Origin of the sequence: Vibrio sp. 1CM23M, assembly GCF_023161755.1 — a bacterium.
GTDB lineage: Bacteria > Pseudomonadota > Gammaproteobacteria > Enterobacterales > Vibrionaceae > Vibrio > Vibrio coralliirubri.
Window position 1 is genome coordinate 1 of the sequence record NZ_JALNTR010000005.1, and the last position, 230,686, is coordinate 230,686.

182 protein-coding genes, 1 tRNA gene, 1 other RNA gene, 1 pseudogene, 1 riboswitch and 1 other annotated feature (1 of these 187 cut by a window edge) are annotated in these 230,686 nt (G+C 45.1%); of the genes and pseudogenes, 120 read left to right on the plus strand and 65 right to left on the minus strand.

Annotated features, from left to right (window positions below; translation table 11 throughout):
• Nucleotides 1-659 precede the first annotated feature (659 nt).
• Nucleotides 660-1,940 carry a sodium:proton antiporter gene (locus MSG35_RS15990; RefSeq protein ID WP_017061334.1) on the minus strand — a complete coding sequence of 427 codons (1,281 nt, stop codon included), beginning with the start codon at nt 1,938-1,940 and terminating at the stop codon, nt 660-662.
• 169 nt (nt 1,941-2,109) lie between these two features.
• Between MSG35_RS15990 and metH the strand changes: the two genes are divergently transcribed.
• Nucleotides 2,110-5,787, plus strand: a complete 3,678-nt coding sequence (gene metH, locus MSG35_RS15995) for a methionine synthase (RefSeq protein WP_248384525.1) — start codon at nt 2,110-2,112, stop codon at nt 5,785-5,787.
• A gap of 115 nt (nt 5,788-5,902) precedes the next feature.
• On the opposite strand, the gene lysC is transcribed toward metH, so the two are convergent.
• Nucleotides 5,903-7,270 carry a lysine-sensitive aspartokinase 3 gene (lysC, locus tag MSG35_RS16000; RefSeq protein WP_248384526.1) on the minus strand — a complete coding sequence of 456 codons (1,368 nt, stop codon included), beginning with the start codon at nt 7,268-7,270 and terminating at the stop codon, nt 5,903-5,905.
• Nucleotides 7,271-7,378: 108 nt separating this feature from the next.
• Nucleotides 7,379-7,556: riboswitch (Lysine riboswitch) on the minus strand.
• 176 nt (nt 7,557-7,732) lie between these two features.
• On the opposite strand from lysC, the gene MSG35_RS16005 reads away from it, so the two are divergent.
• Entirely contained in the window at nt 7,733-8,872 is a 1,140-nt protein-coding gene (locus tag MSG35_RS16005) for an alanine--glyoxylate aminotransferase family protein (RefSeq protein ID WP_248384527.1), read from the plus strand.
• 102 nt (nt 8,873-8,974) lie between these two features.
• On the opposite strand, the gene MSG35_RS16010 is transcribed toward MSG35_RS16005, so the two are convergent.
• From MSG35_RS16010 to MSG35_RS16025, 4 genes are all read right to left on the minus strand, one after another.
• Nucleotides 8,975-10,738 carry a PglL family O-oligosaccharyltransferase gene (locus MSG35_RS16010; RefSeq protein WP_248384528.1) on the minus strand — a complete coding sequence of 588 codons (1,764 nt, stop codon included), beginning with the start codon at nt 10,736-10,738 and terminating at the stop codon, nt 8,975-8,977.
• Nucleotides 10,739-10,834: 96 nt separating this feature from the next.
• Nucleotides 10,835-13,666 carry an excinuclease ABC subunit UvrA gene (gene uvrA, locus MSG35_RS16015; RefSeq protein ID WP_248384529.1) on the minus strand — a complete coding sequence of 944 codons (2,832 nt, stop codon included), beginning with the start codon at nt 13,664-13,666 and terminating at the stop codon, nt 10,835-10,837.
• 149 nt (nt 13,667-13,815) lie between these two features.
• Nucleotides 13,816-14,688, minus strand: coding sequence for a UTP--glucose-1-phosphate uridylyltransferase GalU (galU, locus tag MSG35_RS16020; protein WP_248384530.1), 873 nt, complete (start codon nt 14,686-14,688; stop codon nt 13,816-13,818).
• A gap of 157 nt (nt 14,689-14,845) precedes the next feature.
• Nucleotides 14,846-15,493, minus strand: a complete 648-nt coding sequence (locus MSG35_RS16025; protein WP_029405754.1) for a LuxR C-terminal-related transcriptional regulator — start codon at nt 15,491-15,493, stop codon at nt 14,846-14,848.
• A 278-nt stretch (nt 15,494-15,771) separates the two neighbouring features.
• Here MSG35_RS16025 and MSG35_RS16030 point away from each other — a divergent pair, with 278 nt between their 5' ends.
• The 26 genes from MSG35_RS16030 (at nt 15,772) to tldD (ending at nt 46,910) form a co-directional block, all read left to right on the plus strand.
• Entirely contained in the window at nt 15,772-16,338 is a 567-nt protein-coding gene (locus tag MSG35_RS16030) for a single-stranded DNA-binding protein (protein ID WP_248384531.1), read from the plus strand.
• A gap of 161 nt (nt 16,339-16,499) precedes the next feature.
• Nucleotides 16,500-18,515 (plus strand): RNase E specificity factor CsrD, encoded by a 2,016-nt coding sequence (csrD, locus tag MSG35_RS16035; RefSeq protein WP_248384532.1) that lies wholly within the window; start codon nt 16,500-16,502, stop codon nt 18,513-18,515.
• Nucleotides 18,516-18,517: 2 nt separating this feature from the next.
• Nucleotides 18,518-19,960, plus strand: coding sequence for an MSHA biogenesis protein MshI (locus MSG35_RS16040; protein WP_248384533.1), 1,443 nt, complete (start codon nt 18,518-18,520; stop codon nt 19,958-19,960).
• On the plus strand, nt 19,960-20,607 hold the full coding sequence (gene pilO / locus MSG35_RS16045) for a type 4a pilus biogenesis protein PilO (protein ID WP_248384534.1): 648 nt from the start codon (nt 19,960-19,962) through the stop codon (nt 20,605-20,607). Before MSG35_RS16040 ends, pilO begins: the two co-directional genes overlap by 1 nt.
• Nucleotides 20,600-20,932 carry a hypothetical protein gene (locus tag MSG35_RS16050; protein WP_017061346.1) on the plus strand — a complete coding sequence of 111 codons (333 nt, stop codon included), beginning with the start codon at nt 20,600-20,602 and terminating at the stop codon, nt 20,930-20,932. Before pilO ends, MSG35_RS16050 begins: the two co-directional genes overlap by 8 nt.
• 15 nt (nt 20,933-20,947) lie before the next feature.
• The gene (mshL, locus tag MSG35_RS16055) at nt 20,948-22,591 is read left to right on the plus strand and encodes a pilus (MSHA type) biogenesis protein MshL (RefSeq protein WP_086971235.1); all 1,644 of its coding nucleotides are present in this window, start codon (nt 20,948-20,950) and stop codon (nt 22,589-22,591) included.
• Between the two features lie 53 nt (nt 22,592-22,644).
• Entirely contained in the window at nt 22,645-23,484 is an 840-nt protein-coding gene (locus tag MSG35_RS16060) for an AAA family ATPase (protein ID WP_248384535.1), read from the plus strand.
• A gap of 2 nt (nt 23,485-23,486) precedes the next feature.
• A complete protein-coding gene (locus MSG35_RS16065) occupies nt 23,487-24,662 on the plus strand; it encodes an MSHA biogenesis protein MshN (protein WP_248384536.1) in 1,176 nt (391 codons plus the stop codon).
• A complete protein-coding gene (locus MSG35_RS16070) occupies nt 24,652-26,376 on the plus strand; it encodes a GspE/PulE family protein (protein ID WP_248384537.1) in 1,725 nt (574 codons plus the stop codon). The genes MSG35_RS16065 and MSG35_RS16070 overlap by 11 nt, the downstream gene beginning before the upstream one ends.
• A gap of 12 nt (nt 26,377-26,388) precedes the next feature.
• Nucleotides 26,389-27,612, plus strand: coding sequence for a type II secretion system F family protein (locus MSG35_RS16075; protein ID WP_248384538.1), 1,224 nt, complete (start codon nt 26,389-26,391; stop codon nt 27,610-27,612).
• 3 nt (nt 27,613-27,615) lie between these two features.
• Nucleotides 27,616-28,071, plus strand: coding sequence for an MSHA biogenesis protein MshF (locus tag MSG35_RS16080; RefSeq protein WP_248384539.1), 456 nt, complete (start codon nt 27,616-27,618; stop codon nt 28,069-28,071).
• A gap of 79 nt (nt 28,072-28,150) precedes the next feature.
• Complete coding sequence (locus tag MSG35_RS16085) at nt 28,151-28,726, plus strand: prepilin-type N-terminal cleavage/methylation domain-containing protein (RefSeq protein ID WP_048618134.1); 576 nt, start codon at nt 28,151-28,153, stop codon at nt 28,724-28,726.
• 35 nt (nt 28,727-28,761) lie between these two features.
• Complete coding sequence (locus MSG35_RS16090; protein WP_172380416.1) at nt 28,762-29,256, plus strand: type II secretion system protein; 495 nt, start codon at nt 28,762-28,764, stop codon at nt 29,254-29,256.
• 148 nt (nt 29,257-29,404) lie between these two features.
• Nucleotides 29,405-29,902, plus strand: coding sequence for a prepilin-type N-terminal cleavage/methylation domain-containing protein (locus tag MSG35_RS16095; RefSeq protein WP_172380417.1), 498 nt, complete (start codon nt 29,405-29,407; stop codon nt 29,900-29,902).
• Nucleotides 29,899-30,261: a type II secretion system protein gene (locus tag MSG35_RS16100; RefSeq protein WP_172380418.1), complete on the plus strand. Its 363-nt coding sequence runs from the start codon at nt 29,899-29,901 to the stop codon at nt 30,259-30,261. Before MSG35_RS16095 ends, MSG35_RS16100 begins: the two co-directional genes overlap by 4 nt.
• A complete protein-coding gene (locus MSG35_RS16105; RefSeq protein WP_172380419.1) occupies nt 30,261-30,983 on the plus strand; it encodes a prepilin-type N-terminal cleavage/methylation domain-containing protein in 723 nt (240 codons plus the stop codon). Before MSG35_RS16100 ends, MSG35_RS16105 begins: the two co-directional genes overlap by 1 nt.
• A complete protein-coding gene (locus tag MSG35_RS16110) occupies nt 30,973-31,425 on the plus strand; it encodes an MSHA biogenesis protein MshP (protein WP_172380420.1) in 453 nt (150 codons plus the stop codon). The genes MSG35_RS16105 and MSG35_RS16110 overlap by 11 nt, the downstream gene beginning before the upstream one ends.
• Nucleotides 31,426-31,430: 5 nt before the next feature.
• Nucleotides 31,431-35,876 (plus strand): DUF6701 domain-containing protein, encoded by a 4,446-nt coding sequence (locus MSG35_RS16115; protein WP_248384540.1) that lies wholly within the window; start codon nt 31,431-31,433, stop codon nt 35,874-35,876.
• Nucleotides 35,877-36,026: 150 nt separating this feature from the next.
• Entirely contained in the window at nt 36,027-37,070 is a 1,044-nt protein-coding gene (locus tag MSG35_RS16120) for a rod shape-determining protein (protein ID WP_017062957.1), read from the plus strand.
• Nucleotides 37,071-37,164: 94 nt separating this feature from the next.
• A complete protein-coding gene (gene mreC, locus MSG35_RS16125) occupies nt 37,165-38,052 on the plus strand; it encodes a rod shape-determining protein MreC (protein ID WP_004735927.1) in 888 nt (295 codons plus the stop codon).
• Nucleotides 38,042-38,530 (plus strand): rod shape-determining protein MreD, encoded by a 489-nt coding sequence (mreD, locus tag MSG35_RS16130; protein WP_017061361.1) that lies wholly within the window; start codon nt 38,042-38,044, stop codon nt 38,528-38,530. Before mreC ends, mreD begins: the two co-directional genes overlap by 11 nt.
• A gap of 7 nt (nt 38,531-38,537) precedes the next feature.
• Nucleotides 38,538-39,161 carry a Maf family protein gene (locus MSG35_RS16135; RefSeq protein ID WP_248384541.1) on the plus strand — a complete coding sequence of 208 codons (624 nt, stop codon included), beginning with the start codon at nt 38,538-38,540 and terminating at the stop codon, nt 39,159-39,161.
• A 20-nt stretch (nt 39,162-39,181) separates the two neighbouring features.
• Nucleotides 39,182-40,651, plus strand: a complete 1,470-nt coding sequence (gene rng / locus MSG35_RS16140; protein ID WP_017061363.1) for a ribonuclease G — start codon at nt 39,182-39,184, stop codon at nt 40,649-40,651.
• A 10-nt stretch (nt 40,652-40,661) separates the two neighbouring features.
• The gene (locus tag MSG35_RS16145) at nt 40,662-44,537 is read left to right on the plus strand and encodes a YhdP family protein (protein ID WP_248384542.1); all 3,876 of its coding nucleotides are present in this window, start codon (nt 40,662-40,664) and stop codon (nt 44,535-44,537) included.
• A 95-nt stretch (nt 44,538-44,632) separates the two neighbouring features.
• Nucleotides 44,633-45,445: a carbon-nitrogen hydrolase family protein gene (locus MSG35_RS16150; RefSeq protein ID WP_248384543.1), complete on the plus strand. Its 813-nt coding sequence runs from the start codon at nt 44,633-44,635 to the stop codon at nt 45,443-45,445.
• A gap of 19 nt (nt 45,446-45,464) precedes the next feature.
• Nucleotides 45,465-46,910, plus strand: a complete 1,446-nt coding sequence (tldD, locus tag MSG35_RS16155; protein WP_017061366.1) for a metalloprotease TldD — start codon at nt 45,465-45,467, stop codon at nt 46,908-46,910.
• Nucleotides 46,911-47,016: 106 nt separating this feature from the next.
• On the opposite strand, the gene MSG35_RS16160 is transcribed toward tldD, so the two are convergent.
• Nucleotides 47,017-48,396 carry a PhoH family protein gene (locus MSG35_RS16160; protein ID WP_248384544.1) on the minus strand — a complete coding sequence of 460 codons (1,380 nt, stop codon included), beginning with the start codon at nt 48,394-48,396 and terminating at the stop codon, nt 47,017-47,019.
• Nucleotides 48,397-48,863: 467 nt separating this feature from the next.
• Between MSG35_RS16160 and rapA the strand changes: the two genes are divergently transcribed.
• Nucleotides 48,864-51,773: an RNA polymerase-associated protein RapA gene (rapA, locus tag MSG35_RS16165; RefSeq protein ID WP_065676156.1), complete on the plus strand. Its 2,910-nt coding sequence runs from the start codon at nt 48,864-48,866 to the stop codon at nt 51,771-51,773.
• A gap of 111 nt (nt 51,774-51,884) precedes the next feature.
• On the opposite strand, the gene MSG35_RS16170 is transcribed toward rapA, so the two are convergent.
• Nucleotides 51,885-53,162 (minus strand): divalent metal cation transporter, encoded by a 1,278-nt coding sequence (locus MSG35_RS16170; protein ID WP_248384545.1) that lies wholly within the window; start codon nt 53,160-53,162, stop codon nt 51,885-51,887.
• Between the two features lie 158 nt (nt 53,163-53,320).
• On the opposite strand from MSG35_RS16170, the gene rluA reads away from it, so the two are divergent.
• The gene (gene rluA / locus MSG35_RS16175; protein ID WP_065676154.1) at nt 53,321-54,055 is read left to right on the plus strand and encodes a bifunctional tRNA pseudouridine(32) synthase/23S rRNA pseudouridine(746) synthase RluA; all 735 of its coding nucleotides are present in this window, start codon (nt 53,321-53,323) and stop codon (nt 54,053-54,055) included.
• 34 nt (nt 54,056-54,089) lie between these two features.
• Nucleotides 54,090-55,052 carry a D-2-hydroxyacid dehydrogenase gene (locus MSG35_RS16180; protein WP_248384546.1) on the plus strand — a complete coding sequence of 321 codons (963 nt, stop codon included), beginning with the start codon at nt 54,090-54,092 and terminating at the stop codon, nt 55,050-55,052.
• Nucleotides 55,053-55,156: 104 nt separating this feature from the next.
• Here the strand turns inward: MSG35_RS16180 and MSG35_RS16185 are convergent, their stop codons facing one another.
• From MSG35_RS16185 to argR, 4 genes are all read right to left on the minus strand, one after another.
• The gene (locus tag MSG35_RS16185) at nt 55,157-55,594 is read right to left on the minus strand and encodes a universal stress protein (protein WP_048609641.1); all 438 of its coding nucleotides are present in this window, start codon (nt 55,592-55,594) and stop codon (nt 55,157-55,159) included.
• A 107-nt stretch (nt 55,595-55,701) separates the two neighbouring features.
• Nucleotides 55,702-58,281: a TRAP transporter permease gene (locus MSG35_RS16190; RefSeq protein WP_081230456.1), complete on the minus strand. Its 2,580-nt coding sequence runs from the start codon at nt 58,279-58,281 to the stop codon at nt 55,702-55,704.
• Nucleotides 58,282-58,536: 255 nt separating this feature from the next.
• A complete protein-coding gene (locus tag MSG35_RS16195; protein WP_017061374.1) occupies nt 58,537-59,505 on the minus strand; it encodes a TAXI family TRAP transporter solute-binding subunit in 969 nt (322 codons plus the stop codon).
• Nucleotides 59,506-59,847: 342 nt separating this feature from the next.
• On the minus strand, nt 59,848-60,318 hold the full coding sequence (gene argR, locus MSG35_RS16200) for a transcriptional regulator ArgR (RefSeq protein ID WP_004740827.1): 471 nt from the start codon (nt 60,316-60,318) through the stop codon (nt 59,848-59,850).
• Nucleotides 60,319-60,650: 332 nt separating this feature from the next.
• On the opposite strand from argR, the gene mdh reads away from it, so the two are divergent.
• Both mdh and MSG35_RS16210 read left to right on the plus strand, forming a co-directional pair.
• A complete protein-coding gene (gene mdh, locus MSG35_RS16205) occupies nt 60,651-61,586 on the plus strand; it encodes a malate dehydrogenase (RefSeq protein ID WP_009847834.1) in 936 nt (311 codons plus the stop codon).
• A gap of 124 nt (nt 61,587-61,710) precedes the next feature.
• Nucleotides 61,711-61,902, plus strand: a complete 192-nt coding sequence (locus MSG35_RS16210) for a hypothetical protein (RefSeq protein ID WP_248384547.1) — start codon at nt 61,711-61,713, stop codon at nt 61,900-61,902.
• A gap of 103 nt (nt 61,903-62,005) precedes the next feature.
• Here the strand turns inward: MSG35_RS16210 and ispB are convergent, their stop codons facing one another.
• Nucleotides 62,006-62,977 carry an octaprenyl diphosphate synthase gene (gene ispB, locus MSG35_RS16215; protein ID WP_248384548.1) on the minus strand — a complete coding sequence of 324 codons (972 nt, stop codon included), beginning with the start codon at nt 62,975-62,977 and terminating at the stop codon, nt 62,006-62,008.
• A gap of 268 nt (nt 62,978-63,245) precedes the next feature.
• Here ispB and rplU point away from each other — a divergent pair, with 268 nt between their 5' ends.
• The 6 genes from rplU to folA all read left to right on the plus strand — a co-directional run bounded on the left by rplU (nt 63,246) and on the right by folA (nt 67,255).
• Entirely contained in the window at nt 63,246-63,557 is a 312-nt protein-coding gene (gene rplU / locus MSG35_RS16220) for a 50S ribosomal protein L21 (protein ID WP_004740823.1), read from the plus strand.
• 19 nt (nt 63,558-63,576) lie between these two features.
• Entirely contained in the window at nt 63,577-63,834 is a 258-nt protein-coding gene (gene rpmA / locus MSG35_RS16225; protein WP_004735905.1) for a 50S ribosomal protein L27, read from the plus strand.
• 323 nt (nt 63,835-64,157) lie between these two features.
• On the plus strand, nt 64,158-65,330 hold the full coding sequence (gene cgtA, locus MSG35_RS16230; protein ID WP_017061377.1) for an Obg family GTPase CgtA: 1,173 nt from the start codon (nt 64,158-64,160) through the stop codon (nt 65,328-65,330).
• Nucleotides 65,331-65,495: 165 nt separating this feature from the next.
• Entirely contained in the window at nt 65,496-66,263 is a 768-nt protein-coding gene (locus tag MSG35_RS16235) for a threonine/serine exporter ThrE family protein (RefSeq protein ID WP_017061378.1), read from the plus strand.
• Nucleotides 66,263-66,736 (plus strand): threonine/serine exporter family protein, encoded by a 474-nt coding sequence (locus MSG35_RS16240; protein ID WP_017062945.1) that lies wholly within the window; start codon nt 66,263-66,265, stop codon nt 66,734-66,736. The genes MSG35_RS16235 and MSG35_RS16240 overlap by 1 nt, the downstream gene beginning before the upstream one ends.
• 39 nt (nt 66,737-66,775) lie before the next feature.
• A complete protein-coding gene (folA, locus tag MSG35_RS16245) occupies nt 66,776-67,255 on the plus strand; it encodes a type 3 dihydrofolate reductase (RefSeq protein WP_248384549.1) in 480 nt (159 codons plus the stop codon).
• A gap of 56 nt (nt 67,256-67,311) precedes the next feature.
• Here the strand turns inward: folA and MSG35_RS16250 are convergent, their stop codons facing one another.
• From MSG35_RS16250 to lptD, 6 genes are all read right to left on the minus strand, one after another.
• Nucleotides 67,312-68,115 carry a symmetrical bis(5'-nucleosyl)-tetraphosphatase gene (locus tag MSG35_RS16250; RefSeq protein WP_248384550.1) on the minus strand — a complete coding sequence of 268 codons (804 nt, stop codon included), beginning with the start codon at nt 68,113-68,115 and terminating at the stop codon, nt 67,312-67,314.
• A gap of 29 nt (nt 68,116-68,144) precedes the next feature.
• The gene (gene apaG / locus MSG35_RS16255; protein WP_004735899.1) at nt 68,145-68,525 is read right to left on the minus strand and encodes a Co2+/Mg2+ efflux protein ApaG; all 381 of its coding nucleotides are present in this window, start codon (nt 68,523-68,525) and stop codon (nt 68,145-68,147) included.
• Between the two features lie 88 nt (nt 68,526-68,613).
• Entirely contained in the window at nt 68,614-69,429 is an 816-nt protein-coding gene (gene rsmA / locus MSG35_RS16260) for a 16S rRNA (adenine(1518)-N(6)/adenine(1519)-N(6))-dimethyltransferase RsmA (protein ID WP_248384551.1), read from the minus strand.
• Nucleotides 69,426-70,418 carry a 4-hydroxythreonine-4-phosphate dehydrogenase PdxA gene (gene pdxA / locus MSG35_RS16265; RefSeq protein ID WP_248384552.1) on the minus strand — a complete coding sequence of 331 codons (993 nt, stop codon included), beginning with the start codon at nt 70,416-70,418 and terminating at the stop codon, nt 69,426-69,428. Before pdxA ends, rsmA begins: the two co-directional genes overlap by 4 nt.
• Nucleotides 70,405-71,703, minus strand: a complete 1,299-nt coding sequence (gene surA / locus MSG35_RS16270) for a peptidylprolyl isomerase SurA (RefSeq protein ID WP_048609649.1) — start codon at nt 71,701-71,703, stop codon at nt 70,405-70,407. The genes pdxA and surA overlap by 14 nt, the downstream gene beginning before the upstream one ends.
• 43 nt (nt 71,704-71,746) lie before the next feature.
• Nucleotides 71,747-74,101, minus strand: a complete 2,355-nt coding sequence (gene lptD, locus MSG35_RS16275; RefSeq protein WP_248384553.1) for an LPS assembly protein LptD — start codon at nt 74,099-74,101, stop codon at nt 71,747-71,749.
• A gap of 149 nt (nt 74,102-74,250) precedes the next feature.
• On the opposite strand from lptD, the gene djlA reads away from it, so the two are divergent.
• Nucleotides 74,251-75,105: a co-chaperone DjlA gene (gene djlA / locus MSG35_RS16280; RefSeq protein ID WP_010434455.1), complete on the plus strand. Its 855-nt coding sequence runs from the start codon at nt 74,251-74,253 to the stop codon at nt 75,103-75,105.
• 57 nt (nt 75,106-75,162) lie between these two features.
• Nucleotides 75,163-75,708: a DUF924 family protein gene (locus MSG35_RS16285; protein ID WP_248384554.1), complete on the plus strand. Its 546-nt coding sequence runs from the start codon at nt 75,163-75,165 to the stop codon at nt 75,706-75,708.
• A gap of 97 nt (nt 75,709-75,805) precedes the next feature.
• Here MSG35_RS16285 and MSG35_RS16290 read toward each other — a convergent pair whose 3' ends face one another.
• The 5 genes from MSG35_RS16290 to leuA form a co-directional block, all read right to left on the minus strand.
• Nucleotides 75,806-76,588, minus strand: coding sequence for a DUF547 domain-containing protein (locus MSG35_RS16290; RefSeq protein WP_248384555.1), 783 nt, complete (start codon nt 76,586-76,588; stop codon nt 75,806-75,808).
• Nucleotides 76,589-76,744: 156 nt separating this feature from the next.
• Nucleotides 76,745-77,347 (minus strand): 3-isopropylmalate dehydratase small subunit, encoded by a 603-nt coding sequence (leuD, locus tag MSG35_RS16295; protein ID WP_017061388.1) that lies wholly within the window; start codon nt 77,345-77,347, stop codon nt 76,745-76,747.
• A 14-nt stretch (nt 77,348-77,361) separates the two neighbouring features.
• Nucleotides 77,362-78,774 (minus strand): 3-isopropylmalate dehydratase large subunit, encoded by a 1,413-nt coding sequence (gene leuC, locus MSG35_RS16300; protein WP_248384556.1) that lies wholly within the window; start codon nt 78,772-78,774, stop codon nt 77,362-77,364.
• A gap of 117 nt (nt 78,775-78,891) precedes the next feature.
• Complete coding sequence (leuB, locus tag MSG35_RS16305; protein WP_017061390.1) at nt 78,892-79,983, minus strand: 3-isopropylmalate dehydrogenase; 1,092 nt, start codon at nt 79,981-79,983, stop codon at nt 78,892-78,894.
• Between the two features lie 97 nt (nt 79,984-80,080).
• Entirely contained in the window at nt 80,081-81,628 is a 1,548-nt protein-coding gene (leuA, locus tag MSG35_RS16310; RefSeq protein WP_019826902.1) for a 2-isopropylmalate synthase, read from the minus strand.
• 568 nt (nt 81,629-82,196) lie between these two features.
• Between leuA and MSG35_RS16315 the strand changes: the two genes are divergently transcribed.
• The 10 genes from MSG35_RS16315 (at nt 82,197) to MSG35_RS16360 (ending at nt 97,254) form a co-directional block, all read left to right on the plus strand.
• The gene (locus MSG35_RS16315; RefSeq protein ID WP_210500790.1) at nt 82,197-82,856 is read left to right on the plus strand and encodes a TetR/AcrR family transcriptional regulator; all 660 of its coding nucleotides are present in this window, start codon (nt 82,197-82,199) and stop codon (nt 82,854-82,856) included.
• On the plus strand, nt 82,856-84,193 hold the full coding sequence (locus MSG35_RS16320) for an HlyD family secretion protein (RefSeq protein WP_210444193.1): 1,338 nt from the start codon (nt 82,856-82,858) through the stop codon (nt 84,191-84,193). The genes MSG35_RS16315 and MSG35_RS16320 overlap by 1 nt, the downstream gene beginning before the upstream one ends.
• Entirely contained in the window at nt 84,190-87,297 is a 3,108-nt protein-coding gene (locus tag MSG35_RS16325) for an efflux RND transporter permease subunit (RefSeq protein WP_210444194.1), read from the plus strand. The genes MSG35_RS16320 and MSG35_RS16325 overlap by 4 nt, the downstream gene beginning before the upstream one ends.
• 312 nt (nt 87,298-87,609) lie before the next feature.
• Nucleotides 87,610-88,134: a phosphatase PAP2 family protein gene (locus MSG35_RS16330; protein ID WP_210444195.1), complete on the plus strand. Its 525-nt coding sequence runs from the start codon at nt 87,610-87,612 to the stop codon at nt 88,132-88,134.
• Nucleotides 88,135-88,188: 54 nt separating this feature from the next.
• Nucleotides 88,189-89,244 (plus strand): MJ1255/VC2487 family glycosyltransferase, encoded by a 1,056-nt coding sequence (locus tag MSG35_RS16335; RefSeq protein ID WP_248384557.1) that lies wholly within the window; start codon nt 88,189-88,191, stop codon nt 89,242-89,244.
• A 346-nt stretch (nt 89,245-89,590) separates the two neighbouring features.
• Complete coding sequence (gene leuO, locus MSG35_RS16340) at nt 89,591-90,550, plus strand: transcriptional regulator LeuO (protein ID WP_019826889.1); 960 nt, start codon at nt 89,591-89,593, stop codon at nt 90,548-90,550.
• Nucleotides 90,551-90,751: 201 nt separating this feature from the next.
• Nucleotides 90,752-92,560 (plus strand): long-chain fatty acid--CoA ligase, encoded by a 1,809-nt coding sequence (locus MSG35_RS16345; RefSeq protein ID WP_017062927.1) that lies wholly within the window; start codon nt 90,752-90,754, stop codon nt 92,558-92,560.
• A gap of 461 nt (nt 92,561-93,021) precedes the next feature.
• A complete protein-coding gene (locus tag MSG35_RS16350; protein ID WP_048618189.1) occupies nt 93,022-94,761 on the plus strand; it encodes an acetolactate synthase 3 large subunit in 1,740 nt (579 codons plus the stop codon).
• 1 nt (nt 94,762) lies between these two features.
• Nucleotides 94,763-95,257, plus strand: a complete 495-nt coding sequence (gene ilvN / locus MSG35_RS16355) for an acetolactate synthase small subunit (protein ID WP_008219984.1) — start codon at nt 94,763-94,765, stop codon at nt 95,255-95,257.
• 113 nt (nt 95,258-95,370) lie between these two features.
• Nucleotides 95,371-97,254, plus strand: a complete 1,884-nt coding sequence (locus tag MSG35_RS16360; RefSeq protein WP_248384558.1) for a diguanylate cyclase — start codon at nt 95,371-95,373, stop codon at nt 97,252-97,254.
• Nucleotides 97,255-97,837: 583 nt separating this feature from the next.
• Here MSG35_RS16360 and MSG35_RS16365 read toward each other — a convergent pair.
• Complete coding sequence (locus MSG35_RS16365) at nt 97,838-98,509, minus strand: GntR family transcriptional regulator (RefSeq protein ID WP_019826885.1); 672 nt, start codon at nt 98,507-98,509, stop codon at nt 97,838-97,840.
• Between the two features lie 176 nt (nt 98,510-98,685).
• Nucleotides 98,686-100,098, minus strand: a complete 1,413-nt coding sequence (gene pykF / locus MSG35_RS16370; protein ID WP_017061403.1) for a pyruvate kinase PykF — start codon at nt 100,096-100,098, stop codon at nt 98,686-98,688.
• Nucleotides 100,099-100,527: 429 nt separating this feature from the next.
• Between pykF and MSG35_RS16375 the strand changes: the two genes are divergently transcribed.
• Entirely contained in the window at nt 100,528-101,298 is a 771-nt protein-coding gene (locus MSG35_RS16375) for a DeoR family transcriptional regulator (protein ID WP_248384559.1), read from the plus strand.
• A 107-nt stretch (nt 101,299-101,405) separates the two neighbouring features.
• Nucleotides 101,406-103,238, plus strand: coding sequence for a glutamine--fructose-6-phosphate transaminase (isomerizing) (gene glmS, locus MSG35_RS16380; protein WP_017061405.1), 1,833 nt, complete (start codon nt 101,406-101,408; stop codon nt 103,236-103,238).
• Nucleotides 103,239-103,348: 110 nt separating this feature from the next.
• On the opposite strand, the gene MSG35_RS16385 is transcribed toward glmS, so the two are convergent.
• The 6 genes from MSG35_RS16385 to rpsU all read right to left on the minus strand — a co-directional run bounded on the left by MSG35_RS16385 (nt 103,349) and on the right by rpsU (nt 109,559).
• Nucleotides 103,349-104,617 carry an O-acetylhomoserine aminocarboxypropyltransferase/cysteine synthase gene (locus MSG35_RS16385; RefSeq protein WP_248384560.1) on the minus strand — a complete coding sequence of 423 codons (1,269 nt, stop codon included), beginning with the start codon at nt 104,615-104,617 and terminating at the stop codon, nt 103,349-103,351.
• A 203-nt stretch (nt 104,618-104,820) separates the two neighbouring features.
• Nucleotides 104,821-104,896 (minus strand) — tRNA-Ile (locus MSG35_RS16390).
• A 163-nt stretch (nt 104,897-105,059) separates the two neighbouring features.
• Complete coding sequence (gene rpoD / locus MSG35_RS16395; protein WP_048609664.1) at nt 105,060-106,904, minus strand: RNA polymerase sigma factor RpoD; 1,845 nt, start codon at nt 106,902-106,904, stop codon at nt 105,060-105,062.
• 99 nt (nt 106,905-107,003) lie between these two features.
• On the minus strand, nt 107,004-108,755 hold the full coding sequence (gene dnaG, locus MSG35_RS16400; protein WP_017069474.1) for a DNA primase: 1,752 nt from the start codon (nt 108,753-108,755) through the stop codon (nt 107,004-107,006).
• A gap of 119 nt (nt 108,756-108,874) precedes the next feature.
• Nucleotides 108,875-109,318: a GatB/YqeY domain-containing protein gene (locus MSG35_RS16405; RefSeq protein WP_017069475.1), complete on the minus strand. Its 444-nt coding sequence runs from the start codon at nt 109,316-109,318 to the stop codon at nt 108,875-108,877.
• Between the two features lie 25 nt (nt 109,319-109,343).
• Nucleotides 109,344-109,559, minus strand: a complete 216-nt coding sequence (gene rpsU / locus MSG35_RS16410; RefSeq protein ID WP_004396009.1) for a 30S ribosomal protein S21 — start codon at nt 109,557-109,559, stop codon at nt 109,344-109,346.
• A gap of 258 nt (nt 109,560-109,817) precedes the next feature.
• Between rpsU and tsaD the strand changes: the two genes are divergently transcribed.
• Together tsaD and MSG35_RS16420 are read left to right on the plus strand one after the other, a co-directional pair.
• Entirely contained in the window at nt 109,818-110,834 is a 1,017-nt protein-coding gene (tsaD, locus tag MSG35_RS16415; RefSeq protein ID WP_248384561.1) for a tRNA (adenosine(37)-N6)-threonylcarbamoyltransferase complex transferase subunit TsaD, read from the plus strand.
• Nucleotides 110,835-110,940: 106 nt separating this feature from the next.
• Nucleotides 110,941-111,756, plus strand: a complete 816-nt coding sequence (locus MSG35_RS16420) for an alpha/beta hydrolase (RefSeq protein ID WP_248384562.1) — start codon at nt 110,941-110,943, stop codon at nt 111,754-111,756.
• 43 nt (nt 111,757-111,799) lie between these two features.
• Here MSG35_RS16420 and plsY read toward each other — a convergent pair whose 3' ends face one another.
• The gene (plsY, locus tag MSG35_RS16425; RefSeq protein WP_009847793.1) at nt 111,800-112,396 is read right to left on the minus strand and encodes a glycerol-3-phosphate 1-O-acyltransferase PlsY; all 597 of its coding nucleotides are present in this window, start codon (nt 112,394-112,396) and stop codon (nt 111,800-111,802) included.
• 138 nt (nt 112,397-112,534) lie between these two features.
• Here plsY and folB point away from each other — a divergent pair, with 138 nt between their 5' ends.
• The 3 genes from folB to MSG35_RS16440 are packed head-to-tail and all read left to right on the plus strand — an operon-like array spanning nt 112,535 to nt 114,192.
• Nucleotides 112,535-112,894 carry a dihydroneopterin aldolase gene (gene folB / locus MSG35_RS16430; protein ID WP_004735969.1) on the plus strand — a complete coding sequence of 120 codons (360 nt, stop codon included), beginning with the start codon at nt 112,535-112,537 and terminating at the stop codon, nt 112,892-112,894.
• Nucleotides 112,891-113,373 (plus strand): 2-amino-4-hydroxy-6-hydroxymethyldihydropteridine diphosphokinase, encoded by a 483-nt coding sequence (gene folK / locus MSG35_RS16435; RefSeq protein ID WP_017061413.1) that lies wholly within the window; start codon nt 112,891-112,893, stop codon nt 113,371-113,373. The genes folB and folK overlap by 4 nt, the downstream gene beginning before the upstream one ends.
• Nucleotides 113,374-113,388: 15 nt before the next feature.
• Complete coding sequence (locus tag MSG35_RS16440; protein WP_010434624.1) at nt 113,389-114,192, plus strand: undecaprenyl-diphosphate phosphatase; 804 nt, start codon at nt 113,389-113,391, stop codon at nt 114,190-114,192.
• A gap of 92 nt (nt 114,193-114,284) precedes the next feature.
• On the opposite strand, the gene MSG35_RS16445 is transcribed toward MSG35_RS16440, so the two are convergent.
• Entirely contained in the window at nt 114,285-115,601 is a 1,317-nt protein-coding gene (locus tag MSG35_RS16445) for a multifunctional CCA addition/repair protein (protein ID WP_248384563.1), read from the minus strand.
• A gap of 36 nt (nt 115,602-115,637) precedes the next feature.
• On the opposite strand from MSG35_RS16445, the gene MSG35_RS16450 reads away from it, so the two are divergent.
• Together MSG35_RS16450 and MSG35_RS16455 are read left to right on the plus strand one after the other, a co-directional pair.
• Nucleotides 115,638-117,308: an ExeA family protein gene (locus MSG35_RS16450; protein ID WP_248384564.1), complete on the plus strand. Its 1,671-nt coding sequence runs from the start codon at nt 115,638-115,640 to the stop codon at nt 117,306-117,308.
• A complete protein-coding gene (locus tag MSG35_RS16455; RefSeq protein ID WP_248384565.1) occupies nt 117,308-118,312 on the plus strand; it encodes a general secretion pathway protein GspB in 1,005 nt (334 codons plus the stop codon). The genes MSG35_RS16450 and MSG35_RS16455 overlap by 1 nt, the downstream gene beginning before the upstream one ends.
• A gap of 111 nt (nt 118,313-118,423) precedes the next feature.
• On the opposite strand, the gene MSG35_RS16460 is transcribed toward MSG35_RS16455, so the two are convergent.
• The 3 genes from MSG35_RS16460 to MSG35_RS16470 form a co-directional block, all read right to left on the minus strand.
• Nucleotides 118,424-119,035, minus strand: coding sequence for a TIGR04211 family SH3 domain-containing protein (locus tag MSG35_RS16460; RefSeq protein ID WP_017062917.1), 612 nt, complete (start codon nt 119,033-119,035; stop codon nt 118,424-118,426).
• Between the two features lie 205 nt (nt 119,036-119,240).
• The gene (locus MSG35_RS16465) at nt 119,241-120,503 is read right to left on the minus strand and encodes an inorganic phosphate transporter (protein ID WP_017061418.1); all 1,263 of its coding nucleotides are present in this window, start codon (nt 120,501-120,503) and stop codon (nt 119,241-119,243) included.
• Nucleotides 120,504-120,631: 128 nt separating this feature from the next.
• The gene (locus tag MSG35_RS16470) at nt 120,632-121,312 is read right to left on the minus strand and encodes a TIGR00153 family protein (RefSeq protein ID WP_010434644.1); all 681 of its coding nucleotides are present in this window, start codon (nt 121,310-121,312) and stop codon (nt 120,632-120,634) included.
• 207 nt (nt 121,313-121,519) lie between these two features.
• Here MSG35_RS16470 and MSG35_RS16475 point away from each other — a divergent pair, with 207 nt between their 5' ends.
• Nucleotides 121,520-123,037, plus strand: a complete 1,518-nt coding sequence (locus MSG35_RS16475) for an inorganic triphosphatase (protein ID WP_017102953.1) — start codon at nt 121,520-121,522, stop codon at nt 123,035-123,037.
• Between the two features lie 51 nt (nt 123,038-123,088).
• Here the strand turns inward: MSG35_RS16475 and MSG35_RS16480 are convergent, their stop codons facing one another.
• Entirely contained in the window at nt 123,089-123,838 is a 750-nt protein-coding gene (locus tag MSG35_RS16480; protein ID WP_248384566.1) for a potassium channel family protein, read from the minus strand.
• A 97-nt stretch (nt 123,839-123,935) separates the two neighbouring features.
• On the opposite strand from MSG35_RS16480, the gene MSG35_RS16485 reads away from it, so the two are divergent.
• The 3 genes from MSG35_RS16485 (at nt 123,936) to hldE (ending at nt 129,818) form a co-directional block, all read left to right on the plus strand.
• Nucleotides 123,936-125,192: a methyl-accepting chemotaxis protein gene (locus MSG35_RS16485; protein WP_017061421.1), complete on the plus strand. Its 1,257-nt coding sequence runs from the start codon at nt 123,936-123,938 to the stop codon at nt 125,190-125,192.
• A 224-nt stretch (nt 125,193-125,416) separates the two neighbouring features.
• The gene (gene glnE / locus MSG35_RS16490; RefSeq protein WP_248384567.1) at nt 125,417-128,266 is read left to right on the plus strand and encodes a bifunctional [glutamate--ammonia ligase]-adenylyl-L-tyrosine phosphorylase/[glutamate--ammonia-ligase] adenylyltransferase; all 2,850 of its coding nucleotides are present in this window, start codon (nt 125,417-125,419) and stop codon (nt 128,264-128,266) included.
• Between the two features lie 121 nt (nt 128,267-128,387).
• A complete protein-coding gene (gene hldE / locus MSG35_RS16495) occupies nt 128,388-129,818 on the plus strand; it encodes a bifunctional D-glycero-beta-D-manno-heptose-7-phosphate kinase/D-glycero-beta-D-manno-heptose 1-phosphate adenylyltransferase HldE (RefSeq protein ID WP_248384568.1) in 1,431 nt (476 codons plus the stop codon).
• 90 nt (nt 129,819-129,908) lie between these two features.
• On the opposite strand, the gene tolC is transcribed toward hldE, so the two are convergent.
• Nucleotides 129,909-131,228 (minus strand): outer membrane channel protein TolC, encoded by a 1,320-nt coding sequence (tolC, locus tag MSG35_RS16500; protein ID WP_122080738.1) that lies wholly within the window; start codon nt 131,226-131,228, stop codon nt 129,909-129,911.
• Between the two features lie 227 nt (nt 131,229-131,455).
• Between tolC and nudF the strand changes: the two genes are divergently transcribed.
• The 6 genes from nudF to parC all read left to right on the plus strand — a co-directional run bounded on the left by nudF (nt 131,456) and on the right by parC (nt 138,417).
• Complete coding sequence (gene nudF / locus MSG35_RS16505) at nt 131,456-132,085, plus strand: ADP-ribose diphosphatase (RefSeq protein ID WP_248384569.1); 630 nt, start codon at nt 131,456-131,458, stop codon at nt 132,083-132,085.
• 4 nt (nt 132,086-132,089) lie between these two features.
• Nucleotides 132,090-132,530, plus strand: a complete 441-nt coding sequence (locus MSG35_RS16510) for a DUF1249 family protein (protein ID WP_017088751.1) — start codon at nt 132,090-132,092, stop codon at nt 132,528-132,530.
• Between the two features lie 59 nt (nt 132,531-132,589).
• Nucleotides 132,590-133,414: a 3',5'-cyclic-AMP phosphodiesterase gene (gene cpdA, locus MSG35_RS16515; RefSeq protein WP_248384570.1), complete on the plus strand. Its 825-nt coding sequence runs from the start codon at nt 132,590-132,592 to the stop codon at nt 133,412-133,414.
• Between the two features lie 15 nt (nt 133,415-133,429).
• On the plus strand, nt 133,430-134,035 hold the full coding sequence (yqiA, locus tag MSG35_RS16520; protein WP_050649506.1) for an esterase YqiA: 606 nt from the start codon (nt 133,430-133,432) through the stop codon (nt 134,033-134,035).
• Between the two features lie 239 nt (nt 134,036-134,274).
• A complete protein-coding gene (gene parE, locus MSG35_RS16525) occupies nt 134,275-136,155 on the plus strand; it encodes a DNA topoisomerase IV subunit B (RefSeq protein WP_248384571.1) in 1,881 nt (626 codons plus the stop codon).
• A 3-nt stretch (nt 136,156-136,158) separates the two neighbouring features.
• A complete protein-coding gene (gene parC / locus MSG35_RS16530; protein WP_017067236.1) occupies nt 136,159-138,417 on the plus strand; it encodes a DNA topoisomerase IV subunit A in 2,259 nt (752 codons plus the stop codon).
• Nucleotides 138,418-138,519: 102 nt separating this feature from the next.
• Here the strand turns inward: parC and degS are convergent, their stop codons facing one another.
• The 3 genes from degS to zapG form a co-directional block, all read right to left on the minus strand.
• The gene (gene degS / locus MSG35_RS16535; protein ID WP_017061430.1) at nt 138,520-139,584 is read right to left on the minus strand and encodes an outer membrane-stress sensor serine endopeptidase DegS; all 1,065 of its coding nucleotides are present in this window, start codon (nt 139,582-139,584) and stop codon (nt 138,520-138,522) included.
• A gap of 158 nt (nt 139,585-139,742) precedes the next feature.
• The gene (locus tag MSG35_RS16540; protein ID WP_248384572.1) at nt 139,743-141,098 is read right to left on the minus strand and encodes a Do family serine endopeptidase; all 1,356 of its coding nucleotides are present in this window, start codon (nt 141,096-141,098) and stop codon (nt 139,743-139,745) included.
• A 126-nt stretch (nt 141,099-141,224) separates the two neighbouring features.
• Nucleotides 141,225-141,680 carry a Z-ring associated protein ZapG gene (gene zapG, locus MSG35_RS16545; protein ID WP_050643155.1) on the minus strand — a complete coding sequence of 152 codons (456 nt, stop codon included), beginning with the start codon at nt 141,678-141,680 and terminating at the stop codon, nt 141,225-141,227.
• Nucleotides 141,681-141,899: 219 nt separating this feature from the next.
• Here zapG and zapE point away from each other — a divergent pair, with 219 nt between their 5' ends.
• The 8 genes from zapE (at nt 141,900) to sspB (ending at nt 148,239) form a co-directional block, all read left to right on the plus strand.
• Entirely contained in the window at nt 141,900-143,003 is a 1,104-nt protein-coding gene (gene zapE, locus MSG35_RS16550; protein ID WP_050643156.1) for a cell division protein ZapE, read from the plus strand.
• 247 nt (nt 143,004-143,250) lie between these two features.
• A complete protein-coding gene (gene rplM, locus MSG35_RS16555; RefSeq protein WP_010434689.1) occupies nt 143,251-143,679 on the plus strand; it encodes a 50S ribosomal protein L13 in 429 nt (142 codons plus the stop codon).
• Nucleotides 143,680-143,692: 13 nt separating this feature from the next.
• Nucleotides 143,693-144,085, plus strand: a complete 393-nt coding sequence (gene rpsI / locus MSG35_RS16560) for a 30S ribosomal protein S9 (protein WP_004740758.1) — start codon at nt 143,693-143,695, stop codon at nt 144,083-144,085.
• Between the two features lie 330 nt (nt 144,086-144,415).
• Nucleotides 144,416-145,006 carry a ubiquinol-cytochrome c reductase iron-sulfur subunit gene (gene petA, locus MSG35_RS16565; protein ID WP_010434692.1) on the plus strand — a complete coding sequence of 197 codons (591 nt, stop codon included), beginning with the start codon at nt 144,416-144,418 and terminating at the stop codon, nt 145,004-145,006.
• Entirely contained in the window at nt 145,006-146,271 is a 1,266-nt protein-coding gene (locus tag MSG35_RS16570) for a cytochrome bc complex cytochrome b subunit (protein ID WP_017061435.1), read from the plus strand. Before petA ends, MSG35_RS16570 begins: the two co-directional genes overlap by 1 nt.
• Nucleotides 146,268-147,005 (plus strand): cytochrome c1, encoded by a 738-nt coding sequence (locus tag MSG35_RS16575; RefSeq protein ID WP_248384573.1) that lies wholly within the window; start codon nt 146,268-146,270, stop codon nt 147,003-147,005. The genes MSG35_RS16570 and MSG35_RS16575 overlap by 4 nt, the downstream gene beginning before the upstream one ends.
• A 97-nt stretch (nt 147,006-147,102) precedes the next feature.
• Entirely contained in the window at nt 147,103-147,738 is a 636-nt protein-coding gene (gene sspA / locus MSG35_RS16580) for a stringent starvation protein SspA (RefSeq protein ID WP_009848943.1), read from the plus strand.
• 6 nt (nt 147,739-147,744) lie between these two features.
• Nucleotides 147,745-148,239 (plus strand): ClpXP protease specificity-enhancing factor, encoded by a 495-nt coding sequence (gene sspB / locus MSG35_RS16585; RefSeq protein ID WP_017072808.1) that lies wholly within the window; start codon nt 147,745-147,747, stop codon nt 148,237-148,239.
• A 91-nt stretch (nt 148,240-148,330) separates the two neighbouring features.
• Here sspB and MSG35_RS16590 read toward each other — a convergent pair whose 3' ends face one another.
• Genes MSG35_RS16590 through MSG35_RS16605 form a run of 4 tightly spaced genes read right to left on the minus strand, consistent with a single transcriptional unit; the run spans nt 148,331 to nt 151,748 of the window.
• Nucleotides 148,331-148,936 carry a BON domain-containing protein gene (locus MSG35_RS16590; RefSeq protein ID WP_086773783.1) on the minus strand — a complete coding sequence of 202 codons (606 nt, stop codon included), beginning with the start codon at nt 148,934-148,936 and terminating at the stop codon, nt 148,331-148,333.
• A gap of 16 nt (nt 148,937-148,952) precedes the next feature.
• Complete coding sequence (locus MSG35_RS16595) at nt 148,953-149,543, minus strand: phosphoheptose isomerase (RefSeq protein ID WP_004729817.1); 591 nt, start codon at nt 149,541-149,543, stop codon at nt 148,953-148,955.
• A 2-nt stretch (nt 149,544-149,545) separates the two neighbouring features.
• Nucleotides 149,546-149,944, minus strand: coding sequence for a YraN family protein (locus MSG35_RS16600; RefSeq protein WP_050622288.1), 399 nt, complete (start codon nt 149,942-149,944; stop codon nt 149,546-149,548).
• Entirely contained in the window at nt 149,931-151,748 is a 1,818-nt protein-coding gene (locus MSG35_RS16605) for a penicillin-binding protein activator (RefSeq protein ID WP_248384574.1), read from the minus strand. The genes MSG35_RS16600 and MSG35_RS16605 overlap by 14 nt, the downstream gene beginning before the upstream one ends.
• Before the next feature lie 61 nt (nt 151,749-151,809).
• Here MSG35_RS16605 and rsmI point away from each other — a divergent pair, with 61 nt between their 5' ends.
• The 22 genes from rsmI to MSG35_RS16715 all read left to right on the plus strand — a co-directional run bounded on the left by rsmI (nt 151,810) and on the right by MSG35_RS16715 (nt 180,779).
• Entirely contained in the window at nt 151,810-152,676 is an 867-nt protein-coding gene (rsmI, locus tag MSG35_RS16610) for a 16S rRNA (cytidine(1402)-2'-O)-methyltransferase (protein ID WP_248384575.1), read from the plus strand.
• Nucleotides 152,677-152,852: 176 nt separating this feature from the next.
• Nucleotides 152,853-153,292, plus strand: an RNA gene (gene rnpB, locus MSG35_RS16615) — RNase P RNA component class A.
• Nucleotides 153,293-153,520: 228 nt separating this feature from the next.
• Nucleotides 153,521-154,471, plus strand: coding sequence for a 16S rRNA (cytosine(1402)-N(4))-methyltransferase RsmH (rsmH, locus tag MSG35_RS16620; RefSeq protein WP_017059280.1), 951 nt, complete (start codon nt 153,521-153,523; stop codon nt 154,469-154,471).
• Between the two features lie 3 nt (nt 154,472-154,474).
• A complete protein-coding gene (gene ftsL / locus MSG35_RS16625) occupies nt 154,475-154,792 on the plus strand; it encodes a cell division protein FtsL (RefSeq protein ID WP_248384576.1) in 318 nt (105 codons plus the stop codon).
• A complete protein-coding gene (locus MSG35_RS16630) occupies nt 154,789-156,546 on the plus strand; it encodes a penicillin-binding transpeptidase domain-containing protein (RefSeq protein WP_248384577.1) in 1,758 nt (585 codons plus the stop codon). The genes ftsL and MSG35_RS16630 overlap by 4 nt, the downstream gene beginning before the upstream one ends.
• Before the next feature lie 18 nt (nt 156,547-156,564).
• A complete protein-coding gene (gene murE, locus MSG35_RS16635; protein ID WP_248384578.1) occupies nt 156,565-158,049 on the plus strand; it encodes a UDP-N-acetylmuramoyl-L-alanyl-D-glutamate--2,6-diaminopimelate ligase in 1,485 nt (494 codons plus the stop codon).
• The gene (gene murF / locus MSG35_RS16640) at nt 158,049-159,422 is read left to right on the plus strand and encodes a UDP-N-acetylmuramoyl-tripeptide--D-alanyl-D-alanine ligase (RefSeq protein ID WP_248384579.1); all 1,374 of its coding nucleotides are present in this window, start codon (nt 158,049-158,051) and stop codon (nt 159,420-159,422) included. The genes murE and murF overlap by 1 nt, the downstream gene beginning before the upstream one ends.
• Nucleotides 159,419-160,501 carry a phospho-N-acetylmuramoyl-pentapeptide-transferase gene (mraY, locus tag MSG35_RS16645; protein WP_019824581.1) on the plus strand — a complete coding sequence of 361 codons (1,083 nt, stop codon included), beginning with the start codon at nt 159,419-159,421 and terminating at the stop codon, nt 160,499-160,501. Before murF ends, mraY begins: the two co-directional genes overlap by 4 nt.
• Before the next feature lie 57 nt (nt 160,502-160,558).
• Nucleotides 160,559-161,875 carry a UDP-N-acetylmuramoyl-L-alanine--D-glutamate ligase gene (gene murD / locus MSG35_RS16650; protein ID WP_248384580.1) on the plus strand — a complete coding sequence of 439 codons (1,317 nt, stop codon included), beginning with the start codon at nt 160,559-160,561 and terminating at the stop codon, nt 161,873-161,875.
• A 22-nt stretch (nt 161,876-161,897) separates the two neighbouring features.
• The gene (gene ftsW / locus MSG35_RS16655) at nt 161,898-163,094 is read left to right on the plus strand and encodes a cell division protein FtsW (protein WP_048609688.1); all 1,197 of its coding nucleotides are present in this window, start codon (nt 161,898-161,900) and stop codon (nt 163,092-163,094) included.
• A gap of 12 nt (nt 163,095-163,106) precedes the next feature.
• Nucleotides 163,107-164,168, plus strand: coding sequence for an undecaprenyldiphospho-muramoylpentapeptide beta-N-acetylglucosaminyltransferase (gene murG, locus MSG35_RS16660; protein WP_065676115.1), 1,062 nt, complete (start codon nt 163,107-163,109; stop codon nt 164,166-164,168).
• Between the two features lie 13 nt (nt 164,169-164,181).
• A complete protein-coding gene (gene murC, locus MSG35_RS16665) occupies nt 164,182-165,642 on the plus strand; it encodes a UDP-N-acetylmuramate--L-alanine ligase (protein WP_017059288.1) in 1,461 nt (486 codons plus the stop codon).
• 191 nt (nt 165,643-165,833) lie between these two features.
• Nucleotides 165,834-166,613 carry a cell division protein FtsQ/DivIB gene (locus tag MSG35_RS16670; RefSeq protein ID WP_029235089.1) on the plus strand — a complete coding sequence of 260 codons (780 nt, stop codon included), beginning with the start codon at nt 165,834-165,836 and terminating at the stop codon, nt 166,611-166,613.
• Nucleotides 166,606-167,874, plus strand: coding sequence for a cell division protein FtsA (gene ftsA / locus MSG35_RS16675; protein ID WP_010434747.1), 1,269 nt, complete (start codon nt 166,606-166,608; stop codon nt 167,872-167,874). Before MSG35_RS16670 ends, ftsA begins: the two co-directional genes overlap by 8 nt.
• Before the next feature lie 31 nt (nt 167,875-167,905).
• Nucleotides 167,906-169,135 (plus strand): cell division protein FtsZ, encoded by a 1,230-nt coding sequence (gene ftsZ / locus MSG35_RS16680; RefSeq protein ID WP_146490529.1) that lies wholly within the window; start codon nt 167,906-167,908, stop codon nt 169,133-169,135.
• Nucleotides 169,136-169,231: 96 nt separating this feature from the next.
• Complete coding sequence (lpxC, locus tag MSG35_RS16685; RefSeq protein ID WP_010434751.1) at nt 169,232-170,149, plus strand: UDP-3-O-acyl-N-acetylglucosamine deacetylase; 918 nt, start codon at nt 169,232-169,234, stop codon at nt 170,147-170,149.
• 390 nt (nt 170,150-170,539) lie between these two features.
• Nucleotides 170,540-173,266, plus strand: a complete 2,727-nt coding sequence (gene secA, locus MSG35_RS16690) for a preprotein translocase subunit SecA (protein ID WP_061039495.1) — start codon at nt 170,540-170,542, stop codon at nt 173,264-173,266.
• A 332-nt stretch (nt 173,267-173,598) separates the two neighbouring features.
• Complete coding sequence (mutT, locus tag MSG35_RS16695) at nt 173,599-173,997, plus strand: 8-oxo-dGTP diphosphatase MutT (RefSeq protein WP_048618233.1); 399 nt, start codon at nt 173,599-173,601, stop codon at nt 173,995-173,997.
• Nucleotides 173,998-174,089: 92 nt separating this feature from the next.
• The gene (gene dapB, locus MSG35_RS16700; protein ID WP_020628676.1) at nt 174,090-174,914 is read left to right on the plus strand and encodes a 4-hydroxy-tetrahydrodipicolinate reductase; all 825 of its coding nucleotides are present in this window, start codon (nt 174,090-174,092) and stop codon (nt 174,912-174,914) included.
• A 503-nt stretch (nt 174,915-175,417) separates the two neighbouring features.
• The gene (carA, locus tag MSG35_RS16705; RefSeq protein WP_048609692.1) at nt 175,418-176,557 is read left to right on the plus strand and encodes a glutamine-hydrolyzing carbamoyl-phosphate synthase small subunit; all 1,140 of its coding nucleotides are present in this window, start codon (nt 175,418-175,420) and stop codon (nt 176,555-176,557) included.
• 16 nt (nt 176,558-176,573) lie between these two features.
• Nucleotides 176,574-179,804: a carbamoyl-phosphate synthase large subunit gene (gene carB, locus MSG35_RS16710; RefSeq protein ID WP_050622300.1), complete on the plus strand. Its 3,231-nt coding sequence runs from the start codon at nt 176,574-176,576 to the stop codon at nt 179,802-179,804.
• A gap of 195 nt (nt 179,805-179,999) precedes the next feature.
• Nucleotides 180,000-180,779 carry a TSUP family transporter gene (locus MSG35_RS16715; protein WP_248384581.1) on the plus strand — a complete coding sequence of 260 codons (780 nt, stop codon included), beginning with the start codon at nt 180,000-180,002 and terminating at the stop codon, nt 180,777-180,779.
• Here MSG35_RS16715 and MSG35_RS16720 read toward each other — a convergent pair.
• The 11 genes from MSG35_RS16720 to gltB (MSG35_RS16770) form a co-directional block, all read right to left on the minus strand.
• Nucleotides 180,730-181,575, minus strand: coding sequence for a LysR family transcriptional regulator (locus MSG35_RS16720; RefSeq protein ID WP_048618235.1), 846 nt, complete (start codon nt 181,573-181,575; stop codon nt 180,730-180,732). The genes MSG35_RS16715 and MSG35_RS16720 overlap by 50 nt on opposite strands.
• Nucleotides 181,576-181,972: 397 nt before the next feature.
• Nucleotides 181,973-182,551, minus strand: a complete 579-nt coding sequence (locus MSG35_RS16725) for a flavodoxin family protein (RefSeq protein WP_248384582.1) — start codon at nt 182,549-182,551, stop codon at nt 181,973-181,975.
• Nucleotides 182,552-182,793: 242 nt separating this feature from the next.
• Nucleotides 182,794-183,411 carry a TRIC cation channel family protein gene (locus MSG35_RS16730; RefSeq protein WP_050649519.1) on the minus strand — a complete coding sequence of 206 codons (618 nt, stop codon included), beginning with the start codon at nt 183,409-183,411 and terminating at the stop codon, nt 182,794-182,796.
• 74 nt (nt 183,412-183,485) lie between these two features.
• Entirely contained in the window at nt 183,486-184,355 is an 870-nt protein-coding gene (gene btuF, locus MSG35_RS16735) for a vitamin B12 ABC transporter substrate-binding protein BtuF (RefSeq protein ID WP_248384583.1), read from the minus strand.
• 1 nt (nt 184,356) lies between these two features.
• A complete protein-coding gene (locus MSG35_RS16740; RefSeq protein WP_248384584.1) occupies nt 184,357-185,310 on the minus strand; it encodes a cobalamin biosynthesis family protein in 954 nt (317 codons plus the stop codon).
• A 10-nt stretch (nt 185,311-185,320) separates the two neighbouring features.
• A complete protein-coding gene (gene mtnN, locus MSG35_RS16745) occupies nt 185,321-186,016 on the minus strand; it encodes a 5'-methylthioadenosine/S-adenosylhomocysteine nucleosidase (RefSeq protein ID WP_248384585.1) in 696 nt (231 codons plus the stop codon).
• A 127-nt stretch (nt 186,017-186,143) separates the two neighbouring features.
• On the minus strand, nt 186,144-186,572 hold the full coding sequence (locus MSG35_RS16750) for a DUF1499 domain-containing protein (protein WP_017070085.1): 429 nt from the start codon (nt 186,570-186,572) through the stop codon (nt 186,144-186,146).
• Nucleotides 186,573-186,741: 169 nt separating this feature from the next.
• Nucleotides 186,742-188,154 carry an FAD-dependent oxidoreductase gene (locus MSG35_RS16755; protein WP_248384586.1) on the minus strand — a complete coding sequence of 471 codons (1,413 nt, stop codon included), beginning with the start codon at nt 188,152-188,154 and terminating at the stop codon, nt 186,742-186,744.
• A gap of 16 nt (nt 188,155-188,170) precedes the next feature.
• Nucleotides 188,171-192,634: a glutamate synthase large subunit gene (gene gltB, locus MSG35_RS16760; protein ID WP_248384587.1), complete on the minus strand. Its 4,464-nt coding sequence runs from the start codon at nt 192,632-192,634 to the stop codon at nt 188,171-188,173.
• Nucleotides 192,635-193,062: 428 nt separating this feature from the next.
• Complete coding sequence (locus MSG35_RS16765) at nt 193,063-194,532, minus strand: glutamate synthase subunit beta (protein WP_248384588.1); 1,470 nt, start codon at nt 194,530-194,532, stop codon at nt 193,063-193,065.
• Complete coding sequence (gene gltB, locus MSG35_RS16770) at nt 194,532-199,079, minus strand: glutamate synthase large subunit (protein WP_248384589.1); 4,548 nt, start codon at nt 199,077-199,079, stop codon at nt 194,532-194,534. The genes MSG35_RS16765 and gltB (MSG35_RS16770) overlap by 1 nt, the downstream gene beginning before the upstream one ends.
• Nucleotides 199,080-199,609: 530 nt before the next feature.
• Here gltB (MSG35_RS16770) and MSG35_RS16775 point away from each other — a divergent pair.
• The 4 genes from MSG35_RS16775 to MSG35_RS16790 all read left to right on the plus strand — a co-directional run bounded on the left by MSG35_RS16775 (nt 199,610) and on the right by MSG35_RS16790 (nt 205,401).
• Nucleotides 199,610-200,563, plus strand: a complete 954-nt coding sequence (locus MSG35_RS16775; RefSeq protein WP_017059306.1) for a TIGR01212 family radical SAM protein — start codon at nt 199,610-199,612, stop codon at nt 200,561-200,563.
• A 91-nt stretch (nt 200,564-200,654) separates the two neighbouring features.
• Entirely contained in the window at nt 200,655-202,406 is a 1,752-nt protein-coding gene (locus tag MSG35_RS16780; RefSeq protein WP_248384590.1) for a diguanylate cyclase, read from the plus strand.
• Between the two features lie 174 nt (nt 202,407-202,580).
• Entirely contained in the window at nt 202,581-204,950 is a 2,370-nt protein-coding gene (gene arcB / locus MSG35_RS16785; protein ID WP_052880103.1) for an aerobic respiration two-component sensor histidine kinase ArcB, read from the plus strand.
• A gap of 7 nt (nt 204,951-204,957) precedes the next feature.
• On the plus strand, nt 204,958-205,401 hold the full coding sequence (locus tag MSG35_RS16790; RefSeq protein ID WP_017070077.1) for a hypothetical protein: 444 nt from the start codon (nt 204,958-204,960) through the stop codon (nt 205,399-205,401).
• A gap of 136 nt (nt 205,402-205,537) precedes the next feature.
• Here the strand turns inward: MSG35_RS16790 and arcA are convergent, their stop codons facing one another.
• Both arcA and MSG35_RS16800 read right to left on the minus strand, forming a co-directional pair.
• Nucleotides 205,538-206,254 (minus strand): two-component system response regulator ArcA, encoded by a 717-nt coding sequence (gene arcA / locus MSG35_RS16795; protein ID WP_004741534.1) that lies wholly within the window; start codon nt 206,252-206,254, stop codon nt 205,538-205,540.
• Between the two features lie 429 nt (nt 206,255-206,683).
• A pseudogene (locus MSG35_RS16800) lies at nt 206,684-206,785 on the minus strand (ribonuclease activity regulator protein RraA); the annotation flags it as partial.
• Between the two features lie 47 nt (nt 206,786-206,832).
• Between MSG35_RS16800 and MSG35_RS16805 the strand changes: the two are divergent.
• On the plus strand, nt 206,833-207,318 hold the full coding sequence (locus tag MSG35_RS16805; RefSeq protein ID WP_248384591.1) for a putative 4-hydroxy-4-methyl-2-oxoglutarate aldolase: 486 nt from the start codon (nt 206,833-206,835) through the stop codon (nt 207,316-207,318).
• A 112-nt stretch (nt 207,319-207,430) separates the two neighbouring features.
• On the opposite strand, the gene MSG35_RS16810 is transcribed toward MSG35_RS16805, so the two are convergent.
• Complete coding sequence (locus MSG35_RS16810; protein ID WP_048662672.1) at nt 207,431-207,889, minus strand: hypothetical protein; 459 nt, start codon at nt 207,887-207,889, stop codon at nt 207,431-207,433.
• Nucleotides 207,890-208,206: 317 nt separating this feature from the next.
• Nucleotides 208,207-208,325: a sequence feature (Thr leader region), on the plus strand.
• Nucleotides 208,326-208,354: 29 nt separating this feature from the next.
• Here MSG35_RS16810 and thrA point away from each other — a divergent pair.
• The 4 genes from thrA (at nt 208,355) to MSG35_RS16830 (ending at nt 213,907) form a co-directional block, all read left to right on the plus strand.
• Complete coding sequence (gene thrA, locus MSG35_RS16815; RefSeq protein ID WP_048606761.1) at nt 208,355-210,814, plus strand: bifunctional aspartate kinase/homoserine dehydrogenase I; 2,460 nt, start codon at nt 208,355-208,357, stop codon at nt 210,812-210,814.
• A 17-nt stretch (nt 210,815-210,831) separates the two neighbouring features.
• The gene (gene thrB, locus MSG35_RS16820; protein ID WP_248384608.1) at nt 210,832-211,788 is read left to right on the plus strand and encodes a homoserine kinase; all 957 of its coding nucleotides are present in this window, start codon (nt 210,832-210,834) and stop codon (nt 211,786-211,788) included.
• Entirely contained in the window at nt 211,785-213,071 is a 1,287-nt protein-coding gene (thrC, locus tag MSG35_RS16825) for a threonine synthase (protein WP_050635054.1), read from the plus strand. Before thrB ends, thrC begins: the two co-directional genes overlap by 4 nt.
• 176 nt (nt 213,072-213,247) lie before the next feature.
• Nucleotides 213,248-213,907, plus strand: a complete 660-nt coding sequence (locus MSG35_RS16830) for an NAD(P)H-dependent oxidoreductase (protein ID WP_050648720.1) — start codon at nt 213,248-213,250, stop codon at nt 213,905-213,907.
• Nucleotides 213,908-214,061: 154 nt separating this feature from the next.
• On the opposite strand, the gene grcA is transcribed toward MSG35_RS16830, so the two are convergent.
• Nucleotides 214,062-214,439: an autonomous glycyl radical cofactor GrcA gene (grcA, locus tag MSG35_RS16835; RefSeq protein WP_017059315.1), complete on the minus strand. Its 378-nt coding sequence runs from the start codon at nt 214,437-214,439 to the stop codon at nt 214,062-214,064.
• Between the two features lie 326 nt (nt 214,440-214,765).
• Here grcA and nfo point away from each other — a divergent pair, with 326 nt between their 5' ends.
• From nfo to MSG35_RS16850, 3 genes are all read left to right on the plus strand, one after another.
• Nucleotides 214,766-215,674, plus strand: a complete 909-nt coding sequence (gene nfo / locus MSG35_RS16840) for a deoxyribonuclease IV (protein WP_248384592.1) — start codon at nt 214,766-214,768, stop codon at nt 215,672-215,674.
• A gap of 397 nt (nt 215,675-216,071) precedes the next feature.
• Nucleotides 216,072-216,752: a uracil-DNA glycosylase gene (gene ung, locus MSG35_RS16845; RefSeq protein ID WP_248384593.1), complete on the plus strand. Its 681-nt coding sequence runs from the start codon at nt 216,072-216,074 to the stop codon at nt 216,750-216,752.
• 86 nt (nt 216,753-216,838) lie between these two features.
• Nucleotides 216,839-217,390: a hemerythrin domain-containing protein gene (locus tag MSG35_RS16850; protein ID WP_059021496.1), complete on the plus strand. Its 552-nt coding sequence runs from the start codon at nt 216,839-216,841 to the stop codon at nt 217,388-217,390.
• 148 nt (nt 217,391-217,538) lie between these two features.
• Here the strand turns inward: MSG35_RS16850 and MSG35_RS16855 are convergent, their stop codons facing one another.
• Nucleotides 217,539-217,727, minus strand: a complete 189-nt coding sequence (locus MSG35_RS16855; RefSeq protein ID WP_248384594.1) for a DUF3545 family protein — start codon at nt 217,725-217,727, stop codon at nt 217,539-217,541.
• Between the two features lie 709 nt (nt 217,728-218,436).
• Between MSG35_RS16855 and MSG35_RS16860 the strand changes: the two genes are divergently transcribed.
• Nucleotides 218,437-219,864, plus strand: coding sequence for a sodium:alanine symporter family protein (locus tag MSG35_RS16860; RefSeq protein ID WP_032545312.1), 1,428 nt, complete (start codon nt 218,437-218,439; stop codon nt 219,862-219,864).
• Between the two features lie 189 nt (nt 219,865-220,053).
• Nucleotides 220,054-220,830 carry a peroxide stress protein YaaA gene (yaaA, locus tag MSG35_RS16865; protein ID WP_017059322.1) on the plus strand — a complete coding sequence of 259 codons (777 nt, stop codon included), beginning with the start codon at nt 220,054-220,056 and terminating at the stop codon, nt 220,828-220,830.
• 115 nt (nt 220,831-220,945) lie between these two features.
• Here the strand turns inward: yaaA and srmB are convergent, their stop codons facing one another.
• Complete coding sequence (gene srmB / locus MSG35_RS16870; protein ID WP_017059323.1) at nt 220,946-222,211, minus strand: ATP-dependent RNA helicase SrmB; 1,266 nt, start codon at nt 222,209-222,211, stop codon at nt 220,946-220,948.
• 107 nt (nt 222,212-222,318) lie between these two features.
• Nucleotides 222,319-223,047 (minus strand): methyltransferase, encoded by a 729-nt coding sequence (locus tag MSG35_RS16875; RefSeq protein WP_248384595.1) that lies wholly within the window; start codon nt 223,045-223,047, stop codon nt 222,319-222,321.
• A gap of 314 nt (nt 223,048-223,361) precedes the next feature.
• Here MSG35_RS16875 and brnQ point away from each other — a divergent pair, with 314 nt between their 5' ends.
• Entirely contained in the window at nt 223,362-224,675 is a 1,314-nt protein-coding gene (gene brnQ / locus MSG35_RS16880; protein WP_019820574.1) for a branched-chain amino acid transport system II carrier protein, read from the plus strand.
• 146 nt (nt 224,676-224,821) lie between these two features.
• Here brnQ and fldB read toward each other — a convergent pair whose 3' ends face one another.
• A complete protein-coding gene (gene fldB, locus MSG35_RS16885; protein ID WP_048606779.1) occupies nt 224,822-225,343 on the minus strand; it encodes a flavodoxin FldB in 522 nt (173 codons plus the stop codon).
• 150 nt (nt 225,344-225,493) lie between these two features.
• On the opposite strand from fldB, the gene xerD reads away from it, so the two are divergent.
• From xerD to lysS, 5 genes are all read left to right on the plus strand, one after another.
• Nucleotides 225,494-226,408, plus strand: coding sequence for a site-specific tyrosine recombinase XerD (xerD, locus tag MSG35_RS16890; RefSeq protein WP_123302199.1), 915 nt, complete (start codon nt 225,494-225,496; stop codon nt 226,406-226,408).
• Between the two features lie 26 nt (nt 226,409-226,434).
• Nucleotides 226,435-227,214 carry a thioredoxin fold domain-containing protein gene (locus tag MSG35_RS16895; RefSeq protein ID WP_017062874.1) on the plus strand — a complete coding sequence of 260 codons (780 nt, stop codon included), beginning with the start codon at nt 226,435-226,437 and terminating at the stop codon, nt 227,212-227,214.
• Nucleotides 227,215-227,294: 80 nt separating this feature from the next.
• On the plus strand, nt 227,295-229,031 hold the full coding sequence (gene recJ / locus MSG35_RS16900; protein ID WP_059021489.1) for a single-stranded-DNA-specific exonuclease RecJ: 1,737 nt from the start codon (nt 227,295-227,297) through the stop codon (nt 229,029-229,031).
• 235 nt (nt 229,032-229,266) lie between these two features.
• A protein-coding gene (gene prfB / locus MSG35_RS16905; protein WP_248384596.1) for a peptide chain release factor 2 occupies nt 229,267-230,365 on the plus strand; the annotation gives its coding sequence in 2 pieces (ribosomal slippage) (nt 229,267-229,341 and nt 229,343-230,365; 1,098 coding nt in all).
• 98 nt (nt 230,366-230,463) lie between these two features.
• Nucleotides 230,464-230,686, plus strand: the beginning of a protein-coding gene (lysS, locus tag MSG35_RS16910; RefSeq protein ID WP_017059330.1) for a lysine--tRNA ligase. It continues 1,310 nt past the right edge of the window; only the first 223 of its 1,533 coding nucleotides appear in the window; the start codon lies at nt 230,464-230,466; its stop codon lies beyond the right edge, outside the window.

A 230,686-nucleotide genomic window follows, 5' to 3' on the forward strand; every position in this document is an offset into this window, starting at 1 on the left:
AAATCCGCGTGTTGGGAGTTCGAATCTCTCCACCCCTGCCATATTTAAGGCTCTAGCAGAAATGCTAGAGCCTTTTTACTTTCTGAAGCCAATATACGCCATTAGCAGAGCAGCGGATCCCCCGACCTACCAAAATAGTGCATGTTGGGAGTTAAACCTCCACTCCTCCCATATACTAAGCCTCAACAGAAATGCTAGATCCTTTATTATTCTTGTCATTTTTAGAAGTAATGCTGGAAGCTCCAAGTACTCCTGTAGTTATCTCTACCTACTCAACACTCATTTTGCTCTGTAGTTCTGTTAGTTAATAACTAACGCTATTCTAGCGAGACATTGATCCCCGTTATTTGTGTTTCCAGGTGAAACATGAATCCGTTCGATTGATACTTATATAATCTTGGAAGTGGTTTATTGGTTAGACTCGTGAGTGCATAGAAGAACGAGTTCTTCGTATGACTTAAGCTCCTTGAAGAGTTCTAGGCACCCACATTAAGGCTTTCGATTACTCAAATACTAGCGGTATCAAATATCGATATGAGCTCTATGTTCCACGCATACCTTTCAGCGATAGCTTCAGTATGGGAATTGGTGAGTTTGACTTCCATTGGGTATAAAAAAGGCCACCTAAAGTAGGCGGCCTTGGTTGATCTATCTAGGTGTTAATCTAGCTCTTTCTCTGCTTGTTTTGCTTTCTCTATCATAGGAGTGATTGTTGAGCCTTGAACTAGAATAGAGAACACAACAACGGCGTATGTCATGACAAGGATTATCTCTTTTACATCTATTGCTTTGTCTTCAATTACCCAGATACCTGAAGGGATAGAAAGTGCCATGGCTAAAGCTAAGCCACCGCGTAAGCCACCCCAAGTTAGAATCTTAATCGACCACGGGTTGTAAGTTCTAAAGCGTTTAAATCCGATGTAAGACAAGAAAACACTTAAGTAACGTGCACTCAATACTAGAGGGACTGCGAACGCCATTAAGATCCAGTCTTCTTGGTGGAATTTGAACAACAGCATCGACATACCAATTAATAGGAATAATACGCCGTTTAAGAATTCATCTATCAATTCCCAGAAATGATCTAGGTGATCTTCACTCTCTTTCGAGAATCCGATAAAGCGAGTCCAGTTACCAATCATGATACCTGAGACAACCATGGCTAATGGTCCTGATACATGTAGAACTTCAGCAAACGCATAACCAGCAGTTGGGATGCCGATGGTTAATAGCAACTCCATAGAGTGGTCATCGGTGTTGCTGATGAGGTAATGGAATACAAGACCTAAAACAAAACCGTAGACGATGCCGCCAATTGCCTCTTGAACGAATAGCATGGTCACACTACCGACGGTTGGTGCTTCTGTACCAAATGCGATAGTAAATAGGGTTACGAAGATCACTAAGCCAAAACCATCGTTAAATAGAGACTCTCCTTCGATTTGAGTAGAGATTCTTCTGGGCGCATCGAGCTTCTTTACTATTGCTAACACGGCGATTGGGTCGGTTGGAGATATTAGCGAGCCAAAGAGTAGGCAGTAAATCAGATCAAATTGAATACCGATGAACTGACAGAACCCGTACAGCACAAAACCGATAAAGAAGGTTGAAAACAGCGTAGCACCTAACGCGAGTACTGTTATTTCCCATTTCTGGTCTTTTAAATTTGGTAACTTAATCCCTAAACCACCGGCAAAGAGTAAGAAGCCCAATATTCCCTTTAGTAGGAAATCTTCAAAGTTGATACTGGCAACGGTTTCTGAGGCGATGTCAGCCAGTTGGAACCAATTGTTTTGTCCCGCAATGATAATCAATAGAGATAACATCATTGAGCCAGCTGTGATGGCGATGGTTGTCTGCATTTTACCAATTTTGGTATTAACGAAAGCAATAAGCATGGCTGCAGCGGACAAGAAGCATAAGGTGTAATAGACCGACATTGGGATTCCAACATGTAACAAAGTATGAATATGAATTTTCGTTGTCTCATGCTCAAATAGCAAACATTTTTTTGTCATGACTCAGTAATCAATTTCCTTTTTTAGACGTCTAGACTCCTTTTTAATGTGTGATAGGATGGAGGGATAATTAAAGGAATGAGGTTGTACCGTGGGAAGTAATGTAAGGCAAAAGATTGACGCTCTGTTGAAGCAACGAATTTTACTGATTGATGGTGGTATGGGCACCATGATTCAGGATTATAAATTGGAAGAGCAAGACTATCGTGGTGAACGCTTTGCTGATTGGCACAGTGACTTGAAGGGCAACAATGACCTTTTAGTTCTTACACAGCCTAAGCTTATCAAAGATATCCATTCAGAATACTTGGAAGCTGGGGCAGACATCCTCGAAACCAATACCTTTAACGCTACAACCATCGCTATGGCCGACTATGATATGGAAAGCCTTAGTGAAGAGATTAACTTTGCTGCTGCCAAGCTTGCTCGTGAAGCAGCTGATGAATGGACCGCAAAGACCCCAGACAAGCCTCGCTTCGTTGCGGGTGTATTAGGTCCAACCAACCGAACTTGTTCTATATCCCCTGATGTAAACGATCCAGGTTACCGTAATGTTAGCTTTGACGAACTGGTTGAAGCTTATTCTGAATCGACACGTGCGCTCATTAAGGGCGGTTCAGACTTAATACTTATTGAAACTATCTTCGATACGTTAAACGCAAAAGCGTGTGCATTTGCCGTTGAATCTGTTTTTGAAGAAGTGGGTATTGCTCTTCCAGTGATGATTTCCGGTACCATCACTGACGCATCAGGTCGTACGCTTTCAGGGCAGACGACAGAAGCATTCTACAACGCCCTTCGTCATGTAAAACCAATCTCATTTGGATTGAACTGTGCATTGGGCCCTGATGAACTGCGTGAGTATGTCGGTGAGATGTCTCGTATCTCCGAGTGTCATGTTTCTGCTCACCCTAACGCAGGTTTACCTAACGCATTTGGCGAGTATGACCTTTCTCCAGAAGATATGGCTGAACACGTTAAGGAATGGGCTGAAAGTGGTTTCTTGAACCTAATTGGTGGTTGTTGTGGTACGACGCCAGAACATATACGCCAAATGGCAAAAGCTGTTGAAGGCGTAACACCGCGCCAACTACCAGATTTACCCGTCTCTTGTCGCCTCTCTGGCTTAGAGCCATTGACGATTTCTAAGGAATCTCTGTTTGTTAACGTGGGTGAGCGAACTAACGTGACGGGCTCTGCTCGCTTTAAACGCCTTATCAAAGAAGAACTCTATGATGAAGCTTTGAGTGTGGCTCGAGAGCAAGTTGAGAATGGCGCTCAAATTATCGATATCAACATGGATGAAGGGATGCTAGACGCTGAGGCGTGTATGGTTAAATTCCTTAATCTATGTGCATCTGAGCCTGAGATCTCGAAAGTGCCAGTCATGGTCGACTCTTCAAAATGGGAAGTTATTGAAGCGGGTCTGAAATGTATTCAGGGTAAAGGCATCGTTAACTCTATCTCATTGAAAGAAGGGAAAGAGAAGTTTGTCGAACAAGCGAAACTGGTTCGCCGATATGGTGCTGCTGTGATCGTGATGGCGTTCGATGAAGTTGGCCAAGCTGATACTCGAGAGCGTAAGGTTGAGATTTGTACTAATGCCTACAATATTCTTGTTGAAGAGGTAGGTTTCCCACCAGAAGATATTATTTTTGACCCGAATATTTTCGCAGTGGCGACGGGTATCGATGAACATAACAACTATGCGGTTGATTTCATTGAGGCAGTAGGGGACATCAAACGCGATCTCCCGCATGCGATGATCTCTGGTGGCGTGTCGAATGTTTCATTCTCATTCCGCGGTAATAACTACGTCCGTGAGGCTATTCACGCGGTATTCCTGTATCACTGTTTTAAAAACGGTATGGATATGGGCATTGTAAACGCTGGTCAGTTGGAAATTTACGATAATGTTCCAGAAGATCTGCGTGAAGCCGTTGAAGATGTGGTTCTAAACCGCCGAGACGACTCAACTGAGCGCTTACTCGATATCGCGACTGAATATCTGGAGCGTGCTGTTGGAAAAGTTGAAGATAAATCGGCTTTAGAGTGGCGTACCTGGCCAGTAGAAAAGCGCTTAGAACACTCTTTAGTGAAAGGTATTACCGACTTTATTGTTGAAGATACAGAAGAAGCTCGTGTTAATGCCTCTCGCCCTATCGAGGTGATTGAAGGTCCTCTAATGGACGGCATGAACGTTGTTGGTGACCTATTTGGTGAAGGCAAGATGTTCCTTCCTCAAGTGGTGAAATCTGCCCGTGTTATGAAGCAGGCGGTAGCTCATCTAGAGCCATTTATTAATGCAACCAAAGACGTTGGTGCAACTAACGGAAAAATCTTACTTGCGACTGTAAAAGGCGATGTTCACGATATTGGTAAAAATATCGTTGGCGTGGTTTTGCAGTGTAATAACTACGAAATTATCGACTTAGGTGTGATGGTTTCTTGTGAGAAGATTCTCAAGGTAGCGAAAGAAGAGAATGTCGACATTATTGGTCTGTCTGGACTGATTACACCGTCTCTTGATGAAATGGTACACGTTGCTAAAGAGATGGAGAGACAGGGTTTCAAACTGCCTCTTCTGATTGGCGGTGCAACCACATCTAAAGCACACACAGCAGTTAAGATTGAGCAGAATTACTCAGAACCTGTTGTATACGTAAATAATGCCTCGCGTGCAGTGGGTGTTTGTACTTCACTACTTTCTGATGAATTGAAACCCGCTTTTGTTGAGAAGCTGGATATCGATTACGACCGCGTTCGAGATCAGCACAATCGTAAGAAGCCGCGCACCAAGCCGGTCACACTAGAGAGAGCTCGTGCCAATAAAGTCGCTATCGATTGGGACGCGTATACGCCACCGGCACCCGCTAAACCGGGAATTCACATCTTAAATGATTTTGATGTGGCGACTTTGCGTCAGTACATCGATTGGACTCCATTCTTTATGACATGGTCATTGGTTGGTAAGTACCCAGCTATTTTAGACCATGAAGAAGTGGGTGAAGAGGCAAAACGTTTATTCAAAGATGCCAATGATTTACTCGATCGTGTAGAGAAAGAGAAGCTGCTTGAAGCGCGTGGCATGTGTGCCATGTTCCCAGCGAACAGTGTTGGTGATGATATTGAGGTGTATACCGATGAATCTCGTACCGAAGTTCTAAAAGTTCTACACAATCTTCGTCAACAAACAGAGAAACCAAAAGGTTTTAACTATTGCCTGTCAGATTACATTGCGCCAAAAGAAAGTGGTAAAGCGGACTGGATTGGTGGCTTTGCGGTAACGGGCGGTATTGGTGAGCGAGAGCTGGCTGATGAATACAAAGCGAAAGGCGATGACTACAACGCAATTATGATTCAGGCGGTTGCTGACCGATTGGCTGAAGCGTTCGCGGAGTATCTGCATAAAGAAGTGAGAAAGGATATTTGGGGTTACTCGCCAGATGAGGATTTGTCTAACGACGATTTGATTCGAGAGAAGTACCAAGGTATTCGTCCAGCTCCAGGTTACCCTGCTTGCCCTGAACATACAGAGAAAGGCACGTTGTGGGAGTTGATGGATGTTGAAAAAGCAATCGACATGTCGCTAACGACGAGCTATGCAATGTGGCCTGGTGCCTCAGTGTCTGGTATGTACTTCTCACACCCTGATGCTAGATACTTTGCGATTGCTCAGATTCAACAGGATCAAGTGGATAGCTATGCTGACCGCAAAGGTTGGGACATGTTAGAAGCCGAGAAGTGGTTAGGTCCAAACATTAACTAGTGTGAATCTATAACGAGCTTTGATTCGTAAAGTTAAAAAGAGAAAGGGTTGCTGAATGGCAACCCTTTTTGTATTTGTGATTTAGTTATTTATCTGTCGATGATAAACGGACTTTCTATTCAAATAACTCTTGGTGAAGTTTTTGAATCGCCAACTTAGAAACAGATTCATCTAGCAAGAAACACAGGTTGTGTGGGCTTGCTCCGTAACAAATCATGCGTAGGTTGAAATCTTCAAGAGTGCCGAATACCTGCTTCGCATAGCCTTTGCTTTCACTCATGTTATTACCAATAAGCGCAACAAGGCATAGGTCGTATTCAATATCGACAGAACACAGTTCTTCAAGCTCAAGGCGAGCGGCTTCAGGTAACTCAGGAGCACCACCTGATGTGTCTGTTTGATCAAGAGTAAGTGACACACTGATCTCTGAGGTAGTGATAAGATCGACAGAGATCTTATGTTTAGCAAGGATCTCGAACACTTTTGCCAAGAAGCCATAGGCATGGAACATGTTAGCGCTACGGAGTGTAACCATGGTTTGGTTGCAGCGTAGGGCAAGCGCTCTAAATAGAGGAGAGCTCTCAACTTGTTGACGAATCCAAGTACCACCTAACTCTGGTGCTTTAGAAGAGCCGACAAATACCGGGATTTGGTGACGTAGTGCAGGAACTAGAGTCGATGGATGCAAGATCTTCGCACCAAAGTTTGCCATTTCCGATGCTTCACTAAAGCTGATCTCTGGGATAGGAGAAGCTTTAGGTGCAATACGAGGGTCAGTGGTGTAAATACCCGGAACATCCGTCCAGATTTCTAGACCAATCGCCTGTACAGATTCGGCAATCAGTGCTGCTGAGTAATCACTGCCACCGCGGCCTAAAGTCGTGGTGTTACCTTCGCTATCAGCGCCGATAAAACCTTGGGTAACGACAACTTGTTGTTGGCAAAGTGGAATAAGTTTCTCCTGCGCTAGAGCGGCAATATCTTCTAGTTGAGGTTCGGCTTTACCAAAATCATCATTAGTACGCATCACATCTCTGATATCAAAGCGAACAGCAGGAGTGCCTCGTTCACGAATGATCTGAGCCAAGATGTGTGTCGACATTAACTCGCCACATGCGACAAGGTGATCCGTCAGTTTAGTGCTTGTTTGGAATGATGCAGCCTCTGCAGCGCTCGCAATGTCATCAAGAGTGCTGTGAACTTCTTTTTCGATGCTGATTGGGTCTGAGAGTTGGTCAAGAATTGCGTTATGAATGTCCGCTAATTGCGCCATTAGTTCCTGACGACGAGCTTTGTCTTGAACACCATTTGCCAGTTCAACCAGCAAGTTAGTGACACCAGAGCATGCACTACTCACGACCAGTTTCGTGTTTGAGTTGTTTTCAATAATGGCAGCACAACGGCTCATTGCTTCAAAGTTGGCAACACTTGTTCCACCAAACTTAGCGACATTAAAAGAACCAGCTACATTAGATGCACTCACGATATATCTCCCACGACTTCCTAAAATAAAATTACGGTTGGGTAATCCAACGTCCGATGTTTTTCGAAGAGAGTTTTAGAGCAAAAAGAGAGGAATTATTAGAATAGTAACCTCAGAAGCTCTTCACCATATAGAAATGGCGACAGTTGAAGGGATTCAGCCCGCTCAACCGATAATAAAGGTCCTGCATCCTTTTATTATCTCGGCACTGCTCCCCATAAATGTTTTGTATTGGAAATGCGGTTCCACAAAACATCTGCCTGGGCAGTGCTCCTCTTCTGCTAGATAGCCGTTTCATTGAACGTTTTTGTGGTAACAATGTCAATCCGTAACTTGAGATAATTGAAAAATAATTTTAACAATTATGTGACAGTGGTTTGACCTCAATACTTATGGCTAATTGCTGAGGTAATCAATTTGCTTTAGGGTGGATTGTTCACAACATTAACGTAAGGGATGTACATGTCTAATTTAACACTCACTACTGCTATCGATAGCTTTTATCCACCACACCGAACGTTAATGGGACCAGGTCCTTCTGATATTTCACCTCAAGTGCTACAGGCTTTGAGCCGTCCAACCATAGGCCACCTAGATCCGCTGTTTATTGCGATGATGGATGAGCTTAAACAGCTTCTTAAATACGCTTTTCAGACAGAAAACGAATTTACGATTGCCGTTTCTGCACCGGGCAGTGCGGGTATGGAGACCTGTTTTGTTAACTTGATTGAGCCTGGTGAAAAGGTGATTGTTTGTCGTAACGGTGTCTTCGGTGAGCGTATGCGAGAAAACGTGGTGCGTTGTGGTGGCGAAGCCATCCTTGTTGATGACGAGTGGGGCAAGCCCGTTTCAGTTGAAAAGGTAGAACAAGCATTGGCAGAAAACCCCGATGCCGTTGCTGTTGCATTTGTGCATGCAGAGACGTCTACTGGAGCGCTATCTGATGCTCAAGCTATTTCTGCTATCGCTCGTCAGTTTGATGCGTTAACGATTGTTGATGCGGTGACATCATTAGGGGGTGTTCCATTGCTGGTTGATGATTGGCAGCTTGATGCGGTTTATTCTGGCAGCCAAAAGTGTCTGTCTTGTGTGCCAGGGCTATCTCCGGTGACTTTCTCTCAGCGTGCAGTTGATAAAATGAAAGCCCGTAAAGCACCAGTGCAAAGCTGGTTTTTGGATCAAAGTTTAGTATTAGGTTACTGGAGTGGAGAAGGTAAGCGTAGTTACCACCATACCGCACCCGTGAACAGCCTTTATGCTCTGCATGAGTCGCTGGTTTTGTTGAAAAATGAAGGCCTAGACAATGCGTGGTCTCGTCACCATGCGATGCACCAAGAGCTTAAAGAAGGTGTAGAAGCTCTAGGGTTAAAATTTGTGGTTGATGAAGAGAGCCGCTTGCCGCAGCTTAACGCACTTTATTTCCCAGAAGGAATTGATGAGGCTAAGATCAGAACGCAGCTTTTAGAAGAATATAATCTTGAAATCGGTGCAGGGCTTGGCTCTTTGGCTGGTAAGGCATGGCGTATCGGCCTAATGGGCTACGGCGCTCGTAAAGAGAATGTCGCGTTGTGTCTAAAAGCGCTAAAAGATGTTTTGAAATAGCGTCAATAAACTGAAAAATAAAAAAAGCGCACGAGAGATCGTGCGCTTTTTGGTATCTACCCCCAAGCTCCTAAATGATATTTTAGTTGTGAGGTCTAAATATTATTCAGCAGACGAAACGTTATCTTCTGCTTGTGACACTTTCTTATACTGAACCTTTGAAAAGTCTCTGTTAGGGAACAAAAAGTTTGCTTCGCTACGAATTTGCTCTGCCTTACTTTCTTCACCTAGGCCTTGATACGCCAGAATCAGATTGCTGTAGAAAGCCGGTCTTGGTTTGCTCTTTATGATCTCCAGTGACCAATCGATGTAAGGCTGTATAAGACTTGGGTCGGCTTTGTAGAGGCCAATATTAAGGTAAGTGCTGTATATGTCCCAATCGTAGCGATCTTTCCACACTACGGGGTTCGTTACCTGCTTAAGGATATCTGGGTTCTTAGGTTTAGACAGTTCAAACTTAGTCAGTACATAGTTGGTATGCAGGGCGCTCAACATATAAAAACTGACCAAGATAGGTATCACTAAGCTCGAGACTCTAAACAGGGTTTTACTGATGATACTGAACGGCTGTTGATAATGTCGGGAAGAGCGTTGATCGACCCAGTAAATCAAAATAATGAATGTTATCCAGTGAATCGCCGAGTGGTAAAAAGGATACTCAAGTTGAGAGTGCAACAGGATCGGGATAAATAAAGCGAGCAGGGCTAGACGCGTTCCCTTTGTAGAACTTGCTATGCGTGACATCACCAATATTGCAGCAATCAAGATCCCGATGATTGGCACCATTCCCCCTTCCACTCCCCAAAACAGGAACTCATTGTGCGGGTGATCCATTGAAGGAAGACCAGGGTGATAGTTCGAGTTGAGTTGATGTTGGCGAGCCGTATATAGCGTGTATTCAGACTCAAATTTCCCGTAACCATAACCTGTGAATGGCTTTTCGATCATCATATCTAGAGCTTGTGGGAACGTATAAGCACGCGGGCTTTCTAGGTTTGCTTTCTTGCTAGCGATACTATCTGTAGCACTGAGGCTGATCACCGTAAAAGCGACGACGACACCGACGAGCACTGATGCGCACCATCCGTAGAAGCGTTTCTTGGTCGAGAACTTGTATAGATAGGGCAGAATGCAGACAAAACCAATGACAGCGGCCAACCATCCGGTACGTGATGCAATGATGATCAGCAAGGGCACGGTTAAGGTTGGAGTTAAATACAGTAGGAATGATTCGCTGATCTTATGGTTATATTTAGCAGGCTGTCTTGCTAAAAGGTAAGCGGACAGCACAAAACCAGTAGCAAGAAAGCTTGCCATTACATTCGGTTGTTGAAATATCCCATATGGTCGGTTTGCCGCTGTGTTGTAGCCAAATAGGTTACCAGGCTCTAATAAGAAATATTGCACATAGCCAAACAGTGCTTGTATAACCACAGCAAGCACAATGAACCACAACATGCGCTGCTTGTGTTTATTGCTGAACTTAAATTGCTGCAACACTACAAATAATGCAAAGCCTGCCCATAACCCAAGCAAGCGTCCTGACGCTCCTTGAGGTGCAGCATTACTGTATAAAATAGGTAGTGTGAGTATGATGCAGCTAATCAACAAACCAATTGTTAATTTGGAATACTTGAGTACTCGATTGGTTGCGAGTTGGTAAAAGCCAATCGCTAGCGTGAAGCTTAGCGCTAGCCAAGTTGTTGGGTTAAAGGATAGAGCAAGGCCCGAACCACCAGGATTCGGCATGAAAAAATGCATAGCTAACAAGAATACAACAGCTAAAGAAGCCAGAAATGCTTTGTTGAGTGGTAGCTGAGTGACCTGATTTTCTAGCTGGGTACCGCTAGTGTGTATTGTTGCCATAAATCCCTAACCTTATAAAAACAGAGCTTGTTTCTTCTGAAACAAGCTCTGTTACTTTAACATTTTTCTGTCTGCTCGCAGGGCGCTATTTTACACCTACTTCAAATTTAACATAGGCTTAAGGAAGCGAGCAGTGTGTGAACCTTCGACTAACGCCACATCTTCAGGTGTACCTTCTGCAACAATATCACCACCACCTTGACCACCTTCAGGGCCGAGATCTAGGATCCAGTCTGCTGTTTTAACGACATCTAGGTTGTGTTCAATCACGACAACCGTATTACCGTGATCACGCAGTCTATGTAGCACCGTTAACAGCTGCTGGATATCGTGGAAATGAAGACCTGTTGTTGGCTCATCAAGAATGTATAAGGTTTTCCCCGTGTCTCGCTTCGATAACTCACGCGCCAACTTAACACGCTGAGCTTCACCACCAGATAAGGTTGTTGCTGCTTGTCCGAGGCGAATGTAAGAAAGGCCAACATCCATCAATGTTTGCAGCTTACGAGCGATAACAGGCACAGGGTTAAAGTATTCTCGAGCATCTTCTACGGTCATCTCTAGAACTTCGTCTATGGTTTTCCCCTTGTAGCGGACCTCTAGAGTCTCACGATTATAGCGCTTACCTTTACACACATCACAAGGAACATACACATCTGGCAAGAAGTGCATCTCTACCTTGATTACGCCATCGCCCTGACAAGCCTCACAACGACCACCACGAACGTTAAAGCTGAATCGACCTGGCTTGTAACCACGAGAACGTGATTCCTGAGTGCCTGCGAATAACTCTCGGATAGGGGTGAAAATGCCGGTGTAGGTCGCAGGATTTGATCTAGGGGTGCGACCGATAGGGCTTTGATCTATGTCGATCACCTTATCAAAATGCTCTAACCCTTTAATCTTTTTGTGCTGTGCCGGAACTGCAGTCGTAGCACCGTTTAATTGAGTGTGGGCGACTTTAAAGAAGGTGTCATTGATCAGCGTTGATTTACCCGAACCTGATACACCCGTAATACAGCTGAACAAGCCAACAGGAATCGTCGCAGTCACATTCTTTAGGTTGTTCCCTGTTGCGCCAACGATCTCTACGACCTTTTTCTTGTCGATAGGTGTTCTCTTTTCAGGTACTGCAATTTCTTTAGCACCGCTCAGGTACTGACCTGTCAAAGAGTTCGGGGTGTCGATGATGTCTTGCATGGTACCTTCTGCAACCACGTGACCACCGTGTACCCCTGCACCAGGGCCGATATCGATAACATGGTCAGCACAACGAATTGCATCTTCGTCATGTTCCACAACAAGCACGGTATTACCTAAGTCTCTTAGGTGAATCAAGGTTTGCAATAGACGTTCATTATCGCGCTGGTGGAGTCCAATTGATGGCTCATCCAGTACATACATAACGCCAACTAAACCGGCGCCGATTTGACTCGCCAAGCGAATACGTTGCGCCTCACCACCAGACAGCGTTTCAGCACTGCGTGATAGGTTAAGGTAGTTCAAACCAACGTTGACCAAGAAATGCAGACGGTCATTGATCTCTTTCATCACTTTATCTGCGATCTGCCCACGCTGACCGTCTAGCTTCAATTCTTGGAAAAATTGTAGTGCGTCAGCAATGCTAAGTTCAACGATTTCTGGCAGTGTGGTATCACCAATGAAAACATTGCGAGCTTCTAATCTCAGGCGAGTGCCATCACAGCTAGAACACGATTTGGTTGAGATGTATTTGGCCAGGTCTTCACGCACCGCGCTAGATTCAGTATCACGGTAACGACGCTCTAAGGTATTTAATATTCCTTCGAATGGGTGGCGTTTAACTCGAATATCACCTCGGTCATTGATGTACTTGAATTCCACTTCAGTACGACTTGATCCTTTTAGAATGATCTCTTGAGTCTTTTTCGGTAGAGAATTAAATGGTGCATACAGGTCAAAACCATAATGTTCTGACAACGATGTTAGCATCTGGAAATAGTAGTAGTTCTTTTGATCCCAGCCTTTGATCGCACCTTCAGCAATGCTTAGGTTCTCATCTAAAATCACTCGACTTGGATCAAAATACTGTTGAACACCAAGGCCATCACAAGTACCACAGGCACCTGCCGGGTTATTAAATGAGAACAGGCGAGGCTCAAGCTCCTGCATGCTGTAACCACATTTTGGACAAGCGAAGTTAGCAGAAAATACGATCTCTTCTTGATCTGTTTCGTCCATCCAGCCGACGACAGCGATGCCGCCAGATAGCTCTAATGTGGTCTCGAATGACTCGGCTAAACGCTGTTGAAGATCAGGACGAACCTTGAATCTGTCTACCACAACTTCAATGGTGTGCTTCTTATGAAGTTCAAGTGCTGGTGGATCGGATAGATCACAGGTTTCACCATCAATACGCGCTCGAATAAAGCCTTGCGCAGCTAAGTTCTCAAGTGTCTTGACGTGTTCGCCCTTACGCTCTTTAACGATCGGTGCCATTAACATCATCTTTGAACCTTCAGGCAGCTCTAAGACCTTATCGACCATTTGGCTGATGGTTTGTGCTGCTAGAGGGATGTTGTGATCTGGACAGCGAGGTTCGCCAACTCGCGCATACAATAATCTAAGGTAGTCATAGACTTCAGTAATGGTACCGACGGTTGAACGAGGGTTATGTGAGGTCGACTTTTGTTCTATTGAGATTGCTGGAGACAGGCCTTCAATATGGTCGACATCAGGCTTTTCCATAAGAGATAGAAATTGACGAGCGTAAGCAGACAGAGACTCAACATAACGACGCTGACCTTCTGCGTAGAGTGTGTCAAACGCAAGTGAAGACTTTCCTGAGCCTGACAATCCGGTGATGACAGTCAGTTTGTCACGTGGAATGGTTAGGTTGACGTCTTTGAGGTTATGCGTACGAGCGCCTCTAATTTCTATTTTATCCATCTCAATAGACCATGTAATTTTAAGTGGCTAAAGTATTACATAGAGTGAGATTTGTGCAAAGTTTTACTGGATAAAAAAACAGTAAACAAAAAGGGCAACTCAAAGAGTCGCCCTTCCTAAAATCAGTAACGTTAGTGATAAACCAGTCGTTATGCTTCTTTCTTTGTCGAATGTTTACCTAGCTCGATTTGCTGCTGGTCTTTCTTGTATAGGTTCTCGAAGCAGTAGTTTGTTGCTTCGATATAGCCTTCAACACTACCACAGTCAAAACGCTGGCCTTTAAATTTGTAAGCCAATACACAACCTGCTTTTGCCTGTTTTAATAGAGCATCAGTGATCTGGATTTCGCCGCCTTTACCCGGTTCTGTCTGCTCGATTAATTCAAAGATATCTGGAGTCAGAATATAACGACCGATGATCGCTAGGTTGCTTGGTGCTGTGCCTTGCTCTGGCTTCTCTACCATGTCATCAACTCGGAAAAGGTCATCTTTGATCATTTCGCCAGAGATAACACCGTACTTATGAGTTTCTTCTTCAGGTACTTCTTGTACAGCAACAATAGAACAACGGAACTGTTTGTATAGCGCAACCATTTGAGCCAGTACGCCTTGTTGTTCGTTCACACAAAGGTCATCAGCAAGCACTACTGCAAAAGGCTCATCACCTACAAGCTCACGACCAGTCAAGATAGCATGACCAAGGCCTTTCATTTCACGTTGGCGAATGTAGGTGAAGTTTGCCGCTTCAATCGTCTCACGAATATTGAACAGCAAATCTTCTTTATTGGTGCCGCTAATTTGGTGCTCAAGCTCGTAGTTTTTATCAAAGTGATCCATCAGTGAATGTTTGCCACGGCCAGTAACGATACACATTCCATCCATACCAGCTTCGATAGCTTCCTCTACACCGTACTCAATCAGAGGTTTGTTTACTACAGGCATCATTTCTTTAGGCATTGACTTAGTTGCAGGTAAAAAACGTGTACCGTAGCCAGCCGCTGGGAAAAGGCACTTTTTGATCATGATAAGACCCTTTATCTATAATAATTATTGATTCAACCTGAGTGGTTGATATTTCTGAGGGCAACTCTAGCACAAGTTATGTCGAAAATTCAGCAACAATAGCTATGGTTTTCTAGAGCTTCCCTCAAAATTATCGTCAGATTAAGAGGCGGATCGATTATGCAAGCAGATTCTGGTTTGCCCACGCAATGGCTTGAACCCTATTTTTGACCGCCAACTTACGGAATATCTGATAAAGGTGAGATTTAACCGTGAACTCACTAATAAACAAGTCATCGGCAATTTGTGTGTTTGATGACCCTGACTGAAGGCAGCGGATTACCTGGATCTCGCGAATGGTTAGATCGACATTGGTTGGTGTGGTGTTGGTATTGACCATATTACGATAATAAAACAGCAGTTGATTGGTTACCTTCCTCGGTAACCAGTTCTCACCATCGATGACTTCTTGAAGACCACGAGCAATCTTGTCTTTTTGCTCGGTGTTGTAAAAGAGCCCTTTTAGTACACCATAGGTAAGAAGCTCAGATGTCGGAAGTTGCTGAGGGACATTGAACAAGATGATCTCATGGTTTTTCCACATAACAGTCAGGTTAGGACAAATAATCAATAGTTGTGGAACCTCTCTGTAATCAACGAGCAATATCCGGTTACTCTGCTTTCTATCAACTAGCATTAATTCGTCGGGTGTCATTTTGTAGAGAATAATAGATAAGTGCTTTTCTATCTCTTTTACATGTAGATAGGTGTCGTTTGGGTCGATGCACAGAAAATGCAAAGTGCGAGCGTATCGAGATTTTCTCATTGAAACGTCCTGTTTAAGGGGAATTAGATTCCACGTTGTCATGCAGGCTTTCGCTTCTCTAGTTCCTTAATAGTGACTTGCGTTGAATATCAATTATCAAAGTAAATGAGTGGTTTGTAAGTGGAGAAAAAAGCAACATCGCTCTGAATATCATGATTTGTTACGTTTTTATTCTTTGTAGTGAGTAGAGAATAGGAATGCGATTTATCACTGCAGAAAAGCATGCTATTCTTGTGCGCTAAAACTTTCTGAGACTATGAATTTAGACGGAGCAAATCATGGCTAGCCGTGGAGTTAACAAAGTTATATTAGTGGGTAACCTAGGTAATGACCCTGAAATTCGTTACATGCCAAATGGCGGCGCAGTAGCGAACATTACCATTGCAACGTCAGAGTCATGGCGTGATAAAGCAACTGGCGAGCAGCGTGAAAAAACAGAATGGCACCGTGTTGCTCTGTTTGGCAAGCTAGCGGAAGTTGCTGGTGAGTACCTACGTAAAGGTTCTCAAGTTTACATTGAAGGTCAACTTCAAACTCGTAAATGGCAAGATCAAAGCGGTCAAGATCGCTACACAACTGAAGTGGTTGTTCAAGGCTTCAATGGTGTAATGCAAATGCTTGGCGGCCGTGCTCAAGGTGGTGCTCCTGCTCAAGGTGGCATGGGCAACAACCAACAGCAAGGTGGTTGGGGTCAGCCACAGCAGCCACAGCAGCCACAACAACAGCAACAACAATACAGTGCTCCAGCTCAACAGCAGCCAAAAGCACCTCAACAAGCTCCTCAGCAGGCTCAACCTCAATATAATGAGCCGCCAATGGATTTTGATGATGACATCCCATTTTAAGCCCTGTTTTTAATATATTATAAAGACAGTATTAAATTGGAAAAAGCCGCGTTCATCGCGGCTTTTTGTTACCTACAATTCTTAACGCTTTATTTACAACGTCAATTTATAGTATAAGTAGCAATACGGTATAATGTGAGTTGAAAAGGATTTCGTTATTCATGAGATATACCCCGACACTAAAATTGAGCACTCGATTGGTCGCATTTGTCACCGTGATAGTGATCAGCGCGATGTTCATTCTTTTTATTGGTGGCACACTTTCCTTTAAGCGTATTGGACAAGAATATTTAGACCATTATTTGGTTGGCATTGTCGACGTTGTAGATAAAGAGATGGAAGACCCCGACGCCGCGTATTCAATGCAGCGCTGGATGCCTAAAATGTTGCAGGCGAGCAATATTGTTGAGATGAAACTCTCGAACAAGACCGGCATCGTTTATCGTTTCAAAGATACTTCCCCACAAATTGATCCCAATCGTCTTTATGAGAAAAGCTTCATTTTAGAGCGTAATGAAGGCTACCGAATCGAATTTAAAGCGCTTCCTCCTTATATTGGCTACAACTACTCAATGGAAGCGATGTGGTCAATTACTTTGGCTGTCGCATTGGTCCTTTTCTGTCTTGCTCGCGGTGTTCGTTGGTTGAAAGAGCAACTCATGGGTTCTGAGATTTTGGAAGAGCGAGGAAGAATGATCTTGGCCGGTCAGGTTGAAGCTCATGCAAAGGGAGATGAGCGAGAGTGGCCTTATACCGCAAGTGAAGCCTTAGATGTCTTGATTGAAGAGCTGCAAGATGCTCGTCAAGAACGAAGTCGTTTCGATACATTTATTCGTACTCACACCTTCCTAGATAAACTCACGGGAACGGCAAACCGAGTTTTATTCGATAATAAGCTGGAATCGGCCTTGCATGAAAGTGGCGCACGAGGCGGTGTGTTACTGATACGTATCGACGAATGGGAGCAAGTTAGTGATGCTAACGACAAGCAAGCCACTGACGGCTTTATTATTGAAGTCGGTGAAGTACTGTCGAATATCGTTCAGCGTTATCCCGATGTCATCTTTTCTCGTTATTACGAAGCGGACTTTGCTGTATTTATCCCTCATCAGGGCGCAAAAGATATTGCGACCTTGGCTGCTCAGTGTTTAAGGCAGTTAGATAAGCTAACCCCGCCAGAACCTTTGGAATCGGATAACTGGTGTCATATCGGTGTGACCATGTATACCGAAGGTGAGCGTCATAGCCAGATCATGGATGAAACGGAAACGGCATTAAAGAGTGCTCAGTTAGAGCGTATTAATAACTGGAGCCGCTACCCGAAAGAGAATAAGAATGAGCTTGATAGAGGCAGTGTTCGTTGGAGAACATTACTTGATAAAGCGCTGCTTCCTGAAAATTTAGTAATCTTTGCTCAGCGGTGTTATCTTATGCCGGAATCTGGTCAAGCCAATGAATTACATAGAGAAATATTTACTAGAATTCAGGATTCTGACAAAGGTTTATTGAAATCGTCTCGATTTATGCCTGCGGTAGAGCAAGTGGGTTATCAAGCTCAAATGGACCAATCGGTTCTAAAGGTTGTGTTGAAATCTCTGAAAGAATCAACTCAATCGATTAACTATTCGGTGAATCTGAATGTTACCCCGTTTGCTAATAAACAGCACTTTAAGTGGTTTAGGAGTGAGTTATTACAGCTCTCTGCTCAACACCGATCTCAGCTTGCGTTTGAGTTTTCAGAAGGGCACTTGATTGCTCATCTTGATTATATGAGACCGGTGGCAAAGATGCTGCGGGGTTTAGGGTGTAAAGTTGTGGTCGGCCAAGCTGGACGAACCATTGTTAGCACTCACTATATAAAGGATTTGAAGGTTAATTATATTAAGCTTCATCGAAGCCTAATAAAGAAAATCGATCAAAGGCATGAGAACCAACTGTTTGTTCGCAGCTTAATTGGGGCGTGTGGTGATTCTCCAACTCAAGTTATTGCCGTTGGAGTCGAGACAAAACAGGAAAAGAATACCTTGATAGAGTTAGGCATTAACGGCTATCAAGGAAGATATTTCGACGAAGAACAACAAATTATCCCTTTGCCTAATCAAGCAGAAAAGGCCGCGAAAGCGGAATCTGTTGTCAAAGTTGGACGAAGAAATCGATGGCGTAAGAGTAGTAGTTAAGAATGAATTTTAAAGCGATTTTAGACAAAATAAAGCCAACGAATAATAAAGGTAGCTCGCAAGTTGTCTTGCTGGGCAATGACGCCATTTATATTTCATCGACAGAACAAGATCCTCAAGTAGCCAGCATTCCAGTGGTTAATGGGGACTGGGAGAGTGCGCTAAAAAAATCGCTTAGCAGTGAGGCGTTTACCAGTAATAGCGTCCAACTGATTGTCTGTGCTAACTACTACCAAACCTACCAAATTGATAAACCGGACATTCCAGAGAGTGAATGGTCGGTAGCACTGCCTTTTTTACTCAAAGATCTTGTTTCAGAAAGAGTCACGGAAATTACTGCGAGTGCGGTCGCGTTACCAACGTCGAACAAGCTGCAAGTATATGTCCTGCCTAAAAAGCTGTTGGACAAGCTTTTGAATATCACTAATTCGGCTCAGGTTGAATTAATAGGTGTTGCTCCTGAAGATGAAATCTGGGGTTACAGTGCAGGCGAACTGTCTAATTTCATTCTTTTACAACGTAGCGTCAATTCACACTTTAAATTGGGTGCCTTTGTCGAAAATACCGTTTGTTTTCAAAGAACCATCCGCAGTGTTGTCCCACCTTTAACGGGTGTTGCGTCAAGTGCTCTGCAGTTAGATGGCCTCGCTTTAGAGCTTCAACGCTCGATTGATTACCTTTCTTCTCAAATTAAAGGCACCCAGCTTCACCAGCTTAAAATCTGTTGTGACGAAGAAGATGAAGCAGAGTTACAAAGTGCCTTAAACAGTACATTGAGCTCGACAGTTTCATTGTTGGTTGAAGGTGAGCGTGATAATTCAGAGAGTTTGTTGGTTAAACTCGCAGCGGAAAAAGAGACGTTTAAGGTCAATCTTTACCCAGAACACCTTAAGCCTAAAAAAGAATATTTTACGCTGACCAATGTTGTTGCGAGCTGGGGAGTAGTTTGTGTTTTGCTGCTTGGTGGTTACTTCGCAATACAGTATCAAGTTTCTAATCTCGATAAAGAACTAACAGCCCTGCAACAAGACTCGAATCAACTTAACAAGCAAGTTAACCAATTGAATAGTAAGTTAACTCAGCATAAACCGTCGCCAGAGAAAGTCGCGGCGGTTGCGCGTCTCAAACGTGAGACTGAGGCTAAAAAAGAGGCTTTGAAGGCTGTTGGGCAATACGACGAATCCCAACAAGTCGGGTATTCTGGCGTCATGAATTCCTTAGCTAAATTAGGCCGAAATGACATCTCTCTTTCGCACATCTACATGACCCACGATACTTTAGATCTTAGTGGCTTGGCTCGTAACGCAAATGTCGTTCCGAACTGGATTGGTCAGTTTAAAAGTGAGCTTAATTTAGTCGGACGCACTTTTGAAAAACTAAAAATTGGCCGTAATGATCAGGATGTGGTGACGTTTGAGCTAAGTACTCGTCGGGAGAGTAAATAATGCAGCAGTGGAACCAGCTGAGCGATAAGTTTCTTGCATTAAGTCAAAGAGAAAAATGGCTACTTTTTGTGTGTGGTTTTGTTGGCCTATCGATGTTGTTGTTCACCTTATTGGTTGAGCCTGCGTATCTCGATCTACAAGCTAAAAATGCCAAGGCGACCAGCCTGACTCAATCGAATCAAAGGCAGCAAGGTGAGTTACTTGTTCTGCAAGCTAAGTTAAACAAAGACCCAGACAAAGACATTAATCGAGAGTACAAAAAGCTGCTACTGGAGAGCCAAGATTTCTCTCTTCAGCTTTCTCAGATTGTCGATGGATTAATCACACCTTCTCAAATGTCGCAGTTACTGGAGAGCGTTCTTAACGCCGGTAATGGACTAAAGCTTGAATCGCTAGAGTCATTAAAACCAGAAGCGATTTCGAACAATAAAGAGACCAGCGAATATTCAGGCTACTTTCTTCACCCTGTAAGAATGGAGCTAACCGGCAGTTACTTTGATATCTCAGCATACCTTCAAGCACTTGAGTCTTTACCTGTGAGTTACTACTGGCGCACATTTGAATACTCAGTAGAAGAGTATCCCAAAGCTCGACTGGTGTTCGAGGTTTACACATTAGGTACTAGACAGGAGTTTATCGGTGGTTAGAACTCTTTTGTTGTCCTTGCTATTTAGTAGCTCTTTTGTGTGGGCTGAGCAAGATCCCACGGCGCCACTAGGCTGGCTTTCACCTCAACAGAAAACGGCGCCTGCTAAGAAAGCACCAACTCGTTATCGCTTGCCTTCTTTAGAAAGCATCGTGTGTAAGGGAGATACGCCTTGCTATGCGATTATGAATGGTCAGATTCTCGGACAAGGGGAAACGATCAGAGGGTACCGAGTTAAGAACATAGATCCAGAATACGTCACTCTGCAGAGAAGCTCTAAGCAGTGGAAATTAGAGATGTTCTCTTTAGATGTTAAGAATAATTAAGGTTAGAGTGAAGACATGCGTAAACTTGTAGTAGCAATCCTAGTGTCATCTTTAGTCGGCTGTTCGATGGGGCATAGAGATCCTGTTGAGATTAAAGAGTCTTTAAACGAATCAATTAATGAAGCCAATAGCAGAGCGCTTCATGAGCTGCCTTCGTCGGTTCAAGATGACCTTATGCCACAGCTTAATTCTGACTCTATGTCTCCGGGTATGGAAACGGTTAAGCGTTTTCGTATTCAGGCAAAAGGCGTTGAGGCGAGAACCTTTTTTGCCAGCTTAGTGAAAGGTACGGAGTATAGTGCGGCTATTCACCCAAGTGTGTCTGGAAACCTTACGCTTAATCTAACGGACGTGACGTTAGATGAGGTACTGGCTGTTGCTCAAGATATGTATGGCTACGATATTGAAAAGCGTGGCAAAGTGATTCAAGTTTATCCTGCCGGTCTTCGCACCGTAACGATCCCTGTCGATTACTTACAAGTTAAGCGTTCTGGTCGCTCACTAACGACGATCACCACAGGCACGATCTCTAACTCAGATTCGAATTCATCGAGCTCTTCAAACTCGAATTCGAACTCAAACTCGTCAAATTCATCTAACTCTTCTAATTCATCAAACTCGACATCGAATGGTGGTACAGAGATTGAAACGACCTCTGAAAGTGATTTTTGGCCACAGCTTGAAGCGGCGGTTGCTCACTTAATTGGTTCGGGTGATGGGCAAAGCGTTGTCGTGACCCCGCAAGCGAGTGTGATTACAGTGCGTGCTTACCCGGATGAAATTCGTGAGGTTCGAGAGTTCTTAGGTATTTCTCAACAACGCTTGCAGCGTCAAGTGATCCTAGAAGCAAAAATCATGGAAGTAACCTTGAGTGATGGTTACCAGCAAGGTATTAGCTGGTCTAATTTATCTAAGTCGATTGGTAGTGGTGGTGTGGTTATCGACCGTCCTGCAAGTACATTACCTCCATTAGATGCGATCAGCTCTTTGTTAGGCGGACAAACCAACGTAACGATCTCAGATGGCAGTTTCGAAGCGGTATTGAGCTTTATGGATACTCAAGGTGATCTGAACGTTCTATCAAGCCCACGAGTCACCGCGGCAAACAACCAGAAAGCGGTTATCAAAGTGGGTACCGATGAGTACTACGTAACAGATTTATCAAGTTCGGTAGGCAGTGGTGACAACGCGAATGTGGCGCCTGAGGTTGAACTAACTCCGTTCTTCTCTGGTATTTCTTTAGACGTGACCCCTCAGATAGATGACAAAGGTAGCGTGTTCTTACATGTTCACCCAGCCGTTATTGAAGTAGAGGAAGAAGTGAAAGAGCTCAACCTAGGTTCAACAACGGGCTTGGTGCAACTTCCTTTGGCGAAAAGCTCTATTCGTGAATCTGACTCAGTGATTCGAGCTCGAGATGGCGATGTTGTGGTGATTGGTGGTTTGATGAAATCCAACACCAGTGATGTAACCTCTAAAGTCCCATTCCTTGGTGATATCCCAGCACTTGGCCATTTGTTCCGTAACACCAATCAGTTAACGCAAAAAACTGAGCTCGTGATCTTGCTTAAGCCAACGATCGTGGGCGTGAATACTTGGCAGAATGAGTTGGAGCGTTCACGTGATCTTCTTCAACAGTGGTTCCCTGATGAAGAGTAGTTGCTTACTTTCTCTCTATAGAGTGGCAGTGTCTCACTAAGCTAGGTCGTCGTATGTATCAAGCTCACTTTGGTTTTGAACAACTGCCATTTACCTTAACGCCGAATACCGATTTCTTTTATGGTTTAGCGCCTCATTTCGAAGCGATTCAGACGGTAATCTCGGCGTTGGAAATGGGCGAAGGCGTGATTAAGGTGACCGGAGAGGTAGGCACTGGAAAAACAATGGTTTGCCGGATGTTGGTCAATCACCTACATGACTGTACCGCTCTGATCTACTTACCAAACCCTGTGCTATCAGGGGCTGACTTGCGCCAGGCGGTTGCAACAGAGCTTGGTTTAACTGTCGATAATGAAGCAACCTTGGTTGATAACATTCAGCATAAGCTCATTGAGTTGCACAATTCTGGTTTAAGAGTAGTGGCTATTCTTGATGAAGCTCAGGCTCTATCGGATGAAGCGCTCGAAACATTAAGGTTGTTTGGTAACCTTGAAACGGAAGATAAAAAACTGTTGCAGATTGTTCTATTAGGGCAGCCAGAATTGGATGCTCGCTTAGAGGCTTACCACCTAAGGCAGTTTCGCCAAAGAATCACATTTAGTTCGACACTGAGACCGCTGACTCTCGATGAAACGGTGGCCTATATTGATAATCGAATCGCTAAATCTGGTGGCAGCCCTGAGTTATTCAGCTTGAATCAAAAAAAGGCGATCTGTCGTTCGTCGTTAGGTATCCCTAGATTGATAAACCAACTTTGCCATAAGGCTCTATTGCTTTCGTTCAGTGAAGATAAGAAAAGTATCGACAACCAACATCTTTTTTCAGCCATGCATGAAACGTACGATGTGTGTAAGCCTAAATTTAAAACGCCAATACTGTGGGGTTGGAATTAATTATGAGCGTCATTAACAACGCCTTGTCTGAATTGGCAAAGAAAAAGTCAGCGACTTCGATTGAAGCGGCAGTCGTACCTAAAGTAAAAACGCGTTCCCCCCTAGTTTGGGTTGTTGCAGGTTTTACTTTGAGCTTAGCGATGGGCGGTTGGGCGATATCGCAAGGCCCTGTGATTGATCAGTCTATTGTTGAGCAGTCAATCTCAACTCGAGATTTACAGGTTCAAGTCTCTGTCGTTGATGATTCAAATGGCATCCAGGAAGCCGCTCAACCTATCTCATCGCCAACCAAGAAATTGGTGACGCTAGACTCTGCAAGTCTTTCTGCAGAAAACACCGTGATGGTAAAAAGCGTTCAAGCTAAGTCAGTTGTATCTGACTCGGTTGCCGCACCTGTCCCAAAAGCGACAAAACAGCAAGCACCAACGAAAGATCTAAGCGCGCCTAAAGCGACTAAAGCTGAAGCTCCCCAGCCGATTTACGTTGCTAGTGTGGCAAAAAAAGATCCCACGCCTATCTCTAATGAGCCTGAAGCCTCTGGTGATTCAGAAAATAGCGGAATGTTGATCGAACAGGTTGAGTTAACTCCGGAGCAGCTATCTGTGAATGCACAAGGTCGAGCGCAGAAAGCGCTTGATGCGAACGACCTTACTGGTGCGTTGAAGGGCTACACTGAAGCTCTACGCTACACGCCACGAAATGAAGATGTCCGCCAGAAACTTGCGATTCTCTATTTTGGTAAAGGCGATACTCGCAAAGCCTATGAGCTTTATCAGTCTGGTATCAAGCTCAACATCAACAGTGAAAAACTGCGATTAGGGTTATCTAAACTGCTGGTTAAAGCGAATCAATCAGAAGCGGCGCTGAGCCCTTTAGTACACATGCCTCCGCATCCAACTCAAGAGTATCTAGCAATGCGTGCGGCGTTGAGCCAAAAATCACAGCAAGAAGCAATCGCACTGGAGAGTTATCAAAAGTTGGTTGAAGTCGATTCAGATAACGCTCGCTGGTGGTTGGGCTTAGCGATTCAGCAAGAACGCCAGTTAGACTTCGCTGCAGCAAAACAATCATATCAAGGTGCGTTGACTCGAGTCGGTATCTCATCTCAATCACAAAGCTTTGTGCGTGACCGATTAAAAATACTCAATGCTTTAGAGGAGAGCGGCGATGCAAATTAGATTAAGAAAAAGACTTGGTGATTTGCTTGTCGAAGAAGGCATTATCACTGAGGCTCAAGTTGAACAAGCACTGGCCGCTCAGAAAAGTACTGGGCGTAAGCTCGGTGATGCGCTAATTGAGCTTGGCTTCTTATCAGAACAGCAAATGCTGAGCTTTTTGTCGCAACAGTTAGCGATTCCTCTTATTGATTTAAGCCGAGCTGTTGTCGATGTTGAAGCAGTACAGCTTTTGCCCGAAGTACATGCTCGTCGCCTTCGCGCCTTAGTGATTGGACGCCAAGGTGACACTTTGCGTGTTGCAATGAGTGACCCTGCTGATCTGTTTGCCCAAGAGTCTTTGCTTGGTCAGCTCGGCGATTACGCGCTGGAATTCGTTGTTGCTCAAGAGAGGCAATTGGTTGATGGCTTCGATCGCTATTATCGAAGAACCAAAGAGATTGCCTCGTTTGCTGAGCAACTTCACGCTGAACACCAAGTTAATGATGCATTTGATTTCGATATCGCAGAAGAAGATAGTGATGAAGTTACCGTCGTTAAGCTGATCAACTCGCTATTTGAAGATGCTATTCAGGTTGGTGCTTCGGATATTCATATCGAGCCAGATTCAAACGTATTGCGTCTTCGCCAGCGTATTGATGGTGTGCTGCATGAAACATTGCTGAGTGAGGTGAATATCGCTTCTGCACTTGTACTGCGCTTGAAGCTGATGGCAAACCTCGATATTTCAGAGAAACGTCTTCCTCAAGATGGTCGCTTTAATATCCGAGCTAAAGGTCAGTCGGTTGATATTCGTATGTCTACCATGCCGGTACAGCACGGTGAATCAGTGGTTATGCGTCTTCTTAACCAATCTGCTGGTCTACGTAAATTAGAAGAGTCGGGCATACCGAGTGATCTGTTGGTTCGTCTGCGTCAACAACTGCGCCGCCCACATGGCATGATTTTGGTTACCGGCCCAACCGGTTCTGGTAAAACCACAACTTTATATGGTGCGTTAAGCGAGCTAAACGAACCGGGTAAAAAGATCATTACCGCGGAAGACCCGGTGGAATACCGCCTTCCTCGTGTGAACCAAGTTCAGGTAAATCCTAAGATCAACCTCGATTTCTCGACTATATTGAGAACCTTTCTACGTCAGGATCCCGATATCATTCTTATTGGTGAGATGCGTGACCACGAAACCGTTGAGATTGGCTTGAGAGCAGCACTGACCGGTCACTTAGTATTAAGTACGCTGCATACCAATGATGCGGTAGACAGTGCGTTACGTATGATGGATATGGGTGCTCCGGGTTATTTGGTCGCGAGCGCCGTTCGAGCAGTAGTCGCACAACGATTAGTTCGTAAAGTGTGTACCGATTGTAAGGTTGAGGATGAGTTAGATGAACCTCGTAAGCAATGGCTGAGCGTTCGTTTCCCTAACCAAGTGGGTGTGCCGTTTATGAAAGGCCGTGGCTGTCAGAACTGTAATTTAACCGGTTACCGTGGGCGTATTGGTGTATTTGAAATGTTGGAGCTAGAACAAAACATGATGGATGCACTAAGAGCGAATGATGCAGTTGGTTTTGCTCAAACGGCGAGACAGTCTGAAAACTACAAACCGTTATTGGCTTCTGCGATGGAACTGGCTCTGCAAGGTGTTGTGAGTCTCGATGAGATCATGCATCTTGGCGAAGGTGATGCTTCTGGTGCCACCGACCCAATTTATCTGTAGGGGTAGAGTGATATGCCAACGTATCGTTATGTAGGTCGCAGCTCTGATGGTAGCCAAGTAAGTGGTCAATTGGATGCGAATAACGAAGATCTTGCTGCTGAAAGTTTGATGAGCAAGGGGATCATTCCAACCTCTATCAAACTGGGTAAAAGTGGCGGTTCAGTCTTAGATATGGATGTATCGAGCCTGTTCTCTCCGAGTGTACCTTTAGAGGTGTTGGTTCTGTTTTGTCGACAGTTATACAGCCTAACCAAAGCCGGCGTACCACTATTACGGTCGATGAAAGGACTTACCCAAAACTGTGAAAATAAGCAGTTGAAGGCTGCTCTCGAAGAAGTGGTTGCTGAGCTTACTAATGGTCGAGGGTTAGCGGCATCGATGCAGATGCACCCTAAGGTGTTTAGTCCGCTGTTTGTATCTATGATTAGTGTTGGTGAAAACACGGGTCGTTTAGATCAGGCTCTGCTGCAGTTGGCTGGGTATTATGAGCAAGAAGTTGAGACTCGCAAGCGAATCAAGACCGCGATGCGCTATCCAACCTTCGTGATTAGTTTTATCTTGATTGCGATGTTCATTCTGAACATCAAGGTGATTCCACAGTTCTCGAGCATGTTCGCACGTTTCGGTGTCGACCTTCCGCTGCCGACTCGTATATTGATTGGTATGTCGGAGTTCTTTGTTAATTACTGGGGCTTAATGATCGGAGTGATCTTTGGTCTTATCTTTGCTTTTAAAGCCTGGGTTAATACAGACAAAGGCTTGGAGAAGTGGGACCGATTACGTTTGAAGATGCCAGTGATCGGTGGCGTTGTGAATCGAGCGCTGTTGTCACGTTTTTCACGTACCTTTGCCCTGATGCTAAAAGCCGGTGTACCACTAAACCAATCGTTAGCATTATCGGCTGAGGCTTTGGATAACCGTTTTCTAGAGTTGCGAGTTCAAGCCATGAAATCGGCTATTGAAGCGGGTAGTACGGTGTCATCTACTGCTATCAACAGCGAAATTTTCACACCGCTGGTGATACAAATGATTTCAGTTGGTGAAGAGACGGGTCGTATTGATGAGTTGCTGCTTGAAGTGGCTGATTTTTATGATCGCGAGGTCGATTACGATCTGAAAACCTTAACCGCCAGAATTGAGCCCATTTTGTTAACCATCGTTGCGGGCATGGTGCTGATTTTAGCACTAGGTATATTCTTGCCGATGTGGGGAATGTTGGATGCAATCAAAGGCTAGGGAATGCTAAATAACCTACAACGCTCACGTTTTGTTATTTGGACTGTGGTTATTCTTTTTCTTATTGTCGGTGTGCTTTCGGCATTCAAAACGGTAGAAGAAGAAGCGACTAACACGGCATTTATCGTCGCGAGCAAGCGGATTTTAGAACAAGCCAATTTGTTCAAACAGCAATATTTGTTATCGGGTGTTGGGCAAGAAGAAGGCTCGGAACCCTCAAAGGTCTATAGCAGAACTGGATGGATAATGCCTATCCAAGGTACGAAGCGAGACTGCAACTATTGGCTGGATCAATTATATCCTCAAGGGAACATTTTAGGGCTAAGCTCTCCAAGTATTGAAGATAAAAGTGATAACATACACTTTCACTGCAGCTATCATTATACTGATAAATATCAGATAGATATATTGCTCGAAAGAGAAAGGTTTAGTGTGAAAGCCAATATTTTGGCTTTGTGAAAATATTGACAGTTTTTTTATGGTTTTATACGAGCGTGAATGTATAATGCGCGTTAATAATTAGATGAGTAGGTAGAAAATGCTTAAGAATCAAAAGGGTTTCTCCCTTGTCGAATTAGTCATAGTGATCGTAGTCGTTGGTTTATTGGCGGTTGCCGCCCTACCTCGCTTCTTAGATGTGACAGATGAAGCCAAGAAATCAAGCATTGAAGGCGTTGCTGGTGGTTTTGCGACGGCAGTACTGTCGGCAAGAGCACAGTGGGAAGCAGAAGCTAGGCCATCAGAGAAGATAGGTGTTGAAACATACAATACTGTAAACTATGATGGTGTTGATTTTTGGTTAACAAGATCAAAGAACAGTAACAACGTCGAGACCGACTTTCGTGATGGCTATCCGTGGACTCTGAACAACAATTCGAGCACTGCGCCACAAGATATTTCAGATGAAACATGTTCTGAGTTGATGGAAAACTTGCTGCAAAATCCACCTAAAGTTGGTGCGGTTTCAGATGTCGCTAATGACTCAAATTACAAATATTCAGCGCAAGCGAATTCAGGTGATGCAACCTGTACTTACGTTCAATTAGAAGGTAGTACCGAGCATGAATTTGTTTACGAAATTAAAACTGGTCGTGTGACCGTAACTTTGCAGTAAGTCTGCGTAAAATTAAACATAGAGAGAGCTTAACTATGAAAAGACAAGGCGGTTTCACCCTAATCGAACTAGTGGTTGTAATTGTTATTCTAGGTATTCTTGCTGTAACTGCGGCACCACGTTTCCTAAACCTGCAAGGCGATGCTCGAGCTTCATCTTTACAAGGCTTAAAAGGGGCCATGTCTGGCGCAGCAGGTATTGTATATGGTAAAGCAGCAATTGAAGGTGTTGAGTCTGTAAGTGCTGCTGCTGGTACTGATGTTGATGGGATTATTACGTATTTTGGATACCCAACTGGCACTGCTACAGGTATTGAACGAGCTGTTACTGGTCTAGAAGAAGATTGGGATTCTGCTGTGTCTGGTGCAATTGGCGCTCCTGCTCAATATTATGCTACTTTTACTGCAGACCCTGAATTGACAACTGCAGCTACTATTATTGAAACCGGCTGTTATGTTGTATATACCGAAGCTTCAGGTACTGGTGTTGATGAAGCACCGTCAACAACGGTAGTTGATACAGATTGCTAATATAGATTTTTCTATTGAAGGCCAGCATTTGCTGGCCTTTTTTATTCAAGTTATAAACTAGAATTAGGATTGAAACTCATATTAGAAACCTTCATTATTCTGACTCTATCTTGTAATGTAGAGCTACTAAGAGTTACTTGGGGCATTTATGAATGCAAAGCTAAACTGGGGGTTTACCTTAGTAGAATTAATTGTAGTTGTTCTTTTGCTGGCTATTGTTTCTCTAACTGCGATTAGCCGCTTTAGTGGAAGACAGAGTTATGAATTGTATGCTCTTCAAGAACAGACATCTTCTGTCATCCGACAAATTCAGCTCAATCGAATGCAGTCTAATATGGATATGTCCGTAGCTGGTGCTGAAAGCTTACGTTTAGTGGCTGCGAACAATTGTATCGGTGCACAATCTGCTTGTGACAACACATCTGAAACAAGAAGTGATGTTATCGCTAGTGATGATTATAGTTTCTCATCTGTACCAACCTCTAGCTACACTTCTCCAATCGAATTCAACCTTTTAGGTAACCCTGAAAATACTGCCTCATCGGGTGTTCAAATTACCATCTCATCGAATAATAGTTCCGACAGAGCTTGGGTTTGTATCAATTCTCAAGGTTTTGTTTATCCAAGTAATCAGGTATGCCCATGAAGTACGTAAATAGTGGCTTTACGCTTATTGAGTCGATCATTGTTATTGTACTACTTGGTTTTGCAATGCTCGCATTTTCTACTTTTCTTGCACCACAATCCGCGCTTTCAGGGCAAGTGAATTATTCCAACCGAGCTTCGGCATTAGGTCAAAGTATTATGACCGATCTGTTAGCTCGAGATTACGGAGCGGTGAGCTCTGGTACTCCAATTGAACTCGGCAGCACTTATACTAATTTTGATGTGGATTTGGTCGTTGCCAACGATACGCCAACCGCTTCGATGCAGAAATTTACGTTAACAATCACCGCAAGCAATAATCCTCCTATTACCTTAGTTGCTTATAAAGGGGAGTATTGATGAAAGGGAAAGGATTTACGCTCATAGAGATGATTTTAGCTATTGTCATCTCAAGTATCGTCTTGCTTGGTGTTGCGAATTTTACTGAACTCGGTATGAGAGGCTATTTTGGCTCTGTAGAACGTTTTCGACTACAAACCGAAGCTAGATTTGTATTGGAAAAGCTTTCTCGTGAAGTGAGACATGCTGTACCTAATCTGTTTCCTGCTTCTGTAAGTAGCGGTTGCGTATCATTTTATCCAATTGTTGATTCAGGTTTTTACGCTACCTCGGGGGCCGATATTAATTTCTTAGTTAGTGATACTGGAGCGACAAGTAGTTCATTACAATCTATGTCATTGGTTATCAATCCGACTAGGCCACATACAGATATCAGCAACCTCAATAATATATACCCCCTTGATAGTGTGGTTCCTCCAAGCGTATCTGCTGCATACTTTTCTATTCCAAATGGAGTTAACAATCTTGTTAGTGAATCTGTAGGTAAAAGACACTACATTTTTGACTCAAATAACCTTGTGGAGTATTGCCTTGCGAATAGTAATTTACTAACTCGTAATGGTGTCACAATAAGCGATCGAGTTATGAGTGAGAATAGTACTCTGAGTTATCAACCTGCGGATGTTCAGAGTAACGGTGTTGTTAAGTTGATTCTCGAGTTTGCAGAAAATTATGAGTCCACAGTGTTTGAGCAAGATATACAGGTGATTAATGTCCCGTAAAGCAAGCCAAAGAGGTAGTGCGCTAGTCATGGTCATCTTTGTTATCGTGGTGCTTGGTTTCTTAGCGACAAGTTTGAGTCGAACGAGTTGGTCTGATAATGATTCAAACACTCGAGTTGTACTTGGCACACAAGCTTGGTTACTCAGCCATTCGGTTAATGAGTATGTTATGACTCAGTTTTATCCGGATCCTGATCCTCAGGCTTCTTCTGCCGTTGCTAGTGTTTGTAGCAGCAATGATCTTCAACCAGGAGGTGGGTTTTTTACGGTAGCAAGTTCTATGGTTGATGAAGCTTCAATGAACTGCTCTCTTGAGTTAATGCAGTGTTCTAGCCGGGGAGAGCTTGATGGCTTTGTTTTTTATGTCTTAGAGTCTTCGGTTGTTTGCGGCTCTGGTGTGAGTCAAGTTCAGCGTAATCAAGAAGTTTGGGTGAGAGAGTAATGAGCATGTTTCGAAAACTAGTTGGCGTACTGACTCTTTCTCTATTGAGTGTCAGTGCTCATGCTGAACTTTTTCCGGGAGGGACTTGTCCTAGTGCCAGCGTACAAACATGGAGTGGCAGTGGTGGAGAAGTTGAGTTTAAAGAAGATAGTTATGTTCGCAACTCCGCAGGCGTTGGGTTTAGTTCTATAAAGAAGAACCACGATGAGTCTTGTGGACGGAGTGCTTGCTCTGCCGATAGTTCGAAAATTCTAACCCAATCACCTAATTTTACGATTCCAAATAACGCTATAGACATTGAATCACTGCCTGGTGTTCCCAACTATATTTCTGGTAACAAGATCAAGCTAGAGGATTGGCAAAGTATCGTTGTTCCAAGCGGGGTTTACTTTTCGTCGAAAGAAATTGAACTGAAGGATGATTCAAGCCTAAGAGTTTCTGGCGATGTTGTTCTCTATGTTGATAAGTTCAAGATGGAACATGATTCCTTCATTAGTTACAACAGAGGGAACAGTGGGAATGAATTCTTCTTGGTTGGTACAGATAAGTCTCACATTAAAATTGAAACGGACAATAGTGTTTACGCACATATCGTTTCTGATGACCATATTGATTTAGAAGAGGAAGTTTATTTTACAGGTACCATAACGGGTAAAAAAGTACACTTGAAGGAGAACTCTATCTTAAACACGCAGCTTCCAGCGAATTGCGACCATGAGTCGCCAGTATATTCCAATGATGCCCAGTATGAATTTGGCGTAGCAAGTTGTGTTGGTGGAGAGTGTCAAATTGATTTTAAAAAGGACTATGAGATCACACCTCTTGTTTTTGTGATGCCGACTTCTGATGAGAGTGCATTAGACAGTGATGCACCTGCATCTTTGTATGTTGAAAGTATCTCCAAATTGAATGCAACAATCAGACAAGTAAGGGCTTTATCAAGGGACGATAGCAATCGTCCATGGCAAAGTCGGCCTATGACAGAAGTTTCTTACTTTGTTATGGAACCGGGGACTCAAACTATTGCTGGACATCGAATCGTCGCAGGTTATACATCAACAAAAGCGAAAGCGGCTAGATTCAGTGGTAATAGCTCGGTATCTGTCAACTTCTCTTCTTTTGGTTTTTCTCAGTTCACTCATCGTCCTGTTGTATTACACCAGTTACAATCAAGAAATAATGCTAACTGGATGACATCAGGACAGTTAAGACCAACGAGATCAGGAGTTAGACTTTTTATTGAGCTGGGAGCTTCGTCAAATACAATCCAGCAAGAGGAAACTATTGCCTTTCTAGCGGCAGAGCCAACCAACCAGCCTCTTGTAGATGGCATGTATCAGTTTGAATTTGGTACCAATACTTCTGTTTCTCAAGGTGAGTTCACGTCACTCTATGATGGCTGCAGAAGGCTCAAGTCCACAGGTTTATCCTCTATTGACGGTATTCTTCTCAAGAAGCAAGAGCGGGCGGGAACACATGGTGGTTGGCTAAGGCGCTGTCAGTTAAACAGCAATCAATACAGTGTTGTTATGGACGAAGACTATACGAGAAGAGGACACATTGTTGAAGATATCGGATACTTTGCGTTTGAAAAAAATATTGAGCTTCCTCCAGTTTGTTCAGTGACACCATTTGCCGTTCAATCTTGGGATCACTCTAGTAAACTATCTTGGACATCCAATACTCAAGCTATCCAGATCAACGGGACATATAACCGCTCAGGAGCAATCGGTATTCGGTTAGACCCTTCAAATAATATTCAAGGGAACGATAGTCAGTGTGACGGGAGCTCTTGTGTTGAATCTGATGCGTTGTATGTATCTTCTCCTGATGTAATTTCTGTTGATTGGCCTGTTAACCAAAATTTCCAACCGGGTTCAGGGCAGCATCAACTTTCAGATAATCAAGCCTACAATACTGTGACTTCTTCTGGAGGCGGTACAATTACACTTACTGGTGGCTCCTATCGTATTGAACATTTAGAGATCATTGCAGGCAGTCGAATGAATTTAACGCAGGATACTGAAATTGTAGTCAATACTTTCACTCTTACCGACTCATCAACCTTCAATACAAATGGGCATTCACTGAGGGTTTGGGCTGAAAATAATGGTGCGTCTAAGGCGTCCGTTTCTGTTGCTGATAACCTCAATGCTGACGTATTTAGCCGAGATTCTGTTACTGTCTCTAGTGGACGAGGGGTCATCAATGGTCGAGTCACAGCCTTTGACGTAACCCTTTCTCCAGACGGAAAGATCATTAATAATGACCTGAGCTGTCCGGTTGAAACGTCGGACTATGAAGTTGTTTTGTCTCCGGAAATCGATATTGCTTTAACTTGCGAGGCGATCACAGCGACTGCGAAGGTTTACAATAATAAGGTCATTGACACTTCGTTCAACGGAACTGTTACTTTGTCTTCAAATGGAAATACGCTTGATACAGCAATGGCTCAATCTGGCGTAGCGACATTCTCTGTTGACTCTAATGTTGTTCAAACAATCGACGCAATGGCTAGTATTACGATCACCGGGCAAGACTATGTATCTAATACTGTGAACTATCAGTTTGTTCCAGAACGTTTTGAAATTTTGCCAACCCCTTTAAATCTCATAGCTGGTCGATCGCAAGCTATTACTATCTCCCCACTAGAATGTGATGGAGGGGGAACACCTATCTCAGATACGAGCTACTTGGGTGATTCGGAAGTGTCGTTATCGAATGTTTCTTATATTTATCCAGGTGTCCCTTTGAATTCAGTATCAATTGAAATACTCGATAAAGATGGCGACTGGATCAGCTCTCCAAGCTCTGGTGTTACACCTCTTGGTCTAACTTTCGTTTCTGAGAGTGGGAAAGTGGTAGCGAACTCTGAAATTAAATACGCAGAAGCTGGACAGGTAACATTCACTCTCAGTGATAAACAATGCATCACCGATGAAGATGGTGTTGAGAAGTGTAAAGAATATACAGGCACGAAAGAGGTCAAATCTCGACCTTGGACATTTGCTGTGTGTCCTCCTTCAGGGACTACAACTGGTGGTGATGCATCAGGTGGTTCTAAATTTATAGCCGCTGGAGAAACATTTAGTTTGTATGTTAAGCCTGTTGTGTGGAGCAGCACATTAGATATTGTCGATTCAGATTCTGGAGAAGCTTTACGGTTGCACCAAAAGAAAGAACCTAGCGCTAATCCGTTTTGTTCACTTGATGTAACCAACAACTTTTTTATTAATAACTCGACTCTAAATACAATTGTAGGGCTAGCGAACTCTTTAGCGACACCAAGCGGTGGAGAGCTTGGTGATGCTTATCTGGAGAGTGTAAATAGTTATGCTTCTACTTCTGAATTAGAGTTTTCCAATGTATCCGTGACGGAAGTTGGCAGTTTTCATTTTACGGCTTCAACTAGTAATGCATTCTATAACGGTATTCTTAATGGTATAGATGATGGTGCTAGAGAGTTAGGGCGCTTTTACCCTAAGTATTTTCAGACAGTTGGTACTCCAATTTGGGATTATCCAGACGTTGTTTCTGTTGTGTCAGGAAATCCGGTTGAGCAAAGTTTTGCTTATATGAATCAGCCGTTTAATGGTGTCGAATTTGAAGTTGAGGCGCTAAATGCTCTAGGACACGCGGTTGAAAATTATGCATCATTTGATGCTATGTTAACGGCGGGCTTCTCATTATTTGAGTCAAACTTTGGTGATCGCTTTAATTCTCCTGTGCCCAACAAAGTGTGGACGGCTACTGATAATAGAAGTATTGGTACTTTTACATTAAGTGAAACTTCTCCTTCAACTGACTGTGATTCAGAACTATGCCTCGAAAAATTATCAACGGCCAATAATTATGAGGATGGTCCTTACAACGGTACTAATGGCAACCCAACAGATATATCAATTACTCACACTGGTTCTGCAAGTGATGACCCGGTTGTTTATCAGGATGAAGGAGAGGGTAGAGATCCCCAACTCCTAACTGTGCAGCCTGATATTCGCTTTGGTCGAATGGACTTAGACGATGTTGGTGGCAATTCAGGAGCAACAATTACTATTCCTCTAAGAGCGAAGTATTGGAATGGCAGCCGCTTTGTTCTTAATAAAGATGATAATGCTACAAACGTCGCAGCTTCTACGAGTGCTAGCGATGTTATTTGGTCTGAAAATGATAGCCCGACAACTACAGCAACACTCGCTGATGGTGGTCCCGTTTCTAGCGGAGAGTCTCGTAGCCTGACGGCTTCTCAAGGTGAAGGTGTAAATGTCCGTGAGCAAGTGCAGTTGTGGCAAAGTATGGATGATACGCCATGGCTTAGATATCATTGGGATCACGATAAAGCTTCGGATGTGAATGGAGAACAAGATCCCTCCACCGTCGTCACATTTGGTATCTACCGCGGTAACGATCGTGTGATCTACCGAGGTGAAAGTGGCTTAACAGGTCAGTAATAATATAATTTTTGCCCCTTAAGTTAGGAATCTGTAAGAAATTGCGGGTTTCAGTCCATGTTTGTACTTCAATGCCTTGCCGTAACAGCAAGGCATTGGTACATTTAGTGCAATTTTTGTCTTCTAATTCTTGCAGGATGAGCGAAGAATATGTTTAAAAAACTTCGTGGCATGTTTTCAAACGACCTATCGATTGATTTAGGTACAGCCAATACCCTTATTTATGTAAAAGGCCAAGGCATTGTTCTTGATGAGCCTTCAGTTGTAGCTATTCGCCAAGATCGTGCGGGTTCTGCAAAGAGTGTCGCTGCTGTTGGTCACGCTGCTAAGCAAATGCTTGGTCGTACGCCAGGTAACATCTCAGCGATCCGTCCAATGAAAGACGGTGTAATTGCCGACTTTTACGTAACGGAAAAAATGCTTCAGCACTTCATCAAACAAGTGCATGACAACAGTGTGCTTAAACCAAGTCCTCGTGTTTTGGTTTGTGTACCTTGTGGTTCAACACAGGTTGAGCGTCGTGCTATCCGTGAATCAGCGCTAGGTGCTGGTGCTCGTGAGGTTTACCTAATCGATGAGCCAATGGCTGCTGCGATTGGTGCTGGCCTACGTGTTTCTGAGCCAACAGGTTCAATGGTTGTTGATATCGGTGGTGGTACTACTGAAGTTGCAGTTATCTCACTGAACGGTGTGGTTTACTCGTCTTCTGTTCGTATCGGTGGTGACCGTTTTGATGAAGCGATCATCAACTACGTTCGTCGTAACTACGGCAGCTTGATCGGTGAAGCGACAGCAGAGAAGATCAAACACGAAATCGGTTCAGCTTACCCTGGCGATGAAGTAGAAGAGATCGAAGTACGTGGTCGTAACCTTGCTGAAGGTGTACCTCGTAGCTTTAGCCTAAACTCAAACGAAATCCTTGAAGCACTTCAAGAGCCTCTATCTGGCATCGTATCTGCAGTGATGGTTGCACTTGAACAGTGTCCACCAGAGCTGGCTTCTGATATCTCAGAAAACGGTATGGTACTAACAGGTGGTGGTGCACTGCTTAAAGACCTTGATCGTCTGTTAACAGAAGAAACAGGTATCCCTGTTGTTGTTGCAGAAGAGCCATTAACGTGTGTTGCTCTAGGTGGCGGTAAAGCTCTAGAGATGATCGACATGCACGGCGGCGATCTGTTCAGCGAAGAATAATATCTAGTGTTAGGCTCTTTTCTTATCTAGTTTTATGTAAAGAGCCTAGGACCTTGTCTATAGGATCAAATGTAGCTCTAGGACCAAATATAGAATGAAGCCAATTTTTGGTAGAGGTCCCTCTCTACAATTGCGCCTGTTTTTTGCTGTAATTTTATCAGCCAGCCTTATGCTGGCTGATAGTCGTTTAGATGCTTTCTCAAATGTTCGCTATCTATTAAACAGCATGGTTGCGCCTATTCAATATGCAGCCAACTTGCCTCGCACTATGTTCGATGGTGTTTACGACCGTTTTAGCACTCGCAAAGGGTTAATTGAATCCAACCATAATATTAAACGAGAAGTCTTGCGTCTGAAGAGCGAGCTGATTCTGCTTGAGCAATATCAAGAAGAAAACAAGCGTCTTCGTAAGCTTTTAGGGTCTCCGTTTATCCGTGATGAGAAGAAAGTCGTCACAGAAGTTATGGCGGTAGACACTTCACCATATCGTCATCAAGTCGTGATCGACAAAGGTCAGATTGATGGGGTGTATGAAGGTCAACCGGTGATCAACGAAAAAGGCATCGTTGGCCAAGTTACTTTCGTTGCTGCTCATAATAGTCGTGTTCTACTACTCACTGATGCGAACAATGCGATCCCTGTGCAGGTTATTCGTAATGACATCCGTGTGATTGCTTCGGGCAATGGCATGATTGATGAGATCCAGCTAGAGCACATTCCAACCAGTACCGATATACAAGAAGAAGATCTGTTGGTGACATCGGGTCTTGGTGGTGTATATCCAGAAGGTTATCCAGTCGCCTATGTTACTGCCGTTGATTACGACCCGAAACGTGAGTTCGCTGTGATTAAAGCAGAGCCTGTGGTTGAGTTCGATAAGCTCAGGTACCTGCTGCTTGTATGGCCTGATGAAAACAAACAGATGCAAGCGGATCAATCGAGCATAGAACAAGCATTGTTAGAGGGCGAAGATGGCCAATAGCGTTTTGAGAAGCAAGGTAGTAATTTTCTGCTCATTTTTAATAGCACTGATTCTGCAGACGATCCCTTGGCCTGGTAGCTTAGATTTATTTAGACCATCTTGGTTACTGCTGGTTACGTGTTACTGGGTTCTGGCTCTACCGCATCGTGTTAACGTGGGTAGTGCTTTGATTCTAGGCTTATTGTGGGACCTTTTGATCGGCTCTACTCTGGGTATTCGAGGCATGATGATGGCAATAGTGATGTACATTATTGCGATGAACTTCCTCGTCATTCGTAACATGGCGTTATGGCAGCAAGCGATGATCATTGCCGCGTTAACGGTCTTGTTTGAGGTGTTGATCTTCTTTGGTGAATATTTGATCCAAGATGTTGTTTTCAATCCGTTATCGTTATGGAGCGCATTGATAAACTGTATACTTTGGCCTTGGATGTTTTTATTAATGAGACGCGTGCGTCGCCATTGGCATGTGAGGTAGCGTGACGATGGAAAAGAAACATTTAGTTTTGGCATCCGGTTCTCCACGCCGCAAAGAATTGCTATCTCAACTCGGTTATGAGTTCTCTGTCCTCGTAACCGATGTTGAAGAGTGTAAACACGCTCAAGAAACCGCCGAAGAGTATGTTAAGCGACTATCTTTAGATAAAGCTTTAGCTGCGTTGTCTTTATTGAAAGATAACCCTTCTGAAAGGCAGCATGTCGTTCCTAGTTCTGATACTGTAGATCATGACTCTGATATAGTCGTTCTTGGTTCTGACACAGTCGTCGTAAGCCAAGAGCAAGTGCTTGAGAAGCCCACTGATTTTGCTGACTCTAAGCGCATGCTTACTCAGTTAGCGAATGAACGTCACCAAGTGATGACGGCGGTTTCTGTGGTTTCAGAAGAAAAACAAAGAACAGAAATCATTATTACCGACGTATGGTTTAAACCCCTCAGTGAAAAAGAAATAGAACAATACTGGCAAACAGGGGAGCCATGCGATAAAGCCGGTAGCTATGGGATCCAAGGTTTGGGCGGACGCTTTGTCACCCGAATCGAAGGTAGTTATTACGCCGTTGTCGGCTTACCTTTATTTGAAACGGACCAGCTACTGCAAGAATTCTTATAATTACTAATCTGAGGTGCACCATGAGTGCTGAATTGTTGCTGAACGTGACCCCGAGTGAAACTCGTGTGGCCATGATTGAAGGGGGGGCTCTTCAAGAGATCCATGTCGAACGAGATGCTCGACGCGGTATCGTAGGAAATATCTATAAAGGACGTGTAAGCCGTGTTCTTCCGGGAATGCAGGCGGCTTTTGTGGATATAGGCCTTGAGAAAGCAGCTTTTTTACACGCCTCTGATATTGTCCCACACACTGAATGTGTCGCTGAAAACGAAAAGAAGCAATTTCAGGTTCGTGATATTTCAGAGCTTGTTCGTCAAGGGCAAGACATTGTGGTGCAAGTGGTCAAAGACCCTCTTGGTACTAAAGGTGCCCGCTTAACCACTGATATTACTCTACCGTCTCGTTATCTGGTATTTATGCCGGGCGCAAGTCATGTTGGTGTATCTCAACGTATCGACAGCGAATCTGAACGTAACCGTCTTAAAAAAGTCGTGTCTCGTTACTGTGACGAACACGGTGGCTTCATCATCCGTACCGCAGCCGAAGGTGCAGATTCCAATGAGTTGGCACAAGATGCCGCATTCTTGAAGCGATTATGGCTAAAAGTATTAGAGCGTCGTGGTAAGCACAAGGCGCGTACTCGTTTGTATGGTGAGCTTTGCTTAAGCCAGCGTATCTTGCGTGACTTTGTCGGTACTGAGCTGAGCAAGATTCAGGTCGATTCTCGTCTAGAATATGAAAACCTAAAAGAGTTCACCTCTGAATATGTGCCTGAGCTGACAGACAAGCTTGAGCTCTATGAAGGTGATAAGCCTATCTTTGATATGTACGATACCGAGAACGAAATTCAGCGTTCATTGGATCGTAAAGTCGAATTAAAGTCTGGTGGGTATCTGATTATTGACCAAACTGAAGCGATGACCACGGTTGATATCAACACTGGCGCGTTTGTTGGTCGTCGTAATCTAGAAGAGACGATTTTCAACACCAACGTAGAAGCGACTCAAGCGATTGCTCGTCAGCTGCGTCTACGTAACTTAGGTGGCATCATCATTATCGACTTTATTGATATGTTGTCTGAGGAACATCGTAAGCGAGTACTAACTTCTTTAGAGGCTGCGCTCGACAAAGACCGTGTGAAAACCAATATTAATGGCTTCACGCAGCTTGGTTTGGTTGAGATGACTCGTAAACGTACTCGTGAAAGTATTGAGCATATCCTGTGTTCGAGCTGTCCTGCTTGTGAAGGCCGCGGCAGTGTGAAGACAGTTGAAACCGTTTGTTATGAAATTCTTCGAGAGATCACGCGAGTGAATCGTGCGTACGACGCCGATAAATTTGTGGTCTATGCGGCAGCTGCCGTAGCTGAGGCGTTAGAGGGCGATGAATCTCATGCGCTTGCGGAGCTTGAAGTCTTTATTGGTAAGCAAGTTAAAATCCAGGCTGAGCCTCTGTACATACAAGAGCAGTTTGATGTTGTTATGATGTAATGGAAATTTTGTGAGCTCAAGCGTTACTCTGATTCTACGTGCATGTTTATGGTTAGTGGTTACTCTCTTAGTAACGCTAGCCATTGCCGTTACTACACTGCGTGTAGCCTTACCCAATTTAAACAAGTATCAATCTGAAATTGAGCTTTGGGTAAACCAACATTCCGGTTTTGATTTTTCGATTCAAGACGTGGGCGGTTTTTGGCGTAACACTCACCCCTCTATTGCTCTGCAAGGCGTTAAAGCCAGTCTTCCTAATGCAGAAGATGTGAGCTTTTCTGTCGAGCGTGTTGAAGTCGAGTTTGACTTGATTCAATCGGTTGTACAGATGCGCCCGGTTGTGGCCGACTTGGTCATGAATCAAATGTATCTTGATATCCGCTCAATTGATCTGTTTGCCGGGCAAAACGGCAAAGACGAGCCTAAAGATTCTGGCTCTTCCCAGCGAGCGATGCAAGAGCTCGATAATTTACTGCTAAAAACACTAGTCGATGTAACTGCAAAAGATTCTTCTATTCTTTATCACTCTGTTTCGGGTGAAGAACGTCAGCTCGATATAGAAACCTTAAAATGGCAAAACTCAGACAAACATCACCTTGCTGAAGGTGTGGTGAGTATCAAAGATGCCAATCTAAACTCTCTGTCAGTGAGTGCTAACTTTATTGATGGGGGGTCACTGACTGATGTGACTGGTGAGTTTTATGTCAGTGCCGACAGCATTTCTGTTAAGCCATGGCTTACGCATTATATGCAGGCGGAATCCGGCATTGAAACGGGTACTGTGAGCTTGAATAGCTGGCTTACACTGCGCAATAGCAAGCCGGTAAGCGCTTATGTAGAGGTTTTACCCTCAGAATTGACGTGGAACGAAGATGGCGAGCATGACCTCATGCTTGAGTCTGGTGTCTTTAAGTTGTCTCCGACTGATGATGGTTGGCAAGTAAATGGTCACTCACTAAATCTTAGAACGGATGACACACCTTGGCCGGAACTCGACGTCGCGTTCAAGTGGAATCAAGGTCCATGGCAACTCAACGTTTCCGAGTTGGATATTGCGACCATTACTCCGCTGATTAAGCTGCTGCCTGACTCTGAACAATCAACCAAAATGATTAACGTATTGGCGCCGGGCGGCTCTGTTTCTGATATCCGTGTTTCCATGGGTTCGGAAATTGACAGTTTACGTTATTCAGCCAGTTTTTCTGATCTTGCTATCGAGCAGTGGGAACTAGTCCCAGGCTTTAGCCAAGTGTCCGGCAGTGTGTTTGGTTCGGCTTCGGAAGCGAAAGCTAGCCTGCATGTTATTGACGATGTGTTTCCTTATGGTGACGTCTTCCAAGCGCCTTTGAATATCAAACAAGGTCAGGTTGATATTGTTTGGCAGCAAGATGAAAGCGGCTGGAAGCTTTGGTCGGACAAAATCACAGCGGCAACGCCAGATTTACAAGTACTAGGCGCATTCCGCTTAGACTTCCCAAAAGATGCGAGCCCGTTTTTATCCTTCTACGGCGAAGCGGACGCTTACAATGTCGGTGAAACATGGCGCTACTTACCTACACTGGCTCTTGGGCAAGATCTAACAGACTACCTTTCAACTGCGATTCAAGCCGGTAAAGCGGATACCGTAAAACTGTTGTGGCATGGTGACTTGTCTCAATACCCATACACTAACCACGATGGTATTTTTCAGGTTTGGGTGGGTTTAGAAGACGCGAAATTCAGCTTTGATACCGCGTGGCCACTGATTACTGATCTTCAACTTGATCTGTTGTTTGAAAATGATGCGATGCACCTGGACTCTCGTTCCGCTCAATTGATGGATGTGACGGCAGATCGAATCACAGGACGCATTCCTTATTTAGGGGAAGGCGGCCATATTGAAATTGAAGCTAAAGCGACGGCGTCTGGCAACGCAGTGCGCGATTACATGACGTCTTCGCCACTGGTGGGTTCAGTAGGCGCAGCGTTAACCGCACTTCAAGTGAGTGGTGATGTCTCTTCTGAGTTCCAGCTGAATATTCCGTTTGATTCTGAAAAAGATGCAAGAGCATGGGGTTACGCCGACTTAAGTGGCAACCATGTTGAGATCGAAGCGCCACCAATGGTGCTTGAGAACACCACGGGTCGCATTGAATTTGATAATGATGTGGTGACGGCAAATGGCCTCGCTGCTGATCTGCTTAACCAAGGTATCTCGCTTGATTTTAAAGGCCTGAATGATGGTCCTGGCTATGCAGTTGATATTGATGTGTTAGGTGATTGGGACGTTAAGCCTCTAGAACCTTACATTGGTGAGCAATGGTTAAGTCGCTTGTCAGGTCATGCGCAATGGCAAAGCCAGATTGATATCCAGCTTAATGATATCGGCTTTACCTACCAACTAGACTTACAGTCAGACCTAAAATACTTGGCGAGTGATTACCCGTATCCTTTGGAGAAAAAATCACTAGAAAGTGGCTCTGCAAGGCTACAGGCATCGGGTAACCAAGAGACGATTACTGCGCGTCTACAGTTGCCAAACACCAAGTACCAAGCTGAGATTGATATCACAGGCGATGTGCCTGAGTTAACGGCGACCAACTTAGTGCTCGGTCGCGGTGGCTACAAAATTAGCCCGGTTGTTGGCCATCATGCACTGATTCGTACTGACAAATTCAATGCCGATGATTGGTTATCGGTTGTGATGGAACCAGTGAAGCCTTCAACGGCTGTACTTAGCCAAATGAACACGCCAACCATACCTGCGCCAAGCCGTATTACCTTTGAGAGTAAAGAGTTGATCTTGGGTGGTATCTCTTGGAATGATGTCGATTTTAGTGCTCGCAAGAACAAACAAGCGTGGCAAATGGAAGTGTCTAGCCAAGAGCTAGAAGGTGATATTAACTACCTGCCACCTTACGATTTGACGGTTTCACTGGATCGTCTGCATCTGTTTGTTCCTGAGTGGAGTGATAAGAACAACCAAGATCAGCAATTGCTGCAACGCAAAGAACAAGCTGCGCCATTGATCTCCAAATTGGATAGAAAGATCCACGATGCGATGCCAAACCTGACCCTGACGCTGAATGACTTTTGGCTGCAAGGCTACAAGGTTGGTAAGGTCGATGTTGAAATGACGAGGAACGAAGACCGTATCGAGTGGAATAAAATCCAGGTTCGAAGTGGTGGCAACAAAGCGGATGTGAGTGGCTGGTGGGAACTGCAAGGTGACAAGAGCCATTCATCGTTAACCGTGGATGTTGAAGGTGAAAACAACAGCGAACTCATGGAGCGCTTCGGTATTACTTCCGGGATTCAAAAAGCGCCATTCGCGTTGGAAGGTCAACTAAATTGGGATGGTTCGCCTTGGGGGATCAAAATGGATACCCTTGATGGCAACGTTAAAACTAAGTTTGGTAAAGGCATTATCTCGGATGTGAGCGGCGCTGCTCGATTGCTTGGTCTGTTTAGCCTAGATTCGATCATCCGTAAGATGCAGCTCGATTTCTCAGATGTGTTTGATAAAGGTATGGCCTTCAACAGTATTACCGGAACGGGCGAGATTCAAAATGGCATCTTCCTGACTAATGATCTGAATATGGATGCTGTCGCCGGTGAGATGAAAATCAAAGGTATCGCTAACCTCAACACGCGTCAGGTTGATGCTGAGGTGAACTTTACCCCAGATATTACCTCGGGTATTCCCGTATTAACGGCCTTTGCGGTAACCCCTCAAACGGCGCTGTACGTATTGGCGGTGACCACGGTTATTTCGCCAGTGGTTGAAGTCTTTACCCAAGTTAATTACTCGGTGAAAGGGCCATTGGATTCACCAACGGTGAGCGAGCTTTCTCGTAGTTCTGGCGAGTTCCAGCTACCAGAGAAGTTGAGAAAATTAGCCGAATAGGCCTTAAATTAGCCGAAAAGACCTTAGTATCCTAATCAGCTAATATACGGTGAAATGCTGATTTCTGAATCATAATGAATGGAGGAGCGATACACATGGATTGTGTTGGGTTGATTCAAATGACATCAGGCCCTAGCCCTGAATTGAACTTTGAGTACCTTGCTCAAGAAGTAGCAAAGTGCAAAGAGTTAGGGGCTAAGTGGGTTGTGAGCCCTGAAAACGCGTTAGTCTTTGGCAGTAAAGCCGACTATCACCAGTATGCAGAGTCTCTAAATGATGGCCCACTGCAAAAGAAAATTTCTGAGCTAGCAAAGCTTCACCGAATTTGGATAGTCATTGGTAGCATGCCGATAAGCACAACTAACGGCGTGACGACCACAACCTTGGTGATTGATGATTTTGGTTGCCTCGTTGCTCATTACGACAAGCTACACATGTTTGATGTGGATGTCGCTGATGCACATAAGTGTTACCGAGAGTCGGATATTTTCACTCCGGGCAACCAAGTTGTGACAGCGGAAACGCCTTTTGGTCGCTTAGGTTTGAGTATTTGTTATGATGTGCGCTTTCCACACTTGTATTCAGAGTTACGTAAGCAAGGGGCACAAATCATTGTGGTGCCTGCGGCTTTTACAGCGGTAACGGGTCAAGCGCACTGGGAAGCACTATTAAGATGCCGCGCGATTGAAACACAGTCGTGGATTGTCGCGGTAGGACAAGGCGGAAAACACCCTTGCCAAAGAGAAACATGGGGACACTCAATGGTGGTTGATCCATGGGGACGAGTGGTCGCACAGTTAGACCAAGATCCTAAAAGTATGGTGGTTGAGATAGACACATCCAGTTGCGAGTCCATTAGGCAAAATATGCCAATCACGCAGCACTCTCGATTTACCAATCAATTTTAATTACAAACAAGAGCCATCTATGAGCATTAATCAAATTGAAGAAGCGCTACTGAACCCGACAGGGCTTACGGAGCAAAATATCGCAGATACATTGGCGAGCATTGCTACCCGCCAAATTGATTATGCTGATATCTACTTTCAGTCAAGCTGGCACGAATCTTTAGTGCTAGAAGACAGCATTATTAAAGACGGCTCTTTCAATATCGATTGCGGTGTTGGTGTTCGTGCCGTATCTGGCGAAAAGACCGGTTTTGCTTACTCTGACCAAATCCAACTGGATGGTCTTAAGCAGAGCGCAATTGCGGCTCGTGGTATTGCTAAACAAGGTCAAAACGGCAAGGTTCAAGCGTTCAAACGCAACTCTAACCAAGCTTATTATGACGCAGTTAACCCGCTAGCGAGCTGGGAAAAACAGCAGAAAACAGAATTACTCAAATCATTAGATGCTTACATTCGCACTAAAGAACCGATGGTGACTGAAGTATCGGTGAGCCTAAGTGGTGTGCATGAGCAGATGCTGGTTGCTGCTACTGATGGCACTTACGCTGGTGATATTCGTCCGCTGGTTCGCTTGTCTATTAGTGTGCTTGCACAGAAGGGCGATCGTCGTGAACGTGGTAGCGCTGGTGGTGGTGGCCGTTTTGGTTACGACTTCTTCTTAAGTGATGACAAAGGCACTCAAGTTGCTTACCAATTTGCTGATGAAGCGATTCGCCAAGCATTAGTTAACCTTGAAGCGGTTGCAGCGCCTGCTGGTGCAATGCCTGTGGTTCTTGGTTCTGGTTGGCCGGGTGTTCTACTGCATGAAGCGGTAGGCCACGGCTTGGAAGGTGACTTCAACCGTAAAGAGTCGTCAGTATTCTCTGGCAAAGTTGGTGAGCAAGTCACTTCAAGTCTATGTACGATTGTGGATGACGGCACATTAACGGATCTACGCGGTTCATTGAACGTCGATGATGAAGGTGTTAACGGTCAGTACAATACGTTAATCGAAAACGGCATCCTAAAAGGTTACATGCAAGATAAGCTGAACGCTCGTCTAATGGGTGTAGCACCGACAGGTAATGGTCGTCGTGAGTCTTACGCGCATCTTCCAATGCCACGTATGACGAATACATACATGCTACCGGGCGAACACACACCGGAAGAGATCATTGCGACGGTTGAGAAAGGTATCTACGCACCGAACTTCGGTGGCGGTCAGGTCGATATCACATCAGGTAAGTTTGTATTCTCAGCGTCTGAAGCGTACATGATTGAAAACGGTAAGATCACTCACCCAGTGAAAGGCGCGACGCTAATCGGTTCTGGTATCGAAGCGATGCAGCAGGTGTCTATGGTGGGTAACGACCTAAGTATCGACCGTGGTGTGGGTGTGTGTGGTAAGGCTGGTCAAAGTGTGCCAGTGGGTGTTGGTCAACCAACATTGAAGCTAGACTCGCTAACCGTCGGTGGTACTGAGTAAAGCAGACTAGCTTCTGAAAAATCACTACAAAGATAAATTGAAAAGCGCCTCTATTGTGAGGCGCTTTTTGTTTTTAGATTACTGATTCAGTGAGCGTATAGAGTCACTACATGTTCTCTTCCGCAAACTCAGCCAGTCGGCTACGCACCACACCATTGAGGTGGATGTTGGCACTGCCTTCGAAGTTTTTAAAACGCTCGACCATGTAGGTGAGGCCTGAAGTCACAGGGGTTAGGTAGGAAGAATCTATCTGCGCGAGGTTTCCTGAGCAGACGATCTTAGTACCTTCACCACAACGTGTGATGATGGTTTTTATCTGTGAAGCGGTGAGGTTCTGACACTCATCCAAAAGCACAAAGGCATTCTGAATCGAGCGGCCACGCATGAAGTTGATTGATTTGAACTGGATATTGGCTTTGTCACAGATGTACTTCATCGAGCCTTCTGTGCAGTGGTCGTTCTTGTGCAGCGCTTCCAGTGTATCGGTCACTGCGGCTAACCAAGGCAACATCTTCTCTTCCTCGGTTCCGGGAAGAAAACCAATGGATTCGCCGATGTCAGGTGTATTTCGGGTTACGATGATCTTATCGAAATGTTTGCGCTCAATGGTTTGTTCAAGGGCGGCAGCCATTGCTAACAAGGTTTTCCCGCTCCCCGCAGCACCGGTTAAAATCACCAAATCAATATCGGGATCAAGTAACGCATCAATCGCCATGCCTTGGTAGATGTTCTTTGGCGTAATGTCCCACGCCCTGCGGTTCATCAATCTTTCGCGGCTGAGGTCTCTCAGGGTAATGCTTTCCGGCTCAATCTCCTCGACTCGAGCGGCAAAATCACTTTCTTCGTCAATCACATACTGGTTGAGGAAGGTTGGCTCGAACGGCGCTCTTGCTAAGGTGTGCAGCGTCTTTCCGCCTAGGCTTCTGCTCTCGACATTATCGATACCATCCCAAAATGAGCCTTCCAGTTGTTGGAAGCCTTTGGTGAGGTATTGGATATCATCAATCAGTTGGTCGGTTTGATAATCTTCAACAAAACGGACACCAGCGCCTTTTGCTCGCAAACGCATATTGATGTCTTTGGTGATGAGAACCACTTCGCGTGGTGCGCGTTTATTTTGAAGATAAAGGACAGCGTTGAGGATTCGGTTATCGCCCGCCTTGTCATCGGCAAAGGCTTTGATGCTTTCTTGAAGTTCGTAGTCAGCGAGTATTGAAATACTGCCAGATGCATTTATGTCTTTAGAAAAAGGGATGCCTTCCGATATTTGGTCTGGTGTGGCTTCCCTGAACAGGTCTTCGAGCGTTCGAATCGCAATTCTTGCATCTCGAGCAACGTCTCTTTTACTGTCTTTGATTCTGTCGAGTTCTTCTAGCACTGTCATGGGGATAACGACATCGTGCTCTTGGAAAGAAAATATAGCGAAGGGTTCGTGAAGTAGGATATTGGTGTCTAAAACAAATAGCTTCCGGTTGGTCTCGCCCATAGCATCTCCTTGCCGACGTGCGGCTTGCCTTGCATTCATTGAACGTAGATAAAGCTCATATAAAGATTAGTATCTGATTCTGGTGATAGTCAACTACTCACCTAAACTTCATCTAGAGGAACAGCGCCATATCGTTACGAGTAAATATCGCGTGTTCGTTTGAGAGCAGCAATCTGCTACCTATAGATTAACCATGAATTTTTGACAGTTTGATTGCACTGGCGAAAACAGAAAAAAAGCATGAAATCATCTCCTTTAGGCGTGACCTAAATCACAGCATCGAGTAAGATTAGCGACCTTTTTCTGCACCATTTTCTCGAGATATTTATTATTGAGAGCGCACTTAAAAAGTGGCTGCAAACTAGACATTTTTGGCTATATTTTTAGTTCAGGAGCGGATAACGTTCTTGTTTGAAACTGCAGTTAAGAAGACCAAATTCCAACTATAAGATTGAGGTAGTCGATTCATGACATTTGCTTTGGGGCAACGCTGGATAAGCGATACGGAGAGCGATTTAGGTTTAGGTACCGTTGTAGCAATGGATGCTCGAACAGTGACAGTAATGTTTGCCGCATCAGAAGAAAACCGTGTTTATGCACGTACTGATGCTCCCGTAACCCGAGTAACGTTTAATGTAGGCGATGTCATTGAATGCCAAGAAGGTTGGTCTCTGTCTGTCGAAGAAGTTATCGAAGACAAAGGGCTGTTAACCTACTTAGGTACTCGCGAAGATACCCAAGAAACAGAAGTGACTCTGCGTGAAATCTTCTTAAGCAACCAGATCCGCTTCAACAAGCCACAAGATAAGCTATACGCAGGTCAAATCGACCGTATGGATAACTTTGTGTTGCGTTACCGCGCGCTGAGCAACCAGTACCAACAACACAAGAGCCCTATGCGTGGCTTGTGTGGTATGCGTGCTGGCTTGATCCCTCACCAGCTATACATCGCTCATGAAGTGGGTCGTCGTCACGCTCCGCGCGTTTTACTGGCTGATGAAGTGGGTCTAGGTAAAACCATTGAAGCGGGCATGATCATCCACCAACAGGTGTTGTCTGGCCGTGCTGAACGTATTCTGATTGTGGTTCCTGAAACTCTACAGCACCAGTGGTTAGTAGAGATGATGCGTCGTTTCAATCTGCATTTCTCTATCTTTGACGAAGAGCGCTGTATTGAAGCGTTTGCTGAATCAGACAACCCATTTGATACCCAGCAGTACGTTCTGTGTTCTTTGGATTTCCTACGTAAGAGCCGTAAGCGCTACGAGCAAGCACTTGAAGGCGAGTGGGACTTGTTGGTTGTCGATGAAGCGCACCACCTTGAGTGGAGCCAAGACAAACCAAGCCGCGAATACCAAGTGGTTGAAGGCTTAGCGGAAAATACGTCTGGTGTGCTACTACTAACAGCAACGCCTGAGCAACTAGGTCGTGAGAGTCACTTTGCGCGTCTACGTCTGCTTGATCCTGATCGCTTCTATGATTACGAAGCATTCGTTGAAGAGGAAGACCAATACGCACCGGTTGCTGATGCAGTAACGGCATTGTTCTCCGGCGTGAAGCTTGAAAACAGCGCGAAGAACCAGATTACTGAACTGCTTTCTGAGCAAGATGTAGAGCCTCTATTCCGCGTTATCGAAGGTGATAGCAGCGAAGAAGAGCAAGCCTTAGCTCGCCAAGAATTGATTGATAACCTTATGGATCGCCATGGTACCGGCCGTGTTCTTTTCAGAAACACACGTGCTGCAATCAAAGGCTTCCCTAAGCGTAATGTGAACCTACTGCCGATGGAAATTCCAACGCAGTACACCACCTCAATGCGTGTATCTGGCATGATCGGTGGCAAGATGGCTCCCGAAGCTCGTGCTATGAAGATGCTTTACCCAGAAGAGATCTTCCAAGAATTTGAAGGTGAAGATTCAAGCTGGTGGCAGTTCGATTCACGCGTTAACTGGTTGATTGAAAAGATCCAAGACAAGCGCAGCGAAAAGATCCTAGTGATCGCTTCTCGTGCAAGTACGGCTCTTCAATTAGAGCAAGCACTGCGTGAGCGTGAAGGTGTACGTGCAACCGTATTCCACGAAGGCATGTCGATTCTAGAGCGTGATAAAGCTGCGGCTTACTTTGCTCAAGAAGAGGGCGGCGCTCAGGTTCTTATCTGTAGTGAAATCGGCTCTGAAGGTCGTAACTTCCAGTTCGCTAACCAATTAGTGATGTTTGATCTACCGTTCAACCCAGATTTGCTTGAGCAACGTATTGGTCGCTTGGACCGTATTGGTCAGCTACGTGATATCGACATTCATGTTCCTTACCTAAAAGGTACATCACAGGCGATTCTTGCGCGTTGGTTTGATGAAGGCCTAAATGCGTTTGCGGAAACTTGTCCAACGGGTCGCACGGTTTACGACAAGTACTCAGATGTTCTTATCGAGATGCTGGCTTCTGGTAACACAGAGCAACTTGATGAAGTGATTGAAGAGTCTGCCAAGCTAAACCAAAGCCTGAAATCAGATCTAGAAAAAGGCCGTGATCGCCTACTAGAGATGCACTCAAACGGCGGCGACAAAGCGCATGAAATTGCAGAAAAGATCGCGTCGACTGACGGCGATACTAACCTAGTGACGTTTGCATTGAGCCTGTTCGATACGATTGGCTTGAACCAAGACGACAAGGGTGAAAATGCGCTGGTTGTGACGCCATCTGAGCATATGATGGTACCAAGCTACCCGGGCTTACCATACGAAGGCGCAACCATCACGTTTGATCGTGATACTGCGCTTTCTCGTGAAGACATGAACTTCATTAGTTGGGAACACCCAATGATTCAGGGCGGTATCGATCTGCTACTGAGTGAAGGTGTTGGTGCATCAGCGGTATCGCTACTGAAAAACAAAGCGCTGCCAGTGGGTACTATCCTGCTTGAGTTGGTTTACCTTGTGGATGCGCAAGCACCGAAACGCAGTGGTATCAGCCAGTTCTTACCTAAGACGCCAATTCGTTTGATGATGGATGGCCGTGGTAATGACTTATCAGCTCAGGTTGAGTTCGACAGCTTTAACCGTCAATTAAGCCCTGTAAACCGTCACCTAGCGAGCAAGCTAGTTAACTCGGTACAAGGTGAGATTCACAAGCTAATCGAAGCGGGTGAGACGCACGTACTTCCTAAAGTGGAAGAAGTGCGTGAACAAGCTCAACGAGACATGCAGACTAACCTAAACGGTGAATTAGAGCGCCTACAAGCGCTTAAAGCGGTGAACCCTAACATTCGTGATGAAGAGCTAGAGGTAATCGAAGCTCAAATCAATGAATTGACAGGTTACATCAGCAAAGCTCAGGTTCAGCTAGATTCATTACGCTTGATTGTGGTTTCTCACAACTAGTTTTAAATTAGCGAGATGCTTCAACGAAATAAGGCCTTCATCATGAAGGCCTTATTTTTATCTAGCGTTTGAAAGCTGTTTTCGTTGTTGAAAGATGTATTGGCAGAGGGGTTACATCAACCACTTCCACCAAACAAAGACTGCCAAGAAACCAAACAGGTAAACAAGACCCGCGATAGACAGCCATTTTAGTTTGGTGCCAATGGCTAGGGCTTCTGGAAGCTTAGCCTTGTTCACTAGGATGAAGTTAAGCAGCGCGAAGAATGGCGTAGTCGCAAAGGCAAGCACCATCGCAAAATCCAGCATTGGCATCAGTGCAGCGCTAAAGAACATCACAATCGCTAATGCCGCGAGAGAGACAATGATGATCCAGCCTTGCAGCATTCTTGGGCTTGAATCTTTTTTGAATAATAGACGCTGTGATTCAGCAAGCACGCGTGAGTAGCCGTCGATAACAGTAATCGTGCTACCAAAGATACAGAAGAAAGCGATAAGAGCGATTAATGGGCGAGACCATTCACCAATTGTCGAAGCGTAGATGCCGACCAATTGATGAGTGAAGCCAACACCGGATCGAGACAGTTCAACCCCCGAACCGTGAAGTACTAGCGCGCCTAACGCAACAAATACTAAAGCAAGCAATGCAGTACCAATGTAGCCGACATTGAAATCGAACAGTGCTGATTGTGCGGTCACTTCCTGCTTCTCTTTTTGGCTTTTTAGCCACATAGAGGTGATGCTTGAAATCTCGATAGGCGCAGGCATCCAACCCATGGTCACCACGATAAAACCAATAGCAGCCAATGACCAAGGCGACGGTGGAACAAAAGCAGCATCAGGTTCGACTGGAGAGCCGATAGCAATGGCGACTGCAGCTAAGGTTGTGATGGTTAAGATCGCCATGATCGCTTTAGATAGTGTATCGAGAGCACGATAATGGCCAGCAAACAGAATGATCAAACAGGTCGCTAAAACGATCATGCACAAGGTGCTAGTGGCTAAATCGAAAGGAACAAAGTAACTGAGTAGGCTTGCACTGAATAATAGCAGGGCAGCGGTATTCACGACCGCAGATATGGCACTCAAGATCGAAAAGATCACAAGGTATGGTCGGCCTAGGTTAGAGTAACCTTCCACCAAGCTTTGACCCGTTCCTAGCGTGTATTGGATGCCGGCTCTGAAGAATGGGTATTTAAATACGTTAACGAGGATAATAAGCGCAGCAAGCTGCCAACCATAAATCGCACCCGCCTTGGTTGAGGCGACTAAGTGAGAACCACCTACAGCCGCTGCGGCCATCATAATGCCTGGGCCAAGAGACTTAATTAAACTTGATAGGGGAGCTGAGGTTGGTGTTTTTGTGTTGGTGGTTTTAACCGTACTGTCCATCGTTTTTCCTTTGATGCTGACTTCTTATTATCCGTTACCCTATCAATACCATGTTTTGTAAAGTCGTCAACTTTTATGTACGAAAATGTTGAAAATTGTATTTATTTATAAACGAATCAACCGTAAATTATTTATTCACTAGCAATTAAGAGGCTTCAATGGCGTTAGAACAGTACACACCACCGCGTGAACCGTGGATTGATATTGTTTATCAAGATGACGATATTCTTGTGGTGAACAAGCCTGCGGGTTTGCTTTCTGTTCCGGGTAGGTTGCCAGAACATTACGACAGTATGTGGAGTCGGTTAGTTGTTGAGTTTCCAGAGATTCAAGTCGTGCACCGATTGGACATGTCGACATCGGGCTTGATGCTGCTTGCTAAACACAAACAAGCTGAGCGTCATTTGAAGAAGCAGTTTCAATATCGACTGACACACAAACTCTATTACGCGCGAGTATGGGGTTCAGTAGAAGAAGCAGAAGGTTTGATTGACCTCCCTCTTATTTGCGATTGGCCAAACAGGCCGAAGCAGAAAGTGTGTTTCGAGGGTGGTAAATCATCTCAGACTCGCTATATGGTAGAGCAAGAAGAGGCTCAAACGACATTGTTGAAGCTACTGCCTATCACGGGACGTTCCCATCAGTTGCGAGTGCACTGCATGGAGATGGGGAATCCGATTGTGGGTGATGAGTTTTATGCAACGCCAGATGCTTTTAACTATAGCGATAGGTTGGCTCTGCACGCGTGTGAACTCAGTTTTTATCACCCGGCCAATGATCAGTTATTCAAAGCCTTTGTTCCGTGTGAGTTTTATCCTCAAGCATCGCCACAAATCGAGCAGCACTTTGAAATTGCGCCAGAGCTTCCAGACTACAGTAAGCTAAAAGCTTAGAATGGTGTCATCAGTATCAATTCAAGGACGTACAATGCCGAAGTTGAAAGTGGTCTTTCTCGACAGAGCCACCATCCCATCTCAAATCCATTTAAAACCTCTTAGCTTTGAACATGAGTGGGTAGAGTATGACTTTACTGCTCCAGAACTCGTTGCTGAGCGCGTTGCCGGAGCGGATGTTGTTATCACCAATAAGGTTGTGCTCAATGCTGATAATTTAGCTCAAGCACAACAACTCAAGTTGATCGCGGTGTCAGCGACTGGCGTCAATAATGTCGATGTCGACTACTGCAAGAGTAACAATATCGCAGTGGCTAATGTGCAAGGCTATGCGACTCAGTCGGTACCTGAACATGTGATTGCTATGTTGTTTACACTTAAACGAAACCTTGTTGGCTACCATCAAGATATTGAAGCTGGCGAGTGGCAAAAGGATAAACAGTTCTGTTTCTTTACACATCCGATTCAAGATGTGGCAGGCAGTACATTAGGTTTAATCGGCAGTGGAAGTTTAGGCCAAGCGACTGCGATACTGGCTAAAGCGATAGGCATGAACGTCATTTTTGCAGAGCGCAAAGGGGCGGAGTTTTGTCGAGAAGGGTATCTGCCTTTTGATGCTGTTTTAAAGCAAGCGGATGCGCTCAGCCTGCATTGTCCGCTGACCGAAGCGACCCGAAACCTGATTTCAGAGCGTGAGCTAGTAATGATGAAGCCAAGCGCGGTGTTGATCAATGCGGGGCGTGGTGGACTTGTCGATGAACAAGCCTTGGTTGAAGCTTTGAAAAGTAATGAGATTGCAGGTGCAGGTATGGACGTGTTTACACAAGAGCCTGCAGACAACTCGAACCCACTATTGGCTAACAGTCACCTACCTAACTTATTGCTGACACCCCATGTGGCGTGGGGCAGTGACAGTTCAATTCAAAAGCTGTCTGATATCTTAATCGATAATATTGATGGGTTTGTTGAGGGTAATCCGCAGAACTTAGTGCGTTGATTCTTGAGATCTTTACTACGATTGGAATTAAACGGTGCGAACGCAAAACAAAAAAGGTTGGCTTTTAGGCCAACCTTTTTAGATCGTTGTGTCGATTAAGTGATTTAGCCTTGCGGCTTAACTACCAATACATTGATTGGTGAGTTCTGTACCACTTTGCTTGCAACAGAACCAAGCACAACTTTGTCGATTTTCGAACGCTTATGGCTAGGCATCACGATAAGGTCAGCGCCCAGTTTTTCTGCGTAATCTAGAATCGTTGTGTAAGTCTTGCCTTCGGCAACGTGAACTTTATACACCACTTCATCGTCAATGTGCTTGTCAGCAAACTCTTTCAGCTGATTTTTCACATCAAGCTTCATTTGGTTCGCTGCATCTTTCGGGAAGTAAGACGCAACCATCGACATGTGAATGCCCGGTAGTACGTTCAGAATGTGGACTTCAGCATTGCTGTGTTTCGCGTGCCATACCGCTAGCTCGACTGCTTTATCAGAAAAGCCTTTGTCGTTAAGATCAACGGGAACAAGGATTTGTCTATACATGTATTCGTCTCTTTTTGAGCAGCGCTTAGTACATACCAAACGCTGTGATTATCTTTTCCATGTAGTAAAAAAGCCAAATAGAGTAGAGCGCTACTTGGCTCTATCCATTACGCGCTAATCTCATCCTTACGAGCACGCCTTCTTTGGTTCATCGCTAAACCAATCAAAATCAGTAGGGCAGGTAAGAATACCCACTCTTTCATTGGTCGTTCTGCGTCTTGGATAACTGATTTAATTTCCCAATCAAAGTCAATGCCAGCGGCTTCTGCAGGGCTACCAAACTCAACCATATCAACAATCATCTTGTCGTCAGCTTGTGTCAGCATTAGGCCCATTGAAGCAATGCGGTCTTCACTTGTTGTCGCAGAATCTTCAAACGGAAGGCGAACAGTTTTCTCAGAATAGTTACCTTCTAAGTTTTCGCCACCTACTCTCAATTCAAGTGATTGTCCCACAGATAGATTTTCTGTGATTTGAGCGATCTCAACTCCAGGTGAAAGAACTTTCTCTGGATAAATCATGTCCCACCAGAAACCTGGGCGGAAGAAAGAGAAGGTCAGAACGATAAGCAGAATCGTTTCCCACCACTTGTTCTTCGTGAACCACCAACCTTGTGTCGCTGCTGCAAAGATAAGTACCGCAGTCACAGAGGAGAAAATCGTCAACGCTAAGTGCCACCAAGAATCAATACCCATCAACAGTAGTTGGGTGTTGAAGATGAACATGAATGGCAGAATCGCAGTACGAATATCGTAGGTAAAGCCTTGAATACCAGTACGAATCGGATCGGATTTCGCAATCGCGGCTGCCGCAAACGCTGCTAGACCAACTGGAGGCGTATCATCGGCAAGAATACCAAAGTAGAAAACGAATAAGTGCACCGCAATCAGTGGGATGATAAGACCGTGCGCAGCGCCTAGGGTTACGATTACCGGAGCCATCAGCGTTGATACAACGATGTAGTTTGCTGTGGTTGGTAAGCCCATGCCTAGGATCAAGCTGATTACCGCAGTAAATAGCAGCATAAGGATGATGCTACCGCCTGAGATAAACTCAACGAAATCCGTCATTACAAGGCCGATACCCGTTAGAGTCACCACGCCTACAACCGTACCTGCAGCCGCTGTCGCGACACCGATACCAATCATGTTACGTGCGCCTGAAACCAAGCTTTCTGCTAGATCAACGAAGCCAGCTTTAGTTTGCTCTGCAAGATCGTCTGATTTGTTCATCAGAGTCATTAAAGGACGTTGAGTGATCAGAATGAAGATCATGAACACGGTCGCCCAGAATGCCGACAGACCTGGAGAGAAACGTTCAACTGTTAAACACCAAACAAGTACTACGATAGGCAGTAGGAAGTGCAAACCAGATTTAATCGTTGGCCCCGGATCCGGAACTTCTTTTAGATCAGCATCGATTTCCATGCCGCCTTCAGCTGCGTATTTTGCAGATACGCGAACCAGAGCAACATAAGCGATCAATAGCGCCACAGTTACGATTGGTGTTGCCGCATCGCCAAATACATCTTTCGTCCAACCCACACCGTAGTAAACCGCGGCGCTGATGACACACAGACCTAAAATGGTACCCGTGAAAGACAGCAGGCTTTGTACGATAGTTGGTGTGTGACGACGAGGCAGGCCAGTCATGCCTGCTTTACATGCTTCTAGGTGAACAATGTAAATCAGAGCGATGTAAGAGATCAGAGCTGGCAGTAACGCCGCCTTGATTACCTCTACATACGAGATGCCCACATACTCAACCATCAAGAATGCCGCCGCACCCATGATAGGTGGCGTTAGCTGACCGTTGGTTGAAGCCGCGACTTCTACTGCACCAGCTTTTGTGCCCGGGAAACCAACACGCTTCATTAGCGGGATAGTAAAGGTACCCGTGGTAACAACGTTTGCAATCGAAGAACCTGATACCAGACCAGATAAACCAGACGCTACAACGGCTGCTTTCGCTGGGCCGCCCTTCATGTGACCAAGCAGAGAGAATGCAACCTTGATGAAGTAAGCACCAGCACCAGCACGTTCTAGCATTGCACCAAATAGTACAAACAAGAATACGAATGACGTTGATACGCCAAGAGCGACACCGAATACACCTTCTGTTGTTAGCCACAGGTGCGACATTGCCTTGTTCAGGCTCGCACCTTTGTGGGCAATAACGTCTGGCATGTGAGGGCCACCAAAGGTGTAAAGTAGGAATACTGCCGCCACAACCATAAGAGGTGGACCTAAAGCGCGTCGTGTTGCTTCAAGCAGTAGAACCATGCCGAATACGGCCGCAACAATATCGAATGTTGTTGGTGCACCCGAGCGACCGGCAAGTTCAGTGTAGAAAATATAGATATAAGAAGCTGAAAAACTACCTACGAGCGCCAATATCCAGTCGACAGCTGGGATGCGATCCCTAGGCGAATTCTTCATAGCTGGATAAGCGGTAAAGGCTAGGAAAATAGCAAACGTAAGGTGAATTGCTCGAGCTTCAGTGTCGTTTAAAATTGCGAAGTTAAAAATGAACGGCAGCGGAGATGCATACCAAAGTTGGAACAGTGACCAACATAGAGGCACAAACCATAAAATACGGCCTTGGATACCACGAGGGCTACGCGCACCAGTATCTGATTGTGCCACCATTTCTTGCACATCTGGAGACGGTGATGTTGTCTGCGTCATGTACTTTATCCTTATTATTGATGGTCTGCCTTTTCTTACGAACAACCAAACGTTATTTATTTCCTATCTAGTGTAGTGAATGGATAGGGAAATGCGTTCTTTGTTCGTCTTTGTTTTAGGCTTGATAAGAAGGTAAGTCCTCCAAATTGGAGAAACTTAAAGGGTTGCTCTTTTCACTTAAGTTATTTTTATAAAACGTGAAAAGCCAATAAGGAGGGCTAGCCTCCTTATTGGTGTAGTAGGCTTAAAGTAGAATTACTTTAGAAGGCCCACTTCTTTGTAGTATTTTGCTGCGCCTGGGTGAAGAGGGATAGAGATACCCGCTTTAACCATGTCTTCTTTTTTCAGGTTAGCAAATGCTGGATGTAGGCGTTTGAAAGTGTCAAAGTTTTCAAATACTGCCTTAGCAACGTTGTATGCAACTTCTTCAGAAACGTCTGAAGTTGTTACCATTGTTGCTGCAACACCGAAGCTGTTTACGTCAGCGTCAGTACCACGGTACATGCCAGCAGGAACTGTGCTGTAAGCGTAGTATGGGTTTTCAGCTACGATCTTGTCGATCTGTGGACCTGTTGCTGAAACCAGTTTTGCATCACAAGACGTTGTTGCTTCTTTGATTGATCCGTTCGGGTGACCAACCATGTAGATGAATGCATCAATCTTGTTATCACAAAGTGCTTGTGAACGCTCAGAACCTTTAAGTTCAGAAGCAAGCTTGAAACTGTCGTTCGTCCAACCCATTGCGTCCATTACAACACCCATCGTTGCACGGTCACCAGAGCCTGGATTACCAATGTTTACGCGCTTACCAGCTAGGTCAGAAACATTGTTAATGCCAGCATCGGTACGAGCGATGATGTTGAACGGTTCTGTATGTAGAGAGAACATAGCGCGAAGTTTCTTGTATTCGCCCTGATCTTTGAACTTACTTGTACCGTTGTAGCCGTGGTATTGCCAGTCCGATTGAACAACACCGAAATCTAGTTCACCAGCACGGATGGTGTTAACGTTGTAGATTGAACCACCAGTAGACTCTACAGAACAACGAATGTTGTGGTCTTTGCGGCCCTTGTTCACTAGTTTACAAATTGCACCACCAGTTGGGTAGTAAACACCCGTCACTGAACCAGTACCAATTGTGATGAACTCTTGAGCGTTAACAGCGCCAGCGCCCATTACAGCAGCTGCAATAGCACCAACTTTAATAAGTTTGGTAAATGCCATGAATTTCCCTTCCTTTATTCATTATTAACCCTGAAACAAGTGTAGTCGTTTCTGGAGTTTCCTATTTGGAAACGGCACCTTTTTCAATCCATGTGATGAAAAAGTGGCTGAATAATATCAAAAATTGGCAGAAAATTACTCGAATGTTAAAAGATATAGCTAAAAAATCTAACAAATGATGTCTAGATCTCGTGTTTAATTTGCTACTGAATTTTTTAAAATCAATGATTTAGTGTAATTTCGGGAAGGGTGTATGGATATTCTAGGATGTGATTTGGATCACGAAGCGAATAGATGTTCGTGATCCATTAGTAAGGCTGATAGTTATGAAACAGTGATCAATTATCCTGCGTATTCAAACAGTTCGCACACAGAATCAAACAGTTGCTTAGTGGTAACCGATAACGTTGGAGTAATAAAGATAGTGTCATCACCCGCGACCACACCCAGTATGCCTTCCGACTTACCTAGTGAGTCTAATAAGCGAGCGATAAGCTGAGCTGCACCAGGGCCAGTGTGTATCACAACTAATGCATTGTTGTGGTCAATATCTAGTACTAATTCTCGTAAAGAGCTAGAAACTGTCGGAACACCCAGTTCAGCAGGAAGACAGTAAACCATCTCCATTTTTGCGTTACGAGTTCGAACGGCACCAAACTTGGTTAACATACGCGAGACTTTAGACTGGTTGATGCTTTCAAAACCTTCGTGTTTTAGGGCATCTACAATTTCGCCTTGTGAGCCAAAACGTTCTTCTTTTAGTAAGGCTTTAAATGCACGAACTAAGTTGTCTTGCTTTTCTGTATTGCGCATATGTCATTCTTATTCATTAACAAAGATGTTTGCATATTCTCGCATACATATTCAATTTTAGCCAAAACATCCCTGTAATTTGTTAGTCATATCACTGTAAATATTTAATAGAATAATGTGTTATTTGCGACGACTTATTTTGTTATTTCAGTCGATTATCGCCATAATGCGAACTTGCTGTGTAGCACGGTTTTATTGACTTGCGCGAAGTCGCAAAGCTAGCGTTAATTGATTGTAATCACTTTGTGATTAATATAGTTTTTTAACTTAGATTTAGCTCAAGAATTACCCTACAAAGAATCTATAAGAGAAATCTCTCAAGGAGAATAACAATGAAAGTAGCTGTTATTGGTGCCGCTGGTGGCATCGGTCAAGCCCTAGCCCTACTACTTAAGAACCGACTACCTGCTGGTTCAGATCTTGCACTTTACGACATCGCTCCGGTAACACCGGGTGTTGCTGCCGATCTTAGCCATATCCCAACGCCTGTTTCGATCAAAGGTTACGCGGGTGAAGATCCAACACCAGCACTAGAAGGTGCGGATGTTGTACTTATTTCAGCGGGTGTTGCTCGTAAGCCTGGTATGGATCGTGCGGATCTTTTCAATGTGAACGCTGGCATTGTTAAGTCTCTTGCAGAGAAAATCGCAGTTACTTGTCCTACTGCTTGTGTTGGTATCATCACTAACCCAGTAAACACAACAGTGCCAATCGCTGCTGAAGTACTTAAGAAAGCAGGCGTTTACGACAAGCGCCGTCTATTCGGTATTACGACTCTTGATGTGATTCGCTCAGAAACGTTTGTCGCTGAGTTGAAAGACAAAGATCCAGGCGACATCCGTGTTCCTGTTATCGGTGGTCACTCAGGCGTAACGATTCTTCCTCTACTTTCTCAAGTTGAAGGCGTAGAGTTCACTGACGAAGAAATCGCAGCACTAACGACTCGTATCCAAAATGCAGGTACGGAAGTAGTAGAAGCTAAAGCCGGCGGCGGCAGTGCGACACTGTCTATGGGTCAAGCGGCTTGTCGTTTCGGTCTTGCTCTAGTTAAAGCGCTTCAAGGTGAAGAGAACGTGATTGAATGTGCATACGTTGAAGGTGAAGGTGAGCACGCTCCATTCTTCGCACAGCCAGTTAAACTAGGCAAAGAGGGCGCTGAAGCGATCCTTAGCTACGGTGAGCTAAGCGACTTCGAACGTAACGCTTTAGATAGCATGCTTGAAACGCTAAATGGTGACATCGAGATTGGTGTTGAATTCGCTAAATAAGCGAGACGCTATTTAACTCAGTCTAAAGCTAGTTATTAAGGGCCGGTCATTATGATCGGCTTTTTTGATCCTGAAGTTCAAGCTACTCGTATTCACCTCTACAACCAAGGTGAAGGTAAATGTTATGGCTACTGTTCAGAAGGGTATGAATGTAGAATATTTGGGGCACTTAGGAAAAGTATTGGTCATTGATGAGCAAGAGCAGTACGCGTTAGTAGAGACTTACAACGGGCATGAGCAGTACGCAGTGCCAATGGAAGAGCTTAAAGAGATTGAAGCACAACTGCCGTTATCATTAGAAGCCAGTCGATATTGAATTTGGCTCACCTACAAATATTTGTTGAAAACCAACAAAAGAGCCCTGAGGCTCTTTTTTGTTATTTATATAGAAGCTAGAAGCGAGTTGTCTATTAACCTGCTTACTTACTGCGTTTAACAGCTAAGTGTGCGAGCGTGGTTAGCGCTTGCTTATATTCTGAGTCAGGAAGTACAGAAAGCTCAGCGATGGCTTTATCGGCCTCTTCGTAGGCTTTATTTGTGGTGTACTCTAAAGAGCCTGTCTCTTTCATCACAGCCATAATGTCGTCGAGACGTTCCATGCCGTTCGCTTTCTCAATCGCTTCACGAATCATGCTTGCTTGTTCAGGAGAGCCATTATGCATTGCGTAAAGTAGAGGCAGTGTTGGCTTGCCTTCGGCTAGATCGTCGCCAACGTTCTTACCCATCTCTTTACCATCTGCAGTGTAATCCATCACATCGTCAATCAGCTGGAATGCGGTGCCTAGGTACTTACCATAGTTCTGCATTGCTGTTTCGATCTCTGGTGATGACTCAGTAAGAATCGCGCCGATTTGGGTCGCAGCTTCGAACAAACGAGCAGTCTTAGAGTAGATCACCTGCATGTAGCTTTCTTCTGTGGTGTCTGGGTTATTGCAGTTCATTAATTGTTGAACTTCACCCTCGGCAATCACGTTTACTGCTTCACTCATTAGCTCAAGGATCTTTAAAGATCCTAGTGTTGTCATCATTTGGAATGAGCGTGTGTAGATAAAGTCACCCACCAAAACGCTAGCGGCATTACCAAAAGCGGCATTGGCCGTCGCTTTACCGCGTCTCATGTCCGATTCATCGACAACGTCGTCGTGAAGCAGGGTTGCGGTGTGAATAAACTCGATAAAGGCTGCAGAGGTGATATGAGCTTCACCTTGGTAATCGAGTGCGCGAGCAGATAAAAGAGCAAGCAAAGGGCGTAGGCGTTTGCCACCACCGCTAACGATATAAAAACCAAGCTGGTTGATTAAACTTACGTCAGAATTAAGTTGGGCTTGAATTGTTTCATTCACTTTTGCCATATCATTGGCAGTAAGCGTTTGGATAGCTTTAAAATCCATTGTTCATCCGGCTGAAGTTAGACCCTGTAAGGCTTATACGTTGTATTTAATTGTTGAATAATACACTAAAAAACGTTGATTAATACATCGCTAAAGGGCATGATTGCCGCACTTTTCTTTGGCGAACAGGTTTTCGCCAATTTTTTAAAAATATGGCTTGTCATAGCGCCATGATTCCCGTAGAATCTGCGCCCTATTGATTAGTTTAGCGCACACCCGAGTTGTACAATTAACAACCATAGGCTGTGCGGAAAAAGCGGAGTAAAATATGTACGCTGTTTTCCAATCTGGTGGCAAACAACACCGAGTAAGCGAAGGTCAAACACTTCGTTTAGAGAAATTAGACGTTGAAACTGGTGCAACTGTTGAATTTGATAAAGTTCTTCTTGTTGCTAACGGCGAAGAAATCGCTGTTGGTGCACCTCTTGTTGAAGGTGGCAAGGTTACTGCAGAAGTAGTACAACACGGTCGTGGCGATAAAGTAAAAATCGTTAAGTTCCGTCGTCGTAAGCACTCGCGTAAGCAAGCTGGTCACCGTCAGTGGTTCACTGAAGTGAAAATCACTGGCATTAACGCTTAAGTATTAGGAGAGTTTAACAATGGCACATAAAAAAGCTGGCGGTTCTACTAATAACGGCCGCGATTCAGAAAGCAAACGTCTTGGTGTTAAGCGTTTTGGTGGTGAATCTGTTCTTGCAGGTAACATCATCGTTCGTCAACGTGGTACTAAGTTCCACGCTGGCACAAACGTTGGCATCGGTAAAGACCACACTCTTTTCGCTCTTACTGAAGGTAAAGTGAAATTTGCTGTTAAAGGTCCTAAAAACCGTAAGTTTGTAAGCATCGAAGCTGAGTAATTTAATCTTTAACTAGATTATGTTATTAGCTTTCAAGCTGAATTCAAAAGCCCTGCCGATTCGGCAGGGTTTTTTATTTATAGCAAGAATAAAAAAGCAGACGCTCTTGTTTTGGTTTTGAGAAGCCGTTTTATTTTTGAGAAACAGTTTGGTTTTTAAGAAGCCGTTTGTTTTGTAAAAAATAAGAAGCAAAGAACCTCTCCTTATTTGTTCCTTGGTTGCAGGTCGGCCTAGATCTTAGGTGATCGATCTAAACACGGATCTGCTAGAATTTATATCACTCCTTGATGAGTGGTAACGCAACGTAAGTGCGGAGTTAAAAAATGAAATTCGTTGATGAAGCGGTAGTAAAAATAGAAGCCGGTGATGGCGGTAATGGTACAGTAAGCTTTTGGCGCGAAAAATTCGTCGCTAAAGGTGGCCCTGATGGCGGCGACGGTGGTGACGGCGGTGATGTTTACATCCAAGCGGATGAGAACTTAAACACACTGATCGATTACCGTTTCCAACGTTTTTACAATGCAGAGCGTGGCGAGAATGGTCGCGGCGGTAACTGTACTGGTAAACGTGGTAAAGACATTACGCTGAAAGTACCAGTTGGTACGCGTGCAGTTGATATCCACACCAATGAAATCGTTGCTGAAGTTGCTGAGCACGGCAAGAAAGTAATGGTTGGTAAAGGTGGTTGGCACGGTCTTGGTAACACGCGTTTTAAATCGTCTGTTAACCGCGCTCCTCGTCAAAAGACAATGGGTACTAAAGGTGAAGTTCGTGAACTGCGTTTAGAGCTTCTTCTATTAGCTGACGTTGGTATGCTTGGCCTACCAAACGCAGGTAAATCTACTTTTATTCGTTCAGTATCTGCTGCGAAACCAAAAGTGGCTGATTACCCGTTCACTACCTTGATCCCAAGCTTGGGTGTGGTAAGTGTTGTCCCTGAAAAGAGCTTCGTTGTTGCCGATATCCCAGGTCTAATCGAAGGCGCTGCTGATGGCGCTGGCCTTGGTATTCGTTTCCTTAAGCACCTTGAGCGTTGTCGTGTTCTTCTGCATATGATCGACATTATGCCGATCGATCAATCTGATCCTATTCAGAATGCACTGACGATCATCGATGAGCTTGAGCAATACAGTGAAAAAGTTTCACAGAAACCTCGTTGGTTAGTGTTCAACAAAGTTGACCTAATGCCAGAAGACGAAGCAGACGAAAAGATTCAAGAAATCATCGATGCTTTGGGCTGGGAAGGCGAGTACTTCAAGATCTCTGCTGTGAATAAAATCGGCACCAAAGATCTTTGCTTCAAACTAGGTGAGTTTATGGAAAACCTGCCTCGCGAAGTTGTAGAAGTTGAAGAAGAAGAAAAAGTAGACTTTATGTGGGATGACTACCATAAAGATGCGATGAGCGGTAAGAATGTCGTTACTGAAGATGACGACGATTGGGACGATTGGGATGACGAAGAAGATGACGGCCATGTTATCTATGTTCGTGACTAATCCTTCTTAGTTTCAGATAACGCATCGGTCGCTTCTTCCAAGTTCACTGATAGTTTTATTAAACCGCAATGAAAATTGCGGTTTTTTTGTATCTAAATCATGACGTCTTGTTGTTTTTTATGCAAAATTTATCTTTAGATAATTAACGCCTATGGGAAGGAAATCATGGCATCAAAGCAAAGAGCGATCTCAAGACTCGTCGCTCAATCAGGACAAATGTTATTGGCGCACGGCGCCGAGAGCACACTGGTCGGCGATATCATGCGTCGCATCGGTATTGCTTGTGGGGTGAATGAGGTTGAAGTCGCACTGTCAGCCAATGCGCTTGTTGTAACTACCGTAATGGATGATCACTGTATTACCACTACTCGAAGTTGTGCTGATCGTGGCATTAACATGCAGGTTATCACGGACATTCAACGCATTTGCATCATGATGGAGAAGGGAATTCTCGATTATGATTTGGCGTATAAAAAGATTCAAAACATCAGCCCCGAGCGCTACAACCGTTGGTTAGTGGTTGTGATGATAGGGTTGTCGTGTGCCTCTTTTAGCCACCTTGCGGGCGGAGACTGGCAAGTCTTCATGATGACTTTTATTGCTTCAGCTTGCGGTATGATCGTCAGACAAGAAATTGGGCATCGCCATTTCAATCCGCTATTAAACTTTGCTATCACAGCATTCGTTACCACTACCATTTCTGCTCAAGCCGTACTTTACAATATTGGCGGTCAGCCCACGATCGTGATGGCTTCATCAGTATTAATGTTAGTACCTGGTTTTCCTCTGATTAACTCCGTCGCTGATATGCTTAAAGGCCATATTAATATGGGGTTAGCGCGCTTTACCATGGCCAGCTTATTAACTCTGGCGACGAGCTTGGGCATTGTCGCAGCGATGAGTTTATCTGATGTTTGGGGATGGGCGAGCTAATGAGTATTTTCGAACTGTTTTTAGGTTTGCTCAATGATATGTTTTTCGCCGCGATTCCTGCGGTTGGATTCGCATTGGTGTTTAACGTCCCGCAACGCGCTTTAATTTATTGTGCACTTGGCGGCTCTATCGGCCATGGTAGCCGTTATCTGATGATGCACTTTGGTATTCCAATCGAATGGGCAACGTTCTTTGCCGCGACGGTGGTTGGCATGATAGGGGTTCATTGGTCACATAAACTGTTAGCGCATCCTAAGGTATTTACGGTTGCAGCCTTGATTCCTATGGTCCCAGGCGTGTTTGCCTTCAAGGCAATGATTGCTATGGTAGAGATTAACAGGGCAGGCTATACGCCTGAGTTACTGGCAATGTTGATGGAGAACTTTTTGAAATCAATGTTCATTATCGCTGGACTGGCGGTTGGCTTAGCTGTACCAGGGCTGTTATTCTACCGACGCAGACCTATCGTCTAGCATCAAATCTCTTTCAGTTAAGGACAGGACTTTCGATTTATGATCATCAGTATGATTGCAGCAATGGCCAATAACCGTGTAATAGGTAAAGACAACCAGATGCCTTGGCATTTGCCTGCGGATTTTGCATGGTTTAAACGCTCGACTATGGGTAAGCCTGTAGTCATGGGGCGTAAAACCTATGATTCGATCGGGCGTCCTTTACCAGGTCGATTAAACGTTGTGATTAGCCGTGATGCGAGCTTGGAAATTGAAGGGGTGACGACTGTTACTTCGATTGATAAAGCACTAGAGCTGGTCAACGATGTCGATGAAGTGATGATTATCGGTGGTGGTTCAATCTATGAAACTTGCCTACCTAAAGCAGACAAGTTGTATCTGACTTATATCGATTTTGATGTCGATGGTGATACGCAATTTCCAGACTGGGGAGAAGGTTGGAAGCAGAGCTTTAATGATAGTTATCAAGCAGATGAGAAAAACAAACACAATATGGAGTTTGTGATTCTCGAGCGTTAAGTCCTAATTTAAAAACACTTGCGCTGCTGTACGAGTAGCGCAAGTGTTTCGTATATCTATAACGCTTTTTGAGTAAAAAACTGTTTGTCTTCCCAGCGAAGTGCGGTTAAGTCTCCTCCCCAAACGCAGCCAGTATCAAGTCCAATCACGTCTTTTCCGTTATAGCCTTCAAGTGCAGCCCAGTGTCCAAAAACAACGGTTTTATCGAGCTTTATGCGTTGTGGAAGGTCAAACCACGGTACTAATGGTTCATCGGTAATTTCATTAGGTGGTAGCTTACATGCCATGTCGAGTCGACCGTCTTCAAAACAGAAGCGCATTCTTGTAAGGCTATTGATTGCATAGCGATAGCGCTCAATATCATGTAAATCCTGATGCCATAAATCAGGCGTGTTGCTGTACATGTTTTCGATAAGCCATTGCCATCTGTCCGACTTCAGTAAGGATGCAACCTCTTGATTTTCGATACGTGCTGTTTCTATGCTCCATTGCGGCGAGATACCCGCATGGCACATCACGAACTCCGGGTGTTCCTGAAGCAAAGGTTGTTGCCTTAACCATTCGAGTAGTAGTTCACGATCTTCAGCATCAAGAATCGCTTGAGTCTTATCTTTTGGTTTCGCTGGAAATAGCCCTAAGGATAGCGCCAGAAGGTGTAAGTCGTGGTTGCCTAATACAACCTTAGCTGCGTCACCAAGGCTACGAATAAAGCGCAGAGTTTCCAATGATTTTGGGCCTCGAGCGACTAGGTCTCCAGCTACCCATAAGGTATCTTGGTGTTTATCAAAGTTAATAGCTTCAAGCAGTAATTGAAGTTCGTCGAAGCACCCTTGGATGTCTCCGACAATATAATTCGACACAATAATTTCCTGTAGATACGGATGTACGGCTAATTAAGAATATTAGGGATTGCGAGTCTGAATGGGTCAACTTCGGTAATAAAATCAATGCCCTTGTTATCGGTCATCACATAGTGACCTTGCATAACGCCAACAGGGGTTTCGATGACAGTGCCACTTGTGTAGGTGTATTCGTCGTTGGCTTCAATCACGGGTTGTTGCCCAACCACACCATCACCCTCAATGGTGAGTTGCTTGCCGTTAGAGTCGGTAATTAACCAGCGGCGAGACATAAGCTGTACCGTTGTTTTACTTAGGTTTTTGATGGTAATAATGTAGGCGAAGACGTAACGATTCTTCGTTGGCTCAGATTGTTCTTCTATGTACTTAGAGTGAACCTGGCATTTGATACAAGGCGTAGATATATCCATATTCGCACCTTTTGTTGTTGATATACTTAATGTAATTAAAGTATTACATAAAAAAGGCTCCTAACCGAAGTGTAGGAGCCTTTTTTATTTATTTGTCAGCGTTGTGACTGTCGTACAACCAGTTTGCCATGTCGACAAACTGCTCGAGCGTTAAGTTCTCAGGACGCATGCTTGGGTTGATACCTAGCTCTTCAAGCACTTCCTTATCGATTAAGCTCTTGTAGCAGTTACGAACTGTTTTACGACGCTGGTTAAAGCCTTCACGACATACGCGATCAAGCCATTTCAGGTCTTTTGCCGGGTAAGGCAGCACTTCGTATGGCTGTAGGCGAACGACTGCTGAGTCTACTTTCGGTGGCGGAACGAAGGCCGTTGGTGGCACTTCTAACACCGGCGTTACTTTACAGTAGTACTGAGCCATTACAGTAAGGCGGCCGTAAGCTTTGCTGCCAGGGCCTGCAGCTAGACGGTTAACCACTTCTTTTTGAAGCATAAAGTGCATGTCTTGCACGTCTTTATGGAATTCAAAAAGGTGGAACATCAATGGTGTAGAGATGTTGTATGGCAAGTTGCCAAAGATGCGTAGCTTATTGTTTGGCTTAACCAGTTCTTGGAAGTCGAACTTCATCGCATCGCCTTCACGGATCGTTAGCTTGTCAGTAAGATCTGGATGGTTACGAAGACGTTCTGCAAGGTCTCTATCCAATTCGATAACGGTAAATTTATCGACAAGCTTACCCACAGGCTCAGTAATTGCGCCTAGACCAGGACCGATCTCTACCAAGTTTTGACCTGGTAGTGGGTTAATGCTCGATACGATGCCATCAATAATGTATGGATCGTTAAGGAAGTTTTGACCAAAACGTTTACGCGCTTTGTGCCCTAAGTGGACATCATTTCTCATTGCTTTTTCTCTACTAATTCAATGGCGTGCGTGAGCGCTGTTCTAAAGCTCCCTGTATCGGCTTGGCCTTTCCCTGCCAAGTCTAAGGCGGTACCGTGGTCGACTGATGTGCGAATAAACGGTAAGCCAAGCGTGATGTTCACTGAGCGACCAAACCCTTTGTATTTCAATACCGGGAGTACTTGGTCGTGATACATACCTAAAACAGCATCTGCATCTTGCAAATATTTTTCATTAAAGATGGTATCTGCTGGCAATGGGCCAACTAAATTGATGCCATCTTTTTGGCGAATTTTTTCTAGCGTCGGGGTGATAGTTTCAATCTCTTCACGCCCTAAACAACCATCTTCACCAGCATGTGGATTAAGGCCACATACATAGATAGTTGGTTTCTCAATAGCAAATTTCTCAACCAAATCTTTATTCAGAATAGCAATAATTTGCTCTAATCTGTCTTCGGTCACAGCTTGAGATACATAAGCTAGTGGGATGTGCGTTGTTACTAGTGCAACACGCAGCCCTTCAGTTGCCAACATCATCACCACCAGTGGTGTATTGGACTTCTCTGCAAAGAACTCGGTATGGCCGCTAAAAGCAACGCCAGCTCGGTTAATTACACCCTTGTGAACGGGGCCGGTGACAATAGCATCAAATTCATCATTCATACAGCCAATTGCTGCGGTTTCTAAAGTATTTAATACGTAATGACCATTAGCCTCGTTGAGTTGACCTGCAACTGCCGTTTCAGCAAGTGGAACGTGTTTCACTACCAGTGTACCAGCGCGTTGTGGTTGCTTAGCCGCATCTGCATCGTAGTCCAGCAGCTCTACTTCAATACCTAGGGTTTTCGCTCGCTCGGCTAGCAGTGTTTTATCGGCACAAACCACGAGTTGATGAGGCCAGCTTTCTTGAGATAGAGCCAGAGTTAAGTCTGGTCCTATCCCTGCGGGTTCACCTGCGGTTATGACAATACGTTTAGTTGTTGTCATCTTGGTCGTCCTCAACCATTTCAACAAAGGCACTTGCTCTTACTTCTTGTAGCCAAGCACCCGCTTCTTCGTTGAATTTACGGTTAAATAGAATTTGGTAAGCCTTGTTTTTCAAAGCCGAATCGGTGCGGTCTACTTCGCGACGGTCTAGTACTTCAACAATGTGCCAACCGTGTACGGTTTTGAATGGCGCACTGATTTTGCCTTCAGGTAGCGTTTCTACTTGGTGTTTGAACTCTGGTACATACAAATCTGGTGTTTGGTAGCCTAGCTCACCATCTTGTACGGCAGAACCTGGGTCTTGGCTGTATTGCTGTGCAAGGTCACCGAAGCTCGCTTCACCAGCGTTAACACGACGTGTGATCTCTTCAAGTTGCTCCTTGGCGCCATCATCACTTAGGATAACTGTAGGCTTAATCAAAATATGACGTGCATTCACCTCAGTTACCGCAACAGTTTCTAAGCCTTTCACATCTTCAATTTTCAGGATATGGAAACCAACGCCACTTCGGAAAGGTCCGATGATGCTGCCTTTGTTCTGCATTTTGATCTGGTCCGCAAAAATGGTTGGCATCTCTTCTTTACGCATCCAACCCCAATCACCACCTTGCAGTGCTTTAGGGCCCTTAGAGTAAGTATATGCCATGGTGCTGAAATCTTTGCCTGAGTTCAGTTCCTCGACTAGTTCAGTCGCTTGAGCTTCTAACTCTTCTTTGGTTTGGTCGTCATTAAAGCGCAGTTGAATGTGGCCAATTTTGTATTGAACGGTCGCGTTAGTCTCTTGCGCTAAGATATCCGCTAGGTTATCGACTTCTGCAGGAAGAATATTGATACGACGACGAACTAAGGCATTACGTGCTTCACTTGCCGCAATCTCTTTTCTTACTTGCTCACGAAACGCATTGTAGCTAAGGCCTTCTTCCGCAACCGATGCGGTAAGTTGTTCAACCGTTTGGTTGTTGTCTTTCGCGATGCCTTCGATTGCTTGATCGAGTCTAGCATCATCAATACGAACGCCAATACGTTCCGCTTCTTGAGTTTGAATAGTATCGATGATCAGTTTTTCGAGCACTTGCTCATTGAGCACGTCTTGCGATGGCAGTGTTTGACCGCTTTTCTTAGCGTTTGCGCGTAATGTCTTCATCGAAGCATCGATGTCGCTTTGCAAGATAACGCCTTCGTTAACGATAACTTTTACGCTATCTAGCTCGACCGGCGCTGCAAAGCTTGTTGATAAAGTACAAGTCGCTGCGATAGCAATTAATGTGCGTTTCCACAATGTCATGTGTAATCCTTTAAATTTACTGACGTTTTATCAGCAAAGAAAATTAGTTGTTTAAGAAGAATGGGCGACCATAGCTCAATGAGTTGTCTGAACTGCTATCCCCAACTGCACCTGAATCAGAACCTAGGTTAGTACCAAAGCCAATAATACCGAAATTCACACCAAAGTTGTTTTCATATTCAGGCGTAGTATTTGGATTACTAATGTTATTTGTCAGCTGGTTACTATAGGTAAATCCGATATACCAACAATCCGATTTATAGTTCAAGCGAGCCAACCACTCTAGATTCTCTTGTGTGGTTAAATCATAGAAATATTGAGCACTGGCATTCCACTTCCGCGAAATCTGGTAAGCACCAAGCAAACCGGCTTGCGAGATACCATCTCTAGTTATTGAACCAACATTTATACTTTTGCCTACATTATCCTCAATATATTCTTCCGTAACGTAGCGATAGTTAGTTTGTACGTAACCGCCAGCAAAGCGATACTCTAGGGTGCTATTAGCAAGCTGCATGGCTGATGCATCGATATCGTACTGCACACCACCATGATAAAAAAGGTAATCATCGTAGTTAAAATCGACCTCTACCGCCCATGAGGAGTAGTTAGATTTATCGTTTGGATCTGTGCCTTCAGGAGTACGTTTGGTATCTTTGTCGATATAAAAAATTTGCCCAAAAGATACATTTAGGCGTTCCCTGTATTCATCATCAAAGAACCGAGAAGATGCGCCGTAACTAATTTGGTTGGCCGCTGCAATGAAATCAACACCACTGTATTTACGGCTTCGAAATAGGCCGTAATAATCCGTTTGCAGCAATGTTGTGTCGTACAGAGCTATGTTAGATTGGTCTTCTTCTGGTACGTAAAGGTACTGAACTTGCGGCTCTAGTGTTTGCGTATAGCCCCCAATTATCGTTGTATCTCTCTCTAGCACGATACCCGCGTGGCTTCTGAACTCAGGGATAACCCGGCTAACAGTCTCCTCTAAGTATTCATTGCCTGCGACATAATTTGCGCTATTTGGGTCTGTTGGAACGCCATCAAGATCTTGTTGGTAGTATGTACCCAGCAGTCGCGCTTCTGTGGTCCATGTGCCCCAGGTATTTCCTACAGGGATGGTGATCCCCGGCTCAACGTGAACGCGAGTCGCAGATGGTTTGTCTGACGCATCAGTATCGAATACTGAGACATGACTGATCATGTCGAAGTCTAAGTAGTCCATCACCTCAGGAGCGTAGTAGTTATACTCCAGCTGTGGCATTAGACGATAAGGTTGGTTGTTTGGAGTTAAAACTTGAAAATCTCGGACAAGTACTGACGCATCCCAGTTTTGAGTACGGTAGGTTGCTTTACCTTCTTGGAGTAACTGGCCATCCTCACGGTTACCAATGCTGCTTCCGCTAACGTCAGTGAAGTAGTCGATATCACTGACTTTTGAGTAATCGATTTCAAATAACCACGATTGCTGGAATATCCCTGAGTGCTGGAGTTGAGCCCCCCAACGGTCGCCTTTTTCGGAGAACTTTTTATCATCTGGTAAATATTCAGACTCGATACTACCTGAGCCAAAATCACTTAAGTAACGGAATTTACTGTTAAGCTGAGTGCCACGCTCTTGCATGTACTTGAAGGTGGTTTCCAAGTCGTAGTTTGGCGCTAAGTTCCAATAAACAGGAATTTCAGCTTCAAAACCATCGCTTGAACCATACGAAACTGTAGGATACAAGAAACCGGTTTTACGTGTATCACCCACAGGTACCGTTAAGTAAGGTAAGTAAAAGACAGGAACACTTTGAATTTCAAAACGTGGATTATAAAAGGTGGCTTGTTCTTCGTCTTGGTCGACACTGATACTTGATGCTCTTAGACGCCAAGCATTGTCGCCAATTGGGCAAGACGTAATCGAACCATCTTCAATCTCATAAACCGCTTTACCTGTTTTTGCGATATAAACAGCATCGCCGCGACCGGGCTCGCAAAGGAATTCGTAATCGGTGTTCTCAAGCGTCATTTCATCTGTAGTCAGATTATTGGTCGCTTTGTCTGAGATAGATTTGATTTGACCATCACTAAAGTTTACGTTGCCTTCAGCTACAACGATATTTTCTTGTTGGTGCAGGGTTACGTTATCGGCAAGGATGGTCTTGTTCCCTTGCGTAACGACTACGTCACCTGAATATATTGCCTTGTCACCATTGATAGCTTCTAAGCGATCTGACTCAACATGAGCGGGTAGCTGTGTCTCGTTTTCTGCAGCGGGCTCGATCAAGCATTGATCTATAGAGGGCATTTCCTGCACACTACTATCGGTAATTGTTTCAGCTTGAGTTGTCGACACGTATAACGCCGTACTTATAGACGCGGCTAACAAGGTGCGGGAAAAAGATTGCATGAAGTTGAACTATCCTGTGTCACTAGATGAAGGGTTGATCTAGTATCAATCCAATTAATAAAGCATTTTCCTTATGATAAAGGAAATAATAGCATTCAGCATCATCAGACAGCATTACTCAGATAAAATTCATAGATAGAGAACACATAATGCAAATATTTGGCAAAATTTTGGGCGCGTTTTTTGGCTTTTTATTTGGAGGGCCACTCGGTTTAGTTTTTGGTCTGTTTTTAGGACACCAATTCGATAAAGCTCGCCGATTGAACCAATCAGGCTTCAATAGCTCTGGTTTTGGTCGAGGTCCAAGCCAAGCAGAAAGACAGAACGAGTTTTTTAAATCCGCTTTTGCGGTTATGGGGCACGTTGCTAAAGCGAAAGGGCAGGTAACGCCAGAAGAGATTCAACTCGCTTCTACCATGATGGAGCGTATGAACCTGCATGGCGAACAGCGCAAAGCGGCGCAAGATGCATTCCGTGACGGCAAAGAGAGCGACTTTCCTCTGAGCGACGTACTTGAGCGAGTGAAAATCTCATCGGGTGGTCGTTTTGATCTTCTGCAGTTCTTTCTAGAGCTTCAGGTATCTGCCGCATTTGCGGATGGAAGTTTGCACCCGAGTGAACGTCAAGTTCTGCATAAAATAGCGCAAGGGCTTGGGTTTTCGGCAGAACAACTAGAACGCCGCTTGCAGATGCAAGAAGCTGCGTTCCGTTTCCAACAGCAAGGTGGAAGCTTTGGTGGCCATCAGGGTCATGGGCAATCATCAGGTTGGCAACAGGCTTCGCAACAGAACCAGCTTGGCGACGCATATAAGGTTCTTGGTGTGAGTGAAAGTGCTGACGGTAAAGAGGTGAAGAAAGCCTACCGCAAGCTGATGAATGAACATCACCCAGATAAACTGATGGCGAAGGGCTTACCGCCTGAGATGATGAATGTCGCGAAAGAAAAATCGCAAGAAATTCAAAATGCTTATGACTTGATAAAGAAGGTCAAAGGTTTTAAGTAATCGAACACTAGACCGAGTAATAACAACGTTACTCGGTTTTTTATTAAAGGGAATTATATGACGGTAATGTATCAGGATGTTCTAGAGTTTTGGTTCGATGAGTTGACGCCTAAAGATTGGTTTACTGGCGGCGCCGAGATTGACACTTTGATAGAGTCTCGATTTTCTGAATTGCATAAAGCAGCCATTCAAGGCGAGCTATTTGAGTGGCGCCAAACTGCGCAAGGACGATTGGCTGAGATTATCGTGCTTGATCAGTTTTCTCGAAATATTGGTAGAAACAGTCCGACAGCATTTTCTTCTGATCCGATGGCGTTGGCTCTAGCCCAAGAGGCGGTAGCGGGTGGTTTTGATCACCAGCTTAACGAGCAACAGAAAAGCTTCCTGTATATGCCTTATATGCACAGTGAGTCTTTGTTAGTCCATGAACAAGCCGTGGAACTCTTTTCTCAAACGGGATTAGAACATAATCTGGATTTTGAGTTTAAGCACAAGGTTATCATTGAGCAGTTTGGTCGCTACCCTCACCGTAATGAGGTGCTAGGGCGAGCTTCGACTCCCGAAGAAATTGAATTCTTGCAGCAACCGGGCTCAAGCTTTTAATTGTAGAAACACAGTTCAATAGATAAAAAAGAGGCTAGCGGTTAATAAAAACCTCTAGCCTCTTTTTTTGTTTTAGTCGTGAACGTTAGCGTTAGAGCTAGTTTGCTTGGTTGAGCGACCAATCGTATTCATAACTGATGTTTTGAGTATTGGTTACTGCTTCAGTTCGATAATGTTCTAAGTGACGAATAAGTTGTTTCTCTGTACCAAAATCCACAGCAAACCATTCGTAAATCGATGATAGTTGAAGCTTATTGTTTGTAACCAGCACGCCCTTATCACTGCTTACAAACTCATTAGCAGCTTGCTCAAGCAAGGCTTCAGTATTGTCAGAGGTAAAAGCGTCAGGTTGTAAGTTAGGGCAACCTAGGCTGGCACAGTTCACTGCATAATGCGTACGAGGATCTTGCCAAATCGGTCTTAGGATTCGATGTTCAATGTCGTTGAGTGTCAGTGATTTTCCGTTAACGACTACCACATCATCTCCCCACGGCCCAAAACTAAATAGCCCGCCAAGTTTAGTGATGGATTTGATCGGATAGGCATCAAGAATCAAATCGACAGTCACGGCGTTGTATAGGTTAACCCAATAGGCGTACTGCTCCGCTTTTGAATAGTCGAGCGGATTCACCTGTTCTAGTCTCTTGATGTACTGCTTGAGCTTTGTCTTATCGGCAGTGTTCACTGCTTGATAGCGCACTAGGGTATTTTGCCCTTGTTTAACTAAGTAGTTATCGAGAAATTGCTGCCAATTTTGGTGAGATACCTGTTCTAGATTGGTTTCGTCGCTTTGATTCCAGTATGGCCAAAGTTCAGATTTCGGCGCCGACCAAGCTAAGGTTGAGAAAAGTAGGCTGACAATAAAAAGTAGTTGTTTCATGGCATTCTCCTGATGACTGATTACTAAGACCTTAAGGCTTACCATTTTCTTTCATTGCCCTTCATTTAAATAAACATATGAAGTTAAGTTAAAAGCTTAGCCAAATAAAAAAGGTTGGCACTAGGCCAACCTTTGGATTCATTCAGAAACGTCTCATTACTTTAGGAAGCTAGGAATCTTAGCTTCAAACTCTGAGATCTTATCGGCATGTTGAAGTGTAAGGCCGATATTGTCTAAACCATTCAGTAAGCAGTGACGACGGAACTCATCAATTTCAAACGAGTACTCTTTGCCGTTCGCGCTAACTTTCATTGCTTCTAGATCAACCGTAATTTCTGCACCTTCATTCGCTTCAACGAATTGGAATAGCTCATCCACTTCTTGCTCAGTCAATCGAACTGGCACCATTTGGTTGTTGATCGAGTTGCCGTAGAAAATGTCGGCAAAGCTTGGCGCGATCATCACTTGAATACCGTAATCGGCAAGCGCCCACGGTGCGTGTTCACGAGATGAACCACAACCAAAGTTTTCACGAGCTAAAAGAATTGAAGCGCCTTGGTAGCGAGCTTCGTTCATTACAAACTCAGGGTTTGGCTGTTGGCCTGCATCATCTAGGAAGCGCCAATCGTGGAACAAGTGCTTACCAAAACCGATGCGGTTTACTTTCTGTAGAAACTGCTTTGGAATGATCGCATCAGTATCGATGTTGGCCGTATCTAGAGGAACGACTAATCCGGTGTGTTGTTGAAAACCTGACATGTTAAATCCTCTAATTAAAGTTCACGAATATCGACAAAGTGACCAGCGATAGCCGCTGCGGCTGCCATTGCTGGGCTAACTAGGTGCGTACGACCATCACGGCCTTGGCGACCTTCAAAGTTACGGTTTGATGTAGAAGCACAGCGCTCTTGTGGACCTAGACGGTCGTTGTTCATTGCAAGACACATAGAACAGCCTGGTAAGCGCCATTCAAAGCCGGCTTCGATGAAGATCTTATCTAGGCCTTCAGCTTCAGCTTGTGCTTTTACTTGCTCAGAGCCTGGAACGATCAATGCTTGAACATGTTCCGCTACTTGGCGGCCTTTCGCTACCGCTGCTGCTGCGCGCATGTCTTCGATACGAGAGTTAGTACAAGAACCCACGAACACTTTATCGACGTTGTAATCCGATAGAGATTTACCGGCTTCAAGGCCCATGTAAGCCAGTGCTTTTTCTGCAGATGCCTTTTCAACAGGGTCTGCGAAGCTTTCTGGTGCAGGGATTGGCGTGTCTACCGAGATAACCTGACCTGGGTTAGTACCCCAAGTGACTTGTGGTTTGATGTCTGCTGCTTCTAGCGTGACAACGGCATCGAACTCAGCGTCTGCATCGGTTTTCAATGTGTCCCAGTATTCGATTGCCGCTTCTAAGTCTTCACCTTGTGGAGAGAACTTACGACCTTTTATGTATTCGTATGTCGTTGCATCTGGAGCGATTAAGCCTGCTTTAGCGCCAAGCTCGATTGCCATGTTACATACCGTCATACGGCCTTCCATCGTAAGGTCGGTAATTGCCTCACCACAGAATTCAACCACGTAGCCAGTACCGCCAGCTGCCGTTGTTTTACCGATGATCGCTAGCACGATGTCTTTTGCAGTGATTCCCGGAGCAACCTTGCCTTTTACTTCGATCTTCATCGTTTTAGCGCGAGCTTGTTTTAGCGTTTGAGTTGCTAGAACGTGCTCAACTTCTGAAGTACCGATACCGAATGCTAGTGAGCCAAATGCACCGTGTGTAGCCGTGTGCGAGTCACCACATACGATGGTCATACCCGGCAGAGTAATACCTAGTTCAGGGCCCATTACGTGCACAATACCTTGGTATTTGTGGTTTAGATCGTAAAGCGTGACACCAAACTCTTCACAGTTCTTCGATAGCGTTTCCATTTGGATACGAGCCATCTCACCAGAAGCGTTGATGTCTTTAGTTTGTGTCGATACGTTGTGATCCATGGTCGCAAAAGTTTTGCCTACTTGGCGAACTTTACGGCCTTTTTCACGCAGACCATCAAAGGCTTGTGGCGACGTTACTTCGTGGACTAAGTGACGATCGATATAAAGAATTGGCGTTTCGCCCTTCGCTGCAACCGCAACGTGAGCGTCATAAACTTTTTCGTATAAGGTTTTTGCTTGCTGGTTTGTCGACATAGCTTTTCTTCCTTGGGAGCATCAGTCCCAGTATTTGTTTCGAGCCAAGTCATGCGGTTTACGCTGACTTGGCTTGATATTATTCTTATGTACTTGCTTCTAATCTAAGCATCTAGCTTATGAAGCTAAGATGTACTCAGCGATCTTGTCACCCATTTCAGAGGTAGTCAGTGCTTGGTTCTTACCTGCAAGGTCTGCCGTTAGCTCGCCTGCAGAAAGTGCTTTAGAAACCGCTGCTTCGATGTCTTGTGCTGCCGCTTCTTCACCTAGGCTGTAACGAAGCATTAGCGCTGCAGAAAGGATTTGCGCTACTGGGTTCGCAATGTTCTTACCTGCGATATCTGGTGCGCTGCCACCTGCTGGTTCGTATAGGCCGAAGTTGCTTTCATTTAAGCTTGCAGAAGGAAGCATACCCATAGAGCCAGTGATCATTGCGCACTCATCAGAGATGATGTCACCAAAGATGTTTGAACATAGCATTACGTCAAACTGAGATGGGTCTTTGATTAGCTGCATGGTCGCGTTGTCGATGTACATGTGGTTTAACGTGACATCTGGGTAATCTTTTGCGATCTCTTCAACCACTTCACGCCATAAGATAGAGCTCTGCAGAACGTTTGCTTTGTCGATTGAGTAAACGTTTTTGTTACGTAGACGTGCAGATTCAAACGCAATCTTGGCAATACGTTCGATCTCGTAACGGTGGTAAACCTCGGTATCAAAAGCTTTCTCAGTTGCGCCTTCGCCTTCACGACCTTTAGGTTGGCCGAAGTAGATGCCGCCTGTTAGCTCACGAACTACAACGATGTCGAAGCCGTTACCTGAGATGTCAGCACGCAAAGGCGAGAAAGACTCTAGACCTTTGTGGATTTGTGCAGGACGTAGGTTACAGAACAGTTGGAAGTGTTTACGGAGAGGAAGTAGGGCACCACGCTCTGGTTGATCGTTTGGTGGAAGGTGTTCCCACTTAGGACCGCCAACCGAGCCGAAAAGTACCGCGTCAGATTCTTCACAACCCGTTACTGTCGCTTCTGGAAGTGGACAGCCGTGGTTATCAATTGCGATACCACCAACATCATACTCTTCACGAGAAAAGCTAATCGCGTGCTTCTTTTCAATCGCGTCTAGCACTTTGTGTGCTTGCTGCATTACTTCTGGGCCAATGCCATCACCAGGTAGTACGGCAATCTTGTATGATTTATCAGTCATGTTAATCCTTTAATTCTTGTTACTGAGCTCTTTCGCTCGTTTTAAATTTTGTCCCTAAAGCCAACAACATCGGCTCTAGGGCTCTGTTATTGGGTGTTTAAACTGTTGCGATTCTTTGCTGTTTCATTTCAGCAATGGTGTCTGCGCGTTGAATGCTATTAATAACGTGCAGTAGCGCCTGACCAGAGGCCTCAACGATATCCGTTGAAACGCCCGTACCGTGGTATTTACGGCCTTTATAGTTAGCAATAATATCAGCTTGGCCTAGGCCATCTTCGCCTTCACCTTTCGCGGTAAGGTCGAATTTATCCAATGCAATTTCGTAACCCGTTAAGCGGTAGATACATTGGTATAAAGCATCAACTGGGCCGTTACCGACAGCCGCTTCGCATTTCTCTTCATCACCACATTGCAACTTGATGCTGGTGGTAGACATAACACTACCAGATTGTACGCTTAGGTAGTTAAGTTTATAGAAGTCATCTTCGTCACGTAGATTTGCGAAGTGCATCAATGCTTCTAGGTCGTAATCGAACACTTGGCCTTTACGGTCAGCCAGCTTCAAGAAGTCTTCGTACAATGAATCTAGGTTGTACTCATTGTCTTTGTAGCCCATTGCGTCCATGTGGCTCTTAACGGCTGCACGACCACTGCGGCTGGTTAGGTTTAATGCTTTGTTTTTCAATCCAATAGACTCAGGTGTCATGATCTCGTAAGTGTTCTTGTTCTTAAGCATGCCGTCTTGGTGGATACCTGAAGAGTGGCTGAATGCGTTAGCACCTACGATTGCTTTGTTGTCTTGAATTGGCATGTGGCAAAGCTGGCTAACTAACTTACTGGTACGGTGAATCTCTTTGTGGTCCAAGCCAGTATGAACACCTAATAGCTCCTGACGAGTTTTGATGATCATTGCGATTTCTTCTAGAGAACAGTTACCCGCACGCTCACCAATACCATTGATTGTGCCTTCAATCTGTCGAGCGCCCGCTTGAACCGCAGCAATTGAGTTAGCAACCGACATGCCTAAGTCATCGTGACAGTGAACAGAGATGATCGCTTGATCGATGTTGGGTACGCGATCAAATAGCGTTTGGATAATGCCACCAAACTCATTCGGCACTGTGTAGCCTACGGTGTCTGGAATGTTGATGGTTTTTGCGCCAGCGTTAATCGCGGCTTCAACCATGCGACACAAGTTGTCGATAGGTGTACGACCGGCATCTTCACAAGAGAACTCAACATCATCGGTATAGTTACGCGCATGTTTTACTGCTTTCACTGCCATCTCGACAACATCGTCGTAGCTGCGGCGTAATTTGTCTTGTACGTGAACTGTGGATGTTGAGATGAAGGTATGAATACGGAACTGGTCAGCCACTTTTAGTGCTTCGGCAGCGGCGTCGATATCTTTTGCAACGGCACGAGAAAGCGCACAGATGCGGCTATCTTTAATATTTTTTGCGATGGTTTGTACTGATTCGAAATCGCCTGGCGATGAAACAGGGAAACCCGCTTCAATAACATCTACACCCAGTCGTTCAAGTGCATAAGCGATCTGTAATTTCTCTTTTACCGTAAGGCTTGCTGCCAACGCTTGCTCACCATCACGTAAGGTCGTGTCAAAAATTATCACTTGATCGTTCATGGGTGCTTCCTTATATCGATAATGAATCGATTGCTATCCAAATTATTATTAAGAATGATGTTCTTTTAAAAGTGCCAGTTACAAAAAAACCCGCTCAGCGCGGGTTTTAATATTTGTGTAGTTCTTGACCCACAACTTACCCGCGCGATTGGTTCACGATAAGGAGAAGTTTCAGCAGTCGAGAAGAAGAAAAAATCATTACACAAATATCCGTAAATAAACTGTTAACACCATATTTACCGCAATTTATTCTGAGCGTCAAACAAGAAAATCCAATATCAGCGTGCTTTGGCGGTGTTTTGGTTTGGTTTGTGCTGCTTGTGTGTTGTTTGTTGGTGTTATCGGCTGAATGAGTGTTTCGTACTGGGCGGTTAGTTTATCGTTTGGCTTATGTGTAGGTTAAAACTTTGTAGTAAATCTTTTTGATGGAACGATTCACCAAAAAAATCACAAGCGTGACCAAATTAATTAATCACTTGATTAAATAGTGAGTAATTAATCTTCTACTGTTACGCCTGTTTATCTCTATAATTAATCAGATGATTAATTATAGAGATGGATTTTTGCCATGACGGCACGAAAAGCGGGGCGACCTCAAAAGAACTTAGATGTTCGACAGTTATTAATTGAGCATGCTCGTGATCTGTTTGTCGTTCAGCCATACGACAAAGTCTCGACGCGCCTGATTGCTGAGCGTGCGGGTGTGAACATTGCGATGATCCGCTATTACTTTGGCAGTAAGGCCGGGCTGTTTGAAGCGATGCTGCGTGAAACGCTACGACCGATGCAATTGCAGATGCAGAGGTTAGTTGAAGAAAGCAGTCATGAGAACTTTCTTGATTTAATGCGGACTTACTACAAAGAGATGGTCAAGGTGCCGAAGTTTCCTCGCTTGATAGCTCAAGTGATGAATATGCCTCCCTCTGAAGTGCAAAGAGAGTTGCTCGAAAAGGTTTTCCTCGATGTTGCCAAGCCAGCTCAAGATGTGATTTTTGAAAAGTTGGTTGAACAAGGCATCTTAAAACAGAACATGGATCCAAAATTGTGCCGTGTTTCGTATGTAAGCTTGATGGTGTTTCCTTTCATCGCTCCGCCGCCTTTATTGGCAATCCATGGTATTGAGATTAATGAAGAATTTCTTAATCGTTTAATCGAACACAACATTCAATTGATGACTGAAGGCTTTATTAACGCACCGAGCTCTTCTTCCGTGCAGGACCAAAGATAATGAAAATAAATAAAAAACTACTCTTCTTTCCAGCACTTGCGGTTGGTGTTATTGGCCTTGTCGTCGCGATTAACTTGAAGCCGGATCTTCCAACCAAACCTGCGGGTGATAGAGCCCGCTTAGTTGATACTGTGAGCCTAGAGCAACAACTGATAGCACCGTTAGCGGTTGGCTTTGGCAAAGTGGTGCCGAAAGTCGAATGGAAAGCGATTGCTGAGGTGACAGGCCAAATCGTGTATCGACATCCAGATCTTGAAAAAGGCCAGGTGATCCCCGCGGGAACGGTCGTGCTCAAGGTTGATCCATTGGATTATGAATTGAAACTGATACAAGCAGAGGCGGATCTAAAATCAAGCCAAACTTCATTAGCGAAATTGAATCAAGAAGAAGATAACCTGAATCAGACGCTTAAGATCGAAAAGAATCGTTTGGTGATCAGCAATAAAGAGCTACAGCGTAAACAAGATCTGCGTAAGAAAGGTCTCACTTCTCAGTCTGATGTCGACCTCCAACAACAAAGTGCATTGTCTCAGCAGAAGTTGGTATTAGATATCGCGAACCAAATCGCGTTAATGCCAGATGAAAAACGCGTCGCGGAAGCGGTGATTAAGGTCAACGTATCCAAAGTGAAGGAGGCACAACGCTCTCTCGATAAGACCACTATCACTTTGCCAAGAGCGATGCGAATTGCTCAGGTTGATATCGAACAAAATCAAGTAGTTAACCTTCAGCAGGAGATGTTTATTGCTCACGGGATTAATGTCATGGAAGTAGAGGCGCAACTTTCTATTCACGATATGCAAACTTTAGCCTCCAGTTTCAACCAGTTCCCTCGTGATGCTGCAGGAATCCCTAATCCTTATGAAGCGCCAATCAAAGCAAGCATTCAACTTAACAGCGGCAACTTGAACCTCAGTTGGTCAGCGAAGGTGGCAAGAATCAGCGAAACGGTTGATGAAAACCAAGCGACAGCGGGGATTATTCTCGAGATCGCTCAAGATTACTCACAATTGCAACCAGACAGCGCAACGCCTTTAGTTAACGGTATGTTTGTCAAAGCCGAGATTGAAGGTGTCGCGAATCTGAGTTGGGTGGTTCCAGAGCGAGCACTGCATGGTGATAAGGTTTACCTGATGGATGACAATCAGCGTTTGCAAGTGGTCAATGTTGAAGTGCTTTATCGCAGAGACAATCAAGTGGTTGTGAGTGGTGAGCTACAAACGGGAGATAAACTGGTTCTCAATGATGTCCTGCCAGCAATCGAGGGCATGTTACTGAGAGAATCGAACTCTGAAGAGGCTGAGCTTGAATCAGATACTCAGGAGAGTGCGTCATGATCAAGTTTTTCTCTCGGCACCCAACAGCAGCAAACTTGTTGATGCTTGGGTTGTTGATCTTGGGTATAAGCTCACTATCAACCATCAAACGTGAAACCTTCCCCGCTTACGATCCGCCTTACATTATGGCTGCTATTGTCTATCCCGGCGCCTCTCCACAAGAAGTGGAAGAGAGCTTATGTGTGCGAATGGAAGATGCAGTAGACGGCTTAGCCAACATTGAAGAGACTCAGTGTGAAGCCATCGAAGGCAGCGCCCGTTTAATTCTCAAGTTAAATGAAAAAGCGGACATCGGCCGAATGCTGGTGGACGTGCAAACCCAGATCAACTCGATCAATGACTTCCCAACTGAGATTGAATCGCCTGTTGTTCAAGAGCTGGATTGGAATGAGCCGGTTGTTGATATCGCTATCACAGCCGAAACGTCGTGGCCGGAACTTAAGGCCTACGCGGAAGATCTTAAGCGTACTATGAAGCTTGATTACGATGTCTCTTTGGTCGAGGTCAGTGGTTTCTCGGATCATCAATATCGAGTGGAACTGGATACCCAAGCTATTCGTCAGCTGGGCTTAAGTGTCGGTGATATCGCAGACCAAATTGGTCGACAGAATGTAAAACTGCCGAGTGGTAACGTTGAAACACCAGACAAAAACTTTCTGATTCGTTTCGACGAGAGACGAATTACGCCTGTTGAATTGGAAAGCATCGTGGTTGGATCTGCGCCTAATGGCTCGGTGATTCGTTTGAGAGACATAGCCAAAATAACCGACCGCTTTGAGCTTGATGAACAAAAGGTGTTATTTGATGGCAAGCCTTCGGCGTTGCTTAAGATCAGTAAGAACAAAGAAGACGATGCGCTGCGAATCAAAGAGAACGTAACACGATTCGTTGAAGATCAAAGCGCGATTGCTCCTGATGGCGTGACACTACAAATGACCAACGATCTCTCATCTGTACTTTGGGATCGTCTAACCATGATGGTGAGCAATGGCTGGCAAGGTATTGTGCTGGTGTTCGCAACCATGTGGCTGTTCTTCAGCTTACGTTATTCATTTTGGGTGGCGGCAGGGTTGCCAGTGGCCTTCCTTGGTGGCTTGTTCTTAATGGCCAACCTTGGTTTGTCGATTAACATTATGTCGCTGGTCGGGTTGTTAATGGCAATCGGTATTATGATGGATGACGCCATCGTGATCGCTGAATCGATAGCGTCCCATTTAGATAGGGGGCAAAACGTTGATGATGCGGTGTACAACGGCGTTAAGAAAGTGCTTCCCGGAGTACTGTCTTCTTTCCTAACCACAGTGTGTATTTTCGGTAGCTTACTGTTTCTTGATGGTGAGATGGGCGCGGTGCTTAAGGCCGTTCCTCAAGTCTTGATTTTGGTGCTGTCGTTGAGCTTGATTGAAGCCTTCTTGATTCTACCTAATCACCTATCTCATTCATTACACAAAGAAAAAAATGACAAGCCAGCGCTGCGTTTTAAGGTTGTGTTACTTGAGAAGTTCGAGAACTTTCGTAATACCACTTTGATGAACATGGTTGAGAAAGTCGTGACGTTCCGTTATGCCTTTATGGGCGGAGTGATTACGCTGTTGTTGCTTTCAGTAGCCTTGATTGCTGGTGGCGTTGTTAAGTTTCAACCTTTCCCTGAGCTAGATGGTGATATTGCCGAGGCGCGTATTATTCTTCCGCCGGGCGCATCACTGTCTCAAACCGAAAAAGTGGTCGACAAAATTGTCGCGTCGGCTGAGCGTTTGAACAAGCAATGGAGTGAAGAGGTTGAAGAAGGCAATACACTGGTCGAGCACATAACTAGCCAATTCAATGCTAACGCCGATGCCAATGAATCTGGCCCGCACTTAGCCACAGTGCGCTTAGATTTACGCGGAGCAGAGAGCCGTAATACGGTTATCGATGATTTCATTGATGCGTGGCGTGAAGATATAGGAGGCTTAGCGGATCCTATTTCATTGGTGTTCAAGCAACCGACTATGGGGCCGGGCGGTCGTGCTATTGAAATCCGCGCCAAACACGATGACCTGAGCGCATTGAAATCCGCTTCTTTGGATATTCAGGAGTACCTTAATCAGTTTGACGGAGTGCATGGTGTGCTTGATGACATGCGCATGGGTAAGGAAGAGATCTTAGTTAAACTTCGCCCTGGAGCTGAAACCTACAATGTGAATGGGCAGATGATTGCGTCCCAATTACGAGCGGCTTTCTTTGGGCAAACGGCGGATGAGATTCAAATCGGTGTTGAGAATATCTCGATTGAGGTACGTCTTGATAAGGAACAAGCGGGAGACATACAGCAGCTGGCTAACTTCCCAATTATTACCGCAGATGGCAATCAGATCCCGCTAGCAACGTTGGCGACATTAGATTTCCAACGTAACTACGTGCGAATCCAGCGCATCGATGGCTTAAGAACCATCAGTATCTTTGGTGATATTGATAATAAGAAGGCGAGCTCGTCAGCAATTTTGGCTCAGTTCCAAAAAGATGAAGCCGCCAAACTTATTCAGAAGTACCCGGGTTTACGCTTTGATTTCGAAGGGGAAGCTAAAGATGCGGCTAAGACTGGCGCTTCGATGGGTAAAGGATTCTTGCTTGGCTTATTTGGCGTGTTTGCGATTCTTAGTTATCAGTTCAGAAGCTACTTAGAACCTGTGGTCGTGATGTTGGCCATTCCACTCGCCTTTATTGGGGTAGTCGTTGGCCACTGGATACTTGGCCACTCTTTGAGTATGCCAAGCATGATGGGCTTTGTGTCGCTTGCCGGGATTGTGGTTAATGATTCCATCTTGTTGGTGCAGTACATTCGTCACCATGTCGATGAGGGAGATAGCGTGCATGACTCGGTGGTGAAAGCCAGTCGCGAGCGTTTCCGAGCGGTATTCTTGACCTCAATGACGACAGCGGCAGGTTTGCTACCGCTGTTGACGGAAACCAGTTTACAGGCTCAGGTTATCCAGCCACTGGTTATTTCGATCGTGTTTGGCATATTTGCCTCGACCTTACTGGTGCTGTTTATGATCCCAGCTGCTTACGCGATACTGGCGGATTTCGGTTTGGTGAAAAAGCACGAGCCATTAGCGCTATAGCCTTTAGCACTTAATTATTTGCGAGCTCTACTATTATTAGCGAGCTCTAGCATCATTAGCGAACGCTATAACCATTAGCACGATAGAAGTAGCGTTTGTTTGCTTATATAAAGAAGTAAAAACATAGAAGAATAAAGCGGCCTTGGGTCGCTTTATTTTTATTGGTCGCTTCAATTGCCATCCTGACTTGATCCATTGACCTGCCTATCAAGCATGGGAAATTTCATTTTAGTTCATTCAAAACGTCACTTAACTGTCATTTGTTGAGCATAACTTGAGCCTTAACTGAATAAGGATTGTTAAGGAGATCGTATGCGTACTATCGAACCTATTGTCCGCTGGGATGTGGCATTTTCTGTTTTCTGTTTAAACAACCGCTATGGCGGGCAACATGCAACGCTCAGTAAAGCGGTGTCTCATACTGGAGATGGACACCTTTATGTTTTGATTGCCTTGATTGCACTGCTGGCCGATAGCAACATCGGTCGAGACTTTCTATTGGTGGGCTTAACCGCCTTCGCAATCGAACTGCCTATTTACTGGTTTGCCAAAAATACCCTCAAGCGCCGTCGACCAGCTGAATTCTCTTCACTACTTCACTCTCATATTGTGCCATCCGATAAATACAGCCTGCCTTCAGGGCATTCCGCTGCTGCTTTTGTTATGGCGACCCTAATCGGACATTTCTATCCGAGCTTGTACCTCTTTAGCTTGGTGTGGGCAACTGCGATTGCAGGCTCTCGAATCCTGCTTGGTGTGCACTTTTTAACGGACGTACTGATTGGCGCAGCCTTGGGCATCGCTTGTACTAGCCTTGCTATCAGCTTCATTCTGTAATCATTTTGTTGGCTACCACTGCCGAGCTTAAGTGGCAAATTCAAAGGAACATGCATGAAAATTTTATATGGCGTACAAGGCACAGGAAATGGGCACATCGCTCGAGCGAGAGCAATGGCCGTCGCTTTTCGTCAGCAAAATATAGATGTCGACTTTCTGTTCTCAGGGCGAGACGAGAGCAAATACTTCTCGATGGAAGCATTTGGCAATTATCAGACTCGCAGTGGCTTAACTTTTTACAGCGAGCAGGGGCAGGTTAAATACGGCAAAACATTTGTGAAGAATAACATCTGGCGATTTCTCCGTGAGATTAACCAGATCGATCTTACGCCTTATGACTTAGTGATTAATGATTTTGAGCCTGTCACTGCATGGGCGGCTAAGAGACAAGGTGTGCCATGCATTGGGATAAGCCATCAGAATGCGTTTCGTTATGATGTACCCAAAGAAGGGGGCAACTGGATTGAACATTCAGTGATTCAACACTTCGCGCCAACCGAGCACTCAATTGGACTACATTGGTATCACTTTGAACAGCCAATATTGCCACCTATCGTTCATACGCTGGTTGGTGATCAACAAACCAAAGCAGCACAAGACTTTACGTTGGTCTATTTGCCATTTGAGGATCTTGAGTCGGTCTCAGAGCTGCTAATGAAGTTCATTTCGCACAACTTTGTCTGTTACCACCCGGATGTTATTGAGCACAGCCGAGTCGAAAATATTGAGTTCAAACCACTCAGTCATGCTGGCTTCCAATTCGACCTCAATCAGTGCTCTGGAGTGGTCGCAAATGGCGGCTTTGAATTGCCATCTGAAGCCCTCACTTTGGGGAAGAAATTGCTTCTCAAACCACTCGAAGGGCAGTTCGAACAACAGAGCAATGTGGCGACGCTAGAGGCTCTTGGATTAGCTCAAACCATGACCTTCTTGGATGCGGCTATCTTGCGTGCTTGGCTCAGTGAAAAACAGGCTGAAGTGGTCACCTATCCAGACGTGGCAAGTGCACTCGTTGAGTGGGTATTAGCGGGGAATTGGTCTAATCAAGATGACTTAAGAAAGCAACTTTGGGACAAGGTAGACTTTCCAAGTTATGCATCGCTCACCTAACTCATAAGTGTTATTTCTGAATTAGCTGGTCAACCAATTCATCGGTTCAATAAATTGTAACAATTGTAACCAAAAGATAGAACAGCTAAATAAGTCGAAATCAAACTCATAAGTTAAGCTTTTTATATTTTTTTATAACTCTATAAATTACTGATTTTTAGATGTTATTTAATCATTAAGATAAAATAAAATTATTCTTTATCAATCTTGTTGGTAGCTCGAGATGTATTGGTTAATAGTAATGTCAATCCGAAAAACATCGGTCTGATAAATATAAGAATTAGTGGTTATCTATTCTCATACCATTACCAATTTAACGCTGTCGAACCGACAAGAGGCAACTTGAATGTTAGATAAAAAAGACGCAATGAGTGCTATTGCAAGCTACAGAATGGAAAGCACACTTCGTGGAGTCGACTTAAATCTTTTGACTGTATTTGATGCAGTTATGCAAGAGCAAAACATTACACGTGCAGCTCACAATCTGGGTATGTCTCAGCCTGCTGTAAGTAACGCCGTTGCTCGTCTAAAAGTGATGTTTAACGACGAACTATTCATGCGTCAAGGTCGTGGTATTCAACCGACTCAACGTGCTCGTCAGTTGTTTGGTCCAATCCGCCAAGCGCTACAATTAGTGCGCAACGAACTACCAAGTTCTGTGTTCTCTCCAGAGTCGTCTTCTCGCCTGTTCAAACTTGCGATTTGCAGCCCTTGTGACATGCGTTTTGCTCCTAAGATTATGTCGACAATCAACGACCAAGCACCGAGCGTTAAACTGCACATGGATGCTGAATTCGATCGTCAACTTTCTGAGCGTATGCGCTACCAAGAAATCGACTTCGTTATTGATTACGCTCGTTTTGATGAGCAAGGCTTCTCAAGTACTGAAATCTTCCAAGACGAATTAGTTGTGGTTGCTTCTGCTTCTCACCCACGCATCAACGGTGAAGTTTCTGCGGCAGAGCTGCTTAACGAAAAGCACGCAAAACTGTCTCGCATCCATGGTCAACGTAGCTTCTCTGAGCAAGCTTACCGTGACCTAGATTGCACGCCTTTCTACGAAGGTACGAGCTTAAGCAACGTTCTTTATGTTGTAGGCCAATCTGAACTAGTAACAATTGCTCCTCGCTGGATGGTAGAACATGCAGCAAACAAAGAGCAGCTTCAGATTCTAGATTTCCCATTCGATAATGCGGCGATTTCTGGCTTCCTAAGCTGGCACGAATCAAGTGAAAAGGATAAAGGACACATTTGGTTACGAGATCAGTTAATGATGATCTGTGGCGAAGTAGTGGCACTTAACTAGACACTAATCCCTATGATTTATAAGCCCTAAGCTAGGAGTCTGGCTTGGGGCTTTTTTATGCGCGCTATTTTAGTGGGTAGAAAACTTAGCGTTAGACGTACTATTACTGATAACTTTGAGCTTCATCAGTTGCCTTTTCCATGATCAGAGGTACACTTGTGCGCTCAAAAAAGCTTACAGGTGTAAGCCAAAGGTAAAGAGATGGCCAATTTAGATTTTCATATCGTAAAAAGACTTCGTGACCAAATTGCCCAAGGCGGCAACCGTACAGCTTTGAAGCACAAAGTAGACAATGTATGGCAAGGCATTAGCTGGGAACAGTTTGGACAACAAATCGATACGCTTTCATTAGCACTGTTGGCTCAAGGACTGAGAGTCCAAGATAAGATCGGTATCTATTCGAACAATATGCCTCAATGGACCGTGGCAGATTTTGCATCGTTACAAGCACGCCTTGTGACTGTGCCGATTTATCCAACGAACACAGCAGCACAGTCTTCTTACATCATCCAAAATGCAGATGTGAAGATCTTATTCGTTGGTGAGCAAGTTCAATTCGATGCGGCGGTTAGCCTGTTTGAAGAGTGCGAGCAGCTAGAAGTTGTTGTGGCTATGTCTGATGACATCGACCTGCAAGGACACAGCTTTGCCGTCTCTTGGAATGACTTCATGGCGCGTGGCGTTGAAGCACAACAAGCTGAACTTGACGTGCGTCTTGCTGATGCAAGCATGGACGACTTACTGACTCTTATCTATACCTCTGGTACCACAGGTCAGCCAAAAGGCGTAATGCTTGATTACACCAACATTGGCTACCAGTTAGAAGGCCACGATGAGCGCCTTAGCTTAAGCAAAGACGATGTCTCATTGTGTTTCCTACCGTTATCACACGTATTTGAGCGTGCTTGGACGTTCTACGTTCTCTATAAAGGCGCAACCAACTGCTACCTGCAAGATACGATGCAAGTGCGTGATGCGCTAAGCGATGTGAAACCGACCGTAATGTGTGCGGTTCCACGCTTCTACGAGAAGATCTTCTCTGCGATTCACGAGAAGGTATCTAAAGCGCCATTTATTCGTAAAGTGCTATTTACTTGGGCAGTGAACATGGGAGCAAAGCTTTCAGTTTGTCACCAAGAAGGTCGTACTCCATCGTTGATGCTGAAGAAGAGCCATGCGCTAGCTGATAAGCTTGTGCTATCTAAACTGCGCGCTCTACTCGGCGGTAACATCAACTTCATGCCATGTGGTGGCGCGAAGCTTGATGAGACGATTGGTCGCTTCTTCCATGCTATTGGCATCAACGTAAAACTTGGCTACGGCATGACAGAAACTACAGCAACAGTATCTTGTTGGGATGACCGCTGTTTTAACCCTGATTCGATTGGTATGTCGATGCCGGGCGCAGAAGTAAAAATTGGGGCGAAGGACGAGATTCTTGTTCGTGGTCCAATGGTGATGCGTGGCTACTACAAGATGCCAGAAGAGACGGCTAAGACATTCGATGAGCACGGTTTCTTGAAAACCGGTGATGCGGGTCATTTTGATGAAAATGGTAACCTGTTCATTACCGATCGTATCAAAGAGCTGATGAAAACCTCTGGCGGTAAGTACATTGCGCCGCAAGTGGTTGAAGGCGCGATTGGTAAAGATCACTTTATCGAACAGATTGCTGTTATCGCTGATACGCGCAAATTCGTTTCTGCGCTGATTGTTCCTTGTTATGACTCGCTAGAAGAGTATGCCAAAGAGCTTAATATCAAGTATCACGATCGCGTTGAACTTGTTAAGCATCACCAAATCGTCGAGATGCTAGAAAAGCGTGTGAATGACCTACAGCAAGAACTGGCTAAGTTTGAGCAAGTGAAGAAATTCAAACTGCTACCAAAAGCATTTTCTATGGATGATGGTGAGCTGACACCAACTCAGAAATTGCGTCGTAAAGTTATCAACGATAAGTATCAAGACGAAATCGAAGAAATGTACAACGAAAAGCCTAAAGATAAGTAGTTTTTTGCTTAGATAATTTTTCAGTTGTTTAAAAATCCCCCTACGAATGTGATTGCATTTTTAGGGGGATTTTTTGTATCTAATGACACAGCACAATGTGCGAAAGCGCACACCAGCAAGCTCGCGGTTTATCGATAAATAGCGATCTATTGAAATATTAAGTGCTTTTTTTTGTTTGTTAACTAGTTTTTAAACCTAGTTTAGGGGGGCTGAATTGGGTTTTATTTGATGCTTTGAGCTAATAGTTGGTTTTTTGGCTCAGTTGCCGAATAACAGGTGTTAGACCAGATGATAATAAAGCGTTAAAGTTGTTTCGTATTACTGTTTGTTGTTATCACGACAGACAGCCATAGCCGAAAAAGTGGAAGTATTTCGAATTAGGCTACGAATAAGCCCTAGACTATGAAAAACCAGCCCAACATGTTCACCAAATATGATTGGAAACTGGTGAGGAGAGCAATATGACAACAAAACCTGAAACAGCAATGTTATCCGGCGCTGAGATGGTGGTGCAGTCTCTAATTGAAGAGGGTGTAGAACAAATCTTTGGTTACCCAGGTGGTTCTGTACTTGATATCTACGATGCGCTGCATGCTAAAACTGCTGAAATCAAACACGTATTAGTACGACACGAACAAGCCGCTACCCACATGGCAGATGGCTATACTCGTTCTACCGGTAAACCGGGTGTAGTACTTGTGTGTTCTGGTCCAGGTGCGACCAATACCGTTACTGGTATTGCAACAGCCTACATGGACTCAATCCCAATGATTGTTATTTCTGGTAACGTACCAAATAACCTTATTGGTAACGACGCCTTCCAAGAGTGTGACATCGTGGGTGTATCACGCCCGATCGTTAAACACAGCTTCTTAGTTAAGAAAGCGGAAGATATCCCTGAAGTCGTTAAAAAAGCCTTCTATATTTCAACGACAGGACGTCCCGGTCCTGTGGTTATTGATCTGCCAAAAGACATCTTAAACCCACAAATCAAGCTTCCTTATGAATACCCAGAAACGATCAAAATGCGTTCGTATAACCCAACGGTTACGGGTCATAAAGGTCAGATCAAAAAGGCGCTAAAAGCCCTTCTTGAAGCGAAGAAACCGGTACTTTATGTCGGTGGTGGTGCGGTTATTTCTGAGGCAGATAAGCCGCTGTTAAAATTAGCAGAGGCACTGAATTTGCCTGTGGTAAGCACCCTAATGGGGCTTGGCGCTTTCCCTGGCACTCATAAGAACTCTTTGGGTATGTTGGGCATGCATGGTTTGTATGAAGCCAATATGGCGATGCACAATGCGGATTTGATCTTTGGTATTGGCGTACGTTTCGATGATCGAACCACCAATAACCTAGATAAGTACTGCCCTGATGCGAAGATCATGCATATTGATATCGACCCATCTTCAATCTCTAAGAACGTAAAAGTGGATCTGCCGATTGTAGGTTCTGCTGAAAAAGTCCTGGAGAGCATGGTGAACTTGCTCGTTGAGCAAGGCGGCACTAATGATGCAGAAGCGATTGAAAGCTGGTGGAGTGAAATCAAGCAGTGGCAAGAGCGTGACTGCCTAGCTTACGAGAAATCGTCTGAGCGCATCAAACCACAGCAAGTAATTGAAACACTGCATAAAGTAACCAATGGCGATGCCTATGTTGCTTCTGATGTAGGTCAACACCAAATGTTTGCTGCTTTGTACTACCCGTTTAACAAGCCACGTCGTTGGATTAACTCTGGTGGTCTAGGCACAATGGGCTTTGGCCTGCCTGCTGGTATGGGCGTTAAGTTTGCTAAGCCAGATGAAGAAGTGGTTGTGGTAACCGGTGACGGCAGTATTCAAATGAATATCCAAGAGCTGTCGACAGCGCTGCAATACAATATCCCGGTTAAGATTATTAACCTTAACAACCGTTTCCTAGGCATGGTAAAACAGTGGCAAGACATTGTTTATCAAGGTCGTTACTCTAACTCATATATGGACTCTGTTCCTGATTTTGCTGCTATCGCTGAGGCTTATGGCCACGTTGGTATGCGTATTTCATCTCCGGATGAACTGGAATCAGGTTTGGAAAAAGCACTGGCGATGAAAGACCGTTTGGTATTTGTCGATATTAGTGTGGATGACACCGAGCACGTATACCCAATGCAGATCAAAGGCGAGGGTATGGATAACATGTGGCTAAGCAAAACGGAGAGAACATAATATGAGACACATTATTTCACTACTAATGGAAAACCAACCTGGTGCGCTTTCTCGTGTAGTTGGCTTGTTTTCTCAGCGTGGCTACAACATCGAGTCTTTGAACGTATCTCCAACCGATGATCCGACGCTGTCTCGTCTTAATGTAACCACTAACTCTAGCGAAATGCAGCTTGAGCAGATCCAGAAACAGCTGCATAAGCTAATCGACGTACTAAAAGTGCAAGAGGTCTCTGAGCTTGAACACATCGAGCGTGAGCTGTTGATGGTTAAAGTTCGCGCGAGCGGCTTTGCTCGCGCAGAAGTGAAGCGCACAGCAGATATCTTCCGTGGTCAGATTGTTGATGTAACGGCTTCGCAATATACGGTTCAAATGGCGGGTACGAGCGAGAAATTGGATGCATTCATTCAGGCGCTGTCTGAAGTAACAGAAGTGCTTGAAGTGGCTCGAAGTGGGGTTGTTGGTATCGCACGAGGCGAACGTGCGTTGAAAGCCTAGACGATAAGTCTTTAAAAAATAACTTTAAAGCCGCTTTTTTAAGCGGCTTTTATTTTGTTAATTTTTTAGAGTGCTATAATCCCGCGCTGCACTTCCATTCATCTGAGTTAGCAATGCGAAATAAAAAATCAATAATTACATTGCTGATTATCTCTATCATATTGTCTTCTGCAGTCTGTCTGTATTATTTACAGCGTTACAAAGAAGTAAAACAGCAGAGCTTTGACTACTCAGCTAAGCAAGCCGTTCATCAATTAGTGTATGCCAAGCGAGATTACGATCTTCTCAAGACTCAGTTAGTCTCGGTAATGGATCTACTCAGTCATAGCCAGAGCTTGGTTAACTTTGCTTCTTCTCCCTCAGACCAAACCAAACATCTACTTGAAGAGGTCTGGCAATCTGTTCTGGTGAACCAGAAGTGGTATACACAAATCCATCTGTTAGATGTCACAGGCAAAGAACTGGTACGCGTTAACTATTCCTCTGATACCGGTAGAGTGACGTTTCCTCAACAACTGCAAGATAGGTGGGATTCTAACTACTTCCAATACGCTCAAAAACTAGAAGCCGAACAGATTGGCGGTTGGGGTATTGAGCTTGAAACTGAGCATGGTGAAGTCACCTTCCCTTATTCGCCGGTAATCCGTGTCTTTACCCCTGTAGAAACCCCTGACGAAAGAGTAGGCTATCTCGTCATCAATCTCGATGTATGGGGCTTATCGTCGCGTCTGAGCTTTTCACCTGATAACGATCTTCGAGCAGAAGTTCTCAATGACGCGGGCTACTTCATCGCGAGTAACAACAGCGGTAAATTGTTCGGAGACTCTATTCCTGAAAGAAAAGGCTACAACCTGAAAAATATCGCGCCGAAGACGTGGGATGCGATCTCCAATGATCAGGTGGGACACGTTTTTGAAGATGGTAATTTGTTTGCTTTTAACACGGTTATGCTCGCGAACAGTCAAAAGGTTCATTTGCTTATTCAACTTAATCAGAAGCAATTGATGGATAGGGCTGAGCGTGATCTAGATGATTTGGCCCATGAAGAGATCATTGTTCTGATTACGGTGCTGATTTTCGCTTTCCCGTTTGCTTACCTGGTGACGCACTACCGACGCCGAAGCCTGGAGAGTAAATTGGCACGCGCCGCATTGAATGGCATGTCGGCAGTGATGATCTCTGATAAGCAGCACCGCACAATGATGATCAACAACGAATTTGAGAACATGACTGGGTACTGCAAAAAACAAGTGATCGGTCAAAATGCGTTGCAACTGTTGCTTGAGAATACCGACCAAGTGCTCTCAAGCTCGGCTATTTGGAGTCATTTAGAGCAAGAAGAAGTATGGGAAGGGGAGGTTCAGTGTAAGAACAAGCTGCGTATTCCTTTTACTGCGATCATGCGAGTGCATGCGGTCAAAAATAATTCAGGCAAAGTCAGTTACTACATCACCTCGTTGGTTGATATTTCCGTAAGGAAGGAGCTTGAGGTGCGTTTGAGGATCTTAAGTGAACGTGACTCTTTGAGTAATCTCTGGAACCGACGAAAATTCGAAGAGCAGCTGGCTTACTATTCTCGCTTGGTTGAGCGTTATCCGAACGAAGCGACCACTTGCTTAGCCTTAGTCGACATCGATAACTTCAAGCGAATTAATGATGAACTTGGCCACGATGAAGGTGACCGTGTGATTGCTGGTGTTGCTAAGCTTCTGCAAGATAGCCTTCGTGGGACGGATTTTGTTGCACGTGTCGGAGGAGAAGAGTTTGCACTCTTGATGCCACACACCTCACTGCCAGAAGCAAAGCGCGTATTGGATCGCTTGCGAATTGAGATTGAGCTAGCCGCCGGAACTAAGGTAACGGTGAGTGTTGGCTTTACGGATTTAACCAGTAACAGTACTCGCTCATACAAGTGTGCTGATGTTGCGCTTTACGAATCTAAATCGTCTGGTCGTAATACGGTCTCTATGTGTCCTAGCTATGATGATGTCGCTTAGGTTCGCTTCTATCTAGTCCTGTCGTCTATTTGCTTCACCTCTTCAAGTCGCGCCCCGACTCTTTTTTCCTTTCCCCCTTTTTATTAGGAATCTCACTTTTGAGCGACCTATGTCACAAAATCTATACAGTTAGACTAAAGTCTAATGCTGGTGAAAATTTGAGCTAAAATGAACAATAAGTAAACTACTTTGCTTCAGATTACATCGTGTTAAACGATGTAATAAATAGAGTGTTTACCAGATGTAAAAGGATGACACCGTTAACTTAATTCAGCTGGTTAGCTAGCCTTATCAATAACTTGGAAGGCAGCAGTAGAATTAGGTTAGCTGGAGCAAGAGTTTGGGGATCATACAGTCTGGTTAAAAGAGGCGTGGTATGTTTGTCGATTTTTTAGTGAGGTTAACCATAGGCACATTAGCCATTCTTGGCTTTCAGCTTAGTGCATTGTATTTTTTACCTATGGTTGTGCTGCTCAATACTCATCACAAAGAGTTTTTTGGGTGGTAGTTCAGTCGTGGTACTGGAAACAAAAAAACGGAGCCGTTGGGCTCCGTTTTTATTTGGTTAGAATCTATCTTGGCATCATGCCGCTTCGATAACTTCTTCAATTCGTTTCATTGAGCCTAGTAAGTGTTGATCAAGCAATTCAGTCGCTTGTTCTACATTCTTAGAGAGTACTAGTTTCATGATCATTTCGTGCTCATCAATATTGAACAGATCATCAGATGCGCTTTCTGCAGACATAGCGAGGAAGCGGTAACGTTTCACTTGGTTAATTAGGTCATCAAAGAACTTAAACATGTTCTCTGAATCTGCCCCTTCAAGTAGTGCGACATGGAATTGCTGGTGGCGCTCTTCCCATTCTACACAATCAAACTCTTCAGATACGTACTGCACTCGTGACAGTTTATGGTAAGACGTTAGTACATCCAGTTCCCAACTCTCATCACCCGCTGAAATCGCTTTTTTAAGCAGAACCGATGATACAACACGAAGGCTTTCGTATAGGTCATTCAGTTCTTTCTTTGATACAGGAGATACCCAGCAGCCTTTTTGTGGCTCTAGCTTTACGTATTTGCTCCAAGATAACTGTACCAAGGCTTCACGAATAGGGGATGCGCCAACGTTGTAGCGTGCTTTTAGATCTGCAACAACGAGCTTTTGGCCTGGGGTTAACTCACCATTAAGAATATCTTGGCGAATCATCTTTGATACTTTGTCAGTGAGCGTAGGACTAGACATTACAAACCTCATCTATATATGATTTCTAGTCTGCTAATCCGTCTCTTAGAAAGAGCCAATTGGAAGTTAACAGTACGTAGTTCTATTGTGATTGATAATACAGCGTACTGAAAAGTTAGGCAAGATTTTGTTTCATAAAAAAAGAGGGCCGAAGCCCTCTTTTATATTTTATGCGAATCGGTTCATTCTTATAGAACGTGAACAGATGCCGTGTTTGTAGTACCAGAAGCTACTAGAGCACCAGAAACCATAACTACGATGTCGCCTTTGTTACCTAGGCCAGATTGTAGAGCGATTTCTTTACCGTTGATGTAGAACGCGTCTGTGTTCTCGATAGAGTCAACAAGAACTGGCTTAACACCTTTAGTAAGAACTAGCTGTGCAGCTGTCTTTTCGTTAGTTGTTAGAGCTAGGATGTTTGCAGTTGGGAAGTACTTACGTACTGAACGTGCAGACTTACCGCCTTCAGTTGCAACAACGATTAGAGGAGCAGCTAGCTTCTCAGCTGTGTCTACAGCGCCTTTACATACTGCTTCAGTGATGCGTAGACGTGGGCTGTCTAGACGAGAACCTAGCTCAGCTTTAAGAGCTGAATCAGTACGGTTCGCGATTTGAGCCATGATAGTAACAGCTTCAACTGGGTACTTACCTTTAGCAGTTTCACCAGAAAGCATTACTGCATCAGTACCATCCATGATTGCGTTCGCAACGTCACCCGCTTCAGCGCGAGTTGGACGTGGGTTGCTGATCATAGAGTCAAGCATTTGAGTTGCAGTGATAACCATCTTACGTGCACGGTTACACTTCTCGATCATCATCTTCTGAGCGAAGATTACTTCTTCAGCTGGGATTTCAACACCTAGGTCACCACGAGCAACCATGATGCCGTCAGAAGCTTCAAGGATTGAATCGAAGTTATCTACACCTTCTTGGTTTTCAATCTTAGAAATGATGTGGATGTTCTCGCCGCCGTTAGCGTTTAGAAGCTCACGGATTTCTTTAACGTCTTCTTCTTTACGGATGAAAGAAGCAGCAACGAAATCAACGCCTTGCTCACAACCAAACTTAAGGTCAGCTTTGTCTTTCTCAGAAAGAGCTGGTAGTTGAACAGAAACGCCAGGAAGGTTAACACCTTTGTTTTCGCCTAGAGCACCGTTGTTAAGAACTTTACACTTAACTTCAGTTTCTGTTGTTGCGATAACTTCCATTTCGATTAGGCCGTCATCAACAAGGATAGTGTTACCTGCTGTTAGGTCTTTAGCGAAACCTAGGTAAGTTACTGCTACTACGTCTTTGTTACCAACAACTGTTGCGTCAGTTGTGAAAGTGAACTCTTGACCAGCTACTAGATCTACGTCGTTACCATCTTCAAGTTTGATAGTACGGATTTCTGGACCTTTAGTATCTAGAAGGATAGCAAGTTGCTCACCTTTGTTTTCCATTACTTTACGGAAGTTCGCGATACGAGTGCCGTGCTCTGCGAAATCACCGTGAGAGAAGTTAAGACGCATAACGTTCATGCCAGCATCTACTAGTTCAGTTAGCTTCTCTACAGATTCAGTTTTAGGGCCAATCGTACATACGATTTTGGTCTTTTTCATGGAAGGTACTCTCCGGTAAGTATTGTTACAATTTGAAATTTATTTAAGTTCTGAAGATTGGTCCGCTACATCAACATTTTGTGCCTGTTGTGTAAAAGCGCGGGACTTCCAATATGTCCTTCAGAGTTGTAAGTCTTTCATCAATTTTAGTCATTTTATGACTAAAAGATTTTGATTCAATATCGGTTTTCTGTGACTTACCCCACTATATAGGGGGTAAGTTGCAAAAAAATAACAGTCAGTTTTGTAATTTTTTTTCTTTTCGGGTGCGGATTCTACCACCTAATGAGTTCAATATCACTGCTTAACAATTGTCTTAGGACAAGGTTTTATCGCTATTTATTAATTTTTTGGATCAAAATAAATGGACTAAATGGTTTCGTTGTAACTATAATATGTTTCACATCGAAACTTAATGGCCTTTTTTAAATGTCGAAACGAAACACCCAGCTTAGAAGACATGCAATTTCTAACCTAGTGAATGAAAAAGGGGAGGTTAGTGTTGATGAATTATCCGCTAAGTTCGAAACCTCAGAGGTCACTATTAGAAAGGACTTGGCGTCTTTAGAGAAAAACGGTCAGCTTTTACGCCGTTATGGTGGTGCGATTTCGTTACCGAAAGAGGTTGTCAACGAAGAATTGGGTCAACAAGTTTCGACTCGAAAGGTTTCATTGGCAAAAGCCGCTGCAGATTTAATTCGCGACCATAACCGTATCGTGATCGATAGTGGCAGTACTACCGGTGCCCTAATTCAGCAGCTTAATGCTAAGCGTGGCTTGGTTGTGATGACCAACTCATTGCACGTCGCTAATGCGCTTAATGAGCTTGAAAGCGAGCCGACGTTATTAATGACTGGCGGCACTTGGGATACCCATTCGGACTCTTTCCAAGGCAAAGTCGCAGAGTCGGTGCTTCGCGCTTACGATTTTGACCAACTATTTATTGGGGCCGATGGTATCGATCTTGATAGAGGCACAACCACGTTTAACGAACTGGTTGGCCTGAGCAAAGTAATGGCTGAAGTGTCACGAGAAGTGATCGTGATGGTTGAGTCGGAAAAAGTGGGACGAAAGATCCCGAACTTAGAGCTGGCGTGGGAACACATTGACATCTTGATTACTGATACAGACTTAGGCGAAGAATCTCAAGCAAGTATCGAATCACATGATGTTCGAGTGATCCTGACCGATCCAGCGTAAAAACAAATTTAAGTATTATGCATTTACCTTCCTATAATTGATCTTAATGAAGATCTGGCCTTTGCTTGCTGCCAATAGGAATAAAACAAAATTGATGGAGTGAAACTATGTGTGGAATTGTTGGTGCAGTAGCACAGCGTGATGTAGCTGAAATTTTAGTAGAAGGCCTTCGTCGTCTAGAATACCGTGGCTACGATTCAGCTGGTGTCGCTGTAGTCGATACTGAATCTAACCTAACTCGTGTACGCCGCCTAGGTAAAGTACAAGAGCTAGCTGACGCAGTAGAAGAGCAACAAGTGATTGGTGGTACAGGTATCGCTCATACTCGTTGGGCGACACACGGTGAGCCATCTGAAGCGAACGCACACCCACACATGTCTGGTGATATTGCCGTTGTACACAATGGTATTATCGAAAACCACGAAGCACTGCGCGCTATGCTGCAAGAGCGTGGTTACGTATTTACTTCACAAACGGATACAGAAGTTATTGCTCACTTAGTTGAGTGGGAACTTCGCACTTCAGCTTCTTTGGTTGAAGCACTACAAAAAACAGCAAAACAATTAGACGGCGCGTACGGCACGGTAGCGGTTGATCGCAAAGATCCTAGCCGCATTGTAGTCGCTCGTTCTGGTAGCCCTATTGTTATCGGTTTTGGTGTCGGTGAGAACTTCTTGGCATCAGACCAACTTGCACTGCTAAGCGTAACTCGTCGCTTCATGTACCTAGAAGAAGGTGATGTTGCTGAGGTAACTCGTCGTGATGTTACGGTATTTGATGTAGCGGGTGAGCGTGTTGAGCGTGAAATCGTTGAGTCAAACGCTGAACACGACGCAGGCGACAAAGGTCAATACCGCCACTTCATGCAGAAAGAGATCTTCGAGCAGCCAACAGCGCTGATCAACACAATGGAAGGTCGCATCTCTGACACTTCTGTAATCACTAATGCAATCGGTGTTAAAGCGGAAGAGATCTTAAGCAAGGTTGAACACGTGCAGATCATCGCATGTGGTACGTCTTACAACTCAGGCATGGCAGCGCGTTACTGGTTTGAATCTCTAGCTGGCGTAAGCTGTGACGTAGAGATTGCTTCTGAATTCCGTTACCGTGATTTCGTTGTTCGTCCGAACAGCCTATTGGTGACTCTGTCTCAGTCTGGTGAAACGGCTGATACGCTTGCTGCACTTCGTCTTGCAAAAGAGAAGGGTTACATGTCAGCAATGACTATCTGTAACGTTGCGGGTTCTTCACTGGTTCGTGAATCTGATTTTGCATTCATGACTCGCGCAGGAACAGAGATCGGTGTTGCTTCTACTAAAGCTTTCACAACTCAACTAGCAGCGATGCTGATGATGGTAACGTCAATTGGTCGTCTACAAGGTCGCATCAATGAAGAGAAAGAAGCTGAAATCGTTCAAGCACTTCACCAACTGCCTGCTGATATCGAGAAAGCATTAGCGTTTGATAAAGAGATCGAAGCGCTAGCTCCTGATTTTGCTGATAAGCATCACACACTGTTCTTGGGTCGTGGTGAGTTCTACCCAATCGCGATGGAAGCGTCTCTTAAACTGAAAGAGATCTCTTACATCCACGCAGAAGCATACGCAGCTGGTGAGCTTAAGCACGGTCCTTTGGCTCTTATCGATGCCGATATGCCTGTAGTCGTTATTGCACCAAGCAACGACTTGCTAGAGAAGCTGAAATCGAACGTTGAAGAAGTACGTGCTCGTGGCGGTCTACTTTACGTATTCGCAGATGAAGATGCAGGCTTTGAAAGCGATGAGAACATGAAGATCATCAAGATGCCTCACGTAAGTGAAGTAACAGCGCCTATCTACTACACAGTACCGATGCAGTTGTTGTCTTACCACGTAGCGCTAATCAAAGGTACCGACGTTGACCAACCTCGTAACCTTGCGAAAGCGGTTACTGTTGAGTAATCGTTAGCTTATCTAAGAAAATTAGATAATAAGAAGCCCATCCTGTGATGGGCTTTTTGTGTCTGCTAGTTAACGATTCGTGTTAGAGCTAGCGGTAGCGTCATTAAGCATTAAGCGCTCAGTGCTTGCGCTAGGTCAGCCAAGATATCGTCAATGTGCTCAATGCCTACTGAGAGGCGGATCATCTCTGGTGATACACCCGCTTGTTTCTGCTCAGCTTCGCTTAGTTGACGGTGTGTCGTCGAAGCTGGGTGACAAGCGAGAGATTTCGCATCGCCAATGTTAACCAGACGCTTGAAGATTTGCAGTGCATCATAAAAACGAACACCGGCTTCATAACCGTCTTTTAAGCCAAAAGATAGAATAGCCGATGGCTTACCTTGCATGTACTTTTCAGCGAGTGGGTAGAATTCCGAATCAGGCAGGCCAGCGTAACTTACCCAGCTGACTTTCTCGTGTTGTTTTAGGTATTCTGCTACTTTCAAGGCGTTCTCTGTGTGTCGCTCCATACGCAGCGACAACGTCTCCAAACCTTGCATCAACATGAAAGCATTCATTGGTGACAGTGCTGCACCTGTATTACGCAGGGGAACCGTTCTAGCACGACCAATAAACGCAGCCTCACCAAAGGCCTCGGTATAAACCACACCATGGTAAGAGGGTTCTGGCTGATTAAATACAGGGAAGCGGTCTTTGTGTTGTGCCCATGGGAATTTGCCTGAGTCGACAATCACGCCACCTAACGTTGTACCGTGACCACCCACGTATTTAGTTAGTGAGTGCACCACTATGTCAGCACCAAAATCGATAGGTTTACACAGCACAGGTGTCGCCACCGTATTATCAACAACCACAGGTACACCTTGTGCGTGAGCAAGTTCTGCAACACGTTCTAAGTCGATAATATTACCTGCTGGGTTACCAATACTTTCACAGTAAACCGCCTTGGTTTTTTCATCGATCAGTGCCGCTAAGCTTTCTGGTTTATCGTCTTTAGCAAAACGAACTTCTATCCCTTGGTTTGGCAGCATATGAGCAAATAGGGTGTAAGTACCACCGTAAAGCTGAGGCGTTGAAACAATGTTGTCACCGATTTGCGCCAACGTCTGAATCGCATAGTTAATTGCAGCACTGCCTGCACTTACCACTAAGCCTGCAATACCCCCTTCTAAGGCTGCCATGCGCTTTTCTAGCACATCATTGGTTGGGTTCATTATGCGAGTGTAGATATTGCCTGGCACCGCAAGGTTGAAGAGGTCGGCGCCGTGTTGTGCGTCATCGAATTCGTACGCGACGGTTTGATAAATAGGAGTGGCAACGGATTTGGTTGTTGGATCAGTGTCGTAACCGAAGTGAATCGAGAGTGTTTCGTCTTTCATGAGTCTTCCCTGAACTATTGAGCGATTTGTGTACTCTCATATTGCCGATTTTTTTATAAAAGAAAAGCATGTTTAGTCACAGAGAGGCAATTGGAATTGTGTGCGGGACAATTCGTTTTGGTTAAGAAGTGTAGGGAGTGATTAGTACTGAACCAGAAAAGTAAAAAGCCAGAGCAGCGTGAACTGTTCTGGCTTTTCTAATTTGGTGGCCCCTCCCAGATTTGAACTGGGGACCGAACGATTATGAGTCGTGCGCTCTAACCACTGAGCTAAGGGGCCGTAGGGCATAGATTATAGGGGAAGCATTCAGTGGTGTCTAGACACTATAAGGGGCAATTCCGCTTACATCTTAGCCACTTAAATCACACAGATAAAAAAAAGGTGAGCCAACGCTCACCTTTTCTTATTTATGCTTAAAAGCTAACCGCACTAAAGCGTGTGATTACTCGTCTAGGAAGCTACGCAGAGTTTCTGAGCGGCTTGGGTGACGAAGTTTACGCAGTGCTTTTGCTTCGATCTGACGGATACGTTCACGAGTTACGTCGAACTGCTTGCCCACTTCTTCAAGAGTGTGGTCAGTGTTCATGTCGATACCGAAACGCATACGCAGTACTTTAGCTTCACGAGGCGTTAGGCCAGCAAGAACGTCTTTAGTTGCGCCGCGTAGGCTTGTTGCCGTTGCAGAGTCTAAAGGTAGTTCTAGTGTTGTATCCTCGATGAAATCACCTAGGTGCGAATCTTCGTCGTCACCGATTGGTGTCTCCATTGAGATTGGCTCTTTAGCGATTTTCAGTACTTTGCGGATCTTGTCTTCAGGCATTTGCATGCGTTCAGCTAGCTCTTCCGGAAGTGGTTCACGACCCATCTCTTGTAGCATTTGACGAGAGATACGGTTTAGTTTGTTGATCGTTTCGATCATGTGAACCGGAATACGGATAGTACGAGCTTGGTCGGCAATCGAACGAGTGATTGCTTGACGGATCCACCACGTAGCGTAAGTAGAGAACTTGTAACCACGACGGTATTCAAACTTATCTACGGCTTTCATCAGACCGATGTTACCTTCTTGGATTAGATCCAGGAATTGTAGACCACGGTTTGTGTACTTCTTAGCAATCGAGATTACTAGACGTAAGTTCGCTTCAACCATCTCTTTCTTCGCACGACGAGCTTTCGCTTCACCGATAGACATACGACGGCTGATATCTTTGATGCTTTGAACAGTAAGAGACGTTTCACGTTCGATCATATCCAGTTTTTGGATAGAGCGACGGATGTCGTGCTCGTTACGTTTGATCTTTTCTGCGTATGGCTTGTCTGAAGCAAGAACTTCATCCAACCATGCTTCGCTAGATTCATTGCCAGTAAATAGAGCAATGAAAGATTTCTTCGGCATTTTGCCGTACTCAACCGTTTGACGCATGATTAGACGTTCTTGAGTACGTACGCGATCCATAGAGTTACGCAGTTCGTTTACTAGGTAATCAAACTGTTTTGGTGTTAGACGGAACTCTTTGAATACGTCTTGCATCATTGTTGTTGCAAGCATTGCTTTCGGGCTTTCATGGCCGTACTCGTTGATCGCTAGCTGACGGTTCTGGTAGCTAGTGCGAAGCGCTGTGAACTTCTCAAGAGCAAGCTCAGGATCGATACCTGTATCTTCTTCTTCCTCTTCCTCGTCGTCTTCAGCTTCTTCTTTGTCTTCGTCTTCCAGATCAGTTTCAGCAAGTTCTGAACCGATGTGAGTCGCCGTTGGCGCAGCTGTGCCATCGTCGTCAGGGTCAACAAAGCCATTGATTAGGTCTGTTAAGCGAATCTCTTCTGCTTGTACGCGGTCAAACTGTTCCAAGATGTATGGAATAGTGCCTGGGTACTCAGCAACCGATAGTTGAACTGTATTGATACCATCTTCAATACGTTTCGCAATGTCGATTTCGCCTTCACGAGTCAGTAGTTCAACCGTACCCATTTCACGCATGTACATGCGAACTGGGTCAGTAGTACGGCCAATCTCGCTTTCTACGCTTGAAAGCGCAGCAGCTGCAGCTTCGGCTGCATCTTCATCTATATTGGCATCGTCATCATTAAGTGCTAGATCATCAGCATCAGGTGCAGTTTCAACTACCTTGATACCCATGTCGTTGATCATTTGAATGATGTCTTCTACCTGTTCAGAATCCACGATTTCTGCAGGTAGGTGGTCGTTTACTTCGGCGTAGGTCAGATAGCCTTGTTCCTTGCCTTTAATAACAAGTAATTTAAGCTGTGACTGCGGATTTTGATCCATAGATGATATCCAACTTCAGGTCTGGTGAAGGACGTTGCATTCTCAAATGCAAACCAATTATGTTAACAAATTTATTAAATGCTGACTAATCAAACAGGGTTACGCTTTTAGATCTAGCATTAAAGCTAGTAGCTCCCTTTTTTCTTCGGCTGATAAACCGACGCTTCTTGCTTTGGCCTGCAGGTTTTCAATTTGTTTTTCAACGCACTGGGCAAGTATGTTGTCCAATGAGTCTAAAAATATGTCTTCTTGATTGTCTTCGTCGAGGGGGATTTCCCAGCTCGCGAGACGAGACAGAAGAGCCTCATGTTTATTGTGTCGCCAATGCTCTAATAATTGGCCTGTGTTGATATGGGGATGCGCGTGGCATTTATCAAGTACTTCGACGAATAAACTTAGTCCAGGCAACTGTAAGCCTTTGACACTTGATAAATCCGGTACCATATCAGCATAGCTCGGATTTTGGATAAGCAAAGCGATAACTTCACGCATTGGAGTGCGCTTGAGCTCTTTATGCGGTTGAGGTGTCGGGTTCTGTGTATGAACACGCGCACGTCGCAATTGGTTATCAAATCCAGTTCGCTCATCGAGCAGTTTTTCGAGCAATTCTTGGAAGTAACTGTCAGGAATTTTGTTAATCAAGGCGCTGGCGTGTGCACGCAGTGCTGATTTACCTTCGGTTGTTCCCAAGTTTAACTTGTGTATTTCAATCAGGTTATCGAACAAATAGGTCGAAAGCGGCGTCGCATTGTGGACTAGCTGTTCAAAAGCGGCTTTACCATGCTCTCTAATATAGCTGTCTGGGTCTTCACCGTCGGGCAAGAACAGAAACTTAAGCGTGTTACCGGTTTTCAGATACTCAAGTGCGTTTTCTAGTGCGCGCCATGCGGCCTCTTTACCTGCTCGGTCACCATCGTAACAACAAACCACAGTGCTGGTCTGACGGAACAACATTTGAACGTGGTCGCCAGTTGTCGAGGTGCCCAGTGATGCTACTGAGTAATCGACACCATATTGCGCGAGAGCCACGACATCCATGTAACCTTCAACCACAAGAATTTGCGGCGGTTCACGGTAGGCTTGCAGCACTTCATAAAGGCCGTAAAGCTCTTTACCTTTATGGAAGATAGGCGTTTCTGGTGAGTTGAGGTATTTGGGTGTGCCGTCTTCTAATACACGACCACCAAAACCAATCACACGGCCACGACGATCGCGAATCGGGAACATTACGCGTCCACGGAATCGGTCGTATCGGTTACCTTTATCGTTCTCAATTAACATGCCGCCAGTCACGAGCATGTCTTGGGCTTCTTTCTGTTGGCCAAAGTTCTTACGAACTAAGTCCCATTCATCGGCCACATAACCAATGCCAAACTTCTGGACGATCTCGCCCGAAAGGCCACGATTCTTTAGGTAATCAATCGCAGGTTTGTTGGCTGATATTTTCAGTTGAGAGCGGTAAAAATTACTGATGCCGCCCATCAAATCGTAGAGGTTACGTTTTTGTTCGCTGTTGGCTCTTGGTGCTGTTGATATCTCGCCGCTGCGCTGTTCTCTAGGAACATCGAGGCCTAAGAAAGAGGCTAGCTCTTCAATAGCTTCAACAAAATCGAGACGTTCGAACTCCATAATGAAGTCGATAGCATTACCGTGTACGCCACAACCAAAGCAGTGATAAAACTGTTTTTCTTGGCTTACGCTAAAAGAAGGGGTCTTTTCGTTGTGGAATGGGCAACAAGCACCATAGTTTTTGCCTTTTTTCTTAAGTTTCACGCGTGCGTCCACAATGTCGACAATGTCGAGACGCGCTAGGAGATCATCGATGAAACTACGCGGGATGTGTCCTGCCATAAAACCTTAGAAAAATGCACTAACTGAGAGTGTGGATAATAATAGTTTGAATAGGTTACAGATACAAACAAGCCGTGCGTTCCGAAGGATTGCACGGCTTGTTGCAATTTGATTTGGGATTAAGCGAGTTTAGAACGAACTAAACCACTAACTTTACCCATATCTGCACGCCCTTGAATTTGTGGTTTCAAGATAGCCATTACTTTACCCATGTCTTGCATGCCCGCTGGTTGAGCTTCGGCGATTGCGCTATCAAGTAGTGCAATAACTTCTTCATCAGTTAGCGGTTGAGGCATAAAGCCTTCAAGTACCGTAATTTCTGCTTTTTCCACGTCAGCAAGATCTTGACGATTTGCCGATTCATATTGAGCAACAGAATCGCGACGTTGCTTAACCATTTTAACTAATACAGCAAGAATGTCGTCGTCGTTCAGAGTGATCCGTTCGTCAACTTCACGTTGCTTAATTGCTGAAAGAGCTAAGCGGATAGTGCCAAGGCGCGGTTTGTCCTTGGCTTTCATCGCTAATTTTTGCTCTTCTTTGAGTTGTTCAATAAGAGCCATAACTCAGTCCTTATGGATTAAGTTATTAGTACAGGCGAACGCGACGTGCGTTTTCGCGAGCTAGCTTCTTAGCGTGACGCTTTTGAGCTGCTGCTTTAGCGCGTTTGCGAACTGTAGTTGGCTTTTCGTAGTGCTCGCGACGGCGAACTTCAGAAAGGATACCTGCTTTTTCACAAGAGCGCTTGAAACGACGTAGTGCAACGTCGAACGGTTCGTTTTCACGTACTTTAACTATTGGCATATGCCTTTCACCTCAGGGGTTATTCATTATCGCTGGCCACTCAGTACCAAATCAGAGAAGTTACCCATCGAGCTAACTCTCTATTCGCGTTTGGCCATTAACCAGCTTGATCAAAAATGGTGCGGAATTTTAATCCGATCACAGTGGCTTTGTAAAGCACTTTGTCGATTATAGTCTGTACAATATTTGTTTGAAGAGCTTAGGCAGGGTAATATTGCGCTAATTTCCCATTTTAGACGAAAGCGTGCCGAGAAAATTATGCGCATTGTTGGTATTGAAACCTCTTGTGATGAAACAGGAATCGCGATTTATGATGATGAGCAAGGGCTGCTTTCTCATCAATTATATAGCCAAGTAAAGCTGCACGCCGATTACGGTGGTGTGGTGCCTGAGCTAGCTTCGCGTGACCACGTGAAAAAAACAATTCCTCTTATTAAAGCGGCATTAGCTGAAGCGAACCTAACGTCGAAAGACATTGATGGTGTGGCTTACACAGCTGGTCCGGGTTTAGTGGGTGCACTGCTTGTCGGTGCAACGATTGGTCGCAGTATTGCTTATGCGTGGGGCGTACCTGCTGTGCCTGTTCACCATATGGAAGGTCACCTTCTTGCGCCAATGTTAGAAGACAATCCACCTCCATTCCCATTTGTGGCTCTGCTGGTTTCTGGCGGCCATACCATGATGGTAGAAGTGAAAGGCATTGGTGAATACCGAATCCTTGGTGAATCGATTGATGATGCAGCAGGTGAAGCGTTTGATAAAACCGCGAAACTGATGGGCTTAGACTACCCTGGTGGTCCACTGCTATCTCGCTTGGCAGAAAAAGGCACTCCGGGTCGTTTTAAGTTCCCGCGTCCAATGACCGATCGTCCGGGTTTAGATATGAGCTTTTCTGGTCTGAAGACGTTCGCAGCGAATACCATTCGTGATAACGATAATGATGACCAAACTCGCGCTGATATCGCTTACGCATTCCAAGAAGCTGTTTGTGCAACCTTAGTAATCAAGTGTAAGCGCGCCTTGGTAGAAACAGGCATGAAACGTATAGTGATTGCTGGCGGTGTAAGTGCTAACAAGCAACTGCGTGTTGAGCTTGAAGCTCTTGCTAAGAAAATCGGTGGTGAGGTGTACTACCCACGCACTGAATTCTGTACAGATAACGGTGCGATGATCGCTTATGCGGGCATGCAGCGCCTAAAGAATGGCGAAACGGCTGATTTGTCTGTTCATGCTACACCGCGTTGGCCTATTGACCAGCTAGAGCCAATTGCGTAATTGACTATAGTGTTTCGATAAACGGTCGCCTTGTGCGGCCGTTTTTATATCCTAGCTTACCGACTGTATGTCGATAAATAATTGCTGATAGAGATTAGGGAAGAAGATGAACAAGTTCACAGTAGACAATCAATCGATGGCGTACCTAGATGAAGGTCAAGGCCCTGTTGTTGTACTCGGCCACAGCTACCTTTGGGATAGTGCAATGTGGAAGCCGCAGATCGAAGCGTTAAAAACTCAGTATCGCTGTATTGTTCCAGAGCTTTGGTCTCATGGTGAATCTCAAGCAGCACCCACTTCGATGCGTAACTTGAAAGATTACGCTCAGCACGTTTTGGCTCTGCTTGATCATTTAGAGATCGAAGAATTCTCAGTGGTTGGCTTATCGGTTGGCGGTATGTGGGGAACGGAGCTTGCCGAATTAGCACCTGCGCGAATTCAGTCATTGGTATTAATGGATACCTTTGTGGGTTTAGAGCCAGAAGTTGCGCACGCTAAATACTTCCACATGTTAGACACCATCACTCAAACTAAGATGGTTCCTCAACCAATTGTTGAAGCGGTTGTGCCACTGTTCTTCGCTAATGATGCTCAAACCAACACGCCAGCTTTAGTTGAAGGTTTTACTCAGCAGTTATCAGCTCTTGAGGGCGACAACGCTGAAGAAGTGGCACGAATTGGTCGAATGGTGTTTGGACGTCGCGATATGATTGAATCGGTAGAGAACTTTGCTCTACCTGTTTTGATTGCTGTAGGCCAAGAAGATAAACCACGTCCGGTACTTGAGTCATACCTAATGCACGATTGCATTACGGGCAGTGAATTAATGGTGATTCCTGGCGCAGGTCATATTAGCTCGTTAGAGCAACCAGAGTTTGTGAACACAATGCTGAAGACGTTTTTAGATAAACATCTGCTGTAAGCTTTAAATACTGAATATTATGGTTCGGCTTAGACGTGACAGTTTAAGCCGATTTTTTTTGTCCGAGTTTTGGTTCGCTGCCATCGAGTAGGCGGCGGATATTCTGGTGGTGACGTAACACGATCAAACAGCACAACATGGCTACTGGCAATGTGTATTGAGGTTTGACTAACCAAGCGTAGAAAGGTGCGAGCAAAACTGTAACCAGTGCGGCTAAAGAAGAGTAACGAAACAAAAACGCGACCACTAACCAAGTCGCCATGATCATTCCGGTTAGATCGAACCCTATTGGGGCGATGGCTCCGAGTGCGGTTGCGACGCCTTTACCACCTTTGAAGTGGAAGAAGATCGGATACATATGGCCCAGACACGCCGCAATTGCCACAACCCCTAAAATGATTGGGTCGATCTTAAGGTAGTAGCCAAGCCAGACGGGGATAGTGCCTTTCAGCATGTCACACAGGAGGACGGCTGCTGCTGCGCCTTTACCGCCAACGCGCAGTACATTGGTGGCTCCCGGGTTATTGGAGCCTACCGTTCTTGGATCAGGAAGTCTTAAGACTCGGCATATCAAGACCGCACTAGAGATTGAACCTAGCAAATAGGCTGCAATGATCATGATTAGTGCCAATGGGGTCATGTCTTTCCTTAAACGGTTATAAGCCTAACGATGGGAAAATAATGCTCAATCCAAGAGTAATTGATATCATATCTCGAATTACGCAAATAATACGTTTTTTTCCCCCATATGGGTATCCGACCTCTAAAAGGACAAGTCATGGCACTGGATAAAGTTTTCATTGAACAGCTAGAAGTAATTACAACGATCGGTGTTTACGATTGGGAACAAGAGATTAAACAAAAACTTGTGCTTGATATTGAAATGGCTCATGACAACCGCCCAGCGGGTAAGAGTGATGATGTAGTTGATGCTCTGGACTACTCGACTGTGAGTACAGCTGTGCTTGACCACATTGCGAATGGCCGATTCCTATTGGTTGAACGTGTGGCTGAAGAAGTCGCTGAATTGATCATGACTCAATTCTCTGTGCCGTGGATTAAAATCCGCTTAGCGAAACCTGGCGCAGTGCCACAAGCAAAAGCCGTTGGCGTGATCATCGAACGAGGTCAAGCATGACAGTAGCCTATGTTGGTGTTGGCACGAACATAGACCGCGATAAGCATGCAAGGGTGGCATGGACAGAGCTTCAATCGTTAGGGACTAACCTTAAATGCTCTAAAATCTATCACTGTGAGCCCGTCGGTTTTAATAGCCATCCGTTTTATAACTTTGTGATAGAGCTCGACACGTCACTCTCATTGACTGAATTTTCACAGCAGCTGCGTAAAATTGAGTTTAAATGGGGTCGCTCTCAAGATGCGCACAAACTACAAGATCGAAAACTCGATCTTGATATTGTGCTGTTTGGAGAGGAGGTTTCTGAGCGTGAACCAGAATTACCACGCAGTGATATCTACAAATATCCTTTTGTAACACAACCGCTTTATGATCTTTGTCCTGCGCGAGTGATCCCGCAAGACGGAAGAACCGTCAGTGAAATATGGCAGAAGATGCAGCAATTAGACTCGCTCTCTGTCGTAGATATAAAACTATAATTTTTAAGGTAAGTAATGAGTTATTTTGAAGCGTTTATATTGGCGTTGGTGCAAGGCTTTACTGAGTTTTTACCTATTTCCAGTTCTGCACACCTAATTCTTCCTTCTGCTGTTTTAGGCTGGGAAGATCAAGGTTTGGCTTTTGATGTGGCTGTCCACGTTGGTACTTTGGCAGCTGTGGTTATCTATTTCCGTAAAGAAGTGGTCTCTCTGTTGAGCGCATTCTTTGGTTCAGTGTTTAAAGGCGATCGCAGTAAAGAAGCGAAGTTAGCGTGGATGATCATTCTCGCAACGATTCCTGCGTGTATCTTTGGTTTGTTGATGAAAGATATTGTTGAGCTTTACTTGCGCAGTGCGTGGGTGATCGCGACGACAACGATTATCTTTGGTCTATTGCTATGGTGGGTGGACAAGAACTCAAGCCTGCGCGATGACGAATACCAAGCGGGTTGGAAAAAGGCGCTGTTTATTGGTCTTGCTCAAGCAATGGCGATCATTCCGGGCACGTCTCGTTCTGGCGCAACCATTACCGCGGCGCTTTACCTTGGTTTCACTCGTGAAGCGGCAGCTCGATTCTCTTTCCTAATGTCTATCCCAATCATCACTCTGGCTGGTGGTTATTTAGGTCTTAAGTTGGTGACAAGCGGTGACCCAATCCATGTTGGCACTTTGCTAACGGGCGTTGCGGTGTCTTTCATCAGTGCTTACATCTGTATCCATTTCTTCTTGAAGCTTATCTCTCGTATGGGCATGACACCGTTCGTTATCTACCGCCTGATTCTAGGTTGTGGTCTGTTTGCTTTCTTGATGATGCAGTAACAGACGCGGACAACGGTCTCGCTGTAAAGATTGAAACAAAAGGCCCGCTCAACAGCGGGCTTTTTAATGCGTTTTAGTTAGTGCGGTGACGATTAACTGCTAGCGAGTTCTGATAGGGCGCTTTCAATTGCGACGGCTCTGCGTTTCTCTTGTTCTTCTCGAATATCTTTGCCTTTAAAACCATCGGCAATGATCGCTTTTACTTCGACTTGCAGCGCCGCTTGGTAAGCCACTTCAAAACGAGCTTTTTGAGGATAAGGCTGATCTTCTAATCCTTTTCGGCCTGCGTGATCGGCTTGGCAGCAAAGCAGTATATCGTCGAGTCTATCTGGCTTACGCCAAACATCAAACTTATTGAGAACCTTGAGAAAGGTGGTTGGTTTGAGCTCGCCTGCGCGGTGGATATTAGAATGTTGCTCGCACACTAACAACGCAAGGTCTCTGAACTCATTGGGCACTCTGACTCGTTCACACAATTTTTTAATGATTTTCAAACCTGTGTGGCAATGCATTTTGTGGCTTGGCCATTCGCTTTCTGGCGTGACGCCTTTACCTAAGTCATGCACTTGAGCGGCAAATCGTACCGGTAACGATGGGCTTAATAGTGCAGCTTGCTGAGCAACCATCAGAGTGTGAATACCCGTGTCGATTTCAGGGTGCCATTTTTCAGGTTGAGGGACGCCAAATAGAGCGTCAATCTCAGGTAATACGACTGCCAATGCACCACATTCTTTTAATACAGCGAGGAACACTTCAGGGTGCGGCGTACTAAGAGACTTATGCCACTCCTGCCAAACTCGTTCTGCAGTAAGGTGTGCCAGCTCACCGGATTGGACGATCTCACTCATCATATCCATGGTTTCAGGTGCAACCGTGAAGTTAAGATGGTGAAGCTTGGCGGCGAAGCGAGCCACACGCAGTACACGAAGAGGGTCTTCAACAAAAGCGTCTGAAACGTGCCTTAAAACACGATCTGAGAGATCTTTCTGACCATGGTAAGGATCGTAAAGTTGGCCTTTATCATCTTGAGCAATGGCGTTGATGGTCAGATCTCGGCGCATCAGGTCTTCTTCCAAACTCACGTCTGGCGCGAAGTAACACTCAAAGCCTGTGTAACCGGAACCGGATTTTCTCTCAGTGCGAGCCAGTGCGTGCTCTTCTTTGGTTTTTGGGTGCAAGAATACGGGGAAATCTTTTCCCACAGCAGTAAAGCCAAGGTTTTCCATCTCTTGAGGGGTACTCCCTACCACGACCCAGTCTCTATCATAACTGTCAATATTGAGCAGCTTATCGCGCACTGCTCCACCGACTAGATAGCGTTGTAGCCCGTTGTCTTTTGGTAGGCTATCGTAAATTTGCAACTTATCACCTCGAAATGTTTTATCACTGCTGGACTTTACTGCAAGCAATGGTACTTTCCATTAATCGTAATTATAGGGCAGCACATGTATAAGGAATATTTTGGCTTCGTTGAGATGCCATTTTCGATTGTACCAAATTCTCGCTACTTGTTTTTGAGTCAGCGCCATCAAGAAGCGATGCAGAACCTACAAGCCGGTCTAGGCGAGGGTGGGGGCTTTGCGATGCTTACTGGTGAGGTTGGTACAGGGAAAACAACGGTCGCTAAGGCGATGTTGTCTTCATTGGATAGCCATACTCAGGCTGGCCTTATACTTAACCCTACGTTTTCCAATACGGATTTACTTGAAGCTATCTGCGATGAGTTTGAGGTCGAGTATCCAGAACAAGCATCCTTGAAGCAGCTGAGTCAGGCGATTCACTACTTCTTATTGGATAGCCATGCAGAGGGCATTCAAACCTTATTGGTGATAGACGAAGCTCAACACCTTGCTGCCGATGTGTTGGAGCAGCTTCGCCTTTTAACTAATTTGGAAACCGACAGTCGTAAGCTATTAAAAGTATTATTGGTTGGTCAACCTGAATTACAACAGCATTTGCAGACCACACAACTGCGTCAATTGGCGCAGCGTATTACAGGGCGTTATCATTTATTGCCTCTCAATATTGAAGAGACCGGTAAGTACATTGCGTTTCGTTTGGAGACGGCGGGTGGCGATCAGATGTTGTTTTCGAACCGTTCTATCAAGCTGATTGCTCAATATACGCATGGTATTCCAAGGCTCATTAACTTGGTGTGTGACAAAGCACTGCAGTTGGCTTTTCATGATGGAGAGCAGCTACCGAGCAATGAAACGGTTAACCGAGCATGTCAGCAGGTTATGTCCTTTCAGGCTGATGTGTATCACGTCGAGAAATCTCTAACTTCTCGTGTCGCGCCTAAGTTATTCCAATACGCAGGGATTGCGACGTTAAGCGTTGGTCTTGCAATAGCGACCTTGAACTTCGCTCCAAGCTATATCAATTCATGGCTATCTGCTGAAACTTCAGGTGAAGCGAAGACTGAAGTGTTAGCACGTACTCAGCGTTCTTTGGTATCAGATGTTCCTAAGTTGGTTGCCGAGCCAAAACCTGCCAAGTTTGAATTGCCACAACACATTCAACAACATTTGATGCAGGGGACCAATCGTTCTCTTGCTATCAAAGACTTGTATACGCTGTGGGGATATCAATCTTCACTGCGTGATGGATTGTGCTTAAGTGAGCCACAGAGTGTTTTTGTATGCGAGCAGCAGCAGGCCAATTTGGATACCTTGTTAGAGCTTGGTGTTCCTGTGGTACTTAATCTCGACATAGACCAAAAGCCAGTGTTTGCTGTGCTATATGGTGTGTCTGAGGATGCTGTCGAGTTACTAGTGAATGAAAAGCTCCTGGTGATGCCGAAGCAATCCTTAGAGCAAATCTGGCAAGGCGATTATGTCGCTATTTGGAAACAGCCGCTGCGAGAGACCCTCAAAGAGGGCTATCAAGGTGAAGCGGTTGCTTTGCTTGATCTACTGCTTTCTGAAGTGTTAGGAGAGGTTGTCTCCGGTAGTGATGTATTTGATTATGAGTTAAAAATGAAAATCGAAGCATTTCAAACTTGGCAGGGTATGTCGGTTGATGGCATTGCAGGTAAGCGTACCTTAGCAAGATTGCAGAGATTAGCTCAACTCGATTCGCCTAAGCTGATGTCACTAGAAGGGGGCGAAAGCTAATGTCACGTATTATGCACGAACTTAAACACTCCTCTGGAAAACAGTCGTCTATTAATCAGCACTCTCTTAGCAAACCAAGCTTCAAAGGCTACCAGAATCATCATGTTCCTAATTCTGCAAAAGGGATGAGTAACAAACGAGGTTCATCGTTAGCGATGGGGCTACTCTTAATCTTGGTTCCTTCTTTATTGGTAGGTGGCGTTCTGGCTTATCAATCGTATAGCCAACAACAAGAACCAGTGAACAAAGCTGCCAATGTCGCTCTACCAGAATTAAAAACTGAATCAGACGTTGAGCCTGAAATTGCGGATGCTGATATAGCAAGCATGGGTGACGTGTCAGAGGAAGAGGATGCCTTGTTCGCCGTTCGTCCTGCACCTGCGAGCCAATCGTTGAAAGCATTGCCACGGCAAGAGATGTATGCACAGATTGATTCTGGCGCTAATCGTGCAAACACCGCTGGTGGCTCAGCTGTGATCTTAGCGAATGCTGATAACAACACTCAAATGACAGCCAGTTCTGAATCGTCACCTGTTCAACCAACCGTTCAGCCAGGCGCGAGTGATGAAACGACTGATCGGCAATCAAGCACTGATCAGCAAGCAAATAGTGACTTACAATCGGACAGTGATCTGCTGCAAGGGCTAGACCTCAGTGAGTTGCCACCTGATTTGGCATTGAAGCTTGAATCCATTATGGGAGAGCAACAAAGCGCTCCTGAGCCGATGGACTCTAGACCAGCAGGGCAAAGAGGTTCTCAGGTCATTGAGTTAGAAACGCACACCAATAGCTTATCAGGAGTATTGCCTAAGTTAGACCTGCAAACTCATATGTACTCGAGTAGCGAAACCAAGCGTTGGGTAAAAGTGAACGGTCAAGAAGTGGCGCAAGGAGATTGGATTGGACAAGACATTCAATTACTGGAGATTAAGCCACAATCAGTGATCATAGAGTTCAATCAACAGAAGATAGAAATCCCAGCTCTGTACGAGTGGAAAGGTTAGCGCGTTCTATACGTATTTAGATAACAGACAAATAAAAAGGAGCACCTCGGTGCTCCTTTTTGATATTCGCTACTGGATTTACCTTAGTGAAAGGCAAGTAAAGCGGTTAGCTTACGCCCAGCCGTTTGGTGACTTTCTGCGACGAGGCATGATGTGTGGCAGAACAAGGCCTAGAAGTAGACCAATACCCGCAACACCACCACCGTACATAAAGTACTTCAATAGCAGGTCGTCTTTCTGAGTGTCTAGCTTAGCGCGCAGTTCACGGTTCTCTGTTTGAGAGCTCGTTAGCTGTTGGCTAATTTCACTGTAGTTCTGTTCTAGTTCAGCAATCTGCTTGTTACGAGAATCTAGAGAGCTTGCTAGGCCAGCTTTTTCGCTGTCAGCACTCTGACGAGCATTCGCTAGCTTGCCTTTAACTTCCGTCAGCTCTTTTTCTAGCTTAGGCATACGCAGTGCCATGCTTTCTTGAGTGCTTACAAACTTGCTTTCAACCCAACCTTTACGGCCACGGTTGTCTTGAATTTGGGTGTAACCCGTACTCTTGTTAGTTTGTAGGAATGTAATCTTTTCACCAGCATCAACACTACCGATGATACGGAATGTGTTGTTTGGGCCAGAATGCATATAAGTAAATAGTTTGTCAGCAATATAACGGTCTTGTGCAAAGGCAGCTGGAGCCGCAAGCATTGCGAACAAAACTAAGCTAATCAGTTTTTTCACAGTAAATCCCTTAACGATTCAAATTGGGTAGGCGTATGAGTCAGCCTCAATCAGCAAATAATATTTAGTTTCTTTATGCGGTGCAACAAAGAAGGGAGGCAAAGCCTCCCTTTCTGTGCGTTTGAGTCAATAATGACATGGCATTTACATATCGTTACTGAAGCTCACACTGTTCTGACGCTAGTATTCACTAACGCAGTCGCGATTACATAGTAAACGCAGCTTGAATTCCGTAGAAGAACACAACAGCAAGTAGAGCACCAGCTGGCAATGTCACAATCCAAGAAGCCACGATATTACGTACAACGCCTAAGTTTAGTGCTGCGATACCACGAGCAAAACCAACACCTAATACTGCACCAACGAGTGTTTGTGTAGTAGAGATTGGAAGGCCAGTACCTGAAGCTAGTACAACCGTACATGCCGTTGCAAGTTGTGCAGCAAAGCCACGGCTAGGTGTTAGTTCTGTAATACCAGTACCAACGGTTGCCATTACTTTATGACCCATTGTTGCAAGACCAACAACGATACCGAAACCACCTAGAGGAAGAATCCACCATGCGATCGTACTCTTACCTGTGATTTCACCCATGTGCTCAACGGTTGATACAACAGCAGACAGTGGACCAATCGCGTTCGCAACGTCGTTTGAACCGTGTGCAAATGCCATCGCACAAGCTGTGATAACCATTAGTACAGAGAAGATGCCTTCAACACCTGCAAAGCCGTGGTCTTCTTCGCGGTTAGCGAATTTCTTCTGGATGTATAGGTAACCGCCGATCATAACAAGCGCAGAAACGCCTGCAGCCCAAACCCATGCTTCAGTGTTGCTTAGGTGCAGACCAACGTGCTTAAGACCTTTCTTGATGGTTACAAGTGCAATTACCATTGTTGTAATGAACATGTATACCGGTACAAAGCGTTTCGCGTTAAATAGCGGGTTCTCTGTATCAAAAATCAGTCGTTGAGCACTTACAAATATGACGTAAGCGAAGAAGCCGGAAATAACGGGTGTGATAATCCAACTGCCCACAATACCTTGAACACTGTTCCAGTCTACAGCTTCAGTACCCACAGAAATACACGCAAAGCCGATGATTGCACCGATGATTGAGTGAGTCGTAGAAACAGGCCAGCCCATGTAAGAAGCGAGAAGTAGCCATGTACCAGCAGCAAGAAGTGCTGACATCATGCCGTACACAAGTACGTCTGGTTGATGAGCGAATAGAGACGTTTCGATAACACCTTTACGGATCGTGTCTGTTACTTCGCCGCCCGCAAGGTAAGCACCTGCGAATTCAAAGATCATTGCGATAATGATCGCTTGTTTAACGGTTAGAGCTTTAGAGCCTACTGAGGTGCCCATTGCGTTCGCAACGTCATTTGCACCAATACCAATAGCCATCAAGAAACCGAAAGCTGCTGCAACAATAATCAGGACAGTGCCGTAGTTAGCAAGGATATCCATCGTAATACCTAGTTGTTTGATAACAAGCGGAACAAATTTAGACGCAAAAAACCGCTCAGCGAGAGGAATACTCAGCGCATAAGTGGTTTGTTCAAAAAATGCTCTTCGTTATATGGTTAACGTATGATTTAAGATCGAGAAAGCATTACTTCAAGACGAGCGCCTACACGCTGTGCTTGATCTGCAATACCACCAACCCATTCAAGAATTTTGTATAAGAACATGATATCAACTGGATTCAGATCGCCTTCAATTGCCATTAGTTGTTGGCGTAGTTCGATCTGCATCGCATCCGTGTCATCTTCAATTACATCTAATTGATGAATCATTTCGGCAACGAGTGTTACTTCACGGCCTTTAAAGCCAGTTTCAAGTAATTCGTCTAATTCATTGATTACGTTTTGTGCTTGGTTCGCTGCATCTAGACAACGTTTAACGTAAGCGATGAAGTTTTCTTGCATTGGAGCAGGAATGACAAGTTGACGACCATATACACGGCCAGCAATGTCTTTCGCTAGGTTTGCGAGTTTGTCTTGTTGCGTTAATAGCTCCAACATATCGGTGCGATCAACTGGCATAAACAAACCACGAGGAAGTTTAAGGCGAATTTCACGTTTTAGTACGTCAGCTTCTTTCTCAAGGTGAGAAATTTGAGCTCGAATTTCTGATGCTTTTTCCCAGTCACCTTTTGAAGAAACTTCAAAGAAATTAACTAGGTGAGAACAACATTCGTTCACGCATACTACGTGACGCTGCAAAGGTTTAATTGGGGACTTTGCAAATAACCCCATAATTGTATTTACTGGCATGGTCATCCAACCTAATAAATAATAACCTTAAAACAACATACACCATATTCATGGTGAAATGTTAAGCGATGGCTACAAAGTCGCGCATGTTAACCTAATCAATCTCTCATTAAAACTGTTTTAGATCATCATAAGGGCGATATTTCTGACTTGCCGACTTTTCAAATTGGCAATATCCTGTCCCTATCTTCACAGAAAGGTATAACTATGGAAACCGAGATAGAACTGAAGTTTTTTGTTTCTCCTGAATTTTCAGAGACTTTACGCAATAAAATTGCTGAAACTAAAGTACTTCAGCACAGTTGTCGTGAGCTAGGTAACATCTACTTTGACACCGCTGACAACTGGCTACGTAAGCACGATACAGGCTTACGCATTCGACGCTTTGATGACGTATTTGTACAAACCGTAAAGACTGCTGGTCGTGTGGTTGCTGGCCTGCACCAAAGGCCTGAATACAATGCAGAGCACGACAGCAACGAACCTAAGCTAGCCTTGCACCCAGAGGATATCTGGCCAGCAGGTAAAGACATCGAAACGCTGCAAGCTGAGCTGACTCCTCTGTTCTCTACTAACTTCACGCGTGAGCAGTGGTTGATTGGTATGCCTGATGGTAGCCAAGTCGAGGTCGCATTCGATCAAGGCTTTGTTGAATCAGGCGACCTGCAAGAACCGATTTGCGAAGTTGAATTGGAACTTAAATCCGGTCAGACGGATGCACTATTTACATTGTCTCGCCAATTCTGCGAACAAGGTGGTATGCGTTTGGGTAACCTAAGCAAAGCAGCTAAGGGTTACCGCCTTGCTCAAGGTTATCAAGGAGATGAAGTCACTCCTTTGACCTTAGTTGATACTGACAAAAGTGATACCGTTGAATCGTGTTTCATTCAATCTTTAGAGCATGCTCTCGCTCATTGGCACTATCACGAGCAGATTTTCACTGAGCGCCAATCGATTGAAGCGCTACACGAGATCAGTCACTCGCTGAGTTTTATCCGCCAGACTTTCACCATTTATGGTGGCATTGTCCCTAGACGTGCGAGTGCTATTTTACGTCAAGAGTTGAAGTGGCTTGAGCAAGAGCTCGACTGGTTGAAAAGCTACGATCACTTTGAAGACTTGCTGGAAGATAAAGGACACGTGCTGCGTAAACTAGATGCGCGTAAGTTCTTAGTCGCTGAGCTTAAAGAGATGCAAGAGCAACTGCCAGATCGTGAAGATCTGCTTACCTTGCTGAGCTCTGCTCGTTACACCGGTTTATTGTTAGATTTGAGCCGTTGGATCTTGTCTCGTGGCTGGCAGCCTTTCTTAGATGAGAAAGCGCGTGAGCAAATGGGTCGCGGTATCGAATGGTTTTCCGTGCAGCAACTCGATCGCACATGGGCAGACTTGATGGAAGCTTTCCCGCCAGAGCGAGTGATGACCAGCCAAGCGTATATTGAGCAGCAATACCGTTTGATGCGTAATCTGTATTCTGGTGTTGGTTTCGCGAGTTTATATGATGACGCTGAACGAAACAGCTTCCGATTGCCATGGGCCGATATGGTGCAAGGCATTGATGATTTGCTGGCACTTAAAACACTGGAGCCTTTGACTGAGAAGTTAGAAGGTGATGAGAAGGTTCAGCTAGAGCGTTGGCTGGCTCGTCAAGAAGTGTCCATTCTGCATGCGATGGAACAGACACGCCAAATCAGTGTTGAGGTTGAGCCATACTGGCAAGACTAAACTCGATACCTGTATCAATAGAAGTATGAATTTGAAAATAGGGCTCCGGCCCTATTTTTTTGTTTGTTGCTCAAGCTTTTCGAGTCGCTCTAAGATCTTTTGTTGCTGCTCGATGATCTTCTCAAGGTGTTTCTCTTTGTTTTCCGCTCGTTGATTCTCATGGTGAGTTGGGGAGGTAATCAAAGAAGTAATCAAGCCGGAAATCATACCAAACACACCTACACCGCAAATGATCACCAGAGAGGCGACTAATTTTCCGGAGCTCGTGACTGGATAATGATCGCCATATCCCACCGTACTGATGGTAACGAAAGCCCACCATAAAGCATCTTGGCCAGTGGTAATGTTGGCAGTGGGATCTTTGTGTTCTAACAGCAATATTGTTCCCGCTCCGATGGTCAGGAGAATGACCAGTAACAATATAATTGAGGCGAGGGTGGTTTCTTTACGGTTGCGGAATAGCTCTCTGAAAACACGTTTTCCCGAGCGAAGCACAAGAATCACACGCAGGATCTGAAAAATGCGAGCGAAACGAAGAGGCTCGATCATTGGGATGCTTGCTAAGAAATCGATCCAGTGTACTTTTAGAAATTCTTTTTTGTTTTGTGATCTGAATAGATCAATTGTGAGCTGAAAAAGAAAAACACTACAGATTATAAAATCGAGGCCGATAAGGACTTGTTTCGATTCTTTATCGATCGGTACGAACAATAAGCCTGAGATCACAAATAACGCTAAGAAAGAGAGAATCAGTGACAATAAGCTCATCGGCTTGGTGGCGTCTTTGGTATTATTCAACATTCATACGAGGCTCAAAATAAATCGCGAACTTTGACTGACATAGCCACCTCGCGGATATAGAAGCCATCAATATATAAGAATTAATGGAGAACTGACAATGACTAAACTGTCATTCAAGCCGTGGGAAAGGGTAATCTCTGACGTTCGTCTCGTTCCAAAAATGGTCATGCTGATGATATTCAGCACTATCTTGATTATTTCGAAGCAGCTATGGGACGCAAGTACGTTTTACGATTCATTGCTTGCTGTAACCAACAATGCGCAAGTCGCACAACAGCATTACGAGACTTACCTAGTTCAAGTGGCTTGGCAAACAGCCTTGATGATCATTGTGTTTGTGGTTCTTCTGTTAGCAGCGGCGCGCGTTATGCTGCGCCAGACTCAATACCTTAATGACGCCATTAAAACCATGGCAGATAAGAACTTATCAGTGCCGATTCAAATGGACTGTAAAGATGAATACGGCGATGTGGCACGTGAACTCGAAAAAACTCGAGTCCAATTGAATGATATGATCAAAACTCAGGTGGCCTCTTCTGATGAGCTGTTTGCTCTGACGGAAGTGATGACCATCAGCATGTCTGAAACCAAAGAGTCAGCTCAAGAAGAGTTCAACGAGATCGATCAGTTGGCGACAGCTATGAGCGAGATGACTTCTACCGTACAAACTGTCGCTGAGCATGCACAAAGCGCTTCTTCATTGACAGAACAGGCATCAGGCCAAGCTCTTACTGGTCAGAAATTCGTTCAAGGGTCAGTATCTAAGATGAGTGAGCTATCTTCAGATATCGCAGCATCTGCAGCAGCAGTAAACCAAGTAGAAGAGCGCGTTGACTCAATTGGCAGTGTGGTTGGTACTATCCAAGGCATTTCAGAACAAACCAATTTACTGGCATTGAACGCAGCGATTGAAGCGGCGCGTGCGGGTGAAGCGGGTCGTGGTTTCGCGGTTGTTGCTGATGAGGTTCGTAACCTTGCGCAACGTACTCAGCAAGCAACGGTAGAGATTCAAGACATGATCAGTCATCTACAAAGCAGCGCTAATTCTGCGGTAGAGCTGATGGAGAAGAGTGTTGTAGAAGCGGCTGAAGGCGTTGATCTGGTAACCAATGCTGGTTCTGAGCTTGACGGCATCGTAAGCCAAGTCAATCAAATCAATGATATGAACTTCCAGATCGCGACCGCTGCAGGTCAACAGAGCAGTGTTGCTGAAGAGATGAGCGTCAACCTGACTAATGTACGCGAGCTTGTTGAAGCTTCAGTAGTGGTGGTTGGTGAGCTGCTAGAGACCTCTCAGCTTATGGAAAGCAACGCACAAGAACTCGACGGTAAGATTAAGCAATTTAAGGTTTAGCCCTCAGCACCTAATCTTCATCGGTAAAGGCTTATTTTCAGAGACGGTTTCTCGGTTGTAAGCTCTACCAGATAAGTTAATCGATAAAACGCCCACATTGCTAATGTGGGCGTTTTTTATTGGCGTAACTTTGGTATAACTTACCTTTAGTTATGAAAACTCGTTATTGAAGAACTGAATCGATAAACTGATTGTTCGACGCGCAGCTTATACAAGGAAGAAACATGTCATTGCCTTCTCAACTCATCACTCACTCCCAGTCTGCTTTTGAGCAATTATTAGAGCATCAAAGTGAAGCCATCAATACTTGGTCTGAGCCACTGACTGAAGATCTTAAACGTGTACTCGGTTTAAGCTGTTTTATTGGTGATTGCCTGCAGCGTGATACGGTTTTATGTGGTGACTTACCTGATATGTTGGCATGCGAAGAACGCGCTGAAGCGTACCGAGAACGACTGGCTGAATTACTTTCTGGTTGCACCGATGAAATGAGCGGTCAGCGCGTGCTGCGTCAATTCCGAAATCGAGAAATGACCTACATTGCTTGGCGTGATTTTATGGGTTCGTGGGAGCTAGAGCAGAGCCTAAATCATCTATCGATGTTGGCTGAGGCGATGATCTTCGAAACCTACCAATGGCAGTACGATATTTGTTGTAAAGAGTGGGGCACACCTTGTAATGAACAAGGCGAAGCACAGCCGATGTTGATCATTGGTATGGGCAAGCTAGGGGGGGGGGAGCTTAACTTCTCTTCCGATATCGATCTGATCTTCACCTACCCAGAGAATGGTGAAACCCAAGGTGCAAGACGCAGCATTGCCAATGCGCAGTTCTTTACACGTCTTGGGCAACGTATTATTAAGGCGCTTGATCAGCAAACCTTTGATGGGTTCTGTTATCGAGTCGACATGCGCCTGCGCCCGTTTGGTGAGAGTGGTCCACTTGTGATGAGCTATGCCGCACTTGAAGACTATTACCAAGAGCAAGGGCGCGATTGGGAACGCTACGCTATGGTTAAAGCGCGCGTGATGGGCAGCGAGATGTATCCTGAGTATCAAGAGCTTCGCCAAATGCTACGTCCGTTTGTGTTCCGCCGTTATATTGATTTTAGTGCGATTCAATCTCTGCGCCGAATGAAGTCTATGATCAGCAGCGAAGTGCGCCGTCGTGGTTTATCAAACAACATCAAACTGGGTTCTGGTGGTATTCGTGAAGTTGAGTTTATTGCGCAAGTCTTCCAATTGATTCGTGGTGGACGTGAGCCTAGCTTACGCGGTCGAGGGTTACTCGAAACCTTAAGCGCGATTGAATCCCTTCATCTTTTAGAGGCAGAGGAGGTAGGGCTCCTACGTGAGGCTTACCTGTTTTTGCGTCGCCTTGAGAACCTGTTACAAGCAATGGCTGATAAGCAAACTCAAACCTTACCTGACGGCGAATTCGAACAATTGCAGCTTGCGGTTGCCATGCAATTTTCCGATTGGGATAGCTTGATTGTGGCAACTCGCGCCCATATGGCGAATGTACATACCGTGTTCGAAGACCTAATTGGCGTTGATGAAGATGACGCTAATCCGATCGCCAGTCATTTTAGCGAACTGTGGGATATGGCCCATAAACCAGATGTGATTGAACATGTTCTGGAGCATGATATTGCGGTCGCTAGCCCACCAGAAGCGGCAAAAACTATTATTCAGTTTAAAGCCGATTTAGCTAAGAAGACTCTTGGTCCACGCGGGCGTGAAGTCCTCAATCGACTGATGCCGAAAGTCTTTCAAGCACTGTACACCGCTAAGGATGCCGAGTTTGGTTTGTCGCGAGTACTGCATCTGCTGCATAAAATCGTTACGCGTACCACTTACCTTGAGCTGCTAGATGAACACCCTGCTGCGTTGACTCAGTTAGTTCGTTTATGTACGGCAAGCCCGATGATTTCGGAGCAGTTGGGTCGTTATCCAATTCTGTTAGATGAACTTATCGACCCTCAGCAACTCTACAATCCAGTGCCTTTAGAGTCTTACAAGACCGAGCTGCGTGATTACCTTGCCCGTATCCCTGAAGATGATATGGAGCAACAGATGGAAGGCCTGCGTCAGTTTAAGCAGACCTGTATCTTGAGAATTGCAGCCGCGGATATTGCGGGTGCTCTACCTGTCATGAAGGTCAGTGATCACCTGACCTACTTAGCAGAAGCCATTGTGGAGGCGGGGGTCAATCAAGCTTGGTTACAAGTATCCGCCAAGTTTGGTGAACCGACCCATGTTAAAGATCGCGAAGGTCGCGGTTTTGCTGTCGTTGGTTATGGCAAAGTCGGTGGTTGGGAGCTTGGTTATAACTCCGACCTCGATATCGTGTTCATGCACGACTGCCCGGTACACATCTATACTGATGGAAAGAAAGAGATCGATGGACGCCAATTCTACTTAAGATTAGCGCAGCGTATTATTCATATTTTCTCGACCAGAACCGCTTCTGGCATTCTGTACGAAGTCGACACTCGTCTACGCCCTTCTGGTGCATCTGGCCTGTTAGTGAGTCCAACCGATGCCTTTGACGAGTATCAGCATAATGACGCGTGGACATGGGAGCACCAGGCCCTCACTCGTGCTCGTATGATTTACGGTGATGACTTATTGGTATCTGCGTTTAACAAAACTAGGCATGAGGTTTTGTGCTTGCCACGAGATGAGGCAACACTCAAAAAGTCAGTTGTGGATATGCGTGAAAAAATGCGTGGCCATTTAGGCGGTAAAAAAGCCGATCGATTCATGCTTAAACAAGATGCGGGCGGTATTACTGATATTGAGTTCTTGGCGCAATACTTAGTGCTGAGATACAGCAACGAGAAACCTAAGCTTACTCGTTGGTGTGACAATGTGAGAATCTTTGAAAGCTTGTTGTCGCAAGGGATAATGGACGAGCAGCAAGGCATGGCATTAACTCATGCTTATACAACGTTAAGAGATGAAATCCACCACCGTAATCTACTCAATCTTGATGCGGATGTGGCGATTGAAAAATTTGAAATGGAAAGAGAACATGTTGTTCAAGCATGGAAGCAGTGGATGGAAGCATAAACCAGTCACACAGTAGTGACGGATGTATTTATCTTGATAGGCTTTTACTCATTTATCTATAGTTTAGCCTCTGTAATCAGTGTGCTAGACTCTAGCCAGATTCGATTTTTGGAGATCCATAATGAAACCAATTCTACCTGACTACAGCCAATCAGGCGTTCTTGTTGTCGGTGACGTAATGCTTGACCGTTACTGGTATGGCCCAACTGGCCGTATTTCACCAGAAGCACCTGTACCCGTTGTAAAAGTAGAAAATAACGAAGAGCGTCCTGGTGGTGCAGCCAACGTAGCAATGAATATTGCTTCTCTTGGTGGCCATGCTCATATCGTTGGTTTGACCGGTAAAGATGAGCCTGCTGAGGTGTTAAAAAATACCTTAGGCGCACTAAAGGTTAAATGTGATTTCGTTGAGTTAGAAGATTACCCAACCATTACTAAACTGCGAGTGATGAGCCGTGGTCAGCAGCTAATTCGCCTTGATTTTGAAGATAAATTTGAGAATACGGATCCTGAGCTGGTTTTATCTCGTATGGAGCAAGCGCTTCCAAATGTGCGCTCGGTAATTCTATCTGATTACGCAAAAGGTGCGTTGGAGCACGTGCAGAGCTTTATCCAAAAAGCGCGCGCAGCAAAAGTTCCTGTGTTTATCGACCCGAAAGGCGCAGACTTTGAACGCTACCGTGGAGCAACGTTGCTTACACCAAACATGGCTGAGTTCGAGTTGGTGGCTGGCAAAGTAAAATCTGAAGAAGAAATGATCGAAAAAGGACTCGCACTGATCGAAGAGTTTGATTTTGAAGCATTGTTAGTGACTCGTAGTGAACATGGTATGACACTACTTCGCAAAGGTTTAGAACCATTCCATTTGCCGACTCAAGCGAAAGAAGTGTACGACGTGACGGGTGCTGGCGATACGGTTATCTCGGTATTGGCAGCTTCCGTTGCTGCTGGTAAGCCACTTGATGAGGCGTGTGCACTGGCGAACGCTGCTGCGGGTGTCGTGGTAGGTAAGCTTGGTACATCTACACTGTCTACGATTGAGTTAGCGGAAGCGATTCACGGTAGTCAAGACACAGACTACGGTGTTATCTCTGAAGCGTCACTGGTTGAAGCGGTGAAGCGTGCTCGTGCGAAAGGCGAGAAGGTGGTGATGACTAACGGCTGCTTTGATATTCTGCATGCTGGTCATGTTTCTTACATGAATCACGCGGCTGAGCTGGGCGATCGTTTGATCGTTGCGGTGAATACTGACGAATCAGTGAAACGCTTGAAAGGCCCTGGTCGCCCTGTGAACCCAACTGATCGTCGTATGGCGGTATTGGCTGGCTTAGGTGCGGTTGATTGGGTTGTACCATTCTCTGAAGATACACCTCAACGTTTAATCTCTGAGGTATTGCCAAGCATTCTTGTGAAAGGTGGTGATTACAAACCTGAAGAGATTGCTGGTGGTGCGGAAGTGATTGCTGCTGGTGGTGAAGTGAAAGTACTTAACTTTGAAGATGGTTGCTCTACCACTGAAATCATTAAAGCGATTAAAGGTGGTCGAGGCTAAGTTTTAGCGCTCAATACCAATATTCGACAGATAATAAAAATGCCGCTCAATGAGCGGCATTTTTGTAACGGTAACTTGAGTAATTAAGAGTTACTTACTTGCTACTTTTAGACCTGCGTTTACATCAACAATGTCTTGTTCGCTTAGCGTACCAACCGCTTGACGAAGCTGAAGTACACTTAGGATATAGTTGTAACGAGCATCTGAAAGGTTTTTGTTCGCATCGTATAGACGACGAGTTGAATCTAGTACGTCAACGATAGTACGAGTACCCACATCAAAACCTGCTTCTGTCGCTTCTAGAGCTGATTGAGCAGAAACTACAGATTGTTCGTAAGCGCGTAGCGCACCGATCGAAGCACTGATGTTGTTGTTGAACGCACGTACGTCTTTTACAACGCTACGGTAAGTCGCTTCTAGATCTTCACTTGCTGCAACGTAGTTGTATTCAGCCTGTTTAGTCAATGAAGTTGTGTTGCCACCCGTGTATAGAGGTACAACTAAGTTCAAACCGATGTTTAGGTTGTCAGAGTCGTAGTCATTTACGCTGTTAGAGCTGTCCGTCTGTTCTGCAAGACCGTAGCTACCATCTAACGTTAAGCTTGGTAGGTGACCAGAGCTTGCTAGAGAGATATTATCTTTCGCTACATCTTGAGAGATACGTGCAGCCAATAAGCTAAGGTTCTTTTGTTCTGCTTGTTCAACAAGTGCAACTGCAGATTCAGAAGATTTGCTTGCTGAGAAACGATCAGTATCTAGGATGCTTAGGTTAGAGTGTTCCTGACCTGTAATCTCGCGTAGACCTTCGTAGCTATTCGTTAGGTCGTTCTCTGCAAGAACTTCATCAGCCAAAACGCCATCGTACTGAGCTTGCGCATCGTGTACATCGGTGATTGCTGAAAGACCTACTTCAAAACGCTGTTTAGTTTGCTCTAGTTGACGAGCAACCGCTGCTTTCTCAGCACGAACAAACTCTAGGTTATCTTGAGCTCGAAGCACTTCGAAGTATGCTGTCGCAACACGAAGGATCAAGGCTTGTTGTTCTGCCGCGTAAGCTGAATCAGATTGACGAGCAGTTTTCTCTGCCGTATCTAGAGTGATCCAAGAAGAACGCTGGTAAAGCTCCTGACTGAAACCAATGCCAACACCCCATTGGTTGTTATCATTGCTCATATCGCTTCGGTCACCACGATTAATATCGTAGTTAGCTGTTAGATTAATTTGCGGTAACAAAGAGCTACGGCTTGACGTTACTGCTTCAAAAGCGGCATCGCGCTGCGCTGCTGAACGAAGAAGTTGAGGATCGTTCTGTTTTGCTTGGTCGTAAACTTCAGCTAGCGTATCAGCAAAAGCTGACGAACTCAGGCTGCCAATTGCTGCACTGATAAATAGTGGAAGCAGTTTTTTCATTTTCCTATTCCTGCCTTTTATGGAATTTTCTTTAAAAGAGTTTAACCCAGTTTGGTGGTAATTTACTCGAAACTTTGCACTTTTTTACAGTTAACTGTCCACTTGTGCAATATTTATTTTTTAAAACTTAACTTTAATTATAAATTTTATATAAAAAGTTGAACCTTATCCTTGGTAGTTAACTCGGACAATGAGTAAACTATAAAGATCACTTAGTGAGGTACCAAATGCAACAGTATGACAATCAACGACATGAGTTTACTCCGCAAGATGTGGAAATAGTCTCAAAAGAGACGCTGTTTCGTGGTTTTTTCAAAATGGTTAAGTACACATTTAAACATAGACTGTTTGAGGGCGGCTGGAGCCAACCAATAGAGCGTGAGATGTTTGAGCGTGGACATGCTGCCGCTTTGCTACCTTATGATCCTGTGAGTGATGAAGTGGTGATCGTCGAACAGATCCGTGTCGGTGCCCTAGAGCATGAGAACCCATGGCAATACGAAATTGTTGCTGGGATCATTGATACTGATGAATCACCACAAGATGTCGCTCGTCGTGAGGCGATGGAAGAAGCCGGAGTCGAAGTCGGATCTGTGTTGCCTATTACTTCGTATTACCCTTCATCTGGCGGTTGTTCAGAAAAGCTCGACGTCTTTGTTGGCTGTGTTGATGCAACGACAGCCAAAGGGGTACACGGATTGGACTACGAAGGTGAAGACATTCGTGTACAAGTGATGAGTCGCGAAGCTGCTTATCAGTTGGTAAAAGATGGTGTATTTGAAAATGGAGCCACGATCATTGCGCTACAGTGGCTACAATTGAACTACCAAGAATTACAGTCAGAGTGGATAGATTAACGTCATGCCAAATATCGCGGTCAAAAAAACGTATCATGTTGATCTTGCTGAATTGATGCGAGTTTACGAGACGAACTATGCCAAACTGAACGCTTTGTTACCGGTTGGGCATGAGGTTGGTGACGTTCGCTGTTACCAAGCCGTTAATATGGTGTATCAATTGACAGTGAATGAGGTCACAAAATACACCACATTAATAGATATATGTCAGAGTGACGCGATGCCAGTGTTTCCTTTGCCAAAAATGTCTGTCAGGCTATATCACGACGCTCGAGTTGCAGAAGTGTGCGCTAGCGGGGATTTTTCGCGAGTCAAAGCGAAATATGACTATCCCAACACTAAGCTTCTGCAAAAGGACGAGAAATTTCAATTGAATAAATTTCTTGGGGAATGGTTAACGTTTTGTTTAAAAACTGGTATCAGCCGAACTCCAATTACCTTTTAATTGAGCCTATTTAACAACACTTTTAAAGTCTAAACAGTAACGTATCTGGATTTGTTATTTTGGAATTATCACACACTTCAAAATTTGATGAGAGCACTATTAAGCTGGTGCAGCTAACGGACACGCATTTATTTGCGCCGAGCAATGGCAGCTTATTAAGCATCAACACTCAAGATAGCTTTCGTGCTGTAGTCGATGGCATTGTTAGTCAGGGCTTTGACTATCAAGCGATTTTAGCAACCGGTGATATCTCTCAAGATCACAGTGCTGAGTCGTACCAGAAATTTGAGTCAGGGATTCAACCTTTGGAAAAGCCATGCTATTGGCTGCCAGGGAACCATGACTTTAAGCCTAATATGGGCAGTGTTTTACCATCACCACAAATACAGTGTGTTGAGCATGTCTTGCTAGGCGATAACTGGCAGATGGTGATGCTAGACTCGCAGGTGGTTGGTGTGCCTCATGGTCGCCTCAGCGATCAACAGCTTGATCTGTTAGAACAAAAGCTGACGGAGTTCCCTGAACGTAATACCTTGGTTCTATTGCACCACCATCCATTGTTGGTTGGCAGCGCATGGTTGGATCAACATAACCTAAAAGACGCCGATCAATTTTGGGATGTGGTTCAACAGCACACCAATGTTAAAGCGGTACTGTGTGGTCACGTTCATCAAGACATGAACCGAGATCATCATGGTGTACAAGTCATGGCAACCCCATCGACTTGTGTGCAATTCAAACCTAACTCAGATGACTTCGCGGTTGATACTTTGTCTCCGGGCTGGAGAGAGATTGAATTACATCAAGACGGTACCGTTAGCACGCGAGTTCGTCGTCTGCCTCATGGGCAGTTCTTGCCTGATTTTAAGGCTGCTGGTTACTAATGAAGGTGGTTATTGATGCCAGGCTCTAATCAGCAAGCGACTAAGCCACCGCTGCTTCTCTATATTCATGGGTTTAACAGCTCATCACGTTCTCATAAAGCGAATGTGATGGCAGATTACTGTGCGGAGCATCGCGCTGATATTAAAGTTGTAACTCCTCAACTGCCGAGTTTCCCTCAGCAAGCGGCACTCCATTTGCAGCAGCTGGTGGAGCAATATAAAGAGCAATATCAAATAGCGTTGGTCGGTAGCTCGCTGGGTGGTTATCTTTCAACATGGCTGAATAGCCACTATGGTTTTAAAGCGGTGGTTGTAAACCCAGCAGTGAAGCCGTATGAGCTTCTTGCTGACTATTTAGGTGAACAAGTAAACCCATACACAGATGAACGGTATGTACTGGAAACAAAACATATTGATGAACTGAAGGCGTTAGAGGTTTCGGCGATCGCTAAGCCGAGCGACTTCTGGTTACTTCAGCAAACGGAAGACGAAGTTCTGGATTACCGACAAGCGGTAGAGAAGTACCAAGGTGCAACACAGACAGTAGAAGAGGGCGGGGATCATAGCTTTGTTGATTTTGAACGCTACCCACAACAAATCATCACCTTTCTAAATCTTTAATCTGTTCCACCAACCAAGTGATTTTCTCTTGTTTGCCTGTTATTTCATCTATCAATGGTGAAATATCATAGTTTGATGTCTTAGTTTTTGAACTAGCTTGACATCATTACTCAGCTTCCAGACTATATTCCCCAATACTTCGCTCGTTCGCTCTACTATGACGGTTCATAGTAATGATTCTGCTTTAGTGAAACTGGAGCCAGCGAACTGACGCAAACTTTTTGAGTAAACTCCGTATTATGACTGAACAATATAATGCAAAAGACCTCGAGGTACTTGAAGGTCTCGATCCTGTGCGACACCGCCCGGGAATGTATACCGAGACAGAAAGACCTAACCACCTTGCCCAAGAAGTCATTGATAACTCGGTCGATGAAGCACTAGCGGGACACGCTAAGAAGATCAAAGTGGTACTTCATGCAGACCAATCGTTAGAAGTTACCGATGACGGCCGTGGTATGCCTGTCGATATTCACCCTGAAAAAGGGATCTCAGGTGTTGAGCTGATTTTAACTAAGCTCCACTCTGGCGGTAAATTCTCGAATAACAACTACAAGTTCTCTGGTGGTCTGCACGGTGTAGGTATCTCGGTCGTAAACGCGCTGTCAAAACGTGTTGAAGTGACTGTACGCCGAGAAGGTCAGGTTCACGAGATCGCACTTGAAGGTGGTCATGCCGTAACAGAGCTTACTGTAACGGGCACTTGTGGTCATCGTAACAGTGGTACATCAGTACATTTCTGGCCTGATCCTAAGTACTTCGATAGCCCTAAATTTTCGACACTTCGTCTGATTAACAACCTACGTGCAAAAGCAGTGCTTTGCCCAGGTTTAGAAATTACCTTTATCGACAAAGTCGGTGGCGAAGAGCATAAATGGTTCTATGAAGATGGCCTAAAAGACTACCTTGCCGAAGGCGTGAAAGGTTACACCTTACTGCCTGAAGAACCGTATGTTGGCGAATTCGTTGCTGAAACAGAAATGGCAAACTGGGCGATCATCTGGCAGCCAGAAGGCGGCGACATGATCACCGAAAGTTACGTGAACTTAGTACCGACTAAGCAAGGTGGTACACACGTAAACGGTCTTCGCCAAGGTCTGCTTGATGCAATGCGTGAGTTCTGTGAATTCCGTAACCTTCTGCCGCGTGGCGTTAAGTTAACGGGCGACGATATTTTCGATCGCTGTTCGTACGTATTATCAGTGAAGATGCAAGATCCGCAATTTGCTGGCCAAACAAAAGAGCGCTTGTCTTCTCGTCAAACCGCTGCGTTTGTGTCTGGTGTGGTAAAAGATGCGTTTAGCCTGTGGTTGAACGAAAAGCCACAACTGGCAGAACAACTAGCAGAAGCTTGTATTGCGAATGCCCACCGCCGTATGCGCGCAAGCAAAAAGGTTGTGCGTAAGAAAATCGCTTCTGGCCCAGCTCTGCCGGGTAAGCTAACTGACTGTTCAGTTCAAGATTTAAGCCGTACCGAAATCTTCTTCGTGGAAGGGGACTCGGCGGGTGGTTCTGCTAAACAAGCACGTGATCGTGAATTCCAAGCGGTTATGCCACTTCGCGGTAAGATCCTAAATACATGGGAAGTGTCAGCAGACCAAGTATTGGCCTCACAAGAAGTGCATGACATCTCGGTAGCTCTGGGTATCGACCCGGACAACGATGATTTATCCGGCCTGCGTTACGGTAAGATCTGTATCCTTGCCGATGCGGACTCGGATGGTCTTCATATTGCGACACTGCTATGTGCATTGTTTACTCGTCATTTCCATGCTTTGGTTGAAGCAGGTCATATCTATGTGGCAATGCCTCCTCTGTATCGTATCGATTGCGGTAAAGAAGTGTTCTACGCACTTGATGACGCAGAGAAAGACGGTGTGCTTGAGCGACTATCGCAGAAGAAAGCCAAGATCAACGTGCAACGATTCAAAGGTCTGGGTGAAATGAACCCACTTCAGTTGCGTGAAACCACCATGGATCCAAACACTCGTCGCCTTGTTCAGTTAACGATTGATGACAGCGATGCGACCAACGAGATGATGGACATGCTGCTTGGTAAGAAACGTGCAGATGATCGCCGTACATGGCTACAGACTAACGGTGATATGGCCGAGGTATAATGGATGTCTAACGAAATTACATATGATGGCGTTGAACAGCTGCCAATGCGCAAGTTCACCGAAGATGCCTACTTAAATTACTCAATGTACGTGATCATGGATCGTGCATTGCCGTATATCGGTGATGGCTTGAAGCCAGTACAGCGTCGTATTATCTACGCGATGTCTGAGCTAGGCTTATCGGCTGCATCGAAATACAAAAAATCAGCACGTACCGTTGGTGACGTATTAGGTAAATATCACCCGCACGGTGACTCTGCTTGTTACGAAGCGATGGTATTGATGGCGCAGCCTTTCTCTTACCGCTACCCATTGGTCGATGGTCAAGGTAACTGGGGTGCTCCGGATGACCCGAAATCGTTCGCTGCGATGCGTTATACCGAAGCGAAATTATCTAAGTTTGCTGAGGTTCTGCTAGGTGAATTAGGTCAAGGTACGGTTGATTGGCAACCAAACTTTGATGGCACCATGAAAGAGCCTCAAATGCTGCCTGCTCGCCTACCTCATATTCTACTTAACGGTATTACAGGTATCGCGGTAGGTATGGCGACCGATATTCCACCACACAACGTGCGTGAAGTCGCTAATGCAGCCATTCACCTAATTGATACGCCGAAGTCTGAGCTTTCAGACGTGATGGGTTTCATTCAAGGTCCTGATTACCCGACTGAAGCTGAGATTATCTCTCCGAAATCGGACATCGAAAAGATCTACCGTACTGGACGTGGCAGCATCAAGATGCGCGCGGTTTGGCACAAGGAAGGCTCTGATATTGTTATCACGGCTTTACCCCATCAAGTGTCAGGTGCGAAGTTACTTGAGCAAATCGCTAACCAGATGCGCGCTAAGAAGCTGCCAATGGTTGACGACTTGCGTGATGAATCTGATCACGAGAACCCAACGCGTATCGTTGTTGTTCCTCGTTCTAATCGTATCGACTGTGATCAATTGATGAGTCACCTGTTTGCTTCGACGGATCTAGAGAAAAACTTCCGCGTTAACTTGAACATGATTGGTTTAGATAACCGTCCTCAAGTTAAAGGCTTAGTTCAAATCCTGAAAGAGTGGATTGAGTTCCGTCGTACAACGGTTCGCCGTCGTTTGCAGTACCGTTTAGATAAAGTACTAGCACGTTTGCACATCTTAGAAGGTTTGCTTGCTGCTTATCTTAATATCGATGAAGTGATTGAGATCATTCGTACAGAAGACGAACCATGTCCTGTCCTAATGAGCCGTTTCAACATTTCTGAAATTCAAGCCAATGCGATTCTTGATATTAAACTTCGTAACTTAGCTAAGTTAGAAGAGTTTAAAATCCGAGCGGAACAAGAAGAGCTTGAAGCTGAACGTGAAAAGCTTGAAAAGCTACTCGGTTCAGAGCGTCGCTTGAATACGCTGATCAAGAAAGAAATCCAAGCAGATGCGGATAAGTACGGCGATGATCGTCGTTCACCTCTGATTGAACGTGCTGAAGCGAAAGCGCTAACTGAACGCGACTTAGTACCAAGCGAACCAATCACGGTTGTGTTGTCTGAGAAAGGTTGGATTCGTCATGCCAAAGGGCACGAAGTGGACGCTGAAGGCTTGAACTACAAGTCTGGTGATAAATTCTTAGCAAGTGCTAAGGGTAAGAGTAATCAGCAAGCGGTGTTCCTCGGTAGTGATGGCCGAAGCTACTCCCTTGAGTCACATTCACTACCGTCGGCGCGAAGCCAAGGTGAGCCAATTACAGGCCGCTTGAACGTCAGCCCAGGTACTTCTATTCGCCAAGTGGTGATGGGAGAGAATGAACAGTTATGGTTAGTCGGTTCTGATGCAGGTTATGGCTTTGTTTGTAAGGGTAGTGATCTGCTGTCTAAGAACAAGAGCGGTAAAGCCTTGGTTAACTTGCCACAAGCTTCTGAAGTGATGATGCCAAGCCCTATTGCTGACTTGGACAGTAATCAGATTCTGGCGATTACTAACCAAGGTCGTATGTTGTTGTTCCCGATTAAAGATCTACCTCAGCTGAGCAAAGGTAAAGGCAACAAGATCATCAACATCCCTTCTGCGAAAGCAAAAGAGCGTGAAGAGTTTGTCTCACATCTTATGGCTATCCCAGAGAATGCGACGCTGACTATCTACGCCGGTAAACGTAAGCTTGGTTTGAAACCTGCGGATCTTGAAAACTTCCGAGGTGAGCGTGGTCGTCGTGGTGGTCTACTGCCTAGAGGACTACAGCGAGTGACGCGCATCGATATCGAAGAGCAAAGTGAATCGTAGAGATACTTGAAACAATCTTTAGATAAAAGAAAACCCAGCCTATGAGCTGGGTTTTTTGTACTTGTGTATTAGCAGCTTGAATCATTGCTTACATCGTTTGCTCTACAGGCGAGTATCTTCTGCGATGGTCACCTTTAAGGTTTTGCTTTCACCTTGGCGCAATATACCCACATCGATAACTGTACCCGGCCGTAGGTCGGTAACGATGTCCATTACACTCTGGCGACCATTTACTTGGTTATCGTTGATACTGACAATAATGTCTTGAGCTTCAAACCCCGCATCTGCAGCCGGACCATTCGGGTCTATACCCAATACAACGATCCCGCCGATATTCTTAGTACCCAACATGCGTGAGGTGACTGAGTTGATATCTTGTCCGTCAATACCAATATAACCGCGAATCACACGACCATCGGCGATGATCTTCTCCATGATTTTATTAGCAAGCGGATAGGGGATAGCGAATGAGATCCCATAGGTTTCCATGTCGGTAGCTTGTTGGAAAGAAGCGGTATTGATACCGACTAGCTCACCTTGTGAATTAACCAGTGCGCCACCCGAGTTACCTTCATTGATTGCCGCATCGGTTTGGATAAAGGCTTGATGGCCATCAGCACTGATCGAAGAGCGGCCGGTTGCAGAGATGATACCAAAGGTTGTTGTTTGACCTAGGTTGTATGGGTTACCGATAGCCAGTACTACATCACCGACGTTGGCTTTGTAATTAGGATTGAGTGGGATCACCGGTAGGTTATCACCGCTGACTCTAAGTATCGCGATATCGGTGCGCTTGTCTGAACCGACAAGTTGCGCAGCTGCTACTCGGCCATCTTGAAGTGCCACAACTATTTGGTCTGCTTGAGCCACAACATGGAAGTTGGTAATGATGTAGCCTTTCTCGCTAACAATCACCCCAGAGCCCAAACCTTGAGTGAGCAGTTTGTTGCGATCGCTTTCAGCGTATTTACGGCTATAAATGTTAACCACTGCAGGTGCCGCTCGGCGAACTGCTTGGTTAAATGAAATCTGAAGAGAGCCAATATTATCGACTTTAGGGCTAGTGACGTCAGCAACAATCGCTGGTCTTAAGCTCGGAAATGCGAGAAGAATAAGCGCCGCTGAAACGAGTCCAAGGGAAATAGAACGAAATAGAAAGGACAGCATGTTTCCCTCTTCAACAAGTAAGGTGTGAAGCCTCCATCAATGGATGACTGACTTGATTACAAGTGAAGCATAGCATTTTGATTGATCTAAAGAAAAGGGAGACTGAGTAAGTTTAAAGCAAACTTACTGAGCCTCCCTGTAATTGCGCTGACGTAAGACTATCGAATTACAAGATAGATAGTTCGGTCGCCTCGCTGGATATTAAGCGCCAGTACACCAGGTTGTTTTTCAAGAATCTCTCTAAACTCAGCAAGGTTCTTAACCGCTTGACGGTTTACTCCGATGATGATGTCATCTTTCAGAAGTTGATAGGCTTCGGCTGGTGAGCCTTGAGCAACATTCGATACCTTGACGCCCGTTGCCGAGTCACTCTCGGTTGTGTTGGTTAACTCAGCACCGGCCAGTCCTTCATGGAGCTTCTCAGCCTGTGTCTTATTATTGGTGGATTCACCAAGCGTCACATCAAAGGTTTTGCTCTTACCGTCACGAACCACACCCAGCTCAATCTGCTTACCAGCGCCGAGTGTTGCGACCTTAGCTCTTAACTCGCTGAAGGTATCAATGCGTTTGCCATTAATAGAGACAATAATATCGCCCGCTTTCAGTCCTGCTTTATCTGCTGCGCTGTCAGGGACGATTTGGCTAACAAAGGCGCCCTTACTTGATTCATAACCGAGTGCTTCTGCCAATTCGGAGGTCACTTCTCCGCCTTGAACGCCAAGCATGCCGCGTTTTACTTCACCGAAGTCGAGAATTTGTTCTGTCAGGTTTGTCATCATATTAGAAGGGATTGCAAAGCCGATACCGACATTACCTCCGTTAGGGCCAAGAATGGCGGTGTTGATACCAATTAGCTCACCGTTGAGGTTCACTAGCGCGCCACCAGAGTTACCGCTGTTGATTGCTGCATCGGTTTGAATGAAGTTTTCAAAGTTTTCTAGATTAAGGCCGCTACGACCAAGTGCAGAAACAATACCGGATGTCACGGTTTGCCCAAGTCCGAATGGGTTACCGATCGCGACACTAAAATCACCAACTCTTAGTTTGTCTGAGTCTGCGACTTTTATCTGGGTAAGGTTCTTGGCTTCTTCTAATTTTAGCAGTGCGATATCCGACATCTGGTCGCCGCCGATTAGCTCAGCATCGTACTCTCGACCATCATGCAGTTTTACTTTGATATCGTCCGCGCCATTAATGACATGGTAATTGGTCACGATATGACCTTTCTTGGCGTCAATGATGACACCAGAGCCTAATCCGCGGAATGGACGCTCTCGTGTTTGTTCTGGACCAAAAAAGAATTGAAATTGTTCAGGGATTTGCTGACGTTGTACCTGTTTGCCTTCTACGGCAATACTAACCACAGCGGGGGTCACTTGTTCAAGCATAGGAGCAAGGCTCGGTAGTTGTTCATTACCCACACTTAATGGCAGTGCGGCTGTTGCTTGAATGGGGGTGATGATTGAACTTAAGCTTAAAGTCAGTACTGATAAAGCAAGCAAAGGTTTTTTCATCATAAACTCCTCTCTAGTTAAGGTCTTAACCCTCTTATACGTTTAATAAGTATGAGAAGTTTCAAATGACCTGAGTGAAAGTTATGACTCAAAAACCTTTGTAAAGTTCACAGAAGTGTTAAATGTTTACGATGCTTTTGCTGTTACCACATCGGGAGCATCCATGATTTCTTTCTTCTGCTCTGTAAATAAACCGGTTGCGCCATTAGCGTAATCTTTCGGTTGTTCCTCAAGTGTCGCCTCTTTTGCTGAAGACTTATCTTGTGGTTTGTCCGAATGGGCAGCGGCTGTTTTCACAAACGGGTTATCTTGCTCTGGCAGGTTAGGAATCAGCTCTGAGCTTGTTTTTTCCATGTGTTGGTACAGTTTTGTGTAGTCTTTACCTAAGGTGTCCAACATTTCTGCGGATTTCGCAAAGTGATCAGCCAGCTCTTGTCGCTGCTGCTCAAGGGCAAACTTTGCGCTATCTAATTCTTTCTGTACGTTCTTTTGTTTTTTGTATTCAGGTGTCATGAGACGAGAAATAGCGACCCCTAAAATAACTCCGACTAGTAAACCGGCAACGGCATACATCCAAGGCATAACAGCTCCTTATTATTGTTTTTTAACATGTTTGTTACTGCTTAGTTACACGTGATACGGCTCCATGGTACTATGAGAAAGCCGCAGTATAAAGAGAAATGCGTGTGCGCTAGTTAGCAGTTTGATGCTGCATTATTCACCACATCACGTTATTCCTCGTACTGTTTGGGCTCATTTTTAGTTGTTGTCTGATATTGCTTTCATTGTGGAAATGTCGTCATGAATCCCATTAAAAAATACGAACAAGATATAAAAGAACATGGATTTCAAAGAGATCCAGCACAAGAGCAAGCCGTAAAATCTTTAGATGAACTCTTTCATCAATTTCAAGATTACATGAATACGCCCATTCCTCAACTGACTCGATTCCAGAAATTACTGGGCAAAAAGCCAGAACTGCCACAGCCACCAAAAGGTCTCTATTTTTGGGGTGGAGTAGGGCGAGGAAAAACGTACCTAATGGATACGTTCTACGATGCCTTACCGACCACTAAAAAAATGCGTGTTCACTTTCACCGCTTTATGTATCGAGTTCATGATGAGCTAAAGGCGCTCGGTAATGTGAGTGATCCTTTGCCTTTGGTGGCAGATAAGTTGAAGGAAGAAGCGGACATTATCTGTTTCGATGAATTCTTTGTTTCAGACATCACCGATGCGATGATCCTAGGAACCTTGTTCCAAGAGTTATTCGCTCGAAACGTTATCTTAGTGGCGACCTCTAATATTCCACCTGCGGATCTGTATCGCAACGGATTACAGCGAGCGCGTTTCTTACCGGCCATTAAGCTCATTCAAGACAACTGTCATATCCTTAATGTCGATAGTGGCATTGATTATCGTCTACGTACCTTAGAACAGGCTGAGATTTACCACTACCCGCTAGATAGCCAAGCGACTATCAATCTCGAAAAGTATTACGCTCAACTGGTTGGCGAAGATAAAGAGAAGCTTAAGCAGATAGAGGTTAATCACCGTCAATTAGATGTAGTCGAAGCGAGTGATGGCGTACTGCATGGTACCTTTGCTCAGCTCTGTCAGTCGGCTCGTAGCCAGAACGACTATATTGAGTTGTCTCGGGTTTATCACACGGTTCTATTGGCGGATGTGTTGCAAATGGGCGCGACTTCAGATGACGCTGCGAGGCGCTTCATTGCGTTAGTTGATGAGTTCTACGAGCGTAATGTGAAGCTGATTATTTCAGCGGAAGTGGAGCTAGAAAAGCTCTACACCCATGGTCAGCTAGAGTTTGAATTTAAACGTTGTCAGTCGCGTTTAATTGAAATGCAGAGCCATGAATATTTGGCAAAAGAACACTTAAGTTAGCTTTGATTATCTCGAATAAGAAATAGAATTAAAAAAATCGTGATTTTGTTCAAAAAGAGGTGATTTTTTCTTCGCTCTTCTCTATAATCCTGCGACCTACCGTTACTGCGGGCCTCTAGCGATGAGTAAAATCACGTTATGCCAAGAGTTTTCCAACACTCGAAGGGGTGATGAATGGTAACTCTTAGACAGTGGGAATACGCGAGTATTCCTTAAGTGTAAATTTTTTAAATAGGTAATTATTAGCATGAAAACTTTCGTTGCTAAACCAGAAACTGTAAAACGCGACTGGTATGTTGTAGACGCTGAAGGCAAAACTCTTGGCCGTCTAGCAAGTGAAATCGCTTCTCGCCTACGCGGCAAGCACAAAGCAGAATACACTCCTCACGTAGACACTGGTGATTACATCATCGTTGTTAACGCTGAGAAAGTTGCTGTAACTGGTAACAAAGCTAAGGGTAAGGTTTACTACCGTCACTCTGAGTTCCCAGGTGGTCTTAAAACTATCACTTTTGAAAAGCTAATTGCTAAGAAACCAGAAATGGTTCTAGAACTAGCAGTTAAAGGTATGCTTCCACGTGGTCCTCTAGGCCGCGCGATGTACCGTAAGCTTAAAGTGTACGCTGGTACTGAGCACAACCATGTTGCTCAACAGCCACAAGTACTAGACATCTAAGGGGATTATGAAAATGGCAGAGAATCAATACTACGGCACTGGTCGTCGCAAAAGCTCAGCAGCTCGTGTTTTCATCAAACCAGGCTCTGGTGAGATCGTAATCAACAAGCGCAGCCTTGATGTTTACTTCGGTCGTCCAACTTCTCGTATGGTTGTTAAGCAACCTCTTGAGCTAGTTGAACTAACTGAGAAACTTGACCTTTACATCACTGTTTCTGGTGGTGGTATTTCTGGTCAAGCTGGCGCAATCCGCCACGGTATCACTCGCGCTCTTATGGAGTACGATGAAACTCTACGTCCTGCTCTACGTGCAGCTGGCTACGTTACTCGTGACGCTCGTTGCGTTGAACGTAAGAAAGTTGGTCTACGTAAAGCACGTCGTAAACCTCAATTCTCTAAGCGTTAATTTTTCTTTACGAAAAAGTACACGCTCCCAGTTTTACGACTGGAATTGTGGTTCAAAGCTCGGCTATATGCCGGGCTTTTTGTTTTTATACCCCCTCTAAACGCTTTCCCTCCCTCGTTTTATTTCCAAATTCTTATATTTAGAAAGCTTTTGTAACCCAATGTGCGCTTTGCCTCATGATTGTTACAAAAAGGTAGCTTTATCTTGTCAAAAAGTAGGGTTTTATTTATCATTTGCCGTCAATAAATAGAACTAAATACATATTTTGTTAGCCATGCTCTTTAATCGGAATTATTTCAATCCACAAGGAGCAAATGGGAGAATGTTTGGATGAGCAACGCGCCTTTAAATAACGGTCGCAGGCGTTTCTTAACCGCAACAACAGCCGTTGTTGGTGGTTTAGGAGCAGCTGCTGTAGCCGTGCCTTTTATTAAATCATGGAATCCGAGTGCCAAGGCGAAAGCTGCGGGCGCGCCGGTGGAAGTGGAAGTCAGTAAGTTAGAACCGGGACAAATGGTTCGTGTCGAGTGGCAAGGTAAACCTGTATGGGTTGTACGCCGTGCTGAGTCGGTACTCGAGAACCTAAAAGCGATCGGTGGTCAACTTCGTGACCCTCAATCTGAAGCTGAACAACAACCAGAATACGCACAGAACGAGTTCCGTTCAATTAAGCCGGAATTCTTCGTTGCTGTTGGTTTCTGTACGCACTTAGGTTGTTCTCCAACTTACCTGCCGGATTCTTTTGCAGAACAAGTTCAGGGTGTTAAGTCTGGTTTCTTCTGTCCTTGTCATGGTTCAAAGTTTGATATGGCAGGTCGAGTATTCCAAGGCGTACCAGCTCCATTGAATCTTGTTGTACCAAAGCATATGTATTTGAGTGACACTAAGATCATGATCGGTGTGGACGAGGGAGACGCGTAATGCAAGGATTGCTTGATTGGGTAGAGAAACGTCTACCCGCGATGAATGCTTATAAAAAGCATTTATCTGAATACCCAATGCCTAAGAACTTTAACTTTTGGTACCTTTTCGGTTCTTTGGCAATGTTGGTACTGGTTAACCAAATCCTTACGGGTATTTGGCTAACAATGAACTACGTACCATCAGGTGAGGGTGCATTTGCTTCTGTTGAATACATCATGCGCGATGTGGAATACGGTTGGCTACTACGTTACATGCACTCAACAGGTGCTTCGGCATTCTTCGTTGTTATCTACCTGCATATGTTCCGTGGATTAATCTACGGTTCTTACCAAAAACCTCGTGAGCTACTTTGGATCTTCGGTATGTTGATCTTTTTAGTGCTTATGGCTGAGGCTTTCATGGGTTACCTACTACCATGGGGTCAAATGTCTTACTGGGGTGCTCAGGTAATCATTTCTCTGTTTGGTGCGATCCCTGTTATCGGTGATGACCTAACGCTTTGGATCCGTGGTGACTACATCATCTCTGGTGCAACGCTGAACCGTTTCTTCGCACTGCACGTTATCGCTCTACCAATCGTTCTTCTGCTGCTTATCGTACTTCACGTACTGGCACTGCACGAAGTGGGTTCGAACAACCCAGACGGTATCGAGACGAAACTGCCTAAAGGCACAATGGGCGACGACTACAAAACGCAGTTCCCATTCCACAAGGATTACACTAAGAAATACGACATCATTGACTCTATTCCTTTCCACCCATACGGGACCGTGAAAGATATGGTTGGTGTGGCTGGTTTCCTATTCTTCTTCTGTTATGTGCTGTTCTTTAACCCAGAGATGGGTGGATTCTTCCTTGAGCCGCCAAACTTTGAAGCTGCTAACCCACTGAAAACACCAGAGCACATCGCTCCGGTATGGTACTTCACGCCGTTTTACGCAATTCTGCGTGCTGTTCCTGATAAGTTGCTAGGTGTTGTAGCAATGGGCGCATCTATTGTTGTGCTATTCCTACTACCATGGTTCGACCGTTGTAAAGTGCGTTCTTACCGTTACCGTAGCAAACTGCATTTGATTAACATCATCCAATTCACAATAAGCTTTATTGCGCTTGGTGTACTTGGTGCGCTTCCAGCAACGCCAACATACACACTACTGGCTCAAATCTTTAGCTTAGGTTACTTCATGTTCTTCGTTCTACTGTGGTTCTACAGTAAAAATGAAGCGACGAAACCATTACCAGAAAGGGTGACATTCAAATGAAAAAGTGGATTGTAATTTTATTTGCTATGTTGCCGTCACTGGCAATGGCAGCGGGTGCGAACGTACCATTAGACAAAGCGAACAATGATTTAACAGACAAAGCTTCATTGCAAAATGGCGCTAAGATGTTCATGAACTACTGTTTCGCTTGTCACTCAACGCAGTACCAGCGCTATGAACGTGTTGCGAATGATTTAGAGATCCCCGTTGATCTTATGAAGGAAAATCTGATTTTCGACCCTGAAGCGAAAATCGGTGACCTGATGGTTAATGCTATGCCTTCTGAACAAGCGGCAAGTTGGTTTGGTGCTCCGCCACCAGACCTAACATTGGTTGCTCGTGTTCGTGGTGCAGACTGGCTGTACACTTACCTTCGTACTTTCTATGAAGATCCGTCTCGTCCATTTGGCGTGAACAACATTGTTTTCCCAAGCGTTGGTATGCCGCACGTTCTTGAAGAACTGCAAGGTATCCCAACACCAATCTACGATACTCATATGGTAGATGGCGAGGAAGTGACGGTTGTTGTTGGCACTGAGACTGACGGCTCTGGCGAATTAAGTGCTGGTGAATACGATGAAGCAGTTCGTGACCTTGTTAACTTTTTGGTTTACTCGGGCGACCCAGTTCAACTTGAGCGTCACGCTATGGGTTGGTGGGTAATGGCCTTCTTAGTAATCTTCACTATCATCGTGATTTTGCTGAAGAAAGAGTATTGGCGTGATGTGCACTAATTGTGCTATAATACCGTGCTAATTCCCAAATTATGTTAATGTTCAATGGAGGCTTTAGGCCTCCATTGTTTTTATTTAAAGTGTACTGGAGGGCTCCATGGCTGTAGCTGCCAATAAACGTTCTGTAATGACTCTTTTCTCAAGTGCTTCTGATATGTATAGCCATCAGGTGCGCATCGTTCTTGCTGAAAAAGGCGTAAGTGTTGAAGTTGAGTTGGTTGATGAAAAAAATCTACCAGCAGAGCTTGTTGAACTGAACCCGTACAAATCAGTACCTACTCTTGTTGATCGTGAGCTTGCTCTATATGACTCAAAGATCATCATGGAATACCTAGATGAGCGTTTTCCTCATCCACCTTTGATGCCTGTATACCCGGTTGCTCGTGGTAACAGCCGTCTAATGATGTACCGCATTGAGCGTAACTGGTATTCAGTTGCAGAGAAGATCGTTAAAGGCAACGCTGAAGAATCTGAAGCAGCTCGCGTTAAACTGCGCAACGACCTACTGACTCTTGCTCCTATCTTCGCTGAGTATGAATACTTCATGAGCGAAGAGTTTAGCCTAATTGATTGTTACCTAGCTCCGCTACTATGGCGTTTACCTGAGCTTGGTATCGAACTGATTGGTCCTGGTTCTAAAGAGCTTAAGATTTACATGAACCGCGTATTCGAACGTGATTCATTCCTAGCTTCTCTAACTGAAGCTGAGCGTGAGATGCGACTCGTTCGCTAAGCGTTTATGGATATTTCTAATATGACTCCACGCCGACCATATATGCTTCGTGCATTTTATGAGTGGCTGGTTGATAACGAACTAACTCCACACCTTGTTGTTGAAGCAACATTGCCGGGTGTGCGAGTTCCAGAAGAGTTTGTTCAAGATGGTCAGATCATTCTGAACATCGCACCTCGTGCGGTTGGACAACTTGAACTGGGTAACGAAGCTGTGACGTTTAGTGCTCGCTTTAGTGGTCGTCCACACTCTGTGATCGTTCCGCTTTACGCAGTACAAGCGATTTATGCTCGTGAAAATGGTGCTGGTACCATGTTTGAACCTGAAGAGGCTTACATGGAAGCGTTTGAAGAAGGGATTGAAGAAAGTCCTTTTGAAGAACCAGAAAAAGGCCCATCTTTGAGCGTAGCAACGGCAGACGTAGATGCTGAAGAGCCTGACTCAGATCCTGAGCCACCTCGTCCAGCGAAAGGTCGCCCAAGCCTTCGTGTTATCAAATAACGTTAGTTAAATAACGAACCAAATAAAAAAGCAGCGACTCGTCGCTGCTTTTTCTTTTCTGCTATATAGCATTTAATTGACTGGCTTAAGGCTAGTTAACAGCCGTCTCTTCTTCACCATATTCAAACGCTCGAATGACCTGTTTTACGCCAGAGATATTACGCGCAACTTCTGTCGCGATATCAGCATGCTCTCGAGTGACTAGTCCAAGCAGGAATACTTCAGAATCCTCAGTAATCACTTTTACTTTGATACCGTTAAGCTCAGAATTAGCAAGTAGAGCTGATTTCACCTTAGTGGTAATCCAGCTGTCTTTACTGATCGCACTCACAGACAATGGCTCTTTAACTCGAACCTGGTTGTGGATGCTCTCAACGCCAGCCACTTCTTTGGCTTGGTTTTCAAAAGCGCGACGTTCTGAATCTGTGGTTGCTTGCCCCATCAGTACCACCGAACCTCGGTAAGAGCTTGCGGTGACACGTACGTTGCCACGGAATGGTTGTTTATTGGTAATCGCTGCAACTTCAAATTCGATGTTGTTGTCGTTCCAAATCTCTTTGGTTGTTCGTGTATCCGTGACTAGGTTTGCAGTGGTTGCAGCACCAGCAATGAAAATGCCAGCACAACCAGACAGAGACAGTGTAAGTAGCGAAACACTAATCAGCTTAAACAGCCTCATAGAGGTTAATGATTTCATTGTGATGCTCCGTATATCACTCTTCGTGAGCAGGGAAGAGTACTTGATCGATTAGGTCACATAGGCAGTGTAGTGTCACCATGTGTACTTCATGAATGCGCGCTGTACGGTGTGAAGGGATACGAATCTCTACATCGTGTTCACCAAGCAAACCTGCCATCTCACCACCATCTTTACCGGTAAAGGCGATGATTGTCATGTCGCGAGTTACCGCCGCTTCCATTGCCTTGATGATGTTCTTGCTGTTACCGCTAGTCGAGATCGCCAACAGGATATCGCCAGTTTGGCCAAACGCACGCACCTGCTTAGAGAAGATCTCTTCATAGTGGTAGTCGTTAGCCACAGCCGTTAGCGTGGTGTTGTCTGCTGTGAGTGCCATTGCTGGAAGGCTAGGGCGCTCTGTTTCAAATCGGTTGAGTAGGCACGATACAAATTGCTGAGCATTCGACGCCGAACCACCATTACCACAACAAAGAATTTTGTTTCCGTTAAGCAAGGTCGCAACCATTGCTTGAGCGGCATGCGTGATTGCGTCAGGCAGAGCTTCTGCAGCCGCAATTTGGATTTGAATACTTTCTGTGAAACTTTCTTTAATGCTGTCTAGCATGTTTATCCTTGGGTAATCGCGTTTTGAATCCAGTCGATAGTGTCATTCGGCCCTTCAATGGCAACAATATCAAACCTGAAATCTGTAGAGTGCACCGACAAGCCTTGCTGCATAAGCCAAACATTGGCTGTTTTGAGCAGTTTCTGTGACTTCTTGGCAGTCACCATTTCAGCGGCATGTCCGTAGCGGGTTTGCTTGCGGTATTTTACCTCAGCAAACACAACCGTATTGTTATGGCGCATTATAAGATCAATCTCGCCACATTTTGCTATGAAGTTTTCTTCTATTAACGATAAACCGTGGTTAATCAGATAAGATTTTGCCACGGTCTCGTATTTATCACCCACTTGCTTGTGGGTGATACTTGGTTTGGATAGGAACTTTCGGCTAAAAAGCCCCATGCTCTGCCCAGCTGATTTCACGTTGAACGACACAGTTGTTGTCGATGGTTAGCACACCCGTTTCACCTGGAATGCTGTAACCCTGTACGGCTTTCATCTGTGGCAGTGCATCCATTAGGTAGTATGCATCCATTCCCAGTGCTTGCAGACGCTTTTGGCCGTTTGAGTGTGCAGGCCATAGGTCGTTTAGCTCTTTATTAAGCTCGTTTTTGTTCTCAATCAATAGTGGGATGTCGCTGTAGAACACGCCGGTTAGGTCTTCATACTGCTTATCACCGCTGTTGCTGCGTGAGTTTGAGAAAAGAGCGGGCTGGCTAGCATCAGGGTTAATTGCAACTTCAATGAAGGGTTTGATTAGCGTTAGCTCTGAGTTCTTAGCCACAATGTAAACAGAATCGATATCACGACGGCTGCGTGGCTCTGTTTCTAGGTCTAGGTTCAGTAACCCGTCCATTTGAGCGATACGCTGTTGGCTCTCTTGCAAGCCGAATACCTGATTCACATTACGTTGCAGTTGGCGTTTGTCAGAGAATAAGCTGATAGCAACATCGTTGCTGCTGTATTTTTTCCACTCTTCTTTAAACGCTTGCTCAACACGCTCACCTAAACGTCCTCTTGGCGCAAGGATAAGCGGGTACTTGTAGCCTTGAGCAAATAGGTGTTTCGCTGCCTGAGCAACTTCTTGTTCTGGCGATAGAGCGAGATAACAAATGTTAGTATCAGGTTCTAGTTGTGTTGGAATGTTCAGAGCTAATGCTGGAATCGAGTTTTCGTGGTTTTTCTGTGCTTGCTGAAGTTTAGTGATGTTACTCTTGATCAGCGGGCCAACGATGAAATCAACGTTGTTCTCTTCCAGTGTCGCTTTAATCTCAGCGGCACTTTGCACGTTGGTATCCATTACCGTCAGCGTTGCATCTTCTTCGCGCTCTTTGTCATTCATCATCGCAAAGATGAAACCGTCACGCACAAGTTGTGCCTGCTTGCCGTACTTACCGGTTAGAGGCAGTAATAGTGCAGTGCTGGTTGGCTTGCTGATCTCTAGCGCTAAGATGTCAGTGATCGCTTGAGGTGTGTATGTCGCTGCTGGGTGCTGAGGACTCTCTGCTAGCCAATCAGACAGAGTTTCCTGCAGGTTTGGAAGGTTTGAGTTCAGCGTCTTCATGTAAATCGCCAGCTGTAACCAACCTGCAAGAACGTCTTCTGTAGGCGACGTCTTAAGCTTTAGAATCTCATATTGAGAGTAGCTATTTAGGTTCTGCCAAATACGGTCAGCAGCTTGTTGTTGGAGCTCGTCGTCAGCGTCTAGATATTCTGAATAAAGAACTAACTCACGGCTTGCTTCAAAATACTCGCTTTGCATTTCAGAAATGTTCGCGCGTAGCTCGTGATAATCTTTCCACTGCTCGTTCGGAAGTTTCCACCAAGGCTGGAAGTTCAGTTGGCTATAAGCTTGTTCAGGCTGCGAGTTATTCACCAGCAGTTGAGCGCGCGCTAATTGCCATTCCGCTTGTTGCGTTTCGCTCAGCTCTTGTTTTGCTAAGCGTTTAATAAGCAGAGTTGCTTGATCGGTTTTTCCAGCTTGCACAGAAGCCTTAAGCGCCATGATTAACCAGTCGTTTTGTAGACTTCCTTTGCTACTATCCGCCTGCATCATGTAACTTTCAGTTGATTGCGCTGGATCTAGTGTAATATCAACGCTCGTTGGTGCTTGAGGACCTGAAGAACAAGCCGCCAATGTAATTGCTAATGCAATTGGAGTTAGTAAGCGTGGTACACTGAGTCTCTTATGGTTCATCGTTGCCATGAGTTCTTTAAATTCCGTATAAATTTGTATCTATATTAATCGTTGAAGTGATGGTAAACAAATGACAGATAACAAAACCTTGCTCACAGAGAGCCCAACTCTCTACATTGTGCCAACCCCAATCGGAAATTTGGGAGATATCACTCAAAGAGCAATTGAAATTTTATCAAGTGTCGATGTTATTGCAGCCGAAGACACACGCCACACGGGTAAGCTGCTTGCTCACTTCAATATATCAACCAGAACGTTCGCTTTACATGATCATAATGAACAAACTAAAGCGCAAGTTCTAGTCGAAAGGTTATTAGAAGGTCAGTCTATCGCATTAGTCTCTGATGCGGGTACTCCTTTAATTAGTGACCCAGGTTACCATCTTGTCTCACAATGTCGTCAAGCGGGTGTGAGAGTTGTGCCACTTCCTGGTGCTTGCGCTGTGATTACCGCGTTAAGTGCTTCTGGTTTACCGTCAGATCGTTTCAGCTTTGAAGGCTTCTTGCCACCAAAGAGCAAAGGTCGTAAAGACAAGTTCTTAGAGATCGCAAAAGCAGAGCGCACCTGCATCTTCTATGAATCACCACACCGTATTTCAGATTCTCTACAAGACATGCTTGAGATTCTTGGCCCTGACCGTGAGGTTGTATTGGCGCGTGAGCTAACCAAAACCTTCGAAACCATCCAAGGGCTGCCACTTGGTGAACTTATTGAGTGGATTGAAGAAGACGCGAACCGTAAACGCGGTGAGATGGTGTTACTGATTCACGGCCACCGTGAAGAAGCGAGCACAGAACTGTCAGACGAAGCGACTCGCACACTAGGCATTCTAACCAAAGAGCTACCGCTTAAAAAAGCGGCGGCGATGACGGCGGAAATCTACAATCTGAAAAAGAACGCTTTATACAAATGGGGCCTAGAGCATCTAGACAACTAGAAACCTCTTTATAGAGTAGCTAACCTGTATTGAAAAGCTTGTGAGGAATGATGGTATTGCCGTCATTCCTCTTTTTTTGTCTGAATTGTGTAAAAATCACGCAGTTGCTTAGAGGTTTGCACCATATTTGTGATCTCGCTAGACACTGCACCCTAATCTCTATACAATCCGCCCTCGGAGTTGAACGGGTAATCGCTGCTTTGCTGATGTCCTTCGGGAGACTGACGTTGAGGTCCTTCGGGAAACTGACGTTGAAGTCCTTCGGGAGACTGGTAGAGGGGAGGAACGTCCGGGCTCCATAGAGCAGGGTGCCAGATAACGTCTGGGGGGCGCGAGCCCACGACAAGTGCAGCAGAGAGAAGACCGCCGATGGCCTCATTTCTTCGGAAGGGGTACAGGTAAGGCTGAAAGGGTGCGGTAAGAGCGCACCGTGCGACTGGCAACAGTTCGTAGCAAGGTAAACTCCACCCGGAGCAAGATCAAATAGGCCCTCACATTGCGTTGCTCGCGTATGGGGGCGGGTAGATTGCTTGAGCCTGTGAGCGATTGCAGGCCTAGACGAATGGTTACCGCCGCGCAAGCGGAACAGAACCCGGCGTATGTGTCAACTCCACCTATATAAAGAACCCATCATTACTTAACGGTAGTGATGGGTTTTTTGCTTTATATTGACGTAAATTATTTAGATTTCCTTAGAATCCTTCATCCTGATATGAGCTTGGGTCAAAAATTCCCAAAGCCTATACACAATATGGTGGAGATACGGCGTGAAATCAGTACACTAAAACGTTAATAGAACAAATTATTGCCGAACTAATGGCTCAATCCACTCACTGAGAAGACTATGACAGAAGCATTCAAACATATTTCAGTATTGCTTAACGAATCTATTGACGGACTTGCGATCAAACCTGACGGTACCTACATCGATGGTACTTTTGGCCGTGGTGGTCACAGCCGTACAATCCTGTCTAAACTGGGCGAGAATGGACGACTCTTTAGTATTGACCGCGATCCACAAGCGATTGCAGAAGCGCAAAAGATTGATGACCCTCGTTTTACGATTATTCACGGCCCGTTCTCAGGTATGGCTGAATATGCAGAGCGTTATGACTTAGTCGGTCAAGTGGATGGTGTGTTACTGGATCTAGGTGTTTCTTCACCACAGCTAGATGACGCTGAGCGTGGCTTTAGCTTCATGAAAGACGGTCCGCTTGATATGCGTATGGACCCAACAACCGGTATTCCTGTCTCTCAGTGGTTAGTTGAAGCCGATCTTGATGACATCACATGGGTTATTCGTGAGTTCGGTGAAGACAAACACGCTCGTCGTATCGCGAAAGGCATCATTGCTTATCAAGAGAATGAAGAGAACGAACCACTAACGCGTACCGGTCAGTTGGCTAAGCTTATCTCGGATGTAGCTCCAAAAAGCTTCAAAGAGAAAAAGCACCCAGCAACACGTGCTTTCCAAGCATTCCGTATCTACATCAACAGTGAACTTGAAGAGATCGATACCGCACTGAAAGGCGCAGCAAGCATTCTTGCTCCTGAAGGCCGTTTGTCTGTTATCAGCTTCCACTCACTTGAAGACCGCATGGTGAAGCGCTTTATCCGTAAAGAGAGCCAAGGCCCGCAAGTACCACATGGCCTGCCACTGACAGAAGAGCAGATCAAAGCGCTAGGCAGTGCTGATCTTAAGCCGGTTGGTAAAGCGATCAAACCATCGAAAGGCGAAGTGGATGAGAATACTCGTTCACGTAGCTCAGTATTACGAATCGCAGAAAAGCTATAGTCAATGAAGACCTCCAAACCTAACTTAGCCAAGATAATATTTTTTGATTTGATCTCCGTGGGCAAGGTCCCATTGATGCTTCTGATCTGTATCTTTGCGAGTGCGATGGGGGTCGTTCTCACGACACATATGTCACGTCAGGCGATCACGCAAAAAGACACGGCATTGGTGGAGCGAGAACAGCTTGATAATGAGTGGCGAAATTTAATGCTTGAAGAGACGGCTCTGGCTGAACATAGTCGCGTTCAAGCATCGGCAAAAAGAGAGCTAGACATGAAACGTCCAGACTCTGAAAAAGAAGTTGTGATCACACTGAAATGACCGGTAAAAAGGAAAAAGCACCCGCAAAAGCCGTTAAGAAACCAACGAAAGAGCGAGTGAAGAGCGAAAAGGATTCGGATCCAATTCTTATTAAATGGCGTTTCAACGTCGTTATTGCTTTCGTGTTTCTTGCCTTTGCTGCGCTGGTTGGTCGTGTGGCTTACATCCAAATCATTGAACCAGATAACTTAATTCGTCAGGGCGACCTTCGCTCGGTACGTGTTAAGGCAATTCCTTCTGCTCGCGGTATTATTTCAGACCGTAATGGCGAGCCGCTTGCTGTGAGTGTTCCAGTTGAAGCGGTATGGGCCGATCCTAAAACGATTTTCGATAAAAACGGCATGGCCCAAATTGATCGTTGGTACGCGTTAGCCGATGTACTTGGCTTAGAGCGACAATCGATGATCGACAAGATCTCTAGTAACAAATCCCGTCGATTTATTTACCTGCAAAGACAAGTTAGCCCTGCAATGGCTAAGTATATCCGTGAGCTTAAGCTGGTGGGTGTTGGCCTGAAAGCGGAATCTCGACGTTACTATCCTGCAGGCGAAGTCAGTGCGCACCTTATCGGTGTGACCGGTATTGATGGACACGGCCTAGAAGGCGTTGAGCGCAGCTATGACAAATGGCTTACTGGCGAGGCGGGTAAGCGAACGATTCGTAAAGATCGCTACGGACGTGTTGTTGAAAACATTGCTTTAGAAGAGCGTGAAGAAGGCAAACCACTCGAGCTAACGATCGATCAACGATTACAAGCGATCGCCTACCGAGCGATTAAACAGGCGGTGGCCGATCATAAGGCGACTTCTGGCTCTGCTATTTTGTTGGATGTAAAAACCGGCGCTGTGTTGGCGATGGTCAATGCCCCTTCTTATAACCCGAACAATCGTGCTGATTTACAAAGTTTTAAAATGCGTAACCGCGTACTTACCGATGCGATGGAGCCCGGCTCTACCGTGAAACCTTTTGTGGTTTTGGCGGCGCTAGAGAACGGCACGGCAGAACCAGATATCGTTATTGATACTGGCAACGGCATCATGCAGATCGGTGGTAGCCGTGTGCGAGATTCTTCTAAAGTCGGTAAGGCTGATTTAGCGCTGATCCTCAAGAAGTCGAGTAACATCGGTGTGGCGAAGTTGGCACTTAACATGCCTTTAGAAGCTCTGCTTGGGATGTACAGTTCTGTAGGTTTGGGCGAAATGTCTGGGCTGAACTTAATCGGTGAAACGAGCGGTATTTTCCCGAATCGTCGTCGCTGGTCTAAGTTTGAAATTGCAACACTATCATTCGGTTACGGTTTGTCTGTGACACCGATGCAGTTGGCCCATGCGTATGCGACGCTAGCCAACAAAGGCATGTATGAACCGATTCATATTATTAAGAGTAACGACCAAGACTTTTCTAAGCAGATCATCAAGCGCGAGAACGCTGAACTGGTTTTGAATATGCTCGAAGGGGTGACTCAAAAAGGCGGCACAGCAACAAGAGCGGCCGTTCCTGGTTACCGAGTTGCAGCAAAAACGGGTACTTCTCGTAAGGCTGAAGCTGGCGGATACAGTGACGAATACATTGCGATCACCGCAGGTTTTGCCCCGGTTAGTGACCCAAGAGTCGCGCTGGTTGTTGTGGTCAATGAGCCTCAAGGTGACCTTTACTATGGCGGTTCAGTTGCTGCCCCCGTTTTTTCTGAAATCATGAAGGGTGCATTGCAAATACTGAATGTCCCTGCTGATGAAAACAAGTTTCAAGAATAGAGCCAATCAGGATTCAATATGAGTAATAGCCTCACGCTGTCATCTTTACTTTCTCCTTGGGGTGACTTTAGTTCACCTGAGCTGGATTCGATTGCTGTTGAACAGTTGGAGTTGGATAGCCGTGCCATCAAAGACGGCGATATTTTTGTTGCTGTGATTGGGCATGCTGTTGATGGCCGTCGTTTCATCGACAAAGCGGTCGCACAGGGAACCAATGCCGTTATCGCACAAGCTGATGCAGAAAAGGCCCATGGTCTGATTGAGTGGTTGGATGCTGTTCCAGTAATTTACATTAAAGATCTTAACTTGGTGTTATCTGAGTTGGCCGGTCGTGTTTACTCGTCTCAAGCAACTAAGCTGATTGGTGTTACCGGCACCAATGGCAAAACCACCATCACCCAATTGATTGTTCAATGGCTTGATCTTGTTGGTCAACGCTCTGCGGTAATGGGCACCACGGGTAATGGCTTTTTAGACAATCTAAAAACCGCAGCGAATACCACAGGCAGTGCGATTGAAATACAACGCACACTGAGTGAGTTAGCTGAAGAAAACGCGGCTTACACAGCTATGGAAATATCTTCTCATGGTTTGGTGCAAGGTCGCGTTAAAGCCTTGGACTTCGAAGTCGGTGTATTTACTAATTTGAGCCGTGACCATCTTGATTACCATGGCACGATGGAAGAGTACGCTTTGGCTAAGAAGAGTCTGTTTACCGAACATAAATGCAAGCACGCTGTCATAAACGTTGATGACGAAGTAGGCAAAGCTTGGATGACAGATTTATCGAATGCGATTGCTGTTTCATTACTTCCATTAACGGGCTACCAACAGTCGGTATGGGCATCTGATGTTGCTTATGCAGAAACTGGGATTAAGCTCTCTTTCGATGGTGGTTGGGGACAAGGCGATCTTTCCGTTCCATTAATTGGTCAGTTCAACGCATCAAACGTACTGGTTGCCTTTGCTACCTTGCTGTCATTAGGTATCGATAAGCAAATCTTGGTCGACACTGCGCCTCAGCTGCAACCTGTGATTGGCCGAATGGAGCTATTCCAAGTGCCGAACAAAGCAAAAGTGGTTGTCGATTACGCGCATACGCCAGACGCTTTAGAAAAAGCATTAGCAGCATTGCGAGTTCACTGTTCTGGAAAACTATGGGCTATCTTTGGCTGCGGCGGTGACCGTGACACTGGTAAGCGTCCAATGATGGCAGCGACCGCAGAGCAGTTCGCCGATAAAATCATTATTTCAGATGACAACCCTCGTAGCGAAGATCCTGCCTTGATTGTCAAAGACATGCTGGCAGGCTTAAACAAACCTGAATCTGCATTTGTGGAACACGATCGCTACCAAGCGGTTAAGTTCGCGCTTGAACAGGCAGACAGCAATGACATTATTCTTTTGGCTGGTAAAGGCCATGAGGATTACCAAGTATTAAAAGACGAAACGATCCATTACTCAGATCGAGAGTCTGCGCTTCAACTTTTAGGTATTTCATAATGATTGATTTATCACTCGAACAGATTTGTTCAGCGGTCAGCGGCGAGTTGATTGAGGCTGGTAACTCAAACAGTGCTGTAATTAATGCCGTTTCTACCGACACTCGCACCGTTGAAGAAGGCGCATTGTTTGTGGCTATCGTCGGAGAACGTTTCGATGCGCATGACTTTTGTCATCAAGCGGTTGAGGCAAATGCGAGTGCGTTGTTAGTCGAACGAAAACTTGACCTAAATATTACTCAAGTTGTTGTTGAAGACACTAAACTTGCTTTAGGTCAGCTAAGTGCTTGGATCCACAAACAATGTGACGTGCCAACCATGGCGATAACAGGAAGCTGTGGTAAAACAACCGTCAAAGAGATGGTGGCGAGCATTCTGCAACAACGTGGCAAGGTGCTGTTTACGGCAGGTAACTTCAATAATGATATTGGAGTACCACTAACCTTGCTGCGTAGTGAACCCAATGACGACTACGCCGTGATAGAACTGGGCGCGAACCACATTGGTGAAATCGCCTATACCACGCAACTTGTGAAACCACAGGTGGCCTTAGTGAATAACGTTGCTGCCGCGCATCTAGAGGGCTTTGGCTCAATTGATGGTGTTAAACAAGCGAAAGGTGAAATCTTTCAGGGGCTTGCTGCCGGTGATACTGCTATTGTTAATCTAGAAAGCAACGGTGGTGACTTCTGGAATGAAGTACTCGCAGATAAAACGGTACTGACATTTTCAGAAAGCGACAACACGGCAGATTACTTTGCTAAGCATATTCGCATTAATGAACAGGGCGAAGCTTGCTTTGAGATGCAAACACCGCAAGGCGCTATGCCGGTTGAGCTTGGCATTATCGGTCAGCATAACGTAGCGAATGCGTTGGCCGCAGCAGCGTTGAGCATTCAGTTTGGTGCCACGCTTGAAGAAGTAAAAAATGGTTTAGCGAATCTTATCTCTGTCAAAGGACGAGTTGAGGTTCAACAATTAAGTCAGAATATCAAGCTGATAGATGACAGTTATAACGCCAGCGTACCTGCAATGAAGGCGGCAGCCAAACTGCTGTCGAGCTTCAAAGGTCAGCGTTGGTTGATTTTAGGCAATATGGCTGAATTAGGCGACGAAAGCCTTGCACTTCACCGTCAAGTCGGTGAATATGCTGCCCCATTCGCTTTTGAGCATGTACTCACTTACGGTGATGATACCAAGGTGATTAGTGAGGTCTGTAATGGTACCCACTTTGCAACGCATCAAGCGATGATCGCGCACATAGAGCAGCACTTATGCTTGCCAGAAAACGCGTCACATACCTTGTTGGTAAAAGGCGCGAATAGTGCAGGAATGAGTAAAATAGCCGCTGCTTTAAAGGAGAACTTTTCATGATAATTTGGCTTGCAGAGCTACTACAGCCACACCTTTCTTTTTTCCGTTTGTTCGAATACCTATCGTTTCGTGCAATCGCGAGTATTTTGACGGCTTTATGTCTGTCGCTGTGGATGGGACCTCGTTTAATTGAGCGTCTGCAAATGCTACAAATTGGTCAAGTTGTTCGTAATGACGGCCCTGAATCTCACTTTAGCAAACGTGGTACACCAACCATGGGCGGCGTGATGATCCTAGCTGCCATTATTATTACGGTATTAATGTGGGCTGATCTTTCTAACCCTTACGTTTGGGCGGTATTGGTTGTCCTTGGCGGTTACGGTGCGGTTGGCTTTGTTGATGACTACCGTAAAGTGGTTCGTAAAAACACTGATGGCTTGATCGCTCGCTGGAAATACTTCTGGCAATCAGCGATTGCATTGGTTGTTGCGTTTGCTCTGTATGCTCACGGACACGATACTGCGGCAACCCAACTGGTTGTTCCTTTCTTTAAAGATGTGATGCCACAATTAGGTTTATTGTACATCGTACTGACCTATTTTGTTATTGTGGGTACCAGTAACGCGGTGAACCTAACAGACGGCCTAGATGGTTTGGCGATTATGCCAACAGTGATGGTTGCTGCTGGTTTTGCTGTGATTGCATGGGCGACAGGTAACGTTAACTTCGCGGCATATCTACACATTCCATACATCCCGTACACTTCTGAGCTTGTAGTTGTATGTACTGCTATCGTCGGTGCAGGACTTGGTTTCCTATGGTTCAACACCTACCCAGCTCAAGTATTCATGGGCGATGTTGGTTCGCTAGCACTGGGCGGTGCATTGGGTGTGATTGCTGTGTTAGTTCGCCAAGAGTTGGTACTGGTTATCATGGGCGGTGTATTTGTAATGGAGACTCTGTCAGTGATTCTGCAGGTGGGCTCTTACAAATTACGTGGTCAGCGTATTTTCCGCATGGCACCGATTCACCACCACTATGAACTGAAAGGTTGGCCAGAGCCGCGTGTTATCGTGCGTTTTTGGATCATCTCAATGGTATTAGTACTGGTTGGCCTAGCGACACTGAAAGTTCGTTAATCCTGTGTGAGCCTCTGAATAGGGGCTCTTTAAAACTATTAAGAGCATCTTGTTTAAATGGAACGTTGGCAAAATATTCAAAATGTAGTGGTTGTGGGGCTCGGTATTACCGGGCTCTCTGTCGTTAAACATCTCGTAAAATATCAACCTCATACGCATGTGAAGGTCATTGATACGCGAGAGCTACCACCAGGAAAAGAATCTTTACCTGAGTCGGTAGAGCTACATTCTGGAAGTTGGAATAGCCAATGGTTAGCGGAAGCTGATTTGGTGGTTGCTAACCCAGGTATCGCACTCGCGACCCCTGAAATTCAAGATGTTATTCAAACGGGTACTCCGGTTGTTGGTGATATTGAACTGTTTGGCTGGGCGGTAGACAAACCCGTTGTGGCTATCACGGGCTCTAACGGCAAGAGCACGGTGACCGATTTAACGGGTGTGCTTGCTAAGGCTGCTGGTCTTAACGTTGGGGTCGGTGGCAACATCGGTATTCCTGCCTTAGATCTTCTAGAGCTTAATGCTGATTTATATGTTCTTGAGCTTTCAAGCTTTCAGTTAGAAACAACATCAAGCCTAAACTTAGCAGCAGCAGCATTTCTGAATCTGTCAGAAGACCATATGGATCGCTACCAAGGCATGGCCGATTACCGCGATGCCAAACTAAGAATCTTTAACAATGCTCAATATGCGATTGTTAACCGCGACGACAAAGAGACGTATCCAGACCACAACATGTCACTAGTAACATTCGGACTCGATGACCAAGAGTTTGGTGTCGCGACAGTTGATGGCATTGAATGGCTAATGGACAACGGTAAGCCTGTACTTGCTACCCAAGATTTAACATTGGTTGGACGTCACAATGTGGCAAATGCGTTAGTCTCGCTAGCACTGCTTAAACAAGTCGGTATTGATTACAGCAAAAGCCTTGAAGCTCTGAAAGCCTACAATGGTTTGACGCATCGTTGCCAAGTCGTGGCTGACAAACGCGAAATCAAATGGGTTAACGACTCAAAAGCGACCAACGTAGCCAGTACATTAGCGGCTCTGTCGGGCTTAGAGTGCCAAGGTACTTTGTATCTTCTGGTTGGTGGGGTTGGTAAAGGTGCCGACTTTAGCGAGCTTAAGCCAGTGTTGTCACAACTAGAGCGCGTTCAACTGTGTTGTTTTGGTGAAGATGCAGCGCAATTTATGCCGTTACACCCATCGTCTAAGACGTTTGAAACTATGGGTGACATTATCGAGAGTATCTCGAAGCAGTTAGTGGCTGGTGATATGGTGATGTTGTCTCCGGCGTGTGCCAGCTTCGATCAATTTAATAACTTCATGGCAAGGGGTGATGCGTTCACTGAACTTGCTCATGAGTATGCCTAACGTGTTGAAGGACTAACATTCAGTGCAAAGAGTGAAAGAGATCAATCAATCTATTTGGCAATGGCTTAACCGTGCCACACCAGAGGCGCTTTACGATCGTCAATTGGTATGGATTGCTCTTGGACTGATGCTGACGGGCTTAGTGATGGTAACGTCGGCTTCGTTTCCTATCAGTGCTCGTTTAACCGATCAGCCATTTCACTTTATGTTCCGTCATGCCATCTTCCTTGTGTTGGCGTTAGGTGTCTCCAGCGTCATATTGCAAATCCCGATGCAGCGCTGGTTTCAATACAGTATGTATCTACTGGGCTTGTCCTTCTTCTTGCTGATTGTGGTACTAGCCGTCGGTAAGTCGGTTAACGGCGCATCGCGTTGGATCCCATTAGGGCTATTTAACTTACAACCTGCTGAAGTCGCCAAGTTATCGCTGTTTATCTTTATGGCGGGCTACTTGGTTCGTAAACAAGATGAAGTCAGAAAAACCTTCTTCGGTGGTTTTGGTAAACCGATCATGGTGTTCGGCGCTTTTGCCGTGCTGCTGCTGGGCCAGCCCGATTTAGGTACAGTGGTCGTAATGCTAGTTACCCTGTTCGGCATGCTATTCATTGCTGGTGCCAAGCTTTCACAGTTTATCGCCTTGATGGTGGCAGGTATTGCCGCGGTCGTCGGTTTGATTGTTATAGAACCTTATCGTGTTCGACGTGTTACCTCATTCTGGGAACCTTGGAACGACCCGTTCGGCAGTGGTTACCAGTTAACTCAGTCATTGATGGCGTTTGGCCGTGGTGATTGGATGGGGCAAGGGCTCGGTAACTCAATTCAGAAACTCGAATACCTACCCGAAGCACACACCGATTTTGTATTTGCTGTGCTAGCAGAAGAATTGGGTTTTGTTGGCGTGACCTTGGTGTTGATACTCATCTTTAGCTTGGTTTTTAAAGCCATTTTTATTGGCAAAAAGGCCTTTGAAAATGACCAAGTATTCAGTGGTTATCTAGCATTTGGTATCGGTATTTGGTTTGCATTTCAGACGCTTGTTAACGTAGGTGCAGCTTCAGGCATCGTCCCAACTAAAGGTCTAACCTTGCCGTTGATCAGTTATGGTGGTTCAAGTCTTATCGTGATGTCGGTGGCGGTATCTATGCTGCTGCGTATCGATCACGAATGTCGAATGCAACAAAAAGAACAAGCTGATAATCAAAACGAATTAGTAGAATAAGAATATAACGTGATGAAACAAAACAAAAAACTTTTAGTGATGGCTGGTGGTACTGGCGGTCACGTTTTCCCAGGGTTAGCGGTAGCTAAAAAGCTTCAGCAACAAGGCTGGGAAATTCGCTGGTTAGGAACGGCAGACAGAATGGAAGCGGATTTGGTACCAAAGCATGGTATTGAGATCGACTTCATCAAGGTGAAAGGCCTGCGTGGTCAAGGCATTAGCAAGTTAATTAAAGCGCCGTTCCAGATTATTAATGCCATACTTCAGGCAAGACAACACATTAAAGCATGGCAACCTGATGTGGTGCTTGGCATGGGTGGTTACGTGAGTGGCCCGGGTGGTATCGCGGCATGGTTGTCTGGCATTCCAGTGGTTCTGCATGAACAAAATGCAGTGGCAGGTTTAACCAACCAATGGCTGTCTAAGATTGCTAAAAAGGTTTTCCAAGCTTTCCCTGGTGCTTTCCCTACCGCAGAAGTGGTGGGTAACCCAGTACGCGAAGATGTGGTTGCTTTAGCTGAACCCGAGCAACGCATGGCTGAGCGTGATGGTGACATCCGCATCTTGGTTATGGGCGGAAGTCAGGGCGCAAAAATCCTAAACGATACCTTGCCAGTAACGATGGCGCAGCTTGGTGAAGGATTCACTGTGATGCACCAAGCGGGTAAGAACAATCAACAACAAGTTATTGAGCAATACAAATCACATTCTGTTGATAATGTTCAAGTGACTGAATTTATTGATGATGTGGCGCAAGCTTATGAGTGGGCAGATCTATTAGTGTGTCGCTCAGGTGCATTAACCGTATCAGAAGTGTCTGCGGCAGGTGTCGGATCTATCTTCGTTCCGTTTATGCACAAAGACAGACAACAAGCGTTGAATGCCGACCATTTAGTTGAATGTGGCGCAGCGTTAATGATTGAACAGCCTCAACTAACGGCTGATAAGCTAGCGAACACTATCGCGCAGCTTGATAGAAATGAATTAAAAATGATGGCAACAAAAGCTCGTCAAGCCGCCAAGCTTGATGCTGATGTGACCGTCGCTGAAGCGATTAAAGCTTTAGCAAAATAATGAGATTGAATTGATGACGATTGAACATACCCAAGACTTAGCGCAAATCCGTGCAATGGTGCCAGAGATGCGCCGTGTTAAATCTATCCACTTCATTGGTATTGGTGGTGCCGGAATGAGCGGGATTGCTGAAGTCTTGCTAAATGAAGGCTACCAGATCACGGGTTCTGATATTGCTCAAAACCCAGTGACTGATCGTTTAGTTAGCAAGGGTGCGACCGTTTATATCGGTCACCAAGCAAGTAACGTTGCCGACGCAAGTGTGGTGGTGGTTTCAACCGCTATCAACGAAGAGAACCCAGAAATTATTGCAGCTCGTGAAGCGCGCACACCGATCGTTCGTCGTGCAGAAATGCTGGCTGAGCTGATGCGTTTTCGTCACGGCATTGCTGTGGCAGGTACGCACGGTAAGACAACCACGACTGCGTTAGTGACACAGATTTACTCGGAAGCTGGCCTAGATCCAACCTTCGTAAACGGTGGTTTGGTGAAAAGTGCTGGCACTAACGCACGTTTAGGTTCAAGCCGTATTCTTATCGCTGAAGCCGATGAGAGTGATGCGTCATTCTTACATCTGCAACCAATGGTTAGTATCGTAACTAACATTGAAGCGGATCATATGGATACCTACGGCGGCGATTTTGAAACGCTAAAGCAGACGTTTATTGATTTTTTACACAACCTACCATTCTACGGCCAGGCTGTGATGTGTGTTGATGATCCAGTAGTGCGTGAGCTTATTCCTCAGGTAAGTCGCCAGGTGATTACTTACGGTTTCTCAGAAGATGCGGATATTCGTATTGAGAACTACGTACAAGAAGGCCAGCAAGGTAAATTCACGGTGGTACGTGAAGGTAAAGCTAACCTTGATATCACGTTAAACATTCCGGGTCGTCACAATGCATTGAATGCATCTGCGGCGATTGCTGTTGCAACAGAAGATGACATCAGCGATGAAGCGATTCTAAAAGCGATGGCAGGAACCGAAGGCACGGGTCGCCGTTTCGATCACCTAGGTGAGTACGAAACAGGTAAAGGCGTGGCAATGTTGGTCGATGATTACGGTCATCACCCAACCGAAGTTGATGTGACGATTCAAGCAGCACGAAGTGGCTGGACTGACAAACGTCTTGTAATGATCTTCCAACCACACCGTTATAGCCGTACTCGCGATCTGTATGATGATTTTGCGAACGTTCTTGAGCAGGTTGATGTCCTAATTCTGTTAGATGTTTATTCTGCAGGTGAGAAACCTATTGCAGGGGCTGACGGACGTTCATTAAGTCGAACTATTCGTGGGCGTGGTAAGATAGATCCAATTTTTGTTGCCGATATCAACGCACTGCCATCGGCTTTAGCCAACGTAATTCAAGGCGGTGACCTTGTTTTAACGCAGGGTGCAGGCGATGTTGGTCGAGTAGCGAAGCAGTTAGAATCGTTACAGTTAGACATTAATAAAATGCAGAACGCGTAACAGAATACTGTCTACAGACTGTGGTCAATCGCTCACTTCTTGCGATTGACCTAAAATTGACCAAAAATCTTATTATCAACGTTTGATAGTTTGATTTTGCTCAGTATAATTCATAGGTTAAAGTAAGTGCTTTTACCTCTATTACGAAGATAGGGAATAGAATTGCGAACCAACGACAGGGAATGCGGGCTTTGGTAGAAAGTACTTTTAGCGAAAACCGCCACCTATTCAGTTTACCGTCGCTCAAGAAACACGCCTTAGGCGGGTCTTTTTTTGTCATGGTATTGCTATTCATTGGGTTTCTTTTCTATACCACACTGACTTGGATGTGGGACGATCAGCGATTGCCTCTCTCCAAAATAGTACTTCAAGGCGACTTAACTTACGTAACCGCTGGTGATGTTCAACATGCCTTTAGCGAGCTAGAGCATATTGGAACCTTCATGTCGCAAGACATAGGTGTGTTGCAAGACAGTTTAGAAGCGTTACCTTGGGTTTCAGTGGTCTCCATTCGTAAGCAGTGGCCAGACACAATAAAAGTATTTTTGACTGAGTACCATGCAGCAGCAATCTGGAACGGTAACATGCTGCTGAATGACGATGGTCAGGTGTTTAATGGTGATATCGGCCTGTTAAAGGGCGATAGAGTTAAGCTTTACGGCCCAGACGGCACCAGCCAAGAAGTGATAGAAAAGTGGCGACAGATAACCCCTTTGATTAACAGTCTAGGGTTAACCGTTACCTCTCTCGTTCTCAATGAGCGTCGCGCTTGGCAAATAATCCTAGATAACGGTATCCGTTTAGAACTAGGTAAAGATTCTTTAGATGAGCGTGTTGAACGCTTCATTTCGCTTTACAACGAACTTGGTAGTAAAGCGAATCAAGTGAGCTACATCGACCTCAGGTATGATACGGGAGCCGCTGTAGGCTGGTTTCCAGAGCAAGAGTTAGAAGAGAGCACAGATGACTAAGACCGCAGATGACAACATAATCGTTGGTCTTGATATAGGCACTGCGACCATATCAGCTCTGGTTGGTGAAATATTGCCTGATGGTCAAATCAATATCATTGGTTCTGGGCAAAGCCCATCCAGAGGTATGGATAAAGGTGGTGTAAACGACCTAGAGTCGGTAGTTAAGTCGGTTCAGCGAGCTATTGATCAAGCAGAGTTGATGGCGGAATGCCAAATCAGCAATGTATTTATCTCGCTATCGGGTAAACATATCGCAAGCCGAATTGAAAAAGGCATGGGCACTATCTCCGATGAAGAGGTGTCTCAAGACGATATGGATCGAGCGATCCATACCGCGAAATCAATTAAAATAGGTGATGAGCAGAGAATTCTGCACGTGATCCCACAAGAATTTACCATTGATTATCAAGAAGGGATTAAGAACCCACTTGGCTTATCTGGTGTTCGAATGGAAGTCAGTGTTCACCTAATTTCTTGCCATAGCGACATGGCGAGAAACATTATTAAAGCTGTTGAACGATGTGGTCTCACAGTAGAACAAATCGTGTTTTCAGGACTTGCCTCAAGCAATGCGGTAATTACTGAAGACGAGAGAGAGCTTGGAGTGTGTGTGGTCGATATCGGTGCGGGTACAATGGATATTTCCATTTGGACTGGCGGCGCACTTCGACACACAGAAGTCTTTTCCTACGCAGGAAATGCAGTAACCAGTGATATTGCCTTCGCTTTCGGCACGCCAGTGAGCGATGCTGAAGAGATAAAAGTAAACCATGGTTGCGCTCTGAGTGAACTCGTAAGCAAGGATGATTCTGTTAACGTCCCAAGTGTTGGTGGTCGCCCATCGAGAAGTTTGCAACGACAAACTTTGTCGGAAGTGATTGAACCACGTTACACTGAACTTATGGGTCTCGTTAACCAAACTATTGATACGGTTCAATTACAGCTACGAGATGAAGGTATTAAACACCACCTTGCAGCTGGCGTCGTTCTCACTGGTGGAGCGGCACAAATTGACGGATTGGTAGAGTGTGCGGAACGCGTTTTCCGCAATCAAGTTCGAGTTGGTAAGCCGTTAGAAGTTAGTGGCTTAACTGACTATGTTAAAGAGCCGTATCATTCTACGGCGGTTGGTTTACTTCATTACGCAAGAGATTGTCAGATCAGTGATGAAGGTGATTACAGCGAACCTAAGCGTTCAGCACCTTCTATGTCTGGTTTATTTGGCAAATTGCGTAATTGGATACAAAAAGAGTTTTAACCTGAGTTGCAGGAAAAAACGGAGATAACACATGTTTGAACCGATGATGGAAATGTCTGACGATGCAGTAATTAAAGTCGTTGGAGTTGGTGGCGGTGGCGGTAACGCTGTTGAGCACATGGTACGTGAATCAATCGAAGGCGTAGAATTCATCAGTGTTAACACTGATGCACAAGCACTTCGTAAAACAAGCGTGAGCAGCGTGATCCAAATTGGTGGTGATATCACTAAAGGTTTGGGCGCTGGTGCAAACCCACAAGTAGGCCGTGATGCAGCTCTCGAAGATCGAGAAAGAATTAAAGAAGTTCTAACTGGCGCCGATATGGTATTTATCGCAGCTGGTATGGGCGGTGGTACTGGTACAGGTGCTGCTCCAGTTATTGCTGAAGTTGCGAAAGAGTTGGGTGTGCTGACGGTTGCTGTTGTAACTAAGCCATTTAGCTTTGAAGGCAAAAAGCGTTTAGCGTTTGCTGAGCAAGGTATTGAAGAGCTTTCTAAACATGTGGATTCATTAATTACGATTCCAAATGAAAAGCTACTTAAAGTACTTGGCCGCGGCGTAACTCTGCTAGAAGCTTTCGCAAGTGCTAATGATGTACTTAAAAACGCTGTACAAGGTATCGCTGAGCTAATTACTCGCCCTGGTATGATTAACGTCGATTTCGCGGATGTTCGCACCGTAATGTCTGAGATGGGTCATGCAATGATGGGTAGCGGTATCGCAAAAGGTGAAGACCGTGCTGAAGAAGCTGCTGAAACGGCAATTTCTAGCCCACTACTAGAAGACATCGACCTAGCTGGCGCACGTGGCGTTCTTGTGAATATCACAGCAGGCCTAGATATGCGTCTAGATGAATTCGAAACAGTAGGTAATACAGTTAAGGCATTCGCATCTGATAACGCAACAGTTGTGATTGGTACTTCTCTAGACCCTGATATGACGGATGAAATCCGTGTAACTGTTGTAGCAACAGGTATCGGCACAGAGAAAAAACCAGACATTACATTAGTTGCTGGTGGTAAAGCTAAGGTTGCAACAACTCCTCAACCACAGGTAGCGGCTCAAACTGCACCAAAAGTGGAAGAGAAAGTGGCACAACCATTGCAAGAAAAAACTGAGGTTAAACCTCAAGTTAAGCCGCAGCCAACAACGTCACCTGTTTCTTCAGGTACAGGCGCTAGCCAAAGTGCAGCACCTAAGGCTGAGAAAGAGAGTGGATACTTAGATATTCCAGCATTCTTACGACGTCAGGCTGATTAACAAATACCCAAAATTTGACTATCGTCGAATTAATGGTAAAATTCGCGGTCGGTAAATACTGACCGTGATTTGTAGCACTGATAACGAGGCAAGCAGATGATCAGACAACGTACTCTGAAAGAAATTGTGAAAACAACTGGTGTGGGTCTCCACTCTGGTCGTAAAGTCACACTTACTCTTCGCCCGGCAGCTGCAAATACAGGTATTGTTTATCGTCGTACAGATGTAAATCCACCTGTAGATTTCCCAGCTGATCCAGCGTCAGTTCGTGACACTATGCTATGTACAGCTCTTGTTAATGACGAAGGCGTACGTATCTCTACAGTGGAACACCTTAACGCAGCTTTAGCGGGTATGGGCATCGACAACATTATTGTTGAAGTAGATGCACCTGAGATCCCAATTATGGATGGTAGCGCAAGCCCATTCGTATACTTGCTACAGCAAGCGGGTGTAGAAACACTGAATGCAGCGAAGCGTTTTATTCGTATCAAAAAGCCTATTCGTTTTGAAGATGGCGATAAGTGGGCAGAATTTGTTCCATTTAACGGTTTCCGTATGGACTTTGAGATCGACTTTAACCACCCAGCAATTGAGTCTGATGAGCAACGTTTGTTGTTTGATTTCTCTTCACAAGGTTTTGTGAAAGAAATCTCTCGCGCTCGTACTTTCGGCTTCATGCGCGACATTGAGTATTTACAATCTCAAAACCTAGTACTTGGCGGTAGCTTTGATAATGCTATCGTACTGGACGAATACCGAATTCTTAATGAAGAAGGTCTACGTTTTGACAATGAGTTCGTAACTCATAAAGTACTAGACGCGATTGGTGACTTGTACATGTGTGGACACGCTATTATTGGTGAGTTCCGTGCATACAAATCAGGTCACGGCCTAAACAACCAACTACTACGTGCAGTACTTGCTGACGCAGAAGCTTGGGAATGGGCAACATTCGAAGAAGAAGTAGGCTCTCCTGTTGCATTTGCTGAGCCAGGAATGGTTCTAGCGTAATTGTTGTTTACAACAATATAAGATTTCGAAAACCAGGTCATTGACCTGGTTTTTTTGTATCTATTTTCCAGATACAGTGTCGTCAACATCCGAAAGTTGTCTCCCAATGAGCTGCAGTCTGGCTAATCCATCAGCAATTAGAAAGAAAAGTTCCAAGCACATCAAACAAATGGGGTTATAAATGGTCGTTGGTGTGAAAATTACTTACACTAAAGGGCATTAATTTTAACTCAAGCCTTGAAAACTCTACTCTCAAGTACAATATCAAAGATACTAGATTTATCTCAGTATCCTTGGTTAGTAACTGAAGACTAGTTCATAGCTAGTAGAGACACTGACGGCATTTAAAATAGATCGCGGACGATCTGAGAACGAAGAGATTCCAAGCACATGATTACTAAGCTGCTGACAAAGGTAATTGGCAGTCGCAATGACAGAACACTGCGCCGCCTTAGAAAAATTGTAAAAGAAATTAATAACTTCGAACCAACGTTTGAAGCACTTTCAGACGAAGAACTAAAAGCAAAAACGGTTGAGTTTCGTGAGCGCTTAGATAAAGGTGAATCGCTAGACCAACTTCTACCTGAAGCATTTGCTACGGTACGTGAAGCGTCTAAGCGTGTTTACGGCATGCGTCACTTTGACGTGCAAATGATTGGTGGCATGGTTCTAAATGCTGGCCAAATTGCAGAAATGCGTACTGGTGAAGGTAAGACTCTTACAGCAACCCTACCAGCTTATCTTAACGCCCTACCTAGCAAAGGTGTTCACGTAGTAACGGTGAACGACTACCTAGCGAAGCGTGATGCGGAAACAAACCGCCCATTATTTGAATTCCTTGGTATGACTGTTGGCGTGAACGTGCCAAACATGGCTCCACCAGAGAAGAAAGAAGCGTACCAAGCGGATATCCTATACGGAACAAACAACGAGTTTGGCTTCGATTACCTACGTGACAACATGGCTTTCCGTGCTGAAGATCGTGTTCAACGTGAGCGCTTCTTTGCTGTTGTCGATGAGGTTGACTCAATCTTAATCGATGAAGCTCGTACTCCACTTATTATCTCTGGCCCAGCTGAAGATAGTTCAGATCTTTACACGCGTATTAACACGTTGATCCCTAACCTTGAGCGCCAAGATAAAGAAGATTCTGAAGAGTACCGTGGTGAAGGTCACTACACCATGGACGAGAAATCGAAACAAGTTCACCTGACTGAAAACGGTCAAGAATTTGTAGAAGAGCTAATGGTCAAAAACGGCCTGATGGAAGAGGGTGATACGCTTTACTCTCCGACAAACATCAGCCTATTGCACCATGTTAATGCAGCGCTGCGTGCACACGTACTGTTTGAGAAAGACGTCGACTACATCGTTACTGAAGAAGGCGAAGTGGTTATCGTTGATGAACATACTGGTCGTACTATGCCAGGTCGTCGTTGGTCTGAAGGTTTACACCAAGCTGTTGAAGCTAAAGAAGGTGTGAAGATTCAGAATGAAAACCAGACGCTAGCATCGATTACATTCCAGAACTTCTTCCGTCTATACGAAAAACTGTCAGGTATGACAGGTACAGCCGATACAGAAGCTTTCGAATTCCAGTCTATCTACGGCCTAGAAACAGTGGTTATCCCAACCAACAAGCCTATGGTTCGTAACGATATGCCAGATGTGGTTTATCGTACCGAAGAAGACAAGTTCAATGCGATCATTGAAGACATCAAAGACCGTGTAGCTGCTGGTCAGCCATCATTGGTTGGTACGGTTTCTATCGAGAAGTCTGAACTACTGTCTAACGCACTGAAAAAAGCAAAAATTAAGCACAGCGTTCTAAATGCTAAATTCCACGAAATGGAAGCAGAGATCGTTGCACAAGCTGGTATGCCGAGCGCGGTAACTATCGCAACTAACATGGCTGGTCGTGGTACCGATATCGTATTAGGTGGTAGCTGGCAGGCACAAGTTGAGAAGCTAGAGAATCCAACCAAAGAGCAGATCGAGAAGATCAAAGCTGACTGGAGAGTAATCCACGATAAAGTGCTTGAGTCAGGTGGTCTGCACATCATTGGTACTGAGCGTCATGAATCTCGCCGTATCGATAACCAGCTACGTGGTCGTTCTGGTCGTCAAGGTGATGCGGGTTCTTCTCGTTTCTACCTATCAATGGAAGATTCTCTGCTACGTATCTTCACATCGGATCGTATGGCTGGTCTTATCCAAAGTGGTATGGACGAAGGCGAAGCGATCGAATCTAAGATGCTTTCTCGCTCAATTGAAAAAGCACAACGTAAAGTTGAAGGTCGTAACTTCGATATTCGTAAGCAGCTTCTTGAGTACGATGATGTAGCCAATGACCAACGTAAAGTGGTTTATGAGCTTCGTGATGAACTGATGAGCTCTGACGATATCAGCGAGATGATCGAACACAACCGTGAAGATGTATTGGCATCAGTGATTGATGAATACATCGCACCTCAGTCTCTTGAAGATATGTGGGATATCGCGGGTCTGCAAGATCGTCTGAAGAATGACTTCGATCTAGACTTTGATATTCAAGGTTGGTTAGACGAAGACGACAAGCTTTATGAAGAAGCATTGCGTGAGCGTATTCTTGGTATGGCGGTTGATTCGTACAAACAGAAAGAAGAAGTGGTTGGTGCTCAAGTACTGCGTAACTTCGAGAAATCTGTGATGCTACAAACGCTAGACGGTCTTTGGAAAGAGCACTTGGCTGCGATGGATCACCTTCGTCAAGGTATCCACTTACGTGGTTACGCTCAGAAGAACCCGAAACAAGAGTACAAGCGCGAGTCGTTTGAACTGTTTGAAGGCCTACTAGATGTGCTAAAAACAGACGTTGTTACCATCCTTTCTAAAGTTCGCGTTCAGCAACAAGAAGAAGTTGAAAAGATGGAAGCTCAACGTCAAGCTCAAGCTGAAGAAGCGGCGCGTCGTGCACAAGCACAACATGCAACGGCTGAAAACCAGCTAGCTGACGATGAAGCTGAAGCGGCATCTCCACAAACGGTAGTGCGTGATGAGCGTAAAGTGGGTCGTAACGAACCATGCCCATGTGGAAGTGGTAAAAAATACAAACAGTGTCACGGTAAAATTGACTAATGCTTTGCTGTAGTGGCTGATAACTTCGTCGGCGATGCTCATTTACACTTGTAAACTCCGCGTCGCCTCCTCGTTCTCAACCAATACAGCTTTGCCTTAATATAATTTTGATAAAAAGAGTCGCTTAGGCGGCTCTTTTTGTATGTAAATTTCATGGCTTACTTTGTTACGCAAGGAAGTCGTCATTCCCTATAGCGAGAACGAGCGTAGTAGGGAATCTCGTTTAGTTAGGCTCACGTTGTTTAGCTCCCCAGCTCAGTCGTTCCTCCTTCTTGAGGATGACGTATTCAGGGACTATGTGAGTTAAGCGTTTTATTAAGGAACACCAACACATGAAAAGAATCCACATTGTAGCGGGCATTATCTTCAACCAAGATAAGTCGCAGGTATTTATTACTAAACGTCCGGACGACAAACACAAAGGCGGTTTCTGGGAATTTCCTGGTGGCAAGGTTGAAGAGGGTGAAACCATTGAGCAAGCGATGACTCGTGAGCTTGATGAGGAGATTGGCATCAAGGTGACAGAACAGTCTCTGTTTGAGCACCTTGAGTTTGATTACACCGATAAGTCGCTTAAGTTCGACTTCATCCTTGTGACTGACTTTGAGGAACAACCTTATGGCAAAGAAGGTCAACAAGGTGAATGGGTAAGCCTAGAATCATTGAATCAATACGCTTTCCCAGAGGCAAATGTGCCAATTTTAGAGCGAGTAATAAAAGAGTTTTCGTAATTGCTAGCCTGAGTTTGAGATTGTTGTTAGTTTAAAGAGATTAATCGATTGAACGTTGCTGCAAGAGATAAGTGGCAACGGTAACCAAAACAATGGAGATATTCGCAGTGGTAAGAATTGCAATTGCAGGAGCAGCGGGCCGCATGGGTCGCAACTTGGTGAAAGCCGCTCATCATAATTCAGAAGCAAGTGTTGGAGCTGGTTCAGAGCGTCCAGAGTCATCTTTGGTCGGCGTAGATGTCGGCGAGTTATGCGGTGAAGGTCGTTTTGATGTTGCTTTAGTCGATGATTTGTCTAAAGCCATCGAAGAGTTTGATGTGATTGTCGATTTTACTGCCCCTGTTAGCACATTAGCGAATATTGAACTTTGTAAACGTCACGGTAAAAAACTGATTATCGGTACGACGGGTTTCTCTGAAGAAGAGAAGCAGGTGATTGATGCTGCTTCAAAAGAGATGGCGATCGTAATGGCACCTAACTACAGCGTTGGTGTAAACCTGGTCTTTAAGCTGCTAGAGAAGGCCGCTAAAGTGATGGGCGACTATTGTGATGTCGAGATCGTTGAGGCTCATCACCGTCATAAAGTCGATGCACCGTCAGGTACTGCGATTGGTATGGGCGAAGCTATTGCGGGTGCGATGGGCAACGAGCTGAACGATGTAGCTGTATGGTCACGCGAAGGTATTACTGGTGAGCGTACTAAAGATGAGATTGGTTTCGCGACGATTCGTGCCGGTGACATTATTGGTGAACACACCGCTATGTTTGCTGATATCGGTGAACGAGTGGAAATTACCCATAAAGCCACTGATAGAATGACCTTTGCTAATGGCGCAATCAAGGCCGCGGTTTGGTTAAATGATAAACCAGCAGGCTTTTATACCATGACGGATGTGCTTGGTTTGAATGACCTGTAAATAGATATTTATGCGCTGGCAATTGCCGGCGCTTTCTTTATTTGGTGCCTTTTCCTTAGTAATCTCCCTTCTACGATCTTCCTTCTACTTTCTTCTTATCGTCATTTTTCCTCTATTTTTGTGCTGTTTATGTGGTCTTTAGTGTGTTTTTTGTTTTAGATCTTTAAATTGTCATGTTTTCTCTTGGTATTTATCGATTGCGTTTTGTTGCTGATATTTTTATCACTCTATGGTTGGCTAAAATGAGGGGTGAAAATTAGAAAATCGTAATATTCGAGCTAAATGCGTATGAAAGTTGAACTTTTGGAGCTTTGAGGGGGTAAATTGAATTAGTCCTTACAAATGTTTAATTTCTTTTGAGTTAAATGTTGACACGTATCACGCAGATCACTAAAATACCGCCAATTTGTCTAATTTCCATAAACACGCAGTTTTTGGTGTTGCAGGAAGGTAGATTTGCAAATTAAATCAATTTTAATGCATTTTTATTTCTGGAGGTTGTCTTGAAGAAGTCAGCACTACTCGTCCTAGAAGATGGGACAGTATTTCACGGTGAAGCCATTGGCGCTGTAGGTTCTGCAGTTGGTGAAGTCGTTTTTAATACCTCGATGACGGGGTACCAAGAAATCCTCACTGATCCTTCCTATTCTCAACAAATCGTTACCCTTACTTACCCTCACATTGGCAATACCGGAACCAATTCCGAAGACGAAGAATCTTCTTCAATCCACGCTCAAGGCCTTGTGATTCGCGATCTCCCTCTAATCGCTTCTAACTTCCGTAATGAACAATCCCTTTCTGATTACCTTAAGTCGCAAAACGTTGTTGGTATCGCTGATATCGATACTCGTAAGCTGACGCGTATTCTTCGTGAAAAAGGCGCACAGAACGGTTGTATCGTAGCGGGTAACAACCTAGACGAAGCTTTGGCTCTAGCTAAAGCAAAAGAATTCCCTGGCCTGAAAGGTATGGACCTTGCGAAAGAAGTTACAACAAAAGAAGCGTATCAATGGAAACAAGGTTCGTGGACGCTTACGGGTGGACTTCCTGAAGCGAAAGCAGACTCAGAATTGCCATACCACGTTGTTGCTTATGACTTCGGTGCAAAACGAAACATCCTACGAATGCTTGTTGACCGCGGCTGCCGCCTAACGGTTGTTCCTGCTGAGACTTCAGCTGAAGAAGTACTTGCTCTGAACCCAGACGGTGTTTTCCTTTCAAATGGCCCTGGTGACCCAGAACCATGTACTTACGCAATTGAAGCGACAAAAGTGTTCCTAGAAAAAGGCTTACCAATCTTCGGTATCTGTCTAGGTCACCAGATTCTTGCTCTTGCGTCAGGCGCTAAGACAGTGAAGATGAAGTTTGGTCACCACGGTGCAAACCACCCGGTTAAAGATTTAGATCGTGATGTTGTGATGATTACTTCGCAAAACCACGGCTTTGCTGCTGACGAAGAAACCCTTCCTGAGACACTACGTGCAACGCACAAATCACTATTTGATGGTTCTCTACAAGGTATTCACCGTACAGACAAACCAGCATTCAGCTTCCAGGGTCACCCTGAAGCGAGCCCAGGTCCAGAAGACGCAGCGCCGTTATTCGACCATTTTATTGAACTAATCAAACAGCACACAGCGTAATTCGGAGTAGTAGACAATGCCAAAACGTACTGACATTAAAAGTATTCTTATTCTAGGTGCTGGCCCGATCGTTATCGGCCAAGCATGTGAGTTCGATTACTCTGGTGCTCAAGCTTGTAAAGCGCTTCGCGAAGAAGGTTACCGAGTTATTCTTGTAAACTCGAACCCAGCGACAATCATGACTGACCCAGACATGGCAGATGCAACTTACATCGAGCCTATCCAATGGGAAGTTGTGCGTAACATCATCGCTAAAGAGAAGCCTGATGCAGTTCTACCTACTATGGGTGGCCAAACTGCATTGAACTGTGCTCTAGACCTAGAAAAGCACGGCGTTCTTGAAGAGTTCGGTGTTGAAATGATTGGTGCAACGGCTGACGCTATCGATAAAGCAGAAGACCGTTCACGCTTCGATAAAGCAATGAAAGCAATTGGCCTTGAGTGTCCAACTGCTGATACAGCGAAAACGATGGAAGAAGCTTACAAAGTTTTAGACATGGTTGGCTTCCCTTGTATCATTCGTCCATCGTTCACGATGGGTGGTACGGGTGGCGGTATCGCTTACAACAAAGAAGAATTTGAAGAAATCTGTCGTCGTGGTTTGGACTTATCTCCAACAAACGAACTTCTTATCGATGAATCACTTATCGGTTGGAAAGAGTACGAGATGGAAGTGGTTCGTGACAAAAACGACAACTGCATCATCGTATGTGCGATTGAAAACTTCGACCCAATGGGTATTCACACAGGTGACTCAATCACCGTGGCTCCAGCTCAAACGCTGACAGACAAAGAATACCAACTAATGCGTAACGCATCTCTAGCAGTACTGCGTGAGATTGGTGTTGAAACAGGTGGTTCAAACGTACAGTTTGGTATCAACCCGAAAGATGGCCGTATGGTTATCATCGAGATGAACCCACGTGTATCTCGCTCTTCTGCACTAGCTTCTAAAGCAACAGGTTTCCCAATCGCTAAGATTGCAGCGAAACTGGCTGTTGGCTTCACGCTAGACGAGCTAATGAATGACATCACTGGCGGCGCAACGCCAGCATCATTCGAACCAACAATCGACTACGTAGTAACTAAGATTCCTCGTTTTAACTTCGAGAAATTTGCAGGTGCTAACGACCGTCTAACGACGCAAATGAAGTCGGTTGGTGAAGTTATGGCTATCGGCCGTAACCAACAAGAATCTCTACAAAAAGCACTTCGCGGCCTAGAAGTTGGTGCGACTGGTTTTGACGAAATGGTAGACCTAGACGCACCAGATGCTCTAACGACTATCCGTCACGAACTTAAAGAAGCTGGCGCAGAGCGTATTTGGTACATCGCTGACGCATTCCGTGCTGGTATGTCGGTAGACGGTGTATTCAACCTAACGCAAATCGACCGTTGGTTCCTAGTTCAAATCGAAGACATCGTTAAGCTAGAGCAAGAACTTAAAGCGAAAGGCTTTGCTGGTCTAAATAAAGACGAGCTAAACAAGCTTAAGCGTAAAGGTTTTGCTGATGCGCGCCTATCTAAGATTCTAGGTGTAGCAGAAAGCGAAATCCGTCGTCTACGTGACCAATACGATATCCACCCGGTATACAAGCGTGTAGATACGTGTGCAGCTGAGTTCTCTTCAGACACGGCTTACATGTACTCATCTTACGATGACGAGTGTGAAGCAAACCCAACAGACAAAGAAAAAATCATGATTCTAGGCGGCGGTCCAAACCGTATCGGCCAAGGTATTGAATTTGACTACTGTTGTGTACACGCATCACTAGCGCTACGTGAAGATGGCTACGAAACTATCATGGTTAACTGTAACCCTGAGACTGTTTCTACAGACTACGATACGTCTGATCGTCTGTACTTCGAACCAGTAACTCTGGAAGACGTACTAGCAATCGCTCGCGTTGAGAAGCCAAAAGGCGTTATCGTTCAGTACGGTGGTCAAACGCCACTCAAACTGGCACGTGCTCTTGAAGCAGCTGGCGTACCAATCATCGGTACTAGCCCTGACGCAATCGACCGTGCAGAAGACCGTGAGCGTTTCCAAGTTGCTGTAGACCGTCTAGGCCTACTTCAGCCAGAAAACGCAACAGTAACAACAATGGAGCAAGCGGTAGAGAAATCTCGTGAAATCGGCTTCCCACTGGTTGTACGTCCTTCTTACGTACTTGGTGGTCGTGCGATGGAAATCGTATACGATGAGCAAGACCTACGTCGCTACTTCAACGAAGCAGTTAGCGTATCAAACGAATCTCCAGTACTACTTGATAGCTTCCTAGATGACGCTGTTGAAGTAGACGTTGATGCGATTTGTGACGGTGAGCGTGTTGTAATCGGCGGTATCATGGAGCACATCGAGCAAGCAGGTGTTCACTCAGGTGACTCAGCATGTTCTCTTCCTGCATACACGCTAAGCCAAGAAATCCAAGACGTAATGCGCGAGCAAGTTGAAAAGCTGGCGTTTGAGTTGGGTGTTCGTGGTCTGATGAACACGCAGTTTGCTGTTAAGAACAATGAAGTGTACCTAATCGAGGTTAACCCTCGCGCAGCACGTACGGTTCCATTCGTATCTAAAGCAACTGGTGCGCCAATCGCTAAGATTGCCGCTCGTGTAATGGCGGGTCAATCTCTAGAGTCTCAAGGCTTTACGAAAGAAATCATCCCACCTTACTACTCAGTGAAAGAAGTTGTACTTCCATTCAACAAGTTCCCTGGTGTTGACCCACTGTTAGGCCCAGAAATGCGCTCTACTGGTGAAGTTATGGGTGTTGGTCCAACGTTTGCTGAAGCATACTCTAAAGCTGAATTGGGTTGTGGCAACATCTACCCAGAAGGCGGTCGTGCACTTCTTTCTGTTCGCGAAGGCGACAAAGAGCGTGTTGTTGACCTAGCATCTAAACTATCTAAGCTTGGTTACCAGCTAGACGCAACTCACGGTACTGCGGTTATCCTTGGCGAAGCGGGCATCAACCCACGTCTAGTAAACAAGGTACACGAAGGTCGTCCTCACATTCTTGACCGTATCAAGAACAACGAGTACACGTACATCGTGAACACTGCAGCTGGCCGTCAAGCGATTGAAGATTCTAAAGTTCTTCGTCGTGGTGCACTTGCTGAGAAAGTTAACTACACGACTACGCTAAACGCTGCATTCGCGACTTGTATGGCGCACACTGCAGACGCGAAAACGTCAGTAACTTCAGTTCAAGAGCTACACGCTCAGGTTAAAGCTTCTCAAGCTTAATCGCCTAAAGTGTATCGCTGATAAGCGGATATAAATGCTCAAAGCCCACTCTTCGGAGTGGGTTTTTTTATGTCTGTTATTCCGCGGTAACTTAATGATGAATATTTGGAATAGGTTAGAATCTTGTGTTTCGTTATTGCTCGTCTGCCGTGAGTGGTAACTTGTCGCTACACAGGACTTTAAGGCGTTGGGTATATGGAAATCACTCTAGAAATATTAGCTATCTTGTTTGTTGTTGCAACGGCAGCAGGCTTTATTGATGCAATGGCTGGCGGCGGTGGGTTACTGACTCTACCTGCATTGCTAGCGGCTGGAGTTCCACCAACGCAGGCATTGGCAACCAACAAACTCCAAAGCTCATTTGGCAGCTTCTCTGCGAGTTGGTATTTTGTGCGCAACGGTATCGTCAGCATCAAAGAGATGCGCCTTGCTATCTTTTGTACCTTTATCGGCTCTGCTATTGGCGCCGAGTTAGTTCAGCACATTGATGCGAGCCTACTGACCAGTGTTATCCCACTGCTGCTTATCGCTATCTCTCTCTATTTCCTGTTAGCACCCCAAACCAGAACGTCTGAAGGAAAACAGAAGATCTCTGAGGCGATGTTTGCTCTGTGTATTGGTGGCGGCGTGGGTTTCTATGATGGCTTTTTTGGCCCAGGAACAGGTTCTATCTTCACCGTCTGCTTTGTAGCGATTGGTCACTTCTCGTTAGTCGATGCCACGGCGCGCACTAAGGTGCTTAACTTCACCTCGAATATCGCTGCCTTGATTTTCTTTATTTTGGCTGGCTTGCCTATTTGGGAGTTGGGATTAGTGATGGCGGTCGGTGGATTTATGGGCGCTCAGCTTGGCGCTAAAGTGGTGGTGACAAAAGGGCAAAAATGGATTCGCCCTCTTGTGATCGTGATGTCGATGCTAATGGCGTCTAAACTGCTTTGGGAACAGCATCAACAATCGATTCTATCAGTGTTTTAACTCGTGGAGACTGATAGCTATTTGGTCTGACACAGATATGAATCGGCCGAATCAAGCCTGCTAATTCGGTGAAGCTATACAAATATTGAGACTCAATATTGAGTGTTTTTACGATAGAGAGCGGGATCAACGCTGGCCCAGTCCCGCCCAATGCAAGTTGCGCCGCTGCGGTGTAGGCATCCATCTCCATCAAGGGCTTGATACCAAACTTCTCTAATACAGAAAGTTGATAAGAGTTGGCGGGGTTGGTCATGTCGTTAGTGATGACCATTGGAGGAAGCTCCGTTAGCGGGGACTTACTCACTATGTAAAACGGTTCATCAAACAGATGGAAGGTCATCAACCCATGATGCGGAGGCAGCAAACCAGCACACAACCCCAAGGTCGCCTTGCCAGATTGTACTCGCTCTATGATTCTCGGTGTGTGGTTGGTGGTTATGGTGATGTATTTATCTTGCTGGATAAACTGGCCCATCATCTCACCTAAATAACCGGCTATCAGAGATTTAGAGCTGTCTAGGGTGATGAGAGTGGTATCTTCCAACTCTTGCTGTTCATAAATAAGCCCGCGAAGTTCATTGAATGTAGGGCCAATACTCTCTATTAATGCTATCGCATCTGGCGTGAGTTTTATCTGTCGTCCACTCGGTTCAATGAGCTTTTTACCTAGCTTCTTTTCTAAATTCGCAATCCGTTTGCTGACCGCTGATTGGCTGATATAAAGCAAACTGCCTGTGCGGCTCATGGTCTTTGCTTTACTCAATACCAGTAGAGTTTCGATTCCTTCGAGTAGCATTGGGTTATATTCATGAAAGTTGGGAATGATTATTTCAACTTACCTCAAACAACATTCATTCTCTAGGGCGTGTTGATCTTTCGAGCTGATTTTTGCAGCGAGTTGCTGGGTATTTATACAAGGCAGAGGCTTTGATGTGTAGCTAGCCTACATGAGAAGCCGATAACGTAGTAGAAATGACCAGCAAACGCTGCCCGTAGGGGTCGGCTAAAAGCGTTTTACTCTTTGTTGAGGGAGATTTGCTTAGAGTGACTAGGCTACTTCCCCCTCGCCGCGATTAAAACGCTTTTATCTCGAACAAAATTTAACCACGAAAGTTCAACATGCCCTAGTCTTGGGCTCATAGATATCAATCAAGCTAGGAGTTTTGAAGCTTGCCCGTTAGTTAATTAATTAGTTAGGCTTTTACTAGGTTTGCGATGCGCTGACCAAAATAGAAAGCAGTCTGAAGATCGTTACTGTTGATGTGATTATTGCTGCTATCTGCCGTCTCATTTTCACTGGCGACCAAACCTATGCTTGATCCTGTGCGATTCAGACCTAAGTCATCAATGTGCTTTGAGATATCAAGCCCAGCCCAAATCATGCCATGCTGACAAGCCAGAGTGAAAAAGCTCAATAGGGTTTGCTGTTGTTCACCGTTCAGGCTGCCACCTGTGGTAAAACCTGCTGCAAGTTTATTTCGCCATGCTTTCTTACAATAGGTATCACTGCTTGCATCCATAAAGCTCTTAAACTGCGCGGCTGGTGAACCCATATAAGTCGGGGAGCCAAAGATGATGGCGTCACAGTTGTCTAATGACTTGAGCTTATCATCATTGTCATACCTTCCTTCGACCACTTCAGAAGATAGCACTTCGACAAGGAGTACTGAGTTAGGTTGTTGAGTGTTAATGCCTTCAGCAATTGTTTTAGCGACTTGCTTAGTTGCTCCATTCTTAGAGAAGAAAACAATGCCCACTTTACCAATACTCATCTTGAACTCCCTTTTGCCAATGTTAGTAAATACATTTATTTATAAAGCTATTAGTTTATTAATATAGCCTGCGAATTAGATAAGTAAACAAAAAACATTACTAAGGTGCTGGCTAACGACCTTACTAAATTGAATGTTAGGAAAAGAAGGGATCTTTGAAGAGTGGAAATAGAGGGTATCAGTGATTTGAAACCGGATTAAAAAAGGCCCCTTTGCGGAGCCTTTCACTTTGTAACGATAGCTTATTTGATGGCGAAGGTCGGCAATGATAAATGCCAACGAATAGCGCCAAGCCTAATCAATAGCGTTGAGAATACGCCGGCCAGAAATGCAGTTTCTGAGTCGTGCCCCATGCTGATCGCCATGGTATGGAAAGCGCCACCAATAATACAAGCGGTCGCGTAGACTTCACTTCTTAAGATCATGGGAACTTCACGAGCAAGTACGTCACGGATAATACCGCCACCGCAACCGGTGATGACACCCATGATGATGGCCACTAATGCTGAATCTTGATAGATAAGCGCTTTTTCTACACCAATGCCAACAAACACCGCTAGGCCAATCGCATCACATACCGGCAATATCCACCAAGCAAGACGTTTCGGGCGTCTTACAATAATCATGGTCAGCAAACAGGTGATGATGATAACCCAAAGGTAGGTGGTATCGGTGATCCAAAACACGGGAGTTGCACCCAATGCCATGTCTCGAATTGTACCGCCACCAATTGCGGTAACACTACCTAGAACGGCGACGCCAAAGGGATCCATCTTAAGACGGCCAGCGACAAATACGCCTGAGACGGCAAAGATGGCAGTGCCAAATAAATCGATAATATAAAGCAGCATGGAGTCCATGATACTGGTGCTCTTATAGTTAAAATTGTAGGGACAGGTCGGTGGCGAATTGTACGAAAAAACGCAGCAAATAGTTAGTGATTTTGCCTAGCTCTATCGAAGAAATCGCACACTTGTTGGATCGCTTTCAAAGTTCTTGTTGTCGGGCGATTAATCCAGTCTGAATTGAGCGACCAAATCTGATTTTGAGCGACTGCTGGGATTTCATCTTCCCATGTTTGCCACATGGTTCCATTCTCAATCGCGTGCTGAGAAGTGAAGATCACTTGCGGTTTTCTTAATACAACTTGTTCAATACCAACTTGCGGATAAGGGGAGGCGCTGTCTTCAAAAATATTGTGTCCACCACAAAACTCAAACACCTCACTTGGCCAGTGTCCTTGAGCAACAGTGATGATCGGCTTTTCACTGAGTTGGTAGAAGTAGTTTACTGGCTCGGCATCTTTGTATTTTAGTCTCAACGCGTTGAGCTGCTCTCTGTATTGCTGAGCGTTATTTTTGCCAATACTTGGATCGCTAGCGTATTGGCTGAGTTGTTCAATATTAGTTGCGATACTGTCTAGGCTTTTGGTTTTGGAGTAGTAAATATTAAAACCAAATTGCTCTAGTTTCGCGAGTTCTCTTGGCGGGTTCCCAGCAGGCCACGCGAGAATTAGATCAGGTTGCAGGGCGATGATTTTCTCAACCTTGATGCCTTGGTAATTCGCTACTTTCTCTAGCTTGTCAGCTTGTGGTGGGTAATCACTTCGTTCACTTACGGCGACAAGGTTGTCGCCTAATCCAGCGCTGTACGCGAGCTCAGTGGCATGAGGAGCAAGGCTGACCACGCGTTGAGCCGGCTGTACTTGTTCTTGAGTCAGTGGTGCTTCTTCTGCAAATGATAAAGGCAGCCATAAGCTGGAAGACAAAATAGTAAGGCTTGTAACAAGTGCTGAAGATTTCACTCTAAATCCCTTGGTGAATAAATAGTAAGGCTAGGCTTTGTAAAAAGATCCAGATAGCGATGCGACCAAAGAGTAGTTTCTGAACCTGAGATAGATGCAGAGCTGACGGTGCGATTCTTCCGCCTAATTTAGCGCGAATGGCTTTAGTGTTGTCGTAAATCGCAGGGCCACCTAATGATAGTTCAAGCTTGTTGCCAACAGCCGTGATCAACCAGGCTGGGCCGGGTAGGGGCCAAGAGCGACTTTGGACTAGCATCATTTTAAATGTGTGCGTTGCTTTATCACCACATACGATCATCAAAGCAAACAAACGCATCGGTATAAACTCGAGAATCGCGACTATCTTGATCGCCGTTGAGCCGAACGGAGAAAATTGCTTACGACTTGGCGACCAAGCTCGAGCTAACTCGACCACAAGGCGATACATTAACGCAGCGATTCCACCACCAATGGCGTACCAGAACAACACACAAACTACGTTACGAGCGTAACCCATGATGATGGTTTCTGTGGCGGCTTTACCTAGGCCAAGTGACGAAAGTGATTCGGTTTGACGATTGACAATCGGAGCCAGTAACTGACGAGCGGCCGCTTTATCTTCTCGGCCAAGTGCTTTGATCAGTTGGTTAGCCAGCTTTTCATTATTGCGCCAATCAATCGCGAGTAATAACAGTGCCAATTCAAACAGTTGAGATTGCCAAACCAACGGTTGCAGTGCCAAGAGAATAACCAGAGTTGGCAGTACCATTAACCCCCAGGCTAATGTGCCTGAGATTAAGCTTTGGGAATAGTTGTGGTTGTTATTAACCTTGCTTGCTAAAAGCTCAGCAAACTTATGCCATAAGGTCGTGGGGTGTGCGGCATGGGGGATAGGTAAAATTAAATGAAAAAGCAGTGCTCCCCACATCACAAGGAGCACGCCATTTGCAAATACCTGATCAAACAGTGTTTGCATGTCTAGTCGCTTACTTTAGTAGGGCAACCATCTTGATAACCATTTCAGAAGAGCTTTGTGCTGCTAGTGGCAGGAACTCTTCGAAGCTCATTGGGGATTCTTTGTCTGCAACATCAGAGATTGCACGAACAACCACGAATGGTACTTGGAACTGGTGACAAGCTTGAGCGATAGCCGATGCTTCCATCTCTACAGCAACAACAGATGGGAAGTGCTTGCGGATGAACTCTTGGCGTTCTGCTGTGCAAACAAATGCGTCGCCAGTACAGATAAGACCGCGAACGGCATGCTTGTCTTCCATTTGTGCTAGTGCTTGTTCAGCAACAGCCATCAGTTTCTCGTCAGCTTTGAACGCTGCAGGTTGGCCTGCCATTTGGCCGATTTCGTAACCGAAAGCTGTAACGTCTGCATCGTGGTGACGAACTTCAGTTGAGATAACCACATCGCCAAGGTTCAGTGTTGAATCAAAACCGCCAGCAGAGCCCGTGTTAAGAACGACATCTGGTTGGTATTCGCTTAGTAGGATTGAAGTACCAACAGCCGCTGCTACTTTACCAATGCCAGATTGAAGCAAAACAACGTCAACACCATTTAGCTGACCAGAGAAAAAGGTACAACCGCCTTTATTAACTTCAGTAATGTCTGAAATTGCTGCTTTTAGGATCGCAACTTCTTGCTCCATTGCGCCAATGATGCCGATTTTCATGTGTAGTCTCTTAATAAATAATATTTAAACAGTAGAGCGAAATTGTAGCATGGATAAGAAGTGTCGAGCGACTGCCCAGAGGCACTTCTCATCCGAATAGCAGCGATTTATCTGCGTATTCTTTTATCTATTTGATTAGGCCTTCGCTTTTCAAGCTAGCACGAAGTTGTTCAGCACGTTTTCGGTTTACGCCAAAGTCAGAATGGCCAGTACGAGACTCTGAACGCACGATCAGTTTGCCATCGGTGATTTTAAGTTCTAAGTCATCGACAAAACGCATGATGCGAGAGGTGCATTCAACACGCAGATAATCTTCTGTTTTACTCGCGGTTTTCGATCCCGGTAAGGTTAGTGCAACCTGCTCAATCGCATCTAAGTTCGCTGAATCTGATAACTCAAACGCGGCCAATGCATGTTGCTCACGGTCATCTTGAGTTGATACGCAGTTTGGTTTGTCTCCACAAGGTGATGAAGTTCTGTCTTTCATGTCCGTGATTCCTTGGCTGCAAGCGGTTAAAGTCAAAAGAGATAGAGAAAGGAGAGCGGCTTTTTTCATAGTGTTTCCTATGGCGTTGTTTTAGTTTTAATTGTAGTTATAGGTATTGGCTTGTTTGCGACTGTTTTACGTATTTTAGTTATGCTTGTGATAAACGTATCTAATTCAAAAAAGGATCCATCATTGGATCCTTTTTATAGTAACGAACTGAGTAATAAAGGAAACCTAATCACACTTCTAGGTAATCTAATATTCCTTCTGCGGCTTTACGGCCTTCATCGATAGCGGTTACTACCAAGTCAGAGCCTCGAACCGCATCACCACCTGCAAATATCTTGCTGTTGGTGGTTTGGTATTGAAACTCTTGTTTGCCAGGAGCCTTGATGCGCCCCCATTGATCGAGCTCCACACCAAATGGTTCTAACCATTCCATCGCATGAGGTTGGAAACCAAATGCCATAATTACGGCATCAGCCTCAAGAACATGCTCACTGGCTGCAACGGGTTCTGGGCGACGACGACCTGCTTCATCAGGCTCACCCAAAGCGGTTTTCACGAATTTAACGCCAACCACATGACCAGCGCTGTTAAGCTCTAAGCCAATAGGTTGGAGGTTGAACTTGAACTTCACACCTTCTTCACGCGCATTCTTCACCTCACGGCGAGAGCCCGGCATATTCGCTTCATCTCGGCGATAAGCACAAACAACATTAGCTGCATGCTGACGAATCGAAGTTCGGACACAGTCCATCGCGGTATCACCACCACCGAGCACAACCACTTTTTTGCCTTTCATGTCGATGAATGGTGTTGGGTTATCCAGTTCCATGACCTTGTAGGTATTGGAAACAAGGAATGGCAGGGCATCATAAACGCCCGGTGCGTCTTCGTTATCTAACCCAGCACGCATGTTTTTATAGGTACCGACACCTAAGAAGACAGCATCGTAGTCATCGACCAGTTGTTGTAGTTGAACGTCTTTACCGACTTCGGTATTCATCTTAAATTCGACACCCATACCACTAAAGATACGGCGACGGTTTTCCATGATGCCTTTCTCTAGTTTGAACGATGGGATACCAAACGTGAGCAGGCCACCGATCTCCGGATAGCGGTCAAATACTACGGCCTTCACACCGTTTCGAACTAAGATATCAGCAGCAGCAAGACCGGCGGGGCCTGCGCCGATGATTGCGACCTTTTTATCGGTCCATTCGACATGCGACATGTCTGGCTTCCAACCCATCTCAAACGCTTTGTCATTGATGTATTTTTCAATGTTGCCGATGGTTACTGCGCCGAAATCGTCGTTGAGGGTACAAGAGCCTTCACACAAACGGTCTTGAGGACAAACTCGTCCGCAAACCTCAGGCAAGCTGTTGGTTTGGTGGGAAAGTTCAGCCGCTTCGATAATGCGCCCTTCATTGGCAAGCTTGAGCCATTGAGGGATGTAGTTGTGGACTGGGCACTTCCATTCACAGTAAGGGTTACCGCAATCTAAGCAGCGGTCGGCTTGTGCCTTAGCTTGTTGCTTCGTGAAAGGTTCGTAGATCTCTACAAACTCAATCTTACGTATTTTGATTGGTTTCTTCGCTGGATCTACGCGATTCACATCAATAAATTGGTATACATTCTGGCTCATTATTGGCTCCTTCCAATTATTGCGCTTGAACACGAAGTTCAGCAGAGCTGCGGCTTTGGTGACCGAGCAAGGTATTAAGATCCGCCGTCTTTGGCTTCACTAGGTAGAACTTCGGAATCCATTCATCAAAGTTCGCCAGAATCGCTTCAGCGTGTACTGAACCTGTCTCTTCTAAGTGCTCTGCAATCAAACCACGCAGATGTTCTTGGTGGATGTATAGATCAGACAGAGAAAGTGCCTCAACCGATTCGTTGTTCACACGGCCTTGGAAGTCTTCATTCTTATCCATCACATAAGCAAAACCACCTGTCATACCTGCGCCGAAGTTCACTCCCGTTGCGCCAAGAATCGCTACAATACCGCCTGTCATGTATTCACAAGCGTTGTCGCCTGCGCCTTCAATAACGGCAACAGTACCTGAGTTACGTACGCCAAATCGTTCGCCTGCGGTACCTGCTGCAAATAGCTTGCCTCCGGTCGCACCATACAAACAAGTGTTACCTATGATGGTCGCTTCGTTACAAACAAATGCAGTGCCTTGGTGAGGCTTGATAACCACCTTACCGCCCGCCATGCCTTTGCCAACATAGTCATTAGCATCGCCCGTAAGGTACAACTCGACGCCACCGGCGTTCCAAACCGCAAAGGATTGGCCTGCAGTACCGTCGAGGTACAACTTAATTGGTGAGCCCGCCATACCTTGATTACCGTAACGCTTTGCTATTTCGCCAGAGACACGAGCGCCAATTGAGCGATCGGTGTTGATTACGTTGTAGTAGAGGCTGGTGGACTGTCGCTTCTCAACTGCATCGAGTGCATCATCAAGGATCTGCTGGTTGAGCTGAGCTTTATCAAACGGCGCGTTTGGCTCAGTCCAAAACAGTGGGTGACCTTCTGGAGATACCGGAGCTTCGAGTATTGAAGATAGATCGAGCTTGCTCTGTTTCGCGGTGAGGCCTTGAACGGCTTCAAGGAGATCCGTGCGACCAATCAGGTCCGTGAGTTTTTCTACGCCAAGTTCTGCAAGGTACTGGCGTACTTCATCGGCTAGGCCGGTAAAGTAGTTGACCACCATGTCTGGCAGGCCTTTGAAGTATTCGCGGCGCAGTGTTTCATCTTGAGTCGCGACACCCGTTGCACAGTTGTTGAGGTGACAAATTCGTAGGAACTTACAACCCATTGCGACCATTGGCGCGGTACCAAAACCAAAGCTTTCTGCTCCGAGAATTGCACCTTTAATCACATCAAGGCCAGTTTTTAAACCACCATCGACTTGTAGGCGGATTTTATGACGTAGGCCATTGGCAACCAATGCTTGTTGAGTTTCTGCTAAGCCAAGCTCCCAAGGGCAACCTGCGTATTTTACCGAGGTTAGTGGACTTGCCGCGGTACCACCGTCATAGCCGGAAATGGTGATCAGGTCGGCATAGGCTTTTGCTACACCTGTTGCAATGGTGCCTACACCCGGTTCAGACACTAACTTAACTGAAACCAAGGCTTTAGGGTTCACTTGTTTTAGGTCGAAAATCAGCTGCGCTAGATCCTCGATAGAATAAATATCGTGATGCGGAGGAGGGGAGATCAGTGTCACCCCTTGTACTGAGTACCTCAGCTTAGCGATTTCTGCGGTAACTTTATGACCGGGCAGTTGACCACCTTCTCCGGGCTTCGCACCTTGCGCTACTTTGATTTGTAGAACATCCGCATTAGTTAAGTAATGTGGCGTCACGCCAAAGCGACCAGAGGCAATTTGCTTGATGCGAGAGTTACGGTCAGTCCCAAAGCGTCGCGGGTCTTCACCACCTTCACCTGAGTTGGAGTAACCACCCAAGCGGTTCATCGCCATTGCTAATGCTTCGTGCGCTTCTGGGCTCAACGCACCGATCGACATTGCCGCAGAGTCGAAGCGTTTAAATAGATCGCTGTTAGGCTCGACTTGCTCGAGTGGTAGAGGCTGATCGGCTTTTTTGAGGCTCATTAAGTCGCGTAACATCGCAGCTGGTCGGGCATTCACTTGCTTAGCAAAAGAGAGATAATCCGATGTTTCACCTGTTTTTACTGCAGTTTGCAGAGTGCCAACCACATCAGGGTTATAGGCGTGATATTCGCCGCCGTGTACGTATTTGAGTAAACCACCGTGCTCGATTGGCTTACGCTTAGTCCAAGCTTTACGAGATAAGTTATAGATATCTTGCTGGAAATCGCTAAAGCTTGCGCCTTGGATTCGAGTGGTAACTCCGCGGAAACAGAGCTCAACTATATCCGAATGTAGGCCAACAGCTTCGAACAGCTGCGAACAGCGATAAGAGGCAATGGTTGAAATGCCCATCTTCGACATGATCTTGTACAGACCTTTGTTGATGCCGTTTTGGTAATTTTGCATTGCGGCACGATAGTCTTTATCTAAAGAGCCATCATCCAACATTTTACCTAACGCTTCATAAGCGAGGTATGGGTAAACCGCGGTTGCACCGAAGCCAAGCAGCACAGCAAATTGGTGTGGGTCGCGCGCAGTTGCGGTTTCAACCACGATGTTGGCATCACATCGTAGGTTGTTGTCGGCAAGCTTGGTTTGCACTGCACCGACAGCCATCGCTGCTGGAACTGGCAGTTTCCCTTTTTCTAAACCTTTGTCTGAAAGCACAATCAGAACAGCACCATCACGCACTTCTTGAACCGCACGATCACACAAGTCATTGATGGCTTGTTCGAGATCTTGCTGAGCCGGATCGTAATGTAGGCTTAGAATCGCGTGACCATAGTGCTTTTGATTTAACTGCAGGAGTTGCTGCATGTCAGAGTAGAGAAGAACGGGCGAATTAAATGTCACACGGTAGGCGTGACCATCTGTTTCGCAGAACACATTCATCTCTTTACCGATACTGGTTGCTAAAGACATCACGTGTTTTTCACGCAATGGATCGATCGGTGGGTTGGTGACCTGTGCAAACTTCTGACGGAAATAATCAGTGATGAGACGCTCTTTAGAAGAGAGAACGGCCATTGGCGTATCATCGCCCATCGAGCCAACCGCCTCTTGTCCCATATCACCAAGCACTCGCAGCACTTGGTCTGATTCTTCGTTGCTCATCGCAAACTGCTTTTGGTAGGTCTTGAGCGTGTCATCGTCAAAGCTGCGCTTACCGACTTGCTCATCGGGCAGATCGGAAAACGGTGTGAGTTTGTGAACGTTCTTTTCCATCCACTCTTTATAAGGGTGGCGACCTTTAAGGTCATTGTCGATCTCGTTAGATTGCCACAATTTACCGCGGCGCGTATCTATGACGAGCAATTCACCTGGGCCGACACGACCTTTTTCTGCAACTTCATCCGGTGCGTAATTCCAGATACCGACCTCAGATGCTAGCGTGATTAGGTTGTCTTTGGTAATCACATAACGCGCAGGACGCAGGCCGTTTCTATCTAGGTTACACGCAGCGTAACGACCATCTGAAAGGACGATACCAGCAGGACCATCCCACGGTTCCATGTGCTTGGAATTGAAGTCGTAAAAGGCACGCAGATCAGGGTCCATGTCTGGGTGATTTTGCCAAGCGGGCGGAACAAGCATGCGCATCGCTCGGAACACATCCATACCACCGGCAAGGAACAGGTCGAGCATGTTATCTAGGCTTGAAGAGTCTGAACCTGTCTCATTCACAAAAGGTGCTGCGGTTTGTAAATCTGGCAGCAACGGCGAAGAGAATTTATAGGCACGAGCCTTAGCCCACTGACGGTTACCTTCGATGGTATTGATCTCACCATTATGTGCCAAATAGCGGAATGGTTGAGCCAGTGGCCAACGTGGCTGAGTATTGGTTGAGAAACGCTGGTGGAACAGACATATCGCCGATTCCATGCGTAAGTCAGCAAGATCGAGGTAAAATCGCGGAAGATCGGCCGGCATACACAGACCTTTGTAAACCATGACTTGTGTCGAAAGGCTACAAATATAGAAATCTTTGTCTTCGGTGATCTGTTTTTCAATTCTGCGACGAGCGATATAAAGGCGTCGTTCAATATCGCGTTCACGCCAACCCGCGGGTGCCGAGATAAACACTTGCTGAATATTGGGAACTGAATCTTTGGCAATCGGACCTAATACGTCGGTGTTGGTCGGTACTACGCGCCAACCTGCAACCGTTAAGGTCTCTTGAGCGAGCTCTTTATTGACGATGTCTTGCGCGGACTGCGCTTTGATTGGATCTTGGCTGAAGAAAATCATGCCGACAGCGTATTGCTTGCCGAGCTTGAAGTTATTCTCTTCAGCAATAATTCTGAGATAAGAGTCAGGCTTCTGTAGTAATAAGCCACAGCCATCCCCGGTTTTACCATCCGCAGCGATACCACCACGGTGTGTCATGCGATCGAGGGCTGAAATAGCAGTTCTTACCAACTTATGACTCGGTTGGCCTTCCATTTGCGCTATTAAACCAAATCCACAGTTGTCTTTTTCAAGACTAGGATCATATAGAGCCATTGCAATTCTCCCTTTTGCTTCTCTGTCATCCAGACAGTAAATGACTAACTATTCATATACTTGTTGTTTTTTATAAACTGATAGTTTGCTTTAGCCAGTTAAAACGTTATTGGTTGCGTTAACAAAACCGATTGATTTTATTTTCACCAGCTTTACAACGTATAGCTAATTGTGTTTAAGGTCAAGTTCATGGTTAATTATCATGCATAAACGCGATTAGCCACTTAATAATCTAAAATAGTCGATGGATATCAATGAGATATATAAGGTTGATGTTAACGAGATTTAACATATACAACAGGATGATTTTGAAAACGACAAATGCCAGATAGAAAAAAGGCTAGCATCGAGTGCTAGCCAAATATAAAAGTTAGGAAGGGTGTTGCTTTTCCTCTAGGCTAACGTCATCGACGTTAGCCTGAGAAATATTATGCGGAAAGCATGAGTGAATCAGCTTTCGCTTCTAAGTTTGAGTTACCCATTAAGAAGTCATCAATGGCAATTGCACATTCACGACCTTCATTAATACAACGTACAACTAGAGATTGACCAGTACGCATATCACCAGCAGCGAAAACACCTTTCTGGTTCGTTGCAAAACCTTCAGAAGCGACGTTACCGCGCTCGTCCAGTTTAATGTCTAGTTGAGCAAGCACACCAGTTGGCTCTGGGTGTAAGAAGCCCATTGCTAGGAATGCCATGTCACAAGGAATAACACGTTCAGAGTTCACGACTTCATCAAAGCCTGGACGCTCACCTGGTTTCGCATCTTGCCAAACGATGTCAGCAATACGTAGACCCGTCACTTGACCTTGCTCGTTACCGATGAACTCTTTGGTTAAGATGTTCCAGTGACGCTCACAACCTTCTTCATGTGAAGTAGTGGTTTTCATGATCATTGGGTATTGAGGCCAAGGCATGTTTGCAGGGCGCTTCTCTGGCGGGATCGGCATGATCTCAACCTGAGTAATGCTTGCTGCTTTATGACGGTTTGATGTGCCTACACAGTCAGAGCCTGTATCACCACCACCGATAACCACAATGTGCTTATCTTTAGCGTGAAGCTCTTCTGTCTTAAGATCTAAGTCGTTGGCACGGCGATTATTTTGACCAAGGAATTCCATGGCAAAATGAACGCCTTTAAGCTCACGACCTGGGATTGGTAAGTCGCGTGGAACCGTAGAACCACCCGTTAGCAATACCACATCAAACTCTTGGCGTAACTGTTGAGCATTAACATCAACACCGATGTGTTGGTTAACTTTAAATTCAACGCCAGCTTCAGCCATTAGGTTGATCTTACGATCAATCACGTCCATACCCAGTTTGAAATCTGGGATACCGAAGCGAAGTAGACCACCCACTTTCTCATCACGTTCAAATACCGTCACAGAGTGACCTGCACTGTTTAGTTGCTCAGCAGCGGCTAGACCTGCAGGGCCTGAACCGATAACTGCGACAGTTTTCCCTGTGCGAGAGCGTGGTGTTTTAGGCTTTGCGTACCCTTCACGGTACGCAGTTTCTACAATCGTTTTCTCGATATTACAGATAGTGATTGGGTCTTGGTTGATGCCAAGAACACAGGCACTTTCACAAGGAGCAGGACAAACACGACCTGTAAACTCAGGGAAGTTATTGGTAGAGCTAAGAATGTTCCAAGCCTCTTCCCAGCTGTCGCGATAAACAGCGTCATTGAATTCTGGGATGATGTTACCAATCGGACAGCCGTTGTGACAGAAAGGTACGCCACAGTCCATACAGCGAGAGGCTTGAGTATTGATCTTTTCACCAAACTCTTCGTTAAGTACGAACTCTTTGTTGTCTTCAATTCGAACTGACGGGTCGAGCTTCTTTGGAAGCTCACGACCGTGTTCTAAAAATCCAGTAGGCTTACCCATTATACTGCCTCCACTTCTTCCGTTTGTGCCTGTTGTGCTTCAGCTTTACGCTTTTCAAGAACCGCTTTGTAGTCGCGTGGCATTACTTTAACTAGCGATGCAACACTTGCTTCAAAGTTGTCTAGGAAAGACTGAGCAACTTCACTTCCTGTGAATTCAACATGCTTAGTTAGCATATCTAGTAGAAGAACTTTATCTTCTTGTTCAATTGGATCTAGGTCTACAAGTTCAGAGTTAAGCTTGGTTTCGAAGTCACCCGCTTTATCCCAAACATAAGCCACACCGCCACTCATACCAGCAGCAAAGTTACGACCTGTTGAGCCAAGGATAATTGCCGCGCCGCCAGTCATGTATTCACAACCGTGGTCACCAACGCCTTCAACAACAACCTTCGCACCAGAGTTACGAACACAGAAACGTTCTCCAGCCATACCGCGAATGAAAGATTCACCTGAAGTCGCGCCGTAGAAACATACGTTACCTACCACGATGTTGTCTTCAGCAACGATAGTCGATTTCGCATCTGGGTACAGTACCAACGTACCGCCAGACAGACCTTTACCCCAGTAATCGTTCGCGTCGCCTTCTACTTCGAACTTAACGCCTTTCGCCAGGAACGCACCGAAAGATTGGCCAGCACTACCGTGGAACTTAACGTTCATTGGTTGTGGTAAACCTTGGTCTTTATAAACCTTCGAGATTTCGTTCGACAGCATGGTACCTGCAGAGCGGTCCGTGTTGATGATAGGGAAGCTCGCATTCACGGCTTCACCTTTCTCAAGAGCTGGAATCGCCGCTTGAATCAACTTGCGGTCTAGAACGTCTTCTAGGTTGTGGTTTTGTTGTGTCTGGTTGTAGATACCATCTTCTTCACGTGCCTGCTCAATATGCAGTACAGGTGTTAGGTCTAGGTTCTTGTACTTCCAGTGACCGATGTCATCACGAACTTTAAGTTTGTGCGATTGACCCACCATCTCATCGATAGAGCGGAAGCCAAGTTCAGCCATTACTTCACGCAGACCTTCAGCCATGTATTGGAAGAAAGTGACTACGTCTTCTACGCGGCCGTCGAAACGTTCACGCAGGGTCTTGTTCTGTGTTGCGATACCAACAGGACATGTATTCTTGTGACACTTACGCATCATGATACAGCCTTCAACCACTAGAGCTGCTGTTGCTACGCCCCATTCTTCAGCGCCAAGTAACGTTGCTACTGCAAGGTCACGTGGTGTTTTCATCTGACCATCAGACTGAACAACGATACGGTTACGTAGGCCGTTTTTCAGTAGTGTTTGGTGAGTTTCCGCTAGACCCAGCTCCCAAGGCAGACCTGTGTGACGGATAGAAGACATCGGAGATGCACCCGTACCACCATCAAAACCTGCGATAAGTACTACGTCAGCTTTCGCTTTCGCTACACCAGATGCAATCGTACCTACGCCAGCTTCTGATACTAGCTTCACGTTTACACGGCCATTACGGTTCGCGTTTTTCAGATCGTAGATCAGCTGAGCCAAATCTTCGATTGAGTAGATATCGTGGTGTGGCGGTGGCGAGATAAGACCTACGCCCGGAGTCGAGTGACGCGTTGCGCCGATCCAGTCATCAACCTTATCACCAGGTAGTTGACCACCTTCGCCCGGTTTCGCACCTTGAGCCATCTTGATTTGTAGCTCATCAGCGTTAGATAGGTAGTAAGACGTTACACCAAAGCGACCAGAAGCCACCTGTTTGATTGCTGAACGTTCCCAGTCGCCGTTTTCTTTGCGTTCGAAACGTGCTGGATCTTCACCACCTTCACCTGAGTTTGATTTCGCACCAATGCGGTTCATCGCAACAGCCAGTGTTGAGTGAGCCTCATGCGAGATTGAACCAAAGCTCATTGCGCCGGTTGCGAAACGCTTAAGGATGTTCTCGATTGGTTCTACTTCTGCTAGAGGAATAGAGCCTGCAGGGTTCTTGATAAAGTCCAGTTGGCTACGTAGCGTTGCTGCGTTGTCGCCTTGGTCATCAACTGCTTTTGCGTACTTCTTGAACTGACCGTAATCTTTGTTACGCGTCGATTCTTGAAGTAGAGAAATCGTTTCAGGGTTGAATAGGTGCTTCTCGCCACGTTGTTTCCACTGGTAAACACCACCAACATCAAGGATCTGAGCTGGGATTTCACGAGCTGGGTAGCCAACACGGTGACGAACCAATACTTCTCGCGCGATATCGTCGATCGTTAGACCTTGGATACGAGAAACAGTACCTGTGAAGTATTTTTCAACCACTGATTTGCTAACACCAAGTGCTTCAAAGATTTGTGCACCGTGGTAAGACTGTAGCGTAGAGATCCCCATCTTAGAGAAGATCTTAAGTAGACCGCCGTTAACACCTTTACGGTAGTTATCGAATAACTCACGTGGGTGTACGTTTGGATCTAGTTTCTTCGTACGTTGCAGTTCAACAATCGTTTCAATAACTAGGTATGGGTTAACTGCGTTCGCACCGTAACCGATAAGCGTTGCAAAGTGGTGTGTCTCACGAGCGTCGCCGGTTTCAACAACGATGTCACACTTAGCACGTAGGCCTTTACGGATTAGGTGGTGGTGAACCGCGCCAACAGCCAGCATTGCTGGAATAGCAGCGTGGTTAGAGTTAACCGCACGGTCTGTCAGTAGGATGATAGAGTAACCATCAATCACTGCGTCTTCTGCGTATTGGCAGATACGCTTAAGTGCGCGCTCTAACTTACCTTGGTCGCCATTTGCTTGGAATACGATGTCCAGCGTCTTCGCTTGAAGGTGCTCGTTATCGATTGCACGCAGTTTTTCTAACTCAGAGTTAGACAGTACTGGAGACTCAAGCTCTACTTTTTGACAGTGCTCAGGTGTTTCAGCAAGTAGGTTCTGATCCTTACCTAGGTAAGTGTTCAGAGACATAACCATGCGCTCACGAATCGGGTCGATCGGCGGGTTGGTTACTTGTGCAAACAACTGTTTGAAGTAGTTTGAAAGGTGCTGCGATTGGTGAGAAAGAATCGCTAGCGGCCAGTCAGCACCCATTGCAGAAAGTGGCTCGTAGCCTGTTTTCGCAAGAGGTAGAATGATTTCGTTTACTTCTTCAGAGCTCACGCCAAACGATTGTTGTTTGTGTAGTAGTTTCTCTGGAGAAGGTTGGCTAAATTCGTTGCTCGCATCTGGTAGCTTTTTCAAGCTCAGAAGGTTCTCTTCAACCCACTTTTCGTAAGGTTGTGCTTTAGCAATGCTGTCTTTCACTTCTTCATCAGAAATGATGCGGCCTTGCTCAAGGTCAGCAACGAAGATACGACCTGGTTGTAGACGACCACGATATTCAACGTTTTCAGGTGCGATCTCAACAACACCAGACTCTGACGCCATCACTAGGAAGTCGTCTTTAGTTACTGTGTAGCGAGAAGGACGCAGACCGTTACGGTCAAGAGTTGCACCAACTTGAACACCATCGGTGAAACATACTGACGCTGGGCCATCCCATGGTTCCATTACGTTCGCGTGGTACTGGTAGAACGCACGACGAGTTGGATCCATGTTTTTGTTTTCTTGCCATGCTTCCGGGATCATCATCATCAACGCATGTGGCAGAGTACGACCTGAAAGAACAAGTAGCTCAAGCGCCATATCGAAGTTTGATGAGTCTGAGCTACCTTCTTGACAGATAGGAAGCAGCATGTCGATTTCAGCTTGTGTAAACAGATCCGATTCTAGGATTGCTTCACGTGCTTTCATCCAGTTCAGGTTGCCGCGAACCGTATTGATTTCGCCATTATGCGCGATGTAACGGAAAGGCTGAGCTAGACGCCAACGAGGGAATGTATTGGTAGAGAAGCGAGAGTGTACAAGTGCTAGAGCTGTCACCATAGTTGGGTTTTGCAGGTCTAGGAAGTACTGAGGAACTTGTTCAGTTGTTAGCTGGCCTTTGTACACCAATGTCTTGTAAGACATAGAGTTGATGTAGAAGTCATCACCGATATTTGAAACGCTTTCTAGGCATACACGAACGGTGTAGTTACGTAGAACATACAGTTTACGCTCAAGCTCTTCTGGTGTGATACCAGGGCCGCCAGAAATAAATACGTGTTCAAATTGAGGTTCAGTGCTTAATGGGTCAGCACCAATCATTGAATTGTCAGTTGGAAGTTCACGGTAGCCGATAACTTCTAACTCAAGGCGTTGTGCATTGCGTTCTAGAATGTCACGACACTGTGCACGTTTGTATTCATCTTTAGGGAAAAGTACAACACCAACACCATATTTTTCAAAAGATGGCAGTTTAATTCCAAGCTTTACGGCTTCTTCTAGTAAGAATTCGTGCGGCTTCTGTAGCAGGATACCTGCACCATCACCAGAACACGGATCGCAGCCTTGGCCGCCACGGTGTTCCATACGTGCAAGCATATCGAGTGCTTGAGTTACTACATCATGAGATTTGCGATTCTTTAGATGCGCAACAAAACCGATACCACAAGCGTCATGCTCCAATTCAGGAGTATACAGACCCTGTGAGTTCTGCTCTTGATCTACCATAGATACATCCTTCCAGTTAAATCTAGGCGCAACTTATTTGTATAAAGTCAGCCTTGTCCTTTTATATTTATGGGTCTAAACCTGCCTATGCTGGCGGTTTGAATCCTTTCCGTATCTCGCAGGAAAAGTATTGCGAGAAAAACAATCCTTAGTGATACCTGTTTATTTTTAACCACAAACTAGTGGTTTATATAGGTGGGAGTTAGATATCACCGACTTATTAGCAAGTTTTCGTTGTAAGTAAATACTCAAAAATAGCCAATATGTGTAAGTATCCTACAATTTTGTCTAGGCGAATTGCAATGAAAGTTGACCCATGTAGACCATTTTTTTCGTTTTATTTTGAATTTAATGCCTAGCAAATGTGCAACATTAGGCAAATAGAGCCGATTTTTTGCATGTTTATTGATATTTGTTAGGTTGCTCGCAAAAAGCCTTGAGTAAACTAATTGGTCGAATTTTGCAGGGATGTAATTTTTTTTCAAAAAAAGACTGATATTCATTCTTATTTACTTGAGTGCTTTGAAAATATGCAATTACACGAATTGGTCAATACTATCGGCCAAGACCTTCAACGCCGCTATGGCGAGAAGGTTCACAAGCTGACGCTTCATGGTGGTTTCAGCTGCCCAAACCGAGACGGGACAATTGGCCGTGGAGGTTGCACGTTTTGTAACGTGGCTTCCTTTGCCGATGAACAAACTCAAATTCAAAGTATTGCTGACCAGCTAAAAGATCGTGCGGGTGAGATTGCTCGTGCCAAGAAGTACCTGGCTTACTTTCAGGCGTACACCAGCACTTATGCTGAGGTGCAAGTGCTCAAGAATATGTATGAAGAGGCGCTAAAAGCACCCGGTGCAGAGATCGTCGGCCTTTGTGTTGGTACGCGACCAGACTGTGTGCCTGATGCGGTGTTGGATCTGTTAGCGGGCTACGTTAAACAAGGCTATGAGATTTGGCTCGAGCTTGGCCTGCAAACCGCCAATGATAAAACCCTCAAGCGAATTAACCGCGGCCACGATTTTGCAGTGTATGAAACGATCACCCAACGCGCACGCGCTTTAGGTATCAAGGTGTGTACTCATCTGATTGTTGGCCTACCAAAAGAAACCAAAGCGGATAACCTTGAAACCTTAGACAAGGTATTAGCCGTTGGCACCGATGGTATTAAGCTGCACGGCCTTCATATAGTAGAGGGCAGTACCATGGCTAAGGCGTGGAAGGCAGGAAAGCTAGAAGCCCCAAGCCTCGAAGAGTACATCGATATCGCGAGTGAGATCATTCAACGCACGCCTGCGGACGTGGTTTATCACCGTGTTTCTTCAGCGGCGAGACGCCCAACGTTACTTTCTCCTTTATGGTGTGAGAACCGCTGGTTAGCGATGACTGAAATAGGTCGTTCGTTGGATAAAACCGGTGCTCAAGGCATCAAAACGGGCTCTGCATTCGAGTACACGTTGCCTGTTTTAAACGCGGCCAATTAATAGAAATGGGTGACTGTAGGTAACAGCAGATAAAACCAATAAATAGTGGTAACATTTCCCTCACAGATTTTATGGTATAGATTGAGAGTAAATGGAACTGGTAATGACTTGGTTGTGGGACAGGGCGTATGGCTACGGTATTTATATCGTTGTTGTATTGCTGATTGCTCTCATCTGCTGGCATCTCTATTCTCGTTATCAGTCGCATATCGAAACGCTTCTACTTGCTACCCCGTCGCCACTCTACTTTGTTGATGTTCGAAGTGGCGAAATACTCTATGCCAATCGCCAAGCCATGCAGTTGCTTGGTATCCGCCAAATCGGTGTTAATTTTCGCTTTCCTACTGTGGAAAGTGAGAACAGCTTTCGTCACTACTTAACCAACCACATCAACTCTCGAGCCTTCGAGCAGGTCTCCCTGTGGGCGCTTTCTGAATTTGAGTCGTTCAAGATCAACCTAGTCGGTCGTAAGATCCATTTTAGAAATAAGCAGGCTTGGATGATTCACGCCTCACCTTATAAAAACACTAACGAAGAACTGTCCCAAGAAGTTCGAGAACTGAATGTTGCTCGTACCGCTTTGGATTCTTTGTCTGAGCTGATCTACGTGAAAGATCAGAAAGGTCAGTTAGTGACGAGTAATCGCTCGTTTAAAAAGTTTTGGCATGGTCGTGCTGAAGAGGGCACCCTGAGTGTTTCTGGTGGAGTATTAAAAGGTCGTGTAAGTGAACGCTCTTGGACTACAGATCAAGATGGAAAAAGCTGCTTGCTTGAAACCTACCAAAGTGTCTTGCTCTCACAAGACGGATCAACCATCGGCACGCTCTCTATTAGCCATGATGTGACCGATTGGCATGACATGCAGCAGAAGCTGCGTGGCGAAATGGAGAAGCGAAAAGATACCGAAGTGGCACTTGCGCAGCGTGACACCATCTTGCAAAACATTCTGGAGGCCAGCCCAGACTCGATTGGTATCTTTAATGAAAACATGGTTTATCAAGCGTGTAATAAACCATTTGTGGCTGCGCTGGGTATCTCTGAAGTCAGTGACTTGATCGGTAAACGTTTACAAGATGTGGTGCCACATAGCATCTATACGCGAATATCAGAAACCGATCATCAAGTGCTTCATCAAAGTAAATCGCTGCGTTATATCGACAAAGTGGTCTCAAGTGATGGAGCATTTACTTGGTATGATGTAGTCAAATCACCGTTTAGAGATCCAGCATCGAGCACTAATGGTGTGTTGATCATGGCGCGTGATATTACAGAGCGTTATCTAGCAGAACAAAAGCTTGAAGAAGCCAACCTTGAACTTGAACGCCTCAGCTTTATGGATAGCTTGACTAAAGTTTCTAACCGACGTCGTTTCGATGAACAGCTCTCTACACTGTGGCATTATCATGTGCGTGAGAAGCTGCCACTGACGATCATGCTATGTGATATCGACTTCTTTAAAGGCTACAACGACTTTTACGGACACCAACAAGGCGATGATGCTTTGATTCAGGTTTCTCAGGCATTTAAGCAGGTGTTGAATCGTTCATCTGATTGTGTGGCTCGTTATGGTGGTGAAGAGTTCGGCTTTATTCTGCCAAATACAACGACCGAAGGTGCTCAGCTGGTGGCGCAGCGTATTCATGACGAAGTCCTAAAATTGGAACTTGCGCATGAGAAGTCGACAGTCTCTGAATTCATCACGGTGAGTATTGGTATTATCTCTTACATTCCTACACCTGATGATGAAATGGAATCGGCTGTTGCCTTGGCTGATAGTGCGTTGTATCAAGCGAAATCAGACGGTCGCAACCGTTCAATGGTGCATCCATACTCAATTCGCTAACGCTATAAAATTGGCAATTTGATTATCCCCGGCTATTTTTGCTTAGTTAGTATTTGTATTGGTTAATTAACCTTCGAAATTACCGCTGAACACTTGCTGCGTGTGATGTAGCTAGCTTACCTCCCATCTTCAAACAGGGTAGAATGTTGCTAGTCTTATCGCATGGAGCGCTAAATGAAACCCATGAAAAATCTTGCCCAGTATTACGTGGATCTACTCGTAAAACTGGGGATTGTCCGCTTTTCTATCTTACTCGCCCTAGCGCTTGTTGCCCTCGCTGTTGTTGTGCAAGTCGGTATCACCCTCGCACTCAAAGGCAATGTTGATGACATCGACATTGTCCGTTCAGTTTTCTTCGGTTTAGTGATCACGCCTTGGGCGGTTTATTTTCTGTCAGTAGTCGTGGACCAGTTGGAAGAATCACGTCAAAGGTTAGCGAAATTGGTCTCTAAACTTGGCGACATGCGTGAGCGAGACCAAGAACTCAACAATAAAATGCAGCTCAATATTGAGAAGCTTAATCAAGAAATTGAAGAGCGTGAAAAAGCGGAAGAAGCGCGCGCAGAAGCAATGCAAGATCTCGAAAACGAGGTGTTCCAGCGCGAGCGTACTCAGCTTGAACTCGCAGAACGTACTGCACTGTTACGCTCGTTTATCGATGCCTCGCCTGACCTTATTTACTACCGTAATGAAGATGGTGTGTTCTCTGGTTGTAACCGTGCGGTTGAAGAGCTCACTGGTAAAACAGAAAAAGAGCTAGTTGGTTTAACGCCTTGGGATGTTTACAGCAAAGAGGTCGCTCAGCAAGTTGTTGAAACCGATAAGAAAGTATTTGCTGACAACCAAGCACTGACTTATGACCAATGGCTTGAATACCCAGATGGCCGCAAGAGTTATTTCGAACTGCGTAAAGTCCCTTTCTACAGCAAAGATGGCCGCCACTTAGGTTTAGTCGGTTTCGGCCGCGATATCACTGAGCGCAAAGAGCACCAAGAGTATCTAGAAAAAGCCAGCCGCGATAAGACCACCTTTATCTCAACCATTAGCCACGAGTTAAGAACGCCGCTCAATGGCATTATTGGTTTAAGTCGCATGCTGCTTGATAGCCAACTGACCACTGAGCAGCGTAAACAGATGCAGACCATCAAGGTGAGCGCGGTGACATTGGGTAATATTTTCAACGATATTATCGACATGGATAAGTTCGACCGCCGTAAGCTTGAGCTCTTCCCAACGCCTATCAACTTTGAAGATTTCGTTGTCGAGATCGAAAGTATCTCTGCATTGATGGCAGAGCAGAAAGGGTTAAGGTTCGATCTAGAAAGGTTGTCTGATCTTCCTGCTGCTGTTGAGGTGGATGGTACTCGTCTTCGACAGGTACTGTGGAACCTTGTTAGTAACGCGATGAAGTTCACCAAAGATGGTGGAGTGGTGATGACAGTCAGCGCCGACATTGATGGTGACTTTGCCAACATTACAATGGAAGTGGAAGATACTGGTATTGGTATTCCTGAAAGTGAAATCGAGAAGATTTTCGCGATGTACTATCAGGTGAAATCGGGCACGGACAACTTGCACGCTGTCGGCACGGGTATTGGTCTTGCTGTCTCTCAACAGCTAATCAATATGATGGATGGCCACATTGAAGTCACCAGTGAAGAGGGCTTTGGCAGTACCTTTACGGTTTCGATTCGAGTTCCAGTGAATCACGATACTCAGGCTCTGATCAAAACGCCAAGAAAACAGTCGAATCTTAAGATCTTTATGGTCGAAGACATTGAACTCAATATCACAGTGGCTCGCTCTCTACTTGAAAGCCTTGGCCATGAAGTGACCGTCGTGATGACGGGTAAAGAGGCGCAAATTGCTTTCAATCCTGAAGACTATGATTTGGTGTTGTTGGATATCCAACTGCCAGATATGACGGGTTTCGATATTGCTCAATACTACCGCGAGAAATACAGCCAGCTACCGCCTTTGGTGGCGTTAACTGCGAACGTATTAAACAACAAGCAAGAGTACTTCCAGAAAGGCATGGACGAAGCGATCAGTAAACCTTTGTCGGTTCGAGCTATCCAAGATGTCATCAGTGAACTTATCGAAGATGCACCAGAGGTAATTGAGAAGGTAGCGGGCACGGATAAGGTTGAGAGCATTGATAAAGTCGACGCGAGTAAGCCTGTTCTTTCAGCAATTGATACCACTTTGCTTGATATTGATATGCTAGAGTCTTATGTTGATATTGTTGGACCTAAACCGGTTTTGGATAGCATCGCGATGTTCGAAGATATGATGCCGGAGTATATGGAAATATTGAACTCCAACATGGTCGCGAAAGATAAAGCCAGTATCGTTTCTGAAGCACATAAGATTAAAGGTGCAGCAGGTTCTATTGGCCTGAAACGCATCCAACAAGTTGCCCAGAAAGCTCAATCTCCAGATATGCCTGCGTGGTGGGAGAACATTTCAGATTGGGTTGATGAGATAAATAACGAATACCAGAATGACATTGAAGTCTTAAAGAGTTGGTTAAACCAAAGGTAGAAGAATAATGAAAAAATTAGCATTCGCCGCATGTGTAGTGGCATTAGCGGGTTGTTCTACGCCACAAGTAGAATGGCAGCAAGATAATCAAGTCGAAGTATCTGCAGCAACAGTTACCATGAAAAGCAACCTTTGGCACAACAAGATGCCAACGATTGGCGAGACTCAAGATAAGACCCTGCATGGTTCTATCTACCTAGAGTCAGACTCACAACTGCCAGCAACGCTTGCGGTTGAGAGTGTTACGGTTAAACAGGGTGCAGACACCTTGTTGGTAACGGCTGACGATCTTGATTTAAGAACACACAGTGAAACTCAATGGGAAGTCGCGTTTGTATGGCAGTTAGAAATCGACAGTGATAAGCCTGTTGATGTGGCGGTGGAACTTAAAGATGGCGAAACCGTGAAGTGGCTAGTAGAGAAAGACGTTAAGGTGGATACGGTTTATTAAAACCTTATCCAATTAAGAACAATAAAAAAGGGAGAATGCGTTGGCATTCTCCCTTTTTAATAACTATTGATGACGCTTCTAATGTTCAAAGTACTTACTGGTGAGTAGTGCTAAATGGTCAGAAGCGCGAATCGAATTAGTCTTCTAGATCACCACAAAAGCGGTAGCCTTCACCGTGAATCGTTGCAATGATTTCTGGCGTACCAGAAACAGATTCAAAGTGCTTACGAATACGACGGATTGTTACGTCTACAGTACGATCGTGTGGCTTAAGCTCACGGCCTGTCATCTTCTTAAGAAGGTCAGCACGTGTTTGGATCTTACCTGGGTTCTCACAGAAGTGAAGTAGAGCACGGAACTCTGAACGAGGTAGCTTGTAGCCTTCGCCATCTGGGCTAACCAGAGAACGACTGTTGATATCTAGTACCCAACCGTTGAACTCGTACTTCTCAACGCTACGCTTCTCTTCTTGAACAGAGCTTGTGCTCATTGAACGGTTCAGAAGGTTGCGTGCACGGATAGTCAGTTCACGAGGGTTGAAAGGCTTAGTGATGTAGTCATCAGCGCCGATCTCTAGGCCAAGGATCTTATCAACTTCATTATCACGACCAGTTAAGAACATAAGCGCTACGTTTGCTTGCTCACGTAGTTCACGCGCAAGTAGTAGACCATTCTTACCTGGAAGGTTGATGTCCATAATTACAAGGTTAACTTGGTTGTCAGATAGCACTTGGTGCATCTCTTCACCGTCGCTAGCCTCAAAAACAGCATATCCCTCTGCTTCAAAAATACTCTTTAGAGTGTTACGAGTTACTTGCTCATCTTCAACGATAAGAATCTGCGGGGTTTGCATTTGGCGGTACCTAAATTTGTGACGAAACTGTGCTAATAGAATAAATTCTAGGCAAAAACATAACATACAGGTAATGTATTTTTGATGATAACTTAAAGTTTTCAAAAAAACACTTACTTCCAGCTATCTGCCTTCCTTGAAGTATTGCCCAATAACGTAGATCCAGTACGCCTTTCAATCATTCTTTTAGTGATTGGAGTGGATTCTATAATGTTAACAGCATGCTAACAACGCGAGAATGTTAATTCCATTCACTTTGTTGATTTACATCAATTGCCGTATCGCAACAAACTTTAATAGTATGGCTACAACTTAACCAATGTTATGGTGACTATTTAGCACCAAAACAAGAATGATTATTCGAGATGCTTCTCACATCTTGCCTGCTAAAGACCGGATTATGAACCAAGGAAGCTGAAAGCTGTCTTAAGAGTCTAGTAGATAAATATGCTCAATCAACTTTTATTGAGTAATAAATTGAGCATAGAACAATGAAAACAAAGGATTAATTTTAATAACATATAAAAGCATAGAGGTTCGCCTGACTTAACAGGTAACGCCTTACTCACGGAGGATATATGCACGATATAACACCCGACTTGTGTGATGAGTTTGAAAGCAAAGTCACATTACTTAACCTACCATTACAGAACTTCGGTCAACGTGGTGCGTTCTTTGGAAAAATTGTAACAGTTCGTTGTTATCACGATAATTCCAAGGTTCGCGAGGTTTTAGAGACCGATGGCTGTGGCAAAGTGCTTGTCGTTGACGGAAATGGCTCATGCCAGAAGGCGCTGCTTGGCGATCAACTCGCTATTCTCGCGATAGAAAACGGTTGGGAAGGCGTGATTGTAAACGGTGCGGTGCGTGATGTTGGCATGATGTCGCAAATGGACCTTGGCGTTCAAGCGTTAGGTGCATCGCCATTCAAAACAGAGAAACGCGGTGTCGGCCAAGTAAATGTGACGCTCTCTATACATAACCAACTGATTCAGCCTGGTGACTATATTTATGCCGATTGGAATGGTGTGTTAATTTCATCTGAGTTGTTAATTGAATCGTAACTGACTCAAATTTAATGCCGTTGATAGATTAGAGCGGGGAATGGTTTGTGATGTGCTGAATGCTTGTAGTTCAAACCGATCTAGTTAGTAAATAAAGAACAAGCCAAAGAGACTAAAAGCGAAACCCTAATCCCACTTCAACACCTTGCTGCCACTCTTCATAATCAAGGGTGGCATGCAAATCTAGGTTATCTGTCAGTTGCACTCGGCTGGAAACCTCTGCGGCTACCGATTTCTCATTGTCTTCGGTTTCGTCTTTATAGGTGTGCAGAGAACTGTTGAAAGAGACTCTTTCTGAGAACTGATAACTGACACCGCTTAAGAATCCACTTTCCTGTTTCAGTGCCGCACTATTGATACGTGTACCGACGTAAAGATCCACATCTGAAAACAAGCTGTAAGAGTAGCCACTGTCTATCTTCCAAGTATCGAAGCTTTCACTCGACGCGTTTTGTGTGGAGATAAAGAATTTATGAGAAGAACGATCGATCTGGCTAGGTAGTAGAGGCAAGCTATTCGCTGAACAAACAACAGGCATAGCAAAAGCCAAAAGAATAAGTAATCTCTTCATTTCCCACTCCTGATGTCATTATTATTGTTCTTCGAACGTTATCGTTCAATTAAAGCACAGAACTTGTACGTTCGCTGCACAATCGATATAGCATTTTGTTATGACTATATATGCACCTGATCACTCTTGCCTGTTCAATGAGTAAATCCAGCATCTTAAGTGAAGGTTTATACAGGGTGTTTTATCCCTTAAATGACGGTTTGCTCTGAAAAACGGTGTGAATGTAAAAAAAACGCAACTTTTCATTGACGTCCAGTGGTAAAAATTGATACACGTAGAGTAAAGCACAAGCAGAGAATTTGATATGCAGCACGTAAGCCACCTAGTAATGACCACAACCATTATTATTACCGACATTAACATTGTTGGGGCAGGCTGCTAAGTAACGGATTTTAAAAAAAAGGCCTGTATCCAACAAGATACAGGCCTTTTTTTGTACCATTTTTATGACTTATGGAGAAAGGGATGCGCGTTTTAAAGTTTGGAGGTTCATCATTAGCTGATGCAGATCGTTTTTTACGAGCGGCTGATATCATCGCTAATAATGCCCAGCAAGAAGAGCTAGCCGTTGTACTATCGGCTCCAGGAAAAACAACCAATAAGTTGGTCGCTGTAATTGAAGCTGCACTTAAAAATGGTGAAGCAGACGCACAGATTACAGAGATTGAATCCTCATTCGCTGCACTGTTTGCAGATATTCAAGCCGTTGTTCCTTCTATTGATGGTTCTGCGTTCCAAGAGCAGGTTGATACTTCTCTTGCTCAGCTAAAACAGTTCGTAAACGGCATTAACCTACTGGGTATGTGCCCGAATCATGTTAATGCTCGCATCATCAGTAAAGGTGAGCGAATCTCAATTCAGTTGATGAAAGCGGTACTTGAAGCGAAAGGCCAACCAGCAAGCCTGATTGACCCAGTTCAATACCTATACGCTAAAGGTGATCACCTTGAAGCTATGGTCGATGTGGACGTTTCAACTCAGAACTTCCGTCAGTCGCCACTGCCTAAAGGTCACGTAAATATCATGCCGGGCTTTACGGCTGGTAACGATAAAGGTGAGCTAGTCACACTTGGTCGTAACGGCTCTGATTATTCAGCTGCAGTGCTAGCAGCGTGTCTACGTGCTGATTGCTGTGAGATCTGGACAGATGTAGACGGCGTTTACAACTGTGACCCGCGTTTAGTGGATGATGCTCGTCTTCTTAAGTCATTAAGCTACCAAGAAGCGATGGAGCTTTCTTACTTTGGCGCTTCGGTTCTACACCCGAAAACTATCGCGCCTATCGCACAATTCCATATTCCTTGTCTGATCAAAAACAGCTTTAACCCACAGGGGGCGGGTACTTTGATTGGCCAAGACACTGGCGAAGACAACCTAGCAATCAAAGGCATCACCACGCTAAGTGACCTAACAATGGTTAACGTATCAGGCCCAGGCATGAAGGGCATGGTAGGCATGGCGAGTCGTGTATTCGGCGCGATGTCTTCTGCTGGCGTTTCTATTGTCCTTATTACTCAATCTTCTTCTGAGTACAGCATCAGCTTCTGTATTGAATCTGCTGACAAAGTGAAAGCGAAACAAGTGCTGTCAGACGCGTTTGAACTTGAACTTAAAGATGGCCTGCTAGAGCCGGTTGAGTTCATGGATGACGTTGCGATTGTAACGCTGGTGGGTGACGGTATGCGCACTTCACGTGGCGTAGCATCTCAGTTCTTCTCTTCTTTAGCTGAAGTGAACGTCAACATTGTTGCGATAGCTCAAGGTTCTTCAGAGCGCGCTATCTCAGCGGTTATCCCTGAAGACAAAATCTCTGAAGCAATCAAAGCGTGTCACGAAAACCTATTCAACTCTAAGCACTTCCTAGACGTATTCGTTGTTGGTGTCGGCGGTGTTGGTGGCGAGCTTGTTGACCAAATCCAACGTCAGCAAGGCAAACTGGCTGAAAAAGGCATCGTGATTCGCGTATGTGGTTTAGCAAACAGTAAAGGTTTATTGCTAGACAGCGATGGTCTACCGCTAGAGCAGTGGCGTGACCGTATGTCGAGTGCGACTGAAGAGTTCAGCCTAGCTCGCTTAGCGGCTTTGGTTCAACGTAACCACATCATCAACCCTGTATTGGTTGATTGTACGTCTAGCGAAGGTATTGCGGCGCAGTACGCTGACTTCCTAGCGGCTGGTTTCCACGTGGTAACACCAAACAAGAAAGCAAATACAGCAAGCATGGCTTACTACCATCAGCTTCGTGAAGTTGCGCGCAACTCACGTCGTAAGCTGATGTACGAAACAACCGTAGGTGCTGGTCTACCGGTAATCGAAAACCTACAGAACCTTATCTCTGCAGGTGATGAACTTGAGAAGTTCAACGGCATTCTTTCAGGTTCACTGTCTTACATCTTCGGCAAGCTTGATGAAGGTATGACACTAAGCCAAGCAACCAATATTGCAAAAGATAACGGTTTCACTGAACCGGATCCTCGTGATGATCTATCTGGTATGGATGTGGCGCGTAAGCTGCTTATTCTTGCTCGTGAAGCTGGTATGGCGCTTGAACTTGAAGATGTTGAAGTAGACCAAGCTCTGCCACCGGGTTTTGATGATTCAGGTACGGTTGAAGAGTTCATGGCTCGCTTGCCAGAAGCGGATGCTTACTTCAAAGAGCAGTCAGCTATCGCAGCAGAAGAAGGCAAAGTACTTCGTTATGTGGGTGAAATCGCTGAAGGTAAGTGTAAGGTTCGTATTGCAGCTGTTGATGGCGACGATCCAATGTTCAAGATTAAAGATGGCGAGAACGCATTAGCATTCTACAGCCGTTACTACCAACCAATCCCTCTAGTACTGCGTGGTTACGGCGCGGGTACTGAAGTAACAGCAGCTGGCGTATTCTCTGATGTGATGCGTACTCTTGGTTGGAAATTAGGAGTTTAGGAATGAGTTCAAGTGATATGGATGTTGTCGTTTATGCTCCTGCATCAATCGGTAATGTCAGTGTAGGGTTTGATGTGCTGGGGGCCGCTGTGTCTCCAGTGGATGGCACACTGCTGGGTGACCGAGTTATGGTTAAAGCCGGTGATGAACCATTCTCACTTAAAACAGCAGGCAGCTTTGTTTCTAAGCTGCCAACTGAAGCAAAAGAAAACATTGTTTACGACTGCTGGGTGGTGTTCTCGAGAGAGCTTGATAAAAAAGGCGTTACGCTAAAGCCTTTGGAAATGACGCTAGAAAAGAACATGCCTATCGGTTCAGGTTTGGGCTCTAGTGCATGTTCAATCGTCGCGGCACTGGATGCGCTAAACCGTTTTCACGGTCAGCCACTGAATGAAACTGAACTGCTTGCTCTGATGGGCGAAATGGAAGGTAAGATTTCAGGCGGTATCCACTACGATAACGTTGCGCCATGTTACCTTGGTGGTGTGCAGCTCATGCTTGAAGAGCTAGGCATCATTAGCCAAGAAGTGCCGTGTTTTGACGACTGGTACTGGGTAATGGCTTATCCGGGTATTAAGGTTTCAACGGCTGAAGCGAGAGAGATCCTACCATCTCAATATCGTCGTCAGGATATTATTGCTCATGGTCGCCACTTAGCGGGCTTTATCCACGCATGTCACTCAGGTCAACCTGAACTGGCTGCGAAGATGATCAAAGACGTGATCGCTGAACCATATCGTGAGAAACTGCTTCCTGGGTTTGCTGGTGCTCGTAAATACGCGCTGTCAGCTGGGGCTCTGGCTACTGGTATTTCTGGTAGTGGTCCAACTCTATTTAGCATTTGCAAAGAACAAGATGTCGCCGAGCGTGTTGCACGCTGGTTAGAACAAAATTACGTACAAAATGAAGAAGGATTCGTTCACGTTTGTCGCCTAGATAAGCAGGGTTCGATCGTTACAGGAAGTGAGTTATGAAACTGTACAACATCAAAGAAAATGATGAACAAGTCTCTTTTGGCCAAGCCGTTCGTCAAGGCTTAGGCCGTAATCAAGGTCTATTTTTCCCATCTGAACTGCCAAAGTTTGATGATATCGATGCGCTGCTAGCAGAGGACTTTGTCCCTCGTAGCTCAAAGATTCTGTCAGCATTGATTGGTGATGAACTACCAAAAGAACAGATCGACCAAATGGTGGATGCAGCGTTCCAATTCCCTGCACCAATCAACCAAGTAAAAGACGGCGTTTACGCGCTTGAGCTTTTTCACGGTCCAACACTGGCATTTAAAGATTTCGGCGGCCGCTTTATGGCTCAATCTTTAGCAGCCGTTTCTGATGGTGGCCAAATCACTATCTTAACAGCAACATCAGGTGATACTGGTGCGGCAGTTGCACATGCTTTCTACGGTATGGAAGACATCAATGTTGTGATTCTTTACCCGAAAGGCAAGATCAGCCCGCTGCAAGAGAAGCTGTTCTGTACGCTTGGTAAGAACATCCACACAGTGGCGATTGATGGCGATTTTGATGCGTGTCAGGCGCTAGTTAAAGACTCATTTGATGATGCTGAACTGCGTAAAGAGATCGGTCTGAACTCGGCAAACTCGATCAACATCAGCCGTTTAATGGCTCAGATCTGTTACTACTTTGAGGCGGCTTCTCAGCTGACTAAAGAGCAACGTGAAAACCTAGTTATCTCTGTACCAAGTGGTAACTTTGGTAACCTAACTGCGGGTCTATTGGCTAAAGCGCTAGGTCTACCTGTTAAGCGTTTCATCGCAGCAACCAATGAAAATGACACGGTTCCTCGTTACCTAGAAACAGGCCAATGGGATCCAAAACCTACCGTTGCGACAACATCGAACGCGATGGACGTAAGCCAACCAAACAACTGGCCTCGTATCGAAGAGCTTTGCCAACTGAAAGGTTGGGGCTTAGATACACTAGGCAAAGGTAAGGTATCTGACGAGCAGAGCGCTGACTCAGTTCGCGACCTAAAAGCACAAGGTTACCTATGTGAACCACATGGTGCGATTGCTTACCGTCTACTGGAAGAGCAGCTGCAAGAGAACGAAACTGGCTTGTTCCTGTGTACAGCACACCCAGCGAAATTTAAAGAAGTGGTTGATGACATCCTAGGCTCTGATATCGAACTGCCTGGCCCGCTAGCAAAACACGCGGCGATGGAGTTGTTGTCTGAAGATCTTGATAACGATTTTGAAGCGCTAAAAGCAGTGCTTCGTCGAGTTCAACCTGCGTAATTTTTCAAAAACGTAAACGTAGAACTTAGATAGATCAGAAAAGGTGAATGAGCAATCATTCACCTTTTTTATTGTCTGAGTGTTTTTAAAGTAAGCTTTATTTAAGGGTTTTCTTACGCTTAAATGGCTTTAAGTAAGTGTATTGCTTTAACCTGATCAAAACGGAAAGGGATAGTATGAATTTTTTGATTTTTCTTGGCTCTGTACGTGAGAGCACACCGCCAAGACCTGCGCGATTAGGGATGAGAGTCAGCAAGGCGTGTGAAAAGCTGTTTGCGAATCAGCACTCAGAGCATACGGTCGAGATTATCGACCCATTGAATTATGACTTTGGCGATGTGTTTAAGCCTGAGTTTTCCTATCATCGTTCAAAAGTACCCGCACATTTAGCGGAGTTAGCCGACAAGATCGCTAAAGCTGATGGCTATGTGATGGTTAGCCCGGAATACAATCATTCGATGAGCCCAGCGCTAGCTAATATTCTCAATCACTTTGGTAGCTCGCTATTTTCATATAAACCGAGTGCGATTGTGACCTATTCTGCCGGTCAGTGGGGCGGGGCAAGAGCATCCGTTTCAATGCGCACCTTCTTGTCAGAGCTAGGTTGCTTACCTGTTTCTGCGATGATTCACTTGCCGAAAGCGCAAGAAGTGTTTGATGAAGAGGGCGGCGTTGTTCAAGAGTCTGAGCAAGCACAATGGGATGAATACATGAACCGAACATTCCACCAGTTGATGTGGTGGGCACAAGGTGCTGCGCTGCAAAGAGACAATGTTGATCCAACGGCTCTGGCGAAAGCCTTTACTAAAGATCCTTCTCAACGAAACGCGCCTTAACCAAATTTGATTGGTGACAGTGCTTGTTTGATTTTAGGTGAGCGGGTTCTGAGTTGGAACAATAAGCGATAAGAAGTTGCTAGGACAAAAACTAAAAAAGCTTGGCCATTTCTGACCAAGCTTTTTAAATCTTTAACACTCTAGTTTACTGAGATTATAGAGACTCAGTGAACGTACGTGCGATAACGTCACGTTGCTGTTCAGTTGTTAGAGAGTTGAAACGTACAGCGTAACCCGATACACGGATAGTTAGCTGTGGGTAGTTCTCTGGGTGAGCAACTGCGTCTTCTAGCGTTTCACGCTTAAGAACGTTAACGTTTAGGTGTTGGCCACCTTCGATGCGTGGTGCTGCTTCGATTGCAACTTCACGGCTTTCGTACTCGCCTAGGTCTGCAGCTGAGATAACTTGGTCAGCTTCGAAACCTGCAGTAGCAACAACACAACGAGCTTCATTCTTCTCGCTATCTAGTAGCCAGATTGAGTTTAGTAGGTCATCGTTTGCTGCTTTAGTAATTTGAATACCTTGGATCATAACTATCTCCTAGTCCACTGAATGTGGTTTGATTATGGTGTTAACTTTCGATTTTTATTGAGCTGGGTAATATATACCTAATATTAGTAAGGTTAACATTGATTTAAGTCAAAAAACAACCAAAAACCATATTTTTACAAAGGTGATTATATTGAGGTAAATCAATAAAACCTTTGAAAACAAAGTAATTACAAAATATTTTAAAGTATAAAAAATATTTAACAGTCATATTTGTTGTAAGTTTACTACATTTGTTGTGTTTTTATTGAACTACAACCGATACGACCCTTTATTTATTAAGCATTCTGAAAGTGTAAAGTGATTTAATGACAAACAATAATTCATCCTCAAAACCGGAAACAAATATTAAGTTTATTGGCGCTCATGTGTCGGCTGCTGGTGGTGTTGATCAGGCGCCTATGCGTGCACGTGAAATTGGTGCTAATGCGTTTGCGCTGTTTACCAAGAACCAGAGACAGTGGGCGACAAAACCGCTAGAAGCGAAAACCATTAGTGCCTTTAAAGCCAATTGCAAAATGTTGGGCTTCGGTGCTGAGCACATTCTTCCTCATGACTCTTACCTTATTAACCTAGGAGCACCAGAAGAAGAGAAGCTAGAGAAATCACGCGCGGCTTTTATTGATGAAATGGAGCGTTGTAATCAACTTGGATTAACGCTCTTGAATTTTCATCCTGGGAGTCATTTAAAGAAAATCTCAGAAAGCGAATGTTTGGCGAAGATCGCTGAATCCATCAACCTAGCTCATCAAGCGGTACCTGACGTAATCGCAGTGATCGAGAATACGTCTGGGCAGGGCACTAATCTGGGTTGGAAGTTTGAACATCTAGCAGAGATTATCGAACAGGTAGAAGATAAGTCACGTGTTGGTGTGTGCTTAGACACCTGCCATACGTTTACTGCTGGCTATGACTTACGTACAAAAGAGGCGTGTGAGCATACTTTTGCTGAGTTCGACCGCATCGTGGGTATGCACTATCTAAGAGCAATGCACATCAATGATTCAAAAGCTGAGTTCGCGAGCCGAGTCGATCGACACCATTCTTTAGGAAAAGGCGAAATTGGCTGGGATTGTTTTGAGTATATTGCCTCTGATTCTCGCTTTAATGGTATCCCTCTCATCTTGGAAACCATTGATTCGACCATCTGGAAAGAGGAAATTCAACAACTTAGAATGTTTCATCGCTCAGCAACGCTAGCGAGCGAAGAAGCGTAATAATAGAGGGGAAAATTTATTTCCGTCTATTTCTAAAAATTGGCACCTTTCTTTCATAGTATTAAAGTGAATATGTAGTTCACGATGTCTTAGAGGAGGTGCCTTTATGTATTCAATCACCCAAACTTCAACTATTGCTGTCGCACGCCGTTTACCAACACCAAACCGTCACGTGCATAACCACGGCCACCATCGTACACAGCAGAAAAGTGGTTAATCGAGATAAACACAACTTGAACTGATTATTATGATTCATCAACAAGTGAACCCTACACATCATGTTTATTGATAGCTGTATGAGGTATAACTAGAGCCTTATTTAGGACAGTTAGCCGATACAGCTATTTTTTTGTCTGGCGAAAGCCGCTAGAAACCTTGATGATTGGGAAGTAAAACGATGAGCGCACCAAAGACTTGGGAATCCATTATTAGTGATGAACGTGATAAAGAGTACTTTCAGAGTGTCCTCGCGTTTGTTGAACAGCAACGTGATAGTGGCAAAACCGTCTACCCGCCACAAGATCAGGTGTTCAGTGCCTTTGATATGACGCCTTTCGAATCCGTACGAGTGGTTATCTTAGGGCAAGATCCTTATCACGGTGCTAACCAAGCTCACGGCTTAGCATTCTCAGTGCTTCCTGGTGTGAAAATTCCCCCTTCTCTACGCAATATGTACAAAGAGCTTGCACAAGATATAGAGGGCTTTGAGATTCCTAGTCATGGTTATCTCGATTCTTGGGCATCGCAAGGGGTGTTGATGTTGAACACAGTCCTTACAGTAGAAGAGGCAAAAGCACACTCACATGCTAAGTGTGGCTGGGAAACCTTTACCGATGCCATTATTGCTGAGCTCAATCAGCGCTCTGAACCGATCATCTTTTTGTTGTGGGGCGCACACGCTCAGAAGAAAGGCCAAGCGATTGATGAAGACAAGCATCATGTGTTGGCTGCACCTCACCCATCGCCATTATCGGCACGCCGTGGCTTCTTCGGTTGTCAGCACTTCTCTACAACCAATAAGCTGCTTTCTTCTATGGATCAACAACCTATTGACTGGCGTTTACCAACAGAAGTGTAGGTTGGTGGTTTTCTGAGCAGGGTCAAATCATAAATCAGCATATTCGTATACACTTATAAATAGTAGGTGTAATGGAGTGCAATACTATGATGATTGAAAGGATAAGACGAGAGCATGGCTATATGGCTCGTTTACTCGCGATACTTAACAGTAAGTTAGAGTTTCTGAAACAGGAGCGAGAAATAAACTATAGCCTGATCGCAGAGGTGGTTCATTACTTGATGAACCATTCAGACAAAGTGCATCACCCTAAAGAAGACGTCATTTATCGCTACTATCTTAAGCAATATGGCAGTCAACAAGCGATTGAAGACTTGGAACTAGAGCATCAATTGCTTTCTGAGAAAACGGCAGACTTTTTAGGTTTGCTCGATATGATTCTCCAAGATGCGGTGGTTCCTCAGCAAGTTTTTATTGAGCAGCTTGAAGCGTTTGTGAAAGCTCAGCGAAAACACATGGAATATGAAGAGAAGCATGTGCTACCCATGATTGTTGAGGCGTTCACGGTCAAAGATTGGCAAGAAGTGGAGTCTCAATGGCTTCAACCGGAAGATGACCCTGTCTTTGGAGAGACCATCGCCGATCAATATCGCCAACTCGCGGCTCGGGTTCGACAAAATGAACAAGAGTGCGTTTAGCCTGTTTTAATGTTGAAACGCCCCTATTTTTAGGTGTCCTCTATATTAGAGAGTTGGTTTCCAAATGGCGCTTTGAGCGGATTAACTACCTCAAAAAAAAAGGCACCTATATAGGTGCCTTTTGCTATCTGATTTCTTATCGTGCTGATTAAAGCTTTATATCGTCAACGCTAAAATCAAGACCTAGGTTCATCTCTCTCAGCTCTTTCTCAAGCTGCCTACGATCGTTGATGGCTTCGATTTCACGCCACTTACGCTTTAGTGGTTTCGAGCGTGATTTTTGAGTTACACGAGGCATTTCTAGTTCTGATACTTCATCGAATTGAAAGCTATCCATAAGCCATATCTCCTTCCGTGGGACTAGTTCTTACGAACCAATAAATATCATATTTAGGTTCACAATAACTTTGATTTGTTTCTCATTTGTTTCAAATCCATGAAGCTTTTGTTCTATTTTCTTATGCATGCTCACACATTGTGAGAATTGTTATGTATAAAAAACAAGCAAACAAACTTAAGTAAACGATTAAATTGGGGGTTATTGAATGTTAATTCATTGTGCGAATGGAATAGCGATTTGACTACAATGCATTGAAGTGCACATGGTGCCGTGCGGTATAGGGATCTCATTGGCCTAGAAAAAAACGAAGATCTTCACTATACCTTGTAAAACCTAGGCTGACGTCATTTTTATAGGATGATGTTCTTGTTGGGGTAGTGCCGCGGCTGTTGTTGATATTATGTCCCGATAATGTGACTTTTATTGGGCTGCATTGTTGAAAGTTGTGTTAACAAAAGGTGTGTTATTAGTGAAATGTCATTTTAATATAAGTGCATTTGCATATTGATTTTTAGGCCGTCTCGCTGCATTATCCGCCCGTCAAAAAATACACTGATACGTAAAATGGATGCATGAAGCGACATTTACAGTCTCAATCGCCGCAAGAATATAACAAGAGTGCCGACACAACATTGACAGAGGCATAGGCGATTAAGAGGAAGGCTAGGAAGCATGATCGGTGCTTAAACTCAATTACGAGGTTCACGTGACAGACTTAATCAATTTGATGAACGATCTCCTTTGGGGATCTATCTTAGTTTACTTACTGGTTGGTGTGGGTATCTACTTCACTGTACGACTAGGCTTCATTCAATTCCGCCATTTCGGCCACATGTTCTCTGTTCTTAGAAACAGCCGTAAAGCAGACAGTGCTGGTATCTCCTCTTTCCAAGCTCTTTGTACTAGTCTCGCTGCTCGTGTAGGTACGGGTAACATGGCAGGTGTTGCTGTAGCACTAACCGCTGGTGGCCCTGGTGCTATCTTCTGGATGTGGCTAATCGCAATGCTAGGTATGGCAACATCGTTTGCAGAAAGCACACTGGCACAACTATACAAAACGCGTGATAACGACGGTAACTACCGCGGCGGCCCTGCATACTACATGGAGAAAGGCCTAGGTATGCGTTGGATGGGGGTTCTATTCTCTATCTTCCTAATCATTGCATTTGGTCTTGTATTCAACGCGGTTCAAGCGAACGCGATTGCAAGCGCAATGAACACAGCATTCGACCTTGAGCGTAGCTACGTTGGTGTTGGTATCGTAATCATCTCTGCATTCGTTATCTTCGGTGGTATCCGTAAGATTGCACGTACAGCAGAAATCATCGTTCCAATCATGGCATTGGCTTACCTAGCGATCGCTATGTACGTGATGTTCGCGAACATCGAGAAAGTGCCTGAAGTACTGGCGCTTATCTTCAAGAGTGCATTCGGTCTGCAAGAAGCAGCAGCGGGTGGCCTAGGTTACGCAATCGCACAAGCGATGATTAACGGCATCAAACGTGGTTTGTTCTCGAACGAAGCGGGTATGGGTTCTGCGCCAAACGCAGCAGCTTCTGCTACGCCTTACCCACCGCACCCAGCATCACAAGGTTACGTGCAAATGCTAGGCGTGTTCATGGATACCATTGTTATCTGTTCAGCAACAGTCGCAATCATCCTGATGTCTGGTGAGTATGTACCACACGGTGAAGTCACGGGTATCGAACTAACGCAACGTGCACTAACAGCACAAGTGGGCGAATGGGGCGGCATCTTTGTAGCGGTAGCGATTTTCTTCTTCGCTTTCACTTCAATCATTGCAAACTACTCTTACGCTGAAACGAACCTTATCTTCCTTGAGCACAACAACAAGAAGGGCCTAGTGCTATTCCGTATCGTTGTTCTGGGTATGGTTATGTTCGGTTCTCTAGCGACGTTACCAACGGTATGGGCTCTGGCTGACGTATCGATGGGCCTAATGGCGATTGTTAACTTGGTGGCGATTATCCTGCTATCAGGCATCGTGATTAAGCTAGCGAAAGACTACAATCGCCAACTAGACGCGGGTAAAGTACCAACATTCGATTCGAATGACTTCCCAGAGCTTAAGTCTCAGCTGGAAGACGGTATTTGGGACAACAACAAGAAGTAATCTTGTTGGAGCGATAAACGGCTCATCCTAAAGTGATTAGAAAGGCTAAGGTTTCGACCTTAGCCTTTTTCTTTGCCTGTCATTTGTCTCATTCTCCCTATCGAAGTAATAGGAAGAGTCATAAAGACAAGTTGATGTTTTTTCTATACTCTAGCAGCATCCAGTTAGATAACCGATTAGGGTAAAGTTATGTTAGTTGTCGTTTCTCCAGCCAAAACACTTGATTACGAATCACCATTAGCGACGGAACGCTTTAGTCAGCCTGAGTTTGTTGAACACTCTGCTGAGCTGATTGAAGAGTGCCGCAAGCTGACGCCAGTAGATATTTCTGCACTGATGAAAGTCAGCGATAAAATCGCAGGGTTGAACGTAGCGCGATTTGAGCAGTGGAGCGAGACCTTTACCCAAGACAACGCACGCCAAGCAATCCTAGCCTTTAAGGGCGATGTATACACTGGCCTAGACGCTGAAACGCTATCGGATGAAGATTTTGACTACGCACAAGACCACCTGCGCATGCTTTCTGGGTTATATGGCTTGCTTAAGCCGTTGGATTTGATGCAGCCATACCGCCTAGAGATGGGTACACGCTTAGCCAATGCTCGTGGTACTAACTTGTACCAGTTCTGGGGCAACATCATCACAGACAAGCTGAATGAAGCGTTGAATGCTCAAGGCGACAATGTGTTGATTAACCTAGCATCAAACGAATACTTTAAAGCTGTGAAGCCGAAGAACTTGGATGGCCAAGTGATTACCCCTGTATTCAAAGACTGCAAGAACGGTCAGTACAAGGTGATCAGTTTCTACGCGAAGAAAGCGCGTGGCATGATGGCTCGCTACATCATCGAGAACAAGATCGACTCGGTTGAGGCGCTGACCCAGTTTGATACGGCGGGCTACTACTTCGTTGAAGAAGAGTCGAACGCGAAAGAGCTTGTCTTTAAGCGTGAAGAGCAAAACTAGTAGTCCTTGGCTAACGAGTCGCTCTCGGTTTTAGCCTGATAACAGACCAGATAGAGAAAAGCCCCATGAAGCGAACTGCATGGGGCTTTTTTATTGAATCGTTGAAGCTGGTAGATTACTTCTTCTTTGCTGCTTTCTTTTTCTTCGCGATTTTTTTCTTCTTCGCGATTTTTTGTTTCTCTACCGCTTTCTTATCTTCTTTCTTCGGCTTCTTCTTCTTAGTCACGGCCGCTTTCTTATGCGTAGGGCGCATGCCTTCGATGAAGCGCTCTTTGATTGGTTCGTCTGTGTAACGAGCCACACGCTCAATCATTAGTTGATCGTGCGCTTCAATGATAGAAACCGCGTTACCTTTTTTACCAGCACGAGCCGTACGGCCAATACGGTGTAGGTATACGTCAGCCGTACGTGGCATGTCGTAGTTGATTACGTGGCTTACGTCTGGAAGGTCGATACCACGAGCAGCAACGTCAGTCGCTAGTAGTACGTTTACAGAACCGTCACGGAAACGAGCAATCGCGTTGTTACGACGATCTTGAGGCATTTCACCTTGGATCCAAGCACATGGGATTTGCGCGCTTTCAAGTTGAGCTCGTAGATCACCTAGACGATCACGCGTCTTCAAGAACACGATGCTGCGCTCAGCTTGCTCTGTGATGACGTGCTTTAGGATGTTCAGCTTGTGCTCTGCTGTGTCTGCACGGTGGTACCACTGAGTGATCTTCTTACGCTCACGAAGTGATGATTTCGCATCGATCTCCGCTGGGTTTTTAAGTAGATCTTCAGTGAAGCCTTCAATGCCTTTACCTTCTAGCGTTGCTGAGAACAGTAAAGTTTGTTTACGCCAGCGACACTCTGCAGACAGACGGTCAACAACAGGACCAAAGCCCATGTCTAGCATGCGGTCGGCTTCATCTAGAACCAGCCATTCAATCGCACGACAGTCAAAACGCTCGCCTTCAATGTATTCCATCAGACGGCCAGGTGTTGCTACTACGATATCTTGAGTTGTACTTAAGATATCTGCGTGCTCTTGGTACATCACACCACCCGTGATCGTGAAGATATTTAGGCTGGTGTATTTAGCAAGCTCACGTGCTTGTTCGGTGATCTGCATTGCTAGCTCACGCGTTGGCGTCAGGATAAGCATACGTGCAGGGCCAGATTTCTTACGTGGGAAATCCAGTAGGTATTGCAGTGCTGGCAATACAAATGATGCTGTTTTACCAGTACCTGTTGGCGCAGAAGCCAAAACGTCTCTTCCATCTAACGCTTGTGGGATTGCTTCAGCTTGTATCTGTGTTGGACGTTCGTAGCCCATTTCGTCAATTGCTTTAAGCAGCTCTTGGTTAAGATCGAGTTCTGCAAAGGTTCTGATCACTGTTGTTTCTCCACAAGCAATAAATGTTTCTGCCTCAAAAAGCAGACGATAAAAAAGAGTAGTCGGACATTATAGAAGCATTAGTGATTAGGATCACATGGTATTTGCTACATCTTGAGATAAAAATCTTTAGTGAGCGCAATAAATGCTTCGCTATAACCACCTTGGTGGTGAATTGTAAGCGATTCGCGCTGCAAATCTTGCTCGCAAACAGGATCTTTAGATAACTCAAATAGAATTCGGCTAGCTGGCTTTTTATCTGTTGTTTTCACATCAAGGCGCTTTGCTAGATACCAACCACATTGCTCGGCAAGCTTGATAAAACCTTCCCCCTCAGGCGTCGGTAGGATGAAACTGGCAGTCGCGGCTTCAGTGGTTATCTCGAAACAACGCTGGGCAAGCGCTAAGTGATCCAAGCTGTCGGTGTGTCTGGCGGTGGCTCTTTGGCTTTGCTGCGCCTGTTCTCCAGAGTTGAAGTAGGGCGGGTTACAGATGATCGCATCAAACCTTTGTGGAAAGTCGGCCGTTAACACGCTGCCGTGATCAAGGGAGATACGATCTTGCCAAGGCGACTGCTCAATATTGACTGTGGCAGCATCAATGGCGTGTTGATCAATATCTATCGCAGAGATTGAAGCATCTTCAAAACGCTGCGCAGCCATCAAGGCCAGCAGACCTGTCCCGGTTCCAATATCGAGTACACATGATCTTTGTGGCAGGCTTACCCACGCGCCAAGTAATACGCCATCGGTACTGACTGGCATACCGCTTTTCCCGCCGTAAATTGAGAATTGCTTAAAATTGAAGCTTTTAGTTTGCACTGTTTTGTCTTTCATTAATGTTCTGAGTATCGAGATATTTTAAGTGATTAGCTCTAATGTTAACCGCTTGTATGAATCAATGTTCTGATTGGGAAACTATTGTTGTGCATTATGGTTAGTTTATAATTGTGGCTATTTTTCTATAGCTAGTGGAATCCACTGCTTTTTGTTCTCATATGCAAATTTATATGGTGTTTTTGTGTGGTGACTTGCAGCTAGCCAGTTGTTTCGTCATTATGCGCGACTATTTTATAGATTGATTGGCAGCTTTGAGCTGTAACATTCATGTAAGCACAACATAAATTCATAAATATAATTAAGGATTATCTGTGAAACAGAGTCTAAAACTAACAGATATAATGGCATTGGGCTTTATGCTTTTTGCGTTTTTCTTGGGTGCGGGTAACATCATCTTCCCACCTCTAGCTGGCCAATTAGCCGGTGATCACTTCCTTCCAGCGATGTCTGGTTTTCTGCTGACTGCCGTTGGTCTGCCGTTAATCACTATCGTCGCGGTCGCAGTGGCTGGTGGCTCTTGGGGTCACTTAACTAAAGATCTTCCTAAGAAAGCAGCAACCATCATGGCTGTACTGATCTTTATCATTATCGGTCCTGCATTTGCTGCACCGCGTACTGGCCTTGTTGCCTATGAGATGGCGGTGAAACCGTTCTTCATCGATGCCTCTCAAGCTCACCTAACTCTCTTTTCAATTGCATTTTTTGTAGTAGCGATGTTCTTCTCATGGTCGCAAGGTAAGCTTATTGACGTCATTGGTAAGGTACTAACACCTGCACTGTTCGTTGGTTTGGTTGTACTGGCGATTGCTGTATTCGTTAACCCTCAAGGCGATATTCTTGCGGCTCACGGTGAGTACATCACTCAACCACTGACCAAAGGTTTCCTTGAAGGCTACAACACCATGGATACTTTTGCTTCTTTGATGTTTGGTATGCTGATTGTTGATGCGATTCGTAGCAAGGGCATTACGGACCGTGCAGCGACGACTAAGTACCTAATTAGCGCGGGTTGTATTGCCGCAGCGGGTCTAGCGTTTGTTTACATCTCTCTATTCTTCCTAGGCGCAACAAGTGCAACAGTCGCAGCTGGTGCAGACAATGGCGGCGCTATCTTAAGCCTATACGTTCAATCGTTGTTTGGTCCTTCTGGTCAGCTAGTGCTTTCTGTGATCGTACTATTAGCATGTCTAACAACGGCGATTGGCCTTGTGTCAGCATGTTCTGATTACTTCAGCTCGCTAACGCCTCTGTCTTACAAGACTTGGGTAATCATCAACGGTGTAGCTTGTGCAACCGTTGCGAACGTTGGCCTTTCTCAACTGATTTCTCTGTCTGTTCCAGTACTGTTTGCACTGTACCCAGTCGCTATCGCGTTGGTTGCTCTGACTTTCTTGCGTAGCCGTTTCCCTAATCCAAAAGCGGCTTACCGCGTAGTGGTATTAGTGTCACTGCTGTTTGCTCTTATTGATGGCGCTAAAGTAGCGGGTGTAGACGTGTCTGCACTTAAGATGCTGCCACTGTTTGAGATCGGTATGGGTTGGTTGCTTCCAACAACGGCTGCAATCATCTGTATGTTCTTCGTTGGTAAATCAACAGAACAAGAGATGGCTGAAGAGACTGTTTAATCTTCCGTTGAGATTAGATTGTCCTTCGAGATGAAATAGAAAAGGCCTCATTACTTCGCAGTAATGAGGCCTTTTTGTATTCTGTGGTCTTTTTATATTCAGCTAGTTACTTGGTTAGCTACTTAACCGGGGGCATTTCTGTTTGGTTATAGCTTTTCGCTGTACTCAACCAGAACTTGCTCAACCCAGCTTGCGATACGGTCGTCGCTAAGCTCGTATTGTGAATCTTCATCAAGCGCCAAACCAACGAATTGAGATTTGTCTTCGGTTAACGCTTTAGACGCTTCGAACTCGTAGCTGTCATCGTTTGGCCAGAAGCCAACAAACTCTGCACCCGCGGTTTTCAGTTCATCATGCAATAGACCCATCGCATCTAGGAACCATTCGCCGTAGCCTTCTTGGTCGCCCAAACCAAACAGAGCCACAACCTTGCCTTTCATTGGCGTGGTTGCGATGTCTTCCCACAGTTCATTCCAATCTTCTTGGATTTCACCGAAGTCCCAAGTTGAGATGCCTAGCAATAAAAGGTCGTAGTCCGCCATCAATGAAAGAGGGGTTTCTTTCACGTTATGGATATCAACTAGGTCTTCACCAATAATGCCGCGAATTTTCTCTGCTGCCATTTCTGTGTAGCAGGTGGTTGAGCCGTAAAATAATCCAATTTTCATAGCAAACGTTCGATTTTAATTTCAGATGGCGAATTCTAACCATAAATCGACTTCGATTGCAGCGATTATCCGCTCAAGTCGTAATTTTTATGGCATTCATATTTGCTCTGGCATACTCTCAAAACAGTTTCCAATATTGTGAGTAACACTATGCAGTCGCCTCAAGGGCAGAGCGCAGACCACGGTCTCGTTGAGCAGTTTTTAGATGCTATGTGGATGGAGCGAGGATTATCGGAGAATACGCTTGTCTCGTACCGTACCGATTTGTCCAAGTTATTAGCGTGGATGGAAAAGAACAATTACCGCCTCGACTTCATTAGCCTTTCAGGTTTACAGGATTATCAAGGCTGGTTAGTCGACGCCGATTTTAAGCAGACTTCTCGTGCCCGTATGTTGTCGGCGATTCGTCGCTTGTTCCAGTATTTGCACCGAGAGAAAATCAGAGGCGATGATCCAAGTGCCTTGTTGATCAGCCCGAAGCTGCCGCAACGCTTGCCGAAAGATTTGAGTGAAGAGCAGGTTGATGCTTTGCTTGATGCTCCAGATCCGAACGATCCGATTGAGCTTCGCGATAAGGCGATGCTTGAGTTACTCTATGCAACCGGTTTGCGTGTGACAGAGCTGGTTAGCTTGACGATGGAAAACATCAGCCTAAGACAAGGTGTGGTGCGTGTTATTGGTAAGGGTGGCAAAGAGCGCCTAGTTCCAATGGGCGAAAATGCGGTGGATTGGATAGAGACTTTTATTGAACAAGGTCGTCCACATCTACTTGGCGAAAACAGTTCTGATGTGGTTTTTCCGAGTAAACGCGCCAAGCAAATGACCCGTCAGACGTTCTGGTATCGTATCAAGCACTACTCGGTCGTCGCTGGGATCGACACAGAATTGTTGTCACCCCACGTATTGAGACACGCTTTTGCGACGCATTTACTGAACTATGGCGCAGATCTTAGGGTCGTACAGATGTTGCTTGGGCATAGTGACTTATCGACAACCCAAATTTATACTCACGTGGCGACTGAAAGGCTGAAGCAAATTCACGCGCAGCATCACCCACGTGCTTAAATCCATTTATTTTTAAGGTGAACTTAATGAGCGTATTACGCCGTCTTCCTCTACTAGCGCTTCCTCTTATGATTACTGCATGTAATGCATCAGAAGCGAAAGTAGAAACAACATCAACAGCCGTAGAAGCTGCTCCAGCTCAAGCTATTGATACAGCTGCGTTAACTAAGCGTTTTGAAAAAATCGGTATTAAGGTCGATAAGATTGTCCCTTCGGATATCGATGGTCTGTTAGAAGTTCAAACCAACAGCGGCATTATCTTTTCTTCTCCAGAGGGCGATCACTTTCTAGCCGGTACACTTTACTCTTTGGATGAAAACGGTAAGTTCAGTGATGTTTTGGCTGAGCGTCAAGCTCCGCTGAATGCTGAAAAAGTCGCGGCGATGTCGGATACGGTTATTGAATACAAAGCCGATAACGAAAAGTATGTTGTGACGGTATTTACTGACATTACGTGTGGCTACTGTGTTCGTCTGCACAGCCAAATGCAAGGCTACAACGATCTGGGTATCACTGTTCGTTACATGGCTTACCCACGCCAAGGTGCGACAGGGCAAGTTGCCGATCAAATGGCAGCAATCTGGGCTTCAGATGATCCAAAAACAGCGATGCATGACGCTAAAGTAAACCGTCAAATGCCAGCGTCTGGTAAAGACCTAGCAGAGCAAAAGCAGATCATTGCTAAACAGTACCAATTGGGTCGTGAGCTTGGCATCAATGGCACACCGGCTATCGTGCTAGCAAGTGGTGAGTTGGTGAGTGGTTACTTACCGCCAGCACAACTTCTTCAACGTTTAGAGCAATAATCTCGTTTTCTGTATTGCCAATTTATCCCCCATGTTTTTGATTTAAGGAGTGGCCTGATTGATATCGGGCCCATTTTTATATGATAGAGATCCAACGCCGTCCTGAGGTCGACATTTCAGTCTTACCTGCTCACTTACCTGACTTGTTAAAGCGCATTTATGTGAGTCGCGGAATCGACAGTGCCGACCAACTAGAGACAGCAGCGAAAGGTCTGCACTCTTATCAAAAACTGGGCGGCATAGATGCAGCAGTTGAGCTGTTGTTCAAAGCGATTCAGCAGCAAAAACGCATCATTATTGTTGGTGATTTTGATGCCGATGGCGCGACCAGTTCGGCGCTGTCTGTTTTAGCGTTACGTATGCTCGGCAGCTCTAACGTCGATTATCTAGTACCAAACCGTTTTGAAGATGGCTATGGCTTGAGCCCTGAGGTTGTCGAACAGGCAATCGAGCTTGGTGCTGAAGTGATCATGACGGTCGACAACGGTGTCTCTTCGATTGAAGGTGTGCGTTTTGCTAAAGAGAAGGGGCTAGAGGTTCTGGTTACCGATCATCACTTGCCGGGTAATGAACTGCCAATGGTCGATGCGATGGTTAACCCAAACCTTGAGAGTTGTGCTTTTCCTTCGAAAGCCCTAGCGGGTGTAGGTGTGGCTTTCTATCTGATGATGGCACTGTGTGTTCACATGCGTAAACTGAATTGGTTTGCAGAGCGCGGCATGACAGAACCTAAGTTGATGGAATTGATTGACCTTGTGGCGCTGGGTACGGTTGCCGACGTGGTTCCACTCGACGAAAACAACCGAATTTTAGTGCATCAAGGTTTGCAACGTATTCGTGCGGGTAAAGCTCGTCCGGGCATCCAAGCCTTGATCGAAATTGCTAAGCGAGACGCTAAGCGTTTGGTGGCGTCTGACTTTGGCTTTGCTCTTGGCCCTCGTATCAATGCGGCTGGTCGATTGGACGACATGTCTTTTGGTGTTGAACTGCTAATGAGTAACAACATCCATGCGGCGCGTCGAATGGCGAGTGAACTGGATGGTTTGAACCAAACACGTAAAGAGATCGAAGAGGGCATGAAGCAAGAAGCGATGGCTTTTTGTGAACGCCTTGAGTTTGGTAAAGACGACCTACCTTCTGGCTTAGCCCTGTTCCAACGTGATTGGCACCAAGGTGTGATTGGTATCTTGGCTTCGCGTATTAAAGATAAATACCACCGCCCAGTGATTGCTTTTGCTGATGGTGGGGAAGGCAGTATCAAAGGTTCATGTCGCTCAATTCCAGGTTTGCACATGCGTGATGCTTTGGACCGAATCGACACTCAAAACCCAGGCTTGATTCTTAAGTTTGGTGGCCACGCAATGGCGGCCGGCTTAACCATCATGGAAAAGGACTTTGAACGTTTCAGCAAGCTGTTCAATGAGGTCGTGAAGAATGAACTTGGAGAAACAGCACTGAAGGGCATTATCTTGTCTGATGGTGAGCTGTTACCAGAAGAGTTCTCGATGCACACCGCTGAAACGCTGCGTTCAGGTGGCCCGTGGGGACAAGCTTTCCCTGAGCCAATCTTCGATGGTGAGTTTAAAGTGCTGCACCAAAAGCTGGTGGGTGAAAAGCACCTTAAGCTGATGCTCGAGCCGCTCTACAAAGGTCACCCTACCAATGTGATGATTGATGGTATTGCCTTTAACGTCGACCTACGTCGCTGGCCTGATGCTTCGGTGAAAACTGTTCACCTTGCATTTAAGCTCGATATCAACGAATTTCGCGGTAACCAATCGTTGCAGCTGATGATTGATCATATCGAAGCCAAATAGTGATTTTGGGCTCAATAATGCTCATCATATAGCGCCAAATTCAACAAGCTCTGTTCAAAAACAGGGCTTGTTTTCCTTCCTGCCCTTACAAATTTTACGTGTTTTTTCTGCCTGTCAATTTTATATCCTATTAAGTTGTTGAATCTTGGTTCACCACTCTAAAAAATTCTGTATCTCCGTCACACTTTTGAGTACAATTCTTCGGTTAAATTCTACTCATAAATGATGAGCTAAAATGTTTGAAATCAATCCTATAAAAAACCGTCTGCAGGATGTGTCTGAGCGCACAAATATCCTGAGGGGGTATCTTTGACTATGACGCTAGAAAAGAGCGTCTAGAAGAAGTAAACGCAGAATTAGAACAACCGGATGTATGGAACGAACCTGAGCGTGCTCAAGCGCTAGGTAAAGAACGTTCTGCATTGGAAGCGGTAGTAGAAACGATCGATCAACTTGACCAAGGTGTTGAGGATGTTGATGGCCTATTAGAGCTTGCGGTTGAAGAAGAAGATCAAGAAACGTTCGATGAAATTGAACCAGAACTGGCCGAGCTTGAAGCTAAGCTAGAGAAGCTGGAATTCCGTCGTATGTTCTCTGGTGATCACGATGCATCAGATTGCTACATCGATTTACAGTCAGGTTCGGGCGGTACAGAAGCTCAAGACTGGACTTCAATGATGTTGCGTATGTACTTACGTTGGGCAGATTCGAAAGGCTTCAAGACTGAAGTTATCGAAGTGTCGGATGGTGATGTTGCTGGCCTTAAAGGCGCAACGGTACGTATTTCTGGTGAGTATGCTTACGGTTGGTTACGCACAGAGACTGGTGTTCACCGTCTAGTTCGTAAATCACCATTTGATTCAAGTGGTCGTCGTCATACTTCATTTGCATCTGCGTTTATCTATCCTGAGATTGATGACAATATTACGATCGACATTAATCCTTCTGACTTACGTATTGACGTATACCGTGCCTCTGGCGCTGGTGGTCAGCACGTAAACACCACGGAATCGGCGGTACGTATTACTCACGTTCCGACCAACACCGTGGTTCAGTGTCAGAATGACCGTTCGCAGCATAAGAACAAAGATCAAGCGATGAAGCAGCTACGTGCTAAGCTTTTTGAACTTGAGATTCAAAAACAAAATGCTGAAAAACAAGCGAGCGAAGAAACGAAATCAGACATCGGTTGGGGCAGTCAAATCCGCTCTTACGTGCTGGATGATTCTCGTATCAAAGATTTACGCACCGGCATCGAAAACCGTAATACTCAAGCGGTTCTTGACGGTGACTTAGACAAGTTTATTGAAGCTAGCCTGAAATCAGGTCTGTAAGCTTTATCAACTATTAAGCTTTACCAATAATATTGGTAAAAATGCCTATATTTGCAAAAATATAGCGGTCCAAATTTTAAAAGCAGGGTACATCTCTAATGACTGATGCTGTTCAAAACGAAAACGCACAAGAAGCTTCTTCACCTGAAGAGAACAAACTAATCGCTGAGCGCCGCAGCAAGCTGGATCACATCCGCCAAAACTGCAAAGCTAACGGTCACCCAAATGACTTCCGTCGTGAGCACCTAGCTGGCGATCTTCAAGCGGAATTCGGTGAGAAGACTAAGGAAGAGCTAGAAGAGCTTAACCACATCGTTGCGA

Coding starts and splice junctions, on each gene's coding strand:
- dnaG (WP_017069474.1), bottom strand. CDS start 108,755: ATGGCAGGACACATCCCGCGTAGTTTCATCGATGATCTCCTAGCGCGT.
- rsmI (WP_248384575.1), top strand. CDS start 151,810: ATGACAGATAACAAAACCTTGCTCACAGAGAGCCCAACTCTCTACATT.
- ftsZ (WP_146490529.1), top strand. CDS start 167,906: ATGTTTGAACCGATGATGGAAATGTCTGACGATGCAGTAATTAAAGTC.
- rpmA (WP_004735905.1), top strand. CDS start 63,577: ATGGCACATAAAAAAGCTGGCGGTTCTACTAATAACGGCCGCGATTCA.
- MSG35_RS16180 (WP_248384546.1), top strand. CDS start 54,090: ATGCCGAAGTTGAAAGTGGTCTTTCTCGACAGAGCCACCATCCCATCT.
- MSG35_RS16025 (WP_029405754.1), bottom strand. CDS start 15,493: ATGAGAAAATCTCGATACGCTCGCACTTTGCATTTTCTGTGCATCGAC.
- MSG35_RS16590 (WP_086773783.1), bottom strand. CDS start 148,936: ATGAAATCATTAACCTCTATGAGGCTGTTTAAGCTGATTAGTGTTTCG.
- MSG35_RS16350 (WP_048618189.1), top strand. CDS start 93,022: ATGACAACAAAACCTGAAACAGCAATGTTATCCGGCGCTGAGATGGTG.
- MSG35_RS16115 (WP_248384540.1), top strand. CDS start 31,431: ATGTTTCGAAAACTAGTTGGCGTACTGACTCTTTCTCTATTGAGTGTC.
- MSG35_RS16195 (WP_017061374.1), bottom strand. CDS start 59,505: ATGGCATTTACCAAACTTATTAAAGTTGGTGCTATTGCAGCTGCTGTA.
- arcB (WP_052880103.1), top strand. CDS start 202,581: ATGAAACCCATGAAAAATCTTGCCCAGTATTACGTGGATCTACTCGTA.
- MSG35_RS16730 (WP_050649519.1), bottom strand. CDS start 183,411: ATGGACTCCATGCTGCTTTATATTATCGATTTATTTGGCACTGCCATC.
- folA (WP_248384549.1), top strand. CDS start 66,776: ATGATCATCAGTATGATTGCAGCAATGGCCAATAACCGTGTAATAGGT.
- rapA (WP_065676156.1), top strand. CDS start 48,864: ATGACATTTGCTTTGGGGCAACGCTGGATAAGCGATACGGAGAGCGAT.
- MSG35_RS16450 (WP_248384564.1), top strand. CDS start 115,638: ATGTATAAGGAATATTTTGGCTTCGTTGAGATGCCATTTTCGATTGTA.
- MSG35_RS16010 (WP_248384528.1), bottom strand. CDS start 10,738: ATGGCAACAATACACACTAGCGGTACCCAGCTAGAAAATCAGGTCACT.
- MSG35_RS16060 (WP_248384535.1), top strand. CDS start 22,645: ATGTATCAAGCTCACTTTGGTTTTGAACAACTGCCATTTACCTTAACG.
- MSG35_RS16630 (WP_248384577.1), top strand. CDS start 154,789: ATGACCGGTAAAAAGGAAAAAGCACCCGCAAAAGCCGTTAAGAAACCA.
- MSG35_RS16575 (WP_248384573.1), top strand. CDS start 146,268: ATGAAAAAGTGGATTGTAATTTTATTTGCTATGTTGCCGTCACTGGCA.
- sspB (WP_017072808.1), top strand. CDS start 147,745: ATGGATATTTCTAATATGACTCCACGCCGACCATATATGCTTCGTGCA.
- MSG35_RS16850 (WP_059021496.1), top strand. CDS start 216,839: ATGATGATTGAAAGGATAAGACGAGAGCATGGCTATATGGCTCGTTTA.
- xerD (WP_123302199.1), top strand. CDS start 225,494: ATGCAGTCGCCTCAAGGGCAGAGCGCAGACCACGGTCTCGTTGAGCAG.
- rsmA (WP_248384551.1), bottom strand. CDS start 69,429: ATGAGAAATGATGTCCACTTAGGGCACAAAGCGCGTAAACGTTTTGGT.
- MSG35_RS16605 (WP_248384574.1), bottom strand. CDS start 151,748: ATGGCAACGATGAACCATAAGAGACTCAGTGTACCACGCTTACTAACT.
- leuD (WP_017061388.1), bottom strand. CDS start 77,347: ATGTCAGGTTTTCAACAACACACCGGATTAGTCGTTCCTCTAGATACG.
- MSG35_RS16570 (WP_017061435.1), top strand. CDS start 145,006: ATGCAAGGATTGCTTGATTGGGTAGAGAAACGTCTACCCGCGATGAAT.
- folB (WP_004735969.1), top strand. CDS start 112,535: ATGGCACTGGATAAAGTTTTCATTGAACAGCTAGAAGTAATTACAACG.
- mreC (WP_004735927.1), top strand. CDS start 37,165: ATGAAGCCAATTTTTGGTAGAGGTCCCTCTCTACAATTGCGCCTGTTT.
- MSG35_RS16290 (WP_248384555.1), bottom strand. CDS start 76,588: ATGAAACAACTACTTTTTATTGTCAGCCTACTTTTCTCAACCTTAGCT.
- MSG35_RS16510 (WP_017088751.1), top strand. CDS start 132,090: ATGCCAAATATCGCGGTCAAAAAAACGTATCATGTTGATCTTGCTGAA.
- MSG35_RS16170 (WP_248384545.1), bottom strand. CDS start 53,162: ATGGACAGTACGGTTAAAACCACCAACACAAAAACACCAACCTCAGCT.
- recJ (WP_059021489.1), top strand. CDS start 227,295: ATGATAGAGATCCAACGCCGTCCTGAGGTCGACATTTCAGTCTTACCT.
- MSG35_RS16875 (WP_248384595.1), bottom strand. CDS start 223,047: ATGAAAGACAAAACAGTGCAAACTAAAAGCTTCAATTTTAAGCAATTC.
- MSG35_RS16775 (WP_017059306.1), top strand. CDS start 199,610: ATGCAATTACACGAATTGGTCAATACTATCGGCCAAGACCTTCAACGC.
- parC (WP_017067236.1), top strand. CDS start 136,159: ATGTCTAACGAAATTACATATGATGGCGTTGAACAGCTGCCAATGCGC.
- carB (WP_050622300.1), top strand. CDS start 176,574: ATGCCAAAACGTACTGACATTAAAAGTATTCTTATTCTAGGTGCTGGC.
- MSG35_RS16855 (WP_248384594.1), bottom strand. CDS start 217,727: ATGGATAGCTTTCAATTCGATGAAGTATCAGAACTAGAAATGCCTCGT.
- ilvN (WP_008219984.1), top strand. CDS start 94,763: ATGAGACACATTATTTCACTACTAATGGAAAACCAACCTGGTGCGCTT.
- murD (WP_248384580.1), top strand. CDS start 160,559: ATGGAACGTTGGCAAAATATTCAAAATGTAGTGGTTGTGGGGCTCGGT.
- uvrA (WP_248384529.1), bottom strand. CDS start 13,666: ATGGATAAAATAGAAATTAGAGGCGCTCGTACGCATAACCTCAAAGAC.
- MSG35_RS16040 (WP_248384533.1), top strand. CDS start 18,518: ATGAATTTTAAAGCGATTTTAGACAAAATAAAGCCAACGAATAATAAA.
- MSG35_RS16725 (WP_248384582.1), bottom strand. CDS start 182,551: ATGAGTATTGGTAAAGTGGGCATTGTTTTCTTCTCTAAGAATGGAGCA.
- MSG35_RS16455 (WP_248384565.1), top strand. CDS start 117,308: ATGTCACGTATTATGCACGAACTTAAACACTCCTCTGGAAAACAGTCG.
- MSG35_RS16080 (WP_248384539.1), top strand. CDS start 27,616: ATGCTAAATAACCTACAACGCTCACGTTTTGTTATTTGGACTGTGGTT.
- MSG35_RS16405 (WP_017069475.1), bottom strand. CDS start 109,318: ATGGCTCTTATTGAACAACTCAAAGAAGAGCAAAAATTAGCGATGAAA.
- MSG35_RS16320 (WP_210444193.1), top strand. CDS start 82,856: ATGAAAATAAATAAAAAACTACTCTTCTTTCCAGCACTTGCGGTTGGT.
- MSG35_RS16315 (WP_210500790.1), top strand. CDS start 82,197: ATGACGGCACGAAAAGCGGGGCGACCTCAAAAGAACTTAGATGTTCGA.
- mdh (WP_009847834.1), top strand. CDS start 60,651: ATGAAAGTAGCTGTTATTGGTGCCGCTGGTGGCATCGGTCAAGCCCTA.
- rpoD (WP_048609664.1), bottom strand. CDS start 106,904: ATGGATCAAAATCCGCAGTCACAGCTTAAATTACTTGTTATTAAAGGC.
- MSG35_RS16600 (WP_050622288.1), bottom strand. CDS start 149,944: ATGGGGCTTTTTAGCCGAAAGTTCCTATCCAAACCAAGTATCACCCAC.
- MSG35_RS16030 (WP_248384531.1), top strand. CDS start 15,772: ATGGCTAGCCGTGGAGTTAACAAAGTTATATTAGTGGGTAACCTAGGT.
- pilO (WP_248384534.1), top strand. CDS start 19,960: ATGCAGCAGTGGAACCAGCTGAGCGATAAGTTTCTTGCATTAAGTCAA.
- ung (WP_248384593.1), top strand. CDS start 216,072: ATGAGCGCACCAAAGACTTGGGAATCCATTATTAGTGATGAACGTGAT.
- tldD (WP_017061366.1), top strand. CDS start 45,465: ATGAGCATTAATCAAATTGAAGAAGCGCTACTGAACCCGACAGGGCTT.
- MSG35_RS16440 (WP_010434624.1), top strand. CDS start 113,389: ATGAGTTATTTTGAAGCGTTTATATTGGCGTTGGTGCAAGGCTTTACT.
- ftsA (WP_010434747.1), top strand. CDS start 166,606: ATGACTAAGACCGCAGATGACAACATAATCGTTGGTCTTGATATAGGC.
- MSG35_RS16480 (WP_248384566.1), bottom strand. CDS start 123,838: ATGTTGAATAATACCAAAGACGCCACCAAGCCGATGAGCTTATTGTCA.
- MSG35_RS16240 (WP_017062945.1), top strand. CDS start 66,263: ATGAGTATTTTCGAACTGTTTTTAGGTTTGCTCAATGATATGTTTTTC.
- MSG35_RS16740 (WP_248384584.1), bottom strand. CDS start 185,310: ATGCAAACACTGTTTGATCAGGTATTTGCAAATGGCGTGCTCCTTGTG.
- MSG35_RS16135 (WP_248384541.1), top strand. CDS start 38,538: ATGGAAAAGAAACATTTAGTTTTGGCATCCGGTTCTCCACGCCGCAAA.
- nudF (WP_248384569.1), top strand. CDS start 131,456: ATGCAACAGTATGACAATCAACGACATGAGTTTACTCCGCAAGATGTG.
- leuC (WP_248384556.1), bottom strand. CDS start 78,774: ATGTCGACAAACCAGCAAGCAAAAACCTTATACGAAAAAGTTTATGAC.
- secA (WP_061039495.1), top strand. CDS start 170,540: ATGATTACTAAGCTGCTGACAAAGGTAATTGGCAGTCGCAATGACAGA.
- MSG35_RS16075 (WP_248384538.1), top strand. CDS start 26,389: ATGCCAACGTATCGTTATGTAGGTCGCAGCTCTGATGGTAGCCAAGTA.
- tsaD (WP_248384561.1), top strand. CDS start 109,818: ATGCGCATTGTTGGTATTGAAACCTCTTGTGATGAAACAGGAATCGCG.
- MSG35_RS16830 (WP_050648720.1), top strand. CDS start 213,248: ATGAATTTTTTGATTTTTCTTGGCTCTGTACGTGAGAGCACACCGCCA.
- MSG35_RS16160 (WP_248384544.1), bottom strand. CDS start 48,396: ATGGGCGAGACCAACCGGAAGCTATTTGTTTTAGACACCAATATCCTA.
- ftsL (WP_248384576.1), top strand. CDS start 154,475: ATGAAGACCTCCAAACCTAACTTAGCCAAGATAATATTTTTTGATTTG.
- MSG35_RS16150 (WP_248384543.1), top strand. CDS start 44,633: ATGGATTGTGTTGGGTTGATTCAAATGACATCAGGCCCTAGCCCTGAA.
- MSG35_RS16120 (WP_017062957.1), top strand. CDS start 36,027: ATGTTTAAAAAACTTCGTGGCATGTTTTCAAACGACCTATCGATTGAT.
- MSG35_RS16085 (WP_048618134.1), top strand. CDS start 28,151: ATGCTTAAGAATCAAAAGGGTTTCTCCCTTGTCGAATTAGTCATAGTG.
- MSG35_RS16110 (WP_172380420.1), top strand. CDS start 30,973: ATGTCCCGTAAAGCAAGCCAAAGAGGTAGTGCGCTAGTCATGGTCATC.
- cgtA (WP_017061377.1), top strand. CDS start 64,158: ATGAAATTCGTTGATGAAGCGGTAGTAAAAATAGAAGCCGGTGATGGC.
- mreD (WP_017061361.1), top strand. CDS start 38,042: ATGGCCAATAGCGTTTTGAGAAGCAAGGTAGTAATTTTCTGCTCATTT.
- murF (WP_248384579.1), top strand. CDS start 158,049: ATGATTGATTTATCACTCGAACAGATTTGTTCAGCGGTCAGCGGCGAG.
- MSG35_RS16810 (WP_048662672.1), bottom strand. CDS start 207,889: ATGAAGAGATTACTTATTCTTTTGGCTTTTGCTATGCCTGTTGTTTGT.
- degS (WP_017061430.1), bottom strand. CDS start 139,584: ATGCTGTCCTTTCTATTTCGTTCTATTTCCCTTGGACTCGTTTCAGCG.
- MSG35_RS16715 (WP_248384581.1), top strand. CDS start 180,000: ATGGAAATCACTCTAGAAATATTAGCTATCTTGTTTGTTGTTGCAACG.
- folK (WP_017061413.1), top strand. CDS start 112,891: ATGACAGTAGCCTATGTTGGTGTTGGCACGAACATAGACCGCGATAAG.
- MSG35_RS16360 (WP_248384558.1), top strand. CDS start 95,371: ATGCGAAATAAAAAATCAATAATTACATTGCTGATTATCTCTATCATA.
- mshL (WP_086971235.1), top strand. CDS start 20,948: ATGCGTAAACTTGTAGTAGCAATCCTAGTGTCATCTTTAGTCGGCTGT.
- MSG35_RS16720 (WP_048618235.1), bottom strand. CDS start 181,575: ATGCTACTCGAAGGAATCGAAACTCTACTGGTATTGAGTAAAGCAAAG.
- MSG35_RS15990 (WP_017061334.1), bottom strand. CDS start 1,940: ATGTCGGTCTATTACACCTTATGCTTCTTGTCCGCTGCAGCCATGCTT.
- tolC (WP_122080738.1), bottom strand. CDS start 131,228: ATGAAAAAACTGCTTCCACTATTTATCAGTGCAGCAATTGGCAGCCTG.
- MSG35_RS16595 (WP_004729817.1), bottom strand. CDS start 149,543: ATGCTAGACAGCATTAAAGAAAGTTTCACAGAAAGTATTCAAATCCAA.
- MSG35_RS16540 (WP_248384572.1), bottom strand. CDS start 141,098: ATGAAAAAACCTTTGCTTGCTTTATCAGTACTGACTTTAAGCTTAAGT.
- MSG35_RS16375 (WP_248384559.1), top strand. CDS start 100,528: ATGTCGAAACGAAACACCCAGCTTAGAAGACATGCAATTTCTAACCTA.
- MSG35_RS16385 (WP_248384560.1), bottom strand. CDS start 104,617: ATGAAAGACGAAACACTCTCGATTCACTTCGGTTACGACACTGATCCA.
- lpxC (WP_010434751.1), top strand. CDS start 169,232: ATGATCAGACAACGTACTCTGAAAGAAATTGTGAAAACAACTGGTGTG.
- argR (WP_004740827.1), bottom strand. CDS start 60,318: ATGCGCAATACAGAAAAGCAAGACAACTTAGTTCGTGCATTTAAAGCC.
- mtnN (WP_248384585.1), bottom strand. CDS start 186,016: ATGAAAATCGGCATCATTGGCGCAATGGAGCAAGAAGTTGCGATCCTA.
- lptD (WP_248384553.1), bottom strand. CDS start 74,101: ATGCAATCTTTTTCCCGCACCTTGTTAGCCGCGTCTATAAGTACGGCG.
- petA (WP_010434692.1), top strand. CDS start 144,416: ATGAGCAACGCGCCTTTAAATAACGGTCGCAGGCGTTTCTTAACCGCA.
- MSG35_RS16105 (WP_172380419.1), top strand. CDS start 30,261: ATGAAAGGGAAAGGATTTACGCTCATAGAGATGATTTTAGCTATTGTC.
- MSG35_RS16470 (WP_010434644.1), bottom strand. CDS start 121,312: ATGCCAGTAAATACAATTATGGGGTTATTTGCAAAGTCCCCAATTAAA.
- gltB (WP_248384587.1), bottom strand. CDS start 192,634: ATGGCTCTATATGATCCTAGTCTTGAAAAAGACAACTGTGGATTTGGT.
- ispB (WP_248384548.1), bottom strand. CDS start 62,977: ATGGATTTTAAAGCTATCCAAACGCTTACTGCCAATGATATGGCAAAA.
- pykF (WP_017061403.1), bottom strand. CDS start 100,098: ATGAAAAAGACCAAAATCGTATGTACGATTGGCCCTAAAACTGAATCT.
- rng (WP_017061363.1), top strand. CDS start 39,182: ATGAGTGCTGAATTGTTGCTGAACGTGACCCCGAGTGAAACTCGTGTG.
- fldB (WP_048606779.1), bottom strand. CDS start 225,343: ATGAAAATTGGATTATTTTACGGCTCAACCACCTGCTACACAGAAATG.
- dapB (WP_020628676.1), top strand. CDS start 174,090: ATGGAGATATTCGCAGTGGTAAGAATTGCAATTGCAGGAGCAGCGGGC.
- MSG35_RS16755 (WP_248384586.1), bottom strand. CDS start 188,154: ATGAGCCAGAATGTATACCAATTTATTGATGTGAATCGCGTAGATCCA.
- murC (WP_017059288.1), top strand. CDS start 164,182: ATGACGATTGAACATACCCAAGACTTAGCGCAAATCCGTGCAATGGTG.
- leuA (WP_019826902.1), bottom strand. CDS start 81,628: ATGAACGATCAAGTGATAATTTTTGACACGACCTTACGTGATGGTGAG.
- apaG (WP_004735899.1), bottom strand. CDS start 68,525: ATGGATATATCTACGCCTTGTATCAAATGCCAGGTTCACTCTAAGTAC.
- MSG35_RS16090 (WP_172380416.1), top strand. CDS start 28,762: ATGAAAAGACAAGGCGGTTTCACCCTAATCGAACTAGTGGTTGTAATT.
- galU (WP_248384530.1), bottom strand. CDS start 14,688: ATGATCAAAAAGTGCCTTTTCCCAGCGGCTGGCTACGGTACACGTTTT.
- grcA (WP_017059315.1), bottom strand. CDS start 214,439: ATGATCCAAGGTATTCAAATTACTAAAGCAGCAAACGATGACCTACTA.
- rpsI (WP_004740758.1), top strand. CDS start 143,693: ATGGCAGAGAATCAATACTACGGCACTGGTCGTCGCAAAAGCTCAGCA.
- plsY (WP_009847793.1), bottom strand. CDS start 112,396: ATGACCCCATTGGCACTAATCATGATCATTGCAGCCTATTTGCTAGGT.
- MSG35_RS16185 (WP_048609641.1), bottom strand. CDS start 55,594: ATGTATAGACAAATCCTTGTTCCCGTTGATCTTAACGACAAAGGCTTT.
- MSG35_RS16895 (WP_017062874.1), top strand. CDS start 226,435: ATGAGCGTATTACGCCGTCTTCCTCTACTAGCGCTTCCTCTTATGATT.
- parE (WP_248384571.1), top strand. CDS start 134,275: ATGACTGAACAATATAATGCAAAAGACCTCGAGGTACTTGAAGGTCTC.
- MSG35_RS16765 (WP_248384588.1), bottom strand. CDS start 194,532: ATGGGTAAGCCTACTGGATTTTTAGAACACGGTCGTGAGCTTCCAAAG.
- MSG35_RS16100 (WP_172380418.1), top strand. CDS start 29,899: ATGAAGTACGTAAATAGTGGCTTTACGCTTATTGAGTCGATCATTGTT.
- murE (WP_248384578.1), top strand. CDS start 156,565: ATGAGTAATAGCCTCACGCTGTCATCTTTACTTTCTCCTTGGGGTGAC.
- rplM (WP_010434689.1), top strand. CDS start 143,251: ATGAAAACTTTCGTTGCTAAACCAGAAACTGTAAAACGCGACTGGTAT.
- gltB (WP_248384589.1), bottom strand. CDS start 199,079: ATGGTAGATCAAGAGCAGAACTCACAGGGTCTGTATACTCCTGAATTG.
- rluA (WP_065676154.1), top strand. CDS start 53,321: ATGGCGTTAGAACAGTACACACCACCGCGTGAACCGTGGATTGATATT.
- yaaA (WP_017059322.1), top strand. CDS start 220,054: ATGTTAGTTGTCGTTTCTCCAGCCAAAACACTTGATTACGAATCACCA.
- MSG35_RS16780 (WP_248384590.1), top strand. CDS start 200,655: ATGGAACTGGTAATGACTTGGTTGTGGGACAGGGCGTATGGCTACGGT.
- MSG35_RS16365 (WP_019826885.1), bottom strand. CDS start 98,509: ATGAGGTTTGTAATGTCTAGTCCTACGCTCACTGACAAAGTATCAAAG.
- MSG35_RS16345 (WP_017062927.1), top strand. CDS start 90,752: ATGGCCAATTTAGATTTTCATATCGTAAAAAGACTTCGTGACCAAATT.
- MSG35_RS16285 (WP_248384554.1), top strand. CDS start 75,163: ATGACGGTAATGTATCAGGATGTTCTAGAGTTTTGGTTCGATGAGTTG.
- leuB (WP_017061390.1), bottom strand. CDS start 79,983: ATGACTGATAAATCATACAAGATTGCCGTACTACCTGGTGATGGCATT.
- mutT (WP_048618233.1), top strand. CDS start 173,599: ATGAAAAGAATCCACATTGTAGCGGGCATTATCTTCAACCAAGATAAG.
- glnE (WP_248384567.1), top strand. CDS start 125,417: ATGTCATTGCCTTCTCAACTCATCACTCACTCCCAGTCTGCTTTTGAG.
- MSG35_RS16005 (WP_248384527.1), top strand. CDS start 7,733: ATGTCTAATTTAACACTCACTACTGCTATCGATAGCTTTTATCCACCA.
- thrC (WP_050635054.1), top strand. CDS start 211,785: ATGAAACTGTACAACATCAAAGAAAATGATGAACAAGTCTCTTTTGGC.
- djlA (WP_010434455.1), top strand. CDS start 74,251: ATGCAAATATTTGGCAAAATTTTGGGCGCGTTTTTTGGCTTTTTATTT.
- zapG (WP_050643155.1), bottom strand. CDS start 141,680: ATGCCTTGGATGTATGCCGTTGCCGGTTTACTAGTCGGAGTTATTTTA.
- nfo (WP_248384592.1), top strand. CDS start 214,766: ATGACAAACAATAATTCATCCTCAAAACCGGAAACAAATATTAAGTTT.
- zapE (WP_050643156.1), top strand. CDS start 141,900: ATGAATCCCATTAAAAAATACGAACAAGATATAAAAGAACATGGATTT.
- MSG35_RS16235 (WP_017061378.1), top strand. CDS start 65,496: ATGGCATCAAAGCAAAGAGCGATCTCAAGACTCGTCGCTCAATCAGGA.
- rsmH (WP_017059280.1), top strand. CDS start 153,521: ATGACAGAAGCATTCAAACATATTTCAGTATTGCTTAACGAATCTATT.
- leuO (WP_019826889.1), top strand. CDS start 89,591: ATGTTAGATAAAAAAGACGCAATGAGTGCTATTGCAAGCTACAGAATG.
- thrB (WP_248384608.1), top strand. CDS start 210,832: ATGGATGTTGTCGTTTATGCTCCTGCATCAATCGGTAATGTCAGTGTA.
- MSG35_RS16805 (WP_248384591.1), top strand. CDS start 206,833: ATGCACGATATAACACCCGACTTGTGTGATGAGTTTGAAAGCAAAGTC.
- sspA (WP_009848943.1), top strand. CDS start 147,103: ATGGCTGTAGCTGCCAATAAACGTTCTGTAATGACTCTTTTCTCAAGT.
- MSG35_RS16465 (WP_017061418.1), bottom strand. CDS start 120,503: ATGGATATCCTTGCTAACTACGGCACTGTCCTGATTATTGTTGCAGCA.
- surA (WP_048609649.1), bottom strand. CDS start 71,703: ATGACATTGTGGAAACGCACATTAATTGCTATCGCAGCGACTTGTACT.
- rplU (WP_004740823.1), top strand. CDS start 63,246: ATGTACGCTGTTTTCCAATCTGGTGGCAAACAACACCGAGTAAGCGAA.
- arcA (WP_004741534.1), bottom strand. CDS start 206,254: ATGCAAACCCCGCAGATTCTTATCGTTGAAGATGAGCAAGTAACTCGT.
- MSG35_RS16475 (WP_017102953.1), top strand. CDS start 121,520: ATGGAAACCGAGATAGAACTGAAGTTTTTTGTTTCTCCTGAATTTTCA.
- MSG35_RS16790 (WP_017070077.1), top strand. CDS start 204,958: ATGAAAAAATTAGCATTCGCCGCATGTGTAGTGGCATTAGCGGGTTGT.
- MSG35_RS16190 (WP_081230456.1), bottom strand. CDS start 58,281: ATGACGCAGACAACATCACCGTCTCCAGATGTGCAAGAAATGGTGGCA.
- MSG35_RS16335 (WP_248384557.1), top strand. CDS start 88,189: ATGAAAATTTTATATGGCGTACAAGGCACAGGAAATGGGCACATCGCT.
- MSG35_RS16065 (WP_248384536.1), top strand. CDS start 23,487: ATGAGCGTCATTAACAACGCCTTGTCTGAATTGGCAAAGAAAAAGTCA.
- MSG35_RS16325 (WP_210444194.1), top strand. CDS start 84,190: ATGATCAAGTTTTTCTCTCGGCACCCAACAGCAGCAAACTTGTTGATG.
- MSG35_RS16070 (WP_248384537.1), top strand. CDS start 24,652: ATGCAAATTAGATTAAGAAAAAGACTTGGTGATTTGCTTGTCGAAGAA.
- murG (WP_065676115.1), top strand. CDS start 163,107: ATGAAACAAAACAAAAAACTTTTAGTGATGGCTGGTGGTACTGGCGGT.
- MSG35_RS16750 (WP_017070085.1), bottom strand. CDS start 186,572: ATGAAAAAAGCCGCTCTCCTTTCTCTATCTCTTTTGACTTTAACCGCT.
- yqiA (WP_050649506.1), top strand. CDS start 133,430: ATGCCAGGCTCTAATCAGCAAGCGACTAAGCCACCGCTGCTTCTCTAT.
- MSG35_RS16420 (WP_248384562.1), top strand. CDS start 110,941: ATGAACAAGTTCACAGTAGACAATCAATCGATGGCGTACCTAGATGAA.
- thrA (WP_048606761.1), top strand. CDS start 208,355: ATGCGCGTTTTAAAGTTTGGAGGTTCATCATTAGCTGATGCAGATCGT.
- MSG35_RS16210 (WP_248384547.1), top strand. CDS start 61,711: ATGGCTACTGTTCAGAAGGGTATGAATGTAGAATATTTGGGGCACTTA.
- MSG35_RS16095 (WP_172380417.1), top strand. CDS start 29,405: ATGAATGCAAAGCTAAACTGGGGGTTTACCTTAGTAGAATTAATTGTA.
- MSG35_RS16485 (WP_017061421.1), top strand. CDS start 123,936: ATGACTAAACTGTCATTCAAGCCGTGGGAAAGGGTAATCTCTGACGTT.
- glmS (WP_017061405.1), top strand. CDS start 101,406: ATGTGTGGAATTGTTGGTGCAGTAGCACAGCGTGATGTAGCTGAAATT.
- rpsU (WP_004396009.1), bottom strand. CDS start 109,559: ATGCCAATAGTTAAAGTACGTGAAAACGAACCGTTCGACGTTGCACTA.
- csrD (WP_248384532.1), top strand. CDS start 16,500: ATGAGATATACCCCGACACTAAAATTGAGCACTCGATTGGTCGCATTT.
- MSG35_RS16330 (WP_210444195.1), top strand. CDS start 87,610: ATGCGTACTATCGAACCTATTGTCCGCTGGGATGTGGCATTTTCTGTT.
- pdxA (WP_248384552.1), bottom strand. CDS start 70,418: ATGACAACAACTAAACGTATTGTCATAACCGCAGGTGAACCCGCAGGG.
- mraY (WP_019824581.1), top strand. CDS start 159,419: ATGATAATTTGGCTTGCAGAGCTACTACAGCCACACCTTTCTTTTTTC.
- hldE (WP_248384568.1), top strand. CDS start 128,388: ATGAAACCAATTCTACCTGACTACAGCCAATCAGGCGTTCTTGTTGTC.